The 227,563-nt window shown below is 42.5% G+C and carries 190 protein-coding genes, 7 tRNA genes and 2 pseudogenes (1 of these 199 only partly in view); 97 read left to right on the top strand and 102 right to left on the bottom strand.

The genetic code is table 11. The features are described from left to right. Positions 1–22 precede the first annotated feature (22 nt). On the bottom strand, positions 23–1,516 hold the full coding sequence (locus B2746_RS09555; RefSeq protein WP_290792719.1) for an ATP-binding protein: 1,494 nt from the start codon (positions 1,514–1,516) through the stop codon (positions 23–25). 120 nt (positions 1,517–1,636) lie between these two features. Next, entirely contained in the window at positions 1,637–3,187 is a 1,551-nt protein-coding gene (locus B2746_RS09550; RefSeq protein ID WP_290792717.1) for a hypothetical protein, read from the bottom strand. A 206-nt stretch (positions 3,188–3,393) separates the two neighbouring features. Here B2746_RS09550 and B2746_RS09545 point away from each other — a divergent pair, with 206 nt between their 5' ends. The 11 genes from B2746_RS09545 to B2746_RS09495 all read left to right on the top strand — a co-directional run bounded on the left by B2746_RS09545 (position 3,394) and on the right by B2746_RS09495 (position 21,614). Further along, a complete protein-coding gene (locus B2746_RS09545; protein ID WP_290792714.1) occupies positions 3,394–4,557 on the top strand; it encodes a 2-isopropylmalate synthase in 1,164 nt (387 codons plus the stop codon). Positions 4,558–4,564: 7 nt separating this feature from the next. Then, positions 4,565–5,680, top strand: coding sequence for a 3-isopropylmalate dehydrogenase (gene leuB / locus B2746_RS09540; protein ID WP_290792712.1), 1,116 nt, complete (start codon positions 4,565–4,567; stop codon positions 5,678–5,680). A gap of 267 nt (positions 5,681–5,947) precedes the next feature. Next, a complete protein-coding gene (gene ilvD, locus B2746_RS09535) occupies positions 5,948–7,633 on the top strand; it encodes a dihydroxy-acid dehydratase (protein ID WP_290792710.1) in 1,686 nt (561 codons plus the stop codon). Then, the gene (gene ilvB / locus B2746_RS09530; RefSeq protein WP_290792708.1) at positions 7,581–9,320 is read left to right on the top strand and encodes a biosynthetic-type acetolactate synthase large subunit; all 1,740 of its coding nucleotides are present in this window, start codon (positions 7,581–7,583) and stop codon (positions 9,318–9,320) included. Before ilvD ends, ilvB begins: the two co-directional genes overlap by 53 nt. 25 nt (positions 9,321–9,345) lie before the next feature. After that, positions 9,346–9,936, top strand: a complete 591-nt coding sequence (ilvN, locus tag B2746_RS09525; protein WP_290792706.1) for an acetolactate synthase small subunit — start codon at positions 9,346–9,348, stop codon at positions 9,934–9,936. Between the two features lie 73 nt (positions 9,937–10,009). Then, positions 10,010–11,062, top strand: a complete 1,053-nt coding sequence (ilvC, locus tag B2746_RS09520; protein ID WP_290792703.1) for a ketol-acid reductoisomerase — start codon at positions 10,010–10,012, stop codon at positions 11,060–11,062. 146 nt (positions 11,063–11,208) lie between these two features. Continuing rightward, positions 11,209–12,444, top strand: a complete 1,236-nt coding sequence (ilvA, locus tag B2746_RS09515; RefSeq protein WP_290792701.1) for a threonine ammonia-lyase IlvA — start codon at positions 11,209–11,211, stop codon at positions 12,442–12,444. A 107-nt stretch (positions 12,445–12,551) separates the two neighbouring features. After that, complete coding sequence (gene gltB / locus B2746_RS09510; RefSeq protein WP_290792699.1) at positions 12,552–17,072, top strand: glutamate synthase large subunit; 4,521 nt, start codon at positions 12,552–12,554, stop codon at positions 17,070–17,072. 58 nt (positions 17,073–17,130) lie between these two features. Next, positions 17,131–18,633, top strand: coding sequence for a glutamate synthase subunit beta (locus B2746_RS09505; RefSeq protein WP_290792697.1), 1,503 nt, complete (start codon positions 17,131–17,133; stop codon positions 18,631–18,633). Between the two features lie 352 nt (positions 18,634–18,985). Further along, on the top strand, positions 18,986–20,368 hold the full coding sequence (locus B2746_RS09500; RefSeq protein ID WP_290792695.1) for an ammonium transporter: 1,383 nt from the start codon (positions 18,986–18,988) through the stop codon (positions 20,366–20,368). Positions 20,369–20,501: 133 nt separating this feature from the next. Continuing rightward, entirely contained in the window at positions 20,502–21,614 is a 1,113-nt protein-coding gene (locus B2746_RS09495; RefSeq protein ID WP_290792693.1) for an outer membrane beta-barrel protein, read from the top strand. A 339-nt stretch (positions 21,615–21,953) separates the two neighbouring features. Here B2746_RS09495 and B2746_RS09490 read toward each other — a convergent pair whose 3' ends face one another. Next, positions 21,954–24,542 (bottom strand): phosphoenolpyruvate carboxylase, encoded by a 2,589-nt coding sequence (locus tag B2746_RS09490; protein ID WP_290792691.1) that lies wholly within the window; start codon positions 24,540–24,542, stop codon positions 21,954–21,956. A 339-nt stretch (positions 24,543–24,881) separates the two neighbouring features. On the opposite strand from B2746_RS09490, the gene thrA reads away from it, so the two are divergent. The 7 genes from thrA to B2746_RS09455 all read left to right on the top strand — a co-directional run bounded on the left by thrA (position 24,882) and on the right by B2746_RS09455 (position 33,402). Beyond that, positions 24,882–27,326: a bifunctional aspartate kinase/homoserine dehydrogenase I gene (thrA, locus tag B2746_RS09485; protein WP_290792689.1), complete on the top strand. Its 2,445-nt coding sequence runs from the start codon at positions 24,882–24,884 to the stop codon at positions 27,324–27,326. Between the two features lie 13 nt (positions 27,327–27,339). Next, positions 27,340–28,296 carry a homoserine kinase gene (locus tag B2746_RS09480; RefSeq protein WP_290792687.1) on the top strand — a complete coding sequence of 319 codons (957 nt, stop codon included), beginning with the start codon at positions 27,340–27,342 and terminating at the stop codon, positions 28,294–28,296. Between the two features lie 125 nt (positions 28,297–28,421). Further along, positions 28,422–29,726 (top strand): threonine synthase, encoded by a 1,305-nt coding sequence (thrC, locus tag B2746_RS09475; RefSeq protein WP_290792685.1) that lies wholly within the window; start codon positions 28,422–28,424, stop codon positions 29,724–29,726. Between the two features lie 83 nt (positions 29,727–29,809). Further along, on the top strand, positions 29,810–30,493 hold the full coding sequence (locus B2746_RS09470; protein ID WP_290792683.1) for a response regulator transcription factor: 684 nt from the start codon (positions 29,810–29,812) through the stop codon (positions 30,491–30,493). 1 nt (position 30,494) lies between these two features. Beyond that, positions 30,495–31,868, top strand: coding sequence for a sensor histidine kinase (locus B2746_RS09465; RefSeq protein WP_290792681.1), 1,374 nt, complete (start codon positions 30,495–30,497; stop codon positions 31,866–31,868). Between the two features lie 118 nt (positions 31,869–31,986). After that, the gene (locus B2746_RS09460) at positions 31,987–32,472 is read left to right on the top strand and encodes a hypothetical protein (protein ID WP_290792679.1); all 486 of its coding nucleotides are present in this window, start codon (positions 31,987–31,989) and stop codon (positions 32,470–32,472) included. Positions 32,473–32,490: 18 nt separating this feature from the next. Then, entirely contained in the window at positions 32,491–33,402 is a 912-nt protein-coding gene (locus tag B2746_RS09455) for a bestrophin family protein (protein WP_290792677.1), read from the top strand. A 1-nt stretch (position 33,403) separates the two neighbouring features. On the opposite strand, the gene B2746_RS09450 is transcribed toward B2746_RS09455, so the two are convergent. The 16 genes from B2746_RS09450 to B2746_RS09375 all read right to left on the bottom strand — a co-directional run bounded on the left by B2746_RS09450 (position 33,404) and on the right by B2746_RS09375 (position 59,322). Then, positions 33,404–35,380: a S9 family peptidase gene (locus tag B2746_RS09450; RefSeq protein ID WP_290792675.1), complete on the bottom strand. Its 1,977-nt coding sequence runs from the start codon at positions 35,378–35,380 to the stop codon at positions 33,404–33,406. Positions 35,381–35,413: 33 nt separating this feature from the next. Next, positions 35,414–36,496, bottom strand: coding sequence for a calcium:proton antiporter (locus B2746_RS09445; protein ID WP_290792673.1), 1,083 nt, complete (start codon positions 36,494–36,496; stop codon positions 35,414–35,416). A gap of 83 nt (positions 36,497–36,579) precedes the next feature. Further along, the gene (rpoB, locus tag B2746_RS09440; RefSeq protein ID WP_290792671.1) at positions 36,580–40,383 is read right to left on the bottom strand and encodes a DNA-directed RNA polymerase subunit beta; all 3,804 of its coding nucleotides are present in this window, start codon (positions 40,381–40,383) and stop codon (positions 36,580–36,582) included. A 188-nt stretch (positions 40,384–40,571) separates the two neighbouring features. Further along, positions 40,572–41,876, bottom strand: coding sequence for a vanadium-dependent haloperoxidase (locus tag B2746_RS09435; RefSeq protein WP_290792668.1), 1,305 nt, complete (start codon positions 41,874–41,876; stop codon positions 40,572–40,574). Continuing rightward, positions 41,876–45,226, bottom strand: a complete 3,351-nt coding sequence (locus tag B2746_RS09430; protein WP_290792666.1) for a VCBS repeat-containing protein — start codon at positions 45,224–45,226, stop codon at positions 41,876–41,878. Before B2746_RS09430 ends, B2746_RS09435 begins: the two co-directional genes overlap by 1 nt. A gap of 34 nt (positions 45,227–45,260) precedes the next feature. Then, positions 45,261–46,583 carry a c-type cytochrome gene (locus tag B2746_RS09425; RefSeq protein ID WP_290792664.1) on the bottom strand — a complete coding sequence of 441 codons (1,323 nt, stop codon included), beginning with the start codon at positions 46,581–46,583 and terminating at the stop codon, positions 45,261–45,263. A 13-nt stretch (positions 46,584–46,596) separates the two neighbouring features. Further along, positions 46,597–47,190 (bottom strand): redoxin domain-containing protein, encoded by a 594-nt coding sequence (locus tag B2746_RS09420; RefSeq protein ID WP_290792662.1) that lies wholly within the window; start codon positions 47,188–47,190, stop codon positions 46,597–46,599. Between the two features lie 92 nt (positions 47,191–47,282). Continuing rightward, positions 47,283–48,869, bottom strand: coding sequence for a SusD/RagB family nutrient-binding outer membrane lipoprotein (locus tag B2746_RS09415; RefSeq protein ID WP_290792660.1), 1,587 nt, complete (start codon positions 48,867–48,869; stop codon positions 47,283–47,285). 24 nt (positions 48,870–48,893) lie between these two features. Further along, positions 48,894–52,271 (bottom strand): SusC/RagA family TonB-linked outer membrane protein, encoded by a 3,378-nt coding sequence (locus B2746_RS09410; protein WP_290792658.1) that lies wholly within the window; start codon positions 52,269–52,271, stop codon positions 48,894–48,896. A gap of 17 nt (positions 52,272–52,288) precedes the next feature. Further along, a complete protein-coding gene (locus B2746_RS09405; RefSeq protein ID WP_290792655.1) occupies positions 52,289–53,512 on the bottom strand; it encodes an ROK family protein in 1,224 nt (407 codons plus the stop codon). A 231-nt stretch (positions 53,513–53,743) separates the two neighbouring features. Continuing rightward, complete coding sequence (locus tag B2746_RS09400; protein ID WP_290792652.1) at positions 53,744–55,039, bottom strand: ABC transporter permease; 1,296 nt, start codon at positions 55,037–55,039, stop codon at positions 53,744–53,746. A 1-nt stretch (position 55,040) separates the two neighbouring features. Further along, positions 55,041–55,775 (bottom strand): ABC transporter ATP-binding protein, encoded by a 735-nt coding sequence (locus tag B2746_RS09395; protein ID WP_290792649.1) that lies wholly within the window; start codon positions 55,773–55,775, stop codon positions 55,041–55,043. Positions 55,776–55,782: 7 nt separating this feature from the next. Continuing rightward, on the bottom strand, positions 55,783–56,784 hold the full coding sequence (locus B2746_RS09390) for a BtrH N-terminal domain-containing protein (RefSeq protein ID WP_290792646.1): 1,002 nt from the start codon (positions 56,782–56,784) through the stop codon (positions 55,783–55,785). Between the two features lie 20 nt (positions 56,785–56,804). Beyond that, positions 56,805–57,212, bottom strand: a complete 408-nt coding sequence (locus B2746_RS09385) for a hypothetical protein (protein ID WP_290792643.1) — start codon at positions 57,210–57,212, stop codon at positions 56,805–56,807. 1 nt (position 57,213) lies between these two features. Continuing rightward, a complete protein-coding gene (locus B2746_RS09380; protein WP_290792641.1) occupies positions 57,214–58,350 on the bottom strand; it encodes a beta-ketoacyl-ACP synthase III in 1,137 nt (378 codons plus the stop codon). Positions 58,351–58,401: 51 nt separating this feature from the next. Next, positions 58,402–59,322: a hypothetical protein gene (locus B2746_RS09375; protein WP_290792639.1), complete on the bottom strand. Its 921-nt coding sequence runs from the start codon at positions 59,320–59,322 to the stop codon at positions 58,402–58,404. A 71-nt stretch (positions 59,323–59,393) separates the two neighbouring features. Here B2746_RS09375 and B2746_RS09370 point away from each other — a divergent pair, with 71 nt between their 5' ends. Genes B2746_RS09370 through B2746_RS09360 form a run of 3 tightly spaced genes read left to right on the top strand, consistent with a single transcriptional unit; the run spans position 59,394 to position 61,875 of the window. Further along, complete coding sequence (locus B2746_RS09370) at positions 59,394–59,651, top strand: phosphopantetheine-binding protein (RefSeq protein ID WP_290792638.1); 258 nt, start codon at positions 59,394–59,396, stop codon at positions 59,649–59,651. 3 nt (positions 59,652–59,654) lie between these two features. After that, on the top strand, positions 59,655–60,857 hold the full coding sequence (locus tag B2746_RS09365) for a beta-ketoacyl-[acyl-carrier-protein] synthase family protein (RefSeq protein WP_290792637.1): 1,203 nt from the start codon (positions 59,655–59,657) through the stop codon (positions 60,855–60,857). Next, positions 60,850–61,875 (top strand): beta-ketoacyl synthase chain length factor, encoded by a 1,026-nt coding sequence (locus tag B2746_RS09360; RefSeq protein WP_290792634.1) that lies wholly within the window; start codon positions 60,850–60,852, stop codon positions 61,873–61,875. The genes B2746_RS09365 and B2746_RS09360 overlap by 8 nt, the downstream gene beginning before the upstream one ends. A 53-nt stretch (positions 61,876–61,928) precedes the next feature. On the opposite strand, the gene rplL is transcribed toward B2746_RS09360, so the two are convergent. The 15 genes from rplL to rpsU form a co-directional block, all read right to left on the bottom strand. After that, positions 61,929–62,300, bottom strand: coding sequence for a 50S ribosomal protein L7/L12 (rplL, locus tag B2746_RS09355; RefSeq protein WP_290792631.1), 372 nt, complete (start codon positions 62,298–62,300; stop codon positions 61,929–61,931). Positions 62,301–62,397: 97 nt separating this feature from the next. Continuing rightward, the gene (rplJ, locus tag B2746_RS09350) at positions 62,398–62,937 is read right to left on the bottom strand and encodes a 50S ribosomal protein L10 (RefSeq protein ID WP_290792628.1); all 540 of its coding nucleotides are present in this window, start codon (positions 62,935–62,937) and stop codon (positions 62,398–62,400) included. A 46-nt stretch (positions 62,938–62,983) separates the two neighbouring features. Then, positions 62,984–63,676: a 50S ribosomal protein L1 gene (gene rplA / locus B2746_RS09345; protein ID WP_290792625.1), complete on the bottom strand. Its 693-nt coding sequence runs from the start codon at positions 63,674–63,676 to the stop codon at positions 62,984–62,986. A gap of 26 nt (positions 63,677–63,702) precedes the next feature. Beyond that, the gene (gene rplK, locus B2746_RS09340) at positions 63,703–64,146 is read right to left on the bottom strand and encodes a 50S ribosomal protein L11 (RefSeq protein WP_039131343.1); all 444 of its coding nucleotides are present in this window, start codon (positions 64,144–64,146) and stop codon (positions 63,703–63,705) included. Positions 64,147–64,313: 167 nt separating this feature from the next. After that, a complete protein-coding gene (gene nusG / locus B2746_RS09335) occupies positions 64,314–64,883 on the bottom strand; it encodes a transcription termination/antitermination protein NusG (RefSeq protein ID WP_290792618.1) in 570 nt (189 codons plus the stop codon). Then, positions 64,883–65,077, bottom strand: a complete 195-nt coding sequence (gene secE, locus B2746_RS09330) for a preprotein translocase subunit SecE (protein WP_290792615.1) — start codon at positions 65,075–65,077, stop codon at positions 64,883–64,885. Before secE ends, nusG begins: the two co-directional genes overlap by 1 nt. Positions 65,078–65,176: 99 nt before the next feature. Beyond that, a tRNA-Trp gene (locus B2746_RS09325) sits at positions 65,177–65,250 on the bottom strand. Positions 65,251–65,504: 254 nt separating this feature from the next. Next, entirely contained in the window at positions 65,505–66,692 is a 1,188-nt protein-coding gene (gene tuf, locus B2746_RS09320; RefSeq protein ID WP_290794065.1) for an elongation factor Tu, read from the bottom strand. A gap of 141 nt (positions 66,693–66,833) precedes the next feature. After that, positions 66,834–66,908, bottom strand: a tRNA-Thr gene (locus B2746_RS09315). A gap of 11 nt (positions 66,909–66,919) precedes the next feature. After that, a tRNA-Gly gene (locus B2746_RS09310) sits at positions 66,920–66,992 on the bottom strand. A gap of 84 nt (positions 66,993–67,076) precedes the next feature. Then, positions 67,077–67,159: transfer RNA gene (locus B2746_RS09305), tRNA-Tyr, on the bottom strand. A gap of 15 nt (positions 67,160–67,174) precedes the next feature. Next, positions 67,175–67,247: transfer RNA gene (locus B2746_RS09300), tRNA-Thr, on the bottom strand. 170 nt (positions 67,248–67,417) lie between these two features. Then, entirely contained in the window at positions 67,418–67,720 is a 303-nt protein-coding gene (hpf, locus tag B2746_RS09295) for a ribosome hibernation-promoting factor, HPF/YfiA family (protein WP_290710994.1), read from the bottom strand. A gap of 176 nt (positions 67,721–67,896) precedes the next feature. After that, on the bottom strand, positions 67,897–68,808 hold the full coding sequence (locus B2746_RS09290) for a tyrosine-type recombinase/integrase (RefSeq protein ID WP_290792612.1): 912 nt from the start codon (positions 68,806–68,808) through the stop codon (positions 67,897–67,899). 70 nt (positions 68,809–68,878) lie between these two features. Beyond that, on the bottom strand, positions 68,879–69,076 hold the full coding sequence (rpsU, locus tag B2746_RS09285) for a 30S ribosomal protein S21 (RefSeq protein WP_290710998.1): 198 nt from the start codon (positions 69,074–69,076) through the stop codon (positions 68,879–68,881). A gap of 105 nt (positions 69,077–69,181) precedes the next feature. On the opposite strand from rpsU, the gene B2746_RS09280 reads away from it, so the two are divergent. Both B2746_RS09280 and B2746_RS09275 read left to right on the top strand, forming a co-directional pair. Then, positions 69,182–69,772 (top strand): riboflavin synthase, encoded by a 591-nt coding sequence (locus B2746_RS09280; protein WP_290792609.1) that lies wholly within the window; start codon positions 69,182–69,184, stop codon positions 69,770–69,772. 16 nt (positions 69,773–69,788) lie between these two features. Then, positions 69,789–71,411, top strand: coding sequence for an ArnT family glycosyltransferase (locus B2746_RS09275; protein ID WP_290792606.1), 1,623 nt, complete (start codon positions 69,789–69,791; stop codon positions 71,409–71,411). 22 nt (positions 71,412–71,433) lie between these two features. Here B2746_RS09275 and B2746_RS09270 read toward each other — a convergent pair whose 3' ends face one another. Further along, positions 71,434–72,480, bottom strand: coding sequence for a class I SAM-dependent methyltransferase (locus B2746_RS09270; protein WP_290792603.1), 1,047 nt, complete (start codon positions 72,478–72,480; stop codon positions 71,434–71,436). Positions 72,481–72,568: 88 nt separating this feature from the next. Between B2746_RS09270 and B2746_RS09265 the strand changes: the two genes are divergently transcribed. Continuing rightward, on the top strand, positions 72,569–73,597 hold the full coding sequence (locus B2746_RS09265; protein ID WP_290792600.1) for a Gfo/Idh/MocA family protein: 1,029 nt from the start codon (positions 72,569–72,571) through the stop codon (positions 73,595–73,597). A 1-nt stretch (position 73,598) separates the two neighbouring features. Here B2746_RS09265 and B2746_RS09260 read toward each other — a convergent pair whose 3' ends face one another. The 4 genes from B2746_RS09260 to B2746_RS09245 are packed head-to-tail and all read right to left on the bottom strand — an operon-like array spanning position 73,599 to position 82,433. Next, positions 73,599–74,738: a radical SAM protein gene (locus B2746_RS09260; RefSeq protein ID WP_290794063.1), complete on the bottom strand. Its 1,140-nt coding sequence runs from the start codon at positions 74,736–74,738 to the stop codon at positions 73,599–73,601. A gap of 59 nt (positions 74,739–74,797) precedes the next feature. Continuing rightward, on the bottom strand, positions 74,798–76,225 hold the full coding sequence (locus tag B2746_RS09255; protein ID WP_290792598.1) for a hypothetical protein: 1,428 nt from the start codon (positions 76,223–76,225) through the stop codon (positions 74,798–74,800). After that, the gene (locus B2746_RS09250; protein WP_290792596.1) at positions 76,222–81,348 is read right to left on the bottom strand and encodes a C25 family cysteine peptidase; all 5,127 of its coding nucleotides are present in this window, start codon (positions 81,346–81,348) and stop codon (positions 76,222–76,224) included. The genes B2746_RS09255 and B2746_RS09250 overlap by 4 nt, the downstream gene beginning before the upstream one ends. A gap of 17 nt (positions 81,349–81,365) precedes the next feature. Beyond that, complete coding sequence (locus tag B2746_RS09245) at positions 81,366–82,433, bottom strand: PorV/PorQ family protein (protein ID WP_290792593.1); 1,068 nt, start codon at positions 82,431–82,433, stop codon at positions 81,366–81,368. 170 nt (positions 82,434–82,603) lie between these two features. Here B2746_RS09245 and tyrS point away from each other — a divergent pair, with 170 nt between their 5' ends. The 3 genes from tyrS to B2746_RS09230 are packed head-to-tail and all read left to right on the top strand — an operon-like array spanning position 82,604 to position 86,136. Beyond that, on the top strand, positions 82,604–83,887 hold the full coding sequence (gene tyrS, locus B2746_RS09240; RefSeq protein WP_290792590.1) for a tyrosine--tRNA ligase: 1,284 nt from the start codon (positions 82,604–82,606) through the stop codon (positions 83,885–83,887). Positions 83,888–83,917: 30 nt separating this feature from the next. Then, a complete protein-coding gene (locus B2746_RS09235; RefSeq protein ID WP_290792588.1) occupies positions 83,918–85,102 on the top strand; it encodes a parallel beta-helix domain-containing protein in 1,185 nt (394 codons plus the stop codon). Further along, positions 85,099–86,136, top strand: coding sequence for an SO2930 family diheme c-type cytochrome (locus tag B2746_RS09230; RefSeq protein WP_290792585.1), 1,038 nt, complete (start codon positions 85,099–85,101; stop codon positions 86,134–86,136). Before B2746_RS09235 ends, B2746_RS09230 begins: the two co-directional genes overlap by 4 nt. Here the strand turns inward: B2746_RS09230 and B2746_RS09225 are convergent, their stop codons facing one another. Continuing rightward, a complete protein-coding gene (locus B2746_RS09225; RefSeq protein WP_290792582.1) occupies positions 86,137–87,438 on the bottom strand; it encodes an aminotransferase class V-fold PLP-dependent enzyme in 1,302 nt (433 codons plus the stop codon). Positions 87,439–87,546: 108 nt separating this feature from the next. Between B2746_RS09225 and B2746_RS09220 the strand changes: the two genes are divergently transcribed. Continuing rightward, positions 87,547–87,617 (top strand) — tRNA-Gln (locus B2746_RS09220). Positions 87,618–87,998: 381 nt separating this feature from the next. On the opposite strand, the gene B2746_RS09215 is transcribed toward B2746_RS09220, so the two are convergent. Then, positions 87,999–88,514 (bottom strand): hypothetical protein, encoded by a 516-nt coding sequence (locus B2746_RS09215; RefSeq protein WP_290792580.1) that lies wholly within the window; start codon positions 88,512–88,514, stop codon positions 87,999–88,001. Between the two features lie 76 nt (positions 88,515–88,590). Here B2746_RS09215 and B2746_RS09210 point away from each other — a divergent pair, with 76 nt between their 5' ends. Continuing rightward, on the top strand, positions 88,591–88,926 hold the full coding sequence (locus B2746_RS09210) for an MmcQ/YjbR family DNA-binding protein (protein WP_290792577.1): 336 nt from the start codon (positions 88,591–88,593) through the stop codon (positions 88,924–88,926). Between the two features lie 7 nt (positions 88,927–88,933). On the opposite strand, the gene rfbD is transcribed toward B2746_RS09210, so the two are convergent. Genes rfbD through B2746_RS09175 form a run of 7 tightly spaced genes read right to left on the bottom strand, consistent with a single transcriptional unit; the run spans position 88,934 to position 96,181 of the window. Then, positions 88,934–89,821: a dTDP-4-dehydrorhamnose reductase gene (gene rfbD, locus B2746_RS09205; protein WP_290792574.1), complete on the bottom strand. Its 888-nt coding sequence runs from the start codon at positions 89,819–89,821 to the stop codon at positions 88,934–88,936. Continuing rightward, positions 89,818–90,378 (bottom strand): dTDP-4-dehydrorhamnose 3,5-epimerase, encoded by a 561-nt coding sequence (gene rfbC / locus B2746_RS09200; RefSeq protein WP_290792571.1) that lies wholly within the window; start codon positions 90,376–90,378, stop codon positions 89,818–89,820. The genes rfbD and rfbC overlap by 4 nt, the downstream gene beginning before the upstream one ends. Continuing rightward, the gene (rfbB, locus tag B2746_RS09195; RefSeq protein ID WP_290792568.1) at positions 90,378–91,439 is read right to left on the bottom strand and encodes a dTDP-glucose 4,6-dehydratase; all 1,062 of its coding nucleotides are present in this window, start codon (positions 91,437–91,439) and stop codon (positions 90,378–90,380) included. Before rfbB ends, rfbC begins: the two co-directional genes overlap by 1 nt. Further along, positions 91,439–92,725 (bottom strand): nucleotide sugar dehydrogenase, encoded by a 1,287-nt coding sequence (locus B2746_RS09190; protein ID WP_290792565.1) that lies wholly within the window; start codon positions 92,723–92,725, stop codon positions 91,439–91,441. Before B2746_RS09190 ends, rfbB begins: the two co-directional genes overlap by 1 nt. Then, entirely contained in the window at positions 92,722–93,705 is a 984-nt protein-coding gene (locus B2746_RS09185; protein ID WP_290792562.1) for a UDP-glucuronic acid decarboxylase family protein, read from the bottom strand. The genes B2746_RS09190 and B2746_RS09185 overlap by 4 nt, the downstream gene beginning before the upstream one ends. Positions 93,706–93,712: 7 nt before the next feature. Further along, positions 93,713–95,032, bottom strand: coding sequence for a UDP-glucose dehydrogenase family protein (locus B2746_RS09180; protein ID WP_290792559.1), 1,320 nt, complete (start codon positions 95,030–95,032; stop codon positions 93,713–93,715). Positions 95,033–95,047: 15 nt separating this feature from the next. Next, entirely contained in the window at positions 95,048–96,181 is a 1,134-nt protein-coding gene (locus B2746_RS09175; protein ID WP_290792557.1) for a DegT/DnrJ/EryC1/StrS family aminotransferase, read from the bottom strand. Between the two features lie 99 nt (positions 96,182–96,280). Here B2746_RS09175 and B2746_RS09170 point away from each other — a divergent pair, with 99 nt between their 5' ends. Next, on the top strand, positions 96,281–97,552 hold the full coding sequence (locus B2746_RS09170; protein ID WP_290792555.1) for a 3-deoxy-D-manno-octulosonic acid transferase: 1,272 nt from the start codon (positions 96,281–96,283) through the stop codon (positions 97,550–97,552). Here B2746_RS09170 and B2746_RS09165 read toward each other — a convergent pair. After that, positions 97,519–98,262: a hypothetical protein gene (locus tag B2746_RS09165; RefSeq protein WP_290792553.1), complete on the bottom strand. Its 744-nt coding sequence runs from the start codon at positions 98,260–98,262 to the stop codon at positions 97,519–97,521. The genes B2746_RS09170 and B2746_RS09165 overlap by 34 nt on opposite strands. Before the next feature lie 133 nt (positions 98,263–98,395). Here B2746_RS09165 and B2746_RS09160 point away from each other — a divergent pair, with 133 nt between their 5' ends. From B2746_RS09160 to B2746_RS09140, 5 genes are all read left to right on the top strand, one after another. Next, complete coding sequence (locus B2746_RS09160) at positions 98,396–98,965, top strand: thymidine kinase (RefSeq protein WP_290792552.1); 570 nt, start codon at positions 98,396–98,398, stop codon at positions 98,963–98,965. 3 nt (positions 98,966–98,968) lie between these two features. Beyond that, positions 98,969–99,619, top strand: a complete 651-nt coding sequence (locus tag B2746_RS09155; RefSeq protein ID WP_290792551.1) for a heme exporter protein CcmB — start codon at positions 98,969–98,971, stop codon at positions 99,617–99,619. 81 nt (positions 99,620–99,700) lie between these two features. Next, positions 99,701–100,369, top strand: a complete 669-nt coding sequence (gene ccsA, locus B2746_RS09150; protein WP_290792550.1) for a cytochrome c biogenesis protein CcsA — start codon at positions 99,701–99,703, stop codon at positions 100,367–100,369. Beyond that, positions 100,362–100,592, top strand: a complete 231-nt coding sequence (locus tag B2746_RS09145) for a CcmD family protein (protein WP_290792549.1) — start codon at positions 100,362–100,364, stop codon at positions 100,590–100,592. The genes ccsA and B2746_RS09145 overlap by 8 nt, the downstream gene beginning before the upstream one ends. A gap of 76 nt (positions 100,593–100,668) precedes the next feature. Further along, the gene (locus B2746_RS09140; protein ID WP_290792548.1) at positions 100,669–102,087 is read left to right on the top strand and encodes a Glu/Leu/Phe/Val family dehydrogenase; all 1,419 of its coding nucleotides are present in this window, start codon (positions 100,669–100,671) and stop codon (positions 102,085–102,087) included. 74 nt (positions 102,088–102,161) lie between these two features. Here B2746_RS09140 and B2746_RS09135 read toward each other — a convergent pair whose 3' ends face one another. Then, complete coding sequence (locus B2746_RS09135) at positions 102,162–102,596, bottom strand: type I restriction enzyme HsdR N-terminal domain-containing protein (RefSeq protein ID WP_290792547.1); 435 nt, start codon at positions 102,594–102,596, stop codon at positions 102,162–102,164. 70 nt (positions 102,597–102,666) lie between these two features. Between B2746_RS09135 and B2746_RS09130 the strand changes: the two genes are divergently transcribed. The 5 genes from B2746_RS09130 to B2746_RS09110 all read left to right on the top strand — a co-directional run bounded on the left by B2746_RS09130 (position 102,667) and on the right by B2746_RS09110 (position 107,769). Beyond that, positions 102,667–103,437: an AMP nucleosidase gene (locus B2746_RS09130; protein ID WP_290792546.1), complete on the top strand. Its 771-nt coding sequence runs from the start codon at positions 102,667–102,669 to the stop codon at positions 103,435–103,437. A gap of 18 nt (positions 103,438–103,455) precedes the next feature. Continuing rightward, on the top strand, positions 103,456–103,851 hold the full coding sequence (locus tag B2746_RS09125) for a hypothetical protein (protein WP_290792545.1): 396 nt from the start codon (positions 103,456–103,458) through the stop codon (positions 103,849–103,851). A gap of 1 nt (position 103,852) precedes the next feature. Continuing rightward, positions 103,853–105,580, top strand: coding sequence for an ABC transporter ATP-binding protein (locus B2746_RS09120; RefSeq protein WP_290792544.1), 1,728 nt, complete (start codon positions 103,853–103,855; stop codon positions 105,578–105,580). A 152-nt stretch (positions 105,581–105,732) separates the two neighbouring features. Then, positions 105,733–106,782, top strand: a complete 1,050-nt coding sequence (gene queA, locus B2746_RS09115) for a tRNA preQ1(34) S-adenosylmethionine ribosyltransferase-isomerase QueA (protein ID WP_290792543.1) — start codon at positions 105,733–105,735, stop codon at positions 106,780–106,782. Between the two features lie 45 nt (positions 106,783–106,827). Further along, positions 106,828–107,769 (top strand): alpha/beta hydrolase, encoded by a 942-nt coding sequence (locus tag B2746_RS09110; RefSeq protein WP_290792542.1) that lies wholly within the window; start codon positions 106,828–106,830, stop codon positions 107,767–107,769. 125 nt (positions 107,770–107,894) lie between these two features. On the opposite strand, the gene B2746_RS09105 is transcribed toward B2746_RS09110, so the two are convergent. From B2746_RS09105 to B2746_RS09090, 4 genes are all read right to left on the bottom strand, one after another. Further along, positions 107,895–109,214, bottom strand: coding sequence for an aspartate kinase (locus tag B2746_RS09105; RefSeq protein ID WP_290792541.1), 1,320 nt, complete (start codon positions 109,212–109,214; stop codon positions 107,895–107,897). A gap of 91 nt (positions 109,215–109,305) precedes the next feature. Continuing rightward, on the bottom strand, positions 109,306–110,394 hold the full coding sequence (locus B2746_RS09100) for an Ldh family oxidoreductase (RefSeq protein ID WP_290792540.1): 1,089 nt from the start codon (positions 110,392–110,394) through the stop codon (positions 109,306–109,308). A gap of 68 nt (positions 110,395–110,462) precedes the next feature. After that, on the bottom strand, positions 110,463–110,882 hold the full coding sequence (locus B2746_RS09095) for a single-stranded DNA-binding protein (RefSeq protein WP_290792539.1): 420 nt from the start codon (positions 110,880–110,882) through the stop codon (positions 110,463–110,465). A gap of 102 nt (positions 110,883–110,984) precedes the next feature. Further along, entirely contained in the window at positions 110,985–113,561 is a 2,577-nt protein-coding gene (locus B2746_RS09090; protein WP_290792538.1) for a M14 metallopeptidase family protein, read from the bottom strand. A gap of 83 nt (positions 113,562–113,644) precedes the next feature. Here B2746_RS09090 and mnmA point away from each other — a divergent pair, with 83 nt between their 5' ends. Together mnmA and B2746_RS09080 are read left to right on the top strand one after the other, a co-directional pair. Continuing rightward, positions 113,645–114,754 (top strand): tRNA 2-thiouridine(34) synthase MnmA, encoded by a 1,110-nt coding sequence (mnmA, locus tag B2746_RS09085; protein WP_290792537.1) that lies wholly within the window; start codon positions 113,645–113,647, stop codon positions 114,752–114,754. Positions 114,755–114,787: 33 nt separating this feature from the next. Beyond that, entirely contained in the window at positions 114,788–115,576 is a 789-nt protein-coding gene (locus B2746_RS09080) for a hypothetical protein (protein ID WP_290792536.1), read from the top strand. On the opposite strand, the gene B2746_RS09075 is transcribed toward B2746_RS09080, so the two are convergent. From B2746_RS09075 to B2746_RS09060, 4 genes are all read right to left on the bottom strand, one after another. Further along, positions 115,573–116,403: an alpha/beta hydrolase gene (locus B2746_RS09075; protein ID WP_290792535.1), complete on the bottom strand. Its 831-nt coding sequence runs from the start codon at positions 116,401–116,403 to the stop codon at positions 115,573–115,575. The genes B2746_RS09080 and B2746_RS09075 overlap by 4 nt on opposite strands. A 39-nt stretch (positions 116,404–116,442) precedes the next feature. Then, the gene (locus tag B2746_RS09070) at positions 116,443–117,651 is read right to left on the bottom strand and encodes an Fmu (Sun) domain-containing protein (protein WP_290792534.1); all 1,209 of its coding nucleotides are present in this window, start codon (positions 117,649–117,651) and stop codon (positions 116,443–116,445) included. Then, the gene (odhB, locus tag B2746_RS09065; RefSeq protein WP_290792533.1) at positions 117,651–119,237 is read right to left on the bottom strand and encodes a 2-oxoglutarate dehydrogenase complex dihydrolipoyllysine-residue succinyltransferase; all 1,587 of its coding nucleotides are present in this window, start codon (positions 119,235–119,237) and stop codon (positions 117,651–117,653) included. Before odhB ends, B2746_RS09070 begins: the two co-directional genes overlap by 1 nt. Before the next feature lie 469 nt (positions 119,238–119,706). Beyond that, the gene (locus B2746_RS09060) at positions 119,707–122,466 is read right to left on the bottom strand and encodes a 2-oxoglutarate dehydrogenase E1 component (RefSeq protein WP_290792532.1); all 2,760 of its coding nucleotides are present in this window, start codon (positions 122,464–122,466) and stop codon (positions 119,707–119,709) included. Positions 122,467–122,698: 232 nt separating this feature from the next. Between B2746_RS09060 and rpsT the strand changes: the two genes are divergently transcribed. The 3 genes from rpsT to B2746_RS09045 all read left to right on the top strand — a co-directional run bounded on the left by rpsT (position 122,699) and on the right by B2746_RS09045 (position 125,631). Further along, positions 122,699–122,959, top strand: a complete 261-nt coding sequence (gene rpsT / locus B2746_RS09055; protein ID WP_290792531.1) for a 30S ribosomal protein S20 — start codon at positions 122,699–122,701, stop codon at positions 122,957–122,959. A gap of 94 nt (positions 122,960–123,053) precedes the next feature. Continuing rightward, positions 123,054–124,784 (top strand): M14 family metallopeptidase, encoded by a 1,731-nt coding sequence (locus tag B2746_RS09050; protein ID WP_290792530.1) that lies wholly within the window; start codon positions 123,054–123,056, stop codon positions 124,782–124,784. A gap of 73 nt (positions 124,785–124,857) precedes the next feature. After that, positions 124,858–125,631 (top strand): toxin-antitoxin system YwqK family antitoxin, encoded by a 774-nt coding sequence (locus B2746_RS09045; protein ID WP_290792529.1) that lies wholly within the window; start codon positions 124,858–124,860, stop codon positions 125,629–125,631. 2 nt (positions 125,632–125,633) lie between these two features. Here the strand turns inward: B2746_RS09045 and B2746_RS09040 are convergent, their stop codons facing one another. Then, positions 125,634–126,356, bottom strand: a complete 723-nt coding sequence (locus B2746_RS09040) for a head GIN domain-containing protein (protein WP_290792528.1) — start codon at positions 126,354–126,356, stop codon at positions 125,634–125,636. 110 nt (positions 126,357–126,466) lie between these two features. Here B2746_RS09040 and guaA point away from each other — a divergent pair, with 110 nt between their 5' ends. The 3 genes from guaA to B2746_RS22765 are packed head-to-tail and all read left to right on the top strand — an operon-like array spanning position 126,467 to position 129,390. Next, entirely contained in the window at positions 126,467–128,002 is a 1,536-nt protein-coding gene (gene guaA / locus B2746_RS09035) for a glutamine-hydrolyzing GMP synthase (protein ID WP_290792527.1), read from the top strand. 19 nt (positions 128,003–128,021) lie between these two features. After that, positions 128,022–129,236, top strand: coding sequence for a hypothetical protein (locus B2746_RS09030; RefSeq protein WP_290792526.1), 1,215 nt, complete (start codon positions 128,022–128,024; stop codon positions 129,234–129,236). 10 nt (positions 129,237–129,246) lie between these two features. Further along, positions 129,247–129,390: a DUF2256 domain-containing protein gene (locus tag B2746_RS22765; RefSeq protein WP_349680610.1), complete on the top strand. Its 144-nt coding sequence runs from the start codon at positions 129,247–129,249 to the stop codon at positions 129,388–129,390. A gap of 218 nt (positions 129,391–129,608) precedes the next feature. Here the strand turns inward: B2746_RS22765 and B2746_RS09025 are convergent, their stop codons facing one another. After that, the gene (locus tag B2746_RS09025) at positions 129,609–130,073 is read right to left on the bottom strand and encodes a hypothetical protein (RefSeq protein WP_290792525.1); all 465 of its coding nucleotides are present in this window, start codon (positions 130,071–130,073) and stop codon (positions 129,609–129,611) included. After that, positions 130,066–130,461: a DUF4070 domain-containing protein gene (locus tag B2746_RS09020; protein WP_290792524.1), complete on the bottom strand. Its 396-nt coding sequence runs from the start codon at positions 130,459–130,461 to the stop codon at positions 130,066–130,068. The genes B2746_RS09025 and B2746_RS09020 overlap by 8 nt, the downstream gene beginning before the upstream one ends. 282 nt (positions 130,462–130,743) lie before the next feature. Between B2746_RS09020 and B2746_RS09015 the strand changes: the two genes are divergently transcribed. Genes B2746_RS09015 through B2746_RS09000 form a run of 4 tightly spaced genes read left to right on the top strand, consistent with a single transcriptional unit; the run spans position 130,744 to position 137,297 of the window. Continuing rightward, positions 130,744–131,763 (top strand): ligase-associated DNA damage response exonuclease, encoded by a 1,020-nt coding sequence (locus B2746_RS09015; RefSeq protein WP_290792523.1) that lies wholly within the window; start codon positions 130,744–130,746, stop codon positions 131,761–131,763. Further along, positions 131,738–133,375, top strand: a complete 1,638-nt coding sequence (locus B2746_RS09010; protein WP_290792522.1) for an ATP-dependent DNA ligase — start codon at positions 131,738–131,740, stop codon at positions 133,373–133,375. Before B2746_RS09015 ends, B2746_RS09010 begins: the two co-directional genes overlap by 26 nt. A gap of 47 nt (positions 133,376–133,422) precedes the next feature. Then, the gene (locus B2746_RS09005; RefSeq protein WP_290792521.1) at positions 133,423–134,814 is read left to right on the top strand and encodes a c-type cytochrome; all 1,392 of its coding nucleotides are present in this window, start codon (positions 133,423–133,425) and stop codon (positions 134,812–134,814) included. 8 nt (positions 134,815–134,822) lie between these two features. Beyond that, complete coding sequence (locus tag B2746_RS09000) at positions 134,823–137,297, top strand: ligase-associated DNA damage response DEXH box helicase (protein WP_290792520.1); 2,475 nt, start codon at positions 134,823–134,825, stop codon at positions 137,295–137,297. Here B2746_RS09000 and B2746_RS08995 read toward each other — a convergent pair whose 3' ends face one another. Further along, entirely contained in the window at positions 137,298–137,786 is a 489-nt protein-coding gene (locus tag B2746_RS08995) for a hypothetical protein (protein ID WP_290792519.1), read from the bottom strand. 57 nt (positions 137,787–137,843) lie between these two features. Here B2746_RS08995 and pdeM point away from each other — a divergent pair, with 57 nt between their 5' ends. Together pdeM and B2746_RS08985 are read left to right on the top strand one after the other, a co-directional pair. Continuing rightward, positions 137,844–138,515 carry a ligase-associated DNA damage response endonuclease PdeM gene (gene pdeM, locus B2746_RS08990; protein WP_290792518.1) on the top strand — a complete coding sequence of 224 codons (672 nt, stop codon included), beginning with the start codon at positions 137,844–137,846 and terminating at the stop codon, positions 138,513–138,515. A 21-nt stretch (positions 138,516–138,536) separates the two neighbouring features. After that, positions 138,537–139,448, top strand: coding sequence for a histone deacetylase family protein (locus tag B2746_RS08985; protein WP_290792517.1), 912 nt, complete (start codon positions 138,537–138,539; stop codon positions 139,446–139,448). A gap of 79 nt (positions 139,449–139,527) precedes the next feature. Here B2746_RS08985 and B2746_RS08980 read toward each other — a convergent pair whose 3' ends face one another. Then, positions 139,528–140,277, bottom strand: coding sequence for an XRE family transcriptional regulator (locus tag B2746_RS08980; RefSeq protein ID WP_290792516.1), 750 nt, complete (start codon positions 140,275–140,277; stop codon positions 139,528–139,530). Between the two features lie 343 nt (positions 140,278–140,620). On the opposite strand from B2746_RS08980, the gene surE reads away from it, so the two are divergent. Further along, entirely contained in the window at positions 140,621–141,421 is an 801-nt protein-coding gene (gene surE, locus B2746_RS08975) for a 5'/3'-nucleotidase SurE (RefSeq protein WP_290792515.1), read from the top strand. Next, complete coding sequence (locus B2746_RS08970; RefSeq protein WP_290792514.1) at positions 141,405–141,704, top strand: hypothetical protein; 300 nt, start codon at positions 141,405–141,407, stop codon at positions 141,702–141,704. Before surE ends, B2746_RS08970 begins: the two co-directional genes overlap by 17 nt. Before the next feature lie 3 nt (positions 141,705–141,707). Here B2746_RS08970 and lpxB read toward each other — a convergent pair whose 3' ends face one another. Continuing rightward, positions 141,708–142,820, bottom strand: a complete 1,113-nt coding sequence (gene lpxB / locus B2746_RS08965; RefSeq protein ID WP_290792513.1) for a lipid-A-disaccharide synthase — start codon at positions 142,818–142,820, stop codon at positions 141,708–141,710. A gap of 1 nt (position 142,821) precedes the next feature. Next, the gene (locus B2746_RS08960; RefSeq protein ID WP_290792512.1) at positions 142,822–142,992 is read right to left on the bottom strand and encodes a DUF6728 family protein; all 171 of its coding nucleotides are present in this window, start codon (positions 142,990–142,992) and stop codon (positions 142,822–142,824) included. Between the two features lie 118 nt (positions 142,993–143,110). Between B2746_RS08960 and B2746_RS08955 the strand changes: the two genes are divergently transcribed. Next, positions 143,111–144,502, top strand: a complete 1,392-nt coding sequence (locus tag B2746_RS08955; protein ID WP_290792511.1) for an OprD family outer membrane porin — start codon at positions 143,111–143,113, stop codon at positions 144,500–144,502. Positions 144,503–144,513: 11 nt separating this feature from the next. Continuing rightward, positions 144,514–144,696, top strand: a complete 183-nt coding sequence (locus tag B2746_RS08950; RefSeq protein ID WP_290792510.1) for a hypothetical protein — start codon at positions 144,514–144,516, stop codon at positions 144,694–144,696. A gap of 2 nt (positions 144,697–144,698) precedes the next feature. Here the strand turns inward: B2746_RS08950 and B2746_RS08945 are convergent, their stop codons facing one another. Further along, a complete protein-coding gene (locus B2746_RS08945; RefSeq protein WP_290792509.1) occupies positions 144,699–145,877 on the bottom strand; it encodes a phospholipase D-like domain-containing protein in 1,179 nt (392 codons plus the stop codon). Between the two features lie 37 nt (positions 145,878–145,914). Between B2746_RS08945 and B2746_RS08940 the strand changes: the two genes are divergently transcribed. From B2746_RS08940 to B2746_RS08920, 5 genes are all read left to right on the top strand, one after another. Next, positions 145,915–147,579, top strand: coding sequence for a Na/Pi cotransporter family protein (locus tag B2746_RS08940; protein ID WP_290792508.1), 1,665 nt, complete (start codon positions 145,915–145,917; stop codon positions 147,577–147,579). Positions 147,580–147,607: 28 nt separating this feature from the next. Then, complete coding sequence (locus B2746_RS08935) at positions 147,608–148,378, top strand: MlaE family ABC transporter permease (protein ID WP_290792507.1); 771 nt, start codon at positions 147,608–147,610, stop codon at positions 148,376–148,378. Between the two features lie 11 nt (positions 148,379–148,389). Further along, the gene (locus B2746_RS08930) at positions 148,390–149,136 is read left to right on the top strand and encodes an ABC transporter ATP-binding protein (protein ID WP_290792506.1); all 747 of its coding nucleotides are present in this window, start codon (positions 148,390–148,392) and stop codon (positions 149,134–149,136) included. A 13-nt stretch (positions 149,137–149,149) separates the two neighbouring features. Continuing rightward, positions 149,150–150,127: an MlaD family protein gene (locus tag B2746_RS08925; protein ID WP_290792505.1), complete on the top strand. Its 978-nt coding sequence runs from the start codon at positions 149,150–149,152 to the stop codon at positions 150,125–150,127. A 71-nt stretch (positions 150,128–150,198) separates the two neighbouring features. Continuing rightward, the gene (locus tag B2746_RS08920; protein WP_290792504.1) at positions 150,199–150,447 is read left to right on the top strand and encodes a YtxH domain-containing protein; all 249 of its coding nucleotides are present in this window, start codon (positions 150,199–150,201) and stop codon (positions 150,445–150,447) included. Positions 150,448–150,449: 2 nt separating this feature from the next. Here the strand turns inward: B2746_RS08920 and B2746_RS08915 are convergent, their stop codons facing one another. The 3 genes from B2746_RS08915 to ric are packed head-to-tail and all read right to left on the bottom strand — an operon-like array spanning position 150,450 to position 152,647. Beyond that, positions 150,450–151,472 carry a metal-dependent hydrolase gene (locus B2746_RS08915; RefSeq protein WP_290792503.1) on the bottom strand — a complete coding sequence of 341 codons (1,023 nt, stop codon included), beginning with the start codon at positions 151,470–151,472 and terminating at the stop codon, positions 150,450–150,452. A gap of 26 nt (positions 151,473–151,498) precedes the next feature. Next, on the bottom strand, positions 151,499–151,927 hold the full coding sequence (locus tag B2746_RS08910; RefSeq protein WP_290792502.1) for an RrF2 family transcriptional regulator: 429 nt from the start codon (positions 151,925–151,927) through the stop codon (positions 151,499–151,501). Between the two features lie 3 nt (positions 151,928–151,930). Beyond that, positions 151,931–152,647: an iron-sulfur cluster repair di-iron protein gene (ric, locus tag B2746_RS08905; RefSeq protein WP_290792501.1), complete on the bottom strand. Its 717-nt coding sequence runs from the start codon at positions 152,645–152,647 to the stop codon at positions 151,931–151,933. Positions 152,648–152,847: 200 nt separating this feature from the next. Between ric and B2746_RS08900 the strand changes: the two genes are divergently transcribed. The 6 genes from B2746_RS08900 (at position 152,848) to B2746_RS08875 (ending at position 158,600) form a co-directional block, all read left to right on the top strand. Next, positions 152,848–154,254, top strand: a complete 1,407-nt coding sequence (locus B2746_RS08900; RefSeq protein WP_290792500.1) for a S41 family peptidase — start codon at positions 152,848–152,850, stop codon at positions 154,252–154,254. An 18-nt stretch (positions 154,255–154,272) separates the two neighbouring features. Then, positions 154,273–155,337 carry a sensor histidine kinase gene (locus B2746_RS08895; RefSeq protein ID WP_290792499.1) on the top strand — a complete coding sequence of 355 codons (1,065 nt, stop codon included), beginning with the start codon at positions 154,273–154,275 and terminating at the stop codon, positions 155,335–155,337. Continuing rightward, on the top strand, positions 155,312–156,064 hold the full coding sequence (locus B2746_RS08890; RefSeq protein WP_290792498.1) for a LytR/AlgR family response regulator transcription factor: 753 nt from the start codon (positions 155,312–155,314) through the stop codon (positions 156,062–156,064). Before B2746_RS08895 ends, B2746_RS08890 begins: the two co-directional genes overlap by 26 nt. 89 nt (positions 156,065–156,153) lie before the next feature. Next, positions 156,154–157,164, top strand: coding sequence for a polymer-forming cytoskeletal protein (locus tag B2746_RS08885; protein ID WP_290792497.1), 1,011 nt, complete (start codon positions 156,154–156,156; stop codon positions 157,162–157,164). Positions 157,165–157,191: 27 nt separating this feature from the next. Continuing rightward, entirely contained in the window at positions 157,192–157,383 is a 192-nt protein-coding gene (locus B2746_RS08880; RefSeq protein WP_290792496.1) for a hypothetical protein, read from the top strand. Positions 157,384–157,505: 122 nt separating this feature from the next. Then, the gene (locus B2746_RS08875; protein ID WP_290792495.1) at positions 157,506–158,600 is read left to right on the top strand and encodes a serine hydrolase domain-containing protein; all 1,095 of its coding nucleotides are present in this window, start codon (positions 157,506–157,508) and stop codon (positions 158,598–158,600) included. Here B2746_RS08875 and B2746_RS08870 read toward each other — a convergent pair. Further along, entirely contained in the window at positions 158,563–159,771 is a 1,209-nt protein-coding gene (locus B2746_RS08870) for a glycoside hydrolase family 88 protein (protein ID WP_290792494.1), read from the bottom strand. The genes B2746_RS08875 and B2746_RS08870 overlap by 38 nt on opposite strands. Positions 159,772–160,221: 450 nt before the next feature. On the opposite strand from B2746_RS08870, the gene B2746_RS08865 reads away from it, so the two are divergent. After that, positions 160,222–160,563 carry a nucleotide pyrophosphohydrolase gene (locus B2746_RS08865; protein WP_290792493.1) on the top strand — a complete coding sequence of 114 codons (342 nt, stop codon included), beginning with the start codon at positions 160,222–160,224 and terminating at the stop codon, positions 160,561–160,563. Then, complete coding sequence (locus B2746_RS08860) at positions 160,564–162,771, top strand: DNA/RNA helicase domain-containing protein (protein WP_290792492.1); 2,208 nt, start codon at positions 160,564–160,566, stop codon at positions 162,769–162,771. Between the two features lie 970 nt (positions 162,772–163,741). Here B2746_RS08860 and B2746_RS08855 read toward each other — a convergent pair. From B2746_RS08855 to B2746_RS08830, 6 genes and pseudogenes are all read right to left on the bottom strand, one after another. Beyond that, positions 163,742–163,933, bottom strand: a complete 192-nt coding sequence (locus B2746_RS08855) for a hypothetical protein (RefSeq protein ID WP_290792491.1) — start codon at positions 163,931–163,933, stop codon at positions 163,742–163,744. Continuing rightward, positions 163,905–164,318: pseudogene (locus tag B2746_RS08850) on the bottom strand (YegP family protein). The gene B2746_RS08855 and the pseudogene B2746_RS08850 overlap by 29 nt, the downstream one beginning before the upstream one ends. A gap of 36 nt (positions 164,319–164,354) precedes the next feature. After that, entirely contained in the window at positions 164,355–164,900 is a 546-nt protein-coding gene (locus B2746_RS08845; RefSeq protein WP_290792490.1) for a hypothetical protein, read from the bottom strand. Positions 164,901–165,217: 317 nt separating this feature from the next. Next, on the bottom strand, positions 165,218–165,889 hold the full coding sequence (locus tag B2746_RS08840; RefSeq protein WP_290792489.1) for a LytR/AlgR family response regulator transcription factor: 672 nt from the start codon (positions 165,887–165,889) through the stop codon (positions 165,218–165,220). Between the two features lie 8 nt (positions 165,890–165,897). Continuing rightward, complete coding sequence (locus tag B2746_RS08835; protein WP_290792488.1) at positions 165,898–167,394, bottom strand: TlpA family protein disulfide reductase; 1,497 nt, start codon at positions 167,392–167,394, stop codon at positions 165,898–165,900. Beyond that, entirely contained in the window at positions 167,391–168,854 is a 1,464-nt protein-coding gene (locus B2746_RS08830; RefSeq protein WP_290792487.1) for a sensor histidine kinase, read from the bottom strand. Before B2746_RS08830 ends, B2746_RS08835 begins: the two co-directional genes overlap by 4 nt. A gap of 156 nt (positions 168,855–169,010) precedes the next feature. Between B2746_RS08830 and B2746_RS08825 the strand changes: the two genes are divergently transcribed. After that, entirely contained in the window at positions 169,011–169,742 is a 732-nt protein-coding gene (locus B2746_RS08825) for a hypothetical protein (RefSeq protein ID WP_290792486.1), read from the top strand. Positions 169,743–169,754: 12 nt separating this feature from the next. On the opposite strand, the gene B2746_RS08820 is transcribed toward B2746_RS08825, so the two are convergent. From B2746_RS08820 to B2746_RS08810, 3 genes are all read right to left on the bottom strand, one after another. Beyond that, positions 169,755–171,140 (bottom strand): AAA family ATPase, encoded by a 1,386-nt coding sequence (locus B2746_RS08820; protein WP_290792485.1) that lies wholly within the window; start codon positions 171,138–171,140, stop codon positions 169,755–169,757. Between the two features lie 104 nt (positions 171,141–171,244). Further along, entirely contained in the window at positions 171,245–174,451 is a 3,207-nt protein-coding gene (locus B2746_RS08815; protein WP_290792484.1) for an ABC transporter permease/M1 family aminopeptidase, read from the bottom strand. A 30-nt stretch (positions 174,452–174,481) separates the two neighbouring features. Further along, positions 174,482–175,354, bottom strand: a complete 873-nt coding sequence (locus B2746_RS08810) for an ABC transporter ATP-binding protein (RefSeq protein WP_290792483.1) — start codon at positions 175,352–175,354, stop codon at positions 174,482–174,484. A gap of 201 nt (positions 175,355–175,555) precedes the next feature. On the opposite strand from B2746_RS08810, the gene B2746_RS08805 reads away from it, so the two are divergent. Together B2746_RS08805 and B2746_RS08800 are read left to right on the top strand one after the other, a co-directional pair. Continuing rightward, on the top strand, positions 175,556–176,350 hold the full coding sequence (locus B2746_RS08805) for a sensor histidine kinase (RefSeq protein WP_290792482.1): 795 nt from the start codon (positions 175,556–175,558) through the stop codon (positions 176,348–176,350). Continuing rightward, complete coding sequence (locus B2746_RS08800) at positions 176,347–177,051, top strand: LytR/AlgR family response regulator transcription factor (protein ID WP_290792481.1); 705 nt, start codon at positions 176,347–176,349, stop codon at positions 177,049–177,051. The genes B2746_RS08805 and B2746_RS08800 overlap by 4 nt, the downstream gene beginning before the upstream one ends. A 47-nt stretch (positions 177,052–177,098) precedes the next feature. On the opposite strand, the gene B2746_RS08795 is transcribed toward B2746_RS08800, so the two are convergent. Both B2746_RS08795 and B2746_RS08790 read right to left on the bottom strand, forming a co-directional pair. Continuing rightward, complete coding sequence (locus tag B2746_RS08795; RefSeq protein ID WP_290792480.1) at positions 177,099–178,772, bottom strand: glycoside hydrolase family protein; 1,674 nt, start codon at positions 178,770–178,772, stop codon at positions 177,099–177,101. 85 nt (positions 178,773–178,857) lie between these two features. Continuing rightward, positions 178,858–179,973, bottom strand: a complete 1,116-nt coding sequence (locus B2746_RS08790) for a hypothetical protein (RefSeq protein ID WP_290792479.1) — start codon at positions 179,971–179,973, stop codon at positions 178,858–178,860. 225 nt (positions 179,974–180,198) lie between these two features. Between B2746_RS08790 and B2746_RS08785 the strand changes: the two genes are divergently transcribed. Together B2746_RS08785 and B2746_RS08780 are read left to right on the top strand one after the other, a co-directional pair. Beyond that, a complete protein-coding gene (locus B2746_RS08785; protein WP_290792478.1) occupies positions 180,199–184,143 on the top strand; it encodes a hybrid sensor histidine kinase/response regulator transcription factor in 3,945 nt (1,314 codons plus the stop codon). A gap of 108 nt (positions 184,144–184,251) precedes the next feature. Continuing rightward, the gene (locus B2746_RS08780) at positions 184,252–184,779 is read left to right on the top strand and encodes a hypothetical protein (protein WP_290792477.1); all 528 of its coding nucleotides are present in this window, start codon (positions 184,252–184,254) and stop codon (positions 184,777–184,779) included. A gap of 150 nt (positions 184,780–184,929) precedes the next feature. On the opposite strand, the gene B2746_RS08775 is transcribed toward B2746_RS08780, so the two are convergent. The 5 genes from B2746_RS08775 to tgt all read right to left on the bottom strand — a co-directional run bounded on the left by B2746_RS08775 (position 184,930) and on the right by tgt (position 189,605). Continuing rightward, positions 184,930–185,003, bottom strand: a tRNA-Ala gene (locus tag B2746_RS08775). Between the two features lie 148 nt (positions 185,004–185,151). Continuing rightward, positions 185,152–185,679: a YceI family protein gene (locus B2746_RS08770; RefSeq protein WP_290792476.1), complete on the bottom strand. Its 528-nt coding sequence runs from the start codon at positions 185,677–185,679 to the stop codon at positions 185,152–185,154. 183 nt (positions 185,680–185,862) lie between these two features. Further along, the gene (locus B2746_RS08765) at positions 185,863–187,188 is read right to left on the bottom strand and encodes a citrate (Si)-synthase, eukaryotic (protein WP_290792475.1); all 1,326 of its coding nucleotides are present in this window, start codon (positions 187,186–187,188) and stop codon (positions 185,863–185,865) included. Positions 187,189–187,324: 136 nt separating this feature from the next. Next, the gene (locus B2746_RS08760; protein ID WP_290792474.1) at positions 187,325–188,416 is read right to left on the bottom strand and encodes an LptF/LptG family permease; all 1,092 of its coding nucleotides are present in this window, start codon (positions 188,414–188,416) and stop codon (positions 187,325–187,327) included. A 49-nt stretch (positions 188,417–188,465) separates the two neighbouring features. Then, positions 188,466–189,605 (bottom strand): tRNA guanosine(34) transglycosylase Tgt, encoded by a 1,140-nt coding sequence (tgt, locus tag B2746_RS08755; protein WP_290792473.1) that lies wholly within the window; start codon positions 189,603–189,605, stop codon positions 188,466–188,468. 69 nt (positions 189,606–189,674) lie between these two features. Here tgt and B2746_RS08750 point away from each other — a divergent pair, with 69 nt between their 5' ends. From B2746_RS08750 to B2746_RS08740, 3 genes are read left to right on the top strand one after another with little or no spacing between them, the layout of a single operon-like run. Beyond that, complete coding sequence (locus B2746_RS08750; RefSeq protein ID WP_290792472.1) at positions 189,675–190,808, top strand: glycosyltransferase; 1,134 nt, start codon at positions 189,675–189,677, stop codon at positions 190,806–190,808. After that, a complete protein-coding gene (gene rsmG / locus B2746_RS08745) occupies positions 190,778–191,428 on the top strand; it encodes a 16S rRNA (guanine(527)-N(7))-methyltransferase RsmG (protein ID WP_290792471.1) in 651 nt (216 codons plus the stop codon). The genes B2746_RS08750 and rsmG overlap by 31 nt, the downstream gene beginning before the upstream one ends. Positions 191,429–191,487: 59 nt before the next feature. Next, a complete protein-coding gene (locus B2746_RS08740) occupies positions 191,488–192,141 on the top strand; it encodes a response regulator (RefSeq protein WP_290792470.1) in 654 nt (217 codons plus the stop codon). Positions 192,142–192,344: 203 nt separating this feature from the next. Here B2746_RS08740 and B2746_RS08735 read toward each other — a convergent pair whose 3' ends face one another. Genes B2746_RS08735 through B2746_RS08710 form a run of 6 tightly spaced genes read right to left on the bottom strand, consistent with a single transcriptional unit; the run spans position 192,345 to position 197,821 of the window. Further along, entirely contained in the window at positions 192,345–194,279 is a 1,935-nt protein-coding gene (locus B2746_RS08735; RefSeq protein WP_290792469.1) for a M1 family metallopeptidase, read from the bottom strand. A gap of 40 nt (positions 194,280–194,319) precedes the next feature. Next, positions 194,320–194,769, bottom strand: a complete 450-nt coding sequence (locus B2746_RS08730; RefSeq protein WP_290792468.1) for a PepSY-like domain-containing protein — start codon at positions 194,767–194,769, stop codon at positions 194,320–194,322. Positions 194,770–194,828: 59 nt separating this feature from the next. Further along, on the bottom strand, positions 194,829–195,497 hold the full coding sequence (rsmI, locus tag B2746_RS08725; protein ID WP_290792467.1) for a 16S rRNA (cytidine(1402)-2'-O)-methyltransferase: 669 nt from the start codon (positions 195,495–195,497) through the stop codon (positions 194,829–194,831). Then, positions 195,497–195,742 (bottom strand): phosphoribosylformylglycinamidine synthase subunit PurS, encoded by a 246-nt coding sequence (gene purS / locus B2746_RS08720; RefSeq protein ID WP_290792466.1) that lies wholly within the window; start codon positions 195,740–195,742, stop codon positions 195,497–195,499. Before purS ends, rsmI begins: the two co-directional genes overlap by 1 nt. Beyond that, the gene (pssA, locus tag B2746_RS08715) at positions 195,739–196,503 is read right to left on the bottom strand and encodes a CDP-diacylglycerol--serine O-phosphatidyltransferase (protein WP_290792465.1); all 765 of its coding nucleotides are present in this window, start codon (positions 196,501–196,503) and stop codon (positions 195,739–195,741) included. The genes purS and pssA overlap by 4 nt, the downstream gene beginning before the upstream one ends. Positions 196,504–196,531: 28 nt before the next feature. Next, positions 196,532–197,821 carry an aminopeptidase P family protein gene (locus B2746_RS08710; protein WP_290792464.1) on the bottom strand — a complete coding sequence of 430 codons (1,290 nt, stop codon included), beginning with the start codon at positions 197,819–197,821 and terminating at the stop codon, positions 196,532–196,534. Positions 197,822–198,114: 293 nt separating this feature from the next. Between B2746_RS08710 and pckA the strand changes: the two genes are divergently transcribed. Both pckA and B2746_RS08700 read left to right on the top strand, forming a co-directional pair. Further along, positions 198,115–199,698: a phosphoenolpyruvate carboxykinase (ATP) gene (pckA, locus tag B2746_RS08705; protein WP_290792463.1), complete on the top strand. Its 1,584-nt coding sequence runs from the start codon at positions 198,115–198,117 to the stop codon at positions 199,696–199,698. A 168-nt stretch (positions 199,699–199,866) separates the two neighbouring features. Then, the gene (locus tag B2746_RS08700) at positions 199,867–200,415 is read left to right on the top strand and encodes a DUF922 domain-containing protein (RefSeq protein ID WP_290792462.1); all 549 of its coding nucleotides are present in this window, start codon (positions 199,867–199,869) and stop codon (positions 200,413–200,415) included. Positions 200,416–200,614: 199 nt separating this feature from the next. On the opposite strand, the gene B2746_RS08695 is transcribed toward B2746_RS08700, so the two are convergent. Both B2746_RS08695 and trpS read right to left on the bottom strand, forming a co-directional pair. Next, the gene (locus B2746_RS08695) at positions 200,615–201,250 is read right to left on the bottom strand and encodes a deoxynucleoside kinase (RefSeq protein ID WP_290792461.1); all 636 of its coding nucleotides are present in this window, start codon (positions 201,248–201,250) and stop codon (positions 200,615–200,617) included. A gap of 43 nt (positions 201,251–201,293) precedes the next feature. Next, positions 201,294–202,301 (bottom strand): tryptophan--tRNA ligase, encoded by a 1,008-nt coding sequence (trpS, locus tag B2746_RS08690; protein ID WP_290792460.1) that lies wholly within the window; start codon positions 202,299–202,301, stop codon positions 201,294–201,296. A gap of 40 nt (positions 202,302–202,341) precedes the next feature. On the opposite strand from trpS, the gene gatC reads away from it, so the two are divergent. The 3 genes from gatC to B2746_RS08675 are packed head-to-tail and all read left to right on the top strand — an operon-like array spanning position 202,342 to position 203,950. Beyond that, positions 202,342–202,632: an Asp-tRNA(Asn)/Glu-tRNA(Gln) amidotransferase subunit GatC gene (gene gatC, locus B2746_RS08685; RefSeq protein ID WP_290792459.1), complete on the top strand. Its 291-nt coding sequence runs from the start codon at positions 202,342–202,344 to the stop codon at positions 202,630–202,632. A 1-nt stretch (position 202,633) separates the two neighbouring features. Further along, the gene (locus B2746_RS08680; RefSeq protein WP_290792458.1) at positions 202,634–203,347 is read left to right on the top strand and encodes an ABC transporter ATP-binding protein; all 714 of its coding nucleotides are present in this window, start codon (positions 202,634–202,636) and stop codon (positions 203,345–203,347) included. A 42-nt stretch (positions 203,348–203,389) separates the two neighbouring features. Then, positions 203,390–203,950 (top strand): cob(I)yrinic acid a,c-diamide adenosyltransferase, encoded by a 561-nt coding sequence (locus B2746_RS08675; protein WP_290792457.1) that lies wholly within the window; start codon positions 203,390–203,392, stop codon positions 203,948–203,950. 213 nt (positions 203,951–204,163) lie between these two features. Here the strand turns inward: B2746_RS08675 and B2746_RS08670 are convergent. From B2746_RS08670 to B2746_RS08660, 3 genes and pseudogenes are all read right to left on the bottom strand, one after another. Continuing rightward, positions 204,164–204,469: pseudogene (locus B2746_RS08670) on the bottom strand (transposase); the annotation flags it as partial. Continuing rightward, positions 204,470–204,658: a hypothetical protein gene (locus B2746_RS08665; RefSeq protein WP_290792456.1), complete on the bottom strand. Its 189-nt coding sequence runs from the start codon at positions 204,656–204,658 to the stop codon at positions 204,470–204,472. Between the two features lie 223 nt (positions 204,659–204,881). After that, complete coding sequence (locus B2746_RS08660) at positions 204,882–205,532, bottom strand: ABC transporter ATP-binding protein (RefSeq protein WP_290792455.1); 651 nt, start codon at positions 205,530–205,532, stop codon at positions 204,882–204,884. A gap of 123 nt (positions 205,533–205,655) precedes the next feature. On the opposite strand from B2746_RS08660, the gene B2746_RS08655 reads away from it, so the two are divergent. Next, positions 205,656–205,877, top strand: coding sequence for a DUF2795 domain-containing protein (locus B2746_RS08655; protein ID WP_039131553.1), 222 nt, complete (start codon positions 205,656–205,658; stop codon positions 205,875–205,877). 91 nt (positions 205,878–205,968) lie between these two features. On the opposite strand, the gene B2746_RS08650 is transcribed toward B2746_RS08655, so the two are convergent. The 4 genes from B2746_RS08650 to B2746_RS08635 all read right to left on the bottom strand — a co-directional run bounded on the left by B2746_RS08650 (position 205,969) and on the right by B2746_RS08635 (position 210,570). Further along, complete coding sequence (locus B2746_RS08650) at positions 205,969–206,778, bottom strand: enoyl-ACP reductase FabI (protein ID WP_290792454.1); 810 nt, start codon at positions 206,776–206,778, stop codon at positions 205,969–205,971. A gap of 60 nt (positions 206,779–206,838) precedes the next feature. Further along, on the bottom strand, positions 206,839–208,497 hold the full coding sequence (gene recN / locus B2746_RS08645; protein WP_290792453.1) for a DNA repair protein RecN: 1,659 nt from the start codon (positions 208,495–208,497) through the stop codon (positions 206,839–206,841). Between the two features lie 205 nt (positions 208,498–208,702). After that, on the bottom strand, positions 208,703–209,458 hold the full coding sequence (locus B2746_RS08640) for a zinc ribbon domain-containing protein (protein ID WP_290792452.1): 756 nt from the start codon (positions 209,456–209,458) through the stop codon (positions 208,703–208,705). Between the two features lie 14 nt (positions 209,459–209,472). Next, a complete protein-coding gene (locus B2746_RS08635; protein WP_290792451.1) occupies positions 209,473–210,570 on the bottom strand; it encodes a Nif3-like dinuclear metal center hexameric protein in 1,098 nt (365 codons plus the stop codon). A gap of 106 nt (positions 210,571–210,676) precedes the next feature. Between B2746_RS08635 and B2746_RS08630 the strand changes: the two genes are divergently transcribed. From B2746_RS08630 to B2746_RS08605, 6 genes are all read left to right on the top strand, one after another. Then, positions 210,677–212,209 (top strand): carboxypeptidase M32, encoded by a 1,533-nt coding sequence (locus B2746_RS08630; protein ID WP_290792450.1) that lies wholly within the window; start codon positions 210,677–210,679, stop codon positions 212,207–212,209. After that, positions 212,206–212,613 (top strand): hypothetical protein, encoded by a 408-nt coding sequence (locus tag B2746_RS08625; RefSeq protein WP_290792449.1) that lies wholly within the window; start codon positions 212,206–212,208, stop codon positions 212,611–212,613. The genes B2746_RS08630 and B2746_RS08625 overlap by 4 nt, the downstream gene beginning before the upstream one ends. A 4-nt stretch (positions 212,614–212,617) precedes the next feature. Then, the gene (locus tag B2746_RS08620; protein ID WP_290792448.1) at positions 212,618–217,033 is read left to right on the top strand and encodes a PKD domain-containing protein; all 4,416 of its coding nucleotides are present in this window, start codon (positions 212,618–212,620) and stop codon (positions 217,031–217,033) included. 4 nt (positions 217,034–217,037) lie between these two features. Continuing rightward, entirely contained in the window at positions 217,038–218,078 is a 1,041-nt protein-coding gene (locus tag B2746_RS08615) for a PorP/SprF family type IX secretion system membrane protein (RefSeq protein WP_290792447.1), read from the top strand. A 114-nt stretch (positions 218,079–218,192) separates the two neighbouring features. After that, positions 218,193–218,663, top strand: coding sequence for a redoxin domain-containing protein (locus B2746_RS08610; RefSeq protein ID WP_290792446.1), 471 nt, complete (start codon positions 218,193–218,195; stop codon positions 218,661–218,663). 202 nt (positions 218,664–218,865) lie between these two features. Then, positions 218,866–219,195 carry a T9SS type A sorting domain-containing protein gene (locus tag B2746_RS08605; RefSeq protein ID WP_290792445.1) on the top strand — a complete coding sequence of 110 codons (330 nt, stop codon included), beginning with the start codon at positions 218,866–218,868 and terminating at the stop codon, positions 219,193–219,195. 569 nt (positions 219,196–219,764) lie between these two features. Here the strand turns inward: B2746_RS08605 and B2746_RS08600 are convergent. Then, positions 219,765–220,937 (bottom strand): class I SAM-dependent rRNA methyltransferase, encoded by a 1,173-nt coding sequence (locus tag B2746_RS08600; protein ID WP_290792444.1) that lies wholly within the window; start codon positions 220,935–220,937, stop codon positions 219,765–219,767. 139 nt (positions 220,938–221,076) lie between these two features. Between B2746_RS08600 and B2746_RS08595 the strand changes: the two genes are divergently transcribed. The 6 genes from B2746_RS08595 to B2746_RS08570 all read left to right on the top strand — a co-directional run. Beyond that, positions 221,077–221,661: a nucleotide exchange factor GrpE gene (locus B2746_RS08595; protein WP_290792443.1), complete on the top strand. Its 585-nt coding sequence runs from the start codon at positions 221,077–221,079 to the stop codon at positions 221,659–221,661. Positions 221,662–221,669: 8 nt separating this feature from the next. After that, on the top strand, positions 221,670–222,839 hold the full coding sequence (gene dnaJ / locus B2746_RS08590; RefSeq protein ID WP_290792442.1) for a molecular chaperone DnaJ: 1,170 nt from the start codon (positions 221,670–221,672) through the stop codon (positions 222,837–222,839). A gap of 89 nt (positions 222,840–222,928) precedes the next feature. Further along, on the top strand, positions 222,929–223,549 hold the full coding sequence (locus B2746_RS08585; RefSeq protein ID WP_290792441.1) for an HD domain-containing protein: 621 nt from the start codon (positions 222,929–222,931) through the stop codon (positions 223,547–223,549). Beyond that, positions 223,549–226,302: a hypothetical protein gene (locus B2746_RS08580; protein WP_290792440.1), complete on the top strand. Its 2,754-nt coding sequence runs from the start codon at positions 223,549–223,551 to the stop codon at positions 226,300–226,302. The genes B2746_RS08585 and B2746_RS08580 overlap by 1 nt, the downstream gene beginning before the upstream one ends. 9 nt (positions 226,303–226,311) lie before the next feature. Beyond that, positions 226,312–226,767: a Crp/Fnr family transcriptional regulator gene (locus B2746_RS08575; RefSeq protein ID WP_290792439.1), complete on the top strand. Its 456-nt coding sequence runs from the start codon at positions 226,312–226,314 to the stop codon at positions 226,765–226,767. A gap of 206 nt (positions 226,768–226,973) precedes the next feature. Continuing rightward, positions 226,974–227,563, top strand: the start of a protein-coding gene (locus tag B2746_RS08570; protein ID WP_290792438.1) for a S8 family serine peptidase. Its footprint extends 5,008 nt past the window's final position; the window shows 590 of its 5,598 coding nt (coding positions 1–590); it begins with the start codon at positions 226,974–226,976; the stop codon falls past the right edge of the window.

Below are 227,563 nucleotides of genomic sequence, written 5' to 3'. Positions count from 1 at the left end.
ATCGCGACATATAACGCTTATTTCAGGTTGCACTAACTTCATAATAGGTGCCAGGCCCGGATCCTTTTCTACTAATTAGGCCTTCTTCCACCATTTTCGTCAAATGTCTTTCCGCTTTCTTTTTATCCATCTTAAAATAGTCCTCGTACTGCTTTCTTTTAACAGACTCGTTCACCTTAATGAACTCATACCCTATCCGTTCTTCCTGACTAAGCCTGTTAATTCCATTATTTCGGATTGTATTTTTTACTGTCTCGTAGGAACGGGGAAATGTCAATATCAGAAAAGGATCTTCATATGAATATTCAGGCAATGGTAAGCCATACTTCAGATGCAAGGATTTCAAAACATCCATACCAAATCCCATTTCTTCTATGAATCCCATTTTATTAAAAACATAAGTGATAATTGGATTGCGACTTATTGAAGATGCTTTAAATGTATTCAGCTGATCTAATGATATCGATGGAAGCGGAGCACCCGGGCTCTTCACAATAATTTTTTCGGGACTGATTTGCAAATACGATTTAGCACTGCCTATTGAATAATCTCTGTGAACTATTGCATTGATTACCGCTTCACGAAGAACTTCAATCGGAAATGCTGGCATATCCTTACGTTTAAATGAGGACGTATTTTTTGATGCCGGCAATACCTTCCTTATCCATTCTTCAACTAAATCAGGAATTAATACTATTGGTTGATCAAACTCTTTAACTTCAATTTTTCCGCTTCCGTAATCAACCGAACATTTGAGTGAAGACTGCTTGAAAGTAACCCTTGGGTCAATTCCAAATAACAAAATACCAAAAACGGTTGGTTTTATTTGATTTGTTTTCTTATCTAATGCGAGTACTCCTACATTGGTTAAATACCTCCTGAATTCATTCTGTTCAATTGCATATGGAAGATTGGCTTCTTTAATGAATTTTTGCATAGCCTCAGTGGATAATTCCTCCATTTCAAATTTTGTTACCGGTAGCTCAATTTCTGAAGGGGTTTCTTCTTCTGCTTCAGCCTGTTTGCGCTCAATTGCCTGTTCCAAAAATGCTTTGTTCTCTTTTTCTATTTTTTTCTGAAGGTCTCGGTCAAACATCATAACCTTAACACCATGTTTTTCAAGGTGGGCGATTCCTTTTCCTGAAACTGTTGGATCCGGATCTTCAATTCCAACAAAAACAGCTTTTATCTTTGCATTTGTTGTTCTTTTACAACAGGCAAGCTTCGGATTGTTCCTTTGGTGGCAAGGTTCCAAGGTGGTAAACAAGATACAATCATCTAGTTTTTTATTTGTCAACTTCCTCTCTAATAGAGTAAATTCAGCATGGTTTCCCTCTCTCAGTTCGCCTCTGTGAGCTCTGACTATTTCTCCATTTGGGAATAGCAAAACTGCGCCAACTTTTGGTGGTATTTTTCCATCAGACCTAGGCTCATGTAAAGATTTGAGCATTTCCTCAATGGCCAATTGCATATAGGCTCTGGCACTGAATTGTTCCTTTTTTAATACTCGTGACATTATACTGAATACTACCCGATCAGGTTAAACAGGTAATAACAATATTAAAAAACCACTTTTAAACGGGCTTTAAAATCGGCAGGGTATTTTAACCCTTTTTGTATTAGTTGGCTATACAACTTATTTCTTCCGCTTACTTGTCAGGTATTTTCTACGGATCACTTCCTGAACAGGTATACCTTCTATTTTACTTTCGAGCCAGGAGATGACATCAAGATAAGAGAAGGTTCTGGTTTCCCGGGGATCATTTTCATAGGGTTTTATTCGTGTCAGCAATTGCTGAAATGCTGCTTTTTCATCCCCTGCTGCAAACTGAAAGGATTTGCGCAGAAAGCTGAACATCTCCTCTTCCACAATACTTAAGCTGCCCATCTTCGCCATAAAACGGTACACAGATTTTACCAGGTATTCCAGCAAATCAAAATTTCCTAATTCATAATGAGCAATTAAATGAAGCAGGCGCGCATAACATTGTAAATCTGTTCTTAAATCCACCCGCCAGTTGATAATTTTCTGTAAATAATCAATGGCCTTTTCATTATCCCCACTTCCAAAATACAAACAGGCAATTTTATAATAAAAAACAAGGATTCTGTGACGATCCAATTGCAGTTGATATTCTTCGAGTTTCTCCTGGAGGTAGGGAACAATTTCCAGGCCTTCCGTAAATCTTCCGGTCATGAAAAACTGGTTAATTTTTCCCTGCTGGAGATAAACAAATGCCTGAATCCGGTTATTGTCATTTTGCTGCACTACTTCATTTTGCTCCAGCTCTTCAAATAATCGAAGTGATTTGGTAAAACCCTCCTCATTTTTCAAATCGAAATGCGAGCTCAACAGATTATGAAGTCCTTTTATATACTGAAGGGTCTCCACTTTCACCATATCCGGATATTTCTGAAATAATTCCACCCATTTTGCAGCATACCGGTAATACATCAAAAAATCCTGTCGGATAAACGCATACCAGCAATAACTCTGGTTTACATATAACTCTTCATAAAAACCATGATACTGTTTTACCCGCTCAGGCATATGCTGCTCAAAAAATGTTTTAAGCTCGGCCTCATCCTGCTGGTTGCGTGCATGTCCATGACGGATATACCAATCATACAAAAGCAAAGAAAGATTGGAACTGTCATTAATGGCCTTGATCCGGCTAACAACCTCCTCCGATTCCGTAACCAGACTCTTCGCCCGGTGTTCACTGCTACGGGTTATATGCAGGGCTTCGATCTTTTTCTCAAAAAACAGGGCCTGGATGAGAAAACTGACCTGGTGGTGCTGGCGGGCCAGGTCCTTGAGTTTGTCCAGAATTTTTAAACTCTGGTGATACAATCCCTTATTGTACAGCAAGCGGGCATAACCCATTTGCTCATGTAATTGAATATCAATGTTTTGTTCATCCTTTATGAGTAATAAACTGGATAAAACCGATTTATACAAATGCGCTTTCAGGTTGCTTAACTGCTGTTTTTTGATACCGGGTGTCTTTTTCAGCAGGGCTGTTTCATCATATTCTGTCAATTTGTCAAGAGCATCAAAAAGCTCAATCACTTTTAAATTATCGGCAGAGGTATTACGGGTTACATACAGCTTGAAATTCCGCTTTTCGGACTTCTCCAGCGTTTTGATCAGTTGAAACAGGGGATCTATGGATCTGTTGGGCATCGTAATATATCAAATTAAAAATCCTTATCTACAGGGCGTTTCAGCCGATTTAGAGGGCATTAACCGCTGTAATATACGAGGCATTTTGATTTCTTTTCGCATCCTCCTATCGGTACTTTCGGGAAGCAGGTGGCCGTAATGCAGATCATAGCAAGCAAAACCAGCTTACGGTACCTGCACTTTTATTTAAACACACAGCCTTATATATGGATCAAAAAATCTTCATTTTCGACACCACTCTCCGGGATGGCGAACAGGTGCCCGGTTGCAAACTCAATAAGAAGGAAAAAATTGAATTGGCACTGGAACTCGAATCCATGGGGGTTGATATACTCGAAGCCGGCTTTCCCATTTCCTCTCCCGGAGATTTTGAAGCGGTTAATGAAATTGCCAAACTCTTAAAGAATGCAGTGGTTTGCGGGCTGAGTCGCGCTGTTCAGAAAGATATTGAGGTTGCCGCCGCTGCTCTGAAGCCGGCTGCACGTAAAAGAATACATACCGGAATCGGGACCTCTGATTTTCATATTAAATCAAAATTCAATAGCACGAGGGAAGAAATTCTGCAACGTGCCATCCAATGTGTAAAATGGGCCCGCAATTTCACAGACGATGTGGAATTTTATGCGGAGGATGCCGGCCGTACAAACAATGAATACCTGGCCCGTGTTGTGGAAGCTGTTATTGCTGCAGGAGCAACCACTGTAAATATTCCGGATACCACCGGCTATTGCCTTCCTCACCAATATGGAGAGAAAATTGCCTATCTGATCAATAATGTTCCCAATGTGGATAAAGCAGTTCTGAGCTGCCATTGTCACAATGACCTCGGACTGGCAACCGCCAATTCCATCGCCGGAATTATTGCCGGTGCACGGCAAATTGAGTGTACGATCAATGGCCTGGGTGAGCGTGCAGGAAACACCTCCCTCGAAGAAGTTGTAATGGTCATCAAACAACATGCTACGCTGGGATTTTTTACCGGAATTGATGCAACTCAACTGAACCCGATGAGCCGGAAAGTAGCTGATACCATGCGCATGCCGGTACAACCTAATAAGGCTATTGTTGGAGCCAATGCGTTTTCCCATTCTTCCGGTATCCACCAGGATGGATTCCTGAAAGATACCAGTACCTATGAAATTATAGCACCGGAAGAAGTAGGGGCAGATAGTTCCAAAATAGTGTTGACGGCGCGCAGTGGCCGAAGTGCACTCGCCTATCGTTTCCAGAAACTGGGCCATCAGTTTAACCGGAATGATATTGATGAACTCTATGCAAAATTCCTTGAAGTAGCCGATACGAAAAAAGAAGTGAGCGACGAAGACCTGGAGCTTTTAGCAAAAGCACATTCTTTGGCTGTTTCCCAATAAAACAACCATGGAAAAAAAGATCGCTGTAATTATGGGGGATGGTGTTGGGCCGGAAGTTACCCGGCAGGCCATTCATGTGTTGAATGCTGTTGCCAGTCAGTTCAATCATTATTTTCATTATGAATATGGATTGATGGGTGCAGATGCCATTGACAAAACCGGCAATCCCCTTCCCGATGCAACCATTGAACTTTGTTTGAACAGCGATGCTATTTTATTTGGTGCAATCGGTCATCCCCGTTTCGATAATGACCCTGCAGCCACCGTGCGTCCGGAACAGGGACTCCTGAAATTGCGTAAATCATTACAATTATTCGCCAATATACGTCCGGTTATCACCTATCCTTCCCTCCAGCATTTAACTCCGTTAAAAGCCAAATACCTGGAAGGTGTGGATTTTTTGATTTTTCGTGAGTTAACCGGAGGAATCTATTTTGGCAACAAAACATTGTCAGCCGATGGCAATATGGCCTCTGATGATTGCGCCTATACGAAGAATGAAATCGAACGGATCGCCCATCTTGCTTTTCAGGCAGCAAGCCAGCGAAAAAAGAAACTGACATTGGTAGACAAAGCCAATGTATTGGAAACCTCGCGACTGTGGAGAAAGCTGGTGCGGGAAATGCAGGGTCAGTACCCGGATGTATCCGTCGATTTTCTATTTGTAGACAACGCTGCTATGCAGTTAATTCTGAATCCTGCGCAGTTTGATGTGATCCTGACAGAAAATATGTTTGGTGATATTCTGAGTGATGAAGCCAGTGTATTAACTGGATCATTGGGGTTATTACCATCAGCATCGGTAGGAAATGGCAGTGCCCTTTTTGAACCCATTCATGGCTCCTATCCTCAGGCTGCCGGAAAGGATATTGCCAATCCGCTTGGTTCCATTCTTTCAGCGGCCATGATGTTGGATCATTTTGGGTTGACAGTGGAGGCTGCTAAAGTTAAAGCAGCAATTCAATGGACCCTTGACAACGGATTTGTGACGAAAGATATTGACCCGATGAATTTTTATTTTACTTCCACTATCGGTGAATTGGTTGCAGACCTCATTCAGGATAAAATTCCCAATGAACTGCATTCAGAAAATATCGAGTTGCGGAAGTCAACGATTATCTGAAAAAATAATCGAAGCTCTTTTTTTATTTATCAGCAGAGGTAGTATATTCGTGTTTCATCGAACCAATGAATACAATTACTACCAAATTAATCAGTCATTTGCTTACCACAGTCATTATTGTGGTGGTGGTGATTATTCCTGTCTTTGCAGGAGGTGGTAACAGTATGTAATAAGGTTTCAAAAACGAATTACGAACGATCCGCCTCCAAAGGGCGGATCGTTTTTTTATAGCATAAACAACCAACATATTAAACAACCAGTTTGCACATGTCGAACCAGTTAAACAAGTACTCCAGAACAATTACACAAGACCCAACGCAACCCGCTGCGCAGGCGATGTTGTACGGTATAGGATTAACAGATGAAGACCTCGCAAAAGCACAGGTGGGCGTAGCCAGTATGGGTTATGACGGCAACACCTGTAATATGCACCTGAATGATTTGTCGAAAACCATCAAGGAAAGTATCTGGCAGGAAAATCTGGTTGGACTAATTTTCAACACCATCGGTGTAAGTGACGGCATTAGCAATGGAACGGATGGAATGCGTTATTCACTTGTAAGCAGAGATATTATTGCAGACTCCATTGAGGCAGTATGCGGCGCACAATATTATGACGGATTGATTGCAGTACCCGGATGTGATAAAAATATGCCAGGTTCCATTATAGCGATGGGACGGCTGAATCGACCATCTATCATGGTTTATGGCGGTACTATTGCACCGGGTCATTACAAGGGGCAGGATCTGAATATTGTATCTGCATTTGAAGCGTTGGGACAAAAAATTGCCGGACAATTATCCGAAGCAGATTTTAAAGGGATTGTACAGCATTCCTGTCCGGGTGCCGGTGCCTGCGGTGGTATGTACACCGCCAATACCATGGCTTCGGCTATTGAGGCATTAGGTATGAGTCTCCCCTACTCTTCCTCTAATCCGGCATTAAGCCAGGAAAAACAGGATGAGTGTAAAGCAGCCGGAAAAGCCATCCGTTTATTACTGGAAAAAGATATCAAACCAAGTGATATCATGACGCGTAAAGCATTTGAAAATGCGATTACTGTTATCATGATTTTAGGAGGTTCCACCAATGCGGTATTGCATTTAATTGCAATGGCAAAAAGTGTGGATGTTTCATTAACACAGGATGATATTCAGGCGATCAGCGACAAGACTCCGGTTTTGGCTGATTTCAAACCAAGTGGAAAATACCTGATGCAGGATTTACACCAGCATGGAGGTGTTCCTTCTGTCATGAAATATTTATTAAGTAAAGGTTTACTACACGGCGATTGTCTGACAGTTACCGGAAAAACAATTGCAGAAAACCTGGCAGAAGTGCCGGACCTGGATTTTGAGGCGCAAAAAATTATTCTTCCACTGGAAACTCCGTTGAAAGCAACCGGACATCTGCAGATTCTTTATGGCAATTTGGCGGAAGGCGGCAGTGTTGCAAAAATCAGCGGTAAAGAAGGAGAGAAATTTGTTGGCCCGGCCAGAGTGTTTGATGGCGAATTCGAATTAATCAAAGGCATCAGCAGTGGACGTGTAAAAGCAGGTGATGTAGTGGTAATTCGTCAGGTTGGACCGAAGGGTGCCCCAGGTATGCCGGAAATGTTGAAACCAACCTCCGCTATAATTGGTGCAGGTTTGGGCAAATCCGTTGCCCTGATTACTGATGGCAGGTTCAGTGGAGGTACGCATGGGTTTGTCGTCGGACATATCACGCCTGAAGCATTTGAAGGCGGACTGATCGGATTGGTTCAGGACGATGATATCATTGAACTGGATGCAGTAAATAATTCGATCAATCTTAAAGTGGAACAGAGCGTGATTGATCAGCGAAAAGCCAACTGGAAACAACCCTCATTAAAAGTAACTAAAGGAATTCTTTATAAATATGCAAAGCACGTTAAGTCAGCCGCAGAAGGCTGCGTTACCGACGAAGACTGAGACCATCAGTGGTTCAAAAGCAGTACTGGAAGCATTGATTGCGGAAGGAGTTAAAACCATTTTTGGTTATCCGGGTGGAGCCATTATGCCCATCTATGATGCCCTCTATGATTATTCAGAAAAACTGGAACATATCCTTGTTCGGCACGAACAGGGAGGAATCCATGCTGCTCAGGGATTTGCGCGCACCTCCGGAAATGTTGGGGTGGTATTTGCCACCAGTGGTCCGGGTGCTACGAATCTGGTAACCGGACTGGCAGATGCCATGATCGATTCAACTCCGGTTGTAGCCATTACCGGTCAGGTATTTGCGCACCTGTTGGGAACAGATGCCTTTCAGGAAACGGATGTAATCAATATAACTACTCCGGTTACCAAATGGAATTATCAGGTAACGGATGCCGCTGAAATTCCGGCTGTAATGGCGAAGGCTTTTTATATAGCAAGAAGCGGACGGCCAGGACCTGTTTTGATTGATATCACCAAAAATGCCCAGCTACAATTATTCGAATACGAAGGGTATAAAAAATGTGATCATGTAAGAAGTTACCGGCCCAAACCAATTGTTCGTAAAGAATATATTGAACAGGCTGCAGCGTTGATCAATGAAGCCAAACAACCTTTTGTAATTTTTGGACAAGGTGTGATCCTTGGAAAAGCAGAGAAAGAATTCATACAGTTTATTGAGAAAGCGGGCATTCCATCCGCCTGGACCATTATGGGTATGAGTGCGATACCAACCGATCACCCCCTGGCTGTTGGTATGTTGGGAATGCATGGTAATTATGGACCAAATGTGCTGACAAACGAGTGTGATTTGCTAATTGCAATTGGGATGCGCTTTGATGATCGGGTAACCGGTCGATTGGATAAATATGCCAAGCAGGCTAAAGTGATTCATCTGGATATTGATCCGGCAGAAATAGATAAAAATGTGAAAGCAACTGTACCTGTTTGGGGCGATTGTAAAGACACCTTACCAATTCTTACCTCTTTAATAGAACCGAAGGTTTATCCGCAGTGGTTACAACGATTCCGTGATTATGAAAAGCAGGAACAGGAACAATGCATCCAGCCGGAATTGCATCCGACTACAGAGGTTCTTTCCATGGGTGAGGTTATTAATATACTGAATGAATTAACCGGGGGAGATGCCATCATAGTAACCGATGTTGGTCAACACCAGATGGTTGCCTGCCGCTATGCCAATTTTAATCAGACGAAGAGTAATGTTACTTCAGGTGGATTAGGTACCATGGGATTTGCATTACCTGCGGCAATCGGTGCAAAATATGGTGACCCGAAAAGAACTGTGGTTGCAGTAATTGGTGATGGAGGTTTTCAGATGACCTTACAGGAACTGGGTACTATCATGCAGTTTAATGTAAATGTAAAAATCCTGATCCTGAATAATGAGTTTTTGGGAATGGTACGTCAGTGGCAACAACTCTTTCATGACCGCCGATATTCCTTCGTGAATATTACCAGTCCGGATTTTGTACAGGTTGCCAAAGGATACCGCATTGAGGGTAACAGCATTCGGGAAAGAAAGGATTTGCGCGATGTGCTGTCCACCATGCTCAATCACGATGGCGCCTACCTGTTGGAAGTGATGGTAGGTAAAGAAAACAATGTATTCCCGATGGTTCCTCAGGGCTGCAGTGTTGCGGAGATCCGATTGAAGTAATCCAACAAAAACTAAAAACAGAAAAATGAACAAGCAGGAATATACCATAACGGTTTATACAGAAAACCAGATTGGCTTACTGAACCGCATCGCCATCATTTTTTCAAGAAGAAAAATAAATGTGGAGAGTCTGAATACTTCACCATCCGAGGTGGAAGGAATACATCGCTTTACAATCGTGATTCATGAGATGGAAGAAGTGGTAAAAAAACTGGTTCGTCAAATCGAAAAACAGGTAGAAGTATTAAAAGCCTATTACAATAACAATGAGGAATTGATCTGGCAGGAACTGGCCCTATATAAAGTATCTACTGATGAAATTGCAGAACATGTAAAAGTAGAACGATTACTCAGAGAGCATGGTGCAAGGGCTGTTGTAATCCGGAAAGATTATACCGTATTTGAAACAACGGGCCATCGTGAAGAAACGGATAAGCTTATTACTGTATTGGAACCCTATGGGCTGATCGAATTTGTACGGAGTGCAAGGGTGGCAATTATTAAAGCGAGTAGTGGATTTCATGAAAAACTTCGGGAGTTTGAAGCATTGGAGCCAAGTGAGGAAGTAGTGGAAAATGAGTTTTTGGATAAACAGGACGAGGTGTTTACAATGTGAAAGGTGAAAGGTGAGACGTGAAAGGTGAAATTAAAAAACAAACAATAGTATAAATTCTTAATTATTTAAAACCATGGCAAAATTAAATTTCGGCGGACTGGAAGAGAATGTAGTAACGCGCGAAGAGTTTCCTCTGGCAAAAGCCCAGGAAGTATTGAAAAATGAAACCGTAGCTGTAATCGGATATGGAGTACAGGGACCCGGGCAGGCACTGAACCAACGTGATAACGGAATCAACGTAATTGTTGGTCAGCGTAAAAATTCCAAAACCTGGGATAAAGCAATTGCGGATGGTTTTGTTCCCGGTGAAACACTTTTTGAAATTGAGGAAGCATTGGAACGCGGCACCATCATTTGTTATCTGCTGAGTGATGCAGCCCAGATTGCATTATGGCCTACGGTGAAAAAACACCTGACTCCGGGTAAAGCACTTTATTTCTCTCATGGTTTCGGTATTACCTTCAATGAGCAAACCGGAATTATTCCACCTGCTGATGTTGATGTATTCCTGGTAGCACCAAAAGGAAGTGGTACTTCACTCCGTCGGATGTTCCTTCAGGGACGCGGACTGAACAGTTCTTATGCAATTTTCCAGGATGCAACCGGAAAAGCAAAAGATCGTGTAATTGCTTTGGGCATTGCAGTAGGAAGTGGATACCTGTTCGAGACTGATTTCAAAAAAGAAGTATATTCTGACCTTACCGGCGAAAGAGGAACCCTGATGGGAGCCATTCAGGGAATCTTTGCTGCACAATATCAGGTGCTGCGTGATAAAGGACATACTCCTTCTGAAGCTTTCAATGAAACTGTTGAAGAGCTGACACAATCACTGATGCCGTTGGTAGCAGAAAACGGAATGGACTGGATGTACGCCAACTGTTCAACCACTGCACAGCGTGGTGCACTCGACTGGTGGAAGAAATTCCGTGATGCAACCGCTCCTGTGTTCAAAGAATTGTACGAGAGTGTTGCAACCGGAAAAGAATCACAGCGTTCGATTGATCTGAACAGCCAACCTGATTATCGTGAAAAACTGGAAGTAGAACTGAAAGAACTACGCGACAGTGAAATGTGGCAGGCAGGTAAGACTGTACGCAGTTTGCGTCCGGAAAACCAAGGAAAATAAGGTAAAGGAGGTGAATAAGGTGAATGAGGTGAATAAGTGAATAGTTGACGTACACCATTCACCTCATTCACGTTTTCACCTCATTCACCTCATTCACCTTATTCACCTTATTCACCATTCACCATTCACCATTCACCACTCCCCCCTTGCTTCTACTCGACTTCCACAAAGCGGCTCATCGCCTGAAAAAGGTGATCAAAAAAACGCCGCTTACTTATAACGCCAATTTATCCCGGCGTTATAATTGCCATGTATATCTGAAGAGGGAGGATCTGCAGGTGGTGAGAAGTTATAAGTTAAGAGGAGCATATAACATGATGAGCAGCCTGCCGGAAGAACAACTGCATAAAGGAGTTGTTTGTGCAAGTGCAGGCAATCACGCACAGGGCTTTGCTTTCAGCTGTAAGCAACTGAAGGTAAAAGGTGTGGTATTTATGCCCATCATTACCCCCAACCAAAAGGTCAATCAGACAAAAATGTTCGGTGAAAACTGGATTGAAATCCGCCTGGTTGGCGACACTTTTGATGATTGTGCAACAGCTGCAAAAGCTTATACGGAAGAGAACGAAATGGTATTTATTCCACCTTTTGATGATGAGCGTATTATAGAAGGGCAGGGAACAGTAGGTGTAGAAATACTGGAAGAATTACAAGATCCTGATTTTGTATTTATACCGGTTGGTGGAGGCGGACTTTCTGCCGGTGTCGGCAGCTACCTGAAAATTTATTCCCCATCCACCCAGGTAATAGGTGTTGAACCGGAAGGCGCCCCGTCTATGTACCAGGCACTTAAGCAAGGCCATCCTGTTACACTGGAGAATATTGAACGATTTGTGGACGGCGCAGCGGTTAAACGGGTGGGAGAAAAAACCTTCCCGATTTGCCGGGATGTACTGAAAGACATGCTGCTGGTTCCGGAAGGGCGGATCTGTGCAGAAATTTTAAAACTATACAATGAAGATGCGATCGTAGTGGAACCCGCCGGGGCCCTCTCCATCGCTGCCCTTGATCAATATACCGACCAGATCAGGGGGAAAAAAGTGGTCTGTATTGTTTCCGGAAGCAATAACGATATCGACCGCATGCAGGAAATTAAGGAAAGAGCACTTCAATACGAGGGCCTCAAACATTATTTTCTTATCCGCTTCGCACAGCGACCCGGCGCATTGAAAGAATTTGTAAATTTTGTCCTGGGACCATCAGATGATATTACACGGTTCGAATACATGCAAAAACACAATAAAGAAACCGGACCGGCACTGGTTGGAATTGAACTAAAAAGTACGGCAGATTACCATATCCTGTTGAAAAACATGCAGCAATATAATATCAACTTTATTGAATTGAATAAGGATGATAATCTTTTTGGATATCTGGTCTGAATATTCATTTTTTGTTGTATATTCATAACCTTGCTTGCTGCATATATTAAATTCTGTCTAACAGAAGGTATATTTTATTAAAAAATTTCTAAACTGCATTATCAACGATGGCAAGCAACCAGGGTTTATACCACCCCTCTTTCGAGCACGACGCCTGTGGAATTGGATTCGTAGCGAATATCAAAAGCAACAAATCGCATCAAATCATTTCAGACGCACTTACCGTTTTAGAAAACATGGAGCATCGTGGTGCCTGTGGATGTGAAGCAAATACCGGCGATGGTGCAGGTATAATGATTCAGGTTCCCCATGAATTTTATTTTGATGAGTGTGTGAAACTCGGTATCCACCTGCCCTCTTTTGGAAGGTATGGTGTTGGCGCCTTATTCTTTCCAAGGGAAATCCGATTACGGGAAGAATGCCGTGATATTTTCAACCGTGCTGCTGAGAAGCTGGGACTCGAAATCATCGGTTACCGTAAGGTTCCCGTTAACACAGAAGGCATTGGAGCCACAGCACTCAGCGTGGAACCGGAAATGGAACATGTTTTCATTGCCTGTCCCGATCATATCAACAATCCGGAGGATTTTGAAAGAAAACTCTTTATTCTCCGCAACTATGCAAGTCATACCATCAACAATACGGTAAGAAAAGATGCCATCGGTTTTTACATCGCATCGCTCTCTTATAAAACTGTAGTTTATAAAGGTCAGTTAACCAGTAATCAGGTAAGGGGATATTTTACCGAACTGAATGATAAAAGAATTGTAAGTGCATTCGGGTTGGTACACTCCCGTTTTGCCACCAACACCTTCCCTTCCTGGAAACTTGCCCAGCCATTTCGTTATATAGCGCATAATGGTGAAATCAATACCGTACAGGGCAACCTGAACTGGTTACGCACCAATGAAAAAGGATTCACGTCGCCTTATTTTACCAAGGAAGAAATGGATATGTTACTGCCGATCGTTACAGATGGACAGTCTGATTCTGCCTGCCTTGATAATATGATTGAACTGTTGACGCTCACCGGTCGTTCCTTACCCCATGTAATGATGATGCTTATTCCGGAAGCATGGGATGGCAATGACAGCATGGATCCGGTTAAAAAAGCATTCTACGAATTCCATGCCTCCTTTATGGAGCCCTGGGATGGCCCGGCTTCCATTTCTTTTACTGATGGAAAAATTATTGGTGCTACACTGGACCGGAATGGATTACGTCCATCCCGCTATTGCGTTACCAATGACGACCGGGTAATAATGGCATCCGAAACAGGAGCCTTACCGGTTGACCCATCCATCGTTATAGAAAAGGGTCGGCTGCAGCCTGGAAAGATGTTTGTTGTGGATATGGAGCAGGGGCGCATTATCAGTGATGAAGAATTGAAAGAACAGATTTGCTCTCAAAAACCTTACGGAGAGTGGCTGAATAAATATAAAATCAGGATGGAAGAATTACCCGAGCCAAGGGTTTTGTTCACCCATCTTGAACATGATCAGGTATTCAAATACCAAAAAGCATTTGGCTATTCAACGGAAGATCTTGAAACCATTATTGCGCCAATGGCAATCGATGGAAAAGAGCCGGTAGGCTCAATGGGAACTGATACTCCACTTGCAATTCTGAGTGATCAGCCCCAACACCTGAGCAGTTATTTCAAACAACTGTTTGCGCAGGTAACTAATCCGCCTATCGATCCTATTCGGGAAAGACTGGTAATGTCGCTTGCCACATTTGTTGGCAATAATGGAAATCTGCTGAATGAAGAACCATTGGCAGCGCATAGTGTGGCGTTGAAACATCCGGTTTTAAATAACCATGAGCTGGAGAAAATCAGAAGTATAGATACCGGTGTTTTTCAGGCTAAAACCCTGCAATGTTATTTTCGTGCAGACGGAAAACCCGGCTCCCTTCAAAAAGCACTGGAAAGAATCTGCCGCTATGCAGTGGATGCGGCGCAGGATGGATTTGAGGTACTAATCCTTTCAGATCGCGCGATTGATTCTGATCACGCACCGATACCTTCCCTGATTGCAACTGCTGCCATTCATCACCACCTGATCAGAAAAGGACTACGCGGACAGGTTGGCCTGGTTGTAGAAGCAGGCGATGTTTGGGAAGTGCATCATTTTGCCTGCCTGATTGGATTTGGTGCTACTGCAATCAATCCCTACCTCGCTTTGTCTACCATCCGCGATCTTCGACTGAATGGAAAAATGGAAACCAGCCTGGATCCGGACCAGTTAAAGAAAAACTATATCAAAGCAGTTAACGATGGTTTATTGAAAGTGTTTTCAAAAATGGGGATTTCCACGCTGCAATCTTATCAGGGTGCACAGATTTTTGAAATCATCGGACTGAACAGAACCGTTGTAGACAAATATTTTACAGGAGCCACATCCCGCATTGAAGGGATGGGATTGGATGAAATTGCAAGAGAAGCACTGGCCAAACATTTCCTCGCCTTCAGCAAAAAAGAAATTCCTGTTGACCGGCTTCCGGTAGGTGGTGTATATCAGTGGAAACGAAAAGGAGAATTCCATCTGTTTAATCCGCAGAGCATTCACCTGTTGCAATATTCTACCAGGATGAATGATTATACCAGCTTTAAAAAATATGTGAAACTGGTAAATGATCAAAGTGTAAAAGCAGCGACATTAAGAAGTCAGTTACAATTCAAAAATAATCGTCCGTCTATTTCAATTGATGAGGTTGAACCGGCAGAAAGCATCATGAAGCGGTTTGCAACAGGTGCTATGAGTTTTGGTTCGATTTCACATGAAGCACATTCCACTCTGGCTATCGCAATGAATCGGATTGGTGCAAAATCCAATACGGGTGAAGGTGGTGAAGATAATATGCGGTATGAAACGATGGCCAATGGCGATTCCATGCGTAGTGCCATTAAACAGGTTGCATCCGGAAGATTTGGCGTAACCAGTTACTACCTGACCATGGCAGATGAATTACAGATTAAAATGGCACAGGGTGCAAAGCCGGGTGAAGGTGGTCAGTTACCCGGACATAAAGTGGATGAATGGATTGGGAAGGTACGTCACTCTACACCTGGTGTTGGATTGATTTCTCCTCCCCCACACCATGATATTTATTCCATTGAGGATCTCGCACAATTGATCTACGATTTAAAAAATGCCAATCGTGCAGCACGAATCAGCGTAAAACTGGTAAGCAAAGCGGGAGTTGGAACCATTGCAGCAGGTGTTGCAAAAGCGAAAGCTGATGTTATACTGATTGCAGGTAATGACGGAGGAACCGGTGCATCTCCAATCAGCTCAATCAGACATGCCGGATTACCCTGGGAACTGGGATTGGCAGAATCGCATCAAACCTTGTTGAAAAACAAACTGAGAAGCAGGGTGGTATTGCAGGCAGACGGACAGATGAGAACAGGACGTGATATTGCGATAGCAACATTATTAGGTGCCGAAGAGTGGGGAATTGCAACTGCAGCACTTGTTGTTGAAGGATGTATCATGATGCGTAAATGTCATCTGAATACCTGTCCGGTTGGAGTTGCCACACAGGATCCTGAATTAAGAAAACGATTCAATGGCGATGCAGATCATGTGGTTAATTTTTTCCGCTTCATTACAGAAGATCTGCGAGAAATTATGGCAGAATTAGGTTTCCGTACCATCAATGAAATGGTTGGACAGGTTGATTATCTGGAAGCGCGTACAGATGTAACGCATTGGAAATATAAAAACCTGGACCTTTCTCCGGTGATCTACAAAGAGCCCGCATCAAGGTATACCGGTTTGTATAATATGGAAGAGCAGGATCATGGAATTTCAGAAGTAATCGACTGGAAATTACTGGAAGCAGCGAAACCGGCCTTAAACGATCAGCAAAAAGTATTTGCTGCCTTTGACGTAAAGAATACTGATCGTACAATAGGAACCATTCTTTCCAATGAAATTTCGAAGAAATATAAAGAGAAAGGTTTACCGGAAGATACCATTCATTTCAAATTTACCGGAACAGCTGGACAAAGTTTTGGCGCCTTCAATACCAAAGGTGTAACACTTGAACTGGAAGGTGATGCGAATGATTATTTCGGTAAAGGGTTGAGTGGTGCGAAACTGGTGGTATATCCATCCTTGCAGGCGAGTTTTGTACCTGAAGATAATATCATCATTGGAAATGTTGCTTTTTATGGAGCCACATCCGGTCTTTCCTTTATCCGGGGAAAAGCGGGCGAGCGATTTGCAGTTCGTAACTCAGGAGCTACTGCAGTGGTAGAAGGTGTAGGAGATCATGGTTGTGAATATATGACTGGTGGAACTGTAGTTATTCTAGGAGATACCGGCAGAAATTTCGCAGCGGGTATGAGTGGAGGTATCGCTTTCATTTATGATGTGAAAGGAGTTTTTCCTGACCATTGTAACAAAGAGATGGTTGATCTTGATCCGGTTGAGCAGGAGGATATCGAATTATTGAAGGATTTGATTCAACAACACTATACTTATACAGGAAGCACTGTTGCACAATTCATTTTGAACGATTTTGATAATCAGTTGAAGAACTTTGTAAAGGTATTCCCAAGTGATTATAAAAAAGTGCTGCAGAAGAGGAAAGAGATGAAGGAGGAAGTGAGGAAGTGAGAAGTGTAGGAGAAAGGTGAAAACAAAATTTAGAACCAAATTTAACTGAGTAAGACATATGGGTAAGCCAACCGGATTTATGGAGTTCACACGCGAGTTGCCAGGCAAGCGACCAGTAGAAGAACGCGTGAAAGATTATAAAGAATTTATTCAACCGTATTCGGATGAACAATTAAATAAACAGGCATCCCGCTGTATGAATTGCGGAATTCCTTTTTGTCACAGTGGATGTCCTTTAGGTAATGTAATACCTGAGTTCAACGATGCAGTATATCGGAAGAACTGGGAAGAAGCTTATGATATTTTAAGCTCTACCAATAATTTTCCGGAATTCACCGGGCGTATTTGTCCGGCTCCCTGCGAAACCGCCTGTGTATTAGGTATCAACCAACCAGCCATCACCATCGAAGAAATTGAGAAGCATATTATTGAGATTGCTTTTCAAAAAGGTTTAGTGAAGCCACGTAAAATCAGTCTTCGTACCGGTAAAAAAGTAGCTGTGATAGGATCAGGTCCGGCTGGCATGGCTGCTGCAGCTCAATTGAACTATGCGGGACATCAGGTAACTGTTTATGAGCGGGATGAAAAGCCAGGGGGACTCTTACGTTACGGAATTCCTGATTTCAAACTGGAAAAATGGGTAATCGAAAGAAGAGTTGCCCTGATGGAGGAAGAAGGGGTTGTTTTCAAATGTCATTCAAATGTTGGTGTTAATGTACGGGTGAATGATTTGCTCAGAGAATACCAGGCCATTGTTTTAGCAGGAGGTTCCACTGTTCCGCGTGATTTGGCAATTCCAGGCCGGGAGCTGAAAGGAGTTCATTTTGCCATGGATTTTCTTAAGCAACAGAATAAACGCAATTACAACGCAGATCCGCTGGCATTTAAAGAAATTGAGAGCAATATCAATGCGGAACAATTACTTGCAACCGGAAAAAATGTGGTGGTTATTGGAGGTGGAGATACCGGCAGTGATTGTGTAGGCACTTCCAATCGTCATGGTGCAAAATCGGTAACTCAGTTTGAATTGTTACCAAAACCACCAGAAAGCAGAACCGATTTTATGCCCTGGCCATCTTATCCAATGGTATTAAAAACGTCTACTTCGCATGAAGAAGGTTGCGAACGTCAGTGGGCAATTGCAACCAAATCCTTTATTGGAGATGAGAACGGAAATCTGAAAGCATTGCAGATTGTTGATCTGGAATGGACCTCAGGAGCAGATGGTCGTCCGGCTCAATTTAAAGAAATCGAAGGAAGTGTTCGGGAAATCCCCTGTGAAATGGCATTTCTTGCCATGGGCTTTTTACATCCGCAACATAAAGGGTTATTGGAAGAAATGGGAGTTGAACTGGATGAGCGGGGAAATGTCCGGGCTACTGAAAAAGCATATCAAACAAATATTCCAAAAGTTTTTACTGCGGGAGATATGCGTCGGGGGCAAAGTCTGGTTGTTTGGGCAATCAGTGAAGGAAGGGAATGTGCCCGCAAATGCGATGAATACCTGATGGGACAATCGGTACTCGAAACAAAGGATGCCATGCTATCGATGGCACTCTAATCGAATTATACATTTATTACATATTAATTAAAAAGCGGCTTAATGCCGCTTTTTTTATTTTAAGCTCAAAATTTTTAAATAATATAACTTAGACTTTAATTTTTCTACAGAAAAAGAAACATGAATGGTATAGTTGAAATTTACAAACATAACTAATTGATTAACAATAATTTTTGAACAAAAATAAAATCCTTGTTCAGCTTGCTTCAAAATAGGTCTTACTGGGGGACTCTAAATAACATTAATATTTTTTATATGTGTATATATTAGACTGAATAATATCATTTTAATATCTACTTTAGTTAAATAGTTTATAGTTATTATTTTCTTAATATTATTAAAACCAACTGAAATGAGTAAACTGACGATCAAACAGGTAGCCCCCTTTCTGGTTCTCGCTGCTGTGTCTGTTGCGGCGCTTTTCACACCAACCGTAGCAGATTTTGCTGACCCCGACAAAGTTTATAACGGAGCGGACATTGCCTGGATCCTCGTAGCATCTGCCCTTGTATTTTTGATGACTCCCGGCCTGGCTTTTTTCTATGGCGGGATGGTACATCGTAAGAATGTAATCTCCACTATGATCAAAAGTGTGGTAGCTGCAGGTGTTGTTAGTGTATTATGGGTATTTTTCGGATACAGCCTTTGTTTCGGAGAATCCATCGGAGGTTTTATTGGAAACCCCTTTACCCACATGTTCTGGAAAGGTGTGAACAGTGGTGAACCAGTTGGAGGAATTCCAAAATCTCTTTTTGCCGTATTCCAATTGATGTTTGCGATAATTACACCCGGACTGGTAGTTGGAGCGGTAGCAGAAAGGATACGTTTTACATCCTATATCTTATTTATTTGTCTTTTTGCTGTTTTGGTATATGCTCCATTGGCGCATATGAGCTGGCATGCAGATGGATTCCTGTTTAAAATGGGAGCCCTTGATTTTGCCGGTGGTACAGTGGTACATATTTCAGCCGGCTGTGCTGCCCTTGCTGGAGCCCTCGTTCTGAAACGTCGTCAGGTTCATATGGATCATAAAGAAATTCCACCTGCAAATATTCCGTACGTTTTGATAGGAACCGGATTACTATGGTTCGGTTGGTTTGGTTTCAATGCCGGTTCTGCATTAGGTGCCAACGCATTGGCTGTATCAGCTTTTATTACAACAAATATAGCTGCAGGTGCTGCAGGTTGTAGCTGGATGTTCTTTGATGTTATGCGTGGAAAAAAACCATCCGTAATCGGATTCTGTATCGGTGCAGTGGTTGGTCTCGTGGCTATTACTCCTGCAGCAGGCTTTGTAGGAATTCCGCAAAGTATCTTCATCGGTGTTGTAGCAGCCCTCATATCTAATGTAGTTGTTTACTACAAACAAAAATCTTCACTGGATGATACACTGGATGTATTTCCTTGTCACGGTGTAGGTGGTATGGTTGGAATGCTGATGACCGGTGTATTTGCAACAACCGCTGTAAATGGAGCCGGACAAGATGGCCTTTTCTACGGAAACGGTGCGTTTTTCCTGACTCAGCTGAAAGCCATGGTAATTGCAGTTACCTATAGCTTTGTTGTATCCTACATCATCTTCAAATTCATCAACTTCCTGTTGCCTTTGCGTGTAAGCTCTGAGGAAGAAGAATTGGGACTGGATGCTACTCAGCACAATGAAAAATACCTGCAGGGAACTTTGCTGGTACACAATAATGGTAAAATGAAAGAAGAAGAGCTTTCCGAAATTTAATTAACCAAAACTAACTGCCCATTTCTTCTGATACGAGAATAGGCAAAAATTAGAAAAAGGTACAGCATATTGACAAACTTCTGATACAAGTTTATCGCCGTACCCTTTCCCTTAACACCTAAAATGTTACACAATGTTACAAAAATTATTTGCAACAGGTATAGCACTATCGTGCATAACGCTTTCCTACGCCCAGACTGCTGAGTCTGCCACATCCGAACCTGCAACTGAAGCTACAGTAGCAGCTCCTGAAGAAAAAAAACCACTTATAAGTTTTTCTGGTTCAGCTGATTTTTATTATCGTTATGATTTTGGTAAACAGGTTGGTAATAACCGGACCAGTTTCACCAATACCCACAATGCTTTTTCTCTTGGCATGGCCAGCCTGAAAGCTGAACATCAGGGCGATAAAATAGGCGTTGTGCTGGATCTGGGATTCGGTCCCCGTGCCAGAGATTTCTCTTATGCAGATGAGGGAATTACACAGGCTATCAAACAATTATATATCAGCTACTCTCCTGCTGATTGGTTAAAATTGACTGCAGGGACCTGGGCAACCCATGTAGGATATGAGCTGGTTGACCCACAATTGAACAGAAACTATAGCATGTCCTATATGTTCTCCAATGGTCCATTTTCTCATACAGGTTTAAAAGCGGAAGTTTCAAAAGGAAAAAGCGGATTTATGATTGGTGTTTCCAATGCGACCGATTACCGCATTCCCCCTGCTGAGCAGATCAATCGTAAATTCCTCCTTGCTCAATATAGTTTTGCAGCAAGCGACAACCTGAAATTCTACCTGAACTATGTAGGCGGTAAAAATCCCGATACTTCAAAAACCAACCAGTTTGACCTGGTTATGACAGCGAGTATTTCAGATGCATTCAGCATTGGTTATAATGGAACCGTTAATACCACTCAAACATGGGATGGAGAGAAAAACCAAAGTGGAAAATCCTGGTGGGGATCTGCCCTCTATTTGAACCTAGACCCTAAACCCTGGTTCGGCCTGACATTAAGAGGGGAATATTTCAGCGACAAAAATCAATTCAAAATCCCAACCAATGTTGCAGATGGTGCAAGCTTATTTGCTACAACCCTCTCAGCAAATTTCAAAGTTGGTGGACTTACATTCATTCCTGAATTCAGGATGGAAAATGCAAGTGAAGAAATTTATACCGATGCCAATGGTAGCGGCAAGAAAACAGCCGGAAGTTTCCTGCTGGCAGCTATCTATAGCTTCTAATCTCTGTTTCACATATGGCAAGCAATCGTTGAGCGTCCCCCGTTTCTACGGGGGACTATTTTTTTGGGAGACAAAGGAGACAAAGGAGAAAAGGGAGACAACGGAGGAAAAGGAGAAGGGAGGAGGGTTTCACCATTCACCTATTCACCTATTCACCCATTCACCATTCACCATTCTCATTGCTATATTTTAAAATAAAGGAACCTGAGACATCTGCCTCAGGTTCCTTTATCATGTTTTCAAATTTCTGAACAAAACTCGGAGAAGTTTCCTAACCTCTCACCTCTTATTTCACCTCTCACCTCTCATTTCACCTCTCACCTTTCACATTTCACCTTCTTATGCCGAATTTCTTCCAGCATTAATGATTCCAAAAGAACAGCGCATCACCAGTTTCTCATAGGTTGCTTTCATATCTGCTGCTCCGGGTTGCTGAATACCGCTTGCTTCAAGTTCGCGGACACGGGTAATCGCATATTGCTGAATGGTAGTAAGTGGCAACACGATCCTTTCGCGCATGGAAACGGATAATTGTTCCACCGGATAATCTGCCATCAGTTCGGATTTGCCTGATAAGAGCAATACGTATTTCCGGGTTCGCTCATATTCGCTGTAAATCATGTGCCAGATTTCTCCAAATTCCTTATGGTCTGCAAGATGGCTGGTGAGTGGGAAATAACATTTCAGCATTGCCATTTCGCAATTATCCATGAGTGTTTTAAAGAAAAGGGAATGCTGGTACATTTCCTTCACTTTTTTCCAATCGCCCCGTTGCTCTGCTTGTTGTAAAGCGGTTCCAACTCCATAATAACCAGTAACATTCTGTTTCAACTGACTCCATGCTCCAACAAAGGGGATTGCCCGGAGATCACTTAAGCTAAGACGGGTTGCAGAACCCCGTTTTGCAGGTCTTGAACCGATATTGGTGGCTGCATAAAAACGAAGTGCACTTGCATGAGAGAGATAATCCAGAAAAGCTGGATTATTCTTTAATTTTGAATAGGCTGTAAAACCATCTTTGGCAAGCTGCATTAATAAGGACTCCTGTTCGTCATCCAATGTTGGTTTCGTGCTATGTTTAACCGCTGCAGTCAACCCGGCATTCAGGAGTTGCTCCATATTAAACTGTGCCGCATCAATGGTTCCGAAATTGGAACTGATCGTTTGTCCCTGTATGGTTAATTGAATTTCCTTGCTTGATACATCTTTACCCATGGAAGCATAAAACTTATGAGTTTTTCCACCCCCCCGTGCAGGCGGACCTCCCCTGCCATCAAAGAAAAGCACATCTACCTCATACTTTTCCGAAAGTGCTGTGAGTGCTTTTTTAGCCTGTAAGATGCTGTAATTGGCCATCAGATAACCACCATCTTTGGTGCCATCAGAAAAGCCCAGCATAATAGTTTGCCTGTTTTTTCTTAATTGCAAATGTGATTTATAGGCAGGTAACTGATAAAGCGTTTCCATAATTTCACCAGCCTGTTGAAGATCATCAATGGTTTCGAAGAGTGGAACAATATCTATATTCATTGATTCTTTCTTCCATCCGCCTAACAAAAAGAGTCCATATACTTCCATTACATTGGCAGCACTTGTACAATGACTGATTATATAACGATGACAACCAATTTCCCCGTTTTCCTGTTGAATCCTGGCAATTGCATTTACAGATTCCAGGGTATCCTGATGAACAGGAACTTTGAATACGGGTTTTGATTTAAGTTCCGGCAGAGCAGCCAGACTTTCCAGTTTTTGTTTTGGAGTCAAGCTGGTATAGAGGGCGGGGAAAAAATCTCCCTGCTCAGAAATTGCATCAAAGAAGGATTCATGAACAGAACTATCCTGGCGAACATCCAGGGAAGCATAAAACAGGCCGAATGCCCGGATCTTTTGTATCAGGTTATCTACCCGATCAGCAAATAATCCATTGTGCTGAAGTACGATGGTATCACGAACCTGCTGCAATTGCTGAATCATTTCTGCAGCACTTAAATTTCGGGTTGGCTGTGTTCCGAAAACTTCATTAAATAATTGCTTTTCAAGATCCGCAATCAACTGGTCTGTTTCCTTAAAGGTAAGCCGGCGTTTCAACCGGCGCACATCAAGATAGTATTGTTTGATAATACTATTGCGCAATGCTGTGGCTACCTGTAGCGTTGTTTCAGATGTGACGAATGGATTTCCGTCACGATCACCACCAGGCCAGAAGCCCATATGCAACAGCGGTTGCTCACTATTTAATTTCCCAGCCAGCTCACTGGATGCATAGGATAATATTTTACCGACCGCCGGATAAAATACATTATCCAGGTACCAGATCAAACTGGTTGCCTCATCATATGGCGTTGGTTTTTGTTTCTTGAAGAAGGGTGTTTTACCCAATTGCTGCAGGTAACTATTTACGAGTGAAGTATTATTTTCCTGTAATGCTTTTGATAAATCGTGGATAATGCCCAAAACAGATCCGGGATAAAACTGGGTTGGGTGAGCTGTCAGCACCATCCGCACACAAAAAGGATCTTTTACGAGATCAGCTTTGTCAACATCCTGTTGTTGCAAAAATGAGATGAGCTGTTTCAGGGTACCCGGACCGGAAAAATCATTGATTTTACTGAATGCAGCATCTTCGAGTGCATCAAAAAGCACAACCTGACGTTCCACATATTGAACGAACCGAAACAAGAGATCCGTTCTTTCCTGTTCTGTCCTAAAACTGGTATGACTTGCAAAAAACTCATCCAGAATCTGTAAAGGACTCTTTTTCTTTTTATATCCTTCCTCACAAACATTCAGTAAAACAGAAAGCAGGATTCCGGTTTTTTCTACCCGGTGAAAAGGCAGTGACGTAAAAAGACTGTTATACAATTGAAACTTCAGCGCAACTTCACTCTTAAACTGTTGAAGGGCTGCCGGGTCAATATTGGCCATATGGAATTATTTATTCGTTGGTTATAGGCAGCAATCGAGCCATGAATATACCAAATCAGGCGCACTTTAAGGGCGATCCCGGGTTCACTAAAAAAAAATCAAACTAACGCTTGTTATAAAATCTACGAATGTTAATTTCATGCCCGAATAATAATGGCATCGCTTTCTATATATCATTCCGGTTCATGGCTTGTGGCTTCCACCACAACCACTACAACAATTATTACAACCCGTTAAGGGTTGTATAGCACCATATTATGCCATGGGCCTTCGGGCTGTTTTCTATCAGGGTTTGCCTGATACTCCCAATCAAGTTTGTTTATCCTTTTTATCCAATTTATGCAGGTATTAAAATTCGGCGGCACCTCAGTAGGCAGTCCGGAAGCTATTCAGAAAGTTATCGCCATCGTTTCAGAGAAACTCAAAAAAAACACAGTAATAACGGTAGTATCCGCATTTGGCGGCACTACGGACAGCTTACTGCTATGCGGGCAGATGGCTTCCCAGGGAGATGAGCAGTACAAGGAATTGATTCAGCAATTGACAGGGAGGCACCTGAATGCGGTAAAACAATTAATCCCGATACAGCAGCAAAGCAGTTATTTGAGTGCCGTTAAAAAACTCTGCAATGAAGTGGAGGACCTATGCACCGGCATATTCCTGTTGGGTGAAACTACCGCAAGAACCAAAGATAAATTAGTGAGTTATGGAGAATTGATTTCTTCCCAGGTAATAGCAGCAGCTTTTCAGTCAAAAGGGATTGCCACTACCTGGTGGGATAGCCGAAAATTAATTCGGACCAATTCCGATTTTGGAAACGCCACCGTTAACTTCAGCAGCACATCTGCCTTGTTACAGGCTGCAAAACAGGAATTGGCAACAGATCATATCGTAATGCCCGGTTTTATAGCAGCTAATCCGGAGGGTATTACTACAACGCTTGGTCGGGGTGGATCAGATTATACTGCCGCAATTGCAGCTGCCTGCCTTGATGCGCAGGAACTGGAAATCTGGACAGATGTAAGTGGTATGATGACAGCAGATCCCCGGTGGGTTCCAAATGCAAAAGTAATTCCAACCATATCTTATCAGGAGGCAATGGAATTATCCCATTTTGGGGCAAAAGTAATTTATCCTCCTACCATTCAGCCGGTAATGAATAAACAGATTCCTGTATGGATAAAAAACACCTTTGCCCCCATGGATCCCGGAACCTGTATTCAACAGGAAGGCTACCGGAATGGCAATCCGGTAAGAGGTATTTCAAGTATCAGCAAGCTGGCCCTTTTGAGTCTGGAAGGCAGTGGTATGGTGGGTGTACCTGGTTTCTCCCGCAGACTGTTTGAAGCGCTTTCAGCAGAACAGATCAATGTCATATTGATTACCCAGGGTTCGTCCGAACATTCTATTTGTGTTGGAGTGGATGAATCGGCGGCTGAAAAAGCAAAAAAATCGGTGGATGAAGCCTTTGCACCTGAAATCAGTCTCCAAAAAGTTGAACCGCTTGAAATTGAAAAGGGACTTTCTATTGTGGCCCTGGTAGGAGAACAAATGAAAAGTCATCCCGGAATAAGTGGGAAACTGTTTGGTGCTTTAGGAAGAAATGGTGTAAATGTTCGTGCTATTGCACAGGGTTCTTCTGAGCGGAATATATCAGCAGTTATTTCCACATCAGATGTAAGGAAGGCCATCAATCTATTACATGAAGAATTTTTCGAAACCAGCCTCAAGCAGGTAAATCTGTTTATTAGCGGAGTTGGTAATGTGGGCAGCCGTTTATTGCAACAGGTGTATCAGCAGCAACAATATTTATTACATCATAACCGATTGCAATTGCGGGTAGTTGGTCTGGCTAATTCAAAAAAATTCCTGATCAGTGATGACGCTATTGATTTATCAAACTGGAAAAACCTGCTGGATTCCGGATCAGAAGGAACAATTGATGATTTTGTTGATGGAATTATCGAACGGAATCTAAGAAATACAGTATTTGTAGATATTACAGCGAGTGATCTTGTAGCAGGTGTTTACCCCAGGTTATTAGAGAAAAGTTGTGCCGTGGTTGCCTGTAATAAAATCGCCTGCTCCTCCCCTTATTCTTATTACCGCGAATTAAAAGACAAAGCAAGAAGTAATAATACCAGTTTCTTATTTGAAACAAATGTTGGAGCCGGACTACCGGTTATCGGAACATTAAATGACCTCCTGAAAAGCGGGGATAAAGTAAACAGGATTGAAGCCGTTCTTAGCGGTACGCTGAATTATGTATTCAATCATTATGACGGAACCCTTCCTTTTGCCGAGATTGTTCGTAAAGCGCAGGAAGAAGGCTATACGGAGCCTGACCCGCGGCTTGATTTAAGCGGAACCGATGTAATGCGAAAAATCATGATTCTGGCAAGGGAAGCTGGGGAACAACTGGAAATGGACACCATTATCAATCACCGTTTTTTACCGGCTTCCTGTATGGAAGGATCTGTTGAAGATTTTTATGCCAGCATGCTGAAAGAAGAAGATCATTTCAAATCGATTTTTACTGAAGCCAATAAAAACGGAAATAAACTAAAGTTTGTTGCAGCATTTCATAATGGGAAAGCAGAAGTAGGATTGCAACAAATTGCGCCCGGCCATGATTTGTTTCATTTATATGGCAAGGATAATATCGTACTTTTTTATACTGAACGATATCCAGAACAACCCATGGTAATTAAAGGGGCAGGTGCAGGTGCGGATGTTACCGCTTCCGGTGTATTTGCTGATATTTTAAGAGCCACATTAACCTGAGAATTCTACCAAGATGCAAATAAAACAACGCATTGAACCAATTTTTGATCGGGATATTGAAGTTACCTGTCCCGCTACAGTTGCCAATCTTGTCTGCGGATTCGATATCCTGGGAATGGCATTAAAAGATCCGGCAGATAGCATTAACATGCGATTAAGTCGCGAGCCCGGTATCCGAATCCATCATACAGATGAATACAAACTGCCCTCCGATCCGGCACAGAATGTAGCCGGTGCAGCTTTATTGGACCTGTTACATGCAATAGAAGAACCAGTTGGTATAGAAATAAGTATTACCAAAAAAATTAAACCGGGAAGCGGATTAGGATCAAGTGCGGCAAGTTCGGCAGGTGCGGTTGTAGGTGCCAATTATTTATTGGGTAAACCTTTCCAAAACAAAGATCTGGTTCGATTTGCAATGGCAGGCGAAAAGGTTGCAAGTGGGGTAAAACATGCCGATAATATTACCCCCTGTATCCTTGGTGGAGTTACATTAATCCGTTCTATATTTCCGCTGGATATAATTCAGCTTTCTGCCCCTCCCCTGCATGTAACTGTGGTGCATCCGCAAATTGAAGTTCGTACTTCTGATGCAAGGCAAATTCTTCGTAAGGAAGTTTTGTTGAAGGATGCCATTCGTCAATGGGGAAATATTGCCGGACTGGTAGCCGGATTTCTTCAGGCGGATTATGAGTTGATTGGGCGATCCCTTGAAGATGTCATTATTGAACCAGTTCGAAGCATCCTGATTCCCGGTTTTGATGAAGTTAAAAAAGCAAGTCGCGATGCCGGAGCATTGGGTGGAGGAATAAGTGGTTCCGGTCCGTCTATTTTTATGCTCAGCAAAGAAGCAGATACGGCAACTGACATCGCTACCATTATGAAGGATGTATTTGATTCCATTGGTATCGATTCTAAAGTGTATGTAACCGAAATAAATAATAAGGGATGCGAGGTAGGTGAGAGGTGAAAGGTGAGAGGTCAAAAGTGAAAAGGGAGTTTTCGTTACTTTTTACATACCGAATTTTACTTCCTGGTATTTCTTCCTGGATTTTACTTTTTAATTTTTATTTTTTTAATTTTTACTTTCCCATTATGTTTTTTAATAGTCTCCACCACCAGTCGCCAAGTGTTGATTTCAAAACTGCTACCATACAGGGGCAGGCGCCGGATGGTGGACTGTATTTTCCAGAGCGGATACCGCAGCTACCGGCCGAAATAATATCGCGCCTGGAAAGCTTATCAAGAGAAGAAATTGCCTTTCAGGTAATTCAACCGTATGTAGGTGATACCATTCCTGAAAACAGGCTACGCGAAATTGTATCTGAAACAATTGATTTTCCGATACCCTTAAAAAAGATCCACGATCACTATTATTCACTAGAACTATTTCATGGGCCAACCCTTGCATTTAAAGATATCGGAGCCCGGTTCATGAGCCGATGCCTGGGTCATTTTGCACAGGAAAAAAAGGAACCAATCACAGTGCTGGTTGCTACTTCAGGCGATACCGGAGGTGCAGTTGCCAGTGGATTCCACCAAGTAGATGGAGTGCGGGTGATAATACTTTATCCATCGGGAAAAGTAAGTTCAGTACAGGAAAAACAACTAACCACATTCGGTGATAATATCCATGCACTGGAAGTGCAAGGTAATTTTGATGATTGCCAGCACATGGTGAAACAGGCATTTAAAGATCAGGAACTTACTAAAGCTATTTTTCTTACTTCTGCCAACTCCATAAATGTTGCCCGCTGGTTGCCGCAACAGTTTTATTATTTCTTTGCCCTGCAACAGTGGAAGGATCAACGACCACCGGTAATTAGTGTACCAAGTGGAAATTTTGGCAATATCTGTGCTGGATTAATGGCATGGAAAGCCGGATTGCCGGTGGCTCATTTTATAGCCGCCTGCAATGCAAATGATGTTGTACCAAGATTTTTAGAAACCGGAAAATATTTACCGCTTCCAGCCATTCCCACTATTTCCAATGCAATGGATGTAGGTAATCCCAGCAATTTTGTACGAATCCTGGAAATTTTTGGTCAGGATGCTACGGCATTGAAAGGGGTAGTTTCAAGTTATCGCACGAGTGATGAAAGAACAAGAGAGCTGATTGATGCTGTTTATCATCAGCATTCATACCTGCTGGACCCGCATGGAGCTGTGGCTTATGATGCCTTGCATAACTGGCTGACTGCACATCCGGAGGACAAGGGAATAGTGCTGGAAACTGCCCACCCAATCAAATTTCTGGATGTTGTGGAGCCAGTTATTAAACAATCGATTCCAGTACCGGATGCAATTGGCGAAACGTTAACAAAAACAAAAAAAGTTTATCTTATTGGGAATAAATACGAGGATCTTAAGGCATACTTATTAGATTCTAATCTGTTCTAATCCAATTTTAAACTATCTAAACACAGAAGCGTTTAGTTTCGTAACAGGTATTTAAATTGGTCCCAATCTGAAAAATCGTTGCTATGCTGAATGTGTTATTGGTGGAGGATGAAATTTCGGTGGGTAATCTCATCAACAAGGGATTATCAGAAATGGGCTATAAAATCAGCCTGGCGCCGGATGGAGATATTGGCTATGAAATGGCGACCAAAAACGAGTTTGACATTATGATTCTGGACATTATGTTGCCGGGCATGAATGGATTGGAACTCTGCAAGCGACTTCGCAATAACAAGATAGACACACCCATCCTGATGTTAACTGCGCTTAGCAGTACGGAAAACATTGTAACCGGATTGGATAGTGGGGCGGATGACTACCTTACCAAGCCTTTCAAGTTTGCTGAACTGGAGGCCAGAATCCGTTCACTTGCCCGTCGTAAAAACCAACTGCAAGCAGAGGATTCACATGTTTTACGTGTAGCTGATCTGGAATTAAATCCGGATAGTAAAATGGTTTTACGTAACGGTAAACGGGTAAGCCTCACGTCTACTGAATTCCGTTTGTTGGAATTTCTTATGAAAAACAAAGGCAAGGTTTTATCGCGGATGACAATCCTTGAAAATGTCTGGGGAATCGATTTTAACATCAGTACCAATGTGGTGGATGTATATATTAATTATGTACGGAAGAAAATTGAGAATTCCTTTGATAGAAAATTATTACACACAGTGGTAGGAATGGGTTATGTAATCAAGGAGTCCTGATATGAGAATCCAGACCAAAACCGGTATTCTGTTTACCATCATTACAGCTACTATTATTCTTATAATCAGCTGGACATCCTACTTTATTACCAGAAGTTTCGTGAGCAGGGATTTTTTTAAACGGCTGGAAATAAGAGTGATTGTTGCTACCAAAGTATTATTTGAGCAGGATCATATAACAACCAACACCTATCAGGAATTAAGAAAGAAATACCTGGAGACTCTTACGCAGGAAAAGGAATATGTATTCCGCGTGGATACGATATATAAACTAAAAGACAGAAAAACATTTATACCCTATTCTTTCCTGCAAAATATTGTGCAGCAAAAAGGTATACCCGTTTATTTCAATAAAGGAGATATTGATTTTGCCGGCCTTTTCTATCCGGATGAAACCGGTGATTATATCGTTATAAAATCTGCGGTAAATGAATACGGCATAAGTACGCTGGAGAATCTTAGAAACATCAAAATCGCCACCTTTATTTTAGCTGTCATCATTGTTTACACCACCAGTATCTTCTTCTCCAAAAAAACATTTGAACCGGTTCGGGATATAATTGAGCGAACCAAAAATATCAGTGCATATAACCTTGGATTAAGATTGGAAGATAAGGGTGGCGGTGATGAAATTGCTGAACTGGCTAAGACATTTAACAATATGCTGGACAGGCTGCAGACAGCCTTTGAAACACAGAACAATTTTATCAGCAATGCTTCACATGAGTTGAGGACTCCACTCACCAATATTGTAGGTGAAGCAGACTGGGCATTAACCAGAACCAGAAGCATGGAAGAGTACCAGCAATCCATCACTTCTATTCAGAAGCACGCTGATCACCTGAATAAAATAACATCTGAGTTACTTTCTTTATCACAAATTAGTTTTACAGGTCAACAACAGGAATGGGAGGAAATTGGCGTAGTGGAATTGATTGAGGAATCTGCCTTTTCCGTGAAAAACCTGATAAAAGGCACCGAACTTAACCTGGATATTGCTGAAGAAATAATAAGCAACGAACAACTATCTATTAAAGGCATTAGAACTTTATTGAAATTAGCATTGGGCAATATTATAGCAAATGGCGCCAAATATTCAAATCAGGAAAAAGTAGACCTCAGAGTAAACAAGGCTGGTCAATTCATTGAAATTACGATTGTCGACCGCGGAATCGGCATACCCGCCAATGAGATTTCACGCGTATTTGAACCATTTTTTCGTGCCAGCAACACCAAATCATTTGAAGGATATGGAGTTGGTTTACCACTGGCACTTAATATTATTCGCATACATCATGGAAATATTGAAGTTAAATCTATTCAATCAGTTGGAACAAGTGTAATAATAACACTTCCAGTAAATAAAAACAGTTAAACAAATTTAAGCCCATTCTAATTTTCTTATAATTTTCTTATGATCATCTAACATAAGTTTTAAGCAACACTTAAGAGCCTCTAAGGGCAGCTATTTAGTTTTGTTTAAAATGCTGATCATGAAAAATATTTTATTTCCTACCGATTTTACTTCTCAGTCATTAGGTGTTTTAGAACAGTATATAAAAGGATCCGGCGGGTCCAGTTATACTATAATACTATTTGCAAGTTTCGAAATGCCTGGCTCTGATCAGGATGTTGTTGGTGCCGGCAACAAGCCACATTTACAGGTAATGAATGAAGATTTTCGTAAGGGTTGCAAGAAATTAAAAGAAAAATATACCGATAAAATTGGCAATATTTATTTTAAATACATGTATGGAAATACAAACCAGGTATTTCGCAACTACCTCGAGTTTAATGAAATTGATCAGATCTTTTTTCCTGACGGATTTCAATTATTGCAACCACATCCAAGATTCATTGAGCCTACATCCATTATAAACAATGCAGGGATCCCGGTTATAAGGAAATTACCAACTGCACAGGTAAGCAAGCCAAAACAAACGCCCAGCCTGAAGGCGGAGTTGAGCACTTCCTACTAATCATCAAAACCGGATCACATGTTATTAAGAAAAAATATTCCGTTCTCTTATGTGTTGGGGAAAATAAAAACAGAGCTTCTGTTAATCACGATTTATGCAATTGTGATTGCGGTTTTATATGAAAACTATCATATTACCCGGATTTCCATTCCAATTGCCGTTCCAACGATTCTTGGAACCATCATTTCTCTATTGCTGGGTTTCAGAAGCAACCAGGCCTATGATCGCTGGTGGGAAGCGCGGCATATCTGGGGAGCTATTGTCAATGACTCCAGATCATTATCCAGACAGGTAATCAGTTTTACCAGCAATTTATATGAGGATGAAAATATTCAACGTTTCAGGCAACGTTTGATTAACCGGCAGATTGCCTGGAACTATGCACTGGGACAATCGCTACGCAAAAAATCAGCTTTAAAAGGATTGGATAAATGGATTTCCAAAAAAGACTATGAATATGCAGAGGGCTTTGATAATGTACCGGCTGCCTTATTGGACCTTCATTCACGCGATATAAAAGTTTCGTTGGACAAAGGCTGGATCAATACCTATCAGCATGTTGAACTGGATAGAACAATCAGCCGGTTATGTGATTGCATGGGCAAATGTGAACGAATTAAGAATACTGTATTTCCTGTAACCTACAGCTTATATATACATTTCTCCCTGTTGTTGTTTATTGCTTTACTTCCATTTGGAGTAATCCAGTATTTTGGCATGTTTGAAGTGCCACTCGTTGTTGCGATTTCTGCATCCTTCCTTCTTATTGAAAAGATGGCCATTCACCTGCAGGATCCGTTTGAAAATAAGCCTACAGACACCCCTATGACCAGCATTGCCGCAGGTATTGAAAAGAACCTGAAACAAATGCTGGCCGAAGAAGTGCCTGAGCAGGAACTTGTTCCTGAACAGAAATATTTCATGATGTAACCTATTTCAGATAGGTATTGTACCAGGCTATATGTCTGTTGAGCCGATCGATCTGGTAACTTGGAACCGAAATACCATGGTATTGTTTCGGGTAGATTATCAGTGAGGTAGGAATTCCAACCGATTTAAACGCCTGGTACATTTGTTCTGCGCCTGTTACAGGTACATTAAAATCACTTTCACTTGCCATAAAGAGTGTGGGTGTTTTTATTTTATCAACCTTAAAAAAAGGATAGGACAATGCCAGCCATTTTTCGCGATTTTTCCAGGGGACCCCTAATTCGGTTTCATATTGCGAGATATATTGATCACTTCCATATAGACTAAATTGCAATGCGCTTCCTGCACCGCTTACGGCCGCTTTGAAACGGGTATCCGTTGCAATGGTGTAGTTGGTCGTTATACCACCATAACTCCAGCCACCGAGCCCCAAACGCTCAGGATCTGCAATTCCGGCAGCCATCAAATGATTGGCTGCTCCTATTACATCCATTACTTCCTTATTCCCCCAGTCTCCATAAATAGCCCGAATAAAATTAACGCCCCTTCCACTGCTGCCTCTATAGTTAACCGCAGCTACTGCATAGCCTGCTGCAGCATATACCATTCTGGTCATATCAAAATCAAATTCATCCTGTGCAACCGGTCCGCCGTGAATAAAAATAACCAGCGGAAGCTTTTCTCCGGGTTGATGGGTATGTGGCTTGTATAAGATACCGGACACTTTTGCACCATCTTTACTGGTGGATTGAAATCCTTCAACAATTGGCAATTGCAAGGGGGCCAGAAAGCTATCCTGATGATGTGTCAGCTGGCGAAACTCCCTGCCTTCGAATGCAAATAATTCTGCAGGCAGGGCGGGTGTACTTCTTACAGCAAGAACAGCATTTCGCTTTGAATTATATTCCATTCCATACATACTGTGATCACCGGAACTAAGCGTTTCATTTACACCTGAACTAGCGTTTATACGGATTAGCTGCACTCTACGATCGTCTTCCATCAACGCCAACAGAGACGCTCCATCTGCTTCCCATCGGATATTTTGTACAGGACGGTCAAGTTTGGTAGTAAGCAGTTTTGATTTTTTATCCGAAACCGAAATCACTCCCAATATAGAATGACCATACATGGTAAATGCATCATCGCTTGAACTTTGCAGATAAGCGATCTGTTTGCTATCCGGGCTAAATTCAGGGCGACTGTCAGATCCTTTCCAGGTGGTAAGTGGTTCGGCTATTGCACCTGACTTTAATTCCATCAGAAAAATATCAGTGTTATCGTTTTTATCAGGAACCGGACTACGGTTACTAACGAAGGCCAGTAATTTTCCATCTGGAGAAATGGCTGGTTGGGTTTCTGAATAAATGCCTCTTGTAAGTGTATCCAGTTTTTCTGAACGGATATCAAAAAGGTAAAGATGGGTAGCGGCACTATCCAGGTATCCTTCCCGGTCCTGTTTAAACTGGTAACGGTTAATAACATAAGGCTTCCTAATTTTAGTGGAAGCACTGTCTGAATAATCCGGATCCTGGATACTCATTACCAGTTTTTGGCCATCAGGGGTCCATTCATATTCACTTATGGATCCTTTTATCTTAGTTATCTTTTTCGGCTCTCCACCTTTGGTTGGCAGCAGATAAAGCTGGCTATGCGCATCGCCTCCTCTTGATGCAAGAAAGGAAATATAATTTCCATCCGGACTCCATTTAGGAGCTGATTCACCGGAAGCATCGTAGGTAAGTTGCCAATTCTCCTTTCCATCCCAACTGCTGATCCATAGATCTGAAGAGGATTTATCTTTTGCACTGTCAACTGATCTTACCTGATAAACAATCCAGTTTCCATCAGGTGAAACCTGCGGACCGGATACTGTTTTCATTCTATAGATATCATTCGGCTGAATTGGTCTTTTGGATTGAGCAAATGCAAAAGCTGTGCATGCTATAGCCAAAAGAAGTGTGGTTACTCTTTTCATATATTAAACGGAATAGGGGAAATTACGAATTGCTCAGGGAAAAACAGTAACAAAGAGATAAACAAAAAACAGAAGCACCAGTACAATCCCCTGTAAGATATTGGTACGTCCGGTTCGCAGAGACATCATAACGATCAGCAGTGATAAGAGCAGTAATACAGAAGATTTTGCATCAATCCCCAGGACCAGATCAAAGTTCATCAGTATGGAAACACCGGCAACCACGGGGATGGTTAATCCAATACTCGCCAATGCGGATCCCAATGCCAGGTTTAAGCTTGTTTGCAACCTGTTATTGATTGCAGCACGATAGGCTGCCAGTCCTTCGGGCATGAGTACTACCATTGCAATAATAATTCCAACCAGACTTTTTGGTGCGCCCAAATCAGAAACAGTGGATTCAATAACAGGTGATAAAGACTTACCCAGGAGCACAACTGCAACCAAAGACAGCAGCAGCAATACCAATGAAATCAATGTTTCCTGTGTGCCCGGAGGTGGTGCATGCACTTCACTGTTTTCTTCCCCAATTGCCGGCAGAAAATAATCGCGGTGTCGTACGGTTTGAACAAATACAAAACTTAAATAAATGACCAGGGTAACGATACCAACAAATATCAACTGGGTAGATGAATAACTTGGTCCGGTTTGGGTGGTGGTGAAATTAGGTAATACCATTGTTAGAAAGCAAATCGTGACCAACGCAACCAGTCCGGCACTCATTCCATCCAGACCGAAACTTTGCTCCTTGTGACGCATGCCTCCAACCAGTAAACAAATCCCTGTAATAGCATTAAGGATGATCATAACGGCAGCAAAAATGGTATCGCGGGCAAGTGTTTCGGATCCTGGTCCCCCTGCCATAATAAGCGAAACAATCAAGGCCACTTCAATGGTGGTTACAGCAATTGCGAGCACCAGTGTTCCATAAGGTTCGCCCACTTTATGTGCCACCACTTCTGCATGGTGAACCGCAACTAATACGGCACTGATCAATCCTCCAATTAATATGAGATTATACCAGGCAGGATAGGTTTCAGGTTTCAAAAAATAAAATAGCAATGCCAGGAAAGGAACGAAGAATGTCCAATTACGTATCAACCTAATAAATTCCATACCTGATTTTTTTGCTGTTACCCAATATAAAGCAAAAGAGGGTACCATTTGGTACCCTCTTTAAAATTTATAACCCTATTGTCTTAATCGAATTTGAGATCTAAACCAAGACCTCTCAATTCATGAATCAATACGTTGAATGATTCAGGAACACCGGCTCTTGGAATATTGTCACCTTTAACGATGGCCTCATAAGTCTTAGCCCGACCAATGATATCATCTGATTTAATGGTTAACAATTCCTGCAGGATATTGGATGCACCATATGCTTCCAGTGCCCACACTTCCATTTCACCGAAACGCTGGCCACCGAACTGTGCTTTACCACCCAGCGGCTGTTGTGTGATAAGAGAGTATGGTCCGATAGAACGTGCGTGCATTTTATCATCCACCATGTGGTGCAGCTTGATCATATAAATGATACCCACTGTTGCTTTCTGGTGGAAGCGATCGCCTGTTTCACCATCATACAGATATGTGTGCCCCATCATAGGAATACCTGCTTCCTGGCAATGTGCTTCAATTTCGTCTGTTGATGCACCGTCAAAAATTGGTGTTGCGAAACGAACATTCAGCTTTTCACCTGCCCAGCCAAGTACAGTTTCGTAAATCTGTCCGAGGTTCATACGGGAAGGTACACCAAGCGGGTTCAGTACGATATCAACCGGCTCCCCGTTTTCGAGGAATGGCATATCTTCTGCACGTACAATCTTGGCAACGATACCTTTGTTACCATGGCGACCGGCCATTTTATCTCCCACTTTCAGCTTCCGCTTAACAGCGAGATAAACTTTCGCCAGTTTCAATACACCAGCAGGCAATTCATCACCGATACTGATATTGAATTTTTCGCGCTTATAACGACCCAGTTCTTCGTTGTACTTGATGCTGTAGTTATGCAACAGAATATTAATCTGGCTATCGATTTTTTCATCACCAGACCAGCCAAGCGGATTGATATTCAGGAAGTCAAGTCCCGCCAGATTTTTGGCAGTGAATTTCGCTCCTTTTCCAATCTGCATTTCACCGAAATTATTGCTAACACCGGCAGATGGCTTTTCCTTTAACAGGGTTTGTAATTTGCTGAGCAATACTTCCTGGAGATCTGCTGTATTTTTCTCGTGCACTTTTTCTACTTTCTCCAATGCTGCTTTCTCACGAACTTTTGCATTCTTATCTTTCTTCGCACGCTGGAAAAGTTTTTTATCAATTACCACCCCTTCCACACCGTTTGGTGCTTTCAGAGAGGCATCTTTTGCATCACCGGCTTTATCACCGAAGATGGCACGAAGCAGTTTTTCTTCCGGTGTAGGATCGCTTTCACCTTTAGGTGTGATCTTACCGATCAGGATATCACCTTCTTTTACCTGGGCACCGATGCGGATTATACCGTGCTCATCGAGGTCTTTGGTAGCTTCTTCTGAAACGTTTGGAATATCCGGAGTCAGTTCTTCTTCACCCAGTTTGGTATCACGAACTTCCAGTTCATATTCAGAGATATGAATAGAAGTGAATAAATCTTCGCGAACTACTTTTTCGTTGATTACGATCGCATCTTCAAAGTTGTATCCTTTCCATGGCATGAAGGCCACTTTCAGGTTACGACCCAGTGCAATTTCACCACCCTGAACCGCATATCCTTCTGTCAGAAAATCTCCTTCTTTCACCTGCTGGCCTTTCTTAACGGCAGGCTTGAGGGTAATGGAAGTTTCCTGGTTGGTCTTCTGGTATTTGGTCAGTTTATAGATGATCAGGTCTTCTTCGAAGCTTACCAGACGCTGTTCGTCGTTCCGATCGTAGCGGATATGTATTTCATTACCATCAACGTATTCTACCACTCCATTTCCTTCAGAAAGAATCTGAACACGCGCATCGCGGGCAGCTTTCGCTTCCAAACCGGTACCAACGATGGGAACCTGTGGTTTGATAAGCGGTACAGCCTGACGTTGCATGTTTGATCCCATCAGGGCACGGTTGGCATCATCATGCTCAAGGAATGGAATCAGGGAAGCTGACAAACCAACAATCTGGTTTGGTGCAACGTCCATGTATTCAACCTCTGTTTTATCGAGAATCGGGAAATCACCTGTTTCACGGCTGGTGATTTTCTCATCAGCGAACTCACCATTTGCAGCAAGCGGAGTATTTGCCTGGGCAATTTTAGCAGTATCTTCTTCTTCAGCACTCAGGAAGGTCAATTCCTTCATGTTTACTTTACCATTCTCTACTTTACGGTAAGGTGTTTCAATAAAGCCCATCTCATTGATCTTTGCGTGGACGCAAAGCGTTGAGATCAGACCAATGTTCGGACCTTCCGGAGTTTCGATGGTACACAGACGACCGTAGTGAGAATAGTGTACGTCACGAACCTCAAAGCCTGCACGCTCCCGGCTCAAACCACCTGGTCCGAGTGCTGAAATACGACGCTTGTGCGTGATTTCAGAAAGCGGGTTGGTTTGGTCAAGGAACTGCGACAACTGGCTGGTTCCAAAGAAAGAGTTGATAACAGAAGACAGGGTACGCGCATTGATCAGATCAACCGGCGTAAATACTTCGTTATCTCGAACATTCATACGCTCGCGGATGGTACGGGCCATACGAGCCAGACCAACACCGAATTGCGCATACAACTGCTCACCCACGGTACGAACCCGACGGTTACTCAGGTGATCGATGTCATCGATCTCAGCTTTACCATTGGTTAAACGTACCAGGTATTTGATAATCTCAATGATATCTTCCTTGGTCAAAACTTTATGATCAAGTGGATATTCGAGGTTCAGTTTACGGTTGATTTTGTAACGACCAACTTCTCCAAGATCATATCTCTTGTCGGAGAAGAAGAGTTTGTCGATGATACCACGTGCTGTTTCATCATCAGGCGCATCCGCTCCGCGTAACTGGCGGTAGATATGCTGAACCGCTTCCAGTTCACTGTTGGATGTATCCTTGTTAAGGGTATTGTAGATGATTGCATAATCACCGCCCACATCTTCCCTTTGCAGGAATACGCTCTTTACATCCATATCCACGATCACGTCAATCGCTTCTTCATCCAGGATGGTATCACGCTCCATTACTACCTCGTTCCGCTCGATGGAAACCACCTCACCTGTGTCTTCATCCACGAAATCTTCTACCCAGGTACGAAGTACACGGGCAGCCAGCTTTTTGCCAAGGTATTTATCAAGTGCTTTCTTTTCTCCTTTTACTTCATCGGCCATACCGAAAAGTTCAAGGATATCTTTATCCGTTTCGAAGCCAATAGAACGCAACAAAGTAGTTACAGGGAACTTCTTTTTACGATCGATGTAGGCATACATCACGTTATTGATATCGGTAGCAAATTCCATCCAGGCTCCTTTGAAAGGAATTACCCGGGCAGAATAGATTTTGGTACCATTCGGGTGGATGGACTGGCCAAAGAAAACGCCAGGTGAACGGTGCAATTGGGAAACAACTACACGCTCTGCTCCATTAATTACAAAGGTACCACGAGGGGTCATGTACGGAATGTTTCCAAGGAAAACATCCTGTACAATGGTCTGGAAATCCACGTGCTCTTCGTCGTTACAACTAAGACGCAACTTGGCTTTCAATGGAACTGCGTAGGTAAGTCCGCGCTCCATACACTCTTCAATTGTGTAACGGGGAGGATCGATAAAATAATCGAGGAACTCCAGCACGAAAATATTTCTGGTATCGGTGATCGGAAAGTTTTCCTTAAACACCTTAAACAGACCTTCGTTGTTCCGCTTGTCGGGAGTGGTTTCTAATTGAAAGAAGTCTTTAAACGATTGAATCTGCACTTCCAGCAGGTCAGGAGCTTCAGCGAGGTGTTTGATCTTACCAAAGTTGATCCTGGTGTTCTGTTTAGTTGAAGACATATGTATTTTAAACCGGTTTTAAAGTCTTATGCACTGATTTTAAGGAATTTACAATTAAATGGCCATATTGTAAGATTCCCTGATAGCTATCCGAATATAGTAAAACGGACGGCAAAGGTAATTGAAATAATTCAAAAGGCAAAAGCCAAAAGTTAAAAGTTGGAGCACTCCACTGCTATTGGCCTACCCTATAAATTCAGGCGCAGGATAACCTGTTCACCTACCCTTCGGCCCTGAATCAGGCCGTTTTCAATGGCGGGGCGGTAATGGATGCCTCCATACAGGCGGGATATGGCCGCTTCTTCACTTGCTTTCAAAAAAGAAGGGAAACTCCGGTCGGGTAAGCCATAGGGACGCTCGGTATTGTCAACAAATGAAAAATTATCGCCATATATTTTGGTCAGAACAGTAGCTGCTGCAGAGGAGACCACACTATGACCGCTTGGATATTCAGGAAAAGGGGGTGTTTGCAGTATTGGCCTCCAGGATTCACTGATATGACTATTGATATAGGTTTCAGGGCGAATCAGCTGGCTATTGTATTTCTCTTCCCAGCAACTGATAAAGGCATCAAAAATGGCAATGGCGGTAAGGGTGTATGCCCTGGCTGCCTGTTGAATAGAAGCATTCCGCATACTACTGGCCAGTCCGGCTATCTGCATCCAATGTCCGCCGGGGGAGATTTTTTTGGTGGCAAAATTCAGGTGCCCCTGCATGGTGATATGAAAGGGATTACAGTCCCAAAATGCAGCAATCGCTTTTTGTTCATCCGTCAGTGAAGAGCAAACAGTGAAAACTTCCAGTGCTTCCTTATAAAATGCAGAACCCGGCTCTATAGAAAATGCTGTTATCTGAACTGGCCGAAAAGCAGCTGAACTATCCAATGTAAGGCAACGGATCATTTTCCAGTTGGGTTCCACTGCCGCCATATAACCGGGAGGAGTTGGCAGCCAGGTTCCGGGCGTTTTCTTTAACTGGTAACGACGGATACTCCTGGTTTCCTTGTAGCGATCGCGACCGGCCCATGCCAGAATGCTATCCGCAACATATTTACCTGCTGCAAGGGATGCAGTAAGCTTTTTGTCGGCTTTTCTTTTTGTAACTTCTTCCTTTATCAGTACCTGCATCGAATCAGAAAATTGTTGCTCTGAAAAAAGCAATTGCCGGCCGGTAATCCGAAATGCTTCCAATGCTGCCAGCACCGGATCTATGTTTTTTTGCAGGACTGGAACACCTGCCCATCCGGGAAGCCGTCCACCCATCGAGGGAATTCCTGCCTTCTTATCGGAAGCGAGGGTTTCGTAGGCAGCTAAATGAGCGTACACATAAATCCGGCTGGCTACAGGCGGAGAAAAGATGTCATGCACCATTACATCCGTCAGTAGTTGCTGGGCCTTGTACAATGGGTTCGCGTCCATCCTGTTTTCTACTTGAGAAAATCCGGTGGCATAGCAACCGAACAGAAAACAAAAAAGAACTTGTACTGCTCTCATTACTGATTAATTTTTATTACCTGAACCGGACCGTTATTAGAAACAACAATCAACAGAGGCTGTTTGGATGATTTGTTTAAGAGGGCTGTCTTTCTAACATCTCCGTAAAGAAAAGTACCGGTTTGCATAGGTGAAACAGGCATAAATTTACGATTCTCCAAACCCTGAAGCAATAGTCCGGCACTGGCATCTGACTGGCCGAATTGAACGCGATAGGCTTCAAAATTACCAGCCAGATAAAGATCTTTTTTGCCATCCTGGTTCCAGTCAACAATCTGTACTGACTGCAAAGAAGAAACCTGCGCTTCAACAGGAAGCGGATCAAATTTCCAGGGTTGTTTTCCTTCATTCCAAAGAATACCCGAAGAAAGGTTGTTTACCTTATGCCTACTCATATTTTTTCTGCGGCCTGCAGGAATGATATCCTCTACAGTAACATCTGCGTAGTTTTTATAATAGACAAATTTCTTTCTGAGCGGTACGACCTGTTCCAATAGTTCATCGCGGGAAGCTGCCGGATAGGATTTGCCTCCTATGTAATAAGTCAGTAAAGGATCCGGAGTTCCGTTCTGATCAATATCTGTGGTGAATAATTCCACCGGTTCTTTTTCACTTGCTTTGAATTGCAGATTGGTTCCGGCATTGCCCAGAATAAAATCCGGATCTCCATCTCCATCCAGGTCTTCGGAAGTGATGGAGCGCCACCAGCCATATAAATTCACTGGAAGGATGGCATTACCGGGAGCCAGCTTCCCCTTGTTATTCTCGATAATCTGCAAACTCATCCAGTCGCCGGCCAGTATTAATTCCGGATAATCATCTTTATTAATGTCTGTCCATGTTGCTGCGGTATTAGCACCGGGTTGTAAAAGGAAAGCATATTCCGATGTGATATCAGTAAATTTCAGTTTGTCCTTTTGACTATCATTGCGAAGCAAATAGGAACGTGCTGCCATTGGATATGCACCCGGAACATACATCCCTCCTACCCAGAGATCGAGATCGCCATCTTTATCAAAATCTGCTATAGCCAGCCCCTGTTTAGGAGATAACATGGATGGAAGTGCGTCCGTCATTTTCTGAAATCCGCCCTTGCTGTCATTGATGTATAAACGATCCTGATATTCGGGTGATCCTTCTCCATATTCGTTTCCTCCACTCACCACATAAAGATCCATATCACCATCGCCATCCGCATCAAAGAAAGCTGCCTGTACATCTTCGAAATCCTGATCCACGGACCATGGCCCCTGCAGAAGTTCAAATTTTGCATTGGGTTTTTGCAGATATAAAACAGCCGACTGGCCAATCGGTGCTCCAATAAAAACATCGTCTAATCCATCTCCGTTTACATCGGCGCTGGCCAATGCCGGTCCCATTCGTGATAACATATACGGTAGCAGCGTTTCATCCTTAAAATCAATAAAATCATTTTCTTTATGACGGAAGGAAAGTCGGGCTGAACTACTGATATCTTCCATCCATTTTTTGGCAGGCAGGGCAATGGCCGGAGCTTGTTTTACAGAAGCTTCTGGAATAGCAAATGAATGAAGTTTATTTAATTCAGGTTTCGGATGCAAGGTGACCTGCTGATCGGGCCATTGGATTTTTATGGTGTCTATTTTTGTATTTTCAGACACACCAAAAACCAGGCGATAAGATTGAGAGGACTGATACCCTCGCACCGGAAACAGTTCCTGCATTTGTCGAGTTCCATTGGAGCAAATCAATTCGACCTTTGAGCCAATTGCAAAAAGATTCGGTTTATTGCCTTTCAATTCTATTGCTATATGGTCTGATTTTCGGGATGCTGTTGCTGTATTTTCAAAAAGTTGAACGGGATCATTATTGTTTACAACCACCAGGTCCAGGTCACCGTCATTATCAAGATCAGCATACACCGCAGCATTTGAAATAGCAGGTTGCTGCATGCCCCATTCCGCAGATTTGTTAGAGAAGGTTAAATCGCCGTTGTTTCTAAATAAATAATTATTGAGTTTATTGGAGGGCATTTTTTGTACGAGTGCATGGGTTTGAAATTTCTGGTGACCGTTTTTCGCTGCTTCAACTCTTGCATCGGCCACAGTATATTTCATGAAATCCATATCCGTATAATCACGTAAATAACCATTGCTTACAAAGGCATCTTTCCATCCGTCCAGATCAAAATCGGCGAATAAACCCGACCAGCTCCAATCGGTATTCGACAATCCCGCCAACTGTCCAATTTCAGAAAAGCGAAGGTTTCCGTTCTGATCAATTCCCTGATTCAATTGGAGCATATTGCGCATCTGCTGTTTATAATAACCACTATCCCAGAGAAGGTGATATTGGTCATATTCATCAGGCCCCTTTAGCATTTTCTGCCGGTGATTATCCTCCGGCAGCATATCAAGCGTAAACAAATCGAGCCATCCATCATTGTTGATATCAGCAATATCAGCGCCCATTGAATACTTGGAAATATGCGACATGGATTTTTCCACCTGCTCAGAAAAGGTTCCGTTCTTTTTGTTGATATACAGGCAATCTTTTTCTGTATAGTCGCTTGTTGTGTAGAGATCAGGCCAGCCATCGTTATTCAAATCACTTACGGTAACACTCAGACCAAAATTCAATGCATGATTGATAATACCTGCTTTCAGCGTATTATCTTCATAACTGGCAATTCCATTTTTACTACCATTGTTTCTAAAAAACCGATTGCCAAAAGCATAGTTAGGTGTCGCCCGGATTTTTCTTGTATTCAGAAATGGATTATAAGTATGATTGGAATGATTCAGCAGAAACATATCCAGGTCTCCGTCCAGATCATAATCAAAAAATACGGCCTGTGTGGATTGTGTGCCGGGTGCATCGAGTCCGAACTCAACTGCTCTTTCCCGGAAGCTTGGCTTTCCATCTTTAACGCCTTCATTGATAAACAATTCATTTCTTAATTGTAGGGAGTCATCATATTTTCCCGAATGGCAGACATAAATATCCAGTCGGCCATCACCGTTTACATCCGCTACACTTACACCGGTAGACCATGTTCCATTACCTGCAACACCTGCTGTTCCGGTAATGTCTTCAAATTGGAGTCCTCCTTTATTCAGAAAGAGTTTATTGGGAACCAGGTTGCCGGAGAAAAAAAGATCCTGCAATCCATCCTGATTAAAGTCACCAACCCCAACTCCTGAACCATTGTATAAATATTCATAACGGAAGACATGCAGGCTATCTGTTTCTGTAATCGTATTGATGAATTGTAATCCACTTTTTTGCGGATCAATTTGTTTAAACAGCGCCTGGACAGATTGGGCATGCGTGTTGTTTACAATCAACAGCAGACTGTAAATAACAAACATTCTTATCAGAATTAAACAACGCACTTATTTGAGATTAGTCAAGGTTAATTTTTTCATCTCCTTGTTTGTAGGGAGTGAAGATCATCATGAGGGTCATCATTTCATCGGTGGTTTTCATATCGCCCTGGGAGAAAATGGTTTTAGGCGGACTGTTTGGATTGAAAGGATTATCGGCAGTGTTATCATACTCACATTCCAGCCGAACCACCGAACCTTTCGGAATTTTAACCGGTGAACGGAACTGATAAATTTCCTGCCAGCGAAAATCCCAGTTGGGAATATTGACAAGGCGGATGGTATCACCGCCCTGGGTAAGCGCATAGGCTTTAAAAGATTTACCAATCAGGTGCATATGAGGCCACACATGTAAGAGTGATTGATCTTCACTTGGGTTGGTTACCTCGAGTGTGAATTTTTGTTTCTCGTTCGCCTTGATATAAAAAATGGGTTCGATCTGGCGTTCACCTATACCGCCTGATCCGAAACTCACTACTTTAACCGGACGTTTAACCGGTGTCTTTTTGAAGAAAAGATTGACACCGCCTTTAAACAGTTCATCCACTGCAATCGGACTAAAATGTACGGTCATAAGTATTACGCCGCGTTTGGGAAGGATCCATCCAAAATCCTGCGGATAGGCTTCGTAGCGGGCGCCGGGGATCCATCCGCCATAATAGGTTATTGTACGACGGTAGGGTTGATACTGGTCAAATTTCCTGCGATCGTCGAAGGTCAGGTTAATCAGTTTATGTGATTTGTACAAATCAATTTTTTCGTCGGGAACGGAATGAATGGCATAATTCACATGGTGTACCAGGGATTTATTATTGGCTACAAATTCAATGGCTTCTATATTGAAGGAATCGCTTAATTCAAAGGGAAGTTTGAAGATGACAAATTGTTCTACATTCCCTCCGATAACGGGAAAGCTGTCTTCGATTTGAAGAGTAAGGTCAGGTTTGCGATGATAGGCAGTGCCGGAAATTATTGGCTGCGAAGCGGTCTTGTTGTTCTTTGATGGTTTTCCCTGAGGAGCACCATTATCGACCCAGCTTACAATTTTGGAGATATCCGTTTGTGACAAGGAACGGTCATTGGCGAAATGTACATAACTGTTATCAGCTTTCCAGGGTGGCATATAGCCGCTTTGAACTACCTCCTTAACGAATTTGGAACGTTTGGCTACATCCTGATAAGAGGTAAGCGTAAAGGGGCCTGCTTCTCCGGGTTTGTGACAGGGGGTGCAGTTCAAGGTAATGATAGGTTCTATGTCGTCTGTCCAGGTATAGGCTTGCGCATGGGCAGAGAGTTGGATTATCAGCAAAAAGATCAAAGCAGTTAAAAAATTCTTACACATATTCATAGCAGCATTAAAATTCGTTAATCAGACAGCCCACAGGTTGGTTTATTTTTTGCGTTACAGGAATGTTTGACTGTGTTTGCCTGATGGCATCTCTCAGGTATTCTCTGGAAGCTTTGGTTCTTTTTTTTCCAAGCTCAACAGCCCAATCATCTATTGCGCCCCGATAAATAAGAGAAGCTTTGTCTGTCATCAAAACCACTTCAGGTGTTATTGTTGCTTCGACAGCTTTTACCACAGTCATTTTTTCATCCACAACTAAAGGAAAACTCAGTTTATATTTTGCAGCAAACTGCTGGATTTCTTTTTTTGAAAACGTGGTACCGGGAATAATCCCAATAGCCTGGATTTGATCCGAATAATCATTGGCGAGTTGTTGGATAACAACTGCATAATTTTTACTTAAAGGACATTCCGGAGAAAGGAAAACCAGCAGTGTCCATTTGTTCTGCTGCAGAATTCCGGCATTGTAAGGAAGGTTAACCGCTTTAGCAGAAAATCTATTCAATGCATCTTCATCAAAGGGACCAAGAAGCCCCTGCGCCTGCAATGCATGCATGGAGGTTAACAGTAAAAACAGTAATCCCAAACACATTTTCCTCATAACTCAAAGTACAAAAATTTAACGGACCAAACTGCTCTAAAAGAATAAAACCCCGGATCCATTGGACCGGGGTTTTATATAGTTGATAATCATTATTGTTTATCCCACCAAACGCGACCAAAAGCATCGCCAGGACCACTTCCGTATTCCGGATCGGAACCCATTTGTTCGAAGGCAGCCGCCTGATTTTCAAACAACAAACTCGTTGTAGGTAATGGCGAAAGAGACGCCCTTCTTGGCAAAGGAAGAGTAGCTCCATTTGATTTCAATTCAGACCAGGCGAGAACAGAAGTTGTATTTGGGAACCCTGTTCTTTTCCACCAAGCCCAGGCTTCCATTGGATTTCTGTAGAAATCAAGGTAAGCCTGAACAGCAATCAACTCCGTAGCTTTAGCAGGGTCATACTTAACTCCCACTTCCTCATAATAGGCATCCTTCTCGCTTGCAGTAACTTCAACGTAGTCAGGAATTTTTGCCAATTTGGCTTGCTGATTATACAAATCGATAGAGGCCATAATTCCATTTTTATACCATACTTCAGCATCTGATCCTGCAATCCCTCTTGCCGCAAGATCCGCCCTGATAAAGCAATATTCTGCATAAGTTAAAACAGGGAAAAATGCTGAACCGTCACCTGCAGTACCATAACTGTGATTTGGGGTAAAAATGCGATGTTGCAGTTCAGAAAAAGAGCTGTCTTCCTGATAAAGAGCTGCATTTGCGGGAATTTTTGAATCATCCGGACTAGTCCAACTCCCTACATATTCCTGATCTGCATTTACTCTGTAAAATATTCTAAGTCTTGGATCATCTTTAGCATTCATAAAATCAACAACCGGCTTACCTGCAAGAAATCCACTGGGGTTCCAGTTGCCAGTTGCATTTGCATAAGAAGGCCCAGCTTTAAGCATCCATGAATCACTAATGGAAGCCATTTGATCAGGGTCTGCAAATACTTCATTTGCAATGGCAGTCAATTTTGCCACATCCCTTTTCATTAATCGCATTCCTATTTTTAAACGTAATGCATTACCCGCTTTTATCCAGTTAGTAACATTCCCATTGAAAAATGGATCATTATTACCCAATGCAACCTGATTTGCCGAATTTGCTTTTAAGGAGGCAACCGCCCCTTTGATTAAATTATCAGTTTGGGTGAAAATTTCCTGCTGCGAGTCATATTTTGGTGTAATTGTCCCACCATAACGTGCCTGGAAAGCTTCAGAAAACGGAATACTGCCATTTATATCGCTAACATAAAAAACATAATAAGAAAGCAGGATTTCACTAACAGCTTTAATTTGAGCATGTGAAGCTTTTTCTTCATCAGGCATCTTATCAATTATCTCAATAGCATCCATTAACGCTACTCCTACATTACCATAAAAGTTGCCATATCGATAATTAAACTGAGCACTCGGTAAATTAAAGTTGGCACCGTTACCAGCCGAAGGCGTCGTATACTGTAACCAATAATTTAATTTTCTATAAACATCATAATAGTACTCAAAATCATTGGCAATAGAAATTGAACCTCTGAGAAACTGATCCTGAGGATTAACCTCGTATAATGTCGTAGGTGCAATGTTTGCTGCAACAAATTTATCCTTATTACAGGAGGTTGTAACCATTGTTCCAGCTAACAGAAGACCTATGGAAATATTTTTTAAATTTTTCATTTCTTTTACAAGTTTAAATTAAACTTAGAAGGTAGCATTTACATTAAAACCCAGGCTTCTTACCCATGGATAGCCACCATATTCAGCAAAAGCTGCAGCTCTGTTGCTATAGATAGATTCTGGATTAATTCCGTCTTTAGTTGTAGTATATAGATATCCAAGGTTACGACCAGTGATTCCTACTCTTAAGGAATTCATTTTAACCTTATTAACCAGAGATTTTGGAAGATTATACCCAATTGAAACTTCTCTTACAGCAACCCATGAATTTTCAAAAACTGAGTATTCACGAATACCTGAAGCCCACTGAGATAAATTCTCATAATAAGCGTATGCAGGTATAGGCTTTAGCAAACCTTGTTTTATTGCTTCATCATAGGTCATTCCACCCAGATCAACTAAATCTCCAGAAGCGTTTGTAGCTGTCAAACCATCAGCCAGTACGCCTTGAGGAATAATTCCGTCATTTCGTGTAACACCATTCCCATCTACATATGATACACCACCTGATTCCTGGTCACGCCCAAACAAAGAGTTTTTTAATGACCCGTTGGCAGATCCATACTGGTGAGTAGCTGATGCCATCAAACCACCGATTTTTGCATCCAATTGAACATTCAATACAAAATTCTTATAATTCAATGTTTGAACAGTACTTGCCAGATACTTTTCCATTATGCTTCCGAGAACTTTTCTGGTGCCATCGTAATCCTGCTGACGCATAAAACTATAATATCCACCAGTAGAACCAAAACTCGGTGTTCCAATTACTCTTTGACCATTTGAAGGATGCGCAACAGGCTGACCATTAGCATCTCTTTTTTGATAGGTGGCAAATGCAAACCCTGTTTCTACAGTTCCATAGTCTCCACCTGCAACAGCTTTGGCTACTACATCTGCACCAAATGCCAACTCCAGATCAATGGAATTAACTCCTTCTGCAATTGAAATAATTTTGTTACGGTTTCTAGTAAACGTAATTGTAGAGTTCCAGGTCAAATTTTTAGTTCTGATTGGCGTTGCTGTAAGCAACACTTCAATTCCCTGATTTTGTACGTTACCTCCATTTACAATTCTGGAACTTATTCCACTTTCTGATGGAGCTGATAACGGGAAAATTTGGTTGTAAGTATTCTTTTTATACCATGCTATATCCAAACCAAGGCGGTTGTTAAAGAACCTTACATCGGCACCGAATTCTAATTCACGGGTTAATTGATTCTTTAGAGTTAGATTACCTAAGGTATTTCCATCAAATCCATAAACAGACTGATTTCCATTTCCTGCATTGTTAAAAGTACCAACTAAACCATAAAAACCGGTACGGTTTGTAAGTTGAGGATCTGTATCAAGACCACTCCACGAAATAGCGCCTCTTAACTTACCAAAAGAAAGTGCTGAGAAGTTCTTAACAGCTTCCATTTCGGAAAATACCCAGGACAACCCGACACTTGGATAAAAATAGGAATTACTTCCACTCCCATCGCGATATGTAAGTGTAGATGACCAATCATTACGTGCACTAAAATTTAATATCAATTGGTCTCTCCAAGAGACATCTCCATATGCATAAATTGCATCAGTTCTTCTACCAGCTGCTGGATTAGCAGCGGTTTGTGCAGGATTTATTGAATTATTTATAGCAAATAGACCTGGAATTTTCAACCCTCCGCTAGTGTATGAATTATTATACATTCCTCCAATATTGCGAAAAGTTTCCCCTCCCACTGAAAGAGATGTGCTAAAATTATCAGACAACTCTTTCTGTGCATTTAAAAGCCCCTGAATCCGGAAAGTTTGCCAGTTATTTTGTGAAATTTCATAGGCACCACCTGCAAAACCAACACCACTTCCCAGCTGTTTTCTTTCATAGAAATCAGTATAGTAATTGGTATTTGTTCTAACTAATGCACTCAGCCAGGAATTGATTTTAATATTCAGATCAATATTTGCCAGGATATTGTTTTCCGTTCTTTCACGATTATCTTCATATAATCCAAAGAATAATGAACCTAACCTATATGGGTCGTTCAAGTTAGCATTTTGACTTCCCAGATATCCTCCTGCTGTTTCGTTGATATAGTTCTCAGCATAATATCCAATATCCACATGCCTTGGCATATAATATGTAAATGCAAAAAGCGGGTTATTTCTACTACCCTGGCGAACAGGATTCTTTGATTTTGTATTAGTATAATTTACACTTGCATCCAATGAAACTGCATTTGATACTTTATGTGTAGCCCTTAATGTGAAACTGTTTCTTTTCAAATCATTATTAGGCATTATACTGGTATTGAACAAATTACTATAAGACAAACGGAAGGTGGTTTTCTCATTTCCGCCTTCAACTGCAACGTTCGAATTTATGAACTTGCCAGTACGGAAATAATCAAGCGGGTTGTTTGCTTCATATTTAATCATTCTTCCATCAGCTTCTTTAACCATACCGCCATCAAACTTTGGCCCAAAAGAATATCCGCCAGAAAAATAGGCAGCATTGGCAACATCGATCAGTCGGTTACCCTCTGCATCCGTTTCAAATGTTGGATATATACCACCACCATATTGATTTTGCAGATCTACCAATCGATACGCTTTATCAAATGACTCGGTATGTGAAAAACTAAGACCCAGTCCTTTTTTTGCTGAACCTTTTTTCGTAGTAATTAATAGAACGCCACTTTGTGCTTTTGAACCATACAATGCACTTGCAGCAGCTCCTTTCAAAACTGTAACACTCTCGTAATCGTCCGGATTAAGGTTTTTCATGATGTTCCCAAAGTCCGGATTTTCTCCCCATGAATCATTTCCGGTTGTGCCTGGTTCAATAAGGATACCATCCAATACTACTAGTGGATTTGAGTTGTTACTAGAGAATGAAGTATTTCCACGAATACGAATTCGTGAACTGGATTGTGGACCGCTAGCACCCTGATTAATCATGACACCAGCAACTTTTCCCTGTAATGCATTAATTACATTTGCATTATTGGCTCGGGTTAATTCCTCTCCTTTTACTTCTGTAATGGCATAGGATAATTTACGTGTTTGCTTTTTAACACCGAACCCTGTTACCACAACTTCATCCAGGCTTTTATCATCCTTTTGCAGCTTAACTAAAATTTCATTTTTTCCAATTGTAGAAACTTCCTGGGACAAATACCCAATGGCACTGAAAACTAGTGTCCCTTCATTTGATAAGCTAATCAGGAAACCACCCTGGGCATCAGTAGCACCACCAGTTCGGGATCCTTTAATTACAAATGTTGCTCCTGAGATTGGAGCTCCTTCTTCATTTTGAACAGTACCTGTTACTGTTCTCTTTTGCTGAGCAAAGGCGTATGCCGAGAATACGCTCAGGAATAATAGCAAAAGCATTCGAACCGTTGTTCTTTTCATTGCAGTTGAGTTTATGATTAATTATAAATTCCGAAGGTTTGTGGCTGGATATTTCCCAGACGTTTGGTTTTTTTGTGCACTTCCCGGTCATAATGTTCCATTACAAGGGCAGCTGCACCATAGAGTTCATCTTTAATTCCCACTGAAGAAATTTCAATGGCCGTGTGTTCAGCCAATCGGGGTATGGAATGTTCATTGATCGCCTGTTGAATTGGAGCACTCCATAATTTTCCTGCAGCCGCTCCCCGCCCACTCAGGATAATCAGCTCGGGATTCAGGATATGGATCAGGATAGCAAGTCCCCTTCCTATATTATAGCCTATTTCAGAAATCAATTCGATACAGAATTTATCACCCTTTAATGCCATGCGGATGATTGCATTGCAGGCTTCTTCCGGATTGGAAACAGTGATTGCAGGAAGATTAGTTATCTTTCCCTGCTCAATCCCTTTGATAGCTTTTTCCACCAACACCAATAAGGATGCTTCCGTTTCCAGGCATCCGGTTTTTCCGCAACTGCATAATTTGTTGCTGCTGAAAATGGGGATATGACTGAATTCCCCTGCAAACCCATTATTGCCCCGGAACAATTCACCATTCAATACCATTCCCAACCCAATACCCCAGCTGATATTCACGACCATTACATTCCGCTTGTCTCTTGCTGCTCCAAAACGATATTCAGCCAATGCTACCAGGCTGGAATCATTGTCGATGAAAACAGGTAAATGCAGCCGATCCTGCAGCAACTTTTGCAAACTTTCATTCTCCGAGCGGAAAAATGAATAATTGATTCCTTTCTCCAGATCAATAAAACCGGGCATTCCAATACCTATGCCAATAATCCGTGATATATCCAGACCCGATGCCTGAATATGTTTTTCTATCAGATTACACAGAATGTTCAGTGCTTCCGGTTCACTACCCAAATTCAGTTCATGCCGCTCAATAGGCGTCACAAACGCATGATCCATGGTGAGAATCCCTATTCTGGTAAATAACTGGTCCATTGCAACTGATACGATATAACCAAAGTTTTTATCCAGTGAATACAACATGGGACGGCGCCCCCCTTTTGAAGGGGCAAATCCCAATTCCACCACATCGCCAGCCCCCTTCATCTCACTCAACAGTTTATTCGTAACCGGTAAGCTGCGATGAATCCGCTCGGATAAATCCGTGCCGGAAAGCTTTTTACCGAAATAAAGCTGTTTAATAATCCTTCTCTTAATCGAACTCATGCAGTGGTTACTTATACCTAAAAAATCAGAGCCTTAACCGAATTTTTAACAAATTAGGAATACTTCCTTAAATATTAACAAAAGCATATCAATATTTTAATAATTCTTGTCTAGTTATTTTATTATTACTGATTATTAACCAAACAATACTAATTATTAACTCCTATTGAGGGGAAAATTGAAGAAGCAGTGCTTTGCACCAAAGCCATTTTAAAAAAAGATGGGAATTGATTAGCGCCGGCGACGGGATTCAATAATTCCGGCGAAGAAGACAAAGAGTGCCGCAAACAAGAGCAGCACCAGCAGTTTTTTCCAGATACTCAGGATGGAGCCATCCCGAAGAAAAAGATCATTGATGGAATCCAACGCCCAATACAGAGGTGATAGTTGAGCAAGCTCTTGCAATCCGGCAGGCAGGATCTCTACCGGAACCCAGATCCCGCCAATGGCTGATAAAATTACAATAGAGATGGCACCAAAAGGAAGTGCCTGGTTCGGCGTTTGAAAAACGATGCCAATTAAAACGCCATACGCCGTTGCCGTAGTGGCCACAACCAATACCGTTGTCAGGATACTGCCATAGGCTGATCCAATTTGGAGAGAGGGCAATCCCAGTAAGGGCATCAAAAAAGACCCGGCGGCCAGCATCACAAAAAATTGCAATACACCCAATACCACATAAAAACTCAATTTTCCAAGCAGAATATGGAAATAGGAACCAGGTATCATTTTAATCCGCATCAGACTACCATCTTCGCGTTCCCGAATGGCATTTCCTGCAATCGGGATGATTATAAAAAATAAACCAAATAAGGCCCAGGCCGGCACATTGTGCTGAACGGAGTTGGTATTCAGGTTTACTCCATTCTTCTTTCCTGCAGCTTCTTCTTTTATACTTACCACGTTTAATTTCTCCTGCAGATTGAGTTTGGGCAAATTGGAACTGTCAGTTGCCTGCTCATCCACTCTGTCTTCCAGTCGCGCTAATATGATTTCTGCCTGAACCCTGGTTACCTGTTTTTCCAGTGCATTCAGTATGGATAGTTTCATCGCCTGTTTGGTTACCGGATCAAACAGAATCTGCAGCTCAACTTTTCTGCTTTCGCGCTGCGGCAGTTTTCCGGGAGCACCCATTTTACTGCCCAATTCATTGGCAACCTGATTAGCACTATTGGCTACTTCAGCAGATACCCCTTCCGGTACTATCACGGCCATTTTATATGTTCCTTTCTGCACCAGTTCTTTTACTTTTTGAGTGGTGAGCGGAGCACCATCTAATTCCCTTATCAATCGAAACTGAGGAATGGAATCAAATCCCTCTCCCAATTGACGCGCCATTTTCCCACCGTCCTCGTCCACCCATAATAGTTCAAAGCGGATATCCTGGTATTCCCGAAAGGGTGCATCCTGAATCAAGGCCATCAAAACCGTTAGAGCCAGCGGCATCAGAAACAACAGCGCCATCCCTGCCAGATCTTTGGCAAATAACCTGCTCTCATTTATAAAAGTGGCGATGATTTTTCTCATATCAATCCCGAAGACTGCTTCCTGTTAATTGTAAAAATACCTGCTCCAGACTTCCTGCCTGCTGGTTCTGCATCAATTCCTTTGGCCTTCCCTGCACAACCAGTTGGCCATGATCAATTATAGCGATTTCATCACATAATTGCTGGGCCTCTTCAAGTAAATGGGAAGTGTAAACAATTCCATGTCCCATTTGATGGTATTCCTGCAGAAACTGTAAGATCATATTACGGGATTGTACATCCACGCCGGCCGTGGGTTCATCCAGTATCAATAATTCCGGTTCATGCAAAAGCGACGCAATAATATTAGCTCTTCTTTTCATTCCACCGGAATAATAACGGATCGCTTTCTGCGCACTTTTTTCCAATCCGAAAATTTGCAAATAATGTGTAATACGCGATTTTAAAACGGAGGAAGACAGGCCATATAATTTCCCGATATACTGAAAATTTTCAACTGCGGTAAGTGTGGGATATAATGCAATTGACTGTGGCACTACACCTATTCTCTTTTTAATTGCTTCTGCATCCTTTATAACATCGAGTCCAAGTAAACTGGCAGCTCCACTATCTGCTTTCACCAATCCACACAAAATGGAAATGGTGGTTGTTTTACCGGCACCATTAGGCCCCAGCAAACCAGCTATACAGGTAGTTGAAAAAGAGAGTGAGAGACCCCTTAGAGATGGTTCCACCGCATTCTTATAGGTTTTTTCCAGGTGCTGTATTTGGAGCATGTACGAACTAGACCAGTGTTTTCAGATGGGTAAAAAATACTTTCTCTCTTTCGCCTAATTGAATCAGCATTTCGCCGAGTTCATCATATGAAGAGAGATTCCCGCTTCTTTCTTTCATAACTCTTGCAGCTGCAAATGCAAAACTTCGCCAGGCATCTCCGATACTGGTCATTTCTTTGGATGCTTCCAGTAAAGCCGGATTATTCAGGTGTTGGGCGGCCTCCTGCAGGAAGGCTGCATATAGGAATCGAAATCCTCCCCCACCTGTACCGATTTCTTCCTGCATCCGGATAATATTTCCAATAAAGAGCGTGGCTTTGCGCGGTTCCAGTTTTACCGGATATTTTTTAATTTTTCTACCAAGGAATTTAATGCCATGAACACCAAAAAAAGGCGGTGGCGGACTTAGCATAAACCAACAGGTTTTTTTTATTCCTCTTCTTATGGCACCGGGCAGATCAAAATCAGTTTTTGTTTGAACCGGATAATACATTCGACCATTGGGAGCCGGAAAACCTTTGGCAAATCTAGCCTTCTCAAGGTCCGCTGCAGACAAACGCGTAACGGTTTCCATTACCGGATCACTGATCAGATATTCGCTCCCTTCTTTTCCATATGCAATCAGGTTATGCCCATTGAAATGAAACCGATAGGCCGGAGGAAAATAGCTCAGATAGAAAACACTGGTTTGCATGCCAACCGGAAGTCCGGATTCCAATGCCTGATCCAGCGCCTGCATTCCTTTTTCATTTTTGGAAAAAGAAACCACTTTCATTTTAACCCCCAGCTCCTTGCACACTCTTTTGAATATATAGCCCGGCCAGATTCGAAATGTTGTTCCTGGAACTCCACTGACTTTAATAAAAGGGAGATGCCCGAAAAAATAGCCCGCACCAATTCCGAATATGAGCGGTTCACTAAGTTCTATTCCGTAATGGCGAAGTAAGCCCAGTGTTACGCCGCTTTCGCAATGGGCAGATTGCTTATGTTGAAAATTATCAATTATCATGAGTTGATGGGGTGCATTTTTCACCCGTTAAAATGCTTCAGTTCTTCTACTGAAATATTAAAGACAGAAGCGTACCGTTGCAATTTTTTGGGAGACAGTTTTTTAAATCCGGCTGGAGTCAGGTGCTTTTTTACGAAGAATTTCCAACTGCCAACATAGTTGGACAAAGTGGGCAGATCCATCAGATTTTTCTCCATGAAATAAGCAATCGGACTAAGCTCCCCATCTTTCACCCGCTGAAGCGTTTGAGTGACTTTTTCATCTATATCATCCCAGGCCTGACTCATGGCCAGGTTCTCCGCTTCCCATCCTTCGTATTGGGTTGTTTCGTATTCTCCCTGCTGATTGGTGACGTACAACACTTTTACCAGAGAGTTATCTTCTCCATGAATTATTTTTTTATCGTGTGGTACTTCTTCCTTTTTCATATTATACTACAGTAAAATGCGCATAGATATAGGTAAACCGGGCACTTTCAGGAATCATCACCAGTATTTTCTGTCCTTTTTTCAATTGCCCTGAGTTAAACAGTTCTTCCAGTATCAGATAAGGAGAAACGCTTCCCACATTACCTACTCTGGTTAGGTTGGTAAACCATTTTTCCGGTGGAAACAACAGCCCGATTTTTGATTGCTCATCCACAATCCGCTCCCTGAAATAATCGGAGGAGAGATGAGGTAAAAACCAATCAATACCATCCACCGTGAGTTGATGTTTTTCAAAGGTTTCTTTCATAAACAAACCACCCATTGGTACAATTTTCACACCCAGCAAACGGGTATCCTGTTTGAATGAAAAGATACTCTGATTACCCCATTCTTCGGGGCGAAACTCCGGCCATCCGGTAAGTTTGCCATTCGGACTACGTACAGCGCCGGAATACATACAGGTAGGCAATTCGTTGGCGTAGGATTTAATATCAATAAAATCAATCCGCAGGGAGATTCCGTTTTCATTGGGTTTATCCTCCAGCAATGCAGCCGCGGCACCATCACTCAGCATCCAGCGCATGAAGTCCTTTTCGAAAGCAATCATTGGATTCGCTTCCAATTCCTTCAGACGATCTGTTTCCATATCAAATTTTTCTCCTCTCAGCCAGGTGGAAACTTTTTCAGAAGCTCCGGAAACTGCCCGTTTGATATCACCATTTTTTACAGAGAGATACGCATACTTCATAGCCTGAAAACCAGAGGCACAGGAACTGCTTACAGAAACTATTTCAGTAGGGGGACAACCAAGTTCACCATGTACCATAGCCGTATGGCTTGGCAATAATTGCTCAGGCGACATCGTACCAAAAGTCAGCAGTTCGATATCATTTTTAGTAAAACTTTCATCCAGTAACCCTTCCACTGCTTTGGCTCCTAATGCCGCATTCGAATGAGTACTCTTACCTTCCTTATCGATGGCATAATAGCGGGTTTGTATTTTATTGTTACTTAGAATTTTATGTTTAGCTCTTGAAGGTTTATCATCCACCAATCCCAGATATAATTCAATATCATCGTTGCTAACAGGGTCGTTCGGTAAATATTTCGCCAGCCTTGTAACAAACACATCTCCCATAAAAAAATCTGATTAGTATTATTCTGCAATATTACTTATTAATTATTCCACTTAAATCATATCCTTCTCATAGTCAATTCCTTTAAAATAGTTTACCTGCTTACGGAAGGAGCTTTGTTTGAAGAGACTGGCCATTTTAGCTGTAAATCCGGATATTGGAGATAAAACGAATATGCCCGTTAAGAGCAACCGCTTAAATAATAATACCCTTGGCAGGCGATCCGGGTTTCCTCTTTCCCCTTTCTGGCGAATATATACGGCAAACTTCCGAAACTGTTTAATTCCTCTTTTTTCTAATATGATCAGGGTGGGCTTTAAACCGATGGCTCCTTCCTGTAATAAGGCTGGTTGAAGCTTATCCCAATGCTTTTTTTCAGCCACTTGCTGAATAATCGGACCAAAACGTGCAACATTCTTGATATCTGCTGTTTGAACCCCGGCCTCGGGGAGCCATCGGCTGGCTTCTTTACGACCGGTAAAATTCCAGCGAATGATGGTCAGGAGTGAAATCAGGTTATGGTTTGTATCTGCCAGCACAATGGAACCGACTAAGCGGGCATTCAGTTGACGAAGGCGAGCTTTGACTTTTTCCTGCGCATTCAGCCACATATTGCGGGTTCCAAGAACCGTAATCACCGGTTTTCCCTCCAATACCCTGGCATAGTCTGATTGTAAAAAACTGCTGGTTGGGATGGAAGGAGATAAAAACCAGGGTTGATATCCCAGTATAACCAAATCATATTGTTTTTGGGGAATGTGAATAGGTTGCAGGGGCACCGGAATTTCCAACACGGATTCCGGCATCGCATCAAAGAAGGTCTGACTGGTCCAGGGGAAAGAGAATTCAACCTGTGGTTTATATTCCACAGTAGTTATTTCTGTATTTTCTCCCATTTTACTGACCAGGTTATCAAGTATCTGACCCAATTGGCCGCTTTGAGAATAGTAGAGAACTAAAATACTGATTGCCATAAGTTGCAATATAAATCCTAACCGTTATTATTTCCTAATTATGCTATTTTTGACACCTCAAAAACCCTTGCATGGAAGATTTTAAGCGCATATTGAAATTACAGATTATTGAAGCCCTCAATTTGCAGGGGATGCAACCGGAAGAAATTGATGATAATGGTCCGCTTTTTGGAGAAGGTTTGGGACTTGACAGCATCGATTCACTGGAAATGATTGTATTGATGGAAAGAAATTATGGAATCAAGATTGAAGATCCCCGGGAAGGCCGGAAAATTTTCGAATCCATCACTACAATGGCAGCATATATTCAGGCCAACAGAAAAAAATAAGGCATGTCCTCCGTTTTCATCACCGGAATAGGCATTGTTTCCGCTTTGGGAATTGGTGTTAGAGCGCAAAGAGAAAAGCTGGTTGCAGGAATATCCGGGTTGAAATCCGCACATTTTCTGAATAGTATTCATAAAACCGAATTTCCATTCGGTGAAGTTCCTTATACAACGGTTGAGCTATTTTCTACCCTTTCAGACAGAGGAGAACTTCAACAAAGTCGATTACAGGCACTGGGAGCATTGGCTTTGGAAGAGTGTTTATCTTCCTGCAGTACTCCCAGCGGTTTTATTCGACAAGGACTTATTAACGCTACTACTGTTGGCGGTATGACCGATATAGAAGATCGCTACTTCGAATTAATTCAACCCGGCATACTTGATGGAGATACCGATTGGGCTTCCGGTTTGGATTGTGCAACCGGAACAGAGCACCTGGCTCGCAGGTTTGGCCTGACGGATTTTATGACAACCATCAGTACCGCCTGTTCTTCTTCCGCCAATGCTTTACAATATGGTGCGCGATTATTGCAGCAGGGGCATCTGGACAGAGTTGTCTGTGGAGGAGTGGATAGTCTGACACGTTTTACGGTGAATGGTTTTAACAGTCTGAAAAATCTGGATAAAGAACTCTGCAAACCTTTCGATGTCAACAGAAATGGATTAAATCTGGGCGAAGGGGCGGCCTACCTTGTTCTGGAGACGGAAAAGGGCCTTCAACTATCAGGCAATCATCCGCTGGCCATCCTAAGCGGATACTCCAATTTTAATGAAGCCTTTCATCCAACTGCTCCATCGCCGGAAGGAGTCGGTGCTTTTGAAGCAATGAAGCGAGCCATTGAAAAATCAGGATTAGAGCCCGCTGCTATCTCCTATATCAATGCACATGGAACTGCCACATTGAACAATGATGAATCAGAGGGACGAGCAATCCGGAGATTATTTGGAGACTCCATTCCTCCGTTTAGTTCAACCAAAGAATATACCGGGCATACCCTTGCAGCTGCCGGTGCAATTGAAGCCGTATTTTCCGTGCTCAGTTTACACCATCAGGAAATTTATCCGGGTTTGAATTTTACGACACCAATTCCTGGTATTGAATTGGTTCCTGCAAAGGAATATCAACAAACAACACTTAACCATATTCTTAGTAACTCTTTTGGCTTTGGCGGCAATAATGCCAGTCTGTTATTCAGTAAATATGATTAGTCCCTTATATATCCGATCAGCCAGGGCGATAAGTGCTCAGGAAAGTTTTGCTTCGAATGATTTATCGAAGGAGATCAGGTCTATTACAGGCAATCGTTTTGTTTATATTGAACCCAACTACCAGCAGTATTTTACCATCATGCAATTAAGGCGGATGAGCAGGCTAACGCGAATTGGTTTGGTTACGGCTATTGAATGTCTTAAAGATGCGGGGATTTCACAACCGGAAGCCATTCTTACAGGAACGGGTAAGGGTAGTTTACATGATACCGAAAAATTCATGCATGCTATCCGTGAATTTCAGGAAGGAACCCTGAATCCATCTCCCTTTATTCAGTCCACCTATAATTCTCTGAATGGATTAATTGGTTTACACCATCAGGTTAATTCGTATAATACAACCTATGTACACAGCGGTTTTTCGCTGGAACATGCGATGCTTGATGCAGCTCTATTATTTGGTGATAATACAATTGGAAATGCGCTGATTGGAGCTTTTGAAGAAATGACCGACGAACATTATATCATTAAAGAGAAACTTGGATTCTGGAAAAATGGAGCAGTTTCAGGAGAAGGCTGTTTTTTCTTTTATGCAGAGAAGGATAAGAATGGTTCAGCATTGGCAATTGAGGATATAAAACTCTGGTTTGAGCCTGAGGAGAATCAAATCAGGCAGGGCCTGGAGGAATTGCTTTCCTCTCACCAGATAGATTGGAATGATATAGATGTATTTATTTCCGGCAGAAACAATGATAAGCGCTATGATCATTATTATAATTTAGTTGCAGATAAGCTGCCCTCCTCAACACACCATATACACTTTAAACATCTTTCCGGAGAATTTGATACAGCCGCTGGTTTTGGCATTTGGGCTGCTGCAAGAATGGCTGAAATGAAGAGGATTTTTCCATCCCTATTATTGAAAGAGGGAAGCCGGGACAATATTAAACATATCCTTTTTTACAATCAGTATTATGGAAAGCAGCATGTGGTGTATTTAATGAAAACAACTGCATAAAAAAAGCTGCTCACTTAATGTGAACAGCTCTTTTATATAAACTTAGATGCTGATTAGTTGATTTCAACATCAGCACCAGCTTCTTTCAGCTTGTTAGCGATATCTTCAGCTTCTGCTTTGGATACACCTTCTTTAATAGCTTTAGGAGCGCCGTCAACCAGTTCTTTTGCTTCTTTCAGTCCAAGACCAGTCAGGTCTTTTACTATTTTAACTACGTTCAGTTTAGAAGCACCACCGCTTTTCAGGATAACGTTGAAAGCTGTTTTCTCTTCAGCAGCAGCGGCACCAGGACCTTCTGCAGCTACTACTACTGCTGCAGCAGCAGGTTCGATACCATATTCAGATTTAAGGAAATCAGCCAGTTCCTGTACTTCTTTTACAGTAAGGCCAACCAGTTGTTCGGCTAAAGATTTTACGTCTGCCATTTGTTTAGATTTTTACCGTCTTCACAGCCTGTATGCTCCGACGGCGGTTTTAAAAAAATTCTAATGCTCCCCTCAGGCAGGGGAATATTGTTGGGGATTATTCAGCAGGAGCAGCTTCAACAGGAGCTGCAGCTGGTTCGCCACCTTCTTTGTTTGCTTTTTCCAACAGAGCGGCAATAACGCGCTGTGCAGGAGATTGAAGAAGACCAATAACTTCACCAATAAGTTCATTTTTGGTTTTGATTTTGGTCAGTGCTTTCAGTTGGTCGTCGCCAATATAAACATCACCATTAATGAAAGCAGCTTTCAGAACCGGACGTTCGCCTTTTGCTTCTGCGCGGAAAGCGGAGATGATCAAAGCGGGGTCTTTTGGATTTTCTGAAAACATCAGGGCAGTTACATTATTCAGCGCATCATAAACACCGCTGTATTTTTCAGCATCCAGAGATTCCAGTGCTTTTTTAATCAGGGTATTTTTTGCCACTTTCATTTCTACCTGCTTATTGAAGCATACGCTGCGAAGCTTGGTAACCTGTGCAACAGTCAGGCTTTCTGTATCAGTGATATAGAAGTTATTATATTGTTCGAACTTGCCTTTCAGCAGTTCAATCACTTCTTGTTTTTGTTCTTTAGTCATACCGCAAAAATTTATTTCAACCCTTTACAGGTGAACGGTTTTTGAATTAGTGAATAAATGTTTTGGTATCAATGGTAATACCAGGACTCATGGTACTAGCCATGCTAACACCTTTCAGGTAGGTTCCTTTAGCGGTAGCAGGTTTCAGTTTGATAATTGCACTGATCAGTTCCTGACTGTTTTCAGCAATTTTATCCGGACCAAAACTAACACGACCGATTGAAGCATGAACGATACCGGCTTTATCCACTTTAAATGCGATTTTACCACCCTTCACTTCGTTTACAGCAGATGCAACATCATTTGTAACGGTACCAGTTTTAGGATTCGGCATCAGGTTACGCGGTCCGAGGATTTTACCCAGTTTACCAATTTTAGGCATTACGGATGGAGTAGCGATGATTACATCGATATCTGTCCAGCCGCTTTCAATTTTCTGAATAAATTCATCCAGGCCAACATGGTCTGCACCTGCATTCTTTGCGGCCTCTTCTTTATCGGGGGTACAAAGAACCAAAACGCGTTTTGTTTTACCGGTTCCATGTGGAAGGGTAACTGTTCCGCGTACTGCCTGATCAGCTTTCTTAGGATCCACACCCAAACGGATATGCAGATCTACAGAAGCATCAAACTTTGCGATATTTACTTCTTTCACCAGAGAAGAAGCTTCTTTTAGTGAATAAATCTTATTGGAATCAACCTTGGGGTTAACTGCTTTTCTTTTTTTAGTGATAGCCATTGCTCAAAAGTTTTTGTGTTTCACAATTAATTTTCCCATGGAGCAACACCATCTACAGTGATACCCATGCTACGTGCTGTACCGGCTACCATTTTCATGGCACTTTCCACGGTGAAGCAGTTTAGGTCAGGCATTTTATCCTTTGCGATTGCTTCTACCTGGGCCCAGGTAACTTTTCCAACTTTTGAACGATTGGGTTCTTTGGAACCACTTTGCAGCTTGGCAGCTTCCAGCAGTTGAACCGATGCAGGAGGAGTTTTAATAACGAAGTCGAACGACTTGTCAGAGTACACTGTGATCAACACAGGGAGTACTTTACCCATTTTATCCTGGGTTCTTGCATTAAACTGCTTACAGAACTCCATGATGTTCAGACCTTTAGAACCGAGGGCTGGACCAATGGGGGGTGCAGGGTTGGCTTGTCCGCCTTTACACTGCAGCTTTACGAAACCAGTGATTTCTTTTGCCATGTTAAACTTTTTTTTGGTGTTAGCGTCCGCGTTCGCTGAAGCTACGGCAGACTCCCAAATCCAATTCGAAAAAGAACTATTCTTGGGGACGCGAAGGTAGGGACAATTTTCCTAATAAACAAAAAAGTGCGCCCTGGGACGCACTTTCAGACAATAATTTATCCAAATCAGGAGAGTTTTTCCACCTGCATGTAGTTGAGTTCTACCGGAGTTGAACGACCGAATATTTTCACTGTCACTTTCAGCTTTTTCTTCTCATCATTCACTTCTTCGATGATACCATTGAAATCGTTAAACGGACCTTCAATAATTTTGATGGTTTCACCCACGATAAATGGTTCGCTCATGCTCATACCACCGGCTTCACTCATCTCGTCCATCTTACCCAGCATTTTATTCACTTCTGCTTTACGAAGGGCAATCGGATTGTCCTTACCAAGGAAATGAATCACATTGCTGGTATTTTTGATGGTATCGCGAAGATCGTCGCCTAATTTCCCTTCAACGATTTCGATCATTACATACCCGGGATAATAGTTCCGCTCACGCATCACTTTTTTCCCGTTTTGTACTTTATAAACTTTTTCCACAGGCAGGAAAACCTGTTTAACTACTTCACTCCATCCACCGCGACTGATTTCCTTATCCAGGTATTCCTTCACTTTACGTTCTTTGCCGCTAACGACACGCAGAACATACCATTTAGTCTCCTGTTGGTTTACAATAGTTTCTTCCATTATGCAAAGAATGAATAGATCATTTTCAATAAAGAATTAGAGGCAAAGTCCATTAACCAGATTACCAAAGTAATCAGAATGGTAGCCACTAATACAATCAGGGTGGATTGCTGCAGCTGTCCCCAGGTTGGCCAGGTCACTTTTTCCATCAGCTCTTTGTAGGACTCGCCGAAATAGGTCGTTACTTTATTCATGCTACAAGATTACGTTTTTACAATCAATCACAGAAACAAAAGAACTCAACAGGTAGTGGCCTATTGAGCTTTTTTGCAAGTTACTGATTTTCCATCAAGTGGCACGGGCAACAGGATTCGAACCCGTATCAAAGGTTTTGGAGACCTCTATTCTACCATTGAACTATGCCCGTGTAAGAAAGTCAAAAGTAAAGAGTAAAAAGTTAAAAGTGTCCAATTCCAAACGCTCTGATAAAATCAGATCAGTCAACAGAGTAAAATTAGCAAGTGCAATACAATCACTCAGAAAAAAAGACTAACGGCCAGAGCAGACACAAAAAACTTTAACCCCGAACTCAAAAGTAAATATTAATAAGTAAAAAATGGTCCCTTAGTTCGGGTAAACCTCGCAAAGGGACCATTTCAACTTTATTCGTTGACTATCAACTTATTTAATGATCTCAGTCACCTGACCAGCACCTACGGTACGGCCACCTTCGCGGATAGCGAATTTCAGACCTTTCTCCATCGCGATGGGTTGGATCAGGGTAACTTTCAGGTTGGTGTTATCACCAGGCATCACCATTTCAGTTCCTTCAGCCAATGTACACTCACCAGTTACATCCGTAGTACGGAAGTAGAACTGAGGACGGTACTTGTTGAAGAACGGAGTGTGACGTCCACCTTCTTCTTTGCTCAGTACATACACTTCACCACGGAATTCAGTGTGTGGAGTGATTGAACCAGGCTTACAGATAACCATACCACGACGGATATCTTTCTTTTCAATACCACGGAGGAGCAGACCGGCATTATCACCAGCTTCACCCTCATCGAGGAGTTTTTTGAACATTTCAACGCCGGTTACAGTAGAAGTCATTGGTTTTTCCATCAGACCAACGATTTCAACACCTTCACCAACTTTGATACGACCACGCTCGATACGACCTGTAGCAACCGTACCACGACCAGTGATAGAGAATACGTCTTCCACAGACATCAGGAATGGCATATCAACCGGACGAGGAGGGAGCGGAATGTAGCTGTCTACAGCATCCATCAGTTCGTCGATTTTTGCAACCCATTTGTCTTCACCAGCCAGCGCGCCAGTTGCAGAACCCTGAATGATTGGGGTATTGTCACCGTCAAAGCCATAAGAGCTCAGCAGATCACGGATTTCCATTTCAACCAGTTCCAACAATTCAGCGTCGTCAACCAGGTCAACTTTATTCATGAACACAACAATTTTAGGAACGCCTACCTGACGAGCCAAAAGGATGTGTTCTTTAGTTTGAGGCATTGGACCATCGGTAGCAGCCACAACCAGGATGGCACCGTCCATCTGAGCAGCACCTGTAATCATGTTTTTCACATAGTCAGCGTGACCAGGACAGTCAACGTGAGCATAGTGACGGTTTGCTGTCTGATATTCAACGTGTGCAGTATTGATGGTGATACCACGCTCTTTTTCTTCAGGAGCTCCATCAATTTCATCATACTTCTTCGCTGTCGCCAAACCTTTGCTAGCAAGAATGCTGGTAATAGCGGCAGTCAAAGTGGTTTTACCGTGGTCAACGTGGCCAATAGTACCTACGTTAACGTGGGGCTTTTCCCTCTTAAAGGTCTCTTTTGCCATTTTATTTGTTTTTAAGTTGTGGTTTTTAAATAATCCACCCTCCATTCGGAGGCATCCTATAAATAAAGGTGCAATTGCACCTGTTTTCAAGAACTACCAGCTCTGTTCACATTTTCCTGCGTTCCATACCGGTTGGCTCTGTGGAGCCGTTAGTGAGAATCGAACTCACGACCTCTTCCCTACCAAGGAAGTGCTCTACCCCTGAGCTACAACGGCGGAAAGAAAAGAGCGGAAGACGAGTCTCGAACTCGCAACCTATAGCTTGGAAGGCTATCGCTCTACCAATTGAGCTACTTCCGCTTATTTTTTCAGACCCGGCCTGAAAAAAAATCATTCCAATGAAAAGAACTACACTCATTCAGATCTACAACCTAATGAGTAAGGTGGGCAGGAGAGGATTCGAACCTCTGAAGTCGAAAGACAGCGGATTTACAGTCCGCCCCATTTGGCCGCTCTGGAACCTGCCCGTTTGAAAAAACAAGAGCCACTTGTCGGAATCGAACCAACGACCTACTGATTACAAATCAGTTGCTCTACCAGCTGAGCTAAAGTGGCGATTGAAATGCTTAAAAGAACTTCCCCTTTTTGTTTACGGGATGGCAAAGGTAAAAGAATTTGAGAAATACAAAAATTTTGAAATCATTTTTTTTAAAAAAACCGTAAAGGCCATTAAATACTGGCTTTCAGGCAAAAAAAAAGACCTCCGGGGAGGTCTTTAGTGCAATTTAACTTGCATAATGCTTTTCTTTTTTTCTTTTTATCTGGTTAACCAGGGAATCCAAAGCACTGTCAAAAGACTCTTCAAATGATTTGGAACTGGCTTTTACAAAGAAGTCGTGTTTAGGTACGTGAACTCGGATTTCTGCTACTTTGTCTTTGATCTGATGTACAACATTGTCTAATTTCAAAAAAACATCCACTTTGATGATTCGATCGTGGAAAGTGGAAAGCTTCTCCAGCTTGTTGGTTACATACTCCACTAACTTAATGTCTGCATCAAAATGTACAGTCTGAATGTTAACGTTCATAACATATCACGTTTAAAGTGAACAATAAATAAAGAACTTCCGGTGTATGAAATAGTCATAGGCTTGGAACCGTCTGTCGTTATGAAGATAACATAAAGAGGTTCATTTACCAAGAATGAAAGGAACTATTTTTAAATTTCGCAAATCATTCACATACAGCATTTTAGACTAATATTTCAACCCTTCGGATGCGCCTTTTTATGAACTTCTTTCAACTTGCCGATGGTGTTGTGGGTGTATACCTGAGTAGCCGCTAAACTTGCATGTCCCAGGAGCTCTTTTACCGCATTCAGCTCCGCTCCTTCATTCAGCAGATGGGTCGCAAAACTATGCCGAAGCACATGCGGACTCTTCTTCTTCAATGTTGTCAGTTCAGCCAGGTATGACCGAACAAGCCGATAAATATATTTCGGATAAACCGGCTTCCCTTTTTCTGTAACCAGCAGTTGATCCTTCAACTCAAAACTGCCCCAATCCCTTTTTTTATTCTCCTCATACTCCCTGATCAAATCAATTAGGGCAGGCTGTATGGGAATGATGCGTTCCTTCCCTCCTTTTCCCCAAACACGCAGGTTCTTCTGGTACGGATCGATCTGCTGGTGTTGCAAATTCACCAGTTCACTCAATCGCATACCGGTCTGGTAAAAAATTGCCATAACCAGTTTTGTGGTCCATCCTTTCCAACCATCGCCGGAACTGGTATTGAGCAGGAGTTGTTTCGCCTGCTTTTCTTCGAGGTACACAGGCAGGCGTTTTGCGGCTTTTGGAGCAGAGAGCTGAGCAACCGGAGATACGGTAATCCGCCCTTTTTTTAAATAGTATTTATAAAATGAACGAAGAGAAGATAGTTTGCGACCAATGGAACTTGCTGCTAATGGAGAGCGGCCATCTTTCAGGGAGGAAAGCCAGGATCGCACCATTACAGTACTGGCCAGCAGCAAATCACTGACATCGAATTCTACTACCAGAAAATCCCTGAAAACAAGCAGATCGTCCTGATAAGCCCTTAGTGTGGTGCTGGCGTAGCGCTTTTCTAAAGCGAGATAGGACAAAAAATCATCAATAGTTGGATCGATAGTTACAGACATATAAAAGAGATCGAAGCAAATCTACAAGATTGCTTCGATCTCTTTATACTATATTGAACAGTAAGATCGATTAAACTTCGAACTTTCCGGCTGCTACCTGCTGTTTGTAAACGGCCTTCAGAACTTCTGCACGGCGTCTAACAGACGGCTTGGTAAAGGACTGGCGATCTCTTAATTGAACCAGAATTTTGGCTTTCTCAAATTTCTTTTTATACTTTTTGAGCGCTTTGTCAATGTTTTCGCAGTCTTTAGAATCGATAATCAGCATAGAATATACCTCCTTTGGTAGATTTTTGGACGGCAAAGATAGGAATTAGCTGATAAAGTCCAAATCCTTTTTCAGTAAAACTGGATTTGCCCCTAATTTGCAGCTATGTTCACAGGAATCATTGAAGCTTTAGGCACTATAAAGGAGATAAAAAACGAAGGAACCAACCGGATCTTCTGGCTGGAATCACCTATTTCTCATGATTTAAAGATTGACCAGAGCGTTTCACACAATGGCGTCTGTCTTACTGTTGATGCCCTTGAAAATGGCCTGCATCGGGTTACGGCTATTGCGGAAACACTCATCAAGACGGATCTTGGCAACTGGAAAGCCGGCGATCAGGTGAACCTGGAGCGCTGCATGCGGCTGAATGACCGGCTGGATGGTCACATAGTCCAGGGTCATGTAGATTGTACAGCAATCTGTATTTCAAAAGAAGACAAATCAGGCAGTTGGGAATTTCGGTTTAAAATACCTGAAGAATTTGAAGCATTGATAATTGAAAAAGGCTCTATCTCCGTAAATGGCACCAGCCTGACAATTTTCAATGTATCTGTGGATGAATTTACAGTGGCAATTATTCCATATACTTTTGTTCACACGACAATTAAAGACATAGAATTCGGAAAAAAAGTCAATATCGAGTTTGATATTATCGGTAAGTATGTAAACAGATTGAATCATTGCAATCGATAAGTAGACGCTTTTTATCATGAACCCGCCACCGTTTAAAAAACAATTACCTGTTGTAGTTAATGAGCGATGGGTTCTGCTGTTTTGTTTGTTTTTTTTACTACTTCATCATTGGCTGGCAAACTTAGGATTCTATGGAATGGATGATATCAACTATGCCCGCTATGCCGCAACATTAACTCAAGGTGATTTTAACTGGTTTACCAGTTCTGATCATTTCGCCCATAGATGGCTTCCAATAATAATTACTGGCTTTTTTTATTGGTTATTCGGCATAAATGATTTTACGAGTGCACTGTTTGGAATTCTCTCCACTCTGGGTACTTGTTGGGCAATTCTTCAACTTTCAAGAAAATCCGGAAGAACCATTCAAACGTTTTCCGCTGTCTTGTTTCTATTGACGTATTCAGCTTTATTTGCATCACATCGTTTATGGCCCGACAGTGGAATTGCATTCTTCTTTTTAACAGCACTCAATAGCTATCTGAATTTCTCAGCTGAGAATTACCGCAAACATGCCATATGGTTTACCATTTGTCTATTTGCGATTTTCCTATCCAAGGAAACAATTATTTTATTCATCCCGTTGTTAGTATTTATATTTCTAAAAGATACAATAAACGGTCAGCATAAAAAATGGTGGAAAACAAGCATTATCACAGGCTCCATACTAGCCTTAATTTATTTTGGATCATATTGGTATTTTGCGGGAAATGGCTTGTTTCGTTATCAGGTATTGTTGAATAATAATTACGAAAATTCCTGCACCTTCAACCTTCTCCCCTTCATTTATACTCTTAAAAGAATCGGATATGAACTATGGCTTTCCTTTCTAAAAAATAGTGATGCGCTGGTGCTTATTCCGGCAATTTGTGCCCTTCTTTACAGAAAAAAAATAAACAGTAATTTGAATCCTCCCGGTATATCACTGTATTTCCTTATTCTGCTTCTTTCTTCCAACTTCATGAGTCTTTCCTATTCAAGTTATATTCCTCTATGTCAGGATCCCAGGCATTTCATGTTTCTCATTCCTCTTTCTGCAATAATCTCATCAAATTTTTTGATACGGTATTTTGAGTCACCTGCTGAATTTAACCTGCTTCCTTTATTTTATCTGATTGCATTCCTTACACTATATTTAATAAATGCCGGCGAAATAAAGTTTATTTATTTATTAATATTTCTATTTCTGCTTTTAAACCGATTTGTTCAGAAAACAACTTTTCCAATTAAGAATGTCGGCATCTCACTGATACTTTTTTCCGGAATCTTTTTAATACGCCCCCTATTTGATTTTATTAAACCAACCTACCCTCAATTCGAAGAACATAAAAAACTGGCAAATTATATTCAAAATGAAGCAATTTCAAAAAAAGATACAGTAATGGTCTACACCAATGATTCCTTTACAACTGAAATGAATGAATACTTCCTGAAATTTGAAAATAAAGCCGTTTCAACTTTAACTTTATCAAAAGAAAACAATTTAGCAGATTCAGCAAATTCCCAATTTTTAATAATTAATAAAGCTCCTCTGGATCCGGGATCAGATTTGAGTTATCAGCAAAATATCAATAACAATCTAACGATTGATACAATAAAAGAAACGTCTCAGTTTCTATTACTGAAAATTTCAAAATAATCAGCTAACCCGGGTAAAATTTTCACTTATTATCCCTTTCTGGCGAAAAAATAAGCACTATATATGGAGCTATATATTTACCCAATTCAGGAAAATGAAGTATGAACCGGTTCGCGATTTTTTTTAACCACCCCGCCGGAGTTTCTCTGTTTGAATTATATAAGCCAGGCAATATCTTAATTGCATACCCAAATTTGTCTGCAAGATGCTTAAAAGAACCATCCGGCAAAATCCGTTCAGTCCAATTTCCTGTATCTGGATCACAGGTATTATACTTTTCCGGCGCCCTTTCCGGCAGGCTTCCGTCCAGGAGATACGAATCCGCCAGCTTAAAAAGATCTTCTTTCATTAATCCTCTGCTTTTGGATGAAATCAACTTCACTTCTTCGCGTGATAATGTCGGATAATATTCAACAAGAAGTTCTGATCGACGTTCAAAATAAGGAGTCCTATAACTGTTTTCTGCATTGGACAAAACATCAGCTGAATTCAAAAATTCGTCTCTGTGTTGCAGTTTTCTGAGTTGATGAACTTTTATCTTATTAAAAGGATTTGAAGCCGTTGTAAAAATAGCAACCATGAAAGGCTGGAGCAACTTCATTTCTTTCACAAATTGCTCAGGATTGTATATATGTTCAATTACATCTGTGGATAACAATATATCTACCGGTTGATTAATCTGACTCAGAGAAGCAATATCACCTTGAAAATATCCATCCAATTCCAGATTCAATGCTGACGCCAACGCTTTACATCCTCGAATACAGGACTCATTAATATCATTTACAAAAACCTGACCAACACCAATAAATTTCAAATAAGCACCCAGCATTCCATTACCTGCACCATAATCAATTACACTTAAGTTATGGATGTTTTCTTTTGTTCTAACCAGGGCTTGTTCCAATAGTGAAGAATAGATGCCTACATAATACGGTAAGTATAACTGCAGATGGGAAAAATATGCCCGCTCATATTGTGTTATTCCAATCTGTTCTGCTCTCAGGCCTTGAACTGACAGAATAAATGCCTGCTTTCGAGAAGCATCAATTTTAAAGGAATTTCCCAACAATGAATTATTTATATCCTAATAAAGCCGAAGTTATAAATTTAAAGTAAATTCCAATTCGGGCTGAATAGCCAGAGGACCCTTAATTATGATAAAAACATTAATCAATAGATATAGAGCAATTAAACGGGCTGGCTTTTTAAACCAGTCTTCTGAGACAAAATACAGATATGCCATAATTGGTGCAGGTGAGCATGCGACCACCCAACTTTATCCTTGTATCTGGCATATGGGGATTCCAATAACTGCTATCTGTACAAAATCGATATTAAATGCAGAAAGAGCAGCCAGTCGTTTTACCAATTGCAGGGGAACCGATAAGCTGGACGATATTATAAAGGATTCATCCATCAGAGGCGTGTTTGTTTCGACCCCACCGGCAAGCCAGTCGGCAATAGTCAAACAATTGCTGGCAGTTAATAAATCAGTTTATGTTGAAAAACCTCTTGGCTATTCGGAAACAGAACTTAATGGCATACTTCCGGCTTCAACTGATTTGGTATTAAGGCTTGGATTTCAACGCCGCTTTGCACCCATCGGGCAGTTAACCAAAAAACTGATCAATCAACCACTCAGTTATCAATATTGCTTCAGAACAGGAGCTTATCCTGAAGGCAATGTCTTATATGAAGTGTTTATACATCCGCTGGATTATTGCCTTTTTCTGTTTGGACCGGCTAAATTGGATTTTGTTTCAAAAATTAAAAATACAAATGGGGAAACTATATTTTTACATCTAGATCATTCCGGGGTAAAGGGTTCTTTGGAATTATCTTCCCAATACAGCTGGACCAGCAGCCAAGAAACCTTAGAAATTAACCAACCAGATTCAATTATTCAATCCAATTATCCTTCTACACTGGAGAAAAGTAAAAAACCAGCACAACTATTTGGTGTGCCATTAGAGAAAGTTATTAAACAACCTCAGGAAAGATATACATATATGACAGCCAATAGTTCAATCCCGTCTATTCAAAATCACAGTTCAAACCTGCTGGGTTTTTATCCCGCCATTCAATCTTTTTTCCATGCAACAGAACAAAATCTAAACTCTGAAATAGAAATAAGACAATTAAAAATGCTCTATAAATTATTGGACCAATTACACAATGCCTGATCTACTTATTAACAGGAGTCATTATTTCAGCGTATGTTTTTGTAGCTGTTTCTTCCCATTGATAATAACCAAAAACTTTTTTAGTAACAGCCCGGCCAAAATATTTTTCAAAGGTTCGGTATAATATCACATCATATTTGCGGTGAAAATTGAGCCAGCACTGGTTGCAATTATGTACATACTCTTTATGTAATTCACGGGTAGCCGGGCCATTAAATATCTCGTCAAGGCTTGACTGAAAGATGTTCCCGATTTTAAGATCCAGGTTTTGACAAATGGGCACATCGCCATTTGGAAGAATCACCAGACTGTCCAGAATGCTGTAACATTTCATTTTCAATCCCCCCTTCTTCCATTCATTATACAAAACCATAAAATCATAATTCTCAGCAAATTCTTTTACCAGATCCGGAATTTGTTGAATAAAATCTGCCTGGCTCAAATCCAGCGGTGAAGAATCAGGAATCGTTTGAACCTGTTTATCACGATTCTTTACATCTTTGAATACTAGTGGAGCAGTTCCTTTTTGGGCGCCAATAGCAGTTGCATGGGCTTTGTCCATTGTATCAAAGAAGGCGATATCATTGTATATTCCAACACGTAAATCAATCTCGTACTTTTTACAGACTCCGGCTACGTGTTCGAGATCTTCAAAATCATTATACGGAGAAAGGGTAAACATAACAGATACGGGAAGGGTTTTATGCAATTCTTCAATCACCCTGATTACACTATCATAACCCGCTTTTCCCCGCATATGCAGGTAAGTTTCAGCATTACCATCCAGAGAAATATAAAGATGCCTGGGGGGATGGCGTTTAACTGCTTCAATTAACTGATCCGGTTGCAGACAATTGGATAAGAGATCGAATCTTGAATGATGTTCTTCAAACCATTGAAGAATATCCATTGCATGAGGATGAAGTAAAAACTCTCCACCTTCCAATCCGATACTGGTGGATTTTGTAATACAGGAGCTATGCATTACCTCAGCGATTTTCTCCTTAGGTAAGAAATTTACAGGACGTTTTGCCCATATAAGGCAATGCTTGCAGGCAGAATCACACAAATCTGTTGCATAAATCATTAGGGTTGATAGTTTTTTATTACCAGGCCGAACCTGGTTATTAAGGAACCTCATCCCCCTTGAAATATAATCGCCCGCTTTATACATAGTTTAGCCTCCAATCGATATGTAAACTATTCAAAAATTACCATATTACGGTTATTCCAGTAAATAAGCGGCAGCGCAGATTTATTTCCGGTCCTTTCTATTAAACTATCACCAAACAAAATATTTCCATAATCATCCGGTTTGGGATGAAAAATCAGATCAATATCTGAATCTTCAATTAACTTCTGAAAGGATCCGATCCGAATTCCGGCGGTATCTACTCCTTGAATAAGTAAAGCTTCAAGAAAACCATTTCTGAATACGTGTGCACCCTTATATTCTTCCGGCAAACGATGAATGACCATTTGGGAATAAAGGGGACGCAACTCGCTCATATCCGCCAGGATTGTTTTGGTAATCTGATCAGCTTTCCGCCATGTGAAATTGTTAATTTGTAAAAAGATGAGAAAAAAAAGCCCAAGCGAGGCCGTGACGTAATAAAATCGTTTTTTGCTTAGTAAATTGATTAGAACAAAGCTTATCCAGATGCATAGAAAAAAAGAAGGGAAATAAAGCAACCGATCTCCTTCAAAAGTTCGGGTACTCACACCAAAAAGAAAAGGAACTGCACAGGAAAAAATAACAGCTAGACTGAGCACTACTAATTGCCTTTTTATAACAACCGCTTTTTTCCAAACCTGTATAAAAATCCACGCAACAAAAGCAAATACAAGAATTGCAAGTAAAATCATTAAAGAAGAGGAAGCCATTGGAGGAAGGAATAAACGACCTGCGGTTTTCAAAAACTTGATTAAATTATTAAACAAGGATGGGTCAAACATTCTTGACCCGTAATCGCCAACAATTTCCTTAACAAGCAAACTGCGTACTATTAAATTAATGACAGCTGTTCCGCCAAACACAAAAAAACCAGTAACCCACCGTTTATTATCCGGATATCGAAGCCATAAAAAAAGGGACGCAATTGCCGGCATTGTAATAGAGGTTTCATAAGTACTGAGTGAGCCGAAATACAGCAAGCCTATCACAACACACCGAACCATACTTAGTTTGCCAGACATTGCGATGTATAAGGCACAGAATCCAAGAAAGCTGGATAGATTGGATGCCCTGCCAACTACCCAAACGATCGCCTCATTATGAAATGGATACAGCACAAAAAGAATAGCTGCACTTATTGAAAGAAGTTGGCTTTCATTGTTTTGATTAAACAGCAGCAAGGTAGTCCTGAATAACAAAAAGGCAGAAGCTGCATGTAATACAATATTGAACAAATTATAAATCCAACCATTAAATCCGCCAACCAGATAACAGAAGTACAGACTGATATCAGATAAGGGCCTGAAAAAACCATCCAGAAAAAAAATATCTCCAAATACGATCCGATGCATTATACCGAAATCATCTGATGCCAGCCCTTTATTTATAACCGGCAGATAGACGATTAAAGAGAGGCTGATTAAGATCAGGAAGACCTTACTATTCCTGCTCATCGAATAAGATACATTTTTCCATAACCACGGGTGAAGTATTTATCTGTATTATCTCCATCCGTTTTAAACTTATCCATTTTCATACCGTTCAGTGTTGATACCACTCTGTACAAATAGACACCATTTGCCAATCTTTGTCCAAATTGATCAGTTCCATCCCATTTAAACTCAGTTATGTTGCGACCAATTCTCAATGGACCCAATTCTTCACCGGTAATTTCTCTTACTACTTTTCCTGTTACAGTAAGTATCTGAATCTTGAAATTGGTAGGCACTTCACTACCAGTTAATGTAAAAACAAAAGCAGTGGAAGTACTGAATGGATTAGGATAATTAAGCAGATTGGAGATCATTGGCTTATTGACCACCTTAAACTCAATTGAATAACCTGTTCTGCCGGCAGAATTATTGCTGGCATCTTTTCCAATAACCGTTAATTCATAACTATCCATTCCTGTTTCTTCATCAAATGTTTGAAGAAATGCAGGAGTAAACTCAATCGTAGCGGTATTATCGGTTCCTGCAACTGCCGGGGTAAAACGTACTGTGTCGCTATCAAAACGGTAGGTTTTTATGGAGCCATCAGGAAATTTAACCTGAATACGCATCAATGACGTGTCTTCTAATAGCATGTATCTGGATTCATCCTTCAATTTAATTTGAATCCTGGGTTTGGCTGAAACAATATCTCCATTTAAAATATGCACTCCATCAAATGTAACATCCAGTAAAGGGTTGGTTGCATCCCCTTTCACAAAGAGATTTTTGAATAAGAAATTATTGAACCGATATTGTTCCGGCTGATCAAAATCAGGATTAAAATCAACATATAATGTATTCAACCCAGGATATTTTTTTGTATCAATGGTATAATTAAATCGAAGCGTGTCCTGTCCTGGCAGTGGTTTCTGTTTGACAACAGGAAGCTCAGTTGTTACGTTATTTGCATCTGAAATCGTCATTTTAACTTTAAGGCTGTCAAATGGAATATTCGTAATATTTTTAAACGCAATGCCAAATTGAACCGGTTCTCCTAATTCAGCCGTGTCTTTCGCAGCCAGGTACAGTTTAGGAACAATTGCACCTTCAGGAACAGGATCATAAATTAATTTCCAATAATTAAGCTGGAATGGAGTGAAATTAATTGCATCCTTATTCTGCATCAGTAATTGAACATACGGATATGCCTCTGCATCTATATCGGAAATATCAACAATTTTATCATCCGCATTTATTTCTTTTAATACAACCGGAGCATTTGTTCCATTTATACCCAGCAACTGAATAGTAATCTGATCCGGAGCATCTGTTTCAAGATTATTTCCGTTCCAGCGAAGCTCTCTCCAGGATTTAGCCGGCCCAAATGCCGGTGATTTAATTGAGCCTGTAGAATCAGGAGAAGGAGAATTTGCAGATATAAAGAATCGATCATATAATCCGGTTGAAACTCTCGATTGGGCTGCAAAGGAAGGGTCATTCTTTTTATAAATCAGCGCCCATGTTTTTGGGGCATTCAGATCATCAATAGTGGCGAAACCTGCAGCCAGCAATTTGTGATACAAAGAATTATTGGGTCCGTAGACAGTGGTATCTCCACGCCAGGTGGCACTATAAGAAGCCGGAGCGCTATAATCAAAGGAACGTACAATAACATAAAAACCATCCGGAATAGAATCCATCATATCCATCATCAATTTTCTGGATGCAGGAGTCATGTAGGAAAATTCAAAATTCCAATTTCTGCTTGGTGCACAATTTGCAGAAGCGCTTCCGAATCGATTCAAGTTTTGCCCGTTTTCAGTAACATTCTTCCAGGGAGCCATCGTTCTTGGGTCTATAACAGTAAATACCAGAGATCGACCAAGACATGCACTACTAATATAATCAGCATCATTAAGCAATATGGAAAAATCACTATCAACTGTTCCCGAAGTCGGATACATTGAATGACGTACCTGAATTGTATTGATTTTAGTACCGAAACTCCATTTATTACCTTCAGACAGATTCAGCTGGAACAAATCTGACTCCTGATGCTGGTAAAAATGAGATTGATTAAATCCAGATTGTCCATTGTTTCTGAATTGAAAACTTGCAATGTTCCACATGTACTCCATTCCATCAGTTGGCACCAATGCTGTTCTCCAATAATACACTACACTATCCAGGAACGTTATTTGCGGATCAAATTCAAGCAATCCGCCTTCTGAGCTTATCGTAACCGATTTTTTTAATGTTGAGTTAAACGCAATTGTAGTATCAATTTCCATAGCATACTGCTTCATGGAACTAAACGGATTAGCTGTTGAAGCATAAAATTTTTGCGATGGATCTGTTACAATTGAAAAATTATATGGAAAAGCCGGAGATGCTTCATCCTCATAGATAAAAAATGTTTTTGAGGTAACATTATTATCCTCAACCATTTCAACTATAGCATCAAGGCCATCAATTGTAACAACTATTCTTCCCTGCCCTTTATGTATGGTTGAAATAATCGGGAGATTAAACTCCAGGGAATCAACCAATTTGGGTGCTACTCTTTTTTGATTATACAAAACCTGTTCGGAACCATCCGGATTAACTCGTTTTACCTCTACCAAAACGGAGTCATTAATGGCTTTCCCAATATTATAATATTTAACCTTCGCTGTAAAAGATTCATCCGATACCGATATAAAAGAAGGACTTATTTCAATGGTGGATTCTTCCACGGCATAATCAGGTTTCTCCTGAAAATTCATGACCAATGCCGGATCACCGTGTAGGTTAACCTGTTCAGCATGTGCTCTGGCAAGAAAATCAATTGGCGAATACCGTTGCTTCATTTCTGATAAGGCATCCTTAATAACCAACCCCACACTCTGGCCATAGTCTGTTTTACCAATCTGGTTGTAAAACGAATTGAGATAAGCAGCAAGATAGTTCACCACACCAAAATGGGTACTGGCTATAAATGCAATAGAACCTTTCTGTTTTGCCAATGTAAATTTCTCAGTCAGCGTTTCATACACCTGGAACCTTCCAACAGAATATTGAAAAAAATCACCGGCATAACATCCGTTCACTGAAAAAACCGGATATTTTCCCTGATTATTGTAATCATCCGGATCTTCAATACTAAATTCCAATGTATTTGCAGATGAGTGCCCAAAATAAGTGAGCAGACTAATGCCTTCTTCAAATTTATTACGTATGATCTGTGAACCGGATTGATCCTGATCGCCACTGGATGTTTTGCATAATACAATTGCATTTGCACCTGTTAAAGTATCATCCACCATTGTTTTGTAAGTGGACATGTAATTACACAATTGAACTCCTAACAATGCATCCGTTGCTCCGGTAACATGTAATACATTCTTCATCCAGAGCTTGTCCACTATCTGCCCTGAAACAGTGCGTTGTACCTGTTCATATTCTTTGACTTTCTCCAGATAATCCGTAACCTCGCCGGGTCTGATAACAGAAAGGCGGCCTATAGGCGTTTGAATTAGAGGATCACTTGAGGATAGTGAACTTAATAAATTATCAGAACCCGGGAAACCGAAAGTTGGCAATAAATTAAGTTCATTAATCTGAGTGCGTAATAATACATTGGAGGATGTTCGGTAATAATTATATGTTACCCCCTTACCAATTAAAAATATATTCTGAAGAGGGCTTGAGAAGCTTGCCCTGGCATATCGAATAAAATTTTTTATTGATAACGGGTGTCCCAACTGTCCAAATGCAAACTGATCTGTCAATTCATCAATATCATAAATCTTGGCATTAAAACCACCACCGGTTGCACTGCTTCTATATTGGCGATAATCTTCCACCGGATTGGATCCGCCTGATGAATTCATTAAGATCTGATTGCTTATAATAAGGTAATTACCCTGTAAACCCGGATTGGAAAAATCCGCAAATGTTTTTGAATTTAAAGTAGTAACCGAAAAGGGATAACCGGTAGCTGCCGCCTGACTAACCAGCACCATTTTTCTGGTGTTTGCAGATCCGGGTAAGGCAAATCGGAATACTCCTGAAACCTGCGTGTTAGCTACATATCTTTCCTGATTTTCAAGATCATATAAAACTGGTGCTATACCACCACTGTTAAAATTTCGGATTTCCAGAAAATAGCCGTTGGTACGGGCTTCCAGTTCAAAGGAAAAAGTTCGTTGATTATTAAAGTTAAACTCCCTTGCATAAGTAAGTTCATAAAACGAAATCACCATCCGGTCCAGATAGGGATCCGGCCCTGTTGGAGGCGCAGGTGGTTGTACATTTGTAAATGCCAAAGAAGCAGACCCTCCCGCCAATAGAGCATTTGGTACAGTAACAGCCGCAACTAAATCAGAAAAGAAATTCATTGAATTTTCATACAACTGCGTATTGTTTAGTGCTACCCGAACCCTTCTTGTTTTAGTTGTATTTCCAAATGCTCCAAATTCAAGTCGGGCATCCGGTCCACCTACAGCCGGACGAAGATTTGCCTGATTATCCAGTCTGGTAATCCGTTGACGAATTTCATTACTGGAAAAAAACTCTCCTTTATCATAGGAAGAAGAGAATACATACTGTTCAAGATCAGCAGCAAAACCCGGATTCAATCGCTCCTTAAAATCACGGGCCAGCTTGTAAGTAAAATACGGTTCTGATGGCAGTGTATTGGAAGCCACATCATTATTAACGGATACAAATCGCTTATTGGACAAAGTTGGCTCAACTGTCAGAAAGTAAACCGCTGTATCCGTATGTAAATTGTATCTGGTACGATGCTGGAATTGTTGCTCCCGATACAGAATCCGATCCGTTTCACCATCATTGGCTAATCCCCAAAATTCTATATAACCATCCGCAGGCAGCACACCGCTTGCTGCTGATGTATAAAGTGGAACTTCCTGCCCATTTCGGAATAAGCGGAACTGTTCCGCTGGGATATTATTCAAACCATTTGCATCGAGCGTACTAACAGGAATTCTGTATAAACCATCTGCCCCAACTTTAAACTTATAATAGGTTTTGCTGAAATCAATCCATTCGTTATTAAACGGTTGTGCGGTTAACGACAATCCGGTTGTCAGTAACACAACCAGCATAATCAAAAGGCGATTAAAATGTGTCCTTCGTTTCATGCGCATATGCTAAGCAGTTACTTGTTCTTGTTTTTCTTGACCAGGTCAAGCTTTAATGAAAATACGTGCGTATACAGCGGATTGGACTGGTTGGCGAGATTCGTGAATGCGTAATCAATCATCACATTCTGCAAGCGGAATCCCGCACCCAGAGCTGGTTGATAAATCCATACTTTTTTCCTATAGGTACTATCATTATCATCCAGCGCTTTTTGGAAATTATTTATTCCGGCCCGCACAAAGAATACGTTTTTAACCGATGCTTCCAGCCCAATTTTCGGATCAATACTTACTGCTGATGAACTGATGACGGTATTTCTCCGGCCATCAAACGTGAAATCCAGATTTCCTTCAGCAAGAAGGTTGATGGATTTGCTGAGTTTAAAATTGTAGGAAGCCCCTGCAATCAATTTGGGCGCAGTTAATTCATTGGATTTTACGGGAACATCATTCTGTGTTACATAAAACACTTCCCTCATCTTATCATTGATATTGTAGGTCCATGCATTGAAGGTGGTGGTAACATCCCGGGCAACAAGTCCGGCCTGAAACCGTTTGTTTATATACTGTACCCCTGCATCAAAGCCAAAGCCCCATGCTGTGGCAAAATCACCTGCCTTGCGGTGAATTACTTTTGCATTAAATCCCAGGTTTAGCTTTTTATCTGTTGAACCCTTCATTTTTAATTCCTGCGCATAAGAAAACAGAAAAGCATAATCTGCCGAAGAAAAGGTGGTGATATTATCAAAATTGATGGTACCATCCGGTTCCACCAAAAACACCGTATTGGGAATATCGTCAACAGCAAAACGAAGAACAGAGAGACCAATGGTTCTTTTTCCGTCTTTTAAAGGAATGGCCACATTGGCATAATCGTATTTCCCGATGCCTGCAAAATATTCGGCATGCATGATATTCACCTGTGCCTGCCCTTTTACATGAACCAGCGCAGCAGGATTCCAATAACCTGCTGTTCCGTCAGACACGGAAGCTACCTGGGCAGAACCCATGGCCAGCCCTCTGGCGCCCGCTCCTATATTCAGGAATTCATTGGAATATTTTCGAAACTGTGCTGATAATGCCATAGGCATGATCAAAAGACAACATAAGACTCCTCGGTTTATTCGGTTCATCAGTCAACTTTCAGGATAAGCAAAGATTTCGCTAATGGACTATAACGCCGCCACCCGGGCAATATTGCCTTTCGCCGGCTAATCCGATTGCGTTAGTTTTGTTGCAAATTGCAGCATTTTTTATGAATTTAATAGAAGAATTACGATGGAGAGGCATGTTGCAGGATATCATGCCAGGAACAGAGGAACAATTGAACAAGGAAATGACCGCCGCTTATATTGGTTTTGACCCTACAGCGGATAGTTTGCATATTGGTAGCCTGGTCCCCATTCTTCTTTTAATTCATTTACAAAAGGCTGGACATAAGCCTTTTGCATTGATTGGCGGGGCTACCGGAATGGTTGGAGATCCTTCGTTCAAAGCAGAGGAACGAAAGATGCTGGATGAAGAAACCCTTGCCAGAAACCTCACAGGAATCCGGGCTCAACTGGAGAAATTCCTTGATTTCAACCCGGAACTGGCCAATTCAGCCGAAATCGTCAACAACTACGACTGGTTCAAAGGAATCAGTTTTCTCGACTTTATCCGGGATGTAGGCAAACATATTACGGTTAATTATATGATGTCGAAGGACAGTGTGAAAAAGCGGATTGATGGCGACAGCGGGATCAGTTTTACTGAATTCACCTATCAGCTGATTCAGGGGTACGATTATTACTGGCTAAATAAGAACAAAAACTGTAAACTCCAGATGGGCGGAAGCGACCAGTGGGGGAATATCACAACCGGATCGGAACTAATCCGCAGAATGGGTGGTGGGGAAGCATTTGCTTTTACCTGTCCCCTGCTTACCAAATCAGATGGTGGTAAATTCGGAAAAACAGAAAAAGGAAATGTGTGGCTGGATCCTGGCAAAACCTCGCCTTATCAGTTTTATCAGTTCTGGCTGAATGCCTCCGATGAGGATGCAATAAAATGGATCAAAATATTCACCTTTTTGTCCAGAACCGATATTGAGCAATTAACCGAACAACACCAAAAAGAACCCCATCTTCGCCTTCTTCAGAAAAGATTGGCGGAAGAAATCACATGCCTTGTTCATGGAAAAGAAAACTATGAATTTGCGCTGAAAGCCTCTGAAATTCTCTTTGGGAATGCCACTACAGAGGTATTGCTCAGCTTATCGGAGGAGCAGTTTTTACAGGTAATGGAAGGTGTACCCCAACATGAATTCCCTCTTCAAAAAATCAAAGAAGGAACGGATATTGTGAGCTTCCTTGCCGAAACCGGTATTTTTCCCAGTAAGGGAGAAGCAAGGAAAATGGTTGCCAGCGGAGGCATCAGTTTGAATAAAGAAAAAATCGCCGGTATTGAAACTAAACCAGAGGAAGCCCAACTCTTACACCATCGTTTTTATCTGATTCAAAAAGGAAGAAGAAATTACTTCCTCGTAAAGGCCGTCTGATTTTCGTAAATTAGGGAAGAAGCTGCCAGTATGAAAAAGACTTCCCTTTTGTTTATCCTGAGCCTGCTTGCAATAGCGGCCTCCGCCCAACAGGATATTCAACGAAAATTGCAAACTCAATTAATTGAAGTTGAGAATAATGGAATCGTCCTTTTGCCGGAGGGAACGTACTTCCTGACAGGCACCCTTTCGATGGATGGAAAACAAGGCGTAACCATTCGTGGAAAAGGAAGGGATAAAACCATACTGAATTTTGCCAATCAGATTTCCGGAGCCGAAGGAATTAAAATCACCAATGGTTCCAATATCCGTCTGGAAAACCTGACAGTTCAAAATACCAAAGGGGATGCAATTAAAACCCAACTGGTTGATGGAATTCATTTTCTGCAAGTTAAAACTGAATGGACCCGGGGAGCCAACTCATCTAATGGCGGTTATGGAATCTATCCGGTCCAATGTCAGCGAGTGCTGATCGATAGCTGTTATGCACGCGGTGCCAGTGATGCCGGCATCTATGTAGGCCAATCCCATCATATCATTGTCCGAAATTCGATTGCCACAGAAAATGTGGCCGGTATTGAAATTGAAAATTCACTTTACGCTGAAGTACATAACAACGAAGCATTTAATAATACGGGTGGTATTCTGGTGTTCGATTTGCCTGATCTGATTGTAAAAAAAGGAGGATTTACCAAATTATACAACAATCAGGTGTATGAAAACAATCATGTCAATTTTGCTCCAAAAGGAAATATTGTGGGAAAGGTGCCGCCGGGAACCGGCATCATGGTTCTGGCTGCCAATAATGTGGATATATATGAAAACCGAATCAGCAATAATCGAACGGCAGGAACGGTTGTAGTCAGTTATTATATAACTGAAAACCCTATAAATGACAGCACCTATTACCCGTATCCATCCAACATTTATATCCATGGCAATGTATATGAACGAAAAAAACAACGGGCAACCATGAAAGGGCGTATGGGAAAACTATTTCGGTTTAAACTAAGGTTCGGAAAAAATGTGCCGCATATCATTTATGATGGTATTCATGATGAAAAAGCGGTTACTCCAAATCAGCTTTGCATTCAGAATAATCAGGGAGAAAGTTTTGCCAATATTGATGCAGCCAATGGATTCAAGAAAATCAGCAGAGACATGAAAGGATATAATTGTGCTCTGAATATTCCCGTTACTATCAATTTGCAATGAAAAAAGGTAGTATCATACTGCTGCTTTTAGCCTGCATCTTTCTGATGAGTCATCTTCAGACATCTAGAGAATCTGTAACAAAACAAAAACTATCCGAATACGGATTTTTTGATGGACCTATAGCTCAGCTCAAGCCTGCTGCGGGGGTTATACCGTATGAGTTGAATAGCTCACTATTCAGCAATTATGCAGAGAAGATTCGGTTTATGGTTTTACCTCCCGGTAAAGCTGCAGTTTATCAGGCCAAAAAACCATTTGATTTACCTTTAGGTACTGTTTTAGTTAAGAATTTTTATTATCCTGTTGATTTCAGGCAACCTGATAAAGGTAGATACCTGATTGAAACAAGGTTATTGATTCATGAAGAAACAGGCTGGAATGCACTGCCGTATATCTGGAATGCAGATCAAACTGAAGCATACTATGACGTAGCAGGTGATACCCGAACAATCGGATACATTGATTCAAAAGGGAAAAAAAGAACAACGCACTATGCCATCCCCAATAAAAATCAGTGCAAGGGCTGTCATACCAATGGAAAAGAATTTCTGCCAATTGGAATCAGTGCAAGGCATTTGAATAAAACCGTTCATTCGGAATCCAATTCAGCCAATCAGCTACTTATCTGGGCTGAAAATGGATGGTTAAAAAACCTGCCGGATTCCGGCGTGCCTGCCAATGCCAATTGGGAGGATGAAAGCAGTTCAATTGATCAGCGGGCCCGGGCTTATCTGGATATAAACTGTGGACATTGCCACAGTGTAACCGGACCAGCGAATACATCGGGGTTATACCTTGATATGTTCAATCAGGATCCTACGGCCTTAGGTATTCATAAAACACCGGTTGCTGCTGGCAGAGGATCCGGAAATTTCTCCTATGCAATAGTTCCCGGGAAACCGGAAAAATCCATTCTTGTTTACCGGATGAATACGATTGATCCGGGCATTGCAATGCCGGAATTGGGAAGAGAACAAATTCATAAAGAAGGTGTAGCACTGATCAGTGAATGGATCAAACAAATGAAGCCCTGATCAAACTCCTGACTTCACAAATTCGCGGATTCCTTTTACCAGAAGATCCAATTGTTTTGTTGTGGTATATACATGCGGTGTGATTCGCACTCCTTTTATATTTTCCCACTCAATTCCAACTGTATGAATTTTAAATTTATTGAACAGGAATTGATCCAGGTCTGCTGGCTTGCGATATTTGACCCCTACTAATCCAATAGCACAGCCAAATCCAGGCTGTAAGGAGGTGCCGATTTCAACCCCGGACAGATCCTTCACCTGTTCCATCCAATAATTTTTAAGATAGTGCAGGCGTTTTTCTTTTCTCTCTGCGCCAATCATTTCCTGAAATTCGATGGCTTTTCCGATTGCCTGTTCAATAAAAAACGGACGGGTTCCCAGGTTCTCAAATTTGCGAATATTGGTTTCCTGTCCGGCTGGTGCACCAAATAGCGGATACAACTTTTCGATCTTTTCTTTTTTGACAAAGAGAAAACCGGTACCAATACAGGCACTCAGCCATTTGTGTAAACTTGTTCCAAAATAATCAGCCCCAAGCTCCTTTAGTTGAAATTGAAAATGCGCAAAACTATGGGCACCATCTACCAGCACTTCTATTCCCCTATCATGTGCAGCATCTGCAATTTTCCGAACCGGAAGAATCTGTCCATTCCAGTTGATGATATGGGTGATATGAACGATCCGGGTTTTTGTTGTAAATGCGCTGGAGTATTGTTGAATCAGGTAAGCAGTATCCTCTGATGGCAGTTCAAGATTCACCCAAACCAGTTTGATGCCGTCTCTTTTTTCCCGTTGTTTCCAGGCATTGATCATATTGGGGTAATCCTGCTTAGATAGCACCACTTCATCGCCGGCTTTCAATGGAAGGCCGAAAATAACTGTCTCCAGAGCTTCAGAAGCATTGCGCTGGATGGCCAGTTCCTCGGGATGGCAACCTGCTAATCGGGCAAGATTTGCCCTTAGCGGTTCTCTTCCCTGATCCAGAATCCGCCACATAAAATAACTGGGACCTTCATTACTCAGGTCCTGGAATCGTTTCATGGCTTCCTGTACTACCCTGGGAGAGGGACTAACACCGCCATTGTTGAGGTTAATTATAGAGGGAGAAACCGTATATGCCTGCTGAATGCTATACCAGAAATCTTCTTCCGAGGCCAGTTTGTCAGCATCAAAACTGCTGTAGTCAGCCAGACTACGTTCCAATTGGCGACTCCAGGCAGGGAGGGCGGTACCGGCTAAGAGCGCACCAAAACCGGCAGTTGACAGGGTTTGCAGAAAGCTTCTGCGGTTGGGTGATAACATATATGGAAATTAATGAATTAGGTGATTTTAGGCCATATTCAGATTTTCTCAATTTTTTTTGGCAGAAATGGCCACACCCTTTATTTTTGCACTCCCATTGAGGTAGGATGGCCTATAGTATAATGGTAGTACGACAGATTTTGGTTCTGTTTGTCTTGGTTCGAATCCAGGTAGGCCAACAAAAAAAGACGATCAGCAGGTTGCTGACCGTCTTTTTTTATTTTTAGGATTATCCGACATCCTATCCATTTTTATAGTAAAAACCTGGTCGCCGATTTTTGCTGAAAAAATCCTGTTATATGATTGCTGGCTCCGGTGCAGGTCAGGCACAAGTGCGGTACAAGTCCGGGATAAGTCCGGGGATGCTGGGGCAATCATCCACTGTTCTCCTTATATTTCCGGTTAGAAACTAATAAAAGGCAACTCATCTGCCCAAGCCGGGCTGAGAAGGAATTTAAAACAGAAAGAGAGGGCAACTAAAACTTGGTGCAAAAGGACGATCAGCTGGTTGGTGATCGTCCTTTTTTTATTTTGGACTTTCTCTATTTTCCTTATATTAATTACCTTACCCGTTTCGCCACAAACTGACCCTCCGTGATTTCTACGACATCATTTTCTTCGAAACTTTTTGTCAGGTAATTGCCAGTGAAATGGCCACTAATGGAATCATCGGTGATAGAAGTGATGGTAATTGTATACTTTGATTCTTCGCGTCCGTCTATATCACCCATGAGGTAAAGGTCGGATTCAAGTGCATTTTCTGCGTAGATTATTGGTATGAAATAGTCATCGCTATTATAAACACCCGTGCCTAAAACCGGACCATCTACCTGGATGGAAAGATTAATCTGACCTTTGCCATTTTCCGTATAACCGACAATTCCCAAATTGGTTTTTGAATCATCAATGAGATCAGGCCCCAGCTCACCAAGTGCATATGACCAGGTAATCCAGGTGCCATTCTTTTTAAATTTCACGTAATATTTAGAATCCGTTGCTGCTTCCTTTTTACAGGATGAAAATACGATTGTGAACAGGACAAGGGCCAGTGTAAAAATTCTTGTTAGTTTTATCATAGTAAGATTTAGTCATTTTGAAGAAAATTTGTTACTTCCGTACCTAAACGTCAAAGTCAGTTTTATTATTATCACTATGAACATCGAATCCTTCCGCCAATATTGCCTGAGTTTTCCTGATGTTACAGAGGAGTTTCCATTCGGCCCTGAAACCCTGGTGTATAAAGTAAAAGGGAAATTGTTTGCGCTAACGGATCTTGATCTTTTTGAAAGCATCAATTTAAAATGTGATCCGGATGAAGCAATAGAATTAAGAGAGCGATATCCTGCCGTTCAACCCGGTTACCATATGAATAAAAAACATTGGAATACGGTGGTGATGGATCATTCCATTCCGGATCGGCTAATTAAAGAATGGATCGCTAATTCCTACGCATTAGTTAGAGCGAGTTTACCAAAATCTCAACGTTGAATAACACTTAAGCAAGGTATTGCTGCAATTTCAGCAGACAGGTATCCAGGCTTTCTTTCCAGGGATAAATGGCAATATTAAATGCATGCTGAATTTTATCGGTGGCCATCAAACTAAAAGCCGGACGTTTAGCAGGAGTTGGATACGAGGAGGAAGGAATTGGTAACACATTACAGGTACTGCCAATTTTATCGCGGATAGCCAGGGCAAAATCGTACCAGCTGATTTTGCCTTCATTGCAGTAGTGGTATATTCCACTGGCAATAGTTGTATTACCCGAAGCCTCTATTTGATCCACTATCTGAAGAATTGCTTTTGCCAAATCACCTGCATAGGTAGGTGCGCCTATCTGGTCATTTACCACCTTTAATTCTGTACGCTCATACATGAGGCGCATCATGGTTTTTACAAAATTATTGCCATAGGAAGAGTAGACCCAGGAAGTGCGAATTATAATAGAAGAAGCAGCTTCCTTTACTGCCAACTCCTCTCCTTTCAATTTGGATAAGCCATACTGGTTGATGGGATTAACCGGAGCATCTTCTCCTAAAGGAAGAGCACTGCTTCCATCAAATACATAATCAGTTGAAATATGAATAAGCTGTGTTCCATATTGATTGCACAAAGCAGCAATCACCCCTACTGCAATTCCATTTATCTGCATGGATTTTTCCGGCTCTGTTTCTGCTTTATCAACAGCAGTATAGGCTGCACAGTTAATACAATAATCCGGTTTATGAGCAGCAAAAAACGATACCATCTTTGCTTCATCATCCAGTGGAAAGCTATCGCGATCAGTAAAAACAAATTCAAACCGATCCTGATAGAGAATGGATAATTCCTGCAATTCAGACCCTACCTGACCATTGGCGCCGGTTACCAGAATTTTTTTCATGATTCCAGTTGAAATTCATGATTAATTGCGGAAAAAACAGGGAGCACTTTGTCTTTATCGGATATTAACATGGCATCCGCCGGAACCTTCCAGTCAATTGCCAAAGCCGGATCACTGTAGAGTACTCCACCCTCCGCATCTTTTTTATAAAATGAATCACATTTATACAGTACTTCTGCTGTTTCACTCAATACTGAATAACCATGCGCAAAGCCCTTTGGCACCAGCAACTGTTTTTTATTTTCAGCACTCAGTTCAATGCTGAATACCTTTCCGAAAGTTGGAGAGTTTTTCCTGCAATCTACCACCACATCAAGGATCGTTCCTTCCAAAGCACGGATCAGTTTGGTTTGAGCAAAAGGTGCTAATTGATAGTGCAATCCTCTTACAACACCATAACCGGATCTTGCCTGATTATCCTGTATAAATTGATAATGAATATTGGCTGCTGTAAAGACAGCCGCATTGTAGGACTCAAAAAAATATCCCCTATGATCACCAAAAACCTTGGGCTCATAAATCAACAACCCGGGAAATCCGGTTTCTGTAAATGCCATCAGGATCTTTGTTCGTATTGTTCTTGATAATATTGTTGGTAATTGCCACTGGTAACATGCTCCACCCATTCACTGTTATTCAGGTACCAGTCCACCGTTTTTTCCAACCCTTCCTCAAACTGGAGGGATGGCTTCCATCCCAATTCTTTATTAAGTTTGGTGGCATCAATGGCATAGCGTAAATCATGCCCGGGCCGATCCGTTACATAGGTAATCAGCTCAGCCGATTCGCCTTCTTTCCTGTTTAATTTTTTATCCATGATAGAACAAAGCAGGTGCACCAGATCAATATTCTTCCATTCATTAAAGCCGCCAACATTGTACTTTTCCCCCTCTTTCCCTTTGTGAAAAATAAGGTCGATTGCTTTGGCATGATCTTCTACCCATAGCCAGTCCCGAACATTTTCGCCCTTGCCATAAACAGGAAGGGGTTTTTTATTCAGGATATTATTAATCATCAACGGAATCAATTTCTCCGGAAAATGGTGTGACCCATAATTATTGGAACAGTTACTCATTACCACGGGGAAATGATACGTATGGTAATAGGCCATTACAAAATGATCCGACGCTGCTTTGGAAGCAGAATAGGGTGACCGTGGATCATAGGCAGTTTCTTCTGTAAAAAATCCTTCTTCACCCAATGAACCATAGACTTCATCTGTAGAAACATGATAAAAACGTTTTCCCGAAAAAGCATTGGCCCAGGCTTTTCTTGCCACATTCAATAAATTGGCTGTACCCAGCACATTGGTCTTTACAAACTGTAAAGGATCCGAAATACTGCGATCCACATGACTTTCAGCAGCCAGGTGAATGACACCGTCAAAAGCATAGCGGGCAAAAAGTTCCTGCATCGCCGGTTCATCGGTAATATCACCTTTTTCAAATTGGTAATTAGGTGCAGCTTCAATATCCTTCAGGTTTTCCAGATTGCCTGCATAGGTAAGCGCATCCAGATTTACGATTCTGTATTGTGGGTACTTATTTACAAACAACCGCACTACATGTGATCCGATAAATCCGGCTCCGCCCGTTATTAAAATAGTTGATGTTGTCATTACAAACTCCAATAGGTTCTTGAGGTGATCTTATTTTTATAAATACCTTTTAAATCAACAATCACACCATGTTCACGGGTAATGGATGAAAAATAGGCATCATCGTGTCCTTTGTACTGATCATGCGGTACGGTAATAATTACGGCATCATACTCTTTTCCGTCCTGCCGGGTTAACTGCAGACCATATTCTTCCTTTACTTCTCCACTTTCTGCATAAGGATCTTCTACATCCACATGAATATTAAATGCCAGTAATTCTTCGACCGTATCTACAATTTTTGAGTTTCTGATATCGCTTACATTCTCTTTAAAGGTCACTCCTTTTACAAGTACACGCGGATTGTCAGAGTTCCGAAGAACATATTTAATAATTTTTCTTGCCAGGTATTTGGCCATATCATCATTGATAAATCGGCTCGCGGCAATTACCCTTGACTGATACCCGAGAGAAGCAGCCTTATGGGTCAGGTAATAGGGATCAACACCAATGCAATGTCCGCCTACCAGACCGGGTTGAAATTTCAGAAAATTCCATTTTGTTCCTGCTGCTTCAATTACATCATAGGTATTGATACCCATCCGATCAAAAATCAGGGAGAGTTCATTCATCAGGGCGATGTTCATATCGCGTTGGGTATTCTCAACGATTTTACTTGCCTCTGCTACTTTTATGGAAGGTGCGCGATGCACACCGGCATCCACCACCAACTCATAGGTTCGGGCTATTTCCTCAGCTGCTTCCGCATCACTACCAGAAGCTACTTTAATTACGGTACGAAGGGTGTTTTTCTTATCACCCGGATTGATTCGCTCCGGTGAATAACCGAGTTTAAAATCCTTCCCCAATTCCAGTCCGGATATTTTTTCCAGTACTGGTAAACAATCTTCTTCTGTGCAACCAGGATAGGTGGTTGATTCATACACCACATAATCGCCGCTCTTCAACACTTTACCAACTGTGGTAGAGGCACCAATCAGGGGTTTTAAATCAGGGACATTGTATTTATCAACAGGCGTTGGTACTGCTACAATAAAAAATCGGGCTGTTTTCAACAACTCCAGGTCATCTGTAAAAATAATATCCCGGTTCTTAAATTCATCCGGACCTACTTCCTTACTCGGATCAATATTATTGCGCATCATATCCACTCTTCGTGCATTGATATCGAATCCGATTACGGACAATATTTTGGCAAATTCCAAAGCGAGCGGAAGGCCTACATAACCGAGGCCGATCACGGCAAGTTTGGCTTTTTTGTCAACCAGGTCCTGGTGAATAGTCATTTATTTACGATTTTAAATTCTTTGGGTTGTTTAAACAACTCTTCATGCGGAAGTGATTTAAAGTACTCATATGTAATTTTCACTCCTTCTGATCTGTTTACACGTGGCGACCAGCCAAGGATCTCTTTTGCTTTGGAAATATCCGGCTTGCGTTGCCTGGGATCATCTGCTGGCAGCGGACGGTAAACAATTTTCTGACTGGTTCCTGTTAGCTTGATAATTTCTTCTGCGAATTCTTTCAGGGTGATTTCATCCGGGTTACCAATATTGACCGGATTTGCATAGTCACTCATAAGAAGGCGATAAATGCCTTCAATCAGATCATCCACATAACAGAAAGACCTGGTTTGAGATCCGTCTCCAAATACAGTCAGGTCCTCTCCTCTTAAAGCCTGGCCGATAAATGCAGGTAATGCACGACCATCATTGAGGCGCATACGCGGACCATAGGTATTGAATATGCGGATAATCCTTGTTTCTACCTGGTGATAGGTATGATAGGCCATCGTGATGGATTCCATGAAACGTTTGGCTTCATCATAAACACCTCTTGGTCCAACCGGATTCACATTGCCCCAATACTCTTCTGTCTGTGGATGAACCAGCGGATCACCGTATACTTCAGAGGTTGACGCAACCAGAATCCTTGCTCCTTTGGCTTTTGCCAGACCCAGGCAATTATGGGTACCAAGGGCGCCCACCTTAAGGGTCTGAATAGGGATTTTCAGGTAATCAATCGGGCTTGCAGGGGAAGCAAAATGTAAAATATAATCCAGGTTACCCGGCACATGAATGAATTTACTTACATCATGATGGTAAAATTCAAACTGTTCCAGCTTGAAAAGATGTTCAATATTCTTCAGATCACCGGTGATCAGGTTATCCATTCCAACTACCTGAAAACCTTCTTTTATAAAACGATCACAGAGATGAGAACCCAAAAAACCTGCTGCACCTGTAATCAATACTCTTTTTTGCATGAAGGGTTTATTTTGAATTGGAAACAGTTTTACGGCCTATGCTTTCATAATGAAAACCAAGTTCAGCAATTGCTTTGGTATCAAATAAATTCCTGCCGTCAAATATTACTTTTGATTTCATGCGGGTTACCATTTTGAGGAAATCAGGCGTTCTGAACTCATTCCATTCGGTGGCAATCAATAAAGCATCTGCATCCTGCAGGGCATCGTATTGATTCTCTGCATAACGTATTTTATCACCCAGTAATTGTTTGACATTCCGGATAGCTTCCGGATCAAATGCCGTGATGGATGCTCCCTGCTCCAATAGCGATTCAATCATATACAATGCCGGTGCTTCCCTGATATCATCTGTATTGGGCTTGAATGCCAGTCCCCATAAGGCAAACTGTTTGCCTTTGAGATTGCCCCCAAAATAGCGACTGATTTTAGGTAAGAGATGTGTTTTCTGTTTTTCATTCACATCCATTACTGCATTGAGAATTTTAAAATCATAGTCTGCCTGAGAGGAAGATTGAACCAGTGCCTGAACATCTTTCGGAAAACAACTTCCACCATAACCAATTCCAGGAAATAGAAAACGTTTTCCAATCCGGTCGTCACTACCGATTCCAAGGCGCACCATATCCACATCTGCTCCAAGTCGCTCGCAGAGTTGGGCGATTTCATTCATGAAAGAGATCTTGGTAGCAAGGAATGAATTCGCCGCATATTTGGTAAGCTCTGCTGAACGTTCATCCATATAAATAACCGGATTACCCGATCTTACAAAAGGAGCATATAAATCTCCCATTAATTTTCTGGCGCGATCAGAACTAACACCTATAACTACCCGATCCGGTTTCATAAAATCATCCACCGCTACCCCTTCCCGCAGGAATTCAGGGTTGGAAACCACATCAAATTCACCCGCATAATTTTTAGCAACTGCAGCTCTGACCTTGTCAGCGGTTCCTACCGGCACAGTGCTTTTATCTACCAACACTTTATAATCAGTCAGGAGCTTTCCAATTTCTTCGGAAACACCCAGCACGAAACGAAGGTCTGCAGCTCCATCCGCACCCGGAGGAGTAGGTAATGCAAGGAATATAATAGCAGCATCTTTTATTCCATCCGCCAGGCTGGTTGTAAAACTAAGCCGGCCTTCTTTCAGATTCCGTAGGAAGAGTTTCTCCAAACCTGGTTCATAAATAGTGATTTCTCCATTAGCTAAGCGATCAACTTTGGACTGGTCAATATCAACACAGATCACTTCATTTCCTGTTTCTGCAAAACAGGTACCGGTAACCAACCCAACATATCCGGTTCCAACTACTGTAATTTTCATGAGGATTTATCTAGTTTAATTATTATTTACATATTCTAAAACCTGTGTACTGATATAGTTCAATTGTTCCTGATCCAGTTCTGTATGCATGGGTAATGAAATCACCCGTTCGGTTAACCAGTCGGTAATTTTCAACTTATTTTCACCGCTTCCGAATGCTGCAAACATTTGCTGCCGGTGTGCCGGTACCGGATAATAAATCATGGATGGAATTTGTTTATCTGCCAGGAACTGGTGTAAGCCATCGCGGTTAACCCCTTCCAGAATCAGTGTGTACTGGTGAAAGACATGTTTATTATTGGAATCGCGGTATGGGGTGGTGATTTTATTATTAGCGGCAAAGGCCTGATCATAAAAATCTGCAGCCTTTCTCCTGGCGTCTATGTAGGCATCAAGTTTAGGCAATTTTACATTCAGAACGGCGGCCTGTATACTGTCAAGTCTGCTATTGCAGCCAACAATCTCATGGTAGTAACGGATTTTTTGTCCGTGGTTGGCGATCATTTTCATTTTCGCAGCCAGTTCATCATCATTGGTACAAATCGCTCCGCCATCGCCATAACAGCCCAGGTTTTTGGAAGGGAAAAAGGAAGTACATCCAATGGTTCCGATGGTGCCTGTTTTTTGGGTACGACCATCTTTATAATAATAATCGCTACCAATTGCCTGTGCATTGTCTTCAATTACTGCAATTCCGTGTTTATTGGCAATTGCCATGATTTCTTCCATATTCGCAGCCTGTCCATATAAATGAACAGGAACAATGGCTTTTGTTTTGGGTGTAATGGATTTTTCAATGGCAGCAGGATCTATACAGAATGTTTTTGCATCCACTTCAACAAATACCGGTTGCAGTCGTAAAAGTGCTACCACTTCAGTTGTTGCGATATAGGTAAAGGAGGGTGTGATAACTTCATCTCCCGGTTGCAGGTCCAGTGCCATCATGGCAATTTGAAGGGCATCGGTACCATTAGCACAGGGGATCACATGTTTCACCTGCAGGTAGTTGGCCAGTGCCTGACTGAAATCCTGCACTGCTTTGCCATTTATAAAAGCAACGGAATCCAGCACTTCATGAATGGCGGTATCAACTTCCGCTTTAATTTGCTGATATTGCTGCTTTAAGTCAACCATTTGTATTGGACGCATAGATCACCCTCCTCTTTTTAAAATGGGCACAAAAATAGCAAAATATAGGTTGGCTGGAACTTTGAATTTAGCTTTGCTTCACATTAACCACTTGATTCAGTGAGTCTTTTACTTTACAATCTATTTCTGCTGTTATATGGCCGGGCCCTTCGGCTGGCTGCCTTCTGGAACCCCAAAGCCAAAAAATGGGTAAAGGGAAGGACTGACTGGCAGCAGCGCTTAAAACAGCAATTGGAACCCGACCCGCGTCCGCTTGTATGGATGCACTGTGCTTCTCTGGGAGAATTTGAGCAGGGGCGTCCTATTTTGGAATGGATTCGTGCAAAGTATTCCGGGTACCGGGTTGCACTGAGTTTTTTCTCGCCTTCGGGTTATGAAATCCGAAAGAATTATGCCGGAGCAGATCTGGTCTGTTATTTGCCAATGGATGGAGCCCGGAATGCAAAAATTTTCATTGAAACCCTTTCTCCGGACCTTGTAATCTGGGTTCGGTATGAATTCTGGTATTACTACCTTACTACACTTTTAAAAAAAAATATACCGGTTCTGCTGATTGCCGGGCGCTTTAGAAAATCGCAACCCTTTTTTCATCGGTTTGGGCACTTGCACCGGCATATGCTGACCTGTTTTCAGCAGTTGTTTGTACAGGATCAGGACTCCCGCGATTTGTTGAGTGGCATTGGAATTTCCCGGGTAACAGTAGCAGGCGATACGCGGTATGATCGGGTATCAGCCATCGCGGAAAAATTTGTTCCGGTTGATGGGGTGGCTGAATTTGTGGGTAATCACCCGGTATTGGTTTGCGGAAGCACCTGGCCGGAAGACGAGGAAGAGCTGGACCATTTTGCCAATCATCGGCAGGATCTCCGGTTCATAATTGCTCCGCATGAAATTGAAGAGGCACATCTGGTCGAAATTGAAGAACTCTTTAAACATACGGTCCGGTACTCCCTTTGGCAAAATCAGTTCGGAAAGGGTGCTGAAAAGCCGGAAACGACCGCGAATGTCCTGATTATTGACAATATCGGCATGTTATCCCGCCTCTACAAGTATGGAACTATTGCCTATGTGGGTGGTGGTTTTGGGGATGATGGACTGCATAATATTCTGGAAGCCGCGGTTTATGGAATTCCAGTGATACACGGACCCGTTTATGATCGTTTTCCGGAAGCTACCCGGTTAATTGAGGCAGGAGGCGGTTTTGGGGTCGAAAATGCGTTGGAACTGGAAGAATTGCTGAATCATTTATTGACAGATCCTGCTGCACTGGCTGTTGCATCGGAAGCTGCCCGGCAATTTGTTGCCCGGCAAAGAGGAGCCAGTTCAACTATCCAAACTTATTTGGAGGAGAATCGTCTTCTTACTAATTGACAGAAATGGCGAACGGTGTCTTTTGAATCATCCCAGGCCAGTTTGAGCTTTAATTCGCGTTCAATCCAGTATTCGGCTTCTTGCAGGATATTAAAGGAATTGATGGTTTTGATGCTTCGTTCATACATGACCTCATCTCCCCGGAATAATTCCTGAACAAATACAAAACGGTCATTGATTCCGATGGCTTTTTTAAGGTCGCGTACCGGTTCACGGGTAAGCACTTCCGCTATTTCAATGGAAGCCTGTTTGAGTTTATCATTTAAAGAACCTCCGTTTAGTTGCTGGCTCATTACATCATTCAGTTCCCGGATTTCCTTCTGATGTGCGAGGGTAGGAATTTCCTGCATCAGTGAATGCAGCCAGTCGGTTGGCATGGTGGTTTCCTGAACAGGGGCTGCAATTTCAATGGGAGCTGCCGCTTCGATGGGAATTACCGGATCAACCGGCTTGGTTTCCAATTTTGGCTGGAATTGCGTTTCGTTAGTAATAACTGGCTCGGAGGATGGTACCGGCTGTTTCTGAACGGTATTATTTCCGGTTGGCAGTACAACTGCTACTTTTGAATTTCCATTTCGGACAATGGAAGACGAAGCCTGTTCCTGAATGGCAGCCTGTAACAATTGGGCTGTACGCAGTAAGGCAGCTGCATCTGCCTCCTGATCCAGTTGTTCCTGAAGCTTATTAATCAGTGCTCTAACTCTTTCCATTTGATATGGTACTTTTGGGTTAGTATTGAGATTCATAAAGTTATTAAAATAAAACCGGAACTATAACATCTGCTTTCAAAGGTTCTGTTAACCTTGTTAAGTAGATTTTGTTCCTTACCAATTCGATCATATCGTGTTTATAGAACCTACTTTAAATGGCGGCCGAAGGGGATGGATTGAAGTTATCTGTGGTTCCATGTTTTCCGGAAAAACAGAGGAACTGATCCGTCGATTGAAACGTGCCCGGATTGCAAATTTGAAAGTTGAAATATTCAAACCTGCAATTGATGTCCGGTACGATGAAGTTCAGATCGTATCCCACGATGAAAATGCCATTTTATCCACTCCCATTGACAACTCTCAAACCATTTTGCTGATGGCCTCCAATGTGGATGTTGTCGGAATTGATGAGGCTCAGTTTTTTGATGATCAGTTACCCGTGGTTTGCGATCAGCTGGCGCGCCAGGGAATCCGGGTCATCATTGCCGGCCTCGATATGGATTACCTTGGAAAACCATTTGGGCAGATGCCCTTTCTGCTGGCCAAGGCAGATTATATCACCAAGTTGCATGCCATATGTGTTAAATGTGGAAATATTGCCTCTTTTAGTTATAGAAAGATCCCGTTGAACAGCCAGGTATTGCTCGGCGAAAAGGAAACCTATGAGCCGCGCTGCCGATCCTGTTACGATGAAAAATCATGATACATGAAAGCAGTTATTGCATTATTTAGAAAAGACCTTCTGCTTGAATTCCGCCAGCAGTATACGTTCTATGGAATTATCCTGTATGTGGCCAGTACTATTTTTGTATTGTATCTGGCCATGGGTCAACCGGAAGACCAGGTATGGAATGGCCTCTTCTGGATGATTCAATTATTTGTTTGCGTAAATGCAGTGGCCAAAAGTTTTTTACAGGAAAGCCGGGGACGGTTGCTATATTTCTATTCCATTGCCGGTGCGCGGGATTTCATTTTGTCCAAATTACTGTTTAATGTGTTGCTGATGGCGCTCTTAAGTCTGGTTTCATGGGTGCTGTTTGGATTATTATTAGGCAATCCCGTTCAAAACGGAATCCGGTTTATGGGGGTGGCCATTTTTGGGGGACTTGGGTTAAGCCTGGTTTTTACCTTTTTATCTGCCATCGCTGCCCGTGCCCAGCAGAATGCTGCTTTGATGGCAATTTTGGGATTCCCGTTAATTATTCCTCAAATTTTATTGATGATGAAACTGGCCAATACCGCTTTCAGCCAGGTTATTCAGGATAGTTTGGGTATGATCTTTCTACTGCTTGCCGGACTGGACCTGCTGGTGGTAGCGCTTGCCATCATCCTTTTCCCCTTTCTCTGGAAGGACTAACCTTTTTAACACCCGTCGGGTGCAGGGGTTACTTTGCCCCTTCTTGCAATTCCCCTAATTTTGCGGCACTTATAAGATAGTATGCGATTAGCCTGGTGGAAAATTCTTTGTATCGTGCAGCTACTGATCATTTCAGTAGCGGGGTTTATAGGGGATGTACCCGCCAAACCCATCCTGAATGAAACGATTCGTAATTATTATTTCCATGTTCCCATGTGGTTTGGGATGATGATTTTTTTCATTGTATCGGTTATTTATTCCGTCAAGTACCTGCGAAGCGGTAAACTGGAACATGATATTGTGGCGGTGGAATATGCCAATGTGGGCTTATTGTTCTGCATATTGGGATTAACAACCGGCATGATCTGGGCGAATTATACCTGGGGAAAACCCTGGAGCAATGACCCTAAACAGATCGGGGCTGCGATAGCGTTCCTGATTTATTTCGCATATCTGGTGTTGAGGAATTCCATGATAGACCCGGATAAGCGGGCTAAAATCGGGGCTGTCTATAATATTTTCGCATTTGCAATGCTCTTTCCAACCATCTGGATCATTCCCCGGTTATTGGAGAGTCTGCATCCAGGCGGTATGGGAAACCCGGCCTTAAATCCGGGTGATGTAGACAGCCGGATGCGTTACCTGTTTTATTTTATAGCATTTCCAGGCTGGGCGATACTGGGCGTATGGGTAGCAACCCTTTGTATCCGACTGAAAAAATTGGAAGAAAAAAAACTACAACATGCGTAATAAAAAATGGCCGGGACTCCTTGCCGGTCTGCTATTGGCAGGAATTTCCCTTTTTTCACAAACTCCGATGACCGGAGATGAACCGGTTCAGATGGCCGATGCCCTGCATGCCAATGGTAAAATTTATGCAGTGGTGGCCGTGGTATTCACTATTGTAATTGGGATAGTAGTGTATTTAATCCGGCTGGATAGAAAAATAAGCCGGCTGGAAAAAGAAGCCTGAGTTTTATCCGTTATAGGTTCGTATCCCTTCAGCGATTGCGTAAACACATATAAAAACACATTCAAAAACGAACAACATGTCTGGACATCAAGAGTACAGCTTCTTTGGAGCAGTAGAGAAGAGCTTTGACAAGGCAGCCAAGTTCACGAACTGGGATCCGGGAATCCTTGAACAAATCAAACAATGTAATTCTGTTTACCGGATGCATTTTCCGGTTAAGATCGGCGATCAGATTGAGGTAATCAAAGCCTATCGCGTGCAGCACTCCCATCACAAAACACCCTGTAAGGGAGGGATTCGTTTTGCTACAGCGGTGAACCTCGATGAGGTTATGGCATTGGCGGCACTTATGACCTATAAGTGTGCTATCGTAAACGTTCCGTTTGGAGGAGCCAAGGGCGGGATCTCCATCGATCCAAAAAAATACACGGCTTATGAGCTGGAAAAAATTACCCGGCGCTATACCCATGAGCTGATTAAGAAAAATTTTATTGGTCCGGGTACCGATGTTCCGGCACCTGATTATGGAACCGGAGAGCGGGAAATGGCCTGGATTCTGGATACGTACATGAGTATGAAACCAGGTGAAGTGGATGCACTTGGTTGTGTAACTGGCAAACCTGTTACGCAGGGTGGTGTACGTGGACGTCGGGAAGCAACCGGGCTGGGTGTATTTTATGGCATCCGGGAAGTTTGTAATATGACGGATGTAATGCAGCGGTTGGGACTGGATCTTGGAATTGAAGGAAAGACCGTGGTAATCCAGGGATTGGGCAATGTGGGCTATCATGCATCCAAATTTTTCCGGGAAGGTGGAGCCAAAGTAATTGCCATTGCAGAATATGAAGGAGCCATTATGAATCCGGATGGGCTGAATGAAGAAGAAGTATTTGAGCATAGAAAGAAAACAGGGTCTATTTTAAATTTCCCGGGCGCGTTGAATCTTGCTCAATCCAATGATGCGTTGGAACTGGATTGTGAAATTCTGATTCCGGCTGCTCTGGAAAATGTAATCAATGGTGAAAATGCGCCTCGTATCAAGGCTCGTGTTATTGGGGAGGCGGCTAATGGTCCGCTTACGCCGGAGGCAGATGAGGTGTTTGCAGCCAAAGGAACATTGGTTGTTCCCGACATGTACCTGAATGCTGGTGGGGTAACCGTTTCCTATTTCGAGTGGTTGAAAAACCTGAGCCATGTGCGCTATGGCCGATTGGAAAAGCGGTTCACGGAAAATCAGAATAAGAATATTCTGAATCAGATTGAAAACCTGACCGGAAAGAAAGTGGCTGATAACCATAAAATCATGATTGAACATGGTCCGGATGAAGTGGATCTGGTTTATTCCGGATTGGAAGAAACCATGATTAGTGCGACCCGCGAAATCATGGATTGCTGGAAGAGAAATCCATCCATTCCTGATATGCGTACAGCTGCGTATGTGGTAGCCATCAATAAAGTTGCAACCAGTTACGAGGAACTCGGGATTTTTCCATAAGGTTAGGTGTCAGACAGGTGTTCTAACACCTGTCTGACACCTCTCTAACATCGTTCTAACACCTGTCTGACGTTTTAAAACGAAGGCAATTCATCAAGGGGCAGTAATTTTCCATTGGAGCGGTGATAGGCATAACATTCCGTACCATTTGTTATAACGAGGTAGGAAACCGGTATCGCCATATTGTATCGAAGAATCTGATGAAGAACCGATTCAGACAAACTAATTTCCATCGCTTTACATTCAACCATCAGCCAGGGTTGGTGAAGCCGATCATAGACCAACAGATCAAAGCGCTTATTCAATTCCCCTAATTTCATGGTTTTTTCCACAGCAATGTAGGCGACAGGGTATTGCCTTACAGCAATGAGGTAGTGCAGAAAATGTTGCCGCACCCATTCTTCAGGAGTAAGCACCAGCCATTTTTTCCGAATCGAATCAAAGACCCAACGCTGGCCTTTTTCCTCTTTCCATTTCAATGAATTATCGGGGTACTCAATGCTGATCATTTCCCAAAGCTATGATTCGAAAATCGTATATTGCCAAAATTGAGTTTTTTGAACGGAAAATTTTGCAGCCATGAAAACAAAAGATGAAATCGTGCAAAACTGGTTGCCGCGCTATACCGGACAGCCGCTTGAGAAATTCGGAAAATATATCCTGTTAACCAATTTCAGCAATTATGTGGACTGGTTTGCCAAATGGCATAAAGCAGAGGTGGTTGGAATCGGAAAACCCATGCAATGTGCCACTGCGGAAGATATCACCATTATTAATTTCGGGATGGGGAGTCCAACAGCTGCAACCGTAATGGATCTGCTGACAGCAATCGAACCCAAAGCTGTTTTATTCCTTGGCAAATGCGGCGGATTAAAAAAGCGAAATAAAGTAGGCGATTTAATCCTGCCGATCGCTGCCATACGGGGTGAAGGAACCTCGAATGATTATTTCCCTCCTGAAGTTCCGGCTCTGCCAGCATTCGCTTTGCAAAAAGCAGTGTCTACCACCATTCGGGATTATGGGGTTGATTATTGGACCGGCACTGTTTATACAACCAACCGAAGGGTTTGGGAACATGATGAAACATTTAAAGAATACCTGCAGAAAATCCGGGCATATGCCATTGACATGGAAACTGCCACCATCTTTTCTGTTGGATTTTATAACAAAATTCCTACAGGCGCATTGCTGCTGGTTAGTGATTCTCCCATGATTCCGGAAGGTGTTAAAACAGAAGAAAGCGATAAAAAAGTGACCACCGAATTTGTTGAACGACATATCCGTATCGGGATTGATTCACTCAGGCAATTGATCAACGACGGACTAACCGTGAAGCACCTGCGCTTTTAAAATATGTAAAGCAGTCGAATGAAATGCTATTTTTATTTATTGATGGGGTTTGGTATTGCCGGAATCAATTCCTGTAAAACTGCTTCAAAAGCTGACAATACAAGTCCGCTTGTCGGAAAATTGGTTATCAGTGAAATTTGCAGTCATCTTGTAGTGTCTGTAGAGTCGGGTAACATCAGTCCGGATAAATTAACGGCCAGTTTCAGAGATGAAAAACGTGCAACCAGTTTCAACAATGTATTCACCATTGCAAACACCTGCAACTTTGAAAAAACCGGCATAAAAGAAGGGGATCGTTTTTATTTTGAAATAATACCCAATAAGGTACAGGAAGAATGCATGGTATGCATGGCTTATTACCCTTCACCGGAAGCAAAACTTTCCATAACCAGGATTAAAAAAATTAACCGGTAAGATGGCTGCACCGCTACCCTTGCTGGAAGTTCGAAATCTGACGGTAGGATTCAATCAGCAGAATGAAATCCGGACAGCCCTCCATGGAATTTCATTTCACATCAACAGAGGAGAAATTGTTGCGGTTGTGGGTGAATCGGGATCTGGCAAATCTGTCAGTTCTCTTTCCATTCTTCAACTCTTACCTGAGAAAACTACCCGTTACCAGTCAGGTGAAATAATATTCAGCAAAAACGGGCTGCATGCAGACAATTTGCTAACTCTTGCTGAGCCTGATCTTCGCCAAATCAGAGGAAAGGATATTTCCATGATTTTTCAGGAACCTATGTCGGCATTGAATCCTGTTTTTACCTGCGGCAATCAGGTAATGGAAGCGATTCGCACACATACCAAATGCAGCAGAACAGAAGCCAAAAATAAAGTAATTGAACTCTTCAAACAGGTTCGTTTGCCAGACCCCGTACATGTTCTGAAAAAATTTCCGCATCAACTAAGCGGAGGGCAAAAACAGCGGGTTATGATCGCGATGGCACTCTCCTGCCAGCCATCTCTCCTGATTGCGGATGAACCAACAACGGCATTGGATGTAACGGTGCAGAAAAGCATATTGGAACTACTAACCAACCTGCAGGCACAAACGAATATGGGATTGTTGTTTATTACACATGATCTCGGACTGGTTCGTGATTTCGCAGATCGGGTAATCGTATTGTATAAAGGGGAAATTGTAGAAACCGGAACCTGTGAATCCCTATTTTCAAATCCGCAACATCCCTATACAAAAGCACTTCTTGCCTGCAGACCAATTCTCTATAAAAAAGGTCAGGTGTTACCGGTGGTGGATGATTTTTTATCAACAACACCAAAAGCAGCACTCGTCAGCAACCGGCTACACGAAACATCGCCTGATAACATGCCTGTTGAAAAACAGGTAATCATGCAGGTAAAATCCTTAAAAATCTGGTATCCGAAACGGGCTCCACTATTTGGGAAAGCGGTTGAATTCACAAAGGCGGTTGATGACCTCAGTGTCGAAATTTATAAAGGAGAAACACTTGGTATTGTGGGTGAATCCGGATGTGGCAAAACAAGTTTTGGCCGTGCATTATTGCAATTGATTCCGATTACGGATGGCACTATAACATTGGAAGGAAAAGACCTGACCAAACTTCCCAAAAAGGACTGGAGGCAGCTGCGGAAAGATATTCAGTTGGTTTTTCAGGATCCTTATGGATCCCTTAATCCAAGAATTACGATTGGGGAAGCGATTAGGGAAACCCTGCAGGTGCATCAACCGGAAATGAAGGCATCCAGGCAAAAAGAGAAAGTGATTGAGTTATTGGAACGGGTACATCTGCTACCGGAACATTACCATCGTTACCCGCATGCATTCAGTGGCGGACAAAGACAGCGGATTGGGATTGCCCGCGCCCTGGCACTGGAACCCCGGTTTATAGTTTTTGATGAAAGTGTCAGCGCATTGGATGTTAGTGTTCAGGCCCAGGTATTAAACCTGATCAATGAATTGAAAGCCGGATTTGGTTTCACTGCGGTATTTATCACCCATGACCTTGCGGTGGTTCAATATATCAGTGATCGGATCCTGGTAATGGAAAGCGGAAAAATTGCAGAAATAGGTGAAACTGAGCAGGTTATAAACCATCCTTTATCTCCGGTAACCCGGCAATTACTGGCGGCCATACCTGGCCAGGGAAATTGGTTGGATTGATAATAAAATCCTACCTTTGCACCCATTTAAACATCATGCCGTAACATGATAACAAATCCGGAGCCGTAAGTCCGGGTTGTACAAGACACCCCCCTCTTCCCGGGATTTCGATTTGTGTCGTGTGGCTGATGGTTGTAAAAACCATTTTATACATGAAGTTATCACAGTTTAAGTTCGATCTGCCCCTCAACCTTATTGCACAAAACCCTGCGAAAAAACGTGAAGACAGCCGTCTGATGGTTGTTCATCGGAAAACCGGAAACATTGAGAATAAGACATTTCGTGATATCCTTGAATATTTTGATGACAAGGATGTATTCGTTGTAAATAATACAAAAGTTTTCCCTGCGCGTATGTATGGCCGCAAGGAAAAAACCGGTGCAAAAATTGAAGTTTTCCTGTTACGTGAGTTGAATAAACCCAATCGGTTATGGGATGTTATCGTTGATCCGGCCCGTAAAATCCGGGTTGGAAATAAACTTTACTTTGGTGAAAATGATGAACTGGTTGCGGAGGTAATTGATAATACCACCAGCCGTGGACGTACCATTCGTTTTTTATGGGAAGGAACTGATGAAGAATTCCGTCAGATGTTGGAATTCCTTGGAGAAACTCCGCTGCCAAAATACATCAAGCGCAAGCCGGATGAGGAAGATAAAGAGCGATACCAGACTGTATATGCAAAACATGAAGGAGCTGTTGCAGCACCAACAGCCGGATTGCATTTCAGCCGGGAGCTGATCAAGCGTCTGGAAATCAAAGGGATTCGGTTTGCTGAGGTAACGCTGCATACTGGTCTTGGTACGTTCCGACCAATTGAAGTGGAAGATCTTTCCAAACACAAGATGGATGCAGAATATTTCCGAATCGATGATATGGCTTGCCAGATTGTAAATAAGGCAAAGACAAATAATCACCGCATCTGTTCAATTGGAACCACCACCATGCGTGCCATTGAATCATCCTTTACGGCAGAAAAATTATTGAAGCCATCAGAAGGCTGGACCAATCACTTTATCCACCCGCCTTATGAGTTTTCAATTGCCGACTCCCTGGTTACGAATTTTCATCTGCCAAAAACCAGCTTGCTGATTATGACCTGCGCCTTTGCCGGTTATGATCTGGCGATGGAAGCTTACAAAAAAGCCATTAAGGACAAGTATCGTTTCTTCAGTTATGGAGATGCGATGCTGGTGATTTAACAGATGAGTTTCTGATATTTCACATTCTGTTTTTATATTCATAGGATGAAAGCAATTCAACTGAAAGCGTTCATCCTATTTTTTTTGATGACAACTCTAGCGCTGAACCTGTCTGCCCAGGATGTATTTGACCTCTATCCGGAGGACTCTATTCCAAATTCCAGGCCTGGAAATCTGGTGGAGAAATCCGAAAACAATGGAAGTGGTCGATTAATAATTTCCGGTGTAAGTAAACCAACCCTAACCGCTTACCTGCCTGATGCGTCCAAATCAAACGGCACGGCGGTGATTATTTGTCCGGGTGGGGGTTATCGGGTTCTGGCAGCGGGACATGAAGGAGAGGAGGTTGCTAAAAAATTCAATGAATGGGGTGTTACTGCATTTGTTCTAAAATACCGACTGCCTTCGGATGAGATAATGGAAAACAAAACCATTGGCCCTATACAGGATGCACAGCGTGCTATTCAGTTGGTGCGGGAAAAGGCAAAACTCTGGCAATTGAATCCGAAGCAGATCGGGATAATGGGCTTTAGTGCGGGCGGTCATCTTGCCGGATCAGCAACTGTACATTTTGATCAGGCATTTATCAGCAATCCGCTGAAAACATCCTTACGTCCGGATTTCTCCATTCTGGTTTATCCTGTTATCAGTTTTGCAGATGAATTTGCGCATAAGGGCAGCCGTGAAGCTTTATTGGGAAAAGAGGCAGATCCAGCGCAGGTTAAATTTTTCTCTTTGGAGAATCAGGTAGTGAAAAAAACACCCCCTGTTTTCCTGGTGCATGCCAAGGATGACCGAACCGTAAAGATTGACAACAGCCTGAAACTTATGGATGTCCTTGAAAAGGCGAAGGTCAAACATGATATGTACACCTATGAAAAAGGGGGACATGGGTTTGGGATGAAGAATCCAACCAGTGATGTGGAATGGATGAAATTCGTTTACCAATGGATGTTTGACCAGGACCTGATCCTGAAGAAGAGGTAAAGACGTCAGATACCAGTTAGACAGGTATCAGACAGGTGTTAGAATACGTATCAGATACATATTAGAATTGTGTTCTAACATGTATCTGACGTCTCTCTAACAACGTTCTAACACCTGTCTGACACCTAAAGGCCGAACAGACCGGAGTTGAGGAGTTGCAGGGTTTGTTGTTTGAATGTGGAAGGAATGAGCAGGGAAATGTTATGACGGCTGCCACCATAACTTACCATTCGTACCGGTACTTGTTTCAACGAATCAAATAACCTACTCAGTACATCTTTGGTTTCTGCGATTTCATTGCCTACGATGGAAACTATACTCTGATCGCGATCCACTTCTACTGTTCCAAATGGCTCTAATTCCTTTACAATTTCTTTCAAAAAAACATCGCTGTCAATTGTCACCGATACCGCAACCTCTGAAGTGGTAATCATATCAATCGGGGTGCGATACTTTTCAAAAACTTCAAAAATTTTACGCAGAAATCCGTAAGCAAGCAACATCCGGCTGCTTTTTATTTTTATTGCGATGATGCCGTCTTTTGCTGCAATCGCTTTAACACCAACAGAGCCTGCTTCCTGGGTAATAGTTGTACCTGCAGCTTCCGGCTGCATAGTGTTGAGTAATTTCACCGGAACACGCTCCTGCTGTGCAGGCCAGATACAGGTAGGATGCAAAATTTTTGCACCGAAATAAGCCAGCTCTGCAGCCTCTTCAAAGCTCAGTTGCTCAATAGGAACTGTTTTGTCCACAACACGGGGATCATTATTGTGCATGCCATCAATATCCGTCCAGATTTCACAAACTGAACTATTCGTAGCTGCAGCAACCAGAGAAGCAGTGTAATCGCTTCCACCTCTTTTCAGATTATCAACTTCACCGCGGGCATTCCGGCAAATATATCCTTGTGTGATAAATAATTTTTTAGCGGAATGTGCAGCCAATATTGCATTCAGCTTCTTACGGATAGCAGCAACCTGTGGCTCATCGTTGGCATCAATACTCATAAACTCCAGCGCTGGCAACAAGGCATGATCTATACCCTGCTCTTCCAGGTAAAGGGAGAATAATTTGGTACTCATTAATTCGCCCTGCGCAAGGATATCCTTATTCAGCGCATCATTAAAGGAGATTTTTGTAATGATATTCAGAAACTCGAAATGTTCGCTGATCTGTGCATTCGCCTTAGCTCTGGTTTCTTCCTTTTTCAGCAAATCAAGTATGAACTGTTTATAGTGTGCCTCCAGCTGATCAACAATTTGTTTTGCTCCGGCTTTATCGCCTTTGGAAAGTGCATCGCCAATGGATACCAGTGTATTGGTGGTACCACTGAGTGCACTCAGCACTACAATTTTTGCTTCCCCGTCTTTTGTTATTAACTGGGCTACCTGGTGCATTCTCTCCGGTTTCCCAACAGAGGTACCACCGAACTTCATTACTTTCATCAACAGTTGATTTGCGAGAGGTTGAAATCACAACCTGTCATTAAAAAATATTAAACAAAACAGCCCAATCAATGATTAAGCGGCAGCGAATTTACACCAATCGTAGTGGAATCGAAAATTTTTGCGCCAGAGATTGAAGATCATCGATTACGGCAGGCAATAAGGGGATCCCAGCTGTTTTCCGGATCGCTTCCAACTCCCTTTCCGGATCACCCGGCACCAGCACAGAATCCGCACCTTCCACTGTCTTTGCCCCCCGGAACCGCCGGATCCACTGATCCATATCCTTTTTAAACTCAGCAGCCGGACGAAAGGCATCAATCCGCATCGCGCCAAAAAAATGTCCGATTCCTTTACCAGGCATACCCGTTGGCATGGGTACATAGGCCGGAAAAGGCGGTACCCATGGACCGTAATTGGCACCACTTAAAACTGCTGAAAAAATATCAACAATCGCCCCAAGCGCATAACCCTTGTGGCTGCCATGTTCGCGATCACCGCCTAATGGCAATAAAGCTCCGCCTGTTTTCAATGCATGCGCATCGGATGTTGGGTTACCTTCCGCATCCTGAATCCATCCGATAGGAGCTTCCAGGTTTTTTCTTTGTAAAATCTCCAGCTTGCCATTAGCAGCAGTTGTGGTTGCCATATCTGCAACAAATGCCGGCTCCTCCCCCGCAGGTATCGCCACACAAATCGGATTGGTTCCCAATAAACGCTCAGCTGAAAAGGTAGGCGCCACCAACGCACTGGCATTGGTCATACTTATTCCAATCATTTCCTGCTCCAGCGCCATCATAGCATGCCACCCTGCAATTCCATAATGATTACTGTTCTGAACACTTACCCAGCCTGTTCCTACCGCTGCTGCTTTTCGGATGGCAATCTGCATGGCGTACGGCGCCACCACCAAACCCAATCCACTATCGCCGTCCACCACAGCGGTTGAAGGTGTTTCATGAATAATACGGAGGGAAGGATTAGCCTTTACTCTTCCCGCTTCCCATAAGCGGATATATCCGCTAAGGCGTGCTATACCATGCGAATCAATACCACGCAAATCAGCACTCAATAAAACAGTTGTAGCAGTTTCTGCATCTTCTTTGGAACAACCGATGGATTCAAATAACTGCCTGGTAAAACTGACCAGGGTTTCGTAAGGAACAAGTGTTTCAGCCATGCTGCAAAGAAACAATAAAAAAAGTGCACCATAATTGGTGCACCCGTTATAAAAATCTCTGGCAAAATTTAAAATGGAAGATCATCCCCGCCATGGTCCATACTAACCGGCGCCGGTGAAGCAGCTTGTGCTGGTGCAGGTCCCTGTGTATATCTACCTCCCTGTCCCTCTGGCCTTGCTCCCAGGAGTTGAACATTCAGCACCCGCATGGATAGGGATGCACCTGTTGATCCATCATTTTTTGCATAAGTCCGAACTTCCGGAGTTCCTTCCACATACACCTGTGTTCCTTTTTTCAGATAAGGAGCCACAGCAGTACGATCTGACCAATAGGCACAATCCACCCAAATGGTTTTATCCTGCTGATTCCCCTGCGCATCTCTGTACCGCTCTGTATGTGCCACTGTAAAATTCATAACGGAACGGCCATTTACATTATTCACTGTGCAATCTCTGCCGAGATTTCCGATTACCTGAAGCTTGATCATAACTTACCAATTTTAGCTACGTAAATAGTATTTTGAACTGGCAATATACGGTAGCCTATCCCATCAAAAAACCGTTCTTTCACCCTTGTTAATAACTTTCGGTTAGTCTTCATCCGCACGGGCAGATCCGGCATCAATCAATCTGCCAAAAAAGATGGCATTCATAAACAGCTTACTTCCTCCCAGCCAATAAGCCCTGAAATTGGGATTATCACCAATACAAATAATCCGGCCACTGCCCACCGCCTGCACCACTACGGCTGCCGATTTTTTCACCGATTCCAGGTTCTGTTGTGAAATATACCCACTGGCCAGAGGCTGGGTTCCATATTGAATCGGAGCAGCAAACTGATTGGATGGAATTTTCATGAACACATTATTCTGTTTAAACAAATACAGGGTATTCTCCTCATAACCGTAGGTCAATGGATGGGTAAGATCAGCCTGCGCATTTAAAATGGCGCCCCTTATTTGTTGTGCACCAACAATTGCAGATCGTTGTGCATAGGGAAATTGTTTCGTACTATCCAGAACTGGGGCTGTTTTCTTAAATTCCAGTTTCACCAATCCTGCCTGCTTCGCCCATTCAATCGCATCTTCTGTCAGGATCAGCGATCCGCCAGCCTGAACCCATGCTTTTAATTTATCCGTCTGAAAAGCAGCATAATTTCCTCCAACCAAAATCAGGGTGTTATAGCCCGATAGGTTGATCCGATTAAATACCGATGCTTCCAGCATGCTGGGTGGCATCGCATATCGCTGGTCCAGTAAATGCCAGACTTCTCCTGCATCGAGCGCACTTACTCCTGGTCCTACCAACATCGCAATGGAGGGATCCGTTACCGGCTGAAGTGAACGACTGCCCAAATCAATTCCACCCATTGACATTCCGGTTGAAATTCCTTCCACATTGATATTATTCAAACGGGCTTCATCCTTCATGATAGTCAATAATTCCCCCCGCGATTTCGATTGCAATTGTACCGGAATGAGCAATGATCCCAAAGGAAATTTTTTCGGTTGTCCATTTATACCAGTAGTAAATTCTTTTGTTGCAACCCGCACAACCACTCCTTTTTTCAGTAAACTATTCAACATTTTAGGCGCATTGTATTCACTCCATTCAAATGCATAAGCATATGCTGAAGTATCCGCGTTGACGGTCCCTTTAGTTCCTTTCCATACATTTACCGGTGTAGTTTTTAAGGCTCCCAATTGAGCAGCATTCAGACTGCTGTTATTCAAGCCCATTGCCATTGTCATCGTCCAGGCTGTTATATCATAAAACAGGCTGTCTTTGTATTCAGGAATTTTCTCAAAGAAAGTTTGAATCAATTTGTATTGAGGTTGTTCCGTTCTTACCAGGTAACTGCTGCCTTGTTTGAAGGACTGTTTACCAATCGAAACATCCTGTTGCAACTGCTCCACCTTTATTTCATGCCTTTTCAACATATCCACAAAAATTCCGGTGCGGGTTTCATCAGATTCATTACCGAAAACCCAGCCTTTAACCGGAGAAGCTTTTGCCTCTTTTGCCATCTGCTGATAAAAATTTCGCTGGTATTGCAACAGTTCGGTTCGCATTGCGCGGGCAGCAGCCAATGTGGACAGGGTTGTAGTAAACTGGTTCCTGATCGTAAATGGAAATGTCAGCACACCGTTTATTGTTTGCTGTGCATGTCCGCGTGAAGATGCCTGCTCAAACAAAATTCCGATACATCCCTGTGCATCCGGATAAGTGGAGCCTTTTCCATAATAAAAATCATCATAGCCTTCTTTTGTATAATACAGGGAGCCGATTTTATCCAGGTATTTTGCATGAAAATTCGCAACAGCCTGTGTCAGTTCCTGATTTTTTACCGGCGTCAGCGGATTCACCCGACTTGGTTCTCCGGGCTGAAAAAAGAAAGTTGCATCACTTCCCATTTCATGGTGATCGGTGAGTATATTCGGACGCCAATGCTGGTAGATATTCAATCGATTCTGACTTTCCCGATGTTGGGCAGGCAGCCAATCCCGGTTAAGATCGAACCAGTAGTGATTGTATCGCCCTCCCGGCCATACTTCATTAAATTCTCTTGAAGCGGGATCTGTTACCAAATGCTGACTACGGTGCATATTTGCCCAGGTTGAAAAACGGTTAAGTCCATCCGGATTAAAGGATGGATCAAATAATATGACCACCTCTTTCAATAAGGAATCGATGGCTGCACCCGTTGCTGCTGCCAAATGGTAAGCTGTTAAAATTGCTGCATTGGCACCGCTTGGTTCATTTCCATGAATCGAAAATCCCTGGTAAACAACCGCCGGCATACGCTCCAAATCAATGGAACCCGTAAACGCCGGGTCACTTAAACGCAGGTGCTCTTTCCGGATATTTTCTAACTGGCGATGATTCTCTTTACTCGTGATCGTAAGCAAGACCTGCTGTCTTGCTTCATAGCTGGTACCCATCACCTGTAATTGGATCCGATCAGGAGCCGCAGCGGCCAGGGCTCTCATATACATTACCAGCCGGTCGTGCGTTATATGCCATTCCCCAACTTTATGACCGATGACTTCTTCCGGTTTAGGCACAGCAGGATTGTAGGTTTGAGTTGATGGCAGGTAATAACTCAGTTCCTGGCCCCGGATAATCAATCCTGACAATAAGAAAACAATAAATAATAATATTCTCATATGTGTAATATCTACAACCGGAAGATAGGAAGGAAAGGTGAAAGAGGAGAGTTCGTATATTTGCCAATTCAATTCAGAGCAAAATGAGCAGAAAAGGAAAAGTGCTGGTGGCAATGAGTGGCGGTATAGATAGTACCGTTACTTCCCTGATGTTACACGAACAGGGCTATGAAGTGGTGGGAATTACCATGAAAACCTGGGATTATGCCAGTTCGGGAACCAGTAAAAAGGAAACCGGCTGTTGCAATCTGGACTCCTTCAATGATGCCCGGATGGCTGCCGTACAACACGGATTTCCGCATTTTGTGTTGGATATCCGCGAAGAATTTGGCGATTTTGTAATTGAAAATTTTGTAGACGAATACCTTGCCGGCCGCACGCCTAATCCCTGTGTGATGTGCAATACCCATATCAAATGGCGGGCGCTTCTTAAACGAGCAGATGCAATGGATTGTGAATTCATTGCAACCGGCCACTATGGGAATATTCATCAGCACAGTAATGGTCGTTTTTATATTAGTAAGGGATTGGATGAAACCAAGGACCAGAGTTATGTATTATGGGGATTGCAACAAGACCTCCTAAGCAGAACCCTGCTTCCATTGGGTAATTATCGAAAAACCGAAATCCGCCAGATGGCGCACGATTTCGGCTACCCTGAACTCGCTAAAAAAGCGGAGAGCTATGAAATCTGTTTTGTTCCGGATAATGACTACCGTGGTTTCCTAAAGAAAAAGGTAACCGGCCTGGAAGATCGGGTGGATGGCGGTTTGTTTGTTGACAAATCCGGGAAAATCCTGGGCAAGCATAAAGGTTATCCCTTTTATACAATCGGACAAAGAAAGGGGCTTGATATTGCCTTGGGTAAACCGGTATATGTTACTGGTATTTTTCCTGAAACCAATACCGTTGTTCTTGGAGATGAGGAAGACCTGAATCGTTCCACTATGCAGGTGAATAAAATCAATTGGATGAAATACGAGGGACTTCCCGACACTATGGAAGCAACCACAAAAATCCGCTATAAGGATAAGGGTTCGCTCTCCACCCTGCATGCCAACGAAACAGGCGTGGAAGTTCGGTTCTTTGAGGAAGTTAAAGGGATTGCACCCGGACAAAGTGCTGTATTTTACGAAGGAAATGATGTGATCGGTGGCGGCATTATTCAACGCCCTGTCATCGATCTTCAATAAGCAATAAACCAACCGGAAAATCGTTACATCGCTATGAGAAAAACAATTGGCAGCTGGCTCTTGCTGGCAGGGGTGATAAGCCTGGTTTCCTGCGGAAAAGAAACAGCCGAGCCTGATTTCGAAGACGCATCCGAATATATGGCGCTTGAACCCGGAAAAACAATTGTTTATCAACTCGACTCCATTGTAAAAACACCTTTCAATGATACCGCGTTTACTACCATCAGTTATGAAGCCAAAGATGTAGTTGATGCGGAAATTACTGATAACCTGGGCAGAAGCAGTTGGCGTGTATTTCGTTACCTACGCCCGGTTGGGAGTACCAACGAGCAGGACTGGACTTCCAACATGACCTATATGGTAACACCGTTGAGAAAGGGTGTGGAAGTAATTGAAAACAATCTTCGTTTTCAAAAACTGATTTTCCCAATTAATCAGAATACCGTTTGGAGAGGTAATACGCATATCAATACAACTCCGGGTGGACCGCTGGATTATCTGGATGCATGGGAATACAGTTATACTGCCATTGGAGAACCCTTTAGTCCATTTGACACGCCCATAGAAAATACCATCACGGTACTACAGGCCGATGAAGCACTGGGTGTTCAGAATGAAAAACCTGAAAATCCTGATCTGGATGCCTATCGCACCTATAGTGTGGAAGTTTATGGCAAAAACATCGGGCTTATTTATAAAGAATTGCGCTACTGGACCTATTCGGCCAGGACGCTTGACAATACAGGATCACCGGCACAACCTTTTCCTTACGGCAAAACTGAGGGAGGTGGCATCCGGTTGAGAATGATCAGTCATAATTAATGCCTTGTTTTTTGAAAAAACTGATGCATATACAATAACTGAAATCGCACCGCGATGGTCCAGTATTCCCAATTATGTGCTCCCGGCCTTGTATAGTATTCATGCGGAATTTTTCTGTACAATAATTCCGTGTGCAGCCGTTCATTCACCTCATAAAAAAAATCCTCCGTACCACAATCCACAATCAGAGCAGGTTTACCGGGTTCAGCCAGGTGTAATAGATTGATAACCGTTCGCTCTTCCCACACTGTTTTATTATCTGCATAGTTTCCCAACCGTTTGGACATATCCCAATTATTTGGAAATGGGCGAATGTCTACTCCCCCACTCATACTACCTGCAGCACCAAAAACATCCTTGTGTTTCAAGGCGAGGTACAAAGCTCCATGTCCGCCCATGCTTAATCCGGTTATTGCTCTTCCCTCCGGTAATGCAATTGTTTTGTATTGACGATCCACCCAGTTTACCAGTTCTTTTGCAACATAGGTTTCATATCGATAAGCAGGATCAACCGGACTATCCCAATACCAGCTGCCAAAACCGCCATCCGGACAAACGATCAGCAGATTATACCGATCTGCATCATCTTTGATGTTCTGCACTTTTTGGATCCAGTTGGAATAATTGCCACTGTATCCATGAAGCAGATAAACTACCGGAAAACGTTTAGCAGCTTCCTCATAGTTTTCAGGTTTTATTACCACTGCCTTAATATCCTTTTGCATGGCTGCACTTCGGGTAATTACCGTATCAACAGTTGCAGCAAAACTTTCATTTAACTGACCGCCAATAAAAACTATAACAGCTAAGAGTAATCGGGATTTCATCCAATAAACCTACAAAATAATCTACCAATATTGAATCCACTACTCCGGTTCTTTCTGAAGCAATGCCACAAACATACTATCTGATTTATTGGTATAGCCTTTCAGGGTTTCAAGCTGAATTATTCTGAGCGGGAATTGCTGCAATAACCAATCGATATTTTCTTCATTTTCTTTTTTGAAAACGGAGCAGGTGATATATAGCAGATATCCACCCACAGCAAGCTTTGGCAGAAGATTTCGAAGTATATTTTTCTGAAGAGATGAATAGGTTTCAATTGCAGCCGGATCAAAATAACAGAGATTTTCCGGACTACGACTCCAGGTACCGCTTCCGCTACAGGGAAGATCAGCCAGGATCAGGTCCTGCTGATCAAGCAATTTATACTGATCTCCTATTTTACCTGAAATAGACAGGTCAGCGACAAACCCATCATAAGAATACAAACCCGCCTGTTTAAAGCGTTGAAATAAATTCTGGAGTATAGATGGGCGTATATCTGTAACGGTTAGTCTGGCACCGGGTAAACGATCAAAAACCAGGATTGATTTTCCACCGCTTGCTGCGCAGGCATCCCAGATCGCAAGTGGTTCTTTTTCACGAAGTTCATCAATGATGAAATCCACTATTGAACCCGCTTTTTGAGAATTAAGATCCTGCACAACCACCTCCCTGTTAAGTTCGAAAAGCTCTTCCACTTTTGTTCCATTTGCAAGCCGGAAAGCTTCCTTTCCTTCCTGCTGAAATGGAAGTTTCGACCGGTCCAGTTTTTTTATGACCAAATCCAGAAAAGCGGGACGTGCCCGTATAAACAGATCCGGTTGTTCCAGATGGGAGCAGGCAAAAAGTATTGGATCAATCCCCTTGCTCAACTCCTCTTGCCAGGGGAAAATACCGGCTGCCAATTCAGGTAGTGAATTATCAAAACCATTGGATACCAATTTGATTTTTTCCTCCGTCTGCAATCCAGTTTTAGCATTCCATTCAGGGTGTAATGCATCCAATAATGGATTGGGCTGGGTTGAACAAAGAAAAAGGGCAGCTAACATACGTTGCTCCGAATCAAGCCATTCGAGTGCATGGCCAATTCTGAACCAGCAATAACAAAGCTGCGCGATCTGTTTACGATCGCGCGAGCCGTGTTTTTTATTTGAAGTGAAATACTGTTTTAGATAGTGCACAAAGGGCAATTCTCCCTTATAGCCCTGAACCAGTTGAATTGCAATTCCTACATGGGCCCGGGCAAACATCAGAGTTCGAGCAGGGTCTTAACCGGATCTTTACCAAAGAGCAATTGCTCCGGTTTTTCCAACAATTCTTTAACCCGCACGAGGAATCCAACAGATTCACGTCCATCAATGATCCGGTGATCATAACTAAGAGCCAGGTACATCATGGGCCTGATAACCACCTGACCATTCACAGCCATTGGACGGTCTTCAATTTTGTGCATACCAAGAATTGCAGACTGCGGAATATTAATAATTGGTGTACTCATGAGGGAGCCAAATACACCGCCATTGGTGATGGTAAAGGTTCCTCCGGTCATCTCATCGATGGTGAGTTTGTTATCACGGGCTTTGGTAGCCAGTTCCACCACTTTCTTTTCAATATCTGCCATTCCCATACTTTCGGCATTCCGGATAACCGGTACTACCAATCCTTTGGGGGCCGATACAGCGATGGAGATATCACAATAATCGTGGTACACAAGGGAATCACCATCAATATAAGCATTTACAGCAGGCCATTCCTGTAATGCAAAACATACTGCTTTGGTGAAAAAGCTCATGAAGCCAAGATTGACCCCATGTTTCTCTTTGAATTTGTCTTTGTATTGGGTACGTAAACTCATTACCGGTCCCATGTCCACTTCATTAAAAGTGGTGAGCATGGCAGTGGTATTTTTTGCTTCCACCAGGCGACGGGAAATGGTTTTACGAAGATTGCTCATCTTCTCTTTTCGCTCATTGCGGGTGAACAGCTCCAGTCCCGGTTTACGTCCCGGATTATTTAATGCGTCCAGCACATCATTCTTAAGAATTTTGCCACCACTTCCGCTTGCGGACAGAGATTTGGGATCAATTTTTTTATCTGCTATAATGGCTGCAGCAACCGGCGTTGCTTTCACATCATTGGCAACAGCAGTAACTGGCGCATTGGCTGCAGCTGGTTTGGCTTCAGCTTTTGCCGGAGCAGCTTCTTTGGAACTACCGCCGGCAACAGGTACAGCAATATCTGTATTTATACTTGCCACCACATCACCTATTTTGATTACATCCCCTTCTTTTGCTTTCGGGCTGAATTGTCCGGCTTCTTCAGCATTCAGTTCAAAAGTTGCTTTTTCGCTTTCCAGTTCGCAGAGCACTTCATCGCGCTGAACCAGATCTCCTTCCTTTTTCAACCATTTAACCAGGGTGACTTCTGTAATGGATTCTCCAACGGTTGGAACTTTCATTTCAATAATACCTTTTCCAACAGCTTTAGCAGTTGCAGAAGACGCATCCGCCTTTGCAGTATCCGTATTTGTAGCAGGTCCCGAAGCTGCAGCAGATGACGTATTCGCAGGATTTGCCTGCCCATTACCACCAGCCGGAGCTGCTGCAGATTCGTCGATGGAAGCCACCACATCTCCAATCTTGATGGTATCTCCTTCTGCAGCTTTAGTTACCAGTGTGCCAGCTTGTTCAGCATTAAGTTCAAAGGTTGCTTTTTCGCTTTCCAATTCTGCGATTATTTCATCTCTTTGAACATAACTTCCATTCGGTTTCAGCCATTTGATAAGCGTAACTTCTGTTATGGATTCCCCTACTGTTGGAACTTTAATATCTATCATAAAGTCAAAATTCAAAAGTCAAAAGTTAAAAATCGAACATCAAAAAAAATCGAACATTCATTAAAATATCGATCACCCTTTAAAACCCGAACATTCATCAATAAACCGCACACACACAATTTCACCACTCCTCTATCTTCCTGAATCACTTTCAAATTCACTATTACTAAACAGCCTCAAATTGCCCCAGGTTACTGCATTTCTAAATTAGTTAAGCTTCAAACGTCTCCAATTTAATTAAGCTTCGAAAACATTAAATTATTCAACCGCTGCAATATCTCAATTATTTTTTTCCTCAATTATCCGTACAACTTCACAAATACTCCATTTCACTGTGATTAATTTGCACAAATTCACATAATCCACGCACCCGAAAGAAAAGATTTCTCTCCACTGAATCCCGCAAGTATACCTTCTTCCTCCACGCTGCCTTTCTTTACCTTCTCCTCTTCCTCCCCTCTCCTCCCGTCTAAATCGAAAACGCTGTATCCACTATCTCCGCCTGTTCCTGCGCATGTACTTTCGCATAACCGGTTGCGGTAGATGCACTGGGCTGGCGACTGATAACTCCAAAATTTATGGTGGCCAGGTTCATTTTCAGGAAGGAAGCGGCGCCCATATTCAGCGGCTCTTCCTGTACCCAGAACCAGGTTGCTTTATCGTATTTCTGATAAAGTGCATCCAATTGTTTTTGAGGAAGCGGATACAATTGCTCTACACGAACCACCGCCACATCGTTTGCACCGTCTTTCTGTTTTTTTGCAGCCAGATCAAAATAAACCTTTCCGGAACAGAACAATACTTTGCGAATGCCCGCTGCATTTTCAACAGTAGCATCATCAATCACTTCCTTGAAAGAACCATTGGTGAAATCTTCTTTGGTAGAATACGTATCGGGCAAACGAAGATTGGCTTTCGGTGAAAAATTAATCATTGGTTTACGGAAAGGCCAGGCAATCTGCCTTCTTAACGCATGGAAGAAATTGGAAGATGTTGTGATATTCGTCACCACCATATTCTGTTCGGCACACATTTGCAGGAAACGTTCCATACGTGCAGAACTATGTTCAGGCCCCTGTCCCTCATACCCATGCGGCAACAACAAAACCACGCCATTCATCCTGTTCCATTTCTGTTCTCCTGCTGCAATGAACTGGTCAATCATGGTTTGTGCTCCATTGCAAAAATCGCCAAACTGTGCTTCCCACAAAACCAAACTAAGCGGATTGGCCATGGCGTATCCATACTCAAATCCAAGTACACCATATTCACTCAGAAAAGAGTTGAATATCCGGAATTGCCCTTTGGCTCCCGGGATCCGACTCAATCTGTTATAAGCTTTATTATTCTGTTCATCTCTCAACACCGCATGACGATGACTGAAGGTTCCCCTGCGTACATCCTGTCCACTCATTCTTACATCATTGCCATCAAGTAACAAAGAAGCATAAGCTAACAATTCGCCCGTTGCCCAGTCAATCTTTCCTTCCTCCTGAAACAGCTTCACTTTATCCTGGATGATTTTCTCCACTTTCTTCAGTGGCTTAAAATCATCAGGCCACTGCATCAACTGATCAAACAACAAATCGAAATTGGATGAACTGATTGCTGTAACCGGAGATGAATCAAAATCTTCTTCGGTAGACCGGCGCAAACTTCTCCATGCTTTTTCAGGCAACTGGTACTTATAGGGAAGCGGGTTTTGTTTTACTTCATCCAATCGATCCTGCAAATCACTCCAGAATTTTTTTTCCATATCCTGGGCCATTTGCTTCGCACCCGGCTCACCGTTTTCCAACAAATAAGTAGTATAAACTTCTCTTGGATTCGGATGCTTATCAATTAATGAATATAAACCGGGCTGGGTAAACTTCGGATCATCGCCTTCATTGTGGCCGTGTTTACGATAACAAACCATATCAATGAAGATATCCTGATTGAATTCCTGGCGATATCTTGTAGCGATCTCCACACACTTCACTACTGCTTCTGCATCATCACCATTCACATGAAGAACAGGAGCCTGTACAGTTGCTGCAAGAGAGGTACAATAATCGGAGCTTCTTGCCTCATCAAAATCTGTGGTAAATCCAATCTGATTATTAATGACAAAATGGATGGTTCCACCTGTATTATATCCTTCCAGTTTGCTCATCTGCAATACTTCATAAACAATTCCCTGTCCGGCTATGGAAGCGTCTCCATGAATCAGTATTGGAAGGATTTTATCGTATTCACTTTCGTATAAAACATCTGCTTTGGCACGAGCAAATCCAACCACTACCGGATCAACCGCTTCGAGGTGAGACGGATTTGGACAAAGTTTCAGGTGAACTGTTTTACCATCCGGCGTTTCAACATCTGAACTATATCCCATATGATATTTCACATCGCCACTGCCCATGGTTTGGTCCATCATGGCAGTACCTTCAAACTCACTGAAAATATGCTCATAGGTTTTACCCATGATATTGGCAAGAATGTTCAGCCTTCCGCGATGTGCCATACCAATCACTACTTCCTGGACACCAAGGGAGCCGGCCGTATTGATAATTGCATCAAGAGCGGGTATGGTGGTTTCTCCGCCTTCCAGTGAAAAACGCTTTTGACCGATATATTTCGTATGCAGGAATTTCTCAAAAATTACCCCATGATTTAATTTCTCCAAAATCCGCTTTTCTTTCTCAATGGAGAGGGGCTGATGGAATTCTTTTTCCATCGCATTGGTAAGAAAATCCACCTTACCCTGGTCGCTGATATATTTGAATTCAATACCCACTTTGGAGGCATAAGATTTCTCCATATGCGACAGGATATTCCGAAGACTCGTAGTTCCTAATCCAATTCTGTTACCGGCATAAAAATTCTTATCAAGATCAGCCTCGGTAAAACCAAAAAATCCCAGATCGAGGTTGGCTCCCCGATCGCGGCGGGTTCTGATCGGATTCGTTTTTGCAATAAGATGGCCTTTGTTCCGATAGCCCAGAATCATTCTATAAGCTGCAATTTCTTTTTTTATGTCAAGATCGGCCGGTAGTTGCGAAACCTGGGTACCATTGGCCGCAGGTTTTTCCTGGCCATTGGCTTGTCCCTGCTCTATAGCAAAATCAAAACCTTCAAAAAACTTTCTGAGTTCAGGATCAACGGCAGCCGGATCTTTCACAAAATCCTGGTATAATGACTCAATAAAGGCTGGTGACGAACTGGTTATATAAGAAAAATCCTTCATATGGATAGCCCTTTTTACGGGTAAAAATTGGGTCAGCAAATATCGGGAAAAGAAGTGAAGAAAGAGCGCGCCCTAAGGATGAAGCGTGAAGACAACACTAAATTGACGTTAATTTGCTGTTTGGGTGATGAAACGCAGAAACCTCTCAATTTTGTGTTTTTGTAAGTTTTTTTACTTTTTATTTTTTACTTTTTACATTTCTCATTACCTTTGCCGTCCAAAATTTAGAAGAATGGCTAATCATAAGGCAACCAAAAAAGATGTGCGTCAGGCAGCCAAGCGCCGTGATAGAAATCGTTACTACGGTAAGACTACCCGTAACGCAATTCGTGATCTGAAGGCTACTACAGAGAAGAAAGCGGTTGACGAATCCATGCCGAACGTGATCTCTATGATTGACAAGCTGGCCAAACGTGGTGTTATTCATAAGAATAAAGCTGCGAACCTGAAAAGCAAGCTGGCTAAGCGCGCCAATACCCTGGCTACTGCTTAATTCGTACGAATTACGAACTATCTGACCGAATATACGGGTCCAGCCATAAGGCTGGACCTTTTTTTGTTTATTTTTCCTGCTTAATCGCCTGATTATGCGAATATTCTATCTTTTCAGCACGATTTTACTGATTGTTGTCTCCCTACAAAGCCATGCTCAAAAAATTCCCTTCGAGCAATCAGGAGGAAAAGAGACATCGACCTATTCCCAGGTTATCCAATTTTACAAGGACCTCGATAAGCGATCCAACCGCCTTCTGCTCAAAACCATGGGTCCTACCGACGCCGGTTTTCCGCTTCACCTGGCTCTTTTCAGTAACGATGGAAGCGCAGATCCGGTCAACTGGCATAAGCAAAACAAAGTGGTGCTGTTTATCCTGAACGGCATCCATCCGGGTGAACCGGATGGAATTGATGCAAGTATGCTCTGGCTGCGAGACCTGGTGGAAGGAAAGAAATCCATCCCTGATAATGTTGCCCTGGCCTTTGTTCCGGTGTACAATATTGGTGGCGCCCTGAATCGCTCGGAATATTATCGGGTGGATCAAAACGGTCCGGCTGCTTTTGGTTCCAGGGGAAATTCGCAGAATTATGACCTCAATCGCGACTTTATAAAAAACGACACCCGGGAAGCCCGCAGTTTTGTGCGCATTTTCCACTACCTGCAGCCCGATGTTTTCATCGATAACCATGTATCAAACGGGGCAGATTACCAGCATATCATGACCCTGATCGCTTCACAGCATAACAAACTGGGCGGAAGTCTGGGGCAGTTTATGAACCAGCAATTTGAGCCCGGACTCTATTCCCTGATGAAGAAAAAAGGCTATGACCTCATCCCTTATGTGAACGCCTTTGGTGATACGCCGGAGTCTGGCTGGCCGGAATTTCTGGAAGGTCCGCGTTACTCCAGCGGATTTGCCAGCCTGTGGAATTGTTTTGCCTTTGTGCCGGAAACTCATATGCTTAAACCCTATCCACAACGGGTGGAAGCTACCTATGCCCTCATGGAATGTTTTGTTCAGTTTGCATCAGAAAACAGAATCCGCATTAAAAAACTTATAAAAGAAACAACAGAAGTCCAAAGAACTGCGCAATCCTTTCCCATTCAGTGGAAACTCAACCGCGATAAATGGTCAGAGTTGACATTCAAGGGGTTTGAAGCCGGACGAAAACCCAGCGGCATTTCGGGTTTGCCCAGGTTATACTATGATCGCGCCAAACCATTTGAAAAAAAGATCCGCTTTTTTAATCAGTATGAAGTGGCCATGGAAGTCAAAAAACCGGCTGCCTATATCCTGCCGCAGGGTTGGTGGAAAGTGGTGGAATTATTACAAATCAACCGGGTTACTATGATTCCTTTGCAGAAAGATACCAGTATGGAAGTGGAGTATTATAAAATCGTGCAAAACAGTCCGTCTGCCAGGGCGTTTGAAGGCCATCACCTGAATGCCAATGTACAGGTCAGCACACATAGGGAAAAGATTCAATTCCGAAAAGGAGACTGGTATATTCCCATGAATCAGCGGGCCAACCGGTTCCTGGTGGAAGTACTGGAACCACAGGCTATGGACTCCTATTTTACCTGGAATTTTTTTGATGCCATACTTGGACAAAAAGAAGGATACAGTTCCTATGTTTTTGAAGACACGGCAGAAAAATACCTGAAAGAACATCCCGAATTACAAAAAGCACTGGAAGAGAAAAAAGCGGCTGATACGGCTTTTGCAAAATCAGCCACACAGCAGTTGGATTTTATCTTCCGGCAATCGCCCTATTATGAACCAGGACATAACCGATACCCGGTATTTAGGGTAATGGAATAAGAATAAATTTAATACCGGCAAACCAGTTTCAAAGCAGCATTGTTAACTACATTTGGAACAATTGCTTGCGCCCATGAAACAACTATTATTAACCTGGCTGGCTCTTGCCGGAACCAGTTCAGTATTGTTTTGGACAGGACAACAGGATGGCCAGTCCATTTCCGGAAGCGGTTACCGATTTAAGGTCAATTATAAACGAAACCTCCCGCATGGCCCCTATAAAAGCTGGTTTGATTCTGCTCAACTTAGAGATCAGGGAACATTTGAGATGGGCATACCGGATGGCGAATGGAAAGGCTGGTACAGTAATGGACAGCCCCGGTTCATACGTACCTATAGTGCTGCCAAATTACAAAGGATAAAACAGGAAATTAAAAAACATCCCAAACATGTTTTGATGCCGCTGGCAATTGAAGCGCAACAAAACAGATCGGCTCTACACCACGCCATATCACCACTTCAATCGTTCTGGCATTTGTATGGAAAAAGGCATGAAGAGCTTCCTCCGGTTCCGGTAGACAGCATGGTACTGGCCAGTTTGCAGTTCAATGAACAGGGAGGAGACAATTCCTATATGGCACCTTTTAAAGAGTGCCTGCACCACGGACTTTACATGAATTATTTCCCCAATGGAAGAGCTAAAGATTCGGGTTATTATAAAAACGGGCTGCGGGAAGGTCACTGGGAACACTGGTTGAGCAAAGGTTTGTTGCGTGCTTCCGGCTCTTACAAACATGGAAAAAGAAGCGGCACCTGGTCTTATTACGATCCTGGTGGCCGCATCCGTTCACTGGCTACCTATAACCGAAAAGGAGAACTGGTACACCAGCAGTTTTATGATAACTAAATTTATTCGAGCTTCCGCAGGTTGCCACTTCCTTTAAAATCGGTACGGATCGTGGGACTTCCCTTATAACTCACATCCCCACTACCTTTCACTTCCACTTCCAGGCTTTTGCTGGTATTTACACTGGCATTTCCACTTCCTTTGATATCTACAAAAGCTTCTTCAGAAAGAAGATCAACCGCATTCAGGTCGCCACTTCCGGTACATTCCAATTTCACTTTACGTGTCTGACCTTTTAAGGTAACATTGCCGCTTCCGTAGATGGATGCTGTTATTTCGGGTGCAATCACTTCAATCCTTACATCCCCACTGCCTTTGGTTCCAACCTCCATGGCTTCATCATTTTTGATAACTGATTCTGAAATGATATTACCTGATCCATAGGAGAAAACCTGCTTATAGCGGGGGGCGGTTACTTTAATCCGTACCGTGCGGGTTGGACGCAGATTAAATCCTTCTTCTGTTTTTATTTTCAGCGTGGAGCCATCCACATAGGTTTCAATTTTGGAAAGAATATTTTCTTCTCCTTCCAGCGTGATGGAAGCCTGCTCCCCTACCAGCAATTCCACATCAAAACTGCCTTTCTGTTCAACCGATTCAAAAGAACCGGGAGTACGGGTATCAGTGGTAACATTCCCATTACCTTTTACTTTTTTACCCGAATTAAAAACACAGGCTGTCAGACTCAGGCAGGCAACTGCCAATACAGTAAGAAATGCTTTCATGTGAGGTTGTTTAGTCAAAAAAACAAAATATTTATAAGCTTAGACGCCGATTGCCGGAAAAAGTTACCAGAAGAAGCAGCGCTGAAAAAAGATTGTAACTTCGCGCCACCATGACTGAAAAAATTCTCATTCTCGATTTCGGCTCTCAATATACTCAATTGATTGCCAGGGCTGTACGTGAAGCCAATGTTTATTGCGAAATCATCCCTTACCACAAATCCTTCGATTATGAACCCGGATTAAAAGGGATCATTCTCTCCGGATCGCCGTTTTCGGTAAATGAAGAAAATGCCCCGGATGTGGACATTGAGGCAATGATTGCAAAACTTCCGGTTCTGGGGGTTTGTTATGGTGCACAGCTAACCGCTAAAAAATTCGGTGGCCGGGTAGAAAAAAGCAGCAAACGGGAATACGGAAGAGCGCTTTTGCAGATCGTAAAAGAGGATCGCATTTTTAAAGGCATGTCCAGGCAAAGCCAGGTATGGATGAGTCATGCTGACAGTGTGAAAGAAATTCCGGATGGCTTTGAATTACTGGCAGATACCCAATCGATTCCGGTTGCAGCATTTCGCAAAAAAGATGAAGAGAAAACCCTTTATGCCGTTCAGTTCCACCCGGAAGTGTACCATAGTATCGAGGGTAAAAAATTGATTCAGAATTTTCTGGTTGAAGTTTGTGGTTGCTCACAGGATTGGACACCCGCACATTTCATTACAGATACTGTTGCTGCATTGAAAAAACAGATCGGAGACCGCAAAGTGATCATGGCATTAAGCGGTGGTGTGGACAGTACTGTAGCAGCCACCCTGATTTCAAGAGCCATCGGCGATCGCTTATACGGCATCTTTGTTGACAATGGCGTATTGAGAAAAGGCGAATTTGAACAGGTATTAAAAACCTATAAAGATCATCTCCACCTGAACGTAAAAGGAGTGAATGCAAAAGATCGTTTTTATACCGATCTGGCCGGCAAATCAGATCCTGAAGCCAAAAGAAAAGTAATCGGTAAACTCTTTATCGATGTATTTCAGGAAGAAGCAAAACAGGTGGAAGGAATTGAATTATTGGGACAAGGCACCATTTACCCCGATGTAATTGAAAGCGTATCGGTGCATGGGCCGTCAGTAACCATTAAATCGCACCATAATGTGGGTGGCTTACCTGAACAGATGCACCTGGAACTGGTGGAACCACTTAGATATTTATTTAAAGATGAGGTGCGGAAAGTTGGACGTGAATTGGGTATTCCCGATGAATTAATCGATCGCCATCCATTCCCCGGCCCTGGTTTGGCTATTCGGATTCTGGGTGAAATAACTGAAGAAAAAGTTAAACTGTTGCAGGAAGCCGACCACCGATACATCTCTGCGCTCAAAGAACACAACTTATATAAATCAGTATGGCAGGCGGGTGCCATTCTATTACCGGTAAAAAGTGTAGGTGTTATGGGGGATGAGCGTACCTACGAGTTCACGGTTGCATTAAGAGCCGTAACTTCCGTTGATGGGATGACAGCCGACTGGGCGCATCTGCCCTATGATTTTCTGGCACACATTTCGAGTGATATCATCAATAATGTTCGTGGTATCAACCGGGTGGTGTACGATATCAGCAGTAAACCGCCGGCTACCATAGAATGGGAATAATTAACTAAACCCCACGTACATGCGCAAATTATGCAGGATCAGTTGTTGGATGGTTGGATTGATTTTACTGCTAACTGTTCAGAGTAGTGCACAGGACAGCAGTCAGCTGATGGTTCAGGCCAAACCCATAAAACAAAAGCAGGTAGTAACTTTTTTACTGCCGTTATACCTTGATTCTGCATTTGATGCAACCGGACAATACCGCTTTGGCAAACAATTTCCCCGGTATTTTTTACCGGGACTGGAGTTTTATGAAGGCGTACAACTGGCTATTGATTCACTGAACAAGGAGCATGTTGAGCTTGATGTGAATGTACTGGATACCAGATCAGGAAAAAGTATAACAACACTCATACAAGATCCTGCAGTACAGGATGCCAGTTTGCTGGTAGGACATATTTCCAACAATGAAATTCGTCCGCTGGCAGATTTTGCCAATAAAAACCAGGTGCCCTTTATCAATGTAAATATCCCCAATGATGCCGGTGTAACGAACAATCCTTATATGGTGATTTTGAACAGCACCCTGGCATCTCATGCAGAAGGGATTTATAATTATCTGGAAAAGAAAATGAATGCGGCCACCTCCATTCTTGTATTTACCAAAAACGGAACACAGGAAGCAAGGTTGAAAACATATTTGACAGATGTGGAGAACTCCAAACCTGGTTCCAAATTAAAATTGAAATACATCACGCTGCCTGCCAATTTCCAGGCAACCAATCTGCTTCCCTATCTGGATAGTAATAAAACAACCATTGCAGTTGCAGGAAGCCTGGATGTTCAGTTTGCACGTAAACTTGCAGGAGAACTAGCCGTGCTTAGCAAAACCTATCCGGTTCAGGTAATGGGAATGCCAACCTGGGACGGGATCCGGGATTTTGAAGAAGAGGAATACCGGGATTTGGAAATAATGTATACCATCCCTTTTAATCCAATTCGTACAGATTCATTAAGCAGTTCTATCAATACCTATTTTAGAGACAAATTATATTCCCGTCCGAGTGATATGGTTTTCAGAGGGTATGAAGTAATGTATCGTTTTGGTAAAATGGTGGCAGAACAGGGTGCCAATCTTGCATTGGGATTGGGAGAAAAAAAATACCAGGTCTTCACCGATTTTGATATACAACCCGTTCTACTTAATAAACAACAACAGCAACTGGATTATTTCGAAAACAAGAAAGTATATGTGGTCAGGTTGTTGAACGGAACAGTTACAACCGTGAATTAATTTTCATGTAATGAAAGCAGTCAGGAAAGAAAACCTTCCGCAAAAGGTTTGCATCACCTGTAACCGCCCTTTTACCTGGAGAAAAAAATGGGCAAAGGTTTGGGATGAGGTTAAATATTGCAGCGAGAGATGTAAGGCGGGGAAAAAGAAATAAAAATTTCAGTCTGAGGCCAATGACCTTAGTTTCTTCCTCCTGCTGTAAACACAATAAGCATACGCGCTTAACAGCGGCAGGGTTAAAATTACAGAGATAATTGTCAGCAGAAACAACACATTATAGGCTGCATCGTGGGGGCCCTCGTTTCTAAGTCCACCCATAATATCAAACACAACCCGCTGTAAATTGAGTATGGTAAGTGTGGTAATAATTAATCAGATGGGCAATAATGTTACTGTTGTAATATCCAAAATATCCAGTTTGGTAAAGACTCGAATAAAATAAAACAACATACATAATCTCCAGGCAGCAACAAGCGCAAGAAACCATACATTTATTAAATTGGATATTTCCATCGAAAAATACAGTTCTACCGGAATTGCGTAGAATAGTGCGGGAAACGAGGTGAGACTTATAAATGTCAGCACCCTGAAATAGGTCCACTGGTCTATCAAAAATGGCTTAATGATCAACCAAATGAAAAGTGACAAAAGAAAAATATAAATTACAGAACCTAATCCCAAATGCTGAAGCAGGGAAGCTCCTTTATCATCCCAATACCGGCCAATACCAACGATCCAGGTCCCCAGTAATCCAACAATAAAATGCTTCCGGTTAAATTTAAGCATTTCCTCTCTTGTTAGTTTCAATAAAAGCAGGCTACTGATTGTTTTAAACATTTGCAGAGGTTGTTCTGGTTTTAAGAATTTTTTTAAAAGTGGATTTTCGTTGTTCTGCATTGGATTGGCTGTATACATTCGTCATCAATTCCTGGAAAGAATTTTCCAATTCAGTAACAGCGAAATTTTTTGGCATAAAAGTCACATCAAACAAGGTGCATTTATCCCAGTAAACTGGCTGTAAGAGCCGATTTTGGCTTCGCAGCTGCCGGTATAATTCCGTTCCGGGAAATGGTGTCAGCAGGGTTATCTGCACTTCAGACAAATTGCTGTCTTTGATAAACTGTTCGGTATGTTTAAAGGTATCTTTTGTATCTGAATCAAACCCCAGTATAAAGCAGCCATTAACGGAAATGCCAAAGGACTGAATTTTTTCAATTGATTTCATGTAACTATCAAACTGATTAAACTTCCAGTTATTCCGGTCAATTCCTCTCAGAGTTGAGGCATTTGAAGTTTCCAATCCAATTAAAACCTGGGCACAATTAGATTGGGCCAGAAGCTTAACCGGACCACCAGAAACTTTGCACTAACCAAATAAGCTATGTTAGGATGAGACAGTCAAAAATCGCTTTTTTTCAACCTTTTTTAGCACCTGCCACCCTCACCGGCCCGCTTATTGATTAACATCTTACATTATCAAACGAACTATATTAACTAACAAACTATATTGCCCAACCAACCCATGCTCAGCTTCACCAAATCAGGAATATTCTGCCAACAGGGAGGGTTTTATATAGACCCCTGGCTGCCGGTTGATAAAGCCATCATCACCCATGCACATAGTGACCATGCCCGGTGGGGTAATCAATCCTATCTCTGCCATACCCACACCAAACCCCTGCTGCAGCTTCGGCTGGGAGAGATAAATGTGGAAGCCATGAACTGGGGCGAAAACAAAATCATCAACGGTGTGCAGGTTAGCCTGCACCCGGCGGGACATATCATCGGCTCTTCGCAAATTCGCCTCGAATACAAAGGGAAAATCTGGGTGGTGAGCGGCGATTATAAAGTGGCTGACGACGGTATCAGCGGCGTCTTTGAACCAGTGCCCTGTCATCATTTTGTTACCGAATCGGCCTTCGGTTTGCCTATTTACCGTTGGGAAAAACAGGAAATCATTTACCAGCAAATCCGCGACTGGGTACTGCAAAACAAAGCCAATGGTTTCAGTTCGGTGCTGCTGGCCTACAGCCTTGGCAAAGCACAACGTGTGATCGACTGTCTGGCACCACTCGAACTGCCCATATTTGCCCACGGTGCCATCGCCAACGCCCAGGAAAAACTGATCGGCGCCGGCTTCCACCTGCCGGCGGTTACACGGGTGCCGACGGCAGAACAACTTTCCACGGCTTCCGAAAAAAAAGCCTTAAAAGAGTCTTTAGTAGTTGCCCCACCCAGCGTTGACGGCTCCAATTGGCTGAAACAATTCGGCCCGTCGAAAATGGCTTCCTGCAGTGGCTGGATGCAGGTGCGTGGGAATGTCCGCCGACGCAACCTCGACGCAGGTTTCGTGTTAAGTGATCATGCCGATTGGGAGGGACTTCTTACTGCCGTAAAAGCTACCGGTGCATCAAGGGTATTTGTAACCCATGGCTTCCAATCTGCCTTCAGCCGCTACCTCAACGAAAACGGGATTGAATCACATGAAATTGCCACCGACTATGGAACCACTGAAGCAGAAGAATAAAACGGGCATGAACCTGTTTGCCGACCTGGTTCAGATACTTGGCACCAGCACCAAAATCGGGGATAAACTCAGCGCCCTTATCCAATATTTTGAAACCGCCCCCGAAAAAGATGCGGTTTGGGTAATTGCCCTGTTCACCGGTCGCCGCCCCAAACGTACCGTCGGCAGCGCCCTGCTCCGTACCTGGAGCGCCGAACTGGTACAACTGCCTTCCTGGCTTTTTGAAGAAGCCTACCATACCGTGGGTGACCTGGCCGAAACCATTTCATTACTGTTGCCGCCACCCTCCCATACCGGCAACCACTCCCTGCAACATTATCTCGAGCAACTCATCACAATTGGCAACCAATCGCCCGAAGAAAAAAAAGTCTTTGTACTCACCGCCTGGCAGGAGCTTGATAAAGCCGAACGCTTTGTGTTCAACAAACTCATCACCGGCGGTTTCCGAATAGGGATATCGCAACAATTGCTGGTACAATCACTGTCAAGGCTAACAGGCCTCGAAGCAAGCCAGGTGGCTTATCTGATCAGTGGTCAGTGGGATCCGCAGTCCACCGGTTTCAATGAGCTCTTCGACCCCGTGCGCGCGGCAGTCGATTTTTCCAAACCCTATCCTTTTTATCTTTCCTATGCGCTGGAAACGGATTTGGCTGAACTCGGCAATCCGGCCGACTGGCAGGCAGAATGGAAATGGGATGGTATCCGCGGGCAACTCATCAAACGTAACCAGCAACTTTTTGTGTGGAGCCGCGGTGAAGAACTGATGACCGATAAATTCCCCGAATACGCCTCCCTGCTGAACGAATTACCCGACGGGTTGGTGCTGGATGGTGAAATCATTCCGGCGCAGGATGGTCGCCCCCTGCCCTTTGCGTTGCTACAAACCCGCATCGGCCGGAAAAACATAACCCGCAAACAATTGCAGGATGCACCGGTTTGTTTTTTCGCGTACGACCTGCTCGAATGGCAGGGTACCGACTGGCGCAACGAACCACTCACAAAACGACGCGCCCAACTGGAGACACTGCTCAGCACCATCCGCCACCCAGCCCTGTTTTTACCGCAAACACTGGCCTTCGCAAGCTGGGTAGAACTAACAGAACTGTACCACCAGGCGCGGGATTTTTTTGCCGAAGGATTAATGATCAAACGAAACAACTCCCTCTACCAGGTTGGGCGCAAACGGGGCGACTGGTGGAAATGGAAAACCGATCCGCTGACCATCGATGCAGTTTTAATTTATGCCCAGAAAGGACATGGCAGAAGATCCAATTTATACACCGATTACACCTTTGCCGTTCGTAAGGGGGATGAATTTATCACTTTTACAAAAGCTTATTCGGGACTAACGGATAAAGAATTAGCCGAAGTGGATGCTTATGTGAAAAAACATGGATTGGAAAAATTTGGTCCGGTTCGGACAGTAAAACCTGAGTTGGTATTTGAAATTGCATTTGAAGGAATTGCCGCTTCCAACCGGCACAAAAGCGGAGTGGCCTTGCGTTTTCCACGTATCAGTCGCTGGCGGAAAGATAAAACCGCAGCAGAAGTAAATACCCTGGAAGATTTACAGCAACTATTGCAACAATTTGGGACAGGCGGGCGCGATTAGAACATCAAAGGCCTGAAATTTGTTAGATCTTGATCAATCCGAATTATATGCTGTTTCGCATCTGTTTTTCTCTTGTTTTTGTTGTTTGTCTGGCTAGCTTCCTGCTCAGCAGTTATACAGGTGCAATGGACCCTGAAAAACCGGTTCCCATTCCGGCATCCAAACAAAGAAGCGGCAATGCAGCAAAAGGGTATCAGTATTTAACCACCGGTGATTATGTAAAGGGAGGAATTCCCTATGATTTTTTTGTTTTAGGCAAGGGGAAAGAAAACAGGAATTACCTGAACAGAACCGGATTGAATGCAACAGTTTCGCATGATTATACCGTAGTAAAAGCAGGCAATGGTGAAAATCTGGTTGCACCCAATTGCATGCAATGCCATGCACAGGTAGTGAATGATTCACTCTACCTGGGAATGGGGAATACACTGATTGATTTCACCGCAGGGCAACAACTGAATCCGAATGCAGTAAAAATGATGGGCACCATGCTGAAAGCAAATGCCCCTTCAAAATATGAAGCCAGCAAAGATTTCCTGCAGGTTGCCGGCACCATTGCACCCTATCTCAGCACCGCAGTGCGAGGCGTGAATGCAGCAGACCGGCTGGCGGCTGTATTGGTTGCGCATCGTGATCCGCTAACGCTGAAATGGGCTGATACGGCATCCATGGAAATTCCGGCAGAAGTTATTCCAAGTGATGTGCCTGCCTGGTGGTTGCTAAGGAAAAAAAATGCCATGTTTTACAATGGATTTGGCAGGGGTGATTTTGGCAGGTTTCTGATGGCATCCAATTTATTAACGGTAACAGACTCATCGGAAGCAGCTGAAGTAGATCGGCAAATCAGTGATGTACTGGCCTTTATTTTCAGTTTGCGACCACCACCTTACCCGGGTAAAATTGATGCATCTCTGGCAGCCAAAGGCCGTGAAGTTTTTATTGACAATTGTTCCAAATGTCATGGTAAATACGGCGATGAAGAAGAGTTTCCCAATCTGTTGATTCCGGCAGCCATTATTCAAACAGATTCAGCCTTATACAAGAGTAATTATCAAAATCCGCAGTTTGTAAACTGGTTCAATAAGAGCTGGTTTGCGCAGGGAGATCATCCTGCCAGGCTGGTACCATTTGACGGATACATTGCTCCGCCGCTGGATGGAGTCTGGAGTACAGCGCCTTATCTGCACAATGGCTCCGTTCCTTTTCTGGAAGCGGTACTGGACAGCCGGTTAAGGCCTGCTTACTGGCAGCGAAACTTTAGCAACCCGCGCTATGATGTTGAAAAGATGGCCTGGGAATATAAAGCGGTTGATCAGCCTGGCGGTAATCAGGTTTACAATACCAGCTTAAATGGCTATGGCAATCAGGGGCATACTTTCGGAGATAAATTAAGCGATGCAGAACGCAAGGCGGTATTGGAGTACCTGAAAACAATTTAATAAGATTCGTGCAACTGCAATCCACCATAGGATACCGGGTAATACAAGAATGGTTAGCTGAAAAAGAGCGGCGGCCTTTTGCGTATCAGGAAGAAGCCTGGGAACTAATTGGAAAAGGTGCATCGGGTTTGGTGAATGCGCCAACGGGATATGGTAAAACCTATTCGGTTTTTTTGGGTGCAGTGATTCAGTACATCAATGATCACCCGACTGATTTCCGAAACAAGGCTCCCAAATCATTGCAATTGTTATGGGTATCACCCTTACGTGCATTAGCTAAGGATATTGGAAGGGCAATGGAAGAAGCTCTGAATGAATTGGGTATGCCCTGGACAGTTGGGATTCGTAATGGCGATACCAGCACCAATGAGCGGCAACGTCAAAAAAGACAGGCACCTGAAATTTTGATTATTACACCAGAGAGTCTGCATTTACTATTGGCACAAAAAGGTTATCCGCAATTTTTTCGCTCCCTCCGCTTATTGGCCGTGGATGAATGGCATGAGTTACTGGGAAGCAAACGCGGCGTATTGGTTGAACTGGCATTGTCGAGAATCACCCGGATCCATCACAACTTTAATGAGGCGCGAAGACTTTCTGTAATGGGTATATCCGCCACTATAGGAAATCTGGAACAAGCGATGGATGTCTTATTGGCAACTCTGGGAAAACCAGGTGTAATAATCTCTGCACACTTGCCGAAAAAAACAGAATTGATTTCCATTATCCCGGATGAAATTGAAAAATATCCATGGGCTGGACATTTAGGTATCAAGCTGGTTGAAAAAATAATTCCTATAATTGAAGCGAGCACAACCACGCTTCTGTTCATCAACACCAGAGGCATGAGTGAGCGCTGGTACCAGGCCATACTGGATGTTGCTCCGCAACTTGCCGGTGCAGTGGCCTTACATCATGGTAGCATTGAACAGGATTTGCGGATTTGGGTGGAGGATGCCTTACATGCGGGTACACTTAAATGTGTTGTTTGTACGGCAAGTCTTGATTTGGGTGTTGATTTTCGACCGGTTGAAACTGTTATCCAGGTGGGATCTCCCAAAGGGGTGGCAAGGTTTCTACAGCGTGCAGGCAGAAGCGGGCACCAGCCGGGTGCTGCCAGCAGGATTTATTTTCTGCCAACGCATTCACTCGAATTAATGGAAGCGGCCGCCTTAAAGGAAGCCATGCAAATGGAATTAATTGAATCGCGCGAGCCCTTTCTGTTATGTTATGATGTATTGCTGCAGTATCTCTGCACACTGGCTATTTCAGAAGGATTTACAGCAGAACAGACATATGATGAAGTGAAATCTACATTTTGTTTCAGCGAAATGACCAAAGAGGAATGGCAACAGGTTTTACAGTTTTTGGTACATGGAGGAAAAGCATTGCAGCAATATGATGATTATAAAAAAGTAGAAATCATTGATGGCGTATATCGGATCAGCAGCAGGAGAATGGCCATGCGGCATCGGATGCATATCGGCACCATTGTAAGTGATGCCATGTTAAAGGTTAAGTTTGTTTCCGGAGGTTATATTGGTGTAATTGAAGAATGGTTTATATCCAGACTGGAACCCGGAGCCTGCTTCACGCTGGCGGGTAGAAACCTTGAGCTGGTCATGATTAAGGACATGACGGTATTGGTTCGGAAATCAACCAGTAAAAAGTCCATCGTACCCAGCTGGATGGGCGGAAGAATGCCGCTCTCCGCAAATCTGGGTAAAATTCTCAGGCAAACCTTTAATGAAGCAGGAACAGGAGAAAGCGATAAGGTTGAAGTGGAGGTACTGGCCCCTTTATTTGAACTACAGCAGGACCTGAGTCATGTTCCGGCCGCGAATGAATTATTGATTGAGCAGATCGAAACCAGAGACGGATTTCATCTCTACGTTTTTCCTTTTGAAGGACGTTTGGTACATGAGGCGATGGCAGCGATACTCGCCTATCGGATCAGTAAAATAAGACCCATCAGTTTTTCCTTTGCCATGAATGATTATGGATTTGAATTATTGAGTGATCAGCCAATTCCGGTGGATGATAGCAATGTATACGAATTGTTCAGTCTGGATAATTTATTTAATGATATCCAGCGAAGTGTCAACAGTACAGAGATGGCTAAACGAAAATTCAGGGATATTGCTGTGATAGGCGGATTACTTTTTCAGGGTTATCCGGGTGAGCAGAAAAAAGCGAGACACCTGCAATCAAGCGCCTCGCTCTTATTCAAGGTATTTCAGGAATATGATTCCGATAATCTGTTAATGCGACAGGCCTACCAGGAAGTGTTTGATCAGCAAATGGAAGAAACCCGGCTTCGGAATATGCTGGAAAGAATTCAGCAAAGCAAGATCGTACTTACCTTTCCTGAAAAACTAACTCCTTTCTGTTTCCCCATTAAAGTGGACAGTAAACGGGAACAACTTTCTTCTGAAAGCCTGGAGGACAGGGTTCGAAAAATGCAGATGCAATTACTTAAATAATTATTTCAAGTGTTTCAATTGGGTGGTATATAAAATAATAAATAACAGGGGTATGCCAAGATTGGAAAAATAACTGGAAGTTGTGGTGAAATAATTCGAAAACCCAAGAATGATGGCAAATCCAATTATGGGAAGTATTTCACCTACTAAATAAATAAAATATCCATCTTTTTTTAGTTTTCGCATCTGAATAGCTCCATATACACATAGTGCTGCTCCAAGAATAGTAACTATCCAAATAGGGGTGGCATTGGCTTCCATCAAATCAAATACACGAACACCTTTTTCCATTTCTGCAATTTCCTTATCTGACATTCTTTCCATAGTAGCCGGATCTTCCATGGCTTTTTTTGCAAATCCTATAAAAAATTTTGAAATAGGAATAGAAATCAACATGATAGCAGATCCTATAAATGTCAGAATGGTTAATACATTCAGCATCGTTGGGAGCTTTTTTTTCTCTTCTTCAAATGGATTTAAAACATTCATATTGCGGGGTTTTGAGTTAGGAATTCTTAAAAATAAAGCATTTAGCTTTGTACTAGCATGAAAGCTCCACATTCTTTTCAATTAGCCGATCAACAATTATGGCTGACACCACTCAGGGCAATCTATTGGGAAAACCAAGCTGCACTCGTGGTTTCTGACCTGCATTTTGGTAAAACCGGTCATTTCCGCAAGTCGGGCATTGGTGTTCCGCAGGATCTCTACAAGGAGGATTTACAGCGTTTATTCCACCTGGTTCAATATTTTAAGCCAAAGGAATTGATTATTGTAGGTGATTTTTTTCATGCTGAGTATAACCGGGAAACAGACTGGTTTGCACGCTGGCGAAAAGATCATACACAGCTTGAATGTACACTGGTAATGGGAAACCATGATATTCTGCATCGGAATTGGTATGCTGAACAGGAAATTCAGCTTGTTCGGGGAATTTATACAAAAGGGCCTTTTTCCTTTATGCATAACTGGGAGGATACAGCTTCTACAGCGTACGAAACAGTAGCAACCAATTATATTTTCTCGGGACATATTCATCCCGGTATCCGTTTAAGTGGATTGGGTAAACAATCTTTGCGATTGCCCTGTTTTTATTTCGGTAAAAAGAGAGCTATTCTGCCAGCCTTCAGTGCCTTTACCGGTTTGGCAATTGTTTCACCTGAAGCAGGGGCTTACGTTTTTGCCATTGCAGATCAGCAAATAATTCCGCTGCAGTAAATCCATATGGAAAATTAACTCATGAAGCCATCCACCCGATTCATTGCGTATGACCCCATTTACGCGCATCCGCTACCACCCGGTCATCGGTTTCCCATGCTGAAATATGAATTGATACCAGAGCAATTATTATATGAATCCGTGATAACAGAAGAGTCGCTGCATAGTCCGGGTATTTGCAAAACCGAACTTATTTTGCAAACCCATGATGCCGGCTATGTGTATAAGCTATTGCATCAGGAACTATCTGCAAAAGAACAACGACATATTGGCTTTCCGCAATCAGAAGCGCTGACCTTACGCGAACTAATCATTACCCAGGGTACCATTGATTGTGCAATACATGCATTGGAACATGGGGTTGCGCTGAATGTGGCCGGTGGTACCCATCATGCTTTTGCAGATCGGGGCGAAGGATTTTGTTTATTAAATGATGTGGCTGTTGCGGCAAATGTTCTTTTAGGGGAAAAACATTGCTCACAAATTCTGGTGATTGATCTGGATGTTCACCAGGGCAATGGAACGGCCAACTTATTTGAAAACAATCCGGCTGTTTTTACCTTCAGCATGCATGGCCGACATAATTATCCCTTTCACAAAGAACAATCCGACCTGGATATTCCTTTGGAAGATGGAATCGGAACAGAAGAGTATCTTTCTCTATTGGACAACCATCTAAAGAAGGTCCTTAACCGTGTAGAACCTGATTTTGCCTTTTATATCTCAGGTGTTGATATTCTTGAGACAGATAAATTCGGAAAACTGAAAGTAACCAAACAGGGTTGCAGAGAACGGGATCGGATGGTGTTCTCCTATTTAAAAAAAGCCGGAATTTCCTGTGCCGTATCAATGGGTGGCGGTTATTCACCTGATATCCGGGATATCGTGGAGGCGCATTGCAATACATTCAAAGAAGCATTTGCTGTTTACTAAAAAAGTAAGCCCCGTGAAACACGGGGCCTTACTAACCCATAGTACTAAAAACAACCGATTTGCATCAGGGGTAAGCCTGCTAATTCATTTTTTTCTTGAGGGAGCTCACCTGCTCCTGCAGATTGGAGACAACAGAAGCCAACTGATCCACATCCCAACGTTGTTGGTGGTTGGCGCGGGTAATGACCATCTGTGCCTGCCATACTTCCAGCACATCATTGGCATCAATCTGATAGGGTTGGAAAACAGGGTTATCACTTACCAGGGTGAACTTCTGTTTGGCCCTTGTATTCTTCATAATTCTTTTATAGACAATACCTTCCTGTTTGGATACCACAATATAGGTATGACTGGATTTCAGGTTGTCCATGTCTTCTATTTTCTCTCCCACAATAATGGAACCGCTGGGAGTCGGCAACATGGAATCTCCAATAATCTCAAAAGCTCTGTAGGAGCCTGGTGCCAACATGGGAAGCGTGAACGTATTGAGTTCATCAATGAATTCCGGGTCGGCATAGCCATTCAGATAACCCGCTGCAGCTTTCATAGGAACAAACTGGATTACCGTTGGTGCTGCTGCCAGTTTTTGCGCTCTGCGTTTGGCGATATAACTACCCTTGGTATCCTCCAGGTCTTTCAGAAAAAGTTCATCCAGGCTCACTTTAAAAAGCTCACTGACCAGTTCCAGCACTTCCAGCCTGGGTTCTGCGCGTTCTTCTTCATAAGCCCCCAACAGGGAACGTTTGATTTTCAGCTTGGCAGCAAAATCTTCCTGCGTCCATCCACGCAGCTTGCGTAAATATTTTAGGTTTTTTCCGGCAAATGACATGCTAACAGATTTAGTACGAAATTACTAATTATTTTGTCAATATGAAATTTTTCTGCCAAAAAATTTCATATTGACAAAATGTGAAAGGTGAGAGGTGAAAGGTGAATAAGTGAATGGTGAACAAGTGAATTTGCTCCTCTATCTCCAACACTCTACTTCCTACTCTTCTTATTCTTTCCTACTCTTCATCCTCTTCCCCTTTTTCTCCCTTGTCTCCTCTTCCCCCTTTTCTCCTTTGTCCCCCTTTCCCCCTTTTTCTCCCTTGTCTCCTCTTCCCCCTTTTCTCCTTTGTCCCCCTTTCCCCCTTTTTCTCCTTTGTCTCCCTTTTCTTACCTTGCGGCCTATGGCTACAAAAGCAAAGAAAGAAGAACCCATCATACTGGTAACCAATGATGATGGAGTTACCGCACCGGGAATCCAGAACCTCGTGGAAGCCGTAAGGGGTTTGGGAAAAATTGTAGTGGTTGCACCGGATAAACCGCAATCAGGAATGGGACATGCCATCACCATCGGCTCGCCCATCCGGCTGCAGCCTATTCAACTATATGAAGGGATTGAAGCGTATAGTTGTACCGGCACCCCCGTGGATTGTGTAAAACTGGCGGTGGATAAAGTGCTGCACCGCAAACCTGATATTTGTCTTAGTGGCATCAACCACGGCGCCAATCATTCCATCAATGTAATTTATTCCGGCACTATGTCGGCCGCTGTGGAAGCTGCTATCGAAAGTATTCCTTCGATCGGATTCTCCCTGCTGGATTATAGCATTGAAGCTGATTTTTCTGCAGCTGCCCAATATGCACGCACACTCACCGAAATGGTGCTGCGTAAAAAAATGGACAAACATCTGGTGTTGAATGTTAATATTCCTGCCCTTCCCTTTGATCAGATAAAAGGAATGAAAATCTGCCGGCAGGCCTATGCAAAATATCAGGAAGATTTTCTGGAACGGCAGGATCCGCATGGACGCCGCTATTACTGGCTAACCGGTGAATTCCAGAACTTCGACAAAGGTCGTGATACCGATGTATGGGCCCTTGAAAATAATTATGTAAGTGTGGTGCCGGTACAATTTGACCTCACCAATTACGTTTTAAAAACCAAACTCGAAAAAAGCTGGAATCTCAATGCTAAAAAAAGATAGTCTGCAACTCGGCATCCTGCTCGGATTTATTGCTCCTCTAATCGGAATACTATTGTATTATCTGATCGTATTCATGCCCAGGCACGTGAGTTTTTCAGAATACCTGAAATACCTCAGTCAGTTAAAATCACTGTTAACCGGTGTAAGCAGTATTTCCCTAATCGCAAATGCCATTCTATTCACGGTTTATATCAATAGCCGAAGAGATAAAACAGCCAAAGGCATCTTTGTATCTACCCTGATTTATGGTGTACTAGTGCTGCTTGTAAAACTTATTGCATAAGGATCAGGCTCCGGTCTGCTGCAACCAGTTCCAGATTTCATCTGCTGCCTGCGCTGATGCATTGCCGCCTTTTTGCAACAAAGCATTCAATTGCCCATAATCTTCCAGAATCCGATTGCGGTAGTCGGTGTTGTGGAGCAATTCATTCAACTCCGACTTTAAATTTTCCGGATTCATATCATCCTGAATCATTTCTTTCACTACCAGTCGGTCCATAATCAGATTCACCAGTGAAATGTATTTCACTTTTATAAGGCGTTTGGCGATCAGATAAGAAATTTTATTGCCCTTGTAACAAACCACTTCAGGAACACCAAAGAGCGCTGTTTCAAGCGTTGCAGTTCCGGAAGTAACCAGTGCAGCCGTTGCCTGCATCAGCACTTCATAAGTTGCATTGGAAGTGGTACTTACATTCGGAAATCCAGCCAATAGGGGCGAATAAAAATCATCGCTTACTCCCGGTGCTTTTGCCACCACAAAGGAGTAATCCGGAAAGAAACGACTCGTTGCCAGCATAACCGGCAATTTTTTCAAAATCTCCTGTTTGCGGCTTCCGGGTAATAAGGCAATGAGACGGGGATTTCGCTGAATGGACGCATGCTCTTCTTTAAACCGGCTTATTACTTCAGCAAGCGGATGCCCCACATAGGTAACCGGATAGTTCCATTTTTTATAGAACTCCAGTTCAAATGGAAGGATCACCAGCATCTTATCGATGGATTCCTTAATTGTTTTTACCCTGTTTTCTTTCCAGGCCCAAACCTGGGGTGATATATAATACACTGTTTTAAAGCCCTCGCGTTTTGCCCAGGAAGCCACGCGTAAATTGAAACCCGGATAATCAATAAAAATCAACAAATCCGGCTTGAATTGCCGGATATCCTGTTTGCAAAAATCGAGGTTCCTCAAAATGGTACGCAAATTGGCAACCACTTCCACAAAACCCATAAAGGCCAGCTCGGAATAATGCTTTACCAGGGTACCACCTGCTGCTTTCATCAAATCTCCACCCCAGAAACGAATCTCTGCGGCAGTGTCCCGATTTTTTAATTCTCTGATCAGATTGCTTCCGTGCAGGTCGCCGCTGGCCTCCCCTGCGATGATGTAATACTTCATCCTATTTTTTTAGAATCACCAATTTGATGAACAGAAAAATCAATGCGGCCAGGAACATAAAGATGGAGATCCGGTTGATTCCATGCATATAACCCATCCACTTGGTACGTGGTGCATTCGGATCTTTTTTCCGGATGTATAAATATTCACCAATTTGTCGGAGTATTCCCATCGGTTTTTTCTATTTTAACAAAATTAGCCCTTTTTTGTTCCACCCGCTTTTCCGTCAGTGATAGTTATCACATTTTTTCTTTCCCTGATTGTGCAGTTTTGTTCTTCACAAAGAAGGAATGAACCGAATACTGTTGTTATTTATTTTATCCGCTTTCTCCCCTATCCTGTATGCACAGGATCTGCCCGAACCTTCCAGCACGAAGGATACGCTTTCACTATTGCATGCTTTAAAAAAAGGAAGCATCCATGGCCATGCGCGGCTATTCAGTATGGCAACGGATAATACAAGCGGACTTACTGATTATGCGGCAACTGCTATCGGAGGCGGCCTGCGTTATAAATCGGCTCCCTTTCATGGTTTTTCCATCGGATTGGGTGGCTATTTTATTTACAACCTGGCTTCTTCCAATCTCGCCAAACCGGATTCAATTACCAATGCCTTTAACCGATATGAAATCGGCCTCTTCGACATCCAAGACCCCTTGAACAAAAACGATATCAACCGACTGGAAGAATTGTATATCCAGTATCAACATAAATCGCTCAACATCACATTGGGAAAACTATTGCCGGAAATGCCCTTTATCAATCAACAGGATGGAAGAATGCGGGCAACCGGCATAGATGGTCTGCAACTAAAATGGAAGCCCACAAAATCAACCCGGATTCAGACTGCTTTCCTTTGGCAGATTTCACCGCGCAGTACCGTTCGCTGGTTCTCCATTGGGGAATCCATTGGGGTGTATCCAATGGGACAAACAACGGAAGGCAAACCAGCCAACTATCAAAATAAATTACACAGTAAAGGAGTACTGATAACAGGAATAGAACAAAAAATAAACGGCCGGTTAAACATCCAGGTTTGGAATCAGTTGGTGGAGAATATCTTTAACTCCACCTTGCTTCAGGCAGATCTTCGGCAGCCCCTTAGTTCAACTACCACCCTTACAGCAGGATTGCAATTGATTCGACAGGATGCCATCAATAAGGGAGGCAATGAAGATTCGGACCATACCTATTTCGAAAAAGGGGGCAAATCCCTGGTATGGGGCAGCAGCCTGGGTATTGATCGCTCAAAATGGAATGCTTCCCTCAATTATACCAGAATTACCAAAGACGGTCGTTACCTAATGCCACGCGAATGGGGCAAGGATCCATTTTATACTTTTTTACAAAGAGAGCGAAACGATGGATATGCTGATCTGGATGCCCTCTCCGTTAAAGTCAATTACAAACTGGAAAAATGGAAGAGCAGGTTATTTTTGGGATATGGCCATTATTACCTTCCTTCAGTAGAAGAAGTGAGATTCAATAAATATGCGATGCCGGCTTATCGCCAACTAAACCTTAGCTGGAAATACGAATTTCAGCAATTGCTGAATGGTATGGACATTCAATTTCTATATGTACATAAAGCGGCATTGGGATCCAACAATTATTCACCAAAACAACTGATCAATAAAGTCAACATGTCGAATTATAATCTTATTCTTAATTATTCATTCTAAAACAATATCCAATGCTTGAAAAAATAAATCCCGTATTGTTCCATCGTATTCTTCGTTTTGGTTTAGGCGGATTATTTTCCGGTATCGCATTTTTCTACAAAGATGCGTGGCCCCTGTTTATTTTTGGTGGCATCATTTTTATAACCGGATTTTTTCGTCCACGCCGCTGCATAGACGACCAATGTGAACGTTGATTTTATTTTCTGCGCTGTTTATAATAAAAGGTAAAGAGCACAAATAATAAACGGATCGAAGTATAACAGATTTTCTGCCAGGCTCTTGCTGCAATTCCGTATTGTTGCAGGTTTTCTTTTTCCGTCAATGAAATGGACTCCTTATCAATGATTTCAAGAAATTGTTTTTTAATCTCACCGGCAAAGTTTTCATCCAGCACTTCCAGGTTGAGTTCAATACTTGCATAGGCACTAATAAAATTTATATTGAAAGAACCAACCGTTGCCCATTTCCCATCTGAGCAACTGATTTTTCCGTGCAAAACATTCGATTGATATTCGTAGAGATGAACCTGATTTTTCAACAACCATCTGTACAGATATCGTTCTGCCTGCTTGGCCATTACCACGTCTGATTTGCCTGCCGCAATTACATAAATCTTCACTCCTCTTTTCACAGCAGCACCCATGGCTTTCCGCATTTGCCGGCCGGGAAGAAAATAACTGGAAAGCATAAATACTTCTTCCTTCGCATCCTGCATCATTCGTAAATAACTATTGGAAATTTCCGTTCTGAATCGAACCCAGTCCTGCCTTCGAACCCTGACCAGACATTTGGTATCAGGATACGGTAACCGACGGTGAGGTAATATAAATTTCAACTCCTTCGATTTACCCCAGCCCGATTTATTCCATAATTCCAGACATACCTGGTATAATTTTTCCGGGGTTTCTCCTTCCACACGAATGGCCCAATCCAGCCAGGCCGATTGTCCGGGCATATCATTGTACCGGTTACTGACATTCACTCCCCCCACCAATGCATAGGCAGCATCCACCACACAAACTTTTTGATGCAGTCTTCTGCCAAAATAAAAATACTTTGAACGAAGAAGGGGTTCAAACCAACGGAAATGAACGCCGCGTGCTCTAATTTCTTTTATGCGTTTATTGGTCAGGTGCTGCGATGCATAACCATCTACCAGAAAATAAACGGTTACACCACGTTCTGCAGCCATACATAGATGTTCCAGCACTTCCAGTCCGGTATCGTCTTCATCCAGAATATACATCTGGAAATGAACAGATACCAGGGCCTGATCAATCAGTTCAATCAAATTTGTAAAATAAGCTTTCCCTCCGCGTAACAATTCTACCCGGTTTCTGCTGGTATAGCCTTTCAGGGGAATATTTCGTGCCATCCTACTGTTAATATAGTACATTTAAACCGTCCTATTAATGATGCGTATGAATCAGGTCTGGGAATTATTGGCCGGCATTTCCATTTTTATTATCGGAATGCGTTTCCTGGAAGAAGCGCTGAAAAGAATTGCAGGCAGATCGTTTAAACTCTTTCTTAAAAAGCAAACCAGTAATAAATTCAAAGGAATACTGGGTGGCGCACTGGTTACAGCCCTCTTACAAAGCAGTTCCATCGTCAATATCATGGTGCTCGCATTTGTTGGTGCGAAGGTATTACAAATGGAAAATGCCCTGGCCCTGATGCTGGGTTCCAATCTGGGTACCACTTTTACCAGCTGGATCATTGCCGTAGTTGGTTTCAAACTAAATATTGAAGAGCTGGCCTGGCCATTAACCGGAATTGCGGGATTAATCTGGACCATTCTTTCCTCCCAAAACCGGTTTTATTCCTGGGTGCAATTTCTGTTGGGATTTGGATTTTTATTATTGGGACTCCATTTCATGCAAACTGGCGTGGAAGCTTCTATTGAAAAAATCAATCTGGATCAGTTTAACCGCTACCCTGCCATTCTATTTCTGCTTCTCGGAGCGGTGATCACTTCCATTGTACAGGCCAGTTCTGCCACCATTGCATTGACTCTTGCAGTGCTGCATGCAGGCGGAATTGATTTGCATGCTGCCGCAGCAATTGTACTGGGTGCTGAAATTGGAACCACTACCAAATTATTGATCTTAGCCCAAGGCAAATTGCCCGATAAAAAAAGAGTAGCACTGGGAAATTTTCTTTTTAATACCATCTCATCCATTTTAGCTTTTTTTACCATCCGGCCCTTGCTGCATTTTATACAGGGACCACTTTCAATAACGGATGATCTCACCGCACTTGCTTCCTTCCAAACTATGGTGAATCTGCTGGGCATCCTTCTGTTCTTTCCTTTCCTTAAGGTATTTGGAAAATTCCTGCAAAACAGGTTCACCCAAAATCAGGAGGATACCAGTTTTATTCACAAGGTTTCCATAAATGAACCAGACCTCGCTTTGCAGGCCACGCAGGAAGAAGTCCGTCATTTCATGTTTCATTTGGTACGATATAGCCTGAATGGATTAGGGATTACCAATTGGGAATTCAAGCCAACCAGTTGGCAGCCCGTTCATGTACAGAAAACACCGGAAGAACAATACGTTTACCTGAAAGACCTTCATGGCGATATCCAACAATATTATGTACGATTACAGGCCAGTATAACTGATCTTGATCAAACCGAATTACTGGATCAATTGCTGGCCGCATTGAGAAATGGAATGTATGGAGCGAAAAGCTTGAAAGATGCCTTATTGGATGCTGAACAACTTAGGAACTCTTCCAATGACTTCAAATTCGGTTATTATGAGTTAAGCAAGGATCGAATGACGAAATTTCTAATGCAGGTTACCCCTTTTTTAGCGGGAGAAGAAAAGGCAGATGGCAAACAATTTCTGGCGATTTTCAACAGTCTGGCAGAGCAATACCATGCATCAGTAACCGAACTCTATGGGAAAAACCGAACCAGCCTGGTCACTGATACAGAATTAGCCACCCTTATCAATTATAACAGGGAATTGTACACGGCAAAAAAATCAATTTTACTTGGTATAAAAGACCTCCTGCTCACTCCCGCCGATGCTGCACTGTTCAAGGATTTGCCGGGCTTTATTCGATAAGTTTTGTACCTTATTGGTTCTTCCAAATATGAAATTGCCACCCAACACCCACCGGTTTATTGAAGAAGCAGGGGCCATCACTGCATTCACTTCCCGCTTCTTCCGGGAAGCTTTTCGTCCCCGGTACGAATGGAATGCCTTTCTGAATCAGTGTTATATAATCGGATATAAATCACTCCCCCTTGTAGGATTAACCGGCTTTATCATGGGACTTGTTCTGACCATGCAATTACGCCCTTCTCTGATTGATTATGGCGTGGAAAGCGAACTGCCTGCGATGGTGGGAATCGCCATTATCCGGGAAATTGGTCCGGTTATTACAGCGCTCATTTTTGCAGGAAAAATCGGAAGCAGTATCGGTGCCGAGCTGGGCAGTATGAAAGTAACCGAACAAATTGATGCGATGGAAGTAAGTGGTACCAATCCATTCAAATACCTGGTGGTTACCAGAGTATTGGCTACTACATTAATGTTACCTATTCTGGTTTTATTGGGAGATGCCATTTCTCTTTATGGTGCCTACCTCGGGGTGAACATAAAATCAACCACCAGTTTTCACTTGTATTTTACCCAGGTTTTTGACAACCTGAGTTTTGGGGATGTTGTGCCTGCTTTTGTGAAGTCTTATTTTTTCGGATTTGCTGTGGGCATCATTGGTTGTTTCAAAGGATTCAATTCCAGCAAGGGTACAGAAGGGGTGGGCAAAAGCGCCAATAGTGCCGTGGTAGTTGGAAGTCTGCTGGTTTTTATTCTTGATTTGATTGCGGTTCAGGTAACTGATTTACTCGGACTAAATTAATGCTGCCTGCTATGAACGGAAATGAAAATAAAGAGGTTGTTTTACTCATCCGTAATTTATACAAGAGCTTTGGAAGCAATAAGGTTTTGAACGGTTTCAATCTGGCATTAAAAAAGGGAGAAAACCTGGCAGTATTGGGAAAATCAGGCAGTGGAAAATCCGTCTTGATAAAATGTATAATTGGATTGCTCTATCCCGATGAGGGAGAAATAACCGTATTGGGACAATCCATCCAATCATTAAACCAGGATGAGCTGGATCATCTTCGGGTTAAAATCGGGTTTTTATTTCAATCCAATGCGCTGTATGATTCCATGACGGTGCGTGAAAACCTGGAGTTTCCGTTGCGCCGGCACTGGATGGAAGTAAACAATACAAAGGCCCATGAACTGGTAATGGAAGCGCTCGAAAATGTTGGGCTGGCAGATACCGTTAATAAAATGCCTGCTGAGCTTTCAGGAGGCATGAGAAAACGGATTGCACTGGCCCGCACACTAATTCTTCAACCGGAAATAATTTTATACGATGAACCTACTACCGGGCTTGACCCCATCACCTCTAAAGAAATAAGTGAATTGATGAACCATCTTCAGAAAAAGTACAATACCTCGTCCATTATCATTTCACATGACATGAACTGTATCCAGCGAACATCGGATCGGATGATTCTCCTGATTGATGGTGTTGCTTACAAAGAAGGTAGTTTTGATGAACTGAAAGGTTCTGATGACCCGGTTATTCAACCCTATTTTGAATAAGTTAGCAAGCGTTATGGCAAATAAGAAAACCAACCTGATCAAACTGGGACTATTTACGGTAAGCGGCATCGCTTTTCTGGTGCTAACACTCTATTTTATTGGGCGTAATAAACAACTGTTCAGATCTTCCATTCAGGTGAACGCCTATTTCAGAAATGCGGGAGGTGTTGTTCCGGGCAATAATGTCCGGTATGCAGGAATCCATGCCGGCACAGTGAAATCAGTAAAGCTGATCAATGATACTATCATAGAATTTCAATTATTGCTTGATAAAAAAACAGCCGCCCATATTCTAAATAACTCCATAGCCTCTATTGGAACAGAAGGTGTGATTGGGAATAAGGTGGTGAACATATTACCCGGATCGGGAACTGGTAATCCCATACAGGATGGAGATCGCTTACAGGCAAAAAGAACAACTGACACGGAGGCCATGCTGGAGACCCTGTCCGAAACGAATCAGAACGCTTTGCTTTTATCGAATGAATTGGTAAAGACCATTACAAGAATAAACAACAGCAGTACACTTTGGAGAATTCTGGAAGATTCAAGCCTTTCAGATGCTATTAAATCAAGCCTGCTGAATATTCAGAAAGCATCTGCTAACACACAGGATCTAACCGGTGAATTAGGTGAATTCATTCATGAATTGAAGCAGGGAGACGGATTGGCCAATAAACTGGTATATGATACCACCATCAGCAGGCAGCTCAGCATTACCATGGAACAGTTGGAAAATACCAGCAGGCAAACGGAAGAACTAACCACCAGAGTGAACGAAATTCTGCAACATGTGCAGGTGGAAATCAAACAGGGAAAAGGTCCGGCCAATGCAGTATTATCTGATACCAGCATGACGGGTAGTTTGCACAGAAGTTTGAATAATATTGAACAAAGCACTGCGCGTTTTAATGAAAATATGGAAGCACTGCGCCATAACTTTTTGTTAAAGGGTTATTTCAGGAAAAAAGAGAAAAAAGAACGGAAATAGACAGTTATTGCTGGCATTGTATTTGGTAACTTTATAAAGAAACAAGATTGATTCATTTACAACCATTTGTTATGACAAACACAAACAAAATTTTGACAGCATTGGCAACCGGCGTAGTAATAGGCGGAGTTTTGGGAGTGCTCTTTGCACCTGACAAGGGGGAGGCCACCAGACAGAAAATTGCCGACGGAAGTAAAAAACTATCCGATTCATTAAAAGAAAAAATGAACGAGGGGAAAAATAAACTGGCCGGCATGCGAAATACCATTCGCGAGCGGGTTGACGGAATGAAGGATAAAGTGGAAGAATTTTCTTCCTAATCCTATTCCACCAAATCTTTACCAATAGCCCTTCTTAACAAAGCAAGGGCTATTTCTTTATCCCATTTGGCAAAACGACCCCGCTGAACAACCAGTTCATTACTTTCCGGATGTTGCAGATAATAATGAAATACAAATTTTTCGCGGGGATCCTTCCAGCCAATAATTTGTCCAAAGCGAAGGTCATTGAATACCAGACTGTCGCCGTATTTTTCTACCGTATAAAATTCCTGTGAAAACCGGATGAGTTGGTGAAGATCTTTATGTTCGGTAAGGGAATCAAGCAATTCACTGTTTCGGGGAAAATATTCAAAATGGATGCTGTTCTTTTTATCAAAGAGGGAGCGAAAGCCTACATGATATCCATTGTCATCCCCTGCAACAATATACCATAACCAGTTATTCAGCGGAGCCGGTGTGGTAAAATAGCGGGTATAGGAAATATTCCTATCCTGTAATATGCCCCTTGCATCGCTGTCAATTTTGAGCTTGTTCAAACTGGCATAGCCGAGATAAATCCCGGGAAGCATAATTCCCAATCGTAACCAAAATCTTCTTTTTGGACTCATAATGGGAATGAGCACCAATACAAGAGCCGCCAAACCCGGCCAGAAGGAGAAGAAGGGATCTGCCACGTAAATGGTGTTGAAAGAAAACCGGTGGTGACTGAAAGGCTCCAGCCATCCCGTTCCGTAATTATTGAATCCATCCAGGAAAATATGGACCAGCATTTCAGTTCCAAAAAACAGCATCCAATAGTTCAGGGGAATCCGAAGTTCGCGGTGCAGTCGATTGGCAGTCATTGCAAGCAAGGGCGTTAATACCAGTATAAACAAAAGGGAATGGGTAAAGCCCCGGTGTGCCAGTAATTCCTCTGATAAAGGCATCCAAAAACCGGCTATAAAATCGATATCCGGAACACTTTGCGCCAGTGCCCCCCAGAGCAGGGCTTTTTTACCGATTTTTTTTCCCAGAAAAGCTTCCCCTATACAGGCGCCCAGGGCTATATGTGTAATTGAATCCAATCTGCCATTTTTATTCCGGCAACAAGTTAAGAAAGAAAGGCAGCACCTTTCGAAACATCTTTACTGATATCCAGAATGCTGGTATTTCTGAACAATAATTCCAACTGATCACGCACCTGCGCATAAGCGGCATGAAGCGGGCAGGGCTTGGTTGCAGAACACTGGCTTAAACCAAGGCCACATGCATGGAAAAGCTCATCACCATCCAGTGCCAGTACTATGTACAACAGAGGTTGGAGTACCTGCTCTTCCGTTATAAAAAAACCACCACTTGGTCCTTTTGCACTACTGATGACATTGGCTTTCACCAGGGTTTGCAGCAGTTTTCCCAGTGTATGTTCATTCCCATCCACCACTGCTGCAATCTCCTGGATATTGTATTTTTCCCCGGCATTTATCCGGCTTGCCAGAAAGATAGCAGCCCGGATTCCGGTTTTACACGTAATGCTTAGCATGCATCAAAACTGCTGCATTTTTTCCAAAGCCTTTGCTTTAGGGAATAGGATATTATTTTCGAGGTGAACATGGATATGCAAATCATTTTCAAATTCTTCCAATAACCGGAAATAGAACTGGTAGGATCCGCAAGCTCCCTCGGGAATACTATAGTTGTTGGTCAGCACTCTGATTCTGGCCAGGGCATCACCTACCTGCTCATGCTCCTGCTCCATCATGGCAATCGGATTGTTTACGGTGCCAAAGAAGGGTTGCTGAACAGGGTTTTTGATATAAGGAAACAATACCCCTTCTTCTTTCTGCATGTGATCACGCATTTCTTCATTAATCATCATAACAAGCTGCTGAATATCCAGTAATTCAGGATGCTCCTGACCATGCACTTTCGCTACTTTGCCTGCATAGTAGAGCAGATCCGGTAATGTTTTTAGTACATATGCATGGTGCATTTGAATGATATAATCCACCAGTAAAGCGGGTGTCCAGTCTTTAAAATTCGGAACTCCGGTTGCTGCTGATTGCTGTGCAGCTTCCAGTTCCTGCAGCAATTGATCGGAATCAATTCCTTTTTCTGCGCAGGCGGTGAGCAACGATTTTTTTCCTCCGCAGCAGAAATCAAGACCGAATTTTTTTAACACCTGGGCTTTGCGCAGGTCGGCAGTTGCAATTTCACCCAGACTCATGCCGGCCCAGGGACTGGCGGAACGAATAGTTTCCATGTTGATTAGTTTTTAAATAGAATAGAGCAAAGTTATGGCTATTTTTAATAAAAGTATCATAATACTTTTATTATTCTTCTTTACTCCTGCATTCTTTCATCCTTCGAAATAATCAATTCAGTAAGCCGAAACACAGGTTCGGCAGAAATAGCTAGGCCGGCAGGAACCGGAAAAGCAATTTTGAACAATAAACCTATACTATGATTTTATTCCGGCTACTGGCAGTACTGCTGCTATTCAATTTTCAATCCGTTTACTCACAGGAAAGCAGGAAATTCAGTGCTGCTCAACTGAAAGAGGACCTGATATTGGTGAACCAGGCATTACAGGAGGCACATCCCGGCCTTTTTCGTTATTTGGATAAAGCCAGTTATGAGCAAACACTCCGATCCATTCAGGAGAGCATTAAAGACAGTTTAACGGAAAAAGAATTTTATGTACGTCTTTTTCCGCTGATCAGTAAGATCCGGTGTGGACATACAAAGCTCTTACCGTCCAACTACCAGGAAGGGAAGTTTCTGTACCCCACAGAACAGGCCTTTCCCCTGCAACTCTATTTTGAGAATGACAAAGCCTATGTAGTGGAAGATTATGGTGGAAGCAACCGGATAAAACCGGGAACTGCCATCACGCATATAAACGGTGTTTCGATAGCTGAAATCAGAAAACAACTGATTCCTGCAATAACGGTTGACGGATGGGTGGAAACAAGTATCAATACCACCCTGAATAAGCATTTCAATTCGCTCTATGCAGGTTTTATTGGAACAAGCGCCCGTTACAAACTGCATTATAAAGAGGGGAAAAAGGGCAAAAACACTTATCTGGAAGGTATTTCCTCCAGCCGGATAATAGCAGCGCAGCAGGCGGCGGTCCTTCCTTTCGAACTGCAATGGAAAGATGATGTAGCCGTACTGGTTATCCGTAGTTTTATGGCCGAAAGAGCAGTGTTTGATTTTGAAAAATTTGCAGATAGTGTATTCGTACAACTAAAAGAAAAATCAACCAAAAACCTGGTAATTGATTTGAGAAACAACGAGGGAGGAATAGAGGACTGGGGAGGCTATTTATACTCCTATCTGACAGATTCCGGTTTCCGTTATTATGATCGGATTGAGGTAGCCAGAAAAGACAGTTTCAGCTTTGAGCAGCATGCCTGGCTGCCTCCTTTTTATAAACAGGCACGTGCTATGATCCTGGAAAAGGAGGGGAAATTTTATTGGCCCTTACAGGCTTATCTGAAAGAAAAACCGGCACAGCCGAATCGTTTTAAAGGAACTGTTTACCTGCTCCTGAATGGTGGCAGCTTTTCGGTAAGTTCAGAATTTGCAGCGATGGTAAAATACCATAAGCGGGCAATTATACTTGGGGAGGAAAGCGGTGGGGATGGATATGTCAATAACAGCGGCGTATTTGCAATTCTGACCCTTCCTGCTTCAAAACTTCAACTGGGAATACCACTGGGTTCTTTTTACATGAATACAAAACCTGTAGGAGGAAGAGGTGTGCTTCCAGATTTTATTGTTCAGCCAACCATTCAGGACCTGTTGAAGAAAAAAGATCCGGTAATGCATCATACAATTGGAATAATTGCTGCAATGAAATAAATTAACGGAACAAAGCGAATGAAAATTAGTTATCGTTTGAGAGATGGCTGGGTGCGGCTGGTGGGGATTCCACTCATCGCCTTCACGTCGCATATCATATTTTTCAATGAGCAGCATTATCAGGAAGAGCAATTCGGGTATTGGGAGGTTTTCCTGATCAGCCTGGTTGAAGCAGTGCTGCTTTGGGAAACCAATCGGCTTGTATTGCTTTATTTTCATAACCGATTTCCGAAAGCAGAACAATGGCCGAAGCGGATAACCGGCATTTTTCTGGGTTGTATTGTGGTTACCATATTTGTTCGCTACCTGAATATCTGGTTGTATGACCAGACCTTATTCTGGGGTTATATTTTTCCACCGGAAGGGTATTTGTATAATATTTTGATTGCTTTACTATATGTGATTATTGTAGTTGGAATTTATGAGGGACAGTTTTTTTTCCGGGAATGGAAACAGGCATTTGAAGAAAAAGAAGAACTCAAAAGAACAGCGCTGATAACGCAACTGGAATCATTGAAAGCGCAGATCAATCCGCATTTTCTGTTTAATAATCTGGGATCACTGGCATCACTGATAATGGATAATCAGGAAAGGGCGGTTGAATTTGTGCGGGAGCTTTCCTCTGTATACAGGTATGTGTTAAAAGCAAATGAGCAGCATCTGGTGCCTTTATCAATGGAGCTTAATTTTATTCAGCACTATTTTCATTTATTGAAGACCAGGTTTGAATCGGGCATAGAATTGGAGATCCGGATTGCAGAAGAATACCTGTCTTATTATTTACCCCCGTTAACCTTACAGGTGTTGATGGAAAATGTTATCAAACACAATAGTATTTTACCGAATCAGCCCTTATTGGTAAAGCTTTATTCAGATGAAGCAGATAACCTGATCATGGTCAATAACCGGCAGGCCAAAACACTGATTATTGGATCGGAGAAAATAGGACTGGCCAATATTCGTAAAAAATACGAGTTGCTGCATCAGGGTCCGGTTATTATTCATGAAACGGCTGATGTGTTTCAGGTTTCGATCCCCTTACTAAAAACAGCGAGTGATGCAATTACTGATAGTAGAAGATGAAAACCTGCTGGCGAATCAACTGATTCGGCTGCTGCGGGAGGTGGAGCCGGAAGCCGTGGTTGCAGGACGAACCAACAGCGTGGCTTCTACTCTTCAGTATTTGCAAAATAATGCGGCACCGGATCTGATACTGATGGATATTGAATTGGGAGACGGACAATGTTTTGAATTATTTGACCAGATACAGATATCATCGCCGATCATTTTTACCACGGCTTATGATGAGTTTACGTTGAAGGCATTTAAGCTGAACAGTGTGGATTATTTGCTGAAACCCATTGATCCGGTTGAGTTGAAAGCCGCACTTACCAAGTTCAGGCAGGTATATGGTCAGCATTCGGGTGAGCAAATCAATCAGCTGCTGCACCAGCTTCAGGCAGCTCAGCCCTATAGAACCCGGTTTTTGGTTAAACAGGGCCAGCAGCTGCAAATGATTCTGACGCAGGAAATTGCCTATTTACATGCCCTGAATAAGGTAAATTTCCTGTTCACCCATTCAAACAAAAAATATATACTTGAATACAGCCTGGATGAGCTGGAAAACATGCTGAATCCGGCTGAATTTTTTAGAATAAACCGGCAAACCATACTAAATATCAGCTCCATTCAAACGATTCATCCCTGGTTTAAAGGGAAAGTGAAACTTGAATTAAAAATTCCATCTCTTGAAGAAATACTGGTGAGCCGGGAGCGGGCAACGGCTTTCAAAACCTGGTTAGGAGCCTGATTTTACCGTTAAAACATTGATTTAAGTCAATTCTTTATTTTTTTAAGGGTTTCCATATACTAAGCCTAAGTGTAAACCGTTAGGGTAGCATGAAAAAGCTGTCCGTAACCCTTTTAGCTATTTTTCTACTATCCGCAGCATTTGCAGCCTGGTATTCCGGTAACCAGACACTTTATAGCGGGATTCATCCCAATACGGGCTGGAACCAGACCATGACCATTGCAGCCGGGAATAATGTTCGTTTTACCGGAAGTACCAATTTTGCCGGCGGGCATCTGGTGATTGAGGAAAATGCCACTCTTACTATTCAGTCGGGTGGTTTATCGGCCAATGGCAGCATTACGCTGGAAGCCGGTGCTTCTTTAATTGTAAATGGCGCCTTGTTATTAAATACTGCCGGATCCACCCTTCGGGTGACGGATGGTACGGTAACTGTTTCCGGCAACTTTACACAATCGAGCAATCTGGTAGAAATTGGGAATGATGGCGTGGTGGAAGTGGGAGGAAATTTCTTAACAAACGGAGGGGGTCTTTCCATTTTGGATGGAGGCATTCTACGAGCCAATAATGCCACTTTCAATGGAAATAACAGTATTGCCGGATTATTGGAGGTAACACAAACCACCAGAGTAAATGGAGGAAATATTGCCTTCAGTGGTTGTGGTGAAGTTCGCACGCGTACCCTGAATATTCAGAACGGTAATCTCTTTAGTGGAAATGGATTTGTGGTGGTTTCTCAAACTTATACCAATGGGCGGAGTAGTACCTGGTCGGGTCATGCGTTGACCAGCAGTAATGCCATCGGTGTTTATTATACTGGTGCGGCTACCACTGCCAACTGGGGTGGCGCCTATATGAATCCGACGGCCAATAATCCCTGTTTATATTTGTTACCCGTTCAGTTTGAAAAGTTCAAAGCAATACCTCAGGCAAGCAATAATTATATGCTGGAATGGACAGCACCAGAAACAGAGGAAACCGAAAGTTATGAGATTCAGGTATCGGATGATAATATCAATTTCAGAACCATAGAAATAGTACCAGCCAAAGGAGAACGCGGCGATCTGCGATACCAGCAGAAAGTGCATCTTGGCTATTAATTTTTTTACCCAACCCCCTATTATACAATGAAAACTATTCTTCCCAAACTGGGCCTGGCATTGTTTGCCCTTAGTTTTTTGAGTTCCTGTTCAAAAGAAACGGCAGAACCCGCCGGCATTGAGCAAAAGCAGGTTTTTATCCGCATTAAGCAGGTGGAGAAAAACGGCACGATCAGTTATTCACCCAAGGTGCGGGTGCAGATTAAGGCATTGAACTAGACAATTTAATATTCTTTCGTTGCTGTAAGGCGTAGTTCGTCTCCCGTATAGGTAGTACATCGGATTAGTATGCTCACTAATTCCGATCTGGCTAAATTTATTGTACTACCTATTAACGCAACATGAAGTACCTCTGCCTGATTCCTTCCATTTTTTTCTTATTAAGCCGGCCACTAACCACAGACGCACAGCGACCTCTTTCCATAGACAGTATTGTTTCACCCTTGCTGGAACAGAACAAATTTAGTGGTACTGTATTACTGGCAAAAAACGGAACAATCGTTTATCAGCATACGGCAGGCTTTAGTGATGCCAGTACATCCACTCCACTAAGCGCATCTTCCTTATTCAGCATTGCATCCACCGGCAAATTATTTACAGCCGTCATTATAGAAAAGTTGATTGAAAAAGGGCAGCTCCGATTGGATCAAACCATTGATCAATTGCTGCCAGATGCGGGCATCCCCTATTCAAAAGAGATCACGATAAAACAATTACTTACGCATACGGCTGGCATGGGAAATTATATGATGCACCCCCGGTATCTGGAAATGCTGGATACTATCCGTAATTCGGAAACGATATTTCAACTGGTAAAGGAAAGCTCCGGTACCGGCACAGCGCCTGGCAGGGAACATCTGTACTCCAATTCAGGTTATATTGTACTGGGTAAAATTATTGAAAGGGTTACCGGATTATCCTATGAGGAAGCCTTGCAAAAATTTATACTTAAGCCTGCAAAAATGGAGGGACTTGTATTTCGGCGTACCTCACCAGGGAATAAAAATATTGCGACGGCTCATCTTAAAGCATCCGATGGAAAAACCTGGAAACCGGCAACCAGCGCCCCGTTTCCAGCAGCAGATGGCGGACTGTATGCAACAGCGGCCAATCTGCTGCATTTTGACCAGGCGTTTTATGGTAATCAACTAATTCCGGAAAAGAGGCGAAAAGAGATGCTGGAACAGGCAGTGGAGGCCAGTTTACCCGGGTTGGGAAAAATCAGGTATGGATTTGGGATTATGCGTTTTGATTATGCAAATGGCTCTTTTTCTCTAGGCCACAATGGTGGATTTCCAGGTTATGGTTGCGAATACCGGCACTATTTTCTACCAGATGGTACAGAATACACCCTTATCATCAACAGTAATTATGACCGGAGCATACGGCCGCTGTTATTTAAAATTGAAGCACTGCTGACAAGTTCCCATTTTTAAATAACTGATCGTATCGGATCAATGCTTCGAGGTAATAATAATCGGCGTAAATAATGGGCACATCAATTTCGCTTTTAGCGGGTTTATTACCAACGGAATGTTGCAGGAGGAAGTTTCCTTTTTCGCCCAGCTGCAAACGGTAATTTGGAACGGATAAGGCTACCAGGATTTGTTCTGCGGTTTGCAGGTAGGTTTGTTTTTCTTTTTTTACATAACCCGCCAGTTCCAATAAAGCGGATGCCATGATGGCAGCTGCGGAGGCATCGCGTTCTTGGTTGGGGATGCCGGGTGCATTAAAATCCCAATAAGGAATTTTATCGGCCGGCAGGTTGGGATGTTGCAATATAAAGGCGGCAATTTTCTTTGCCTGATCGAGGTATTTTTTCTGTTTTGTTTCGCGGTACATGACGGTGTAGCCGTAGAGGCCCCATGCCTGTCCCCTTGCCCAGGGCGATTCATCGGCATAGCCCTGGTGGGTAAGCTTGGCTTCAACTTTACCGGTTGGGTCATAACACACAACATGATAACTGCTGTTATCGGGCCGGAAATGATTTTTTAGGGTAGCATCGGCGTGTTTGATACAGATATCGTAAAGGCGCTTATCCTTGGTTTGTCTGGCTACCCAGAAAAGGAATTCCAGGTTCATCATATTGTCGACGATAACGGGGTAGTTGTATTGTTCGAATTTGTTCCAGGATTTGATGACACCAACGGCGGGGTCGAAGCGGGAAGCCAGGGATTGGGCGCCGGTAACCAGCACGTTTTTATACTGTTCATTTTTGGTGAGGCGGTAGCCGTTGCCAAAGGGACAGAAGAGCATAAAACCAAGATCGTGCGTGCCTTTATTGAATTTTTCTTTTTCAACGGCCATGGTCCATTTATGGGCAGCTTCTTTCCACTGTTGGCTGCCGGTATATTCATATAGGAACCAGAGGCTGCCGCCGAAGAAGCCGCTGCACCACCAGGAGGTAGGCATATCGCGCTGGGAGCCGTCGGGGTTTAGGGACTGGGGTGTTTTGGTAAGGTCAGGATGTGCTTCGAGCATGCGGAGGTACTGTGCTTCGGCCAGTTTTATTTGCGCGGGTACGTCTATTTTGGGTTGGGCTTTTGCGGGGCGGGTTATGGCCAGGGAGAGCAGTACATACAGGCAGATAGCAGTAGCAAATTTCATATAGCAGAGCGTTGATTGGAGGATTAAATTAGGGGGTAAAACTGAGGAGGGCAAGATTAGTTATGCAAACGTTGTAGTAGATGGTAAAACTCAAAACATATCTTGGGGCCTGGATCCAATATAAGGATGAAATTTACCTTTTATGCTGAATTTGTGACGGGCTCTGATCATTTTTGTGACGGACTTCAGCGTTGGGTGGGATGACTGTCCATTTCTTCGGGATGGTTTCGGGATGCCATCTGAAATAGAGGAGACTTTGAAAGGAACCAGAGAAGAGGAGGTTAAAAGAAAGTAAGAGAGCATATCGGGGACCTTAGCATAAGCATCCTGAATCATAAATGCAATGCTTTAATGATTTGATTTAAATTGACGTTGTATGAATGTTCCTTTTTCAATGTATTCTGCATTTCCAAACCATTGGCTACATTTGAGCAAAGAACATTATTTATCATGGATACAACCTATCAACAAACCCTTGTGGAACTCCTAAAGTTCAGGGATGATCGAGATTGGCAACAATTTCATGATTCAAAAAATCTGGCACTGGCAATTTCCATTGAAGCCGCTGAATTGAATGAATTGTTTCTATGGAAGGATAAGGTTGAATCTGAAAAAGTGAATGTTTCGAAATTAAAAGAAGAACTCGCAGATATCCTATCATTCGCATTCCTGCTGGCAAATAAGCACAACCTGGATCCATTTGAAATAATATCAGAAAAGATCAAGAGAAACGCAGATAAATACCCCATCGAAAAGGCTAAAGGAAATGCTACCAAGTATAATGAATTATAGATGAAAAAAGACTTTTCAATTCATCAATATCAGACTACAACCGATCTTGAATCAACTTTAATTCAAAATCATCGAAATTTTCTAACATGGCCAATGGTCTATTTCCTGAATGATAAAAAAACGCAGGAAGCCTATGTTGGAGAAACTACAGATGTCATCAATCGGCTTAAAACACATACTAAAAGCGATAAAAAAAGTAAACTATCCTCGGCCAATCTAATATTCAGTGAACTCTTTAATAAATCTGCCACCCTGGATGTTGAATCTAATTTAATCAGGTACATTTCTGCAGATGGCCAGTATGAATTACAAAATGGAAATCTTGGAATATCTAATCACACTTATTTTCAACAGAAAGAAGTCTACTGGAATTTGTTCAAAGACATATGGCATGAGTTAATTGCCCTTGGAATTGCCAGGCATTCTCTTGACCATATTGACAATTCCGACCTGTTTAAGTATTCACCCTATAAGGCATTGTCATGGGAACAAATAACAGGATTAAAAATGATTTTAACCTGCCTTTTAGATGATACAGCTAAAAACAGCCTGATTAATGGAGGAGCCGGGACTGGCAAATCAATACTAGCCATTTTTCTTTTTAAACTTCTCAAAACGAATCTGGAGGATTTCAATTTCTCCGATTTTGAAGAAGAAGATATGGAACTTTTTGAGCTGGTAGAAAAGGTTAAGGATAAGTATGGAAATCCTACAATGGCACTGGTTATCCCAATGGCTTCTTTCAGAAAGACTATTTCAAAAGTATTCAAAAACATAAAAGGTCTCTCTCCACAAATGGTTATCGGTCCATCAACACTGGCTGATAAAAAATATGACCTTGTAATTGTGGATGAAGGTCATCGACTCAGGCGACGAGTGAATCTTGGTCCCTATTTTAAAACCTTTGATGATACATCAGAAAAATTTGGATTGGACAAAACTACTTCCTCTGAATTAGATTGGGTGTTACTGCAATCAAAAAAATCTATCATCTTCTATGATCGTTTTCAATCCATTAAACCTTCAGACGTTCAAAGGGAGCGATTCATCCAACTTGAAGATGACCCGCGCACCAGGACTGAGACATTAAAATCGCAGTTTCGTTCGAAAGGAGGAATTGATTATGTGCAATTTATACATAATTTAATGGACGGAAAGTCAGCTGAAATCAAACCATTTCAGTCTTACCAGTATGATGTAAGATTATTTGATAATCTTGGGGAACTGGTGAATAAAATCAGGTTTAAAGAGGTCAATGAAGGTCTTTCAAGATTAATTGCAGGTTATGCCTGGGAATGGATCTCCAGAAATGATAAGAGCAAATACGATATCGATTTCGACGGAGTCAAATTGCAATGGAACAGCACTGCAGTTGACTGGATAAATTCACCCGATTCTATAAATGAGGTTGGTTGTATTCATACGACACAGGGCTATGATTTGAATTATGCCGGAGTTATAATTGGTCCAGAGTTAGATTATGATAACGAGAAGAAGGAATTAATAATCTTTAAGAACAGGTATAAAGATAAAGCAGGAAAAAACACGATCTCTGATGAAAATATACTTAAGGAGTATATTCTTAATATTTACAAAACCATTCTCCTGCGGGGAATCAAAGGTGTTTATGTTTATGCCTGCAATTCCAACCTGCGTCAATATCTGGCTCAATATCTTCCAATGCAAAAAAGCAACCAGAAAGACAAAGAAGTTAAAATTATAGATACGCCAAATAATCAAACCATTCCATTTTACGATTTAAAAATCGCAGCAGGTTCCTTTTCAGAGCATCAGAAAGCAGAAGACATAAAATACATTGACTTGGGTAGCGATATTTCCAATCCAGATAATTACTTCGCCTGTAGAGTCATTGGCGATTCAATGAATAAAATCATTCCTGATAATTCCATCTGTTTATTTGAAAAATATACCGGTGGTTCCAGAAATGGAAAAATTGTATTGGTTGAGCTGACAGATTTCACAGATTCAGATACAGGATCCAATTATACAATCAAAGAATACTTAAGCAAAAAAATAATTTCTGAGGATGGCTGGCATCATGAAGTAATTGTGCTGTTACCAAAATCTACTAAACCATTTGATCCGATTGCATTGAGAGAAGAGGAGACAGTTAATTTACGGGTAGTTGGGGTGTTTGTAAAGGTACTTGGTTTCCAGCAATTAAGTACAATACCAAGAACAGTATGATCTACCATGTACTAACACTTTTAATTGCATAGATTATAACCCAATCTTGTTTAGATCGCCAATCAATTCAAGATGTACATGCAATTAATTATGAAGATATTGAAAAGGACATCCTCTTGAAATTATACAAAAGCAATTGGAGCTATAATATGATTATACAAGGTAGATGCTGTACTGTATTCATTGCAAAGATACTTGTCAGTTCACTTTGGAATTAATGACTAGATAACTTTCGCTTCTTTGCCGTTTAAATTGGTTACACTTAAATAATTTAACGATACAACAAAACTTAACTTTTATTTCTATTATATAGATTCCCTTAAATGCGATTTAACTTTGGTCAAAAATCATCGGATCACAATGGGAACTGCTATTAAATACGATAGCATGCAGCCAATCTACTTTATCTCATCAATTAATTAGGAGCATATTCAGACGTTGGTAAAAATAGTCGCTATACTTTTTCTGAGCAATCGCAAGCAAATAAATACATTATAGCAAATAGGACTAAACTTGAACATTGGTTTAAAGAAGAATCGATGCGAATAGGTATTTTAAAACCTAAATGAGGAACAGAGAAATCATTTTAGGAATCGTAGCGTATTTACTTTATTATTCTTGTAATAGAAACAAGACGTAGAAATCCTTACTCATATTTAAATCTAAATACAGTTTGGAAAAAATCATACCGTTAAAACACCCTTTTTTAGTCAGGTATTTTAAAGGTCAGAGCAGTTTTATTACCGGGATAATCTGATGCTTCCACGGTAATGCTGCAACCGTCAATTGCACGGTTATTGGTAGTAACGGTATAGAACCATTTGCCGTGCCGATTTGCCGGAAGAGCGAAACCGGATTCAATTGCAGTGCCTGCTTTATCGGCAATAGAAACGGCTATTTCAATAACAGCGGAATCGTCGAAAGCGAGGATGGGAATGTGCTCGTTTAGTTGTCCGGTGTATTGACGCCATCAGACATAGGCAATTACGGGTGCAAAATAGCAGTCCATAAATGCTTTTTCCAGTAAGGAGTAATCGGGGGCATCGAGGGAGGAATAGAAGGAATGCAGGTATTTGTCTTCGATGGCTTGTAATGCATACCTGCGGCATTCGGATAAGTGGTGGTGCCGGACTTTAATATCCGGCGTTGAAATTTTGAACATAAGATAAGATTTGGTGTGTCAGCCCCAAGAATAAGAAAGAATGGGGGCTGTTTCCAAATGAAATCACACCAACAGAATAATTAATAGTACGAACGTTCAAAATGGGGATACGAAGGGATTCAATACCGGCATCACGAGCAGATGAAGACTCGTACATTTCACTGGTGCCAATAATTTGACCGTTTGAGGCTTTCAGGTTGAAATAATACTTGTTGTTAGTGGAAGTTTTCTTCTCGTATTTACTGTCATCTTTTGCATTGGATTTTACTGAATCGATACCACCCTGGCAGGCAACTTTGGAAGTATATCATTCACTAGTTAAAATTTTCTGGCCATTGTCTGCTTTCAGACTAAAATAATACTGGCTGTTAGAGCCTGTTTTAATAACAAACTTTCACATTGTAAAAGATTTATGTTTGTACTAAGAATATCTTTCTCTATTAGCCTCATTGAATGCGCGTCTCAAATCAGCAAATACTTCCTTCTGATCATAAAACAGCATCTCGTGTGAAATGATAGTCTTGATAATATTTACTTTTCCCTGCTTTATACCAAAGCAATAACCCAAAGATGTTGCTGCCACAAAATCTATTTCATTATTTTCAGATTTGTCTTCAAAGCTAAATAAAACGTTTTCAAACTTACGATTAACAACTGTTCCCATAAAACCCCAGTCGTTCCTGAAATAATGCCTGATAACTTCTTCTTTCGATAAGAATGTATCTTTTAAGATTCGCTCCTTATACCTGCTAAAAAAATGTGGTGCATATATAGATAATATTCCTTTATCTACTGTCACAGAGAAAGCATAGTTTCCTTCCTGGCGATAATAGGCTCCATAAATTCTTAAAATTGGTTTATCCCAATCACTTCTTTTTCTGGCAGTAAAGTCAACTATAAACAAATTTTTCTTTTCTCTTGAAATCCAATCATAACTTTTAGTCAATGGAAAGTGCCGACTATTCAAAACAAGCTTTTTTTAAGATCCTCATAAACTTCCTTGTGAATCTCATTCACAGTCATAGCAGGTACAATCATCGTAATATAAATTTATCAGCTTAACTTTATAAAATGATTTAGCTTTTTGATTTTAACCACCTAATTGTTAGTAACGAAGAAATTATGCCAACTGCAATCATAATCAGAAAAAATTCCCAAACCTCTAAGGTTATTGTATAAACAAACCTACTGTGAACTTCAATTTGCATTAATTTAATATTCGAAATGTATAAAATTTTACCGCTGAAAAAATATGGTATTCTGTAATAATCTGTAATACGATTGCTACCCATTGGCGTACCCACTCCCTATTGGCAATGAATAATTGCCAATATTTACACTTGTACGATCCTGTCTGGTGATTTTTGCACGGGAAACAATATAGGACCGGTGGATCCGCTGAAATTCCTGAGCGGGTAATAAGGCTGCGGCTTCCGACATGGTTAAGCGTGAAACTATTTTATGCGTGGACAATACAAACTGCACATAGTTTCCCGCACTTTGTACGAGCAGCAAATCCTGCAAGGGCAGTTTAATTTGCTCGTAGCCCGACTTTACCATAATAAATCGTTGCTCTGCAATCTGTAATCGCAGTACATGCATTTCCAAAGCCTTAACACATGCTTTGGCAAATCGTTCCGCAGAGAAAGGTTTCAACAGATAATCTATAGCATCCAGCTCAAAACTTTGTACTGCATGTTCACTGTGCGCAGTGGTAAAAATGGTAAGCGGAGGATTTTCCAACTGCTGAAGAAACTCAATCCCCGAAAGATCCGGCATCCGGATATCAAGAAACAGCAGGTCTGTTTTTTGCCTGCCGAGTGCCTCCATCGCTTCCTGCGGATGATGATAACTGCCCACCAGGTTTACATAGGGCACCGTTTTGCAAAGCGATTGCACAACCGTTAGCGCCAGCGGTTCATCATCAACAGCAATTGCATTAAGTACCTGCTTCATAGTTAGGTTTATTTCAAAACTGTTTCAATTTGTTCGTATAGCAGTTCTTTCTCACTTGGCCGCCTGGCATTTGCATGCAGAATTTCACCTCGTTTATTAAACAACACATAGGTTGGATAAAGATTTGATTTTCCACCTGCTTTTTCGATTTCTTTCCAGATGGAAGCCATCTCTTCATTGGTCATATAATAATGTTCCCCGGTGATCGAATGGTATTTTACATACTGCTCCCAGGTTGATTTTCGGTGAGGTGCATCCATATCAAGATAGAAAAAAACAACATCTTTACCCTTGAATTGCTGCTTCAATTCGGCAACATATTTCATTTCGTCTTTACATGGAACGCACCAGGTTCCCCAAATATCAAGATAAATTACCTTACCCGGGTACAACGCAGCCAGCTCCTTCAGATTTGAAATACTTCCGGGTTGAATAAAATGAATATTGGAGCCATCCAGTGCTGTAAGCCTGCTTTTCACCTCCTGTGTTAATTTAGTTATTGCAGGCAGATAACTGCTTGAAGGAAAAGCGGATCGCAAAGTATCATATAAAAACAGCGCCGCCGAAAAATCACCCTGTGCAACGGCGTCTTCAATTTTGTTGGCCAGCATTTTATCCTGCAGTGAGGCGGGAAGATGATTTCTTGCATATAACCAGCCCAGAATATACCGTTCTCCATAGGTTTTTAGCAGCTGACTGATTTGCTCAAATGGCATGTTCAGATACCGTGAAGCGCGCGATTCAATACCAGCTGTATCTCCGGGAATTGGTCTGGCTAGTTTATTCAGTTCGTAATGTGCCCGATTACTCATCATTCGATTGGCAAAGAATCCGCTGATGAGTTGTGTACTATCCGGCATTGGCTGCCAGGCCATTACCTGATCCAGCAGTTCATTACGGGAAAGGTTCTTCGCCCAGCTCAAATTATTATTGGTGAAGTCAAACAGGTAAGACTGCCAGATAAACCGAACTTCATCGGTCAACAGTTTTTTTAAGGCGGCAGGAATTGCCGATTGCGCAATGCTGCTATTATAGCGCGATAGCTCTTTCTCTATAACCGGCCAAACCTGCTGCTGCCATTGGTCATAATTCAATTTTACATAAGGGTTGGAATCGGCAGGTTGCATAAAAAACGGTTGTATGGCCAGGGCAGTTTGCTGTATCAGGTTATTTTCAGTTGCAGCAGTGCCGCTGAATTGGATTGTGCCGGTGGTATCCTGAACTATATGTAATGATCTGCCATTGGTGAGTAACAGGAGCTGTTGCCAGTTGTTTCCTTTTATCCTGGCAAAAACGGGCTTGGAGACCGATACGCTGAATGAAAACCGATTTTTCTTATCAACAATTGTTTTTTGTGTGTACAAATCGTAATAATTATCGGCCGTATACAGGGTGAGTTCAATGGATTGTCCGGCTGCCTTATCAGCCGTTCCGGAGATGGTAATCTGTGCCCTGGCAGCGATACAGGAAAAGAAGGCAATACTGAACAGAATAATTTTTATCATGATGAAGTTGTTAACTGTACGGTTAAGTGTATTTGATAAGTGCTATTGTCCTGCTGAATGGTGAGGGAGTGTTGTTGGGGATAGAGCAGTTGCAAGCGTTGTTGTACGTTTTCCAAACCAATGCCGGATGCGCCGGTTTCACTAAGTTGAGTTGCATTGGAGGGGTGTTTGCTGTTGACCAGATCCAGAAAAACCTGTTGTTGGTTGCAGTAGCAGTTTATGGTGATAAAAGAAGGATGCGTGATGCTGATTCCATGTTTGAAGGCGTTTTCGATAAATGGGATCAGCAGCATTGGTGCAATCAGCAGGTTGTTGTGTTGCTCACCAATTGAACTGCTTATCTGAATGCCATTGATATTATTTAGGCGCAATAACTGCAGTGAAAGGTAGTTTCGGATATAATCCAGTTCGCGTTGCAATGGAATACGATCGCGATTGTTTTCATGCAGCATGAAGCGCATCATATCGCCCAATTGTTGAATGCCGGTGGACGTTTTAACTGCCGATTCCTGTAAGGCTAATGCATACAGCGTATTAAGTGAATTAAATAGAAAATGCGGATTAATCTGGGAGCGAAGGAAGGCCAGATCGGCTTTTTGCTGTCCCAGTTCCTTTTCCATTTGCTGAAGCGAATTGATTTGTGCTTTTTGTTTTTGGTAGAGTAGCCAGGAAAGCGGAGTGACCACCAGTAGCAGGATCAGCAAAAGAATGATTGGCGGTAGTGGTTCTATTCTTTTAATGACAACAAAGTAGCCTGCGGCAACAATAACCGTAAAGATTACCGGAAAAATAAGCAGGCGTTTCCACCATTGAGCAGTACCTTTTGTGTAGAGGCTGACTGCAGGAAATATTCCGTATACATTAATCAGTACTATCAGAATGGCTGGTAAGAGAAGGAATACATACACAATAGCGGGACCATCGCCACGTAACGGACCGGTTAGATACAGGAAAACACCAACAGCTACGTAGCTGAATAAAATTGCAGTGATTTTATTGGTAACCATCGTGCGAAACTGCGGTTGCCCTGGTGCTTTTAGCAGCCAATGGATCATTGATTCGCGGAAGTACAGATAGTTGGCGTAAACGATCAACAGGATTCCGGCATCCTGCATGCCCGATTTCCAGGCTTCTGTAGTGAATATGGTGTTACCTAAGCCGGGTTGCAGGTAGAAGTGCCTGAGATAAAAACCACCGGCAAACAAGGCAGATAACAGTACCCACGATAAAAGCAGTGCAATAAATGCAGGAATCAGTGATACCTGCTGCTTTTTAATCCAATAGTTGGCACCCAGCACCAGCGAAACTGTGGAGCCGTAGAGTAATAAGAACGGTGCGAGGTGATTTTGAATTGGGTCGCCAGTGGTTTGGTTGGGCAGACCAATAATTTCATTTACAAGTAGAATAATGAATATGCTTATTGCAACGAGCTGTTCATGTTGTCTCCAGTGAATCTGCATGTTCCGGTTTGTTTATGCAAGAATAGGTCTGATTCTTTTGCTAAGAAAAAAGATGGTACGAAAGGGGTGAAAAATGTGATGAATAGGATATCACCCTATTACGGTATTGTATCAACGAACGCGAATAGATAGTTTTAGTCCACAATTACTTAAACCATGAAACAAACCTTATTCGCGGCGCTGGTTGCGCTCTTCTTTGTTAATTGCAGCAAAAGCGATGACGACAATAACACCACAACTCCGGAAGAAACAAATCCATTTGCAAACTGCCTGGTTACACGAACTGAAAGAGATGGTTTTGAACCCCATATTTTTAGCTATGACGGGCAAAAGCGATTAATCAAACATCAATATTCCGGTTATGAAAATATATTAACCTATAACGGCAATACAGTGATTAACACACAAACACTGGATGGCAATCCTCATTATAAAAGAACCATCACCGTCAATGACAACGGTTTTGCAACTAAAATTAAAGTGGAATATCCCAACAATACCTGGAGAGAAGAACTATATGAATACGAAGGAACCCGCGTAATCAAAAAATCAACTACAACCCACAGCAGTGTTTCACCAAAACATACCTATTATCAATGGACAGAAGGAAATATGGTGGCTGAAACGGAGCAGGATGGCGATATGACTAGCTACACTTTTTCAGCCGATGAGTTATTTCAGCAAGGCGAAAACGCAGGCATTGGAGAACTCGAAGTGGGATATAAAATCATCCGCAATAAAAACAGAATAAAAACCGTCAAATCTCCCTCCGGAACGGTTACCACGCATACTTATACAGAAGATGATGAAGGCAAAATTACCCGGCGACAGGTGAGTTCTTCCAACGGAGCCAATTACAGTGAGCAGATCCTTTATAATTGTAATTAAGGGCTATTTAAATTAGTCAAATAAAACATCCAGATCAAAGCTGTTTCTAACCATTGAGGATGCATAGGCATTGGAAGCCAACCCAAAGGTGGTTATCATCGTAAGGTATATTGCTTTGGTAGTTTTTGTCTGTTCTTTGAATACCTGTATTTTTTGGACCAGCTCTTCTGCATATCCTTTTGTTATCGTAAACGGATGAATAGAGAACTTCATTTCACAAAAATTGATCACTCTGTCTCTGCGGTCAATTACCAGGTCTACCTGTGCCCCCTGCTCTTTATCGCGACTGACCCAGGAGGAAGTGGTAGTCTGAATACCGGTTATACCCAATGCTTTTTTTATTTGTCCAATATGCTCCAGACAAACCTGTTCAAAAGCATAACCAGTCCAGGCTCTTTTCTGTGGACTATCAAGCTGGTTTATCCAATTATTTTCATCCAGTGTGGTGGAACTTTTTATCCATTTAAGATAAAAAAGTGAATAAGGATCTGATAACTGGTAGAGGCTTAGTTTTTCTTTATTGCCATAGGAAACATACCTGCGGATAAAGTGGCTTTCTTCCAGTTCTTTCAGTATGCGGGTTGTGCCGCCTCCATTGGGCATTCCGGAAGCTTCCAGCAGCTCATCACGGGTAAGTCCCCTTCCCTTTTTACTCAGGGCTTCGATGATAGAAATATGCCGTTCTGCTTTTTGAAACAGGGAATGATACAGGTTATCAAATTCGCCCCGTAATATACCATCCGTGGTGAAACATAATTTGTCAATATTCTGATCCGCACTTAGTCCTGCATTTACCTGGTCTAAATAAAACGGGATACCACCCATCACCATATACAGGAGAACAATTTGATAACGGTCAAAACCTGCAGACTTTGCTTTGAAATAGGCTTCGCATTCCTGCAGGGTGAAAGGCTGGAGCCGTATGCGATGCGTGACCCGGTTATGAAGTCCTCCCTTGCTATTGATTAGTGTATTGATCATCCAGGCAGCCGCTGAACCACATACCACAAGTATGATATCTGTTCTTGCACTTGCCCAGGCATTCCAGAAATGTTCCAGTGCCGGTATGAATCCGGATTGTGCTGTATCCAGCCAGGGAAGTTCGTCGAGGAAAACAACCTTTTTCTCTTCCTTATTTTTTTCCAGCAAATTGATTAATTGTTCAAAGGCTTCCTGCCAGCTTCCTGCCTGAGGATGGAGTTCGGCAGTGGTATCATACCTCCTTAAAGCAGCAGAAAAATTAGTGAGTTGTTGTGCCATGTTAACATTTGCCATTCCGGTCAGGTGGAAGGCAAACTGGTTGTCAAATGCCTTACGAATCAGGAAGGTTTTACCAACCCGTCGTCTGCCATATACTGCGAGGAATGCAGATCTGTTTCCGGCTTTTTGGTCAGCCAAGATAGCTAATTCGCGTTAGGTATTTATGCACTTATAGCCAAATTGAACGATCAAATTGGCTATAAGTGATATTTTTTGTCAGTTTAAGCCAAATTGGCCCCTTTTCAATTTTCCCGTTCAAACAAATCTGTAATTAAATGCTGTGCAGAATCAGGGGCTGCTTGCCGAAAATAGTGCAGCAAATCTGCCGTGGTTGAATAGCGCTTTGGCTTTGCGGGATTGTTGAAGGAACGCCAATGCTGCAGGAAATTTTGCAGCGCTTTATTGAGGTTTTTTTCGCCAATACGCTGTTGTAATTCGTACATAGCAAGCGCCCCCTTATTATAATAGATATGCTCCTCCTTATCAACCAAGGCCAGGGGTGGCTCCAGTTTTTTGGACTTCAGTTTAGCTTCCTGATAGGTATCGGATTGAAATTTCAGGAATTGCTGCAATTTTTCTTCGCCGTATTTTTCCTTAAATACCATCATGGCAGCATACTGTGCAAGGGTTTCCAGAATCATTTTTTGTCCCAGTACATTTGCCGCTTCCACCTGAATCCCCCACCATTGATGCGCCACTTCATGCGCCGTAATAAAAAATGGCATGTCCAGGTCTTTTTTATCATCTATGTTCATTACAAAACCAATGGCTTCTGAAAACGGAATAATACCCGGCAGGGATTGGGCAAAACTGCGATACCGGGGAAATTCCACAATTCGAAGCTGCCTGTAGGGATAGGGACTGAATTGGGTAGAATAATAGTTGAGGGACATTTTCATGGATTCCATCATTCGCGACAGATTGTATTCATGTCCGGACTGATAATATATTTCCAGCTCAATTGGTTCGCCTGTTAAGGATCCTGCCGGAATAAATCGATCTTGTACCAGTTCATACCGAGCCGATACAACAGGATAAAAAGGAATGATGAGCTGGTTGGTTTTGTAATGAAAATAATTTCGATCATCTATATTCCATTGTTGAATTAAATCGCCGGAACTTAGTGCAGTTTGTGGCGCATCAGTACTGATGATGATATCAAGGGTGGTGCCTTTTGAGTCTGTTCCGCCACGCGCCTGCAGCAATTCCCATTCATCCTCCCGACCAGCTTTTCCTGTTGGTGGCGGCAGCTTCCACTCTTTTCTATCCTCTTCCTCCTGCAACTCATATTTTCGGAGATAACCAAATCCGGGTAATACCCCATTATCAAAAAAAGTTCCGTTATTAACAACATCTGAGACAGTATGGTCTGTAGCAAAACCCTGCGGTTCCAGGGTTTGCTTAAAGGACATATTGAGCGTATCACCCGGTGCCAGGGATTGTTCCAGTTTATAGATGGTATAGTGAAATTTTTCATAAGTAGTGTTGACAGATACCCTGCGGTCAAATACAAGCTCTTTTAATTCCAGGTTGGATGCGATCTGCTTTTGCAGATGAATTTCCTGAATCGGATCTTCTGCTGTATTGGTAAGCATAAAATTACCTGTAATAGCATAGGCGCGCCGGGAAGGAAACAAATCAATTTTCAGGTTGACATGGATTATTTTAGGTTGGGGAATAGTTTCAAATTTCTTCAGCGTTTTTTCATATTCAGCCCGGAAGGCTGCCTGTTCAGATTTTGTCCAGTATTCATTCAGGATATTGGTATGATAGAAAATAGTACTGCCCGTACCAATGAAGAGGATCAAACATACCAAACTGATCTTACCCGGCTTTCCTATGCGTTTATTTCCTGCCAGCAGGTTGCCTGCAACAATCAGCAGCAGAACGCCAAAGGATAACCAATATATTTTCACCAAAAAATAAGGCGCCAGAAAATGTCCGTACCCGTTCATATCTGAATAGGCGGGCAGTGTTTGTCCGGCAAAATTGACTAATACATGTTCGATACCGAACTTACTAATAGCAATATTGATGACAATAAAGGAAATAGTTGCCAGCATGCCTATAAATTTATTGCCCGTAACTGCCTGGAAGAATAAAGCGGCAAGGGTGTACAATGCCAGGAATGGAAACAGTTCCAGGAAAAAACCAAAGAAGTAAATATCCACTTCATAGCGATAATACCCATTCAATGTTTGAAACAGCATTCCTGCTACAATCAGTGATAAGATTATGATGGAATATATAAGCAATAATGCAAGCAACCTGCTTCCAATGTTAACGAAGCTATCAAGCGGCAGGGCATCATGAATCTGATCCATTTTGGCATCTCTTTCTTTCCAACTAATTTCACCAGAAAAAAAGGTTAGCAGGATCAGGAAAAAGTACAGCGACATTTCTCTTAATTCCTCAATGATCAGGTAAGTGGTAGGATAGCTGTCTACTCCAAAGGAAGTACCGAGGCTCACAGAATTCACCAGTAGCACAATGAAACTGCAGCAAACAATTGCCCAAAATGAGCTAAGCTTAAGAATAGCAATACTATGAAACCAGGTATTCAGAAAAAGCTGGGTGAGTCTTGCTTTACGATGAAAAACTGTCCTGACAGTAGGAAGGCTTTTTGTTAATCGATTGGTTGAAACCGGAATGATTGGTTGTTGTTTGTTCCTGCCCGGTTTATCCGGCACAAGAGTCATCTTAAACCGGTAATACCCAATTAGCATAACAATAATCCCAACTGCTATCCAGCAGAGTTTGTTGTATAGAAGGCTGCCAGCGAGCGGAAGGAGGAAGGAATTTCTGTCTGCAACTGTCCAGTTGTTGGTTGTTTCGGTTAATGCGGAAAGTGAAAAGGGGTCCAGTATTGCCTGCGCTGTTTCATTTGGAATGCTTTTGCTGATAATGAAGAGCAGAAAGATGATTACCCCCTGTGTGTAAACCAGCATCCAGCTTTTACTCAGGGCGCCTGTTACAAAAAACACCGATGCACCGAAAAACAAGATGGGTAGTACCACCCAGAGAAAAGGCTGCAGGTAATGAATAAATTGAAAAGGCAGGTATTCCTCCTGATTTGCCCAGGGCATAAAAGTTGCAGCCATCATACCCGGCAGCATTGCACTGAAAATAAACAGCAGCACTACAAATGATCCCAGGAAACGGCCCAGGAGATAGGATCTTTTGGATAGTGGTGTTGCATAAACGAGGGAAAAAATATCGTATTTAACATCGCGTAAAATGGGTACACCCATCACCATGGATACGATTATCATAGACAGGCCGGTAATGGCCGCCATTGTTTTAGCAAGTACGAGCGGCGCATTCTTTTTTACTAAACCAAGCTCAACACCCTGAAATACAAAATCAACACCAACCAGTGAAAACAGCAACAGAAACAAAAAGAACAAATAGGTTTCAGGCCTTCTGAGCCGGTACTTTATTTCAAACATAAAAGAGTAATACCACATAAAATATTGAGCTTAATTGTTAAGAATCCGGTGCATATAAACATCTTCCAGGTTTGCCTCGATGGCGTTGAAATGGGAACCCGGGTAAGAATCACTGATTACATGTATAATTTGTTTGCCCAGGTATAAGCGCGAACTGATTACCTGATAGGCCTGTTTGTATTGTTGCAATTCATGTTTAGGAATGGTTTTCTCATACAAGCGGCCCTGGAGGCTCTCCATAATTTCAATCGGGTTGCCCTGAATAATCAGTTTCCCCTGGTTCATGATGGCCATGCGGGTGCATAATTCTTTCACATCCTCCACGATATGCGTAGAAAGAATCACGATGGTATCCTCCCCCACCTCGCTTAGCAGGTTATAAAACCGGTTCCGTTCCACCGGATCCAGTCCGGCAGTTGGCTCATCCACTATCAATAATTTTGGGCTGTTCAGGAGTGCCTGGGCGATGCCAAAGCGTTGTTTCATTCCACCGGAGAATTCACCTAATTTTTGTTTTCGTACAGCATACAGGTTTACCCGGTGCAGCAGTGCTTCCACAATTTCTTTTCGTTCCTTTCTGTTCAGGATGCCTTTCAAAACTGCCAGATGATTCAACAGCATTTCGGAGGAGATGGATGGATATAAACCAAATTGCTGGGGCAGATAACCCAATACTTTCCGCAGTTCAGCCGGATGGGTTTTAATATTGATGTTGCCGAGCTGAAGTTCTCCCTGATCAGCCTGCTGCAGGGTGGCTATGGTGCGCATAAGCGTTGATTTACCGGCTCCATTTGGTCCGAGCAGGCCAAACATTCCTTTGGGGATTTGCAATGAAATATCCTGGAGTGCCTGCACTCCATTGCGATAGGTTTTAGACAGATTGGTAATCCTTAATTCGTTCATGTGTGCATTGATTTGGCTGCAATACTAGGCGGAGTAAAAGGATCAGAAAAGCATTTGGGACAGACATGCCAGCACCCGTGATAAACAGCTTATTTATGCAGTAAAAGCTGCTTTATCCCGGTAAAGAATCGTTTCATCCCAGGCGGGCAGGCATCTGTAACAACCAGCAGGTTGGGGCTGAATTTTGGGTAATTTCGCCGAATGCCTTTCTATCAGCAACTCTTTACTAAGCGTACTCTTCAAAAATTAGTGCCGTACTTTTTTATTGGTACTACGCTGTTAATTCTGATTTTTAATGATGTATTTGGAGATGAAGATGGCTATGTAGTGTTTAGTCTGTTGTTTTTTACCGGTATGACCATTTGGATGATCTGGTGGCTTATTGTTCAGATCAAGTCTATTGTACGGTTGAAAAGAGAAAAGAAACAGGTTGAACTGATGCATTTAAAGAGTCAGGTAAATCCGCATTTCTTTTTTAATTTACTGAATATGTTGTATGGGTTGGTGGATCAGGATCCGGCAAAAGCGCAGCAAGTAATTCTCCAGCTATCGGACATGATGCGATACAGTATTTATGAGGGACAAAATGACTGGGTAAGCCTGGGCGATGAAATTACCTATCTCGAAAATTATATGGAATTGCATCGCATGCGCTACCATAAGCAGATTGATATTCGTTTTGAGGTGGATGTGGAAGACAAGACTGTTCAACTAATGCCCTTGTTATTTATTATTCTGGTGGAAAATGCATTTAAACACGGAGTGGAAAAACTAAGAAAGGATGCATTTGTGCAGATCCGTTTAAAGGCAAGCCGGAAACATATCGATTTCAGCATTGAAAATAATTTTGATGTGGAGCAGGTGAGTGAAAAAGCCGGCATTGGATTAACTAATCTGAAACAACGACTGGAATTAGCTTATTTCGACAGGCATGAATTGGAAATAGATCCACCACATGCGGATATTTACAGGATTCGATTAAGTCTTTCTTTATGAGTGTAAAATACATGATAGTAGATGATGAGTCCATGGCGCATGATATCATTAACAGGTATTGTTCCATGTTGCCCAATATGAAGCGGATGCAGGATTGTTATGATGCGATTGAAGCCATTGAATACCTTAATCGGAATACGGTGGATTTACTATTTCTGGATTTAAATATGCCTAAGCTGCATGGGTTTGAATTTTTAAAAACCCTGCCTTATCCGCCTAAGGTAATTGTAACCACGGCCTATAAAGAGCATGCGCTGGAGGGGTATGAATTGAATATTGCGGATTATTTATTAAAGCCTTTTTCTTTTGAGCGATTTTTAAAAGCGGTGAATAAAGCATGTACAAATATTTCCGGAGCTGCACCCAGCGCTGCAAAGGAACCAGTGGCAGCCGGGCCGGAAAGAATTTTTTTACGAGCCAACAACAAACATATACAGGTATCGCTGGATGCTATTTTGTTTTTAGAAGCCTCTGGCAATAATGTGAAAGTTGTATTGAAAGAAGAAGAGATTACCATACGTGGAGTCTTATCTTCTTTATTGGAACAATTGCCGGCAGCCGACTTTATTCAGGTTCACCGATCCTTTGTAATAGCGCATAAGCATATCAAAAGCATAGAGGGCAACCAGCTATTGATCGATAACTATGTAGTTCCTGTTGGCAAGTTGTTCCGGCAGCGTTTGGATCAGTTGTTGAAATGAGCAGCTTACTTTTCGGATCTATGGTCAAAAAAAAGGTTGTGAAATTCTCATTCGAATGGAATTGCTTTAACTACAAACGGAGGAGTTGTTGGAACGGCATCTGAAATGATTATTTCCAACTCATATTCCCTGCCTTTTTCAAATGGATAAGCGGTAGAAAGTTGTAAGGTTAATTTTCCATAAGGCTGGATAGGTGAAACGGATGATTTTCCAATTTCTTTGAGTCCATCTGGTGTTTTTACCTGTATCACCAAATTGGCTGGCAGGGATGTTGTTAATCCAAAGTTCTCTACCGGGATGCTGATGGATGTTGAATTCATTTCTTTAATGAAAACCGGGCGCAGGGCAGACAGGATACCGGGTTCATATTGCACCCAGGGAACTTTTGTGTAGCCAAACAAGAGTTTTCCATTCTTATACTTTCCAATGAGCTTCGGAGCAAACTCATCTTTGGTTAATCCGTGCCCCTCGGCACTAAAGATCAGGATCAGATCTCGCCCCTGTTTTTTGGTAGTTGTGACTTTGGATCCTTTCCCGAAATTGACTTGTTCATTGGTTCCAAACCGTAATGAATTCAGATCTATATCGGTATGCGGATTAAAGCCTTTTTCGGCCCTTAATTTTATTTGTATGGTTTCACCTGCTGCGGGCAATCTGGGGTTTTGTAAACTGATCAATACACCCGGATTCAGGGGTATAGAGATGTTTTTAGAACTGTGCCGGTCACTTGCTTTGTCTTCTTTTTTGAGTGTATCGATCACCGCGAAATTGGCCTGGATGGCACGGCCCTGTTCATCCTGGAAGATCTTGATGCGTTCAAATTTAAACCAGTCCTCTACCCTTCCATCATCATGAAATGCGACGCCAGGTATATAGGCTTCTCCCGGATCTGTTACCCAGTTTATTCCATCTTTTGATCTTAGATAAAAAGCAATTCTTCCCAGCCAGTCGTTCACAATCATATGGTATTGCACGGAATCTCTCCATACCACGGGATCTTCAAATTCACCTGCCACATCCGGATAGGTTCGTTTATTGGATACCTGCCGATAAGGCGATAAACCCGTCTGACTGATCCATACACCTCCACCCCGGCAAATCATGAGATAGGAACCATCGGATCGTTTGGCGAAGGTTAGATTGGATAATCCTTCTATAATAGGGCGATCTCTCGGATCAAATTCAAATTTCCCTTCCTGCCAGGGACCGTTCAGGGATGCAGCTATATAATTTTTGTCGATGCAGTAGAGCACATATCGGCCATCCTGCAATTGAAATATTTCGGGGTTATGTCCGGCACCAATGGTATCCTTTATTTTATACGGACCAATTCGGTTATTGCTGACAGTGTGGTAGACAATGGAACGCGGCCATTGGGCATGGCCTTTGGGGGAATTTTCGGGCCATCCGCAAACAAAGAGATGATATAATCCATCTGTGCCTTTGAGGATATTACCACCCCAATAGGAGCGTTCGCGGTCTTCGATACCATTATCGATGTAACGGGGCAGAACATTTGAACCTCCCCAGGTAGCGCTGCTTAATTTACCGGAAGGCATGGGAAGGAACCGGTCTTTAAACGCTGCGCCTTTAATGAGTTGTTTCCAGCTTTCGGGTCTGGGTCTTTCGGTGATTTGCGCGAGGGTGGGAAGGTTGTAATTTAAAATACAGATCAGTATGCAACTGATCTGTAAAAAAAGGTATCGGCAAGACTTTATCATAGTAGGCAATTAGCGTTGAACTAAACTACAATTCAGCTGCTGTTGCCAATACGCGGTGGTTACCAGGCATTTATTGGAAATTACCCTAAATGGTATCGGAATCCGGGTTTTTGATTTTATGTCCCGTTGCTTTTTCCCAATTATTAATAACGATGAGAAAGGAATGCATATAATCACTGTTGATACTGGGTAAAGTTCCCCGGTCCAGGCTGGATAACATGGTTTTTACATTTGTGCTATTCTCCAGGTAAGTACCAATTTCAATTAGATTCAAAATATTGGAAGCTGCTTCTGCCATTTCGAAAAAATGCTGGCATTTAGCATGGGCAGGTATGCCTACCTTTTCACCAATCTTAATCAGTCGATCTCCAATGGTTGGTGCCTGACAATTTAAAAATTTCACCAGGTCGGTATTTTCGGAAATAATAAAAGCAAACCAGTTTGCCATTATCACAGATTTAAATTCTATCAATGATAAGTTTCTTCTTGCTTTCAATATTTCTTTTAGTTGAGAAGCGATCAAAACCAGGTTATTGAGATCCGTACCTTTCCAAATTTCGGTAAGGTATTTTTCGAACAAGGGGATAAATTGCAGGTTAGCTGTTTTTGCTTTGTAATAGGGAGCATCAAATGCGAGGTCCATTCCGAACATTCTGTAATATGCATTTCGCCGGCTTGATTCGGAATTTGGTTTGACCAGACCTGAACCTGAGGATTCGTCTTTGAAAAAGAGTTTTTTTGAATTCAACATCCACTGGCAAACACTGTCGGGTGCAATTCCGAACACTTCATCATTAAAATATTTTTCAATCAATTGTTCAAAAATCTGCAGTATCCTGGTGTTTTCAATCAGGTAAGCATACATCAGATGATAAGTAGAAGATTGAGTAAAATCGGAAAGAATTCCAAGTCCCGGCCACTTATATTGGAACTTCTCTGCAAATGAACCCGGAATACCGTTTCCATTGATATCGTACCAATGCCTTTGAATGGCATCATCAAAAATTGAGTTGTCGGCATAACTCGTGAATGTTTGTTTATCCGGAACTGAAAATCCAAAAACCGGATTAAATGAATCCGTACTAATTAACCCGGGGATGAAACTATCGAAGGGCGTTTTTATAAAACGGCTTGTAATTCTTTCTCCTGACTGCAGGGGGCTTTGCGATGTTGCAAAAATCAGATTATCTAATGCATCCATAACAATGAATTGATAGTTATACTTAAACCTATGTTGTTAATCAGGGTGCAGGAGGAGGTCTTCCATAATGGCAAAGCTAATCGCCATTAGGGTAATTTCCCACTTGACATTACTGAAAGTATTATATTAGGTGTCAGACAGGTGTTAGAACATTCTTAGACATGTGTCTGACACCTATTACCAGATTGTTCTAATACTGTTCTAACACCTGTCTGACGTCTTAAAATGCAAACCAACCGCTCATTCATTAGCTGGATAATCGTTTTCAATTGCCTTGCAATTGTAGCATTTCCGCAACAACGGCTCTCCACCAACCAACAACATTTTGGGGTGGATGATGGCCTGCCACAAAGCTATATTTCCAGTATTGTGCAGGATGATGACGGATTTTTATGGATTGGCACCCTCGACGGGCTGAGCCGCTACGACGGCCGGAGTTTCCGGAATTTCAGGAACAATCCGGCTGACAGTAACAGCATCGCCAGCAGTGTAATTGTTGGCAGAGGCAAGCTGCAAAATAATTCGCTCACCCTTTATTACAGCCTTTTCCACGCCGATGAATTTGATGTTCGCAGCTTTAAAGCCAGGCGAAATACCACCCGGAATCAGATAAGCCAACTCCCCGGCGCCAGACAAATACCCAAACAGGTCAGCAACTCCGGCTCTAACCTGTTTTTCCTGTTCGGAACCGATGGCATCGGCTGGATGAATTATTTCACCAACGAAATCAGGTACGCCTCCCCTTCGGAAGGTTTATCTGCCGGTGATACTATTCTTGCAATTGCAGAGGCTGCCAATAAAGAAATTTTTGTCGTGTATAAAACCGGCGTGGCAGTCAGCGATTCCAACGGCAGGCAATTTATCTTTCAAAGGTTTCCGACTTTTATCAAAGAACTGAAACAAACGGATGCTGAATTCCTTGAAAAATTTTCTGTTGCCTGCACCGGTGATAATCGGGTAGCCATTTTACGCAACGAAACCATTACCCTGCTCGATGTCAATAAAAAGACCAGCACGCGCATCCAAATCCCTCCCCCGCATCCGAAAAGTATGCAGGGGTATAGCAGTTTGCTTACCGATGTAAAAGGCCGGGTATACTTTGAAGATTTCGGCCGCATCTTTCGGGTAAACGAAACTGATCAACTGGAACTCCTATGGGAATATACCGGTAAGCCTGAACGCATCAGCGCTTTTTATATTGACCGAACCGATGTGCTCTGGGTCAGTGTTAATGCTCAGGGCTTATTGAAAATAGATTTGAAAGCCCTGCATTTTGAATCCTATCCCTATACCACTAGTTTTATGGTGGACCTGTTGGGCGCCATGGATAGCCAACCAATTGAGTTCCCATCTTTCTGGAAGGATCGCTCCATTGGTTATTATTTCCGGCAGGCGGTTGACAAAAAAGGGAACCGCTATTTTAGCAATAGCTGGGGAGATAAGGGCGTGCTGTACCAACATGATGGAACCAAATTTCACCCCTTTAAACATGTTCCGGAAAAAATTACCTATGGTGCTTTGGTGAGTATGCCCAATAATGAATTGTGGGCCTATGTTCCGGAAGAACGAAGATGGTATAGCTGGGCAGATCCCGAAGCGGTACCCAAGCCGCTGCCTGTTGGTCCAGATTTACTAAATACGATAGAATTTGCCGATGCCAAATACATTGGACATTCTATCTGGGTAAGTACCTATGACCATGGTTTGCTTCAAACCGATGGCACTAAAATCATTGGTCATTTTGCAGAACAGCAGCAGAATGGAATCCTGCCAAAAACATTAACGGAGATTTGTCCTGATCCAACTGATTCAACCAAATTCTGGATAGGCTCACGCAGTGCCGGACTAATTCTCTGGGATATCAAGCATGGATTACAACGGGTTTACACCATGGAAGACGGACTCCCCAACAACACGATCTATTGCATCCTGCCAGACAAATCAGGCAAGCTCTGGTGCAGTACCAATAAAGGAATTTTCCGTTTCGATCCGAAAACAGCATTCGTTACTGCCTTTGAAAAAACGGATGGATTGGCAGGAAATGAATTCAATCGCGCCCATAAATTTCAACTCCCGGATGGAAGACTGGCATTTGGCGGACTGGAAGGCTATACCATTTTTGATCCGGCTGCGTTCGAGCATAGTTCAGTAAACAGAAAGGTACCGGTTCATTTGACGGGATTACATATCAATAATGAGCCGCAGGATGTTACAATTCCTGGCTCCCTGATTCAGGAATCATTGAGCAGCTTAACTACTATTGAGCTTCCGTATGATAAAAATTACCTGCGCTTTGAATTTGCTGCCTTATTTTATAATCAACCCCAAAAGACAAGATACCGATACCAATTACAAGGTGTTGATGAGGATTGGATTGACAACGGCCATTCGAATACAGCCACCTATTCAGCCATCTCGCCCGGCAATTATATCCTTCGCATCAATGCTACAGATGATTCCGGACAATGGAGTGAGACGGTAAAAGAAATTGGTATACGGATTCATCCGCCGATCTGGGCTACCTGGTGGGCCTATCTGATTTACGCATTACTTACAGGCGCTTTGTTTCGCTGGTATTTTATTTATCGGGAGCGTCGCTTATCAATGCAACAAACCCTTGCATTTGAAAAAAGAGAAGCAATGCGGTTGAGGGAAATGGATGAATTGAAAGACCGGTTTTTCAGCAATATCACACATGAATTCAGAACGCCCTTAACGCTGATTCTGACACCGCTTGAAAAACTGGAGAAAGATCCCTCCTTATCGCCCGATGCAATTGGTGCAGTAAAAACCGCTCAGCGAAATTCCAGACAATTATTGGGACTCATCAATGAGTTCTTACAGTTTTCCAAATTGAACAGCGGACAATTAAAAGTGGTGAGAACTGCGGGTGATCTTTTACTATTTACCCGCAACTGTCTGGAACCATTTGAGGGATTGGCGGAGCAAAAAAATATCCGGCTGAATTTCCATTCCCACCGGGCTGAAGGCCATTACCTTTTTGACCAGGAAATATGGGAAAAGATTTTAAATAATTTATTAAGTAATGCCATCAAATTTACTCCGGCAAATGGACAGATCAACGTTGAACTTTCAGGGCCGGATGCTGAACGCATTCAACTGATTGTAAGCGATACCGGATTGGGTATACCAATCGATAAACAGTCCAGGATCTTTACAAGATTTTACCAGGCAGATGATTCGGCCATGCGACAATTTGGAGGCACCGGAATTGGCTTATCACTGGTGAAAGAACTGACTGAATTAATGGGAGGCAAGATCAGTTTTGAAAGTGCACCGGGAGTTGGAACAAGTTTTAGCCTGGTAGTTCCAATGGAACGGATTTTGGGTACAGTACCGGCTCTTTCGCCAAACCGGACGGATTCATCTGCAAAAGCTTTGTTGGCAAATGGAGAGCAGCCTCTTTTGCTGATAGCAGAGGACAACGAAGAGTTGCGCTCCTTTCTGGTGGAAAGTCTGCAACAGGATTTCCGGATCCTGCAGGCAGGGAATGGACTGGATGCCTGGAGTAGCACCCTGCAGGAATTACCCGATCTGATCATAAGCGATGTAATGATGCCGGGCATGGATGGTTTTGATCTCTGCCAGCATTGTAAAGCCGATAACAGAACCAACCATATTGGATTTATTCTGCTTACCTCCAAAGCAGCCCATGAATCTGTATTAAAGGGACTGGCGTTGGGAGCGGATGAATACATTACCAAACCCTTTAATCTGGAAGAGCTGAAACTGCGGATCGGCAATTTGCTGCGATTACAGCAAAAACAGCGGGATTGGTTTCAACAGCAGCTGCAGCTTGCCCAAGCATCCGATCCCGTTCCAAAAATAACCGACTCCTTTCTGTTGCAGCTTTATCAGGAAATTGATACCCGGCTGGATGACAATGAAATGGGAGTTGATTTTTTGTGTAAAGTGACGGGAATGAGCAAAAGCACCCTGAACCGCAAATTGAAATCGCTCATAAACAGTACGCCTAATGAGCTGATCCGCCTGCGCCGATTACAAAAAGCGGCGAGCCTGCTGGCAGCGGGATCAGATATTTCTTCGGTGGCTTATCAAACCGGATTCAGCAGTCCCTCTTATTTCAGTCAATGCTTTAAAGAACAGTATGGTGTAACGCCATCCGAATGGATAACACAGCAGGTTTGACTCAAATTTGATTGGATTTGACGCGATTCTGACAGCCTTTCGGCTGTATTGGGAGGTACATTTATACCGCACTAACCAGGGATTCATTAACCCTTAAACCCTCCTTTTATGTCAGTTCAAACCTTCTACTGCGCGCGCGCGTTTGTTTTATTTCTTCTTGTAATCAGCTTTTCAACTATTCAGGCACAATATGCCAATCATTCAGCAAAAGCGATGGGCGGCGAATCTGAAATGCCGGTTTCAGAAGAACATTCAGTTGCTGTTTCAACTATCCCAAACATTGCTGCAATGAATTTATTTAGCCGTTTATTTCCGGAAGCCAGAGAAATAAAATGGAGTCCGCTTGCCAAAGGACAGGTCGTATTTTTTCAAAACCAGGGACAAAAAGTACAGGCGGGATTTGATCCCAAAGGCAGGCTGAATTATATACTAACCCTCCTCAGCAAAGAACAACTGCCTACGGAATTGTTAAGAAGCATCCATTCATCTTATGGCACCTATGAATTGCTATCTGCCAAAGAAGTAAAAGCATACAGCGAAACGGCAACTTATGTGATTCTTGAAAGTACTGCTGATTTTGTGACCCTCAAGCATACAAGAGATGGCGTGGAACTTGAGCAGCGGGTGAGCAAGTGAACCAGTGTGGACTAAAGATGCAATTTAAAAAATTTGCCATTTGCCTGGATAGCACAGATAGTAATCTTAAAAAATATATTGCGGGAGAACGGCCTGCTGAACTATTGATTAACCCTTATTAAAAAAGCCCTGTTATCCAGGGCTTTTTTGTGGAGAATACCGGAGTCGAACCGGTGACCTCTTGCATGCCATGCAAGCGCTCTAGCCAGCTGAGCTAATTCCCCTTGAGATAAGAACTTCCCTTTGCGGGAGTGCAAATATAGAGCCGCCGCCAACATTCAGCAAAAAAATCTGGCAGATATAAAAAACCGACCCGGATCTGCATCCGGATCGGTATATAGTGTGTGCCTTACCTGCTGTTTGTAGCCTGCCTTATTTCTGTTTGATCAGTTCCACGTTCACTGCCAGTTTCACTTCGTCGGATACTACTACCCCACCCGCTTCTGTAACCGCACTCCAGGTGAGTCCGAATTCCTGGCGATTGATTTTACCAGTTAATTCAAAACCGGCCACTGTATTGCCATAGAAATCATCCTGTGTACCACCAAACTCTACCTTCAGTTTTACGGGTTTGGTTGTGCCGCGGATTGTCAGGTCTCCGGTCAGTTCATAATCGGATCCGGAAATATGTTTCAGGGAAGAAGAACTAAAGGTCATTTCAGGGTGACCGGCCGCATCAAAGAAATCGGGTGATTTCAGGTGGCCATCGCGCTGCTCACTTCCTGTTGTGATACTATCAATCTTTGCCGAAAACTGAATTTTCGCATCTGAGAAATCTTCTTTCTCCGCATCCAGACTTCCTTCAAATTCGGTAAACTTTCCGGATACCGTTGAAATTACCAGATGTTTTACTTTAAATGTAATCTCTGAGTGACTTGGGTCTATTTTCCAGGTTGCCATTGCTTTAAGTTTTACTTTTTTATAGTTAATGTTTAAATCGAATGTAAAGTTAATGTTTAAACATTATTCTACCAAAAGAAAAATCCGGATTGCTCCGGATTTCACAATTCATTCACCATTCACTATTGACTATTCACCTCCTTCACCCCCTTCACTTCATTCACCTCCTTCACCTCCTTCACCTCAATCCCCCCAAACCTGGTCCTCTCCTTTCAGCCAGCGTTTCACCTGTTCGGTGGTGATTGATTTCGGGCGCTCCAGCGGGAATCCAAGGGCACGATCCCAGATCAGGCTGGCCATCACCCCAAGCGCGCGGCTTACGGCAAACATAACGGTATAGAATTCGTATTCTTTCAGTCCATAGTGTACCAGCAGGGCACCGGAATGCGCATCCACATTTGGCCAGGGGTTTTTCACCTTGCCAAGGGATTGCAGGATGGGTGGAACGGTTTCGTACACATTCCAAACCGTCTGGCAGAGGGGATCTTCCGGCATATGTTTTTTACCGAATTCCATCTGTGCTTCAAAACGGGGATCGGTTTTACGAAGCACCGCATGACCATAACCCGGCACCACTTTACCGGAAGACAGGGTGTCCTGCACATAAGTGGCAATCTGCTCTTTGGTAGGATGATCGGTACCCAGGGATTCCTGCATTTCAAAAATCCATTTGATTACTTCCTGGTTGGCCAGTCCGTGCAAGGGGCCCGCCAAACCATTCATACCCGCCGCAAAACTCAGGTAAGGATCACTCAGGGCAGATCCTACCAGATGGGTGGTATGGGCAGATACGTTGCCGCCTTCATGATCGGCATGGATGGTCATGTAGAGACGCATCAATTCCTTGAAGCCTTCATCCTGATAACCCATCATATGGGCAAAATTGCCCGACCAGTCGAGCAGGCCATTCGGCTGAATATGTTCGTTGTTTTTGTACTTACGGCGATATACGTAGGCTGCAATACGCGGCAGGCGTGCAATCAGGTCCATGGCATCGTCAAACGTATGCTCCCAGTAATCTTTTTTATTCATCCCTTTTGCATACTCCTTGGCAAAATTGCTTTCGGTTTGGAGGGCCATGATGCCGATCACAAACATGGTCATGGGATGTGTGCTAAGCGGTAGTGCATCAATGGTATTGAATACATGTGTAGGCACATGGGAACGACGTTGCCATTTGGCCGTCATTTCATTCACATCTTCTTCTGTTGGCAGCTCATTGAATAACATGAGATAAAACAGTCCCTCTGGCAAAGGCTCGCTGCCCGTTTTTGCTTTTGGTAATTTCTGCTGCAATTCGGGAATGGAATATCCTCTGAACCGAATGCCTTCCTGTGAATCCAGCAAAGAAGTTTCTGTTACCAGTCCGGTAATACCCCGCATTCCCTGGTAAACCTGCGACAGGGATACTTCTCCAATCACTTTATTTCCATGCTCTTTCAGCAGGTTTTTGATTTCTGCTGAGGCCAAGTCTGCCTTTTCTTTGAATTTTTCTTTGTAGCTTCCCATTAAGAAGTTTTTATATATGTGTACGACAACTTATTCGCCGGGCTATAACCTATAAAATTAGCTATTGTCTGTGGTACAACAAATAAAAATTGACTTCTGTTGCGTTAGAAAACGATTAAAAAGCGGTAATAACGAATTACTTGGGAGCTTTTTTATACAGGAACCAGGCCACTCCCAAAAAGATGAGATTGGGTAGCCATGCAGCCAGCACAGGTGGAAAATTTCCCTTGGTTGAAAACACGGTAGAGAATTTATCCATGATAACAAAGGAGGCAGCGGATACAATACCGAATGCCAGTTGAATACCGGAACCACCTCTGGTTTTTCGGGCTGCTACAAATACGCCCATCAGGGTAAGGATGATAACGGAAACAGGGGTTGCCAGGCGACGGTGGAATTCTACCTTATAGGTATTCAATCCTTCTGTGCCCCGGGTTTCTTCCCGTTTGATGAACTCGTATAATTCAAAGGAACTGAGTTTGTCTTTGAGGTAATCATCGCGGCGTAATTCTTCCGGCTTCATGTTGAGGTCCACTTCCATATACGGATGCTTCACAACGGTTTCCACAAGTCCGTCAATTTTACGTTCCACTGCATTTTCCACCCGCCATTTTTTGGTAGCGGTATCCCAGCGGATATAATCTGAACGCAGGTTATAGACCACCTGATTGCCATCAATACGTTCCAGAAAAAAATTACTGGCAGATTTGTTCAGGGTATCATAGTATTTCATACCCACGAACGTGATGGTATCGGAACGAAAATAAAAATCTCTGCTTCCGCCTGCACCAGAGGTATAAGAACTGTTTTTATCGATATAGGTGATCTTGAATTTGCTGTAAATTTCATTGGCTCTGGGAATGACCATGGCATTGGCCCAAAGCATGATGCCGCCCAATAAAAAAGCACCCAGTAAATAAGGCCGCAAAAACCGATGATAGGGAATTCCGGTTGCCAGTATGGCTACGGTTTCTGAACGAGCGGCCATTTTTGAAGTGAAAAAGATAACGGCAATAAACACGATGAGCGGAAAAATCATCGAGATAATAAAGGGAACAAAACCAAAATAATATTGGGTGATGATGCCGGAGAATGGTAGTCCGGATTTTACAAAATCATCGGTTTTTTCACTGGTATCGATCACCACCGCAATTACCGTAATGGTAAGGATGGCAAACAGAAAGGTGACCATGAACTTTTTGAATATATACCAGTCGAGGATTTTCATGCCTTGCTTATTGCAGCGGTCAAATCTAGTTGAAAATTGGTTAATGCTTTCACAACCTGGTTTTCAATACCGGGATCATCTCGTTTTTCCAGCTGGTAAAATCTCCGGCCAGGATATGCTTTCTTGCTTCTTTCACCAGCCATAAGTAAAAGGTGAGGTTATGAACACTGGCGATAGTGAGGGCCAGGATTTCTTTTGATTTCACCAGGTGACGAACATAGGACTTGCTGTAATACTGACTGAAAGCGGAACCAATACCAACATCCAGGGGACTGAAATCTTTTTCCCATTTTTTATTATCGATATTGATAACGCCTTTGCTGGTAAACAACATGGCATTCCGGCCGTTTCGGGTAGGCATTACACAATCAAACATGTCAATACCAAGAGAAATATTTTCCAGAATATTCCAGGGAGTGCCCACCCCCATGAGGTAACGGGGTTTATCAGCAGGTAAGAATTCACAACAATGTGCAGCGTGTTCGTACATCATTTCTTCAGGTTCTCCTACCGACAGTCCGCCAATGGCGTTGCCAGTAGCTCCTTTTGACGCCACATATTCACAGGATGCCTGGCGCAGGTCTTTATAGGTACTGCCCTGCACAATGGGAAACAGATTTTGCGTATAGCCATATTTATCAGGGGTATCATCCAGTCGTTTGAAACAGCGATCGAGCCAGCGATGGGTGAGCTCCATTGATTTTTTCGCATAGGTATAGTCGCTTGGATAAGGCGGACATTCATCAAATGCCATGATGATATCGGCCCCGATAGAACGCTGGATGTCCATCACCCATTCGGGGGTAAAAAGATGTTTGGAGCCATCGATATGGCTTTGAAAAAGGGCACCATCTTCGGTCAGTTTTCGGTTTCCGGCCAGTGAAAAAACCTGGTAACCGCCGCTATCGGTCAGGATGGGACGATTCCAGCCCATGAATTGATGGAGTCCGCCAGCCGCTTCCAATACTTCCTGTCCGGGTCGTAAATAGAGGTGATAGGTATTGCCCAAAATGATCTGCGCATCCACATCGGTCTGCAATTGTTGCTGGCTCACGGCTTTTACGCTGCCTACCGTACCAACGGGCATGAATATGGGTGTTTCGATAGTGCCGTGATCGGTTGTAACCAAGCCTGCGCGGGCCTTTGAACCCGCATCTTTTCCACAGAGTTGAAATGAAAGTGCTGCCATAAGGGGAGCAAAGGTAATTAATCTTAATTTCGCCGCCTGCGTCTTAACCCAGACCAACCGTGGATGTTTATGGATTTACAGCAGCTCAACCTTAATTGGGGATTGATCAGCCTTGTGCTGTTCAGTACCGTTAGTTTAATACAACTCCTCTATTATTGGGGAATATTCAGTCGTCTGGCTTTTTTCAACCGGAAAGAGCGGGAGCAGTCGCAGACGCATCCTGTTTCTGTAATTATTTGCGCGAGGGATGAAGCCGGTAATCTGGCAAGGAATTTACCCGGTGTACTTTTTCAGCAATACCCATCGAGCCATGAATTGATTGTGGTGAATCATAACAGTCAGGATGATACCCGTTATTTATTGGAAGAATTCAAAAAGACCTTTAAAGGTTTGCAAATCGTAAACCTGGAACATGAGGCCAAGGGGATTCCGGGCAAAAAATATCCCTTGTCAATTGGCATTAAGGAAGCGGATCATGAGATTTTGTTACTGACCGATTCTGATTGTGTACCCGCATCGGAACACTGGTTGTACAAAATGCAGAATGCCTATGAGCCGGGTATTGAAGTGGTATTGGGATATGGTGCCTATGTGAAAAAACCCGGACTACTCAATAAACTCATCCGGTTCGAAACCTATCATACGGCTTTACAGTATATCTCTTATGCACTGGCCGGTATGCCGTATATGGGTGTGGGAAGAAATCTTTCCTATAAGCGGCAGTTATTTATCAGCAATAAAGGATTTTCTTCCATCAATCATTTGCCGGGAGGCGATGATGATTTATTTATTCATAAAGTAGCCACAAAAGAAAATACTGCGGTAGTGCTGGATCCGGAAGCTTTTACCCAATCAGAAGCGAAAAAAACATTTGGAGACTGGTTTCGGCAGAAACAGCGGCATTATTCAACCGGAAAATATTACAGCAATAAGTTTAAATTTTTACTTGGCACCTATTCACTCAGCCTGTTTTTATATTACCCCGCATTTATTGCTGCGCTGATTTTTTCAGACTGGCGAATTGTTTTGGGCATATTCGGGTTGCGTTTTATTTCCCAGGGTATCATCCAGTATAAGTCCATGCAAAAACTGGAGGAAAAAGACCTTTGGGCATGGTGGTGGCTCTTCGATATCTGGATGTTCCTGTATTATTGCATCTTTGCACCAGCAATATGGAAAAAACCCCGTCAAAACTGGACCTGATTACTGAATTCTTTGCTGATTTCAGTCCCCGGCAACTGGAACAACTTGGTGCCCTGGATGAGCTGTACAAAGAATGGAACAGTAAGATCAATGTGATATCGCGCAAGGATATTGATCATTTGTATGAGAATCATGTATTGCATTCGCTGGCCATTGCTGCTGCGTTTGAATTACCACCTGGCTCCAATGTGCTGGATATCGGTACAGGCGGAGGATTTCCCGGCATTCCGCTGGCCATTTTTTTTCCGGAAGTGAATTTTTTGCTGGCAGACAGTATCAATAAAAAACTGACGGTGGTGAAGGAAGTAGCGGCGGCCATTGGGTTAACCAATATCAGCACCCGGCATACAAGGGTGGAAGATATAAAGGACCGCAAATTTGATTATGCTGTTTCCAGGGCGGTTGCTCCGCTGAAGGATTTGTGGTATTGGGCAAGGCCGGTTTTAAATAAGCGTCCGTCTGAAGGAAATTATCCGGCATCGGGACTCATTTGTTTGAAGGGGGGTGAGTTGGGTAAGGAGATCTCGGAATCGGGCCTCAAACCAAGAATGCTGGAAGTGTATGATCTTTTCCCACTTGATTACTACCGGGAAAAATACCTTTTGTACGTTCACAAATAATCTGTAAACTACCACAAAGTAGTATTGAACGGCTGGCAAATTTCCATGACCTTTGCCGTATGGCGATAACTGTTTGTATTGTGGATGATACCAATGACATAAGGCATGCATTGGAGGAGATTGTGCGTTTATCGGACGAGTACGAATTGCTGGGTAGTTTTGCCAGTGGAGAAATGGCATTGGAGAAAATTCCTGCCTTACAGCCCAATGTGGTTTTGATGGATATCAACCTGGGGGGCATCAGTGGTATTGAATGTGTACGGCAGTTAAAGCCGGCCAATCCGGATGTACTTTTCATGATGTGTACGGTTTATGAAGAAGATGAAAAAATCTTCGAAGCCCTGACTGCCGGCGCCAATGGGTATATTCTCAAAAAAACCTCTCCTGCCAAATTATTGGAATCCATTCGGGAATTGAGTGAGGGTGGTGCACCCATGAGCAGTCAGATTGCGCGAAAAGTGGTTACGGCATTTCAAAACCGGCCAAGTCAGACAGAAACTAACCCCATGGTTGGGAATGAAAAAAACATTGGTGTATTATCCAACCGGGAAAAAGAAATTCTTGAATTATTGGCCAAGGGGCTGCTTTATAAAGAAATCTCCGGTCAGTTATTCATTAGCCAGGAGACGGTACGTAAGCATGTTTATCATATTTACGAAAAACTACATGTAAACAATCGGGTGGAAGCAGTCAATAAATTCTTCGGCAGATAGGGGTAAAATACCCACTTTGGGGTATTGGAGGAGAATCTGGGAGGACTAATTTTGAGGTTCGAAATGGGATGCCTCAAATATTGTTAATCATTTTACCTTACCTTACCTCTCATTCCACAGAACCACTTTAATGCTGTCCGGATAAAATTATTAAAGCCGTTGCAAGAACAACGGCTTTAATAGAAGGACTTAAGTTAACTTCTTTACCAGTTCAACTCCAATTTATTGTCTCTCGGGTTGGTATCAGCCATTCTTGCAGAAGGGTCAATTTCCACCGATTTGATATCTTGTAATTTTCTGTTGGTACTGATCTGATAAGTTGGATGAGTCCATTTCCAGGCATCATAAACTTTGCGCGGAATGGCCGGATCTTCCACCGGTTTAGCTCCAAACATCAGGTACATGGGAACATAGTGCAATTCTTTGCTTCCATCGCGGTAAGTGATTACCACATCAACCGGCATGGGCATTTTTCCTGTTCTTTTCAGACGGATGCTGGTGGCGCCATTTTGTTCAAACAGACTATCAATACCATAGTCGATTGTTTTGGTGGTATTCACCCAGTATTCCTGGTACCAATCGAGTTCAATTCCGCTTCTGTTTTCAGCTATGCGGATAAAATCATGCACATTGGGGTGTTTGAATTTCCATTGATTATAATAATCCAGCAGGATCTGATCACGCTGGTCCGCCCCTACTATATAACCCAATTGTTCAAGGAATACTTCTCCTTTTGAATAGGCTGCGATACTGTAGGCAAAATTAGTTTCGAAATGATCGGCATGAGTGGTCATCGGTTCTTCCAGTCCGCTTCTTACCAAGGCAAAATAACTTTGGTAGGAGCCTGCATGCGGACTTTCCTTCATAGATGGATCCACAATACTTCTCTTCGGTCCGGTGCTTATGCCGGAAGAAACGGTGGCTGCTTTATCCTTATCGCGGCTGGCATAATAAGAGCTGACCAGGCTTTCTGCAAAGGAAGTGAAGCCTTCATCCATCCAGGCATAGCGGCTTTCATTGGTTCCGAGAATCATCTGGTACCAACTGTGCATCCATTCGTGAAAGGCGGTACCCAAACCCGGACCTGCCACCAGTGTGGCCATGGGGTATTCCATACCACCATCGCCCCCATGAATAAATGAATATTGTTTGTAGGGATATTTTCCGAAATGCTTTTCAATAAAGGGCAGCACGTCAACTGCAGCATCTGCTACTTTTGTCCAGGCAGCATCGTTTTTTTCATCGTTGGGTTTATTGTTATACAACACATGAATGGTGGGACCATTCGGAACCTGACGTACGACATGTTTGAACTCAGGATCGGCAGCCCAAACAAAATCATGAACCTGCGGTGCTTTAAAATGCCAGGTAAGTTTTTTGGTGTTGGGAACAACAGGCTTGGTGCCCGGTGTTTCGTAACCATATCCAATTGCATTGGCATTTTGGAGATAACCGGTTCCGCCGATAATATAGCTTCGATCGATGCTGATTTTCACATCAAAATCGCCCCATACACCATAAAATTCACGGGCAACATAAGGGTTTGGATGCCAGCCATCATAATCGTATTCACAGAGTTTGGGATACCATTGCGCCATGGAATAGCGAACACCGGTTGAGGTATTATCTCGCCCTGCCCGGCGCACCTGCAATGGAACCTGCGCTTCAAAATCCATGGTGAGCACAGCTTTTGATTTTGGCAGGATGGGTTTGGAGAGTGTAACTTCCAGAATAGTTTCCTGTACCTTAAATTCCTGGGTTACGCCATTCATTTTTAAGGACAATACTTTCTGGTAACCAATTTCATCCGGTTTAAGGTGGGTGATCCGGTCTCTGACGCGGCCATCCCAATCAGGGCGGTTGCCGATTTTTGTTTTACCGAGTTCCTGGCTTCTGATATCCATCATACTATTGGGTTGGAACGCATTCCAATAGAGATGGTAATAAATTTTTTTCAGTGTATCAGGGGAATTATTGGTGTACACCAATTCCTGTTTGCCGGTAAAGCGATTGGTGCTAACATCCATATCAATGGACATTTTGTAATCGGCTTCCTGTTGCCAGCGGGAGGGCTGTGCGAGAATGGAGGCACTACAAAACAATAAAGAGGCCATTAGCCAGAGATTCTTTCTAAGCATAGATGTGTTTAGATTAGCTGAAACGGTAAGATAAGAATTCTTACAACGTAAGTTTATCCCGGACCAATCGGCCCTTTTCGGTAAATGTAAGGTCTCTTTTGTTCAGATCGGATTTGCTCACCAGAAGGCGGTATTCCAGTTTGTCGCTGGGTTGGATCAGCTCATAATACCCGATAATTTCCCAATCGGCGTATTTGCTTTTGTCCAGTCCGGCCAGTACATCTTCCGGAAGATCATCACGGGTAATTTCTTTTTGCGATCCGTTCCAGGTGCCATCATTTTTGAAATACGCTTCGTATTTATCTCCATTGAGTTGGAAATAAACAACAAAATGGGAAAGTTTGTCCTTCCATTCAACACTTTCAGCGTTTCTGTATTTGTATTTGAAGGCATCTGTAACCACAGCCGGGATTTTCCGGATCTGGGCAGTTGCGGGGGAGCTTAGAGCAATTCCGGTCAATAAAACGATTCCAAGTATAACAGATCTCATATGACGGTCTTTGATAGTATACAAATATCCAATCCCTCTTGATAAGAAAAACCTAAAAATCAACTGTTTAGCCCTTCGACGACCAGAACGATCTCACCTTTAACGGTTTTGCTACTAAAATAAGTAGCTAATTCAGCCAGGGTACCTCTTTTATTTTCCTCAAAAAGCTTGGTAAGTTCGCGGGAAACAGAAGCCTGGCGATCTGCACCCAGCCAGGCAGCCAATTCTTCGAGGGTTTTGACCAGGCGCATGGGTGATTCGTAAAAAACCATGGTCCGTTCTTCGGTAACCAGTTTTTTCAGGAGGGTTTGTCTTCCTTTTTTAAGCGGAAGAAATCCTTCGAAACAAAATCGCTGAATGGGTAAGCCGGAATTGACCAGGGCAGGAACAAAGGCCGTGGCACCTGGAAGGGTTTCCACTTTTACATTGTTTCGGATACATTCCCGTACCAGGAGAAAGGCCGGATCAGAAATTCCGGGAGTACCGGCATCTGTGAGCACAGCCATATTTTTTCCAGCCACCAGTTGATCCACCAGGTGTTGCAGCACTTTATGTTCATTGTGCTGGTGATAGGGCGTCAGCGGCTTTTGAATCTGGAAATGATTCAGCAGGCGGGAGGAGTTGCGGGTATCTTCAGCAAGGATAACATCCACTGATTTGAGAACCTCCAGCGCCCGCAGGGTTATATCCTGTAAATTTCCGATAGGTGATGGAACCAGATACAGCATTAATTCACGCTTATCTCAAATTGCTCCATAACGGGATTAGCCAGTAATTTTTTTGCAGCCTGTTCAGCGATGGCGCGGGCTTCATCGGCAGAATTGGCTTCAACCTGCAGGCTGATATTTTTTCCGATACGCACATCCTGAATTGCCTGTAGACCAAGATTTCCCAAACCACCCATTACTGCTTTTCCCTGAGGATCCAGGAGTTCTTTTAACGGCATTACTTTTACCTGTACTGCGAAAGTCATTCTGTTCTGTTTTTAAAGGCCAAAGATACAATAATATAGGCGAGGAAAACGACGGGCATGGCGGCCCATTTTAAAAGCAGGGCAGCAATAATGGCTAATCCGATTACCAGGTACCTGGACAAATTATCCTTTATGCTGAAATTTTTGAATTTAAATGCCATAATGGGAAGGGTGCTCACCATCAGATAACTGAGTACAAGAATGATGGCATAAAGCGCCCATTTATTGGTGAACAGGGAAGTAATCGCTTCATTATTTCCACTCCAATACATGAGTGGAAAAGAAGCCACCACCATACCTACTGCGGGAACGGGAACACCGATAAACCCATAGGACTGGCGGGTATCAATATTGAATCGGGCCAGGCGGTAGGCGGCGGCGCAGGGCACCAATACAGCAGGCAGGGTCCACAGGATAGAAGCATCCAATCCATTTATTTCCTTCGCCATGCTCAGCCGCAAAAATTGGTACAGGATTAAACCGGGTGCCACTCCAAAGCTCACCACATCGGCCAGGGAATCGAGTTGCTTCCCCATTTCAGAACTGGCTTTCAGGAGGCGGGCTACAAAGCCGTCGAAGAAATCAACCACGGCAGCGAGTCCGATGAATAGGGAAGCCATCCAGATTTTTTCCGGCATATCAATCAGGTATTCTCCGGTTGGGCCATTGGCGATGGTGATCCCATTCTGCAGAATCACAATGATGGCCAGGAAACCCAGCACCAGATTAAGCAGGGTAAAGAGATTGGGAATTTGTTTCATGTTTCGGTTGGTAGTAAGGGTTTGTTGCTTATTTTTTCATGAGGCGTTCGATCTCTTCGGCTGTGATGGGGATATTGGCCATGAGGTCTTTGTTTCCGGTGCGGGTAATCCAGAAATTATTTTCAATGCGTACACCCATTTGTTCCTGTTCAATATATATTCCGGGTTCGATGGTGAAAACCATACCGGCTTTGATGGGTTCTGTTCTGGTTCCAAGGTCATGCACATCCAGTCCCAGATGATGTGAGATACCATGATAAAGGTATTTTCTATAAGCCCGGTTTTCGGGATCTTCATTTTTCAGGTCTTCTTTTTTCAGCAATCCGATTTTCAGAAATTGTTTGCTTGCTTCCTCTCCTACTTTATCGGTGTATTGTAAAATGGTGATGCCCGGTTTCAGAATTGATTTTGCATAATTATGCAAATGCAGGCAGGCATTGTACACTTCTTTCTGGCGTTTGGTAAATTTTCCATTTACGGGAATGGTGCGGGTAAGGTCGGCATTGTATCCGCCGTATTCTGCACCAAAATCCATCAGTAACAATTCGCCGTCTTTGCATTCCTGGTTATTGGAAACATAATGCAGGGTGCGGGCACGATCACCGCTGGCGATGATGCTTCCATAAGCGGGACCAGCAGATCGGTTTCGGAGAAACTCATGGAAAATTTCTGCTTCGATTTCATACTCCATAACACCGGGTTGTACGAAACCAAGAATGCGGCGGAATGTTTTTTCAGTGATGTCGATGGCCTGTTGAATAACATCTACTTCAAGGGCTGACTTAATTGCCCTGAGATCTTTCATTATTCGGGCCGATCGTTTATACTGATGAAGGGGATACCGTTTGCGAAGTTCTTCTGCATAGCGGTAATCTCTTACAGGGACCAGATTCGCTTTGCGATCATTTTCATTGGTATTGAGATAGATGGTGTCTGCCAGATGAATCATGGGTTGCAGCACGGCATCCAGGCTATCGAGCCAGACAATGGTTTTGATACCGGAAATTTCCTGTGCTTCCTGCCTGCGGAATCGATGTCCGTCCCATTTTTCTTTCAATTCATTGGGGCGAACCAGGACCAATACTTCGCGCATGGAGGGATCGGGGTGAAAGGGTGCCAACAGGAGCATGGTATCTTCCTGCTGAATTCCGGTTAGCCAGTATAAATCGGAATTTTGTTTAAATGTAAAGAGCGCATCGCCATTGGTGGGCAGCTCATCGTTACTATTGAAGATTGCGATGGACATGGGATCCATTGCTTTGATAAATTTTTTTCTGTTCTCTGTAAATAATCGCTTGTCTATTGGCAGGTGTTTCATTTCGCTCTTTTTCAGGGTGCTAAAAATAAGGCTGATTTAATTAACGGGTACAAGAATTTCCGCGTATTCTCAATTTTCTAAAATATAGGGGTTTTCTAATACTAACGATTGTTAGTTTAAATAAATTGAGATTTAGACGGGTATTTTTTAGATATAATTAAATTTTTAGCCATTTTTTTGAATGAAACTATATGCGTACAAGTAACACATTATTATGGAAGCTTAGAACCAACGCTTAGATTTGTCCACAGAAACGAGTGCATACTATGTCAGTACCTACATTTTTTTTCCCTATGGATCAATTGATATCTATAGGTTTGAAGGCCACCGAAGAAGTACACTATCAGGCCGATCCCGAAGAATTAATTGAGGATACCTTAAGAACCGGGCAGGGAGAGTTGAATGATACCGGTGCGCTGGTGATTCAAACTGGTGAATTTACCGGCCGGAGTCCCAAAGACAAATTCATAGTGCTGGATGAAATCAGTGAGGGGGCTGTACACTGGAATGAGTTCAATTTGCCGATTCATGAATCCTATTTTTTTCATGTTAAGAAACAGATTACAGAGTACCTGAGTAATTGTCCGGAGATTTGGGTGAGAGATGCCTATGCCTGTGCTGATCCGCGTTATCGGATGTCGATCAGGGTAGTAAATGAGCAGCCAGCAATTAATCTGTTTGCATACAATATGTTTATGCGGCCGACTGAAGAGGAGTTGGAAAATTTTGATCCGGAGTGGACGATTTTATCGGCACCCGGATTGAAGTTGGATCCTGTAAGTTCAGGCACCCGTCAGCATAATGCGGCCATCATTTCTTTCAAATATAAAACGGTATTGATTGCCGGTACGGGATATACAGGAGAAACCAAAAAAGGGATTTTCACAGTTTTGAATTTTATACTTCCGAAGGATCATCATGTTTTGAGTATGCATTGTTCGGCTAATATGGGAGAGAATGGTGATACGGCTTTGTTTTTTGGTTTAAGTGGAACGGGGAAAACCACGTTAAGTGCTGATCCCGCACGCCATTTAATTGGAGATGATGAACATGGCTGGAGTGATACTACCATTTTCAATTTTGAGGGCGGTTGTTATGCTAAATGTATCAATTTAAGTGAGGAAAAAGAACCGGAGATTTTCAGGGCGATTCGTCCGGGTGCACTGGTTGAAAATACCTGTTTTTATCCCGGTACGCGAACCATCAATTTTGATGATGGAAGCATAACTGAGAACACGCGGGTTTCTTATCCATTGGATTATATAAGCAATTCGCTGGAGCCATCTGTTGGGCCAACTCCGAAACATATTTTCTTTTTAACCTGTGATGCCTATGGGGTGTTACCTCCAATTTCTAAGCTGAGTCCCGAGCAGGCGATGTATCAGTTTATATCTGGTTATACGGCCAAAGTTGCGGGTACGGAAGCGGGCATAACCGAACCAAAATCAACATTCAGTGCCTGTTTTGGCGCTCCTTTTATTCCGCTCCATCCGGCCCTTTACGCGGAGATGTTGGGAGAAAAACTGAGGAACCAGGAAGTGCGTGTTTGGATGGTGAATACCGGCTGGACCGGCGGGCCCTACGGAGTTGGTAACCGGATGAAACTATCCTATACCCGAGCCATGATCTGTGCTGCGCTGAACGGGAAACTGGATGATGTCAGCTATACTGCACACCCTGTTTTTGGAATGCAGATGCCAGAAACCTGTGAAGGAGTGCCTGCTGAATTATTGAATCCCCGGAATACATGGACCGATCCGCTGGCATATGACCAGAAAGCAATTGATCTGGCAAAACAATTCATCCAAAACTTTAAAAAATACGAGGCGGGTACGCCGGCAGCCATACTTGCTGCTGCTCCGGTTATTCGTCCTTAACAATTTCGGTCTCAACGTTGCTTGCAAGTCCGCCCTGCTCCCAGGGCGGTTTTTTTTTCACCGGTCGGGTGCCACCCGACCGGTGGCACCCGACCGGTGGAAGTTTTAACGGTTTGATGCAACCAGGGGAGGATCAAATTCGTTTATTTTGGATAAACTGAGAGAAGTATGATGGTTTGGGCTTTAATGCTGGAATTGGTTTCGCTGATTTCCATAAGCGCAGTAGCTCCGAAGAGCACGGCGGATCCCATTAACTGGCGGGCAAGAAGAATACTGAACTGGTCAGATTTCAAAGGAAGTCCTGTTCAGACGGCACCCAATGCAGCATTGACCAGCACGTCCATTTTGATTAATTATCGGTATGACGATGAATCACTGCAGTTTCATCTGAACTGTGTTTTTTATCCGCATAAATCCTGGACGAAAGTAAATACCAACCATATTCTTGCGCATGAGCAGGGTCATTTTGATATCAGCCAGTTGTTCACCAGAAGGTTGTATAAGGAATTGAATGCATACCGCTTTCGGGCGACAACGGTGGATAAAGATATTCAGGCAATTTACCAGCGAATCACCAATGAGCAGGCCGCTTATCAAAATCTCTATGACAGGGAAACCAATTATTCAAGAGACGCAGCGGCTCAGGAAAGCTGGATCAAACGAATAGAAAAGGAGTTAGAAGAAACAAAAACTTATGCGAATTATCCTGAAAAATAAATTCTGCGCAACCATGTAAAAAGTTTCTTTTTCTTTTTCAGGGATTTCCTAACCCATTCCTCCATATAATTAATTGTGGCTTTATCGGGTTTCATACAACACAATGTCTTTATCACTGTACTAAAATACAACAGTGATCAATAGGCTGCCACAGTGTTTTAACCCTTAATAAATCCGTGAATTACAGAAAGAAAAACCGTTAAAACAATCCGTATAACTGGGCGTCGACTTTAGTAATAATTTCGCCGAGGTCTTCTTCTTTTTCAGCGAATTTATTTTTGTCAACATCGATTACAAGAAGGGGACCTTCCTTGTAGCTTTCGATCCATTTATTGTAGAAATCATTCAGGCGCTTAAGATAATCCAGCCGGATATTTTCTTCGTATTCCCGACCTCGTTTTTGAATTTGTCCAACCAGAGTAGGAACCGATGCCTGCAGGTAAATCAACAAATCGGGCGGCTGCACCATTGTTTTCAGTGTTTGAAAAAACTGAAAATAGTTTTCAAAATCGCGTTTGCTCATCAACTGCATTTCATGCAGGTTGGGCGCAAAAATATGGGCGTCTTCATAGATGGTACGATCCTGCACAACAGTTTCAGTACCTCTGTGGATATCAAGAATCTGGTTAATTCTGCTATTCAGAAAGTAGATCTGCAGATTAAAACTCCATCGGGGCATGTCTTCATAGAAATCATTCAGGTAGGGGTTGTGATCAACATCTTCAAACTGAGGAATCCATTTATAATGTTTACTCAGCATTTCTGTCAGCGTTGTTTTACCGGCACCAATATTACCTGCTACAGCTATATGCTTAGGTTTTTTTCCTTTCGCCATAAAATAATCCCTGGAAATTTACCAGGATGTTCAATATAGGAAATTAATAGTATTTCAATCCGATTGCTTCCCTTACTTTTTCCATGGTAGCAGCAGCACTTATTCTTGCCTTCTCCGCTCCCATTTCCATAATGCGGCGAAGATAGGCTTCATCTGTTCGAATACTTTCTGCTTTTTCTCGGATGGGTGTAACGAATGCCACCATATCTTCCGCCAGTTGCTTTTTCAGATCGCCATAGCGGATGGCAGCCTTATTATAGTCTTCTTCAAATTTCAGGATGGTATCCGGAGCGCTGACCAGTTTCATCAGCAGAAAGATGTTTTCGATATAATCCGGTTTGGGCATATTGGGGGCACTGGGACCGGCATCCGTTTTGGCCTTCATGATTTTTTTCCGGATCAGTTCATCCGAATCAGACAGGAATATGGTAGCGTATTGGTTTTCGCTTTTGCTCATTTTGCCGGTGCCATCGAGACTGGGAACTTTGATCAGTTCTTCACCAAAATTAAAGGCATAGGGTTCAGGGAAGACATTCCCATAGCGATGATTGAACCGATTGGCGAAATTCCGGCTCATTTCCAGGTGTTGTTCCTGATCTTTCCCAACAGGTACCAGGCTGGCGCGGTGCAGCAGGATGTCAGCGGCCTGCAAAACCGGGTAAGTCAGTAATCCGGCATTTACATTTTCCGGATGCTGTCGTACTTTGTCTTTAAAGGTGGTTGTTTTTTCGAGTTCTCCCTTATAGGCCAGCATATTCAGTAACATGTAGAGCTCAGCCGTTTCATAAACATGACTTTGGCAATAGAGGGCAACTTTTTCGGGATCCAGTCCGCAGGCAATATTTTCAGCCAATACCCGGTGAACATTGGGTTTCAGCTCTTTTGTATCGGGATGAGTGGTGAGGGAATGGATATCAGCCACCATGAAATAGCAGGTATATTCCTCCTGCATCCGCACATAATTGCGGATGGCGCCAAAATAGTTCCCCAGATGTAAAAATCCGGTACTCCGGATTCCGCTCATTACAATCGCTTTTTTTCCATTTTCCATAGCGCGGCGAAGATAAGAACCTTATTTTTGTTGATAGCATATGGAATTGACAAAAGAAATGATAGGGCAATTGGCCCGATTAAGCCGGCTTCATATTGATGAGGCGGATGCCCTGCAGTTGACCGATGACCTGGGCAGGATGATCCATTTTGTAGAAAAGTTGCAGGAATTGGACACCACAGGTGTTGCGCCTTTATTGCATATGACCGACAATGTGGATGTTCTTCGGCTGGATGAAGCGGGTGTTGCGCTGGAACGTTCGGTTGCTCTTTCAATAGCACCGGATGCAGATGACCAGTATATCTATGTTCCTAAAGTGATTAAAAAATAATATGAGCGAATCCATCATACACCTCGACGGTATCCATAAGAGTTATTTTATGGGAAAGCAGGCGGTTCCCGTTCTGAAAGGAATTACCATGGATATATTCAGGAATGACTATGTTGCCCTGATGGGACCTTCAGGCTCTGGAAAAAGTACCCTGATGAATATTCTGGGTTGTCTGGATTCGCCCACCATGGGCAACTATGTTTTAAACGGACAGGATGTTTCAAAAATGGAGGACGATGATCTGGCAACTGTCCGGAATAAGGAAATCGGGTTTGTGTTTCAGCAATTTAATCTGTTGCCGCGATTAACGGCAGCAGAGAATGTGGCACTTCCACTGGTATATGCAGGATTGGCCAAAAAGCAGCGGAATGAAATGGCTTTGGAGGTATTGAATCGGGTGGGATTGGCAGACAGGAGTCACCATAAACCCAACGAGTTAAGTGGGGGTCAGTGTCAGCGGGTTGCAATTGCACGTGCGCTGGTAAATAATCCGACCCTGATACTGGCAGATGAGCCAACCGGAAACCTTGATTCCAAAACATCCGTGGAGATCATGGCGATATTTGATAAAATCCAGGCTTCAGGAAATACCGTGGTGCTGGTTACCCATGAAGAAGATATTGCACATCATGCGCACCGAATTATACGGCTGCGTGACGGATTAATTGAAACCGATAAAAAGAATATTCGTCAGGAAGCGCCGGCCTTCCAATAAACTTTCTGAACTTTTTGTTGTTTGATCTGGTAGAAACCAATTATGGCTTTAAAGATTTATACCAAAACCGGAGATACCGGCACCACTTCTCTTATTGGAGGAACCAAGGTTCCCAAGAGCCATATCCGTATTGATAGCTATGGTACGGTAGATGAACTGAATTCTTATATCGGGCTCTGTAACGATCAGCTCACCGATTCCGCTTCAAAACTTATGTTGAAAGAAATTCAGGACCGGCTATTTACGATTGGATCTTCACTGGCCTGTGATCCTGAGCGTGAGCCGCTGATGAAAATTCCGGATCTGAAAGAATCAGATATCGTTCTGCTGGAACAGGAAATCGACCGGATGAATGAAAACGTTCCAAGAATGCGTTCCTTCATCCTGCCAGGCGGACATGTATCCGTTTCCTCCCTTCATATAGCGCGATGCGTTTGCAGAAGGGCAGAGCGCCTCTGTGTGCAAATGCAGCTCGATGGCGGATTTGTAGATCCGCTGGTGATCAAATACCTGAACCGTTTGAGTGATTATCTATTCGTGTTGAGCCGCTATACCGGGCATTTGCTGGGTGTTGAGGAGATACCGTGGAGGCCAAGAAGGTGAAAGGTGAAAAGAAAGAGGTGAAAAGAAAGAGGTGAGAGGTGAAAGGTGAGAGGTGAGAGATGAATGGTCAATGGTGAATGAAGTGAATAAGGTGAACTGGGTGAATAAGGTGAACTGGGTGAAATTCACTTGAGACTCTTTAGTTTTTTGTGTAATCGCATTTTTTCGATCACTGTAAAAAGAAGTTAGTTTTTAGTGATCAAGGGAGACGGATTAAATATACTGGCATCTCTCTGCAAAGAGCGTAACGAACTGATGGAGCATAAGCCCCCGGTTATGGGGTGGCTGGCTCCATTTTCGTTGTGAGTTCATTATTGCCAGGTATACTGCTTTCTCAGCTGCCTGATCATCAGGGAATTGAAGTTTTGTTTTGGTATATTTCCTGATATTTCTATTCAGGTTTTCGATCGTATTGGTTGTATAGATCATCCTGCGGATCTCCATCGGGTAATCGAAGAAGTGCGTCAGACAGGCCCAGTTATTTCTCCAGGATTGTATAGCCAGCCGATATTTGCTGCCTCATTTCTGGGTTGTTGCCTTCTTTGGAGTATTTCTCATACCCAAGGGATCATCCAGTTCACCCTGCAACATTTGTTCAATACCTTCTTTGTAAAGATTATTAAAGAAGGTCTGGAAAGCTTCCTTATTCTTGAACTGCTTAAAAAAGTTCTTTGGAAGGTCCAATGATTGGTTGTGGTTGTTTTCCATACAAAAAGCTGTATTTAAAAGTTACGAAATAAAAGCCTACTGACCCTATTCTAACTTCTAATTACAGCTCTTAAAATCTATTTACAAAAAGTTCTAAACGCTACTAAAAATAATCAACAAGGATATTTAAACCTTTTCACCTATGACCATTCACTTTCTTCACTTTATTCACTTTATTCACTTTCTTCACTTTCTTCACATTCTTCACTTTCTTCCCCTCCCCTCAAATCGTTCTCCCGTCCTTCATTTGAATTACCCGATCGCTCATCTGGGCAAGTTCTTCGTTATGCGTAACAATCAAAAAGGTTTGATTGAGTTCTTTGCGGAGCTGAAAGAACAGCTCGTGCAGATCGCGGGCATTGGTTGAATCCAGGTTACCGGTGGGCTCATCAGCAAACACGATTCTGGGATTATTGATGAGGGCCCGGGCTACTGCTACCCTTTGTTGCTCTCCACCGGAGAGTGCGGAGGGTTTATGATCGATCCGATGTCCCAGTCCCAATTGCTTCAAAAGGCTCAGCGCCCGCTCCTCCACTTCTTTTTTGGATCGTTTACCAATCCAGCCTGGGATACAGACATTTTCAAGCGAGCTGAATTCGGGCAACAGGTGGTGAAACTGGAATACAAAACCGATGTATTGGTTTCTGAAGGCGGATAATTGCCTGGCGCCCATTCCTGTTATGCGGGTATTATGGAGCATAATCTCCCCCTGATCTGGCTGATCCAGGGTTCCTAAAATATGTAAGAGACTGGATTTCCCGGCACCGGAAGAGCCTACAATGCTGACAATTTCCCCTGCCTGGATGGAGATATCGACTCCTTTTAACACTTCTACCGAGCCATAGGCCTTATGAATATTTCTTGCTTGAAGCATGCAACTAATTCTAATATATGAAAATCATAGGTATACGAACCAACAATATTAAGCGTTGTTAGTGAAAGGATTTGGAAATTTCGTATTAACCCCTACATTTGCCGAAAATTTAAAACCTCTACGATGTTCTGGACACTTGAATTGGCATCCTACCTGGAAGACGCTCCCTGGCCAGCCACCAAAGACGAGCTGATCGACTACGCCATCCGTAGCGGAGCTCCTATTGAGGTAGTTGAAAACCTGCAGGAATTGGAAGATGAAGGAGAAATATATGAAGGCATCGATGATATCTGGCCCGATTACCCATCACAGGAAGACTTTTTCTTCAACGAAGACGAATATTAGATAAAGTGGGAAGTAGGAAGTGGGAAGTAGGAAGTTAAACTACGGAGCAATACTTCCAACTTCCAACTTCCCACTTCCCACTTCCAACTTCTTACTTCTCCCGGGTCATAACTTCCATGCTTACGCCGGTGGTTGAATAACCGCCATCATGAAACAGGTTCTGCATAGTAACCATTCTGGTTAAATCAGAGAATAAGGTGATACAATAATTAGCACAATCTTCAGCTGATGCATTTCCCAAAGGCGCAATTGAATCCGCAAAATCGTAGAAATCTCCAAACCCTTTGATTCCGGTGCCTGCCGTTGTTTTGGTAGGTGATTGTGAAACGGTATTGATCCGGACATTTTTTTCTTTCCCGTAATGGTATCCAAAGCTGCGGGCAATTGACTCCAGCATCGCCTTGATATCTGCCATATCTGTATAAAAAGGATAGGTCCGCTGGGCTGCCATATAGGTGAGGGCAACTACACTTCCCCATTCATTAATCGCATCCAGTTTCTTAGCTGCTGCAAGCATTTTATGAAGCGAAAGGGCAGAAACATCAATTCCTTTCTGGAAATAATCGTAGTTCAATTCAGGGTAAGGAATATTTTTCCGGATATTAACGCTCATTCCGATAGAGTGTAATACAAAATCAATTTTACCGCCCATTATTTCCTGGGATTTGGTAAAGAGGTTTTCCAACTCCTCCATATTGGTGGCATCTGCTGGAATAATTTCTGCGCCGGTTTTTTCAGCCAGTTTTTTTATTTCTCCCATACGCATGGCAATGGGAGCATTGGTCAAAACGATGGTTGCACCTTCTTCGTGTGCTTTCTCAGCTACTTTCCAGGCAATTGAATTCTCATCCAATGCGCCGGATATAATGCCTCTTTTACCCTTTAATAAGTTATATGCCATAATGAAAATTTAAAATTGACTTGTATTTATGGAGCGAAAATAAGCAGTTGAAGTTATTATTCAGGAGTTCATAATCAGTTCTCTTGCATTTTCAATGGCTATGGCGGATGGTTTATCTCCTCCCAGCATTTGCGCAATGGCGGTAATCCGCTCTGGCTCCGTGAGTGACTTAATATTCGTCTGGATATTTTTTCCCAGTTTTTCCTTGTAAACAAAAAGATGGCGGTCGGCTTTTCCTGCAATCTGGGGTTGATGCGTAATGCAGATCACCTGACGGGATGAGGCCAGTTCTTTCATAATTAATCCAACCTGCCGACTGGCTTCACCTGAAATACCGGTATCAATTTCGTCGAATAAGAGAGTTGGCAAATTGATTTTTTTTGCCACGAGCGATTTGATGCACAACATCAACCTGCTTAATTCGCCCCCACTAGCAACCTTACGGATCGGCGCAAACTGGTTACTTTTATTAGCATCAAAGAGAAAATCAATGGAGTCTGTTCCATGCGGTCCGGGCTCCGCTTTATCCAGCTGTATTTTCAACCGTGCATTGGGCATTCCCACCCGATCAAGTAATTGTGTAACCTGCTTTTCGATAGAAGTCAACTGTTTTCTTCTTGCATCACTCAGTTTATCCGCTAATTCTTTCATCTTTTTTTCAGAAGCGGCCAGTTGTTTTTTTATTGCATTGATTTGTTCGTCCAGTTCCTCCATGCTACCCAGCTTTGCCTGCAATTCTGACTGCAGGTTTAATAGTTGACTGGTGGATTGAAATCCATGTTTTTTCAACAGTCTGTAACCGAGGTTGAGACGTTCATCAATCCAGGCGATTCGTTCGGGATCATACTGGATTTTATCACTTAGGCGATCTGCTTCTTCTGCAATATCATCCAGTTCGATTTGGGCCGCAAGCAACCTGCTTTGCAACTCCTGTATGGTAGTTTGCGCAGAAGTATAAGGAGCTAATTGCTGCGATACTTGTTTAATTACCTGCACCACCGGAGTTTCTGCTGTTTTCAACTGTAGCAAAACAGCAGAAAGTGCCAGTTTAATTCCTTCTGAACTATTTAATAAACGCAGCTCTTCTTCCAGCGATTCCAATTCATTTTCAGTGAACGCAGCTTCTTCCAATTCATTGAATAAAAATTGCAGGTAATCCTGTTCTTTGGTGCCGGAATTCTTACGTTCTTCGATGGCAGCCAGATCACGACGGAATTTTATCCAGCTTAGATATTCCTGTTGATAGGAGGGTAAAACGATCTGGTTATTGGCCATGGCATCCACGACCATCATTTGAAAGTCTGCCGATCCAAGTGAAAGTGTATCAAATTGCCTGTGAAGATCTACCAGCAGAAGTGCCAGGTTCTGCAGCTGTGTAAGGGAAGCCGGTGTGTCGTTGATGAAGGCTCTTGATTTTCCGTTTGGAGCAATTTCCCGACGAAGCAGCAATTCTTCACTTTGATCCAATTCTTCTGTTTCAAGAAAAGACCTGATTTCCTGGTTTTCCGAAACATCAAATACGCCTTCAACAATGGTCTTTTTTTCTTTGTTGACGATTATACTGCTATCTGCCCGTTGCCCTAATATGAGCGACAGGGCTCCCATAAGGATGGATTTACCTGCACCAGTTTCGCCAGTGATTATCGTTAATCCCGAATCAAAGCTGATATCCAGTTCATCAATAATAGCATAATTCCTGATTCGCAATTCCTGCAACATACACTCTAATATGCCGGCAATTTAGGTAATTGTTAGCCGTGCATCAACCAACCCGAAAAAAATCCGCTAAAAAACGGTTACTAATCCTTCACCGGTCGGGTGGCACCCGACCGGTGAAAAAAAAGGAAATAAAAAGGCCCGTTTTGAACGGGCCTTTCATTTAATTATTTTCACTTCCTACTTCTCACTTCCTACTTCTCACCTCCTACTTCACCTCAACTCCATCATTCAGTTCGCTGTCTACCAGAATACGACCGCAGTTTTCACATACGATGATTTTCTTACGCTGCTTGATTTCACTTTGACGCTGCGGAGGAATTGCGTTGAAGCAACCACCACATGCATCTCTTAATACAGGAACTACAGCCAGACCATTCCGGTAATTCTCACGGATACGATCATAGGATAAAAGCAAACGGGCTTCCACTTTTTCACGGGCTTCAGAAGCCAGTTTATTAAATTGCTTTTCTTCTTCTTCCGTTGTAGCAATAATTTTTTCGAGTTCTTCTTTCTTGTGCTTTAAAACACCTTCTTTGGTTGCGATGGCTTTCTTTGCTTTATCCAGACCAACTACTTTATCAGAAATTTCCTCATTGGCATCCTTGATATGCTTTTCCGCAAGCTTAACTTCCAGCTGCTGCATTTCGATTTCCTTGGTAATAGCTTCAAATTCGCGGCTATTTTTCACATTGGTACTTTGTTTTTCGTACTTTTTGATCAGGGCTTCCGCATCTTGTATGGCTGTTTTTTTCTGGTTAATGAACTCATTAATGCCATTGATCTCTTCTTCAATTCTTGTCTGCCGGGCATGCAAGCCTTGAATTTCATCTTCAAGATCACTTACCTCAATCGGCAATTCTCCTTTCAGAATCTGGAATTCATCGATTTTGGATTCGATCTTTTGTAAGCTTACAAGAGATACCAGTTTTTCTTCAACCGAAAAGTCTTTGACAGTTGCCATATAAGTTTTTAGAATTAGATATAATAATTCACCGGATTGGTTTTCACCTCCGTTTTGAAGACGGCAAAGGTAGGAAATTTTTCCGCCAAAATATCATATAGCAGATCTATGGTGTATTGCTCGCTCTCAAAATGGCCGATATCCGCAATTACCAGCTGCCCATTGGCATCAAAAAATTCGTGATATTTCATATCAGCAGTAATATACATATCAACCTTATTGCGTAATGCACTGGAAATCAGAAAACTACCAGCTCCACCGCAAATCGCTACCAGCTTAATTGATTCTTTTACAAGCGGACTATGTCTGATTACAGGTACTTTAAACAGCTTTTTCAGTGATCCAAGCACTTCATTTACAGGCAGTTCCGTTTCCAGTTCACCAATCAGTCCGGACCCGATGCCCTGTGCAGCATTGGTTAAGGAATACAGATCATAGGCCACTTCTTCATACGGATGATGCGTAATCAATGTGTTCACGATACCGGCTTCCAAAGCAGCCGGATAGATCATTTCAATTCGGGTTTCCTTTTCATAGTGCCGTTCACCTGGTTCACCAACAAAAGGCCGGCTACCTGGTCCGGCTCTAAAACTGCCAAAACCCTCTGTTTGAAATCCGCATTCACTGTATTTGCCTATGGATCCGGCACCTGCATCAAACAATGCATTACTCAATTTTTCTGCATAGTCATTCGGAACAAAGCTGACCAGTTTTTTCAGTTGTCCCTGTTTGGAAGCCAGCACCCGTCGGTTTTGAAGGCCCAATAAATCGGCTATTTTACCATTAACTCCGCTGATAATATTATCAAGATTGGTATGAGTAGCATAAATCGCGATATCATGCTTTATGGCAAAAACCAGCGCTTTTTCCACATAGCCCGAGCCGCTGATTTTCTTTAACCCAGAAAACACGATCGGATGATGGGCAACGATCAGGTTATTTCCCTTAGCAACCGCTTCTATTAAAACTTCCTCAGTAGCATCCAGTGCAACAGTAATGCCGGTACACACCCAATCAGGATTTCCGGTTATCAGTCCGGCATTATCATAGGTCTCCTGTAATGACAAGGGCGCCATCTTTTCCAGTAAAGCTGTAATTGCTGAAATTTTCATGGTTCAAATATAAATCCATTCACCATTCACCTCCCCCCCTTGCACAATTATCCACTAAATCAGGCTGGCTTGTTTTTTTCCTTAGATTGCAGGAGAATTCCTGCCTATGGACCAATTGACGACTACCCCAGCACTGTACGAAGCATACAAAAAACGGTTACAGGAAATTGCAGATATCCGGTATGCTACTGCCCTGCTACAGTGGGATCAGGAGACTTATATGCCAGCTGGCAGTATTACAACCAGATCCAGACAAATAGCCACTCTATCCGAATTGGCGCATGCCAGGTTTACCGAATCGGTTACCGGTGAGTTACTGACAAATCTGTTGGAAAGAAAAGACCTAACGGAAGAACAGCGATCCAATCTTGAGCTAAGCCAATACGATTATCAGCAGCAGGTCAAACTTCCATCCGGTTTTGTTCGGGAATTAAGTGAAACCATTTCCAATTCATTTAATCACTGGGTAGAAGCCAGAAAAAACAATTCATTTTCGCTGTTTGCGCCCTGGCTGGAGAAGCTGGTAACACTTAAGAGAAAAGAAGCTGAATTAATGGGATATGAACATCATCCGTATGATGCCCTTTTAAATCAGTATGAAAGAGGCTGCACTACCGAATTACTGGATCAGCTTTTCTCCCGACTGAAACCTGCGTTGGCGGAATTGCTCGCGGAAATAAAACAGCAGCCTCAGGTCGAAAACCGGATACTGAAACAACATTTCCAGGAAGATCAGCAATGGGCATTCAGCATGGATTTGCTGGAGAAAATGGGGTATAATTTTCATTTTGGTCGTCAGGATAAAGCCGCCCATCCCTTTACCATCAATTTCAGCAGTGAGGATGTTCGAATAACAACCAGGGTTCGCGAAGAAGATATAAGTTATATGACATGGAGCACCATTCATGAACTTGGACATGCTTTGTATGAATTGGGATTACCCAATAATCAATACGGATTACCCCTGGGTGAAGCTGCCTCCTTAGGCATACATGAATCACAGAGCAGGTTATGGGAAAATAATATTGGAAGAAGTCTTGCCTGGTGTACCCATTTTTTCCCGGTTCTTAAATCTTACTTTCCGCAGCAATTGGAGCCATACGGGCCGGAAGATTTGTTTCGTGCCATAAATAAGGTGCAGCCATCCCTAATCCGGACGGAAGCAGATGAATTAACCTATCATTTTCATATAATTATACGGTATGAGGTGGAGAAAGCGCTGGTTGAAGGAAGCCTGGAGGTGAATGCGGTTCCGGAGTTCTGGAAACAGCGCTATCAGCATTATTTGGGCATTGATGTACCGGACGATTCCAATGGTTGTTTGCAGGATGTACACTGGAGTCATGGAAGCTTTGGGTATTTTCCAACTTACAGTCTGGGAAGTATATATGCTGCCCAATTTTATGCGACCCTTGTAAAACAGGTTCCAAAATTCGAAAAACTTCTACAAGAGGGTGAATTTGAAATTGTAAAAAATTGGTTATCAGATAATGTATATATACATGGAAGAAAATATACAAGTGAAGAGCTTTGTAGAAGAATAACCGGAAAAGGAATAGATCCTGAGGATTTTATGCAATATGCCAGGGATAAATACCGTTTCATCTATGCATATAAACTGGAGGGTATAATACTATGAAAAAACTGGCCTTGATAAGCATGGCTGTATGCCTGTTGATGGCTTGTAAAAAAGCTATTGATGAAAAAAAGGAGGAGGTTATCCTCAATGCTATCACAAATGGCCAGTGGTACATATATTCGTTCAAGGAAGGCGATGTGGACCTGTCCAATTCATTTTCACCCTATACTTTTCAGTTTTACCGCGATGGTAAATTAAGCGGATTTACAACTGATACGGAGGATAAGGGAACCTGGGTTGGCGACGTTAATACGCTTTCCATTACCACCAATTTTCCAGCTGCAGGCGAACCGATAACAAAGTTGAATGCGGTATGGAAGATTACGAATAATACGTGGGACTATGTAAAAGCAGAAACAACGGTCCAGGGTACAAAAAATCTGTTGCATCTGAAGAAGAAGTAGAACCATGAAAAATCTGATATCCGATCTAATTCCGAATCCCTTTGGAAACAAGTTGCTTTCTGAAAAAACAAAAACCAGCTTGTTGACTCGTAACCTTTTAATCATCATTTTGCTTCTGGCAACAGGTACACTGTATGCCCAGACGCAGGTTCCTGTGGCCAACTTTACGTCCAATGTAACGGAAGGATGTGCTACATTAAGCGTTCGGTTTACCGACCAATCCACCAATTCCCCCACTTCATGGGCATGGGATTTTGGAAATGGACAGTTATCTGACCAGCAAAACCCGACAACAACCTATGCAACCCCGGGTGTTTATACAGTACGATTAACCGTACAGAATGCAAGAGGGGTAGATGGGATTGTAAAAACCAGTTATATAACTGTTTTTCCTTCAGCCCGCATCGATTTCACAGCCAACACAACGGTTTCCTGTATACCGGCGGTAATACGCTTTCAGAATGGTGTGGTATTGCAGGGGCCGGGAACAATAACATCTTATTTGTGGGACTTTGGTGATGGCAGCACTTCAACGGAAGCAAATCCGGTAAAGACTTATACTACTCTGGGATTTTTCACGGTGCGTTTAACTATTACTACAGACAATGGATGTACAGTAACATCTACCAGAACCCGCTTTATCCGGATCATCGGTGGTGTTACTCCAAATTTTGATTTTTCTCCATTGGATGCATGTAATACGCCAATCGGAATCAATTTTAACAACCAGTCAACAGGCCCGGGCACCCTTAGTTATCGATGGTCGTTCGGTAATTCAACCACATCAACAGATAAAAATCCATCTGCCAGTTATGCTTCCACAGGAAACTATAATGTAAAACTTGTAGTTAACAGTAGCTACGGTTGTTCCGATAGTATAACCCAATCCATAACCGTTGCAGGCAATCAGACAAGCTTTACTGCTCCGTCAAGTTCATGTCCGAATAAAGCGTTGAACTTTGTAAATACCAGTAGTCCGCTTCCCAATAATTCTGAGTGGGATTTTGGAGATGGTACTTTTTCTTTTGAAACCAATCCGGTTAAATTATATACAACACCTGGCACATATACAGTACGATTGACCAACAGGTATGCTGATTGTGAGGGAACCACTACAAAAACTATTACCATCACAAATCCACCTGCAATTGATTTTACTTCGGATGATACAAGTGGATGTCAGACACCGCATGAAGTACAATTTCAGAGTCAGGCTACTGGAGCAAGCAGCTGGTTATGGGATTTTGGTGATGGGAGCACCTCAACCGAGGCCAATCCCACGCATAGCTACACTGATTTTGGTGAGTATGATGTGCGTTTAACTATTACAACTGCAGACAGTTGCACCGCTACAATTTTCAAACCTGCGTTTGTAAAAATTGCGGATCCTGTAACTCCGGTCATTCTGAACAGCACAGCTGGCGGGTGTGTTCCTTTTACCTATACACCTCAGTTAGATCCCACAACAATTGCAGATATTGACAGTTATCAATGGGATTTTGGAAATGGTGTAACCAGCACCTCTCCCACACCTAGTAATACCTATGCAAGTGTTGGCACCTATACAGTTCGTTTAACAGTTATATCAAAAGGAGGATGTAGTGAAACAATTACACTAACCAATGCAATAAAAGTAGGCACAAAACCAAGTGCTGATTTTACGGTAGATAAAACAAATTCCTGTGCAGGAGAGCCCTATCAATTCACTTCCACTGCAACGCCGGCGGATGAATGGCGCTGGGATTTTGGTGATGGCGGAAGCTCAACTGCGGAAAATCCGGCTTACCGATATCAGGATACAGGCTTCTTTGCAGTTCGACTAATTGCCTTTAATAATGGATGTGCAGATACCGCAGACAAGGCCAATCTGGTTTATGTATTGGCTCCTGTTGCTCGATTTACTCCGCAATATTCCTGCGCAAATCCATTAACAGTGCAATTTCTGGATAATTCGATTGTGGATCCAACCCATGGTCCGGCTACCTATTCCTGGAATTTTGGAAATGGACAAACTTCCACACAAACCAATCCGACAGTTACCTATGCCGGTTATGGTTCCTATACGGTAACATTAACGGTTACAGATCCGTTATGTACCTATACCAGAACAACAAATATTCATCTGTTTGAACTCATCAATAATTTTACCATCAGCAAACCCTCTGTTTGCCGGAATGAATTATTCACGCTTACAGCAGGTGGAACATCCACCCAATATATAAGTTCCTACATCTGGCAAATTGAGGGACAGCCAGCTGTTCCAGGAGGATCAATTTTCCAGACCAGAGTACCTGTAAATGGCGTGTTTGATATTACCCTGACCATGGTTGATGTCAATGGATGTACTATTACGAGAACTATCACAGATATGGTCTCTGTTGTGGGCGCTGTTGCCGATTTCTCTGTAACCAATAATGGAGGTTGCGTAAACAGTGAAGTAACCATTGCTGACCAGTCTACGCCTGCAGGATCAATAACTCAGTGGAATTTTAATTTTGGCGATGGGGAAACCGGAAGTTTTACGGCAACTCCGCTCAATCATATTTATCGTAATCCGGGTACTTATTCCATCAAATTAACAACTACTGATAATATCGGTTGTGTGGATACCATTACCAAAACTGCTGCCGCCAATATTACCAAGCCATTTGCAAAATTTGCAGCAGCGAGTACGATTTATTGTCCGGATATTGATCTTCAATTCCGTGATTCTTCCACCGGATCAAATCTTAGTTATCTGTGGGATTTTGGAGACGGAACAACATCAACAGATCGGAATCCTCTTCACCAGTATACCGGACCGGATTCTGTTTATACCGTTAAATTATTTATTGAAGATGCGCAGGGATGTACAGATTCACTGATCAGGGAACGATATGTTCGCATACTTTCTCCCAAGGCAGATTTTTCTATGATTGATACATCAGCTATCTGTCCGCCTTTGGAAACAAAATTCACTTCCCATGCAGCGGATTATGACTCTTTATATTGGGATTTCGGAGATGGCAATACCAGCAATCTGCCCAATACGAATAACTTCTTTAATACATACGGTAATTATACGGTTCGTCTGCATGCGATTGGATATGGAGGATGCAGGGATACTGCTATTGGCACTGTAAATATTTATAATCCATTTACTGATTTGGTATTTAATTATAATCCAATTGAAGAATGTAATGAGATTACCGTTGACTTCAACGTAGTACCGCCACCAAACACGAAATACTACCTGATTTTTAATGATGGTTCTGCGGATTCATCACAGGCGAATCAGATTACACACACCTATCGATTCCCGAATTTTTATCGTCCATTTGTTCGGCTGGTAGATAGTCTGAATTGCGAAGTTGCCGTAGGCAGCCGTCCAACCATTATGGTAAAAGGGGTTATACCTGCCTTCAATACCGATACGCGTGAATTCTGTGATAACGGCGCTGTTAACCTTAGTGATTTCAGTATTGGTAATGACAGTGTAACAATCCGCCGCTGGGATTTTGGAGATGGATCTCCCAATGTATTTGATGAGTTGAATCCTTCTCACCAGTTTACCCAGCCTGGCAGGTATGTTATTACACAACATGTAACAACGGAAACCGGATGTGAGAACAGTTTTACTGATACGGTAAGAGTATACAGAACTCCTGAGCCAGTCATTTCCGGACCGGATGAAATTTGTCTGTTTGAATTATTGGGACAGCAGGGTTCCACTGTAGTTCCCGATAGCGCAACGATCTGGAGATGGAGTTTAGGAAATGGACAAAATGCCAATACCAAAGATGTAACTGTTCGATATACCAACTCAGGACAGGCTGTCATGAATTTAACCGCTTCCGTTGCATTTGGTTGTTCAACCACTGTGTCCAAAAACATAACTGTATGGCCACTGCCTACCATTGACAATGTTCCTGAGATTATTATTCCATTAGGGTTTGAAACTACCTTACCCATAATTTACAGCGACAATGTTGTACAATGGGCATGGACACCTTCCACTGCACTGAGTTGTACGGATTGTCCCACGCCAATTGCTAACCCAACCTTCAACACCAATTACAAAGTCAGTGTGGTGGATGACAATGGTTGCAGGGCTTCCAGCAATATAGTGGTGAAAGTGATCTGTGAAAACAGGAATTATTTTATCCCGAACACCTTTAGTCCGAATCGGGATGGACAAAATGATATTTTCTATCCGAGAGGAAGAAGTTTGGACAGGATTCAATCTATGCGAATATTTAACCGTTGGGGTGAACTGGTGTTTGAAAGAAAAAATTTCCCGGCCAATTCGCAGGCAGATGGATGGAATGGAATGATTCGCGGGCAACAGGCGGCATCCGATGCTTATGTTTATATAATTGAAATCATCTGCGAAAACGGACAGGTGGTTCCATTAAAAGGAAATGTAACGCTGCTCAGATAAACCTATGAAAAAGATTACCAACCATATTACTCACCTCTTTCTGCTTTTGGCAGTCCTGGTGTCTGGCAAAAACAGCCATGCACAGGATATACATTTTTCGCAGTTTTATGAGGCCCCTTTATTAAGGAATCCATCACTTGCTGGCATATTCACCGGTGATGTCAGGGCACAGATTGTTTACCGTGATCAGTGGAACAGTGTAACCAATGCATTCAAAAGCGGATCGGTGAATGCAGAATATAAAATGCCGGTTGGCAGTGGTGATGATTTTATTACAGCGGGATTACAACTTCTGTTTGATAAAGCCGGATCGGTTTCATTATCGACTACACATTTATTACCTGCTATCAATTACCATAAATCATTAAGCAGCGATAGAAATATGTATCTCTCAGTTGGGTTCATGGGAGGGTTGGTACAACGCCGACTGGATCGCTCAAAAATTACAACTGATAATCAGTATATTGGTGGTGCCTTCAACCCAGCGGCTGCAGATGGAGAAACAATGATAAATGCGAATTACAGCAATCTGGATGCAAGCGTTGGCGCAAGTTTCAACAGTAGCTTTGGTACTGATCAGCAAAACAATTTATTTGTAGGATTAGCTTATCACCATATTAACCGTCCCAAAAATTCTTTTTACCGAAATGTAAATGAAGCACTTTACCCGAAATGGGTTGCTTCCGGCGGAGTTAAATTTGATGTAGGCGATCAGGCATTTTTTAACCTCCAGGCAGATTATTCAAAACAGGGTCCCACGGATGAAATTATTGGTGGTGCTATGTATGGATATAAAATAGGCGATCCGGAAATGCCGGACTATATTGTGCATCTTGGTGCATTTATGCGTCTTCGTGATGCCCTTATCCCTGCTGTAAAAATAGATTACAATCCATTTTCAATCGGGCTCAGCTATGACGTGAATGTTTCACAATTAAAGACAGCAAGCCAGGGAAGAGGTGGTTTTGAACTTTCAATTACTTATATTGGCTTTCTGAACAGAGATAATTCTACCAGAGAGAAAGTTTTCTGTCCCCGTTTTTAATCTGTCCCTCAGCAAAACCTATTGGTTAATGACTGAAGAAAAAATCCCGGCTTTTGGCCGGGATTTTATTTAACCTTTTGTGTACCCTGTTGTTATTTGAAAAAAACTAAATTTATGGGTATTACTATTGGCCAGTCCGCACCTTCTTTCAATCTGTATGATTCCGAAAAAAACAAAATTTCTCTTGACGACCAGAGAGGAAAAAATGTTGTTCTCTTATTCTTCCCGCAGGCTTTTACGGGGGTATGTACAACAGAGCTTTGTTCTGTAAGAGATTCTATCAGTCAGTATAATGATACCAATGCGCAGGTATATGGAATTAGTGTGGATTCAATTTTTACGCTGGCAAAATTTAAGGAAGCCCAGCAATTGAATTTTCCATTGTTAAGTGATTTCAACAAAGAAGTGTCTGCCAAATACGATTCTCTTATAGATAATTTTGTATTTGACATGAAGGGGGTTTCTAAAAGGGCGGCATTTGTTATTGACCGGGAAGGAATTATCCGGTATGCTGAAATTCTTGATAAAGTGACGGATTTGCCAAATTTTGAAGCGATCCGCGAAACGCTGGAGAAGATTAAGTGAATAGTGAATAGTGAATGGAGTGAATAAGGTGAAGAGGGTGAATTGTAAGAAAGTTACCCATTCACCTTATTCACTTTATTCACTCCATTCACTATTCTTCCCCGCGCAACGTTTCAGGGGGGATTTTATTTTAACAGCCGGGGATTGTATCTTTGAAAAAATAGGATTATTTTGTGACGAACGCTGAAACCCGAAATCGACTATGAGGATATTTTTTACACTATCCATAAGTCTGCTTTTAACATATACTGGATTTTCCCAGTCGGGTAAACCTGCGTCTGATCGTCCGGCAGTTCGATTTTACCCCAACCCTGCTGTAACTCAGATCACGTTCGATTTTCCAAAAGTTGTGTCACGTTCTTATACTTTTCAGGTATTCAATTTTCTTGGCAAAAAAGTGCACGAACAAAAAGATCTTCAGCCCAAAACCACTATTGATTTAAGTGAGTATTACAGAGGCATCTACATTTTTCAATTGCGCGACAATACCGGTAAAATTATTGATACCGGTCGTTTTCAGGTAGTTAAATAGGAAGAAAAGGAAACAAAGGGGAAAAAGTGGAGAAAGTGGAAAAGGCTATAAATCAGTATTTTAGAAATCACCACTTAGCCATTTCTTATATGTTTCTTCTCAAGGCTGGTACGGCAATTAAATTCTACCTGTTTTAACATCAAAAGGTTGCCATCAACAATGGTTCGCTCACCTTTTTCTCCTGCTGGAAGCAAATTCTTTACTTGTTTTCCGGCTGCCTTCCGAAAGCGTATGTGTTTTCTTGGATTTTTCCTGAAATATTAAAAATGCCGGTTTGTTGAGCCATGCTTGCTGGCTCCGGTGCAGGTCCGGCACAGGTGCGGTACAAGTCCGGGATAAGTCCGGGGATGCTGGGGAAATCACGGCCTGTTCTCCTTACATTTCCGGCCAGAGAAGGCATCTAAAAGCAGGGTGGCTACCTGATTGACCAATGTTTACCCAAAATACCCTTTTACGTAATTGGCAGTTATTGGATTTCCTGAAAAACAACTATGACGGTGCTTATAAATGGGATTTTCCCCTTTCTTCCTCCCTTATCTCCTCTTCCTCCATTGTCCCCTCTCCCTTCCTCAAACTACCTGCACAATCAAAAATTTCAGGTAATGGGTGTTTTCCTGTCCCCATACGATGGGATGATCGCTGGCCTGGGTTTGGTACACTACCTGACGGAGGGTGCGTTTGGCATCTTTGGCAGCCATCTGTATAATTTCGAGGAACAGCTCGGGTTGAACCAGATTGGTACAGGAAGTGGTAACGAGGAAACCACCGGGTTTAATTAGTTTCATCCCGCGAAGATTGATTTCCTTATAACCGGTAATAGCTTTCTGAAGGTTTTCTCTGCTTTTTGTAAAGGCGGGGGGATCGAGCATAACCACATCGTACTGACGTCCATCTTTTGCCCAGGCTTTTAGAACATCAAAGGCATTAACAGTTTCAAACCTGCAACGGTCGGCATATCCATTCAATTCGGCATTTCGATTGGCCTGTTCTACGGCAGATGGAGAAATATCGAGACCGAGGACAGATTTCGCCCCATAATGAGCCGCATGAATTTCAAATGTTCCGGTATAGGTAAAGGCGCCGAGCACCTCTGCATTTTTGACAATATGCTGAATGGCTCTGCGATTATCCTGCTGATCGAGAAAATAGCCGGTTTTTTGCCCGTTTTCGATATCTACCAGGAACTTCAGCCCATTTTCCTGAATTGTAATTTTTGTATCAAAGGGATCAGAGAGGAAGCCTTTGAGTTGGGGAAGTCCCTCCAGTTCACGAACCGGCACATCATTCCGCTCATAAATGCCTTTGGGTTTGAAAATTTCCTGAAGGGCAGCAACAATGGCAGGTTTCCAGTTATCCATACCAAGTGCCAGGGTTTGCAGTACGAAATAGTCGTTGAATTTATCAATAATCAGGGCAGGCATCCAGTCAGCTTCACCAAAAATAAGGCGGCAGTTTTCGGTATACCCGATTTTTTGGCGGTATTCCCAGGCGGATTTTATCCGGTTATAAAAGAATTTATCATTGATTTCTTCATCTTTTTTCCGGGTTAGTAACCGTACCAGAATCTGTGACTTAGGATTGGCATATCCTCTGCCTACAAATTTTTTGTCATGGGTGAAGAGATTGACAATATCGCCTCCATCAAGCGGGCCATCTATGGTATTGACTTCATTTGCAAATACCCAGGGGTGTCCGTTTTCAACGCGTCTGCTAATCTTCTTTTTCAGGAATACATTCGTCATATGGGCGCAAAGTTAGGGTGGATCGGGTTGGGATAAGACAAAATGTCCCGATTTGAACCTGTGGCAAAAAAATTGCCCTTATGCTCAGATCAAAAAACAAAGCAAACTGAACAGGCTATTGAGCGGTTTTCCGCCAATAATGGCAAAAATTGCTAGGTTTGCTGCCAATTTGTACGATATGGAAGAAAAAGAATTTAAGCCAACAGAGAACGAAATGGACATTAATTCAGACAGTGATGTACCGGGAACCAATCACCTGAATGAACCAGTAAAGGAAGTTGGTGAGCTGGAAAAGCTGGAATTGGAGATTGCCGATCTGAAGGACAAATACCTTCGCCAGGCGGCTGAATTTGACAATTTCAGGAAACGGACAGCAAAAGAACGGCTGGAATTGATTCAGACAGCCGGAAAAGAAGTGATTGGTCAGTTGCTGGAAGTGCTGGATGATACGGAAAGAGCGCAAAAGCAGATGGAGAACAGTGAAGATCTGACAGCGCTGAAAGAAGGTGCGCACCTGATCTTTAATAAACTTCGGACGGTATTATACGGGCGGGGTTTAAAACCAATGGAAACCATTGGCACTGAATTCAATCCGGATTTACATGAAGCGATTACCGAAATTCCATCTCCTGAGATGGCAGGAAAAGTAATTGATGAAGTAGAGAAGGGATATTACCTGAATGATAAGATTATCCGGTTCGCCAAAGTGGTAGTCGGTAAATAAGAAAATACATGTCAGCAAAAAGAGATTATTACGAAATATTGGGTGTTGGAAAAACGGCATCAGCGGATGAGATCAAAAAAGCTTACCGGAAAGTAGCCATGCAATATCACCCCGACCGTAATCCGGGGGATAAAACTGCTGAAGAAAAATTCAAGGAAGCAGCAGAAGCCTATGAAATACTGAGTGACGCTGATAAACGGGCGCAATATGACCGGTATGGTCATGCAGGTGTTGGGAATGGAGCACGTGGATACGGCGGTGGTGCCAACATGAATATGGATGATATATTCAGTCAGTTTGGGGATATTTTTGGTGACGATATATTTGGATCCTTTTTTGGCGGACAGGCAGGGGGCAGAGGCCGTGGCGGGCAACGATCAAGAGGAACCCGTGGCAGCAACTTAAGGGTAAAGCTGAAATTGAATTTTGAAGAAATTGCCAAAGGAGTTACCAAAAGCATCAAGGTTAAAAAATATGTTGGTTGCACCACCTGTTCCGGTTCCGGAGCCAAGGATAAAAGCAGCATACAGACCTGTGGTACCTGCGGAGGTTCCGGTCAGGTGCGGAAGGTGACAAGTACCTTCCTGGGACAAATGCAGACTGTTACTACCTGTCCTACCTGCAACGGGGAAGGTTCCACCATAACAGCGAAATGTGGAAATTGTAAAGGTGAAGGCAGGGTATATGGAGAAGAAACCGTAACAATTGATATTCCGGCCGGGGTTCAGGAAGGGATGCAACTGAATGTTTCGGGAAAAGGAAATGCCGGGGAGCGGGGTGGATCTCCCGGAGATCTGATTGTACTGATTGAAGAAGATGCACATAAGGACTTACATCGTGACGGTCTTAATGTAGCCTATGATCTGTATATATCCATACCGGATGCGATATTTGGAGCAAATGTGGAAGTACCGACTATTGATGGCCGTGCCAAAATAAAAATTCCGGCTGGCACACAGAGCGGGAAAATTTTTCGGCTGAAAGGAAAGGGATTCCCGGCAGTTAACAGTTATGAAAAAGGCGATCAACTCATTCATGTAAATGTCTGGACGCCGCAACATGTTAATGGTGAAGAAAAAGCAATGATGGAAAAATTGCAGCAGTCCGAAAATTTCCAACCAAAACCGGATAAGAACGAACGAAGTTTTTTTGACAAAGTCAGAGAAATCTTTTCATAATTAAAAAGCCGCAGATGTTTCATCTGCGGCTTTTTTGTTATATTTCTACTGAATTACGATTGCTTCCCATTTTTTAAACAGGTTAACAAATGACGGAATCAGGCTTTAAAACCCTGGAGCGAATGATTATTCAGCGTCTTAAAAAGGGGCTGGATAAACGATTAACCTACCATAATCTGGAACATACACTGGATGTATTGAAACAGGCTGAGCGGATTGCAAATGAGGAAGGCATTGTTGATCAGGAACAATTATTACATATAAAGATTGCTGCACTTTACCATGATACCGGATTTCTGGACACTTACAAAGGGCATGAAAAACGTTCTTGTGAAATAATGCTGGAAGATTTGCAGGATGGTAAATTTTCCAAGGATGAACTTGATACCATTTGCGGAATGATAATGGCTACCAGAATTCCTCAAAAGCCCAATGGCATCCTGGAAGAAATTATCTGTGATGCGGATCTTGATTATCTTGGAAGAGAAGACTTTCCTCCGATCAGTCAATCTCTAATGAAAGAATTCCTGGAATATGGAATTATTATAAAAGCTGCAGAATGGGATCCAATTCAAATTGATTTTTTTGAGAAGCACCAATATTTTACGAAAAGTTCCCGATCTATCCGACAACCCGGAAAACTGGAGCACTTAAAACTGCTCAAAGAAAAACAGTCAATACTGAATCTAACTAAAAACAAAGACGGGTAATGAGATCCAACCGGTTTTGGTTGAACCTATTGAATATACAGAGGAGTGAATGGCCGATCGTAAAGCAATTATTCTGGCTGCAATTCTTCCAGGGGGCGGGAATTTCTTTCTTTTTTACGGCAGAATTTGCCCGTTTTCTTGAAAAATTTCCGGTACACGAACTTCCCTGGGTTATGGTATTATCTGCCTTTCTGCTCTGGCTGACAGGCTTTGCATATACTGTACTGGAACATCATATTCCATTTAAAAAATTCAATGAAGGAATCATTGTATTCATGGCAGGAACCATGTTATTGGTTCGGTTGGGCAGCACCTTTATTACGGATGATTGGCTCTATTATATTAGCCTGGCCTGGTTTTATGTATTATATCTGTTAAATAACCTGGAATTCTGGGGAATTGCATCCAGGTTATTTAATATTAGGCAAAGTAAGCGATTGTTTGGTGTTGTAAGTTCAGGAGATATCCCTGCCAAGTTTATTGGATACACGCTGGCGTTGGTTTTTGTGCCCTATACGGGAACGTTGAACCTCTTATTACTCGGAGTTGTCAGCATGCTGATTTCCATTCCATTTTACCGCTCCATTGCAAAATCTGAGCATGTTCATTTTGAGCATCACCATGAATCCCATGTGGTTCATCATTCAACGCATCCTATAAAAAATCTATACCAGACATTTATTGCAAGTAAAATAATCCGAAGAATTGCCATCATCTCTTTACTTGCAACAGCCTGTGTAATAATTGTGAATTATGGATTTTATGCGAAAATAAAAGAATCCTATAGAGACGATGTAGAGTTGGCGAAATTCATTGCCTTTTTTATGGCTGGATTACGCATTGCGGCACTCATAACAAAAACAATATTCACCAGTCGTTTAACAACCAATCTTGGAATACAAAAATCACTTTTTATAACTCCATTGGTACTGGTCGGATTAATCAGCATGATAATTGGCATTTCTTTTATTAATCCGGATGAACGATTTATTTTTTACATATTCGGCGCTTCCTCCATTGCTATTGATGTAATGCGAACAGCCATTAATTCGCCGGTATTACTGACCATTATGCAGCCAATGCCGATTCATGAAAGAATGCGGGCCCATAATATTATTAAGGGAATAATGGATCCTTTTGCAACGTTATTTTGCGGCATACTATTACTTGTTCTATTTCACATACAGCAAGAAATCAATTTACTTACACTCTGTAGTACGCTCCTTCTGCTGGCAGGTGGATGGCTTATTGGAATATTTTTTGTAAACAGAGAATATCTGCAAATGCTGGTCTCCACTATTTCCAGCAGGTATTTCAGTCAGGATGATTTTACCTTAAATGATCAGGAGACTCTACACAAAATAAAGGATAAAATACGATCCGGCACGGAACAGGAAGTTGTCAGTATTTTATCAATGGTTGCCAGCAAACAAAATCCTCTTTCCTTAGAGTTGTTATCTTTATTTCTGGACCACAATTCCGACGCGGTTAAAAAAGAAACAATCCGATTAATCAGTTCAAAGGGAATAAGAGCAATGAGAAAAGACCTGGAACAGGTACTTCAATCAGGAAATGTACCGGAAGTAACAAAGGAAGCAACATTTGCTGTATGCAAAATGGCGGAAAAAGTTTCCGAAATTTCATCTCTGGCTGCCGGCGCAGAAAGTCAGCTTCATTTTGCTGCATTAGCCGGAATGCTTGCAAATAATAGCAGAAGTATCCGATTTTCTGCTGAAGAAAAGATAGCAGGTATGCTTCGATCTGCAAATCATGCAGATAAAATAACCGCGTTAACCATTCTTCACTCTGTATCAGATGAATATGACCATCCACTGATTTCTATCTTTTTATCAGAAGAGAAAAACCCTGACCTTATAAAAAAGGCAATTTCAGTTGTAGGTAAAGCTGCCTCTGGAGAAACGCTTAAGAGTTGTTTGAATCTATTGCCACAATACGAAAAACAGGTAAAAAAGGCCTTACTAAAAGCTGGTAGCCATGCGGTAAATCAGATTGAAACGCATATTCAGGCAACAGGAATTTCCGGCAGACAATTGACAGAATTAATTGTAATAATTGGAAAAATTGGAGGAATTGCAGCAAGGTCCTTTCTGGAGAAAATGATAAGAGGAAAAAATACGGATCTGCCTGCAACAATTAAATCACTTTACAGATCTAAGTTCAAAGCTGATCATTCCAATCGAATCCATTTGGAAGAAGTTGCAAGGGGATATATTCAGTATGCCATTGAATTGGTTTTCATGCAACATACATTAATGAAAAAAAATCAGGCAGCCATTTTATTACACAATGCAATCGAAATTGAACTGACAGAAATCAGGGAATTGCTTCTTTGCCTTTTCGGATGTATGTATGAGAGGGAAAGTATACAGAAATCCAGGAATGCATTATTGGCAAACAAGAAGGAGACGATTGCAAATGCAATGGAAATAATTGAGGTAACTGTAAAAAAGGATCTTAGCAAATATTTTTGCCTCTTATTTGAAGAAAGCACTATTGAAGAACGTTGCAATGCATTACGTTCAGTTTATCGGGAAACTGAATTCACTGAAATCAGCTCAATAATGCAACGTATTCTGTCAGAGAAACCAATCCTTTATCAGGATTGGACAAAAGCCTGTTCACTATATGTCTCAAGAAAATACACCATCCCAATAGATACGGTTTATTACAATAAATTTTTAGGCGCAGATAATATTCTGCTGCAGGAGACTGCACAATTTGCAATAGCTTAAATCCCGAATATGAATCAGCGTACCAGTGACAGATTATTATTGATTGAAAAAGTTTTAATTCTTAAATCACTTTCCATTTTTCGGGATACACCGGAAAATATTCTTGCTGATCTCGCACCTCTGATGGAAGAAGAAGAATATGAAAAAGATACGCTGGTTTTCAAAGAAGGTGAAATCGGTGACTGCATGTTTATCATTTACAGGGGTACAATCCGGATTCACAAAGAAGCAACCATTTTGGCTGAATTAGGAGAAAAAGAAGTTTTCGGCGAATTATCTCTTCTGGATGCCGAAACAAGATCAGCTAGTGCAACCTGCGTTTCTGATTGCACTCTTTTCCGCATTAATCAGGAACCCTTTTATGAATTAATTGATACCCGGCCAGAAATTGCACGTGGCTTTATAAAGATTTTGTGTAAGCGATTAAGGGCACAAAATGAACGATCCGTTCAACGACCTAATTAATCAGGGAGAATGGGTATTTTTCCCCTTGTGAAACAGTTTTAATTATCCTACCTTACAGCTTCTTAATATCCCGCCAGGAAAACATTTCGAAATCCGCCCTTCCTCATTTTTCGATCAAACGTACCCCTAACTGTAGTATAACCCCATCACCGGAATCAGACAAATGTAGTATCCACTATAGCTGCCTGGTTTCAAAACGTTTGAGCATGAGAAAAAAGGAATGTAACCGAATAAATTGGTTGCAATTAACAGCTGTACTTGTTGTATTACTCAGTAGTACAACGCTCTTTTCCCAAACAAAACTCAATGATTATCTGCTTTTTAGCGGCCAGACTGGTTGTACCGGCTGTGGCATCGAACTGGGTTCGGCAACCAATATCCGAAGTGGTAGGGTCGGAGGTTATGGGCCGATAAAATCTACCGGCTCAGCAACGATCCAGGCTTCCCTGCATACAGATTCTTATATACAGTTAACCAACAGCAATACTATTATAGGTAATCTCAGTGCAGCAAATAAATCCGGAATCAGTACCTCCGTCAGTATTGGGTCTAATGCCCAAATCAGAGGCAATATTGATGGAAATGGATCCATTTCAATTGGAGGCGGATCCATTACAGGCAATATTACACATGCTATAGGAACAACCTATTCCGGCCCACAGCCATCAACCGGAGAGGTCCGTGAACAGGAGCCAGAACTTCCGGTACTTCCGGCTTTGCCGTCACTTACAAGTTTCCCTTCAACTACAGGTAATCCAATAACCAATACCGGAACTTATACACCAGGTACATATGG

Source organism: Flavihumibacter sp. UBA7668, assembly GCF_002483205.1.
In the GTDB taxonomy this organism is placed as follows: Bacteria; Bacteroidota; Bacteroidia; order Chitinophagales; family Chitinophagaceae; genus Flavihumibacter.
This window is presented reverse-complemented; position numbering and strand designations above follow the sequence as displayed.

Bases quoted from the DNA above. Each gene is read 5' to 3' on its own strand.
- B2746_RS09555 (WP_290792719.1), bottom strand. From the start codon at position 1,516: ATGTCACGAGTATTAAAAAAGGAACAATTCAGTGCCAGAGCCTATATG.
- B2746_RS09550 (WP_290792717.1), bottom strand. From the start codon at position 3,187: ATGCCCAACAGATCCATAGATCCCCTGTTTCAACTGATCAAAACGCTG.
- B2746_RS09545 (WP_290792714.1), top strand. From the start codon at position 3,394: ATGGATCAAAAAATCTTCATTTTCGACACCACTCTCCGGGATGGCGAA.
- leuB (WP_290792712.1), top strand. From the start codon at position 4,565: ATGGAAAAAAAGATCGCTGTAATTATGGGGGATGGTGTTGGGCCGGAA.
- ilvD (WP_290792710.1), top strand. From the start codon at position 5,948: ATGTCGAACCAGTTAAACAAGTACTCCAGAACAATTACACAAGACCCA.
- ilvB (WP_290792708.1), top strand. From the start codon at position 7,581: ATGCAAAGCACGTTAAGTCAGCCGCAGAAGGCTGCGTTACCGACGAAG.
- ilvN (WP_290792706.1), top strand. From the start codon at position 9,346: ATGAACAAGCAGGAATATACCATAACGGTTTATACAGAAAACCAGATT.
- ilvC (WP_290792703.1), top strand. From the start codon at position 10,010: ATGGCAAAATTAAATTTCGGCGGACTGGAAGAGAATGTAGTAACGCGC.
- gltB (WP_290792699.1), top strand. From the start codon at position 12,552: ATGGCAAGCAACCAGGGTTTATACCACCCCTCTTTCGAGCACGACGCC.
- B2746_RS09505 (WP_290792697.1), top strand. From the start codon at position 17,131: ATGGGTAAGCCAACCGGATTTATGGAGTTCACACGCGAGTTGCCAGGC.
- B2746_RS09500 (WP_290792695.1), top strand. From the start codon at position 18,986: ATGAGTAAACTGACGATCAAACAGGTAGCCCCCTTTCTGGTTCTCGCT.
- B2746_RS09495 (WP_290792693.1), top strand. From the start codon at position 20,502: ATGTTACAAAAATTATTTGCAACAGGTATAGCACTATCGTGCATAACG.
- B2746_RS09490 (WP_290792691.1), bottom strand. From the start codon at position 24,542: ATGGCCAATATTGACCCGGCAGCCCTTCAACAGTTTAAGAGTGAAGTT.
- thrA (WP_290792689.1), top strand. From the start codon at position 24,882: ATGCAGGTATTAAAATTCGGCGGCACCTCAGTAGGCAGTCCGGAAGCT.
- B2746_RS09480 (WP_290792687.1), top strand. From the start codon at position 27,340: ATGCAAATAAAACAACGCATTGAACCAATTTTTGATCGGGATATTGAA.
- thrC (WP_290792685.1), top strand. From the start codon at position 28,422: ATGTTTTTTAATAGTCTCCACCACCAGTCGCCAAGTGTTGATTTCAAA.
- B2746_RS09470 (WP_290792683.1), top strand. From the start codon at position 29,810: ATGCTGAATGTGTTATTGGTGGAGGATGAAATTTCGGTGGGTAATCTC.
- B2746_RS09465 (WP_290792681.1), top strand. From the start codon at position 30,495: ATGAGAATCCAGACCAAAACCGGTATTCTGTTTACCATCATTACAGCT.
- B2746_RS09460 (WP_290792679.1), top strand. From the start codon at position 31,987: ATGAAAAATATTTTATTTCCTACCGATTTTACTTCTCAGTCATTAGGT.
- B2746_RS09455 (WP_290792677.1), top strand. From the start codon at position 32,491: ATGTTATTAAGAAAAAATATTCCGTTCTCTTATGTGTTGGGGAAAATA.
- B2746_RS09450 (WP_290792675.1), bottom strand. From the start codon at position 35,380: ATGAAAAGAGTAACCACACTTCTTTTGGCTATAGCATGCACAGCTTTT.
- B2746_RS09445 (WP_290792673.1), bottom strand. From the start codon at position 36,496: ATGGAATTTATTAGGTTGATACGTAATTGGACATTCTTCGTTCCTTTC.
- rpoB (WP_290792671.1), bottom strand. From the start codon at position 40,383: ATGTCTTCAACTAAACAGAACACCAGGATCAACTTTGGTAAGATCAAA.
- B2746_RS09435 (WP_290792668.1), bottom strand. From the start codon at position 41,876: ATGAGAGCAGTACAAGTTCTTTTTTGTTTTCTGTTCGGTTGCTATGCC.
- B2746_RS09430 (WP_290792666.1), bottom strand. From the start codon at position 45,226: ATGTTTGTTATTTACAGTCTGCTGTTGATTGTAAACAACACGCATGCC.
- B2746_RS09425 (WP_290792664.1), bottom strand. From the start codon at position 46,583: ATGTGTAAGAATTTTTTAACTGCTTTGATCTTTTTGCTGATAATCCAA.
- B2746_RS09420 (WP_290792662.1), bottom strand. From the start codon at position 47,190: ATGAGGAAAATGTGTTTGGGATTACTGTTTTTACTGTTAACCTCCATG.
- B2746_RS09415 (WP_290792660.1), bottom strand. From the start codon at position 48,869: ATGAAAAATTTAAAAAATATTTCCATAGGTCTTCTGTTAGCTGGAACA.
- B2746_RS09410 (WP_290792658.1), bottom strand. From the start codon at position 52,271: ATGAAAAGAACAACGGTTCGAATGCTTTTGCTATTATTCCTGAGCGTA.
- B2746_RS09405 (WP_290792655.1), bottom strand. From the start codon at position 53,512: ATGAGTTCGATTAAGAGAAGGATTATTAAACAGCTTTATTTCGGTAAA.
- B2746_RS09400 (WP_290792652.1), bottom strand. From the start codon at position 55,039: ATGAGAAAAATCATCGCCACTTTTATAAATGAGAGCAGGTTATTTGCC.
- B2746_RS09395 (WP_290792649.1), bottom strand. From the start codon at position 55,775: ATGCTCCAAATACAGCACCTGGAAAAAACCTATAAGAATGCGGTGGAA.
- B2746_RS09390 (WP_290792646.1), bottom strand. From the start codon at position 56,784: ATGATAATTGATAATTTTCAACATAAGCAATCTGCCCATTGCGAAAGC.
- B2746_RS09385 (WP_290792643.1), bottom strand. From the start codon at position 57,212: ATGAAAAAGGAAGAAGTACCACACGATAAAAAAATAATTCATGGAGAA.
- B2746_RS09380 (WP_290792641.1), bottom strand. From the start codon at position 58,350: ATGGGAGATGTGTTTGTTACAAGGCTGGCGAAATATTTACCGAACGAC.
- B2746_RS09375 (WP_290792639.1), bottom strand. From the start codon at position 59,322: ATGGCAATCAGTATTTTAGTTCTCTACTATTCTCAAAGCGGCCAATTG.
- B2746_RS09370 (WP_290792638.1), top strand. From the start codon at position 59,394: ATGGAAGATTTTAAGCGCATATTGAAATTACAGATTATTGAAGCCCTC.
- B2746_RS09365 (WP_290792637.1), top strand. From the start codon at position 59,655: ATGTCCTCCGTTTTCATCACCGGAATAGGCATTGTTTCCGCTTTGGGA.
- B2746_RS09360 (WP_290792634.1), top strand. From the start codon at position 60,850: ATGATTAGTCCCTTATATATCCGATCAGCCAGGGCGATAAGTGCTCAG.
- rplL (WP_290792631.1), bottom strand. From the start codon at position 62,300: ATGGCAGACGTAAAATCTTTAGCCGAACAACTGGTTGGCCTTACTGTA.
- rplJ (WP_290792628.1), bottom strand. From the start codon at position 62,937: ATGACTAAAGAACAAAAACAAGAAGTGATTGAACTGCTGAAAGGCAAG.
- rplA (WP_290792625.1), bottom strand. From the start codon at position 63,676: ATGGCTATCACTAAAAAAAGAAAAGCAGTTAACCCCAAGGTTGATTCC.
- rplK (WP_039131343.1), bottom strand. From the start codon at position 64,146: ATGGCAAAAGAAATCACTGGTTTCGTAAAGCTGCAGTGTAAAGGCGGA.
- nusG (WP_290792618.1), bottom strand. From the start codon at position 64,883: ATGGAAGAAACTATTGTAAACCAACAGGAGACTAAATGGTATGTTCTG.
- secE (WP_290792615.1), bottom strand. From the start codon at position 65,077: ATGAATAAAGTAACGACCTATTTCGGCGAGTCCTACAAAGAGCTGATG.
- tuf (WP_290794065.1), bottom strand. From the start codon at position 66,692: ATGGCAAAAGAGACCTTTAAGAGGGAAAAGCCCCACGTTAACGTAGGT.
- hpf (WP_290710994.1), bottom strand. From the start codon at position 67,720: ATGAACGTTAACATTCAGACTGTACATTTTGATGCAGACATTAAGTTA.
- B2746_RS09290 (WP_290792612.1), bottom strand. From the start codon at position 68,808: ATGTCTGTAACTATCGATCCAACTATTGATGATTTTTTGTCCTATCTC.
- rpsU (WP_290710998.1), bottom strand. From the start codon at position 69,076: ATGCTGATTATCGATTCTAAAGACTGCGAAAACATTGACAAAGCGCTC.
- B2746_RS09280 (WP_290792609.1), top strand. From the start codon at position 69,182: ATGTTCACAGGAATCATTGAAGCTTTAGGCACTATAAAGGAGATAAAA.
- B2746_RS09275 (WP_290792606.1), top strand. From the start codon at position 69,789: ATGAACCCGCCACCGTTTAAAAAACAATTACCTGTTGTAGTTAATGAG.
- B2746_RS09265 (WP_290792600.1), top strand. From the start codon at position 72,569: ATGATAAAAACATTAATCAATAGATATAGAGCAATTAAACGGGCTGGC.
- B2746_RS09260 (WP_290794063.1), bottom strand. From the start codon at position 74,738: ATGAGGTTCCTTAATAACCAGGTTCGGCCTGGTAATAAAAAACTATCA.
- B2746_RS09255 (WP_290792598.1), bottom strand. From the start codon at position 76,225: ATGAGCAGGAATAGTAAGGTCTTCCTGATCTTAATCAGCCTCTCTTTA.
- B2746_RS09250 (WP_290792596.1), bottom strand. From the start codon at position 81,348: ATGAAACGAAGGACACATTTTAATCGCCTTTTGATTATGCTGGTTGTG.
- B2746_RS09245 (WP_290792593.1), bottom strand. From the start codon at position 82,433: ATGGCATTATCAGCACAGTTTCGAAAATATTCCAATGAATTCCTGAAT.
- tyrS (WP_290792590.1), top strand. From the start codon at position 82,604: ATGAATTTAATAGAAGAATTACGATGGAGAGGCATGTTGCAGGATATC.
- B2746_RS09235 (WP_290792588.1), top strand. From the start codon at position 83,918: ATGAAAAAGACTTCCCTTTTGTTTATCCTGAGCCTGCTTGCAATAGCG.
- B2746_RS09230 (WP_290792585.1), top strand. From the start codon at position 85,099: ATGAAAAAAGGTAGTATCATACTGCTGCTTTTAGCCTGCATCTTTCTG.
- B2746_RS09225 (WP_290792582.1), bottom strand. From the start codon at position 87,438: ATGTTATCACCCAACCGCAGAAGCTTTCTGCAAACCCTGTCAACTGCC.
- B2746_RS09215 (WP_290792580.1), bottom strand. From the start codon at position 88,514: ATGATAAAACTAACAAGAATTTTTACACTGGCCCTTGTCCTGTTCACA.
- B2746_RS09210 (WP_290792577.1), top strand. From the start codon at position 88,591: ATGAACATCGAATCCTTCCGCCAATATTGCCTGAGTTTTCCTGATGTT.
- rfbD (WP_290792574.1), bottom strand. From the start codon at position 89,821: ATGAAAAAAATTCTGGTAACCGGCGCCAATGGTCAGGTAGGGTCTGAA.
- rfbC (WP_290792571.1), bottom strand. From the start codon at position 90,378: ATGGCATTTACAGAAACCGGATTTCCCGGGTTGTTGATTTATGAGCCC.
- rfbB (WP_290792568.1), bottom strand. From the start codon at position 91,439: ATGACAACATCAACTATTTTAATAACGGGCGGAGCCGGATTTATCGGA.
- B2746_RS09190 (WP_290792565.1), bottom strand. From the start codon at position 92,725: ATGACTATTCACCAGGACCTGGTTGACAAAAAAGCCAAACTTGCCGTG.
- B2746_RS09185 (WP_290792562.1), bottom strand. From the start codon at position 93,705: ATGCAAAAAAGAGTATTGATTACAGGTGCAGCAGGTTTTTTGGGTTCT.
- B2746_RS09180 (WP_290792559.1), bottom strand. From the start codon at position 95,032: ATGAAAATTACAGTAGTTGGAACCGGATATGTTGGGTTGGTTACCGGT.
- B2746_RS09175 (WP_290792557.1), bottom strand. From the start codon at position 96,181: ATGCGTCCAATACAAATGGTTGACTTAAAGCAGCAATATCAGCAAATT.
- B2746_RS09165 (WP_290792553.1), bottom strand. From the start codon at position 98,262: ATGGAAAGAGTTAGAGCACTGATTAATAAGCTTCAGGAACAACTGGAT.
- B2746_RS09155 (WP_290792551.1), top strand. From the start codon at position 98,969: ATGAAAGCAGTTATTGCATTATTTAGAAAAGACCTTCTGCTTGAATTC.
- ccsA (WP_290792550.1), top strand. From the start codon at position 99,701: ATGCGATTAGCCTGGTGGAAAATTCTTTGTATCGTGCAGCTACTGATC.
- B2746_RS09145 (WP_290792549.1), top strand. From the start codon at position 100,362: ATGCGTAATAAAAAATGGCCGGGACTCCTTGCCGGTCTGCTATTGGCA.
- B2746_RS09140 (WP_290792548.1), top strand. From the start codon at position 100,669: ATGTCTGGACATCAAGAGTACAGCTTCTTTGGAGCAGTAGAGAAGAGC.
- B2746_RS09135 (WP_290792547.1), bottom strand. From the start codon at position 102,596: ATGATCAGCATTGAGTACCCCGATAATTCATTGAAATGGAAAGAGGAA.
- B2746_RS09130 (WP_290792546.1), top strand. From the start codon at position 102,667: ATGAAAACAAAAGATGAAATCGTGCAAAACTGGTTGCCGCGCTATACC.
- B2746_RS09125 (WP_290792545.1), top strand. From the start codon at position 103,456: ATGAAATGCTATTTTTATTTATTGATGGGGTTTGGTATTGCCGGAATC.
- B2746_RS09120 (WP_290792544.1), top strand. From the start codon at position 103,853: ATGGCTGCACCGCTACCCTTGCTGGAAGTTCGAAATCTGACGGTAGGA.
- queA (WP_290792543.1), top strand. From the start codon at position 105,733: ATGAAGTTATCACAGTTTAAGTTCGATCTGCCCCTCAACCTTATTGCA.
- B2746_RS09110 (WP_290792542.1), top strand. From the start codon at position 106,828: ATGAAAGCAATTCAACTGAAAGCGTTCATCCTATTTTTTTTGATGACA.
- B2746_RS09105 (WP_290792541.1), bottom strand. From the start codon at position 109,214: ATGAAAGTAATGAAGTTCGGTGGTACCTCTGTTGGGAAACCGGAGAGA.
- B2746_RS09100 (WP_290792540.1), bottom strand. From the start codon at position 110,394: ATGGCTGAAACACTTGTTCCTTACGAAACCCTGGTCAGTTTTACCAGG.
- B2746_RS09095 (WP_290792539.1), bottom strand. From the start codon at position 110,882: ATGATCAAGCTTCAGGTAATCGGAAATCTCGGCAGAGATTGCACAGTG.
- B2746_RS09090 (WP_290792538.1), bottom strand. From the start codon at position 113,561: ATGAGAATATTATTATTTATTGTTTTCTTATTGTCAGGATTGATTATC.
- mnmA (WP_290792537.1), top strand. From the start codon at position 113,645: ATGAGCAGAAAAGGAAAAGTGCTGGTGGCAATGAGTGGCGGTATAGAT.
- B2746_RS09080 (WP_290792536.1), top strand. From the start codon at position 114,788: ATGAGAAAAACAATTGGCAGCTGGCTCTTGCTGGCAGGGGTGATAAGC.
- B2746_RS09075 (WP_290792535.1), bottom strand. From the start codon at position 116,403: ATGAAATCCCGATTACTCTTAGCTGTTATAGTTTTTATTGGCGGTCAG.
- B2746_RS09070 (WP_290792534.1), bottom strand. From the start codon at position 117,651: ATGTTTGCCCGGGCCCATGTAGGAATTGCAATTCAACTGGTTCAGGGC.
- odhB (WP_290792533.1), bottom strand. From the start codon at position 119,237: ATGATAGATATTAAAGTTCCAACAGTAGGGGAATCCATAACAGAAGTT.
- B2746_RS09060 (WP_290792532.1), bottom strand. From the start codon at position 122,466: ATGAAGGATTTTTCTTATATAACCAGTTCGTCACCAGCCTTTATTGAG.
- rpsT (WP_290792531.1), top strand. From the start codon at position 122,699: ATGGCTAATCATAAGGCAACCAAAAAAGATGTGCGTCAGGCAGCCAAG.
- B2746_RS09050 (WP_290792530.1), top strand. From the start codon at position 123,054: ATGCGAATATTCTATCTTTTCAGCACGATTTTACTGATTGTTGTCTCC.
- B2746_RS09045 (WP_290792529.1), top strand. From the start codon at position 124,858: ATGAAACAACTATTATTAACCTGGCTGGCTCTTGCCGGAACCAGTTCA.
- B2746_RS09040 (WP_290792528.1), bottom strand. From the start codon at position 126,356: ATGAAAGCATTTCTTACTGTATTGGCAGTTGCCTGCCTGAGTCTGACA.
- guaA (WP_290792527.1), top strand. From the start codon at position 126,467: ATGACTGAAAAAATTCTCATTCTCGATTTCGGCTCTCAATATACTCAA.
- B2746_RS09030 (WP_290792526.1), top strand. From the start codon at position 128,022: ATGCGCAAATTATGCAGGATCAGTTGTTGGATGGTTGGATTGATTTTA.
- B2746_RS22765 (WP_349680610.1), top strand. From the start codon at position 129,247: ATGAAAGCAGTCAGGAAAGAAAACCTTCCGCAAAAGGTTTGCATCACC.
- B2746_RS09025 (WP_290792525.1), bottom strand. From the start codon at position 130,073: ATGTTTAAAACAATCAGTAGCCTGCTTTTATTGAAACTAACAAGAGAG.
- B2746_RS09020 (WP_290792524.1), bottom strand. From the start codon at position 130,461: ATGAAATCAATTGAAAAAATTCAGTCCTTTGGCATTTCCGTTAATGGC.
- B2746_RS09010 (WP_290792522.1), top strand. From the start codon at position 131,738: ATGGAACCACTGAAGCAGAAGAATAAAACGGGCATGAACCTGTTTGCC.
- B2746_RS09005 (WP_290792521.1), top strand. From the start codon at position 133,423: ATGCTGTTTCGCATCTGTTTTTCTCTTGTTTTTGTTGTTTGTCTGGCT.
- B2746_RS08995 (WP_290792519.1), bottom strand. From the start codon at position 137,786: ATGAATGTTTTAAATCCATTTGAAGAAGAGAAAAAAAAGCTCCCAACG.
- pdeM (WP_290792518.1), top strand. From the start codon at position 137,844: ATGAAAGCTCCACATTCTTTTCAATTAGCCGATCAACAATTATGGCTG.
- B2746_RS08985 (WP_290792517.1), top strand. From the start codon at position 138,537: ATGAAGCCATCCACCCGATTCATTGCGTATGACCCCATTTACGCGCAT.
- B2746_RS08980 (WP_290792516.1), bottom strand. From the start codon at position 140,277: ATGTCATTTGCCGGAAAAAACCTAAAATATTTACGCAAGCTGCGTGGA.
- surE (WP_290792515.1), top strand. From the start codon at position 140,621: ATGGCTACAAAAGCAAAGAAAGAAGAACCCATCATACTGGTAACCAAT.
- B2746_RS08970 (WP_290792514.1), top strand. From the start codon at position 141,405: ATGCTAAAAAAAGATAGTCTGCAACTCGGCATCCTGCTCGGATTTATT.
- lpxB (WP_290792513.1), bottom strand. From the start codon at position 142,820: ATGAAGTATTACATCATCGCAGGGGAGGCCAGCGGCGACCTGCACGGA.
- B2746_RS08960 (WP_290792512.1), bottom strand. From the start codon at position 142,992: ATGGGAATACTCCGACAAATTGGTGAATATTTATACATCCGGAAAAAA.
- B2746_RS08955 (WP_290792511.1), top strand. From the start codon at position 143,111: ATGAACCGAATACTGTTGTTATTTATTTTATCCGCTTTCTCCCCTATC.
- B2746_RS08950 (WP_290792510.1), top strand. From the start codon at position 144,514: ATGCTTGAAAAAATAAATCCCGTATTGTTCCATCGTATTCTTCGTTTT.
- B2746_RS08945 (WP_290792509.1), bottom strand. From the start codon at position 145,877: ATGGCACGAAATATTCCCCTGAAAGGCTATACCAGCAGAAACCGGGTA.
- B2746_RS08940 (WP_290792508.1), top strand. From the start codon at position 145,915: ATGATGCGTATGAATCAGGTCTGGGAATTATTGGCCGGCATTTCCATT.
- B2746_RS08935 (WP_290792507.1), top strand. From the start codon at position 147,608: ATGAAATTGCCACCCAACACCCACCGGTTTATTGAAGAAGCAGGGGCC.
- B2746_RS08930 (WP_290792506.1), top strand. From the start codon at position 148,390: ATGAACGGAAATGAAAATAAAGAGGTTGTTTTACTCATCCGTAATTTA.
- B2746_RS08925 (WP_290792505.1), top strand. From the start codon at position 149,150: ATGGCAAATAAGAAAACCAACCTGATCAAACTGGGACTATTTACGGTA.
- B2746_RS08920 (WP_290792504.1), top strand. From the start codon at position 150,199: ATGACAAACACAAACAAAATTTTGACAGCATTGGCAACCGGCGTAGTA.
- B2746_RS08910 (WP_290792502.1), bottom strand. From the start codon at position 151,927: ATGCTAAGCATTACGTGTAAAACCGGAATCCGGGCTGCTATCTTTCTG.
- ric (WP_290792501.1), bottom strand. From the start codon at position 152,647: ATGGAAACTATTCGTTCCGCCAGTCCCTGGGCCGGCATGAGTCTGGGT.
- B2746_RS08900 (WP_290792500.1), top strand. From the start codon at position 152,848: ATGATTTTATTCCGGCTACTGGCAGTACTGCTGCTATTCAATTTTCAA.
- B2746_RS08895 (WP_290792499.1), top strand. From the start codon at position 154,273: ATGAAAATTAGTTATCGTTTGAGAGATGGCTGGGTGCGGCTGGTGGGG.
- B2746_RS08890 (WP_290792498.1), top strand. From the start codon at position 155,312: ATGCAATTACTGATAGTAGAAGATGAAAACCTGCTGGCGAATCAACTG.
- B2746_RS08885 (WP_290792497.1), top strand. From the start codon at position 156,154: ATGAAAAAGCTGTCCGTAACCCTTTTAGCTATTTTTCTACTATCCGCA.
- B2746_RS08880 (WP_290792496.1), top strand. From the start codon at position 157,192: ATGAAAACTATTCTTCCCAAACTGGGCCTGGCATTGTTTGCCCTTAGT.
- B2746_RS08875 (WP_290792495.1), top strand. From the start codon at position 157,506: ATGAAGTACCTCTGCCTGATTCCTTCCATTTTTTTCTTATTAAGCCGG.
- B2746_RS08870 (WP_290792494.1), bottom strand. From the start codon at position 159,771: ATGAAATTTGCTACTGCTATCTGCCTGTATGTACTGCTCTCCCTGGCC.
- B2746_RS08865 (WP_290792493.1), top strand. From the start codon at position 160,222: ATGGATACAACCTATCAACAAACCCTTGTGGAACTCCTAAAGTTCAGG.
- B2746_RS08860 (WP_290792492.1), top strand. From the start codon at position 160,564: ATGAAAAAAGACTTTTCAATTCATCAATATCAGACTACAACCGATCTT.
- B2746_RS08855 (WP_290792491.1), bottom strand. From the start codon at position 163,933: ATGTTCAAAATTTCAACGCCGGATATTAAAGTCCGGCACCACCACTTA.
- B2746_RS08840 (WP_290792489.1), bottom strand. From the start codon at position 165,889: ATGAAGCAGGTACTTAATGCAATTGCTGTTGATGATGAACCGCTGGCG.
- B2746_RS08835 (WP_290792488.1), bottom strand. From the start codon at position 167,394: ATGATAAAAATTATTCTGTTCAGTATTGCCTTCTTTTCCTGTATCGCT.
- B2746_RS08830 (WP_290792487.1), bottom strand. From the start codon at position 168,854: ATGCAGATTCACTGGAGACAACATGAACAGCTCGTTGCAATAAGCATA.
- B2746_RS08825 (WP_290792486.1), top strand. From the start codon at position 169,011: ATGAAACAAACCTTATTCGCGGCGCTGGTTGCGCTCTTCTTTGTTAAT.
- B2746_RS08815 (WP_290792484.1), bottom strand. From the start codon at position 174,451: ATGTTTGAAATAAAGTACCGGCTCAGAAGGCCTGAAACCTATTTGTTC.
- B2746_RS08810 (WP_290792483.1), bottom strand. From the start codon at position 175,354: ATGAACGAATTAAGGATTACCAATCTGTCTAAAACCTATCGCAATGGA.
- B2746_RS08805 (WP_290792482.1), top strand. From the start codon at position 175,556: ATGCCTTTCTATCAGCAACTCTTTACTAAGCGTACTCTTCAAAAATTA.
- B2746_RS08800 (WP_290792481.1), top strand. From the start codon at position 176,347: ATGAGTGTAAAATACATGATAGTAGATGATGAGTCCATGGCGCATGAT.
- B2746_RS08795 (WP_290792480.1), bottom strand. From the start codon at position 178,772: ATGATAAAGTCTTGCCGATACCTTTTTTTACAGATCAGTTGCATACTG.
- B2746_RS08790 (WP_290792479.1), bottom strand. From the start codon at position 179,973: ATGGATGCATTAGATAATCTGATTTTTGCAACATCGCAAAGCCCCCTG.
- B2746_RS08785 (WP_290792478.1), top strand. From the start codon at position 180,199: ATGCAAACCAACCGCTCATTCATTAGCTGGATAATCGTTTTCAATTGC.
- B2746_RS08780 (WP_290792477.1), top strand. From the start codon at position 184,252: ATGTCAGTTCAAACCTTCTACTGCGCGCGCGCGTTTGTTTTATTTCTT.
- B2746_RS08770 (WP_290792476.1), bottom strand. From the start codon at position 185,679: ATGGCAACCTGGAAAATAGACCCAAGTCACTCAGAGATTACATTTAAA.
- B2746_RS08765 (WP_290792475.1), bottom strand. From the start codon at position 187,188: ATGGGAAGCTACAAAGAAAAATTCAAAGAAAAGGCAGACTTGGCCTCA.
- B2746_RS08760 (WP_290792474.1), bottom strand. From the start codon at position 188,416: ATGAAAATCCTCGACTGGTATATATTCAAAAAGTTCATGGTCACCTTT.
- tgt (WP_290792473.1), bottom strand. From the start codon at position 189,605: ATGGCAGCACTTTCATTTCAACTCTGTGGAAAAGATGCGGGTTCAAAG.
- B2746_RS08750 (WP_290792472.1), top strand. From the start codon at position 189,675: ATGGATTTACAGCAGCTCAACCTTAATTGGGGATTGATCAGCCTTGTG.
- rsmG (WP_290792471.1), top strand. From the start codon at position 190,778: ATGGAAAAAACCCCGTCAAAACTGGACCTGATTACTGAATTCTTTGCT.
- B2746_RS08740 (WP_290792470.1), top strand. From the start codon at position 191,488: ATGGCGATAACTGTTTGTATTGTGGATGATACCAATGACATAAGGCAT.
- B2746_RS08735 (WP_290792469.1), bottom strand. From the start codon at position 194,279: ATGCTTAGAAAGAATCTCTGGCTAATGGCCTCTTTATTGTTTTGTAGT.
- B2746_RS08730 (WP_290792468.1), bottom strand. From the start codon at position 194,769: ATGAGATCTGTTATACTTGGAATCGTTTTATTGACCGGAATTGCTCTA.
- rsmI (WP_290792467.1), bottom strand. From the start codon at position 195,497: ATGCTGTATCTGGTTCCATCACCTATCGGAAATTTACAGGATATAACC.
- purS (WP_290792466.1), bottom strand. From the start codon at position 195,742: ATGACTTTCGCAGTACAGGTAAAAGTAATGCCGTTAAAAGAACTCCTG.
- pssA (WP_290792465.1), bottom strand. From the start codon at position 196,503: ATGAAACAAATTCCCAATCTCTTTACCCTGCTTAATCTGGTGCTGGGT.
- B2746_RS08710 (WP_290792464.1), bottom strand. From the start codon at position 197,821: ATGAAACACCTGCCAATAGACAAGCGATTATTTACAGAGAACAGAAAA.
- pckA (WP_290792463.1), top strand. From the start codon at position 198,115: ATGGATCAATTGATATCTATAGGTTTGAAGGCCACCGAAGAAGTACAC.
- B2746_RS08700 (WP_290792462.1), top strand. From the start codon at position 199,867: ATGATGGTTTGGGCTTTAATGCTGGAATTGGTTTCGCTGATTTCCATA.
- B2746_RS08695 (WP_290792461.1), bottom strand. From the start codon at position 201,250: ATGGCGAAAGGAAAAAAACCTAAGCATATAGCTGTAGCAGGTAATATT.
- trpS (WP_290792460.1), bottom strand. From the start codon at position 202,301: ATGGAAAATGGAAAAAAAGCGATTGTAATGAGCGGAATCCGGAGTACC.
- gatC (WP_290792459.1), top strand. From the start codon at position 202,342: ATGGAATTGACAAAAGAAATGATAGGGCAATTGGCCCGATTAAGCCGG.
- B2746_RS08680 (WP_290792458.1), top strand. From the start codon at position 202,634: ATGAGCGAATCCATCATACACCTCGACGGTATCCATAAGAGTTATTTT.
- B2746_RS08675 (WP_290792457.1), top strand. From the start codon at position 203,390: ATGGCTTTAAAGATTTATACCAAAACCGGAGATACCGGCACCACTTCT.
- B2746_RS08665 (WP_290792456.1), bottom strand. From the start codon at position 204,658: ATGGAAAACAACCACAACCAATCATTGGACCTTCCAAAGAACTTTTTT.
- B2746_RS08660 (WP_290792455.1), bottom strand. From the start codon at position 205,532: ATGCTTCAAGCAAGAAATATTCATAAGGCCTATGGCTCGGTAGAAGTG.
- B2746_RS08655 (WP_039131553.1), top strand. From the start codon at position 205,656: ATGTTCTGGACACTTGAATTGGCATCCTACCTGGAAGACGCTCCCTGG.
- B2746_RS08650 (WP_290792454.1), bottom strand. From the start codon at position 206,778: ATGGCATATAACTTATTAAAGGGTAAAAGAGGCATTATATCCGGCGCA.
- recN (WP_290792453.1), bottom strand. From the start codon at position 208,497: ATGTTGCAGGAATTGCGAATCAGGAATTATGCTATTATTGATGAACTG.
- B2746_RS08640 (WP_290792452.1), bottom strand. From the start codon at position 209,458: ATGGCAACTGTCAAAGACTTTTCGGTTGAAGAAAAACTGGTATCTCTT.
- B2746_RS08635 (WP_290792451.1), bottom strand. From the start codon at position 210,570: ATGAAAATTTCAGCAATTACAGCTTTACTGGAAAAGATGGCGCCCTTG.
- B2746_RS08630 (WP_290792450.1), top strand. From the start codon at position 210,677: ATGGACCAATTGACGACTACCCCAGCACTGTACGAAGCATACAAAAAA.
- B2746_RS08625 (WP_290792449.1), top strand. From the start codon at position 212,206: ATGAAAAAACTGGCCTTGATAAGCATGGCTGTATGCCTGTTGATGGCT.
- B2746_RS08620 (WP_290792448.1), top strand. From the start codon at position 212,618: ATGAAAAATCTGATATCCGATCTAATTCCGAATCCCTTTGGAAACAAG.
- B2746_RS08615 (WP_290792447.1), top strand. From the start codon at position 217,038: ATGAAAAAGATTACCAACCATATTACTCACCTCTTTCTGCTTTTGGCA.
- B2746_RS08610 (WP_290792446.1), top strand. From the start codon at position 218,193: ATGGGTATTACTATTGGCCAGTCCGCACCTTCTTTCAATCTGTATGAT.
- B2746_RS08605 (WP_290792445.1), top strand. From the start codon at position 218,866: ATGAGGATATTTTTTACACTATCCATAAGTCTGCTTTTAACATATACT.
- B2746_RS08600 (WP_290792444.1), bottom strand. From the start codon at position 220,937: ATGACGAATGTATTCCTGAAAAAGAAGATTAGCAGACGCGTTGAAAAC.
- B2746_RS08595 (WP_290792443.1), top strand. From the start codon at position 221,077: ATGGCAAAAATTGCTAGGTTTGCTGCCAATTTGTACGATATGGAAGAA.
- dnaJ (WP_290792442.1), top strand. From the start codon at position 221,670: ATGTCAGCAAAAAGAGATTATTACGAAATATTGGGTGTTGGAAAAACG.
- B2746_RS08585 (WP_290792441.1), top strand. From the start codon at position 222,929: ATGACGGAATCAGGCTTTAAAACCCTGGAGCGAATGATTATTCAGCGT.
- B2746_RS08580 (WP_290792440.1), top strand. From the start codon at position 223,549: ATGAGATCCAACCGGTTTTGGTTGAACCTATTGAATATACAGAGGAGT.
- B2746_RS08575 (WP_290792439.1), top strand. From the start codon at position 226,312: ATGAATCAGCGTACCAGTGACAGATTATTATTGATTGAAAAAGTTTTA.